General features: G+C 69.1%; 204 protein-coding genes, 4 tRNA genes, 1 other RNA gene, 3 pseudogenes and 1 CRISPR repeat array (2 of these 213 only partly in view). Of the genes and pseudogenes, 109 read left to right on the forward strand and 103 right to left on the reverse strand.

All coding sequences use genetic code 11. The annotated features are described in order from the left end of the window. The 6 genes in view from cas7i to cas2 are tightly spaced (at most 5 nt apart) and all read left to right on the forward strand, a layout consistent with a single transcriptional unit that may run on beyond the window. Positions 1 to 418: the end of a type I-B CRISPR-associated protein Cas7/Cst2/DevR gene (gene cas7i, locus ACIBH4_RS24965; RefSeq protein ID WP_362517461.1), read on the forward strand. The gene continues 608 nt to the left of window position 1, outside the view; only the last 418 of its 1,026 coding nucleotides appear in the window; its start codon lies off the left edge, out of view; its stop codon occupies positions 416 to 418. Further along, complete coding sequence (gene cas5 / locus ACIBH4_RS24970) at positions 415 to 1,080, forward strand: CRISPR-associated protein Cas5 (protein ID WP_362517464.1); 666 nt, start codon at positions 415 to 417, stop codon at positions 1,078 to 1,080. Before cas7i ends, cas5 begins: the two co-directional genes overlap by 4 nt. A gap of 5 nt (positions 1,081 to 1,085) precedes the next feature. Beyond that, positions 1,086 to 3,500, forward strand: a complete 2,415-nt coding sequence (gene cas3 / locus ACIBH4_RS24975) for a CRISPR-associated helicase Cas3' (RefSeq protein WP_362517467.1) — start codon at positions 1,086 to 1,088, stop codon at positions 3,498 to 3,500. After that, the gene (locus ACIBH4_RS24980; RefSeq protein ID WP_362517470.1) at positions 3,497 to 3,994 is read left to right on the forward strand and encodes a CRISPR-associated protein Cas4; all 498 of its coding nucleotides are present in this window, start codon (positions 3,497 to 3,499) and stop codon (positions 3,992 to 3,994) included. The genes cas3 and ACIBH4_RS24980 overlap by 4 nt, the downstream gene beginning before the upstream one ends. Before the next feature lie 3 nt (positions 3,995 to 3,997). After that, on the forward strand, positions 3,998 to 4,978 hold the full coding sequence (gene cas1, locus ACIBH4_RS24985) for a CRISPR-associated endonuclease Cas1 (protein WP_362517473.1): 981 nt from the start codon (positions 3,998 to 4,000) through the stop codon (positions 4,976 to 4,978). 4 nt (positions 4,979 to 4,982) lie between these two features. Next, positions 4,983 to 5,246, forward strand: a complete 264-nt coding sequence (gene cas2, locus ACIBH4_RS24990; RefSeq protein ID WP_362517476.1) for a CRISPR-associated endonuclease Cas2 — start codon at positions 4,983 to 4,985, stop codon at positions 5,244 to 5,246. Between the two features lie 134 nt (positions 5,247 to 5,380). Then, positions 5,381 to 5,813: direct repeats of the CRISPR family, unit length 30 nt; unit sequence GTCCTCATCGCCCCTACGAGGGGTCTCAAC. 256 nt (positions 5,814 to 6,069) lie between these two features. Here the strand turns inward: cas2 and ACIBH4_RS24995 are convergent. Both ACIBH4_RS24995 and ACIBH4_RS25000 read right to left on the reverse strand, forming a co-directional pair. Further along, positions 6,070 to 6,321 (reverse strand): hypothetical protein, encoded by a 252-nt coding sequence (locus tag ACIBH4_RS24995; RefSeq protein WP_362517479.1) that lies wholly within the window; start codon positions 6,319 to 6,321, stop codon positions 6,070 to 6,072. A gap of 2 nt (positions 6,322 to 6,323) precedes the next feature. Continuing rightward, the gene (locus tag ACIBH4_RS25000; protein WP_362517482.1) at positions 6,324 to 6,701 is read right to left on the reverse strand and encodes a hypothetical protein; all 378 of its coding nucleotides are present in this window, start codon (positions 6,699 to 6,701) and stop codon (positions 6,324 to 6,326) included. 187 nt (positions 6,702 to 6,888) lie between these two features. Between ACIBH4_RS25000 and ACIBH4_RS25005 the strand changes: the two are divergent. The 3 genes and pseudogenes from ACIBH4_RS25005 to ACIBH4_RS25015 form a co-directional block, all read left to right on the forward strand. Beyond that, positions 6,889 to 7,068 (forward strand): annotated as a pseudogene (locus ACIBH4_RS25005) (helix-turn-helix domain-containing protein); the annotation flags it as partial. A gap of 39 nt (positions 7,069 to 7,107) precedes the next feature. Next, positions 7,108 to 8,136 carry a hypothetical protein gene (locus ACIBH4_RS25010; RefSeq protein WP_399173001.1) on the forward strand — a complete coding sequence of 343 codons (1,029 nt, stop codon included), beginning with the start codon at positions 7,108 to 7,110 and terminating at the stop codon, positions 8,134 to 8,136. Between the two features lie 892 nt (positions 8,137 to 9,028). Continuing rightward, a complete protein-coding gene (locus ACIBH4_RS25015; RefSeq protein WP_362517488.1) occupies positions 9,029 to 11,869 on the forward strand; it encodes a carbohydrate-binding protein in 2,841 nt (946 codons plus the stop codon). 187 nt (positions 11,870 to 12,056) lie between these two features. Here the strand turns inward: ACIBH4_RS25015 and ACIBH4_RS25020 are convergent, their stop codons facing one another. Then, positions 12,057 to 13,049: a glycoside hydrolase family 11 protein gene (locus ACIBH4_RS25020; protein ID WP_362766503.1), complete on the reverse strand. Its 993-nt coding sequence runs from the start codon at positions 13,047 to 13,049 to the stop codon at positions 12,057 to 12,059. A 634-nt stretch (positions 13,050 to 13,683) separates the two neighbouring features. On the opposite strand from ACIBH4_RS25020, the gene ACIBH4_RS25025 reads away from it, so the two are divergent. Further along, a complete protein-coding gene (locus ACIBH4_RS25025) occupies positions 13,684 to 14,631 on the forward strand; it encodes a polysaccharide deacetylase family protein (protein ID WP_362766506.1) in 948 nt (315 codons plus the stop codon). 114 nt (positions 14,632 to 14,745) lie between these two features. Here ACIBH4_RS25025 and ACIBH4_RS25030 read toward each other — a convergent pair whose 3' ends face one another. Beyond that, positions 14,746 to 16,497, reverse strand: coding sequence for a cellulose binding domain-containing protein (locus ACIBH4_RS25030; protein WP_362766509.1), 1,752 nt, complete (start codon positions 16,495 to 16,497; stop codon positions 14,746 to 14,748). A gap of 334 nt (positions 16,498 to 16,831) precedes the next feature. Here ACIBH4_RS25030 and ACIBH4_RS25035 point away from each other — a divergent pair, with 334 nt between their 5' ends. Both ACIBH4_RS25035 and ACIBH4_RS25040 read left to right on the forward strand, forming a co-directional pair. Further along, positions 16,832 to 17,101, forward strand: a complete 270-nt coding sequence (locus ACIBH4_RS25035) for a hypothetical protein (protein WP_362517500.1) — start codon at positions 16,832 to 16,834, stop codon at positions 17,099 to 17,101. A 193-nt stretch (positions 17,102 to 17,294) separates the two neighbouring features. Next, the gene (locus ACIBH4_RS25040) at positions 17,295 to 18,482 is read left to right on the forward strand and encodes an endo-1,4-beta-xylanase (RefSeq protein ID WP_362517503.1); all 1,188 of its coding nucleotides are present in this window, start codon (positions 17,295 to 17,297) and stop codon (positions 18,480 to 18,482) included. 126 nt (positions 18,483 to 18,608) lie between these two features. Here ACIBH4_RS25040 and ACIBH4_RS25045 read toward each other — a convergent pair whose 3' ends face one another. Continuing rightward, a complete protein-coding gene (locus tag ACIBH4_RS25045; RefSeq protein ID WP_362517506.1) occupies positions 18,609 to 20,057 on the reverse strand; it encodes an endo-1,4-beta-xylanase in 1,449 nt (482 codons plus the stop codon). Positions 20,058 to 20,444: 387 nt separating this feature from the next. Continuing rightward, positions 20,445 to 21,305 (reverse strand): 3-methyladenine DNA glycosylase, encoded by an 861-nt coding sequence (locus ACIBH4_RS25050; RefSeq protein WP_362517509.1) that lies wholly within the window; start codon positions 21,303 to 21,305, stop codon positions 20,445 to 20,447. A 211-nt stretch (positions 21,306 to 21,516) separates the two neighbouring features. Between ACIBH4_RS25050 and ACIBH4_RS25055 the strand changes: the two genes are divergently transcribed. From ACIBH4_RS25055 to ACIBH4_RS25070, 4 genes are read left to right on the forward strand one after another with little or no spacing between them, the layout of a single operon-like run. Further along, on the forward strand, positions 21,517 to 22,632 hold the full coding sequence (locus ACIBH4_RS25055) for a hypothetical protein (protein ID WP_362517512.1): 1,116 nt from the start codon (positions 21,517 to 21,519) through the stop codon (positions 22,630 to 22,632). 34 nt (positions 22,633 to 22,666) lie between these two features. Next, positions 22,667 to 23,833: a toxic anion resistance protein gene (locus ACIBH4_RS25060; RefSeq protein WP_362517515.1), complete on the forward strand. Its 1,167-nt coding sequence runs from the start codon at positions 22,667 to 22,669 to the stop codon at positions 23,831 to 23,833. Beyond that, positions 23,830 to 25,599 (forward strand): VWA domain-containing protein, encoded by a 1,770-nt coding sequence (locus ACIBH4_RS25065; protein ID WP_362766512.1) that lies wholly within the window; start codon positions 23,830 to 23,832, stop codon positions 25,597 to 25,599. The genes ACIBH4_RS25060 and ACIBH4_RS25065 overlap by 4 nt, the downstream gene beginning before the upstream one ends. Continuing rightward, positions 25,586 to 26,215 carry a hypothetical protein gene (locus tag ACIBH4_RS25070; RefSeq protein WP_362517521.1) on the forward strand — a complete coding sequence of 210 codons (630 nt, stop codon included), beginning with the start codon at positions 25,586 to 25,588 and terminating at the stop codon, positions 26,213 to 26,215. Before ACIBH4_RS25065 ends, ACIBH4_RS25070 begins: the two co-directional genes overlap by 14 nt. A 55-nt stretch (positions 26,216 to 26,270) precedes the next feature. Here the strand turns inward: ACIBH4_RS25070 and ACIBH4_RS25075 are convergent, their stop codons facing one another. Together ACIBH4_RS25075 and ACIBH4_RS25080 are read right to left on the reverse strand one after the other, a co-directional pair. Continuing rightward, on the reverse strand, positions 26,271 to 28,586 hold the full coding sequence (locus tag ACIBH4_RS25075; protein WP_362766515.1) for a polysaccharide lyase 8 family protein: 2,316 nt from the start codon (positions 28,584 to 28,586) through the stop codon (positions 26,271 to 26,273). A gap of 95 nt (positions 28,587 to 28,681) precedes the next feature. Further along, a complete protein-coding gene (locus ACIBH4_RS25080) occupies positions 28,682 to 28,897 on the reverse strand; it encodes a hypothetical protein (protein WP_362517527.1) in 216 nt (71 codons plus the stop codon). Between the two features lie 814 nt (positions 28,898 to 29,711). Between ACIBH4_RS25080 and ACIBH4_RS25085 the strand changes: the two genes are divergently transcribed. The 4 genes from ACIBH4_RS25085 to ACIBH4_RS25100 are packed head-to-tail and all read left to right on the forward strand — an operon-like array spanning position 29,712 to position 36,202. Continuing rightward, entirely contained in the window at positions 29,712 to 30,869 is a 1,158-nt protein-coding gene (locus ACIBH4_RS25085; protein WP_362517530.1) for a hypothetical protein, read from the forward strand. Between the two features lie 30 nt (positions 30,870 to 30,899). Beyond that, positions 30,900 to 33,029: a hypothetical protein gene (locus ACIBH4_RS25090; RefSeq protein WP_362766521.1), complete on the forward strand. Its 2,130-nt coding sequence runs from the start codon at positions 30,900 to 30,902 to the stop codon at positions 33,027 to 33,029. After that, complete coding sequence (locus ACIBH4_RS25095) at positions 33,026 to 35,155, forward strand: hypothetical protein (RefSeq protein ID WP_362766524.1); 2,130 nt, start codon at positions 33,026 to 33,028, stop codon at positions 35,153 to 35,155. The genes ACIBH4_RS25090 and ACIBH4_RS25095 overlap by 4 nt, the downstream gene beginning before the upstream one ends. A 45-nt stretch (positions 35,156 to 35,200) precedes the next feature. Then, the gene (locus ACIBH4_RS25100) at positions 35,201 to 36,202 is read left to right on the forward strand and encodes a MinD/ParA family protein (protein WP_362517539.1); all 1,002 of its coding nucleotides are present in this window, start codon (positions 35,201 to 35,203) and stop codon (positions 36,200 to 36,202) included. 571 nt (positions 36,203 to 36,773) lie between these two features. Here the strand turns inward: ACIBH4_RS25100 and ACIBH4_RS25105 are convergent. Both ACIBH4_RS25105 and ACIBH4_RS25110 read right to left on the reverse strand, forming a co-directional pair. Next, positions 36,774 to 38,033, reverse strand: coding sequence for a hypothetical protein (locus ACIBH4_RS25105; protein WP_362517542.1), 1,260 nt, complete (start codon positions 38,031 to 38,033; stop codon positions 36,774 to 36,776). Next, the gene (locus ACIBH4_RS25110; RefSeq protein ID WP_362766527.1) at positions 38,034 to 38,531 is read right to left on the reverse strand and encodes a hypothetical protein; all 498 of its coding nucleotides are present in this window, start codon (positions 38,529 to 38,531) and stop codon (positions 38,034 to 38,036) included. It abuts the gene before it with no gap. Positions 38,532 to 38,561: 30 nt separating this feature from the next. Here ACIBH4_RS25110 and ACIBH4_RS25115 point away from each other — a divergent pair, with 30 nt between their 5' ends. Beyond that, positions 38,562 to 39,344, forward strand: a complete 783-nt coding sequence (locus ACIBH4_RS25115; RefSeq protein ID WP_362517548.1) for a glycoside hydrolase family 16 protein — start codon at positions 38,562 to 38,564, stop codon at positions 39,342 to 39,344. Positions 39,345 to 39,527: 183 nt separating this feature from the next. Here the strand turns inward: ACIBH4_RS25115 and ACIBH4_RS25120 are convergent, their stop codons facing one another. After that, on the reverse strand, positions 39,528 to 40,040 hold the full coding sequence (locus tag ACIBH4_RS25120; RefSeq protein WP_362517551.1) for a GNAT family N-acetyltransferase: 513 nt from the start codon (positions 40,038 to 40,040) through the stop codon (positions 39,528 to 39,530). Positions 40,041 to 40,334: 294 nt separating this feature from the next. On the opposite strand from ACIBH4_RS25120, the gene ACIBH4_RS25125 reads away from it, so the two are divergent. After that, positions 40,335 to 41,669, forward strand: a complete 1,335-nt coding sequence (locus ACIBH4_RS25125; RefSeq protein WP_362766530.1) for an ATP-binding protein — start codon at positions 40,335 to 40,337, stop codon at positions 41,667 to 41,669. Positions 41,670 to 41,874: 205 nt separating this feature from the next. Next, positions 41,875 to 42,846, forward strand: a complete 972-nt coding sequence (locus ACIBH4_RS25130) for a helix-turn-helix domain-containing protein (RefSeq protein ID WP_362766533.1) — start codon at positions 41,875 to 41,877, stop codon at positions 42,844 to 42,846. Positions 42,847 to 43,003: 157 nt separating this feature from the next. Here the strand turns inward: ACIBH4_RS25130 and ACIBH4_RS25135 are convergent, their stop codons facing one another. After that, positions 43,004 to 44,362 carry an extracellular solute-binding protein gene (locus tag ACIBH4_RS25135; RefSeq protein WP_362517560.1) on the reverse strand — a complete coding sequence of 453 codons (1,359 nt, stop codon included), beginning with the start codon at positions 44,360 to 44,362 and terminating at the stop codon, positions 43,004 to 43,006. Between the two features lie 497 nt (positions 44,363 to 44,859). Between ACIBH4_RS25135 and ACIBH4_RS25140 the strand changes: the two genes are divergently transcribed. The 5 genes from ACIBH4_RS25140 to ACIBH4_RS25160 are packed head-to-tail and all read left to right on the forward strand — an operon-like array spanning position 44,860 to position 50,434. After that, positions 44,860 to 45,819 (forward strand): ketoacyl-ACP synthase III, encoded by a 960-nt coding sequence (locus tag ACIBH4_RS25140; RefSeq protein WP_362517563.1) that lies wholly within the window; start codon positions 44,860 to 44,862, stop codon positions 45,817 to 45,819. Beyond that, positions 45,819 to 46,550, forward strand: coding sequence for a glycosyltransferase (locus ACIBH4_RS25145; protein ID WP_362517566.1), 732 nt, complete (start codon positions 45,819 to 45,821; stop codon positions 46,548 to 46,550). Before ACIBH4_RS25140 ends, ACIBH4_RS25145 begins: the two co-directional genes overlap by 1 nt. Continuing rightward, positions 46,547 to 47,674: a cytochrome P450 gene (locus ACIBH4_RS25150; RefSeq protein WP_362517569.1), complete on the forward strand. Its 1,128-nt coding sequence runs from the start codon at positions 46,547 to 46,549 to the stop codon at positions 47,672 to 47,674. The genes ACIBH4_RS25145 and ACIBH4_RS25150 overlap by 4 nt, the downstream gene beginning before the upstream one ends. Further along, positions 47,674 to 49,431, forward strand: a complete 1,758-nt coding sequence (locus ACIBH4_RS25155; RefSeq protein WP_362766537.1) for an AMP-binding protein — start codon at positions 47,674 to 47,676, stop codon at positions 49,429 to 49,431. The genes ACIBH4_RS25150 and ACIBH4_RS25155 overlap by 1 nt, the downstream gene beginning before the upstream one ends. After that, positions 49,424 to 50,434 (forward strand): NAD(P)-dependent oxidoreductase, encoded by a 1,011-nt coding sequence (locus tag ACIBH4_RS25160; RefSeq protein ID WP_362517575.1) that lies wholly within the window; start codon positions 49,424 to 49,426, stop codon positions 50,432 to 50,434. The genes ACIBH4_RS25155 and ACIBH4_RS25160 overlap by 8 nt, the downstream gene beginning before the upstream one ends. On the opposite strand, the gene ACIBH4_RS25165 is transcribed toward ACIBH4_RS25160, so the two are convergent. Then, on the reverse strand, positions 50,392 to 51,294 hold the full coding sequence (locus ACIBH4_RS25165) for a hypothetical protein (RefSeq protein ID WP_362766540.1): 903 nt from the start codon (positions 51,292 to 51,294) through the stop codon (positions 50,392 to 50,394). The two genes, ACIBH4_RS25160 and ACIBH4_RS25165, sit on opposite strands and share 43 nt — an antisense overlap. Positions 51,295 to 51,531: 237 nt before the next feature. Between ACIBH4_RS25165 and ACIBH4_RS25170 the strand changes: the two genes are divergently transcribed. Beyond that, positions 51,532 to 52,917, forward strand: coding sequence for an LCP family protein (locus tag ACIBH4_RS25170; RefSeq protein WP_362517581.1), 1,386 nt, complete (start codon positions 51,532 to 51,534; stop codon positions 52,915 to 52,917). 305 nt (positions 52,918 to 53,222) lie between these two features. Continuing rightward, positions 53,223 to 53,783, forward strand: coding sequence for a hypothetical protein (locus ACIBH4_RS25175; protein WP_362766543.1), 561 nt, complete (start codon positions 53,223 to 53,225; stop codon positions 53,781 to 53,783). Positions 53,784 to 53,847: 64 nt separating this feature from the next. On the opposite strand, the gene ACIBH4_RS25180 is transcribed toward ACIBH4_RS25175, so the two are convergent. Next, positions 53,848 to 55,287, reverse strand: a complete 1,440-nt coding sequence (locus ACIBH4_RS25180) for a hypothetical protein (RefSeq protein WP_362766546.1) — start codon at positions 55,285 to 55,287, stop codon at positions 53,848 to 53,850. 838 nt (positions 55,288 to 56,125) lie between these two features. On the opposite strand from ACIBH4_RS25180, the gene ACIBH4_RS25185 reads away from it, so the two are divergent. Both ACIBH4_RS25185 and ACIBH4_RS25190 read left to right on the forward strand, forming a co-directional pair. Further along, positions 56,126 to 57,088 (forward strand): ATP-binding protein, encoded by a 963-nt coding sequence (locus ACIBH4_RS25185; protein WP_362517590.1) that lies wholly within the window; start codon positions 56,126 to 56,128, stop codon positions 57,086 to 57,088. Between the two features lie 63 nt (positions 57,089 to 57,151). Next, the gene (locus tag ACIBH4_RS25190) at positions 57,152 to 57,538 is read left to right on the forward strand and encodes an SCO5389 family protein (protein ID WP_350941753.1); all 387 of its coding nucleotides are present in this window, start codon (positions 57,152 to 57,154) and stop codon (positions 57,536 to 57,538) included. Between the two features lie 106 nt (positions 57,539 to 57,644). On the opposite strand, the gene ACIBH4_RS25195 is transcribed toward ACIBH4_RS25190, so the two are convergent. Together ACIBH4_RS25195 and ACIBH4_RS25200 are read right to left on the reverse strand one after the other, a co-directional pair. Then, on the reverse strand, positions 57,645 to 58,313 hold the full coding sequence (locus ACIBH4_RS25195) for a ribonuclease HII (RefSeq protein ID WP_350941754.1): 669 nt from the start codon (positions 58,311 to 58,313) through the stop codon (positions 57,645 to 57,647). 173 nt (positions 58,314 to 58,486) lie between these two features. Then, positions 58,487 to 59,473, reverse strand: a complete 987-nt coding sequence (locus ACIBH4_RS25200; RefSeq protein WP_362766549.1) for a LysR family transcriptional regulator — start codon at positions 59,471 to 59,473, stop codon at positions 58,487 to 58,489. A 180-nt stretch (positions 59,474 to 59,653) separates the two neighbouring features. On the opposite strand from ACIBH4_RS25200, the gene ACIBH4_RS25205 reads away from it, so the two are divergent. Beyond that, positions 59,654 to 60,934 (forward strand): pyridoxal phosphate-dependent aminotransferase, encoded by a 1,281-nt coding sequence (locus tag ACIBH4_RS25205; protein WP_362766552.1) that lies wholly within the window; start codon positions 59,654 to 59,656, stop codon positions 60,932 to 60,934. A gap of 173 nt (positions 60,935 to 61,107) precedes the next feature. Continuing rightward, a complete protein-coding gene (locus ACIBH4_RS25210) occupies positions 61,108 to 61,752 on the forward strand; it encodes a GNAT family protein (RefSeq protein ID WP_362766555.1) in 645 nt (214 codons plus the stop codon). A gap of 278 nt (positions 61,753 to 62,030) precedes the next feature. Here the strand turns inward: ACIBH4_RS25210 and ACIBH4_RS25215 are convergent, their stop codons facing one another. After that, on the reverse strand, positions 62,031 to 62,513 hold the full coding sequence (locus tag ACIBH4_RS25215) for a hypothetical protein (RefSeq protein WP_362517604.1): 483 nt from the start codon (positions 62,511 to 62,513) through the stop codon (positions 62,031 to 62,033). Positions 62,514 to 62,818: 305 nt separating this feature from the next. Here ACIBH4_RS25215 and ACIBH4_RS25220 point away from each other — a divergent pair, with 305 nt between their 5' ends. After that, a complete protein-coding gene (locus ACIBH4_RS25220; protein ID WP_362766558.1) occupies positions 62,819 to 65,926 on the forward strand; it encodes a BTAD domain-containing putative transcriptional regulator in 3,108 nt (1,035 codons plus the stop codon). A 314-nt stretch (positions 65,927 to 66,240) separates the two neighbouring features. On the opposite strand, the gene ACIBH4_RS25225 is transcribed toward ACIBH4_RS25220, so the two are convergent. Further along, the gene (locus ACIBH4_RS25225) at positions 66,241 to 67,722 is read right to left on the reverse strand and encodes a class I SAM-dependent methyltransferase (protein WP_362766561.1); all 1,482 of its coding nucleotides are present in this window, start codon (positions 67,720 to 67,722) and stop codon (positions 66,241 to 66,243) included. Between the two features lie 140 nt (positions 67,723 to 67,862). On the opposite strand from ACIBH4_RS25225, the gene ACIBH4_RS25230 reads away from it, so the two are divergent. Next, positions 67,863 to 68,174: a hypothetical protein gene (locus ACIBH4_RS25230; protein WP_362517614.1), complete on the forward strand. Its 312-nt coding sequence runs from the start codon at positions 67,863 to 67,865 to the stop codon at positions 68,172 to 68,174. 58 nt (positions 68,175 to 68,232) lie between these two features. On the opposite strand, the gene ACIBH4_RS25235 is transcribed toward ACIBH4_RS25230, so the two are convergent. Then, positions 68,233 to 68,829, reverse strand: coding sequence for a TetR/AcrR family transcriptional regulator (locus ACIBH4_RS25235; protein ID WP_362517617.1), 597 nt, complete (start codon positions 68,827 to 68,829; stop codon positions 68,233 to 68,235). Between the two features lie 258 nt (positions 68,830 to 69,087). After that, entirely contained in the window at positions 69,088 to 69,756 is a 669-nt protein-coding gene (locus ACIBH4_RS25240) for a GNAT family N-acetyltransferase (RefSeq protein WP_362766564.1), read from the reverse strand. Positions 69,757 to 69,844: 88 nt separating this feature from the next. Between ACIBH4_RS25240 and ACIBH4_RS25245 the strand changes: the two genes are divergently transcribed. Beyond that, a complete protein-coding gene (locus tag ACIBH4_RS25245) occupies positions 69,845 to 70,411 on the forward strand; it encodes a helix-turn-helix domain-containing protein (protein WP_362517624.1) in 567 nt (188 codons plus the stop codon). Here the strand turns inward: ACIBH4_RS25245 and ACIBH4_RS25250 are convergent. Continuing rightward, positions 70,323 to 71,018, reverse strand: coding sequence for a VC0807 family protein (locus tag ACIBH4_RS25250; RefSeq protein ID WP_362517627.1), 696 nt, complete (start codon positions 71,016 to 71,018; stop codon positions 70,323 to 70,325). The two genes, ACIBH4_RS25245 and ACIBH4_RS25250, sit on opposite strands and share 89 nt — an antisense overlap. A 205-nt stretch (positions 71,019 to 71,223) precedes the next feature. Between ACIBH4_RS25250 and ACIBH4_RS25255 the strand changes: the two genes are divergently transcribed. After that, a complete protein-coding gene (locus tag ACIBH4_RS25255; protein WP_362766566.1) occupies positions 71,224 to 72,231 on the forward strand; it encodes an SURF1 family protein in 1,008 nt (335 codons plus the stop codon). Here ACIBH4_RS25255 and ACIBH4_RS25260 read toward each other — a convergent pair. Together ACIBH4_RS25260 and ACIBH4_RS25265 are read right to left on the reverse strand one after the other, a co-directional pair. After that, positions 72,228 to 72,944, reverse strand: coding sequence for a hypothetical protein (locus tag ACIBH4_RS25260; protein WP_362517633.1), 717 nt, complete (start codon positions 72,942 to 72,944; stop codon positions 72,228 to 72,230). The genes ACIBH4_RS25255 and ACIBH4_RS25260 overlap by 4 nt on opposite strands. Positions 72,945 to 72,965: 21 nt before the next feature. Further along, a complete protein-coding gene (locus tag ACIBH4_RS25265) occupies positions 72,966 to 73,652 on the reverse strand; it encodes a hypothetical protein (protein ID WP_362517636.1) in 687 nt (228 codons plus the stop codon). A gap of 506 nt (positions 73,653 to 74,158) precedes the next feature. Here ACIBH4_RS25265 and ACIBH4_RS25270 point away from each other — a divergent pair. Next, a complete protein-coding gene (locus ACIBH4_RS25270) occupies positions 74,159 to 75,355 on the forward strand; it encodes an amidohydrolase family protein (protein WP_362517639.1) in 1,197 nt (398 codons plus the stop codon). Here ACIBH4_RS25270 and ACIBH4_RS25275 read toward each other — a convergent pair. From ACIBH4_RS25275 to ACIBH4_RS25285, 3 genes are all read right to left on the reverse strand, one after another. Next, positions 75,336 to 75,674: a YkvA family protein gene (locus tag ACIBH4_RS25275; RefSeq protein ID WP_362517642.1), complete on the reverse strand. Its 339-nt coding sequence runs from the start codon at positions 75,672 to 75,674 to the stop codon at positions 75,336 to 75,338. The two genes, ACIBH4_RS25270 and ACIBH4_RS25275, sit on opposite strands and share 20 nt — an antisense overlap. A gap of 104 nt (positions 75,675 to 75,778) precedes the next feature. Next, on the reverse strand, positions 75,779 to 77,194 hold the full coding sequence (locus tag ACIBH4_RS25280) for an amidase (RefSeq protein WP_362766569.1): 1,416 nt from the start codon (positions 77,192 to 77,194) through the stop codon (positions 75,779 to 75,781). 3 nt (positions 77,195 to 77,197) lie between these two features. Then, on the reverse strand, positions 77,198 to 78,166 hold the full coding sequence (locus ACIBH4_RS25285; RefSeq protein WP_362517648.1) for an LLM class F420-dependent oxidoreductase: 969 nt from the start codon (positions 78,164 to 78,166) through the stop codon (positions 77,198 to 77,200). An 883-nt stretch (positions 78,167 to 79,049) separates the two neighbouring features. On the opposite strand from ACIBH4_RS25285, the gene ACIBH4_RS25290 reads away from it, so the two are divergent. Next, positions 79,050 to 79,184 (forward strand): hypothetical protein, encoded by a 135-nt coding sequence (locus tag ACIBH4_RS25290; RefSeq protein WP_362766572.1) that lies wholly within the window; start codon positions 79,050 to 79,052, stop codon positions 79,182 to 79,184. Positions 79,185 to 79,483: 299 nt separating this feature from the next. On the opposite strand, the gene ACIBH4_RS25295 is transcribed toward ACIBH4_RS25290, so the two are convergent. Further along, positions 79,484 to 80,251: a hypothetical protein gene (locus ACIBH4_RS25295; RefSeq protein ID WP_362517654.1), complete on the reverse strand. Its 768-nt coding sequence runs from the start codon at positions 80,249 to 80,251 to the stop codon at positions 79,484 to 79,486. A 110-nt stretch (positions 80,252 to 80,361) separates the two neighbouring features. Further along, positions 80,362 to 81,036 carry a TetR family transcriptional regulator gene (locus ACIBH4_RS25300; protein ID WP_362517657.1) on the reverse strand — a complete coding sequence of 225 codons (675 nt, stop codon included), beginning with the start codon at positions 81,034 to 81,036 and terminating at the stop codon, positions 80,362 to 80,364. Between the two features lie 408 nt (positions 81,037 to 81,444). Between ACIBH4_RS25300 and ACIBH4_RS25305 the strand changes: the two genes are divergently transcribed. After that, the gene (locus tag ACIBH4_RS25305; protein WP_362766575.1) at positions 81,445 to 82,491 is read left to right on the forward strand and encodes a hypothetical protein; all 1,047 of its coding nucleotides are present in this window, start codon (positions 81,445 to 81,447) and stop codon (positions 82,489 to 82,491) included. A gap of 365 nt (positions 82,492 to 82,856) precedes the next feature. Here ACIBH4_RS25305 and ACIBH4_RS25310 read toward each other — a convergent pair whose 3' ends face one another. The 5 genes from ACIBH4_RS25310 to ACIBH4_RS25330 all read right to left on the reverse strand — a co-directional run bounded on the left by ACIBH4_RS25310 (position 82,857) and on the right by ACIBH4_RS25330 (position 86,767). Beyond that, complete coding sequence (locus tag ACIBH4_RS25310) at positions 82,857 to 83,924, reverse strand: aspartate-semialdehyde dehydrogenase (protein ID WP_362766578.1); 1,068 nt, start codon at positions 83,922 to 83,924, stop codon at positions 82,857 to 82,859. Continuing rightward, a complete protein-coding gene (locus ACIBH4_RS25315; RefSeq protein WP_362517667.1) occupies positions 83,921 to 85,195 on the reverse strand; it encodes an aspartate kinase in 1,275 nt (424 codons plus the stop codon). The genes ACIBH4_RS25310 and ACIBH4_RS25315 overlap by 4 nt, the downstream gene beginning before the upstream one ends. 90 nt (positions 85,196 to 85,285) lie before the next feature. Continuing rightward, on the reverse strand, positions 85,286 to 85,819 hold the full coding sequence (locus ACIBH4_RS25320) for a DUF5063 domain-containing protein (protein ID WP_362766581.1): 534 nt from the start codon (positions 85,817 to 85,819) through the stop codon (positions 85,286 to 85,288). Continuing rightward, a complete protein-coding gene (gene recR / locus ACIBH4_RS25325) occupies positions 85,812 to 86,411 on the reverse strand; it encodes a recombination mediator RecR (RefSeq protein ID WP_362517671.1) in 600 nt (199 codons plus the stop codon). The genes ACIBH4_RS25320 and recR overlap by 8 nt, the downstream gene beginning before the upstream one ends. 2 nt (positions 86,412 to 86,413) lie before the next feature. Continuing rightward, positions 86,414 to 86,767, reverse strand: coding sequence for a YbaB/EbfC family nucleoid-associated protein (locus tag ACIBH4_RS25330; protein WP_329087916.1), 354 nt, complete (start codon positions 86,765 to 86,767; stop codon positions 86,414 to 86,416). Positions 86,768 to 87,096: 329 nt separating this feature from the next. Here ACIBH4_RS25330 and ACIBH4_RS25335 point away from each other — a divergent pair, with 329 nt between their 5' ends. Further along, entirely contained in the window at positions 87,097 to 88,578 is a 1,482-nt protein-coding gene (locus ACIBH4_RS25335; protein ID WP_362517675.1) for a GAF domain-containing protein, read from the forward strand. A gap of 189 nt (positions 88,579 to 88,767) precedes the next feature. Here ACIBH4_RS25335 and ACIBH4_RS25340 read toward each other — a convergent pair whose 3' ends face one another. Both ACIBH4_RS25340 and ffs read right to left on the reverse strand, forming a co-directional pair. Further along, positions 88,768 to 90,996: a DNA polymerase III subunit gamma and tau gene (locus tag ACIBH4_RS25340; protein ID WP_362517678.1), complete on the reverse strand. Its 2,229-nt coding sequence runs from the start codon at positions 90,994 to 90,996 to the stop codon at positions 88,768 to 88,770. 29 nt (positions 90,997 to 91,025) lie between these two features. Further along, an RNA gene (ffs, locus tag ACIBH4_RS25345) (signal recognition particle sRNA small type) lies at positions 91,026 to 91,121 on the reverse strand. An 83-nt stretch (positions 91,122 to 91,204) separates the two neighbouring features. Here ffs and ACIBH4_RS25350 point away from each other — a divergent pair. From ACIBH4_RS25350 to ACIBH4_RS25360, 3 genes are all read left to right on the forward strand, one after another. After that, positions 91,205 to 91,293 (forward strand) — tRNA-Ser (locus ACIBH4_RS25350). A gap of 176 nt (positions 91,294 to 91,469) precedes the next feature. Beyond that, positions 91,470 to 92,336, forward strand: a complete 867-nt coding sequence (locus ACIBH4_RS25355) for a neutral zinc metallopeptidase (protein ID WP_362517681.1) — start codon at positions 91,470 to 91,472, stop codon at positions 92,334 to 92,336. A gap of 70 nt (positions 92,337 to 92,406) precedes the next feature. Then, on the forward strand, positions 92,407 to 92,709 hold the full coding sequence (locus ACIBH4_RS25360) for a type II toxin-antitoxin system VapB family antitoxin (protein WP_329087971.1): 303 nt from the start codon (positions 92,407 to 92,409) through the stop codon (positions 92,707 to 92,709). Positions 92,710 to 92,763: 54 nt separating this feature from the next. Here the strand turns inward: ACIBH4_RS25360 and ACIBH4_RS25365 are convergent. From ACIBH4_RS25365 to ACIBH4_RS25380, 4 genes are all read right to left on the reverse strand, one after another. Beyond that, positions 92,764 to 92,853, reverse strand: a tRNA-Ser gene (locus tag ACIBH4_RS25365). 24 nt (positions 92,854 to 92,877) lie between these two features. Beyond that, positions 92,878 to 93,357, reverse strand: a complete 480-nt coding sequence (tadA, locus tag ACIBH4_RS25370) for a tRNA adenosine(34) deaminase TadA (protein ID WP_362517685.1) — start codon at positions 93,355 to 93,357, stop codon at positions 92,878 to 92,880. Between the two features lie 160 nt (positions 93,358 to 93,517). Next, a complete protein-coding gene (locus tag ACIBH4_RS25375; RefSeq protein WP_362517688.1) occupies positions 93,518 to 94,006 on the reverse strand; it encodes a tRNA adenosine deaminase-associated protein in 489 nt (162 codons plus the stop codon). Positions 94,007 to 94,022: 16 nt separating this feature from the next. Beyond that, the gene (locus tag ACIBH4_RS25380) at positions 94,023 to 94,532 is read right to left on the reverse strand and encodes a tRNA adenosine deaminase-associated protein (protein ID WP_362517691.1); all 510 of its coding nucleotides are present in this window, start codon (positions 94,530 to 94,532) and stop codon (positions 94,023 to 94,025) included. Positions 94,533 to 94,708: 176 nt separating this feature from the next. On the opposite strand from ACIBH4_RS25380, the gene upp reads away from it, so the two are divergent. The 5 genes from upp (at position 94,709) to ACIBH4_RS25405 (ending at position 98,954) form a co-directional block, all read left to right on the forward strand. Continuing rightward, positions 94,709 to 95,347, forward strand: a complete 639-nt coding sequence (upp, locus tag ACIBH4_RS25385; protein ID WP_350943520.1) for a uracil phosphoribosyltransferase — start codon at positions 94,709 to 94,711, stop codon at positions 95,345 to 95,347. A 209-nt stretch (positions 95,348 to 95,556) separates the two neighbouring features. Then, a complete protein-coding gene (locus ACIBH4_RS25390) occupies positions 95,557 to 95,787 on the forward strand; it encodes a hypothetical protein (RefSeq protein WP_350941801.1) in 231 nt (76 codons plus the stop codon). Between the two features lie 335 nt (positions 95,788 to 96,122). Continuing rightward, positions 96,123 to 96,653 (forward strand): PH domain-containing protein, encoded by a 531-nt coding sequence (locus tag ACIBH4_RS25395; protein WP_362517696.1) that lies wholly within the window; start codon positions 96,123 to 96,125, stop codon positions 96,651 to 96,653. 129 nt (positions 96,654 to 96,782) lie between these two features. Then, positions 96,783 to 98,144: a helix-turn-helix transcriptional regulator gene (locus ACIBH4_RS25400; RefSeq protein WP_362766583.1), complete on the forward strand. Its 1,362-nt coding sequence runs from the start codon at positions 96,783 to 96,785 to the stop codon at positions 98,142 to 98,144. A gap of 108 nt (positions 98,145 to 98,252) precedes the next feature. Further along, entirely contained in the window at positions 98,253 to 98,954 is a 702-nt protein-coding gene (locus ACIBH4_RS25405; RefSeq protein WP_362517702.1) for a FadR/GntR family transcriptional regulator, read from the forward strand. Positions 98,955 to 99,152: 198 nt separating this feature from the next. On the opposite strand, the gene dnaN (ACIBH4_RS25410) is transcribed toward ACIBH4_RS25405, so the two are convergent. From dnaN (ACIBH4_RS25410) to ACIBH4_RS25420, 3 genes are all read right to left on the reverse strand, one after another. Further along, complete coding sequence (gene dnaN / locus ACIBH4_RS25410; protein ID WP_362513036.1) at positions 99,153 to 100,253, reverse strand: DNA polymerase III subunit beta; 1,101 nt, start codon at positions 100,251 to 100,253, stop codon at positions 99,153 to 99,155. 245 nt (positions 100,254 to 100,498) lie between these two features. Next, positions 100,499 to 101,152, reverse strand: a complete 654-nt coding sequence (locus ACIBH4_RS25415) for a response regulator transcription factor (RefSeq protein ID WP_350943521.1) — start codon at positions 101,150 to 101,152, stop codon at positions 100,499 to 100,501. A gap of 2 nt (positions 101,153 to 101,154) precedes the next feature. Continuing rightward, entirely contained in the window at positions 101,155 to 102,687 is a 1,533-nt protein-coding gene (locus tag ACIBH4_RS25420) for a histidine kinase (protein WP_362513039.1), read from the reverse strand. 156 nt (positions 102,688 to 102,843) lie between these two features. Here ACIBH4_RS25420 and ACIBH4_RS25425 point away from each other — a divergent pair, with 156 nt between their 5' ends. From ACIBH4_RS25425 to ACIBH4_RS25455, 7 genes are all read left to right on the forward strand, one after another. Continuing rightward, complete coding sequence (locus ACIBH4_RS25425) at positions 102,844 to 103,743, forward strand: ABC transporter ATP-binding protein (protein WP_362513042.1); 900 nt, start codon at positions 102,844 to 102,846, stop codon at positions 103,741 to 103,743. Further along, the gene (locus tag ACIBH4_RS25430; RefSeq protein ID WP_362513045.1) at positions 103,740 to 104,474 is read left to right on the forward strand and encodes an ABC transporter permease; all 735 of its coding nucleotides are present in this window, start codon (positions 103,740 to 103,742) and stop codon (positions 104,472 to 104,474) included. The genes ACIBH4_RS25425 and ACIBH4_RS25430 overlap by 4 nt, the downstream gene beginning before the upstream one ends. 156 nt (positions 104,475 to 104,630) lie before the next feature. Continuing rightward, a complete protein-coding gene (locus ACIBH4_RS25435) occupies positions 104,631 to 105,374 on the forward strand; it encodes a phosphodiesterase (RefSeq protein WP_362513048.1) in 744 nt (247 codons plus the stop codon). A gap of 350 nt (positions 105,375 to 105,724) precedes the next feature. Beyond that, positions 105,725 to 105,874 carry a hypothetical protein gene (locus tag ACIBH4_RS25440; protein WP_362513051.1) on the forward strand — a complete coding sequence of 50 codons (150 nt, stop codon included), beginning with the start codon at positions 105,725 to 105,727 and terminating at the stop codon, positions 105,872 to 105,874. A 107-nt stretch (positions 105,875 to 105,981) separates the two neighbouring features. Next, entirely contained in the window at positions 105,982 to 106,506 is a 525-nt protein-coding gene (locus ACIBH4_RS25445) for a sigma-70 family RNA polymerase sigma factor (RefSeq protein WP_399172996.1), read from the forward strand. Beyond that, positions 106,503 to 107,225 carry a zf-HC2 domain-containing protein gene (locus tag ACIBH4_RS25450; protein WP_362513054.1) on the forward strand — a complete coding sequence of 241 codons (723 nt, stop codon included), beginning with the start codon at positions 106,503 to 106,505 and terminating at the stop codon, positions 107,223 to 107,225. Before ACIBH4_RS25445 ends, ACIBH4_RS25450 begins: the two co-directional genes overlap by 4 nt. Positions 107,226 to 107,382: 157 nt before the next feature. After that, positions 107,383 to 108,342, forward strand: coding sequence for a CHRD domain-containing protein (locus ACIBH4_RS25455; RefSeq protein WP_362768359.1), 960 nt, complete (start codon positions 107,383 to 107,385; stop codon positions 108,340 to 108,342). Between the two features lie 266 nt (positions 108,343 to 108,608). Here the strand turns inward: ACIBH4_RS25455 and ACIBH4_RS25460 are convergent, their stop codons facing one another. Next, positions 108,609 to 108,818, reverse strand: a complete 210-nt coding sequence (locus ACIBH4_RS25460; RefSeq protein ID WP_362768362.1) for a helix-turn-helix domain-containing protein — start codon at positions 108,816 to 108,818, stop codon at positions 108,609 to 108,611. 25 nt (positions 108,819 to 108,843) lie between these two features. Here ACIBH4_RS25460 and ACIBH4_RS25465 point away from each other — a divergent pair, with 25 nt between their 5' ends. Beyond that, entirely contained in the window at positions 108,844 to 109,011 is a 168-nt protein-coding gene (locus ACIBH4_RS25465; RefSeq protein WP_362768365.1) for a zinc-binding dehydrogenase, read from the forward strand. 198 nt (positions 109,012 to 109,209) lie between these two features. Here the strand turns inward: ACIBH4_RS25465 and ACIBH4_RS25470 are convergent, their stop codons facing one another. Continuing rightward, positions 109,210 to 109,803 carry an NAD(P)H-dependent oxidoreductase gene (locus tag ACIBH4_RS25470; RefSeq protein WP_362513066.1) on the reverse strand — a complete coding sequence of 198 codons (594 nt, stop codon included), beginning with the start codon at positions 109,801 to 109,803 and terminating at the stop codon, positions 109,210 to 109,212. 68 nt (positions 109,804 to 109,871) lie between these two features. After that, positions 109,872 to 110,123, reverse strand: coding sequence for a hypothetical protein (locus ACIBH4_RS25475; RefSeq protein WP_362513068.1), 252 nt, complete (start codon positions 110,121 to 110,123; stop codon positions 109,872 to 109,874). A 136-nt stretch (positions 110,124 to 110,259) separates the two neighbouring features. Between ACIBH4_RS25475 and ACIBH4_RS25480 the strand changes: the two genes are divergently transcribed. Both ACIBH4_RS25480 and ACIBH4_RS25485 read left to right on the forward strand, forming a co-directional pair. Then, a complete protein-coding gene (locus tag ACIBH4_RS25480) occupies positions 110,260 to 111,096 on the forward strand; it encodes an alpha/beta hydrolase (RefSeq protein ID WP_362768367.1) in 837 nt (278 codons plus the stop codon). Further along, positions 111,089 to 111,652 (forward strand): TetR/AcrR family transcriptional regulator, encoded by a 564-nt coding sequence (locus ACIBH4_RS25485; protein ID WP_362513075.1) that lies wholly within the window; start codon positions 111,089 to 111,091, stop codon positions 111,650 to 111,652. Before ACIBH4_RS25480 ends, ACIBH4_RS25485 begins: the two co-directional genes overlap by 8 nt. Before the next feature lie 100 nt (positions 111,653 to 111,752). On the opposite strand, the gene dnaB is transcribed toward ACIBH4_RS25485, so the two are convergent. Continuing rightward, complete coding sequence (dnaB, locus tag ACIBH4_RS25490) at positions 111,753 to 114,407, reverse strand: replicative DNA helicase (RefSeq protein ID WP_362513078.1); 2,655 nt, start codon at positions 114,405 to 114,407, stop codon at positions 111,753 to 111,755. 421 nt (positions 114,408 to 114,828) lie between these two features. Between dnaB and ACIBH4_RS25495 the strand changes: the two genes are divergently transcribed. After that, on the forward strand, positions 114,829 to 116,157 hold the full coding sequence (locus ACIBH4_RS25495; RefSeq protein ID WP_362513729.1) for an MATE family efflux transporter: 1,329 nt from the start codon (positions 114,829 to 114,831) through the stop codon (positions 116,155 to 116,157). A 220-nt stretch (positions 116,158 to 116,377) separates the two neighbouring features. Further along, complete coding sequence (locus tag ACIBH4_RS25500) at positions 116,378 to 117,946, forward strand: amino acid permease (protein ID WP_362513081.1); 1,569 nt, start codon at positions 116,378 to 116,380, stop codon at positions 117,944 to 117,946. A 101-nt stretch (positions 117,947 to 118,047) separates the two neighbouring features. Here ACIBH4_RS25500 and ACIBH4_RS25505 read toward each other — a convergent pair whose 3' ends face one another. The 7 genes from ACIBH4_RS25505 to rpsF form a co-directional block, all read right to left on the reverse strand. Beyond that, positions 118,048 to 118,791, reverse strand: a complete 744-nt coding sequence (locus ACIBH4_RS25505; RefSeq protein ID WP_362513084.1) for an amino acid ABC transporter ATP-binding protein — start codon at positions 118,789 to 118,791, stop codon at positions 118,048 to 118,050. A 70-nt stretch (positions 118,792 to 118,861) separates the two neighbouring features. Then, on the reverse strand, positions 118,862 to 119,728 hold the full coding sequence (locus ACIBH4_RS25510; protein ID WP_362768369.1) for an amino acid ABC transporter permease: 867 nt from the start codon (positions 119,726 to 119,728) through the stop codon (positions 118,862 to 118,864). A gap of 157 nt (positions 119,729 to 119,885) precedes the next feature. Then, positions 119,886 to 120,776 (reverse strand): ABC transporter substrate-binding protein, encoded by an 891-nt coding sequence (locus ACIBH4_RS25515; protein ID WP_362768372.1) that lies wholly within the window; start codon positions 120,774 to 120,776, stop codon positions 119,886 to 119,888. A 231-nt stretch (positions 120,777 to 121,007) separates the two neighbouring features. Beyond that, positions 121,008 to 121,454 (reverse strand): 50S ribosomal protein L9, encoded by a 447-nt coding sequence (gene rplI / locus ACIBH4_RS25520; protein WP_344744211.1) that lies wholly within the window; start codon positions 121,452 to 121,454, stop codon positions 121,008 to 121,010. A 14-nt stretch (positions 121,455 to 121,468) separates the two neighbouring features. Next, complete coding sequence (gene rpsR, locus ACIBH4_RS25525; protein WP_344892480.1) at positions 121,469 to 121,705, reverse strand: 30S ribosomal protein S18; 237 nt, start codon at positions 121,703 to 121,705, stop codon at positions 121,469 to 121,471. A 100-nt stretch (positions 121,706 to 121,805) separates the two neighbouring features. Continuing rightward, positions 121,806 to 122,360 (reverse strand): single-stranded DNA-binding protein, encoded by a 555-nt coding sequence (locus tag ACIBH4_RS25530; RefSeq protein ID WP_350941832.1) that lies wholly within the window; start codon positions 122,358 to 122,360, stop codon positions 121,806 to 121,808. A gap of 78 nt (positions 122,361 to 122,438) precedes the next feature. Beyond that, on the reverse strand, positions 122,439 to 122,729 hold the full coding sequence (rpsF, locus tag ACIBH4_RS25535; protein WP_350941833.1) for a 30S ribosomal protein S6: 291 nt from the start codon (positions 122,727 to 122,729) through the stop codon (positions 122,439 to 122,441). A gap of 265 nt (positions 122,730 to 122,994) precedes the next feature. Here rpsF and ACIBH4_RS25540 point away from each other — a divergent pair, with 265 nt between their 5' ends. Further along, a complete protein-coding gene (locus tag ACIBH4_RS25540; protein WP_362513101.1) occupies positions 122,995 to 123,297 on the forward strand; it encodes a hypothetical protein in 303 nt (100 codons plus the stop codon). Positions 123,298 to 123,469: 172 nt separating this feature from the next. Here ACIBH4_RS25540 and ACIBH4_RS25545 read toward each other — a convergent pair whose 3' ends face one another. Beyond that, complete coding sequence (locus ACIBH4_RS25545) at positions 123,470 to 123,652, reverse strand: hypothetical protein (protein ID WP_350941835.1); 183 nt, start codon at positions 123,650 to 123,652, stop codon at positions 123,470 to 123,472. 95 nt (positions 123,653 to 123,747) lie between these two features. Between ACIBH4_RS25545 and ACIBH4_RS25550 the strand changes: the two genes are divergently transcribed. Continuing rightward, positions 123,748 to 124,506 (forward strand): deoxyribonuclease IV, encoded by a 759-nt coding sequence (locus ACIBH4_RS25550; RefSeq protein ID WP_362513106.1) that lies wholly within the window; start codon positions 123,748 to 123,750, stop codon positions 124,504 to 124,506. A gap of 155 nt (positions 124,507 to 124,661) precedes the next feature. On the opposite strand, the gene ACIBH4_RS25555 is transcribed toward ACIBH4_RS25550, so the two are convergent. From ACIBH4_RS25555 to ACIBH4_RS25565, 3 genes are all read right to left on the reverse strand, one after another. Continuing rightward, positions 124,662 to 125,816, reverse strand: coding sequence for a hypothetical protein (locus tag ACIBH4_RS25555; protein ID WP_362768376.1), 1,155 nt, complete (start codon positions 125,814 to 125,816; stop codon positions 124,662 to 124,664). 203 nt (positions 125,817 to 126,019) lie between these two features. Next, on the reverse strand, positions 126,020 to 127,345 hold the full coding sequence (locus ACIBH4_RS25560; RefSeq protein ID WP_362513112.1) for a glycosyltransferase 87 family protein: 1,326 nt from the start codon (positions 127,343 to 127,345) through the stop codon (positions 126,020 to 126,022). After that, on the reverse strand, positions 127,345 to 130,050 hold the full coding sequence (locus ACIBH4_RS25565; protein WP_362768379.1) for a transglycosylase domain-containing protein: 2,706 nt from the start codon (positions 130,048 to 130,050) through the stop codon (positions 127,345 to 127,347). Before ACIBH4_RS25565 ends, ACIBH4_RS25560 begins: the two co-directional genes overlap by 1 nt. Before the next feature lie 598 nt (positions 130,051 to 130,648). Here ACIBH4_RS25565 and ACIBH4_RS25570 point away from each other — a divergent pair. Then, a complete protein-coding gene (locus tag ACIBH4_RS25570) occupies positions 130,649 to 131,323 on the forward strand; it encodes a PadR family transcriptional regulator (protein WP_362513120.1) in 675 nt (224 codons plus the stop codon). 31 nt (positions 131,324 to 131,354) lie between these two features. Beyond that, positions 131,355 to 132,434 (forward strand): inositol-3-phosphate synthase, encoded by a 1,080-nt coding sequence (locus tag ACIBH4_RS25575; protein ID WP_362513123.1) that lies wholly within the window; start codon positions 131,355 to 131,357, stop codon positions 132,432 to 132,434. Positions 132,435 to 132,580: 146 nt separating this feature from the next. On the opposite strand, the gene idi is transcribed toward ACIBH4_RS25575, so the two are convergent. Then, a complete protein-coding gene (gene idi, locus ACIBH4_RS25580; protein WP_362768382.1) occupies positions 132,581 to 133,162 on the reverse strand; it encodes an isopentenyl-diphosphate Delta-isomerase in 582 nt (193 codons plus the stop codon). A gap of 159 nt (positions 133,163 to 133,321) precedes the next feature. Between idi and ACIBH4_RS25585 the strand changes: the two genes are divergently transcribed. After that, the gene (locus ACIBH4_RS25585) at positions 133,322 to 134,608 is read left to right on the forward strand and encodes an MFS transporter (RefSeq protein ID WP_362513130.1); all 1,287 of its coding nucleotides are present in this window, start codon (positions 133,322 to 133,324) and stop codon (positions 134,606 to 134,608) included. A 98-nt stretch (positions 134,609 to 134,706) separates the two neighbouring features. Here ACIBH4_RS25585 and ACIBH4_RS25590 read toward each other — a convergent pair whose 3' ends face one another. After that, a complete protein-coding gene (locus ACIBH4_RS25590; protein ID WP_362513733.1) occupies positions 134,707 to 135,921 on the reverse strand; it encodes an adenosylmethionine--8-amino-7-oxononanoate transaminase in 1,215 nt (404 codons plus the stop codon). Between the two features lie 73 nt (positions 135,922 to 135,994). Next, positions 135,995 to 137,443, reverse strand: a complete 1,449-nt coding sequence (locus ACIBH4_RS25595; RefSeq protein WP_362513736.1) for a CCA tRNA nucleotidyltransferase — start codon at positions 137,441 to 137,443, stop codon at positions 135,995 to 135,997. Between the two features lie 156 nt (positions 137,444 to 137,599). Between ACIBH4_RS25595 and ACIBH4_RS25600 the strand changes: the two genes are divergently transcribed. The 8 genes from ACIBH4_RS25600 to trxA all read left to right on the forward strand — a co-directional run bounded on the left by ACIBH4_RS25600 (position 137,600) and on the right by trxA (position 147,227). Further along, positions 137,600 to 138,121, forward strand: coding sequence for a YbaK/EbsC family protein (locus tag ACIBH4_RS25600; protein ID WP_362513133.1), 522 nt, complete (start codon positions 137,600 to 137,602; stop codon positions 138,119 to 138,121). A gap of 57 nt (positions 138,122 to 138,178) precedes the next feature. After that, the gene (locus tag ACIBH4_RS25605) at positions 138,179 to 140,299 is read left to right on the forward strand and encodes a DUF6049 family protein (RefSeq protein WP_362513137.1); all 2,121 of its coding nucleotides are present in this window, start codon (positions 138,179 to 138,181) and stop codon (positions 140,297 to 140,299) included. A gap of 37 nt (positions 140,300 to 140,336) precedes the next feature. After that, positions 140,337 to 141,941: a murein biosynthesis integral membrane protein MurJ gene (gene murJ / locus ACIBH4_RS25610; RefSeq protein ID WP_362513140.1), complete on the forward strand. Its 1,605-nt coding sequence runs from the start codon at positions 140,337 to 140,339 to the stop codon at positions 141,939 to 141,941. Positions 141,942 to 142,136: 195 nt separating this feature from the next. Beyond that, entirely contained in the window at positions 142,137 to 143,660 is a 1,524-nt protein-coding gene (locus ACIBH4_RS25615; RefSeq protein ID WP_362513144.1) for a protein kinase family protein, read from the forward strand. A 114-nt stretch (positions 143,661 to 143,774) separates the two neighbouring features. Beyond that, the gene (gene sigM / locus ACIBH4_RS25620) at positions 143,775 to 144,422 is read left to right on the forward strand and encodes an RNA polymerase sigma factor SigM (RefSeq protein WP_362513147.1); all 648 of its coding nucleotides are present in this window, start codon (positions 143,775 to 143,777) and stop codon (positions 144,420 to 144,422) included. Next, complete coding sequence (locus tag ACIBH4_RS25625; RefSeq protein ID WP_362768385.1) at positions 144,412 to 145,332, forward strand: zf-HC2 domain-containing protein; 921 nt, start codon at positions 144,412 to 144,414, stop codon at positions 145,330 to 145,332. Before sigM ends, ACIBH4_RS25625 begins: the two co-directional genes overlap by 11 nt. Positions 145,333 to 145,579: 247 nt before the next feature. Then, positions 145,580 to 146,515, forward strand: a complete 936-nt coding sequence (trxB, locus tag ACIBH4_RS25630) for a thioredoxin-disulfide reductase (protein WP_362513739.1) — start codon at positions 145,580 to 145,582, stop codon at positions 146,513 to 146,515. A 388-nt stretch (positions 146,516 to 146,903) separates the two neighbouring features. After that, entirely contained in the window at positions 146,904 to 147,227 is a 324-nt protein-coding gene (gene trxA, locus ACIBH4_RS25635; protein ID WP_329088095.1) for a thioredoxin, read from the forward strand. 200 nt (positions 147,228 to 147,427) lie between these two features. Here trxA and ACIBH4_RS25640 read toward each other — a convergent pair whose 3' ends face one another. Beyond that, positions 147,428 to 148,048, reverse strand: a complete 621-nt coding sequence (locus ACIBH4_RS25640) for a hypothetical protein (RefSeq protein ID WP_030919650.1) — start codon at positions 148,046 to 148,048, stop codon at positions 147,428 to 147,430. Between the two features lie 301 nt (positions 148,049 to 148,349). Here ACIBH4_RS25640 and ACIBH4_RS25645 point away from each other — a divergent pair, with 301 nt between their 5' ends. The 3 genes from ACIBH4_RS25645 to ACIBH4_RS25655 all read left to right on the forward strand — a co-directional run bounded on the left by ACIBH4_RS25645 (position 148,350) and on the right by ACIBH4_RS25655 (position 152,059). Continuing rightward, positions 148,350 to 149,582, forward strand: a complete 1,233-nt coding sequence (locus tag ACIBH4_RS25645; protein WP_362513743.1) for a PLP-dependent aminotransferase family protein — start codon at positions 148,350 to 148,352, stop codon at positions 149,580 to 149,582. 185 nt (positions 149,583 to 149,767) lie between these two features. Next, the gene (locus ACIBH4_RS25650; RefSeq protein WP_362513157.1) at positions 149,768 to 150,721 is read left to right on the forward strand and encodes a D-alanine--D-alanine ligase; all 954 of its coding nucleotides are present in this window, start codon (positions 149,768 to 149,770) and stop codon (positions 150,719 to 150,721) included. A gap of 267 nt (positions 150,722 to 150,988) precedes the next feature. Then, positions 150,989 to 152,059, forward strand: a complete 1,071-nt coding sequence (locus ACIBH4_RS25655) for a beta-eliminating lyase-related protein (protein ID WP_362768388.1) — start codon at positions 150,989 to 150,991, stop codon at positions 152,057 to 152,059. Between the two features lie 666 nt (positions 152,060 to 152,725). Here ACIBH4_RS25655 and ACIBH4_RS25660 read toward each other — a convergent pair. From ACIBH4_RS25660 to rpmH, 8 genes are all read right to left on the reverse strand, one after another. Then, positions 152,726 to 153,700, reverse strand: coding sequence for a ParB/RepB/Spo0J family partition protein (locus ACIBH4_RS25660; protein WP_362513164.1), 975 nt, complete (start codon positions 153,698 to 153,700; stop codon positions 152,726 to 152,728). 72 nt (positions 153,701 to 153,772) lie between these two features. Next, positions 153,773 to 154,699, reverse strand: a complete 927-nt coding sequence (locus ACIBH4_RS25665) for a ParA family protein (protein WP_350941859.1) — start codon at positions 154,697 to 154,699, stop codon at positions 153,773 to 153,775. Positions 154,700 to 154,896: 197 nt separating this feature from the next. Beyond that, entirely contained in the window at positions 154,897 to 155,592 is a 696-nt protein-coding gene (rsmG, locus tag ACIBH4_RS25670; protein ID WP_362513169.1) for a 16S rRNA (guanine(527)-N(7))-methyltransferase RsmG, read from the reverse strand. Between the two features lie 315 nt (positions 155,593 to 155,907). Then, on the reverse strand, positions 155,908 to 156,411 hold the full coding sequence (locus ACIBH4_RS25675; RefSeq protein ID WP_350941863.1) for a R3H domain-containing nucleic acid-binding protein: 504 nt from the start codon (positions 156,409 to 156,411) through the stop codon (positions 155,908 to 155,910). Between the two features lie 35 nt (positions 156,412 to 156,446). Continuing rightward, positions 156,447 to 157,394 (reverse strand): membrane protein insertase YidC, encoded by a 948-nt coding sequence (yidC, locus tag ACIBH4_RS25680; RefSeq protein WP_362513172.1) that lies wholly within the window; start codon positions 157,392 to 157,394, stop codon positions 156,447 to 156,449. 4 nt (positions 157,395 to 157,398) lie between these two features. Further along, the gene (gene yidD, locus ACIBH4_RS25685; protein ID WP_362513746.1) at positions 157,399 to 157,677 is read right to left on the reverse strand and encodes a membrane protein insertion efficiency factor YidD; all 279 of its coding nucleotides are present in this window, start codon (positions 157,675 to 157,677) and stop codon (positions 157,399 to 157,401) included. Next, positions 157,677 to 158,093, reverse strand: a complete 417-nt coding sequence (gene rnpA, locus ACIBH4_RS25690; RefSeq protein WP_362513175.1) for a ribonuclease P protein component — start codon at positions 158,091 to 158,093, stop codon at positions 157,677 to 157,679. Before rnpA ends, yidD begins: the two co-directional genes overlap by 1 nt. A gap of 66 nt (positions 158,094 to 158,159) precedes the next feature. Next, positions 158,160 to 158,297 (reverse strand): 50S ribosomal protein L34, encoded by a 138-nt coding sequence (gene rpmH, locus ACIBH4_RS25695; RefSeq protein ID WP_329088117.1) that lies wholly within the window; start codon positions 158,295 to 158,297, stop codon positions 158,160 to 158,162. A gap of 532 nt (positions 158,298 to 158,829) precedes the next feature. Between rpmH and dnaA the strand changes: the two genes are divergently transcribed. The 10 genes from dnaA to ACIBH4_RS25745 all read left to right on the forward strand — a co-directional run bounded on the left by dnaA (position 158,830) and on the right by ACIBH4_RS25745 (position 172,241). Next, entirely contained in the window at positions 158,830 to 160,572 is a 1,743-nt protein-coding gene (gene dnaA, locus ACIBH4_RS25700; RefSeq protein ID WP_362768391.1) for a chromosomal replication initiator protein DnaA, read from the forward strand. A gap of 575 nt (positions 160,573 to 161,147) precedes the next feature. Further along, positions 161,148 to 162,287 carry a DNA polymerase III subunit beta gene (dnaN, locus tag ACIBH4_RS25705; RefSeq protein WP_362513183.1) on the forward strand — a complete coding sequence of 380 codons (1,140 nt, stop codon included), beginning with the start codon at positions 161,148 to 161,150 and terminating at the stop codon, positions 162,285 to 162,287. A 125-nt stretch (positions 162,288 to 162,412) separates the two neighbouring features. Next, positions 162,413 to 163,198 (forward strand): 3-keto-5-aminohexanoate cleavage protein, encoded by a 786-nt coding sequence (locus tag ACIBH4_RS25710; protein WP_362768394.1) that lies wholly within the window; start codon positions 162,413 to 162,415, stop codon positions 163,196 to 163,198. 32 nt (positions 163,199 to 163,230) lie between these two features. Beyond that, positions 163,231 to 164,175: a phosphogluconate dehydrogenase (NAD(+)-dependent, decarboxylating) gene (gene gnd / locus ACIBH4_RS25715; protein WP_362513189.1), complete on the forward strand. Its 945-nt coding sequence runs from the start codon at positions 163,231 to 163,233 to the stop codon at positions 164,173 to 164,175. Positions 164,176 to 164,297: 122 nt separating this feature from the next. Then, positions 164,298 to 165,473, forward strand: a complete 1,176-nt coding sequence (gene recF, locus ACIBH4_RS25720) for a DNA replication/repair protein RecF (RefSeq protein WP_362513192.1) — start codon at positions 164,298 to 164,300, stop codon at positions 165,471 to 165,473. Positions 165,474 to 165,759: 286 nt separating this feature from the next. Next, complete coding sequence (locus ACIBH4_RS25725) at positions 165,760 to 166,266, forward strand: DciA family protein (RefSeq protein ID WP_362768397.1); 507 nt, start codon at positions 165,760 to 165,762, stop codon at positions 166,264 to 166,266. A gap of 299 nt (positions 166,267 to 166,565) precedes the next feature. Further along, positions 166,566 to 168,518: a DNA topoisomerase (ATP-hydrolyzing) subunit B gene (gene gyrB / locus ACIBH4_RS25730; RefSeq protein WP_362513198.1), complete on the forward strand. Its 1,953-nt coding sequence runs from the start codon at positions 166,566 to 166,568 to the stop codon at positions 168,516 to 168,518. Positions 168,519 to 168,549: 31 nt separating this feature from the next. After that, entirely contained in the window at positions 168,550 to 171,099 is a 2,550-nt protein-coding gene (gyrA, locus tag ACIBH4_RS25735; RefSeq protein ID WP_362513201.1) for a DNA gyrase subunit A, read from the forward strand. 569 nt (positions 171,100 to 171,668) lie between these two features. Continuing rightward, complete coding sequence (locus ACIBH4_RS25740) at positions 171,669 to 172,025, forward strand: DUF3566 domain-containing protein (RefSeq protein WP_386198519.1); 357 nt, start codon at positions 171,669 to 171,671, stop codon at positions 172,023 to 172,025. Positions 172,026 to 172,167: 142 nt separating this feature from the next. Then, a tRNA-Ile gene (locus ACIBH4_RS25745) sits at positions 172,168 to 172,241 on the forward strand. Positions 172,242 to 172,351: 110 nt separating this feature from the next. Here the strand turns inward: ACIBH4_RS25745 and ACIBH4_RS25750 are convergent. Then, positions 172,352 to 173,323: a WYL domain-containing protein gene (locus tag ACIBH4_RS25750; protein WP_362768403.1), complete on the reverse strand. Its 972-nt coding sequence runs from the start codon at positions 173,321 to 173,323 to the stop codon at positions 172,352 to 172,354. Positions 173,324 to 173,470: 147 nt separating this feature from the next. On the opposite strand from ACIBH4_RS25750, the gene ACIBH4_RS25755 reads away from it, so the two are divergent. From ACIBH4_RS25755 to ACIBH4_RS25765, 3 genes are all read left to right on the forward strand, one after another. Beyond that, positions 173,471 to 173,893 carry a VOC family protein gene (locus tag ACIBH4_RS25755; protein WP_362513210.1) on the forward strand — a complete coding sequence of 141 codons (423 nt, stop codon included), beginning with the start codon at positions 173,471 to 173,473 and terminating at the stop codon, positions 173,891 to 173,893. Between the two features lie 420 nt (positions 173,894 to 174,313). Continuing rightward, the gene (locus ACIBH4_RS25760) at positions 174,314 to 176,587 is read left to right on the forward strand and encodes a catalase (protein WP_399172959.1); all 2,274 of its coding nucleotides are present in this window, start codon (positions 174,314 to 174,316) and stop codon (positions 176,585 to 176,587) included. Between the two features lie 271 nt (positions 176,588 to 176,858). Further along, a complete protein-coding gene (locus tag ACIBH4_RS25765) occupies positions 176,859 to 178,256 on the forward strand; it encodes an SDR family oxidoreductase (RefSeq protein ID WP_362768406.1) in 1,398 nt (465 codons plus the stop codon). Positions 178,257 to 178,267: 11 nt separating this feature from the next. Here ACIBH4_RS25765 and ACIBH4_RS25770 read toward each other — a convergent pair whose 3' ends face one another. From ACIBH4_RS25770 to ACIBH4_RS25790, 5 genes are all read right to left on the reverse strand, one after another. Then, positions 178,268 to 180,052 carry a glycoside hydrolase family 15 protein gene (locus ACIBH4_RS25770; protein ID WP_362513219.1) on the reverse strand — a complete coding sequence of 595 codons (1,785 nt, stop codon included), beginning with the start codon at positions 180,050 to 180,052 and terminating at the stop codon, positions 178,268 to 178,270. A gap of 90 nt (positions 180,053 to 180,142) precedes the next feature. Continuing rightward, a complete protein-coding gene (locus tag ACIBH4_RS25775; RefSeq protein ID WP_362768409.1) occupies positions 180,143 to 183,037 on the reverse strand; it encodes an FAD-binding and (Fe-S)-binding domain-containing protein in 2,895 nt (964 codons plus the stop codon). Between the two features lie 151 nt (positions 183,038 to 183,188). Continuing rightward, complete coding sequence (locus tag ACIBH4_RS25780; protein ID WP_362513226.1) at positions 183,189 to 184,292, reverse strand: enolase C-terminal domain-like protein; 1,104 nt, start codon at positions 184,290 to 184,292, stop codon at positions 183,189 to 183,191. Between the two features lie 7 nt (positions 184,293 to 184,299). After that, the gene (locus ACIBH4_RS25785) at positions 184,300 to 186,099 is read right to left on the reverse strand and encodes a thiamine pyrophosphate-requiring protein (RefSeq protein ID WP_362768412.1); all 1,800 of its coding nucleotides are present in this window, start codon (positions 186,097 to 186,099) and stop codon (positions 184,300 to 184,302) included. A gap of 150 nt (positions 186,100 to 186,249) precedes the next feature. Beyond that, positions 186,250 to 186,468, reverse strand: a complete 219-nt coding sequence (locus ACIBH4_RS25790; protein ID WP_362513232.1) for a hypothetical protein — start codon at positions 186,466 to 186,468, stop codon at positions 186,250 to 186,252. Positions 186,469 to 186,779: 311 nt separating this feature from the next. On the opposite strand from ACIBH4_RS25790, the gene ACIBH4_RS25795 reads away from it, so the two are divergent. The 3 genes and pseudogenes from ACIBH4_RS25795 to ACIBH4_RS25805 all read left to right on the forward strand — a co-directional run. Then, entirely contained in the window at positions 186,780 to 187,100 is a 321-nt protein-coding gene (locus tag ACIBH4_RS25795; protein WP_362513235.1) for a plasmid stabilization protein, read from the forward strand. A 688-nt stretch (positions 187,101 to 187,788) separates the two neighbouring features. Continuing rightward, a complete protein-coding gene (locus tag ACIBH4_RS25800; protein WP_362768438.1) occupies positions 187,789 to 189,507 on the forward strand; it encodes a serine/threonine-protein kinase in 1,719 nt (572 codons plus the stop codon). Between the two features lie 135 nt (positions 189,508 to 189,642). Next, positions 189,643 to 189,753 (forward strand): annotated as a pseudogene (locus tag ACIBH4_RS25805) (hypothetical protein); the annotation flags it as partial. Here the strand turns inward: ACIBH4_RS25805 and ACIBH4_RS25810 are convergent. The 6 genes from ACIBH4_RS25810 to ACIBH4_RS25835 form a co-directional block, all read right to left on the reverse strand. Then, positions 189,717 to 190,946: a glycosyltransferase family 2 protein gene (locus ACIBH4_RS25810; protein WP_362768415.1), complete on the reverse strand. Its 1,230-nt coding sequence runs from the start codon at positions 190,944 to 190,946 to the stop codon at positions 189,717 to 189,719. The pseudogene ACIBH4_RS25805 and the gene ACIBH4_RS25810 sit on opposite strands and share 37 nt — an antisense overlap. Before the next feature lie 11 nt (positions 190,947 to 190,957). After that, a complete protein-coding gene (locus tag ACIBH4_RS25815; protein ID WP_362513241.1) occupies positions 190,958 to 191,980 on the reverse strand; it encodes an iron-containing redox enzyme family protein in 1,023 nt (340 codons plus the stop codon). Between the two features lie 354 nt (positions 191,981 to 192,334). Beyond that, entirely contained in the window at positions 192,335 to 192,874 is a 540-nt protein-coding gene (locus tag ACIBH4_RS25820) for an isochorismatase family cysteine hydrolase (protein ID WP_362768418.1), read from the reverse strand. Between the two features lie 74 nt (positions 192,875 to 192,948). Then, complete coding sequence (locus tag ACIBH4_RS25825) at positions 192,949 to 193,224, reverse strand: DUF2795 domain-containing protein (protein WP_362513247.1); 276 nt, start codon at positions 193,222 to 193,224, stop codon at positions 192,949 to 192,951. Positions 193,225 to 193,468: 244 nt separating this feature from the next. Beyond that, on the reverse strand, positions 193,469 to 194,053 hold the full coding sequence (locus tag ACIBH4_RS25830) for a hemerythrin domain-containing protein (protein WP_362513250.1): 585 nt from the start codon (positions 194,051 to 194,053) through the stop codon (positions 193,469 to 193,471). A 101-nt stretch (positions 194,054 to 194,154) separates the two neighbouring features. Further along, positions 194,155 to 194,496: a putative quinol monooxygenase gene (locus ACIBH4_RS25835; RefSeq protein ID WP_362768421.1), complete on the reverse strand. Its 342-nt coding sequence runs from the start codon at positions 194,494 to 194,496 to the stop codon at positions 194,155 to 194,157. Positions 194,497 to 194,658: 162 nt separating this feature from the next. Here ACIBH4_RS25835 and ACIBH4_RS25840 point away from each other — a divergent pair, with 162 nt between their 5' ends. Continuing rightward, positions 194,659 to 195,375, forward strand: coding sequence for a DUF2071 domain-containing protein (locus ACIBH4_RS25840; RefSeq protein ID WP_362513256.1), 717 nt, complete (start codon positions 194,659 to 194,661; stop codon positions 195,373 to 195,375). A gap of 143 nt (positions 195,376 to 195,518) precedes the next feature. On the opposite strand, the gene ACIBH4_RS25845 is transcribed toward ACIBH4_RS25840, so the two are convergent. The 5 genes from ACIBH4_RS25845 to ACIBH4_RS25865 all read right to left on the reverse strand — a co-directional run bounded on the left by ACIBH4_RS25845 (position 195,519) and on the right by ACIBH4_RS25865 (position 200,279). Continuing rightward, entirely contained in the window at positions 195,519 to 196,736 is a 1,218-nt protein-coding gene (locus tag ACIBH4_RS25845) for a cytochrome P450 (RefSeq protein ID WP_362768424.1), read from the reverse strand. Positions 196,737 to 196,907: 171 nt separating this feature from the next. Next, on the reverse strand, positions 196,908 to 198,299 hold the full coding sequence (locus tag ACIBH4_RS25850) for an FAD/NAD(P)-binding oxidoreductase (RefSeq protein ID WP_362768427.1): 1,392 nt from the start codon (positions 198,297 to 198,299) through the stop codon (positions 196,908 to 196,910). Further along, positions 198,296 to 198,550, reverse strand: coding sequence for a ferredoxin (locus tag ACIBH4_RS25855; protein WP_362513265.1), 255 nt, complete (start codon positions 198,548 to 198,550; stop codon positions 198,296 to 198,298). Before ACIBH4_RS25855 ends, ACIBH4_RS25850 begins: the two co-directional genes overlap by 4 nt. A gap of 536 nt (positions 198,551 to 199,086) precedes the next feature. Continuing rightward, complete coding sequence (locus ACIBH4_RS25860) at positions 199,087 to 199,713, reverse strand: ATP-binding protein (protein WP_362768430.1); 627 nt, start codon at positions 199,711 to 199,713, stop codon at positions 199,087 to 199,089. A 194-nt stretch (positions 199,714 to 199,907) separates the two neighbouring features. Continuing rightward, positions 199,908 to 200,279 (reverse strand): STAS domain-containing protein, encoded by a 372-nt coding sequence (locus ACIBH4_RS25865; RefSeq protein WP_362513271.1) that lies wholly within the window; start codon positions 200,277 to 200,279, stop codon positions 199,908 to 199,910. Between the two features lie 437 nt (positions 200,280 to 200,716). Here ACIBH4_RS25865 and ACIBH4_RS25870 point away from each other — a divergent pair, with 437 nt between their 5' ends. The 3 genes from ACIBH4_RS25870 to ACIBH4_RS25880 all read left to right on the forward strand — a co-directional run bounded on the left by ACIBH4_RS25870 (position 200,717) and on the right by ACIBH4_RS25880 (position 202,366). Next, on the forward strand, positions 200,717 to 201,067 hold the full coding sequence (locus ACIBH4_RS25870; protein ID WP_362513274.1) for a GNAT family N-acetyltransferase: 351 nt from the start codon (positions 200,717 to 200,719) through the stop codon (positions 201,065 to 201,067). Positions 201,068 to 201,485: 418 nt separating this feature from the next. After that, positions 201,486 to 201,605 carry a DLW-39 family protein gene (locus ACIBH4_RS25875; RefSeq protein WP_211264163.1) on the forward strand — a complete coding sequence of 40 codons (120 nt, stop codon included), beginning with the start codon at positions 201,486 to 201,488 and terminating at the stop codon, positions 201,603 to 201,605. Between the two features lie 29 nt (positions 201,606 to 201,634). Next, positions 201,635 to 202,366, forward strand: coding sequence for an HAD-IA family hydrolase (locus ACIBH4_RS25880; protein WP_362513277.1), 732 nt, complete (start codon positions 201,635 to 201,637; stop codon positions 202,364 to 202,366). 148 nt (positions 202,367 to 202,514) lie between these two features. On the opposite strand, the gene ACIBH4_RS25885 is transcribed toward ACIBH4_RS25880, so the two are convergent. Next, on the reverse strand, positions 202,515 to 203,270 hold the full coding sequence (locus ACIBH4_RS25885; RefSeq protein ID WP_362513280.1) for a GntR family transcriptional regulator: 756 nt from the start codon (positions 203,268 to 203,270) through the stop codon (positions 202,515 to 202,517). A gap of 116 nt (positions 203,271 to 203,386) precedes the next feature. After that, the gene (locus tag ACIBH4_RS25890) at positions 203,387 to 203,791 is read right to left on the reverse strand and encodes a winged helix-turn-helix domain-containing protein (RefSeq protein ID WP_362768433.1); all 405 of its coding nucleotides are present in this window, start codon (positions 203,789 to 203,791) and stop codon (positions 203,387 to 203,389) included. Between the two features lie 727 nt (positions 203,792 to 204,518). On the opposite strand from ACIBH4_RS25890, the gene ACIBH4_RS25895 reads away from it, so the two are divergent. From ACIBH4_RS25895 to ACIBH4_RS25905, 3 genes are all read left to right on the forward strand, one after another. Further along, on the forward strand, positions 204,519 to 204,815 hold the full coding sequence (locus tag ACIBH4_RS25895; protein WP_362768729.1) for a hypothetical protein: 297 nt from the start codon (positions 204,519 to 204,521) through the stop codon (positions 204,813 to 204,815). Continuing rightward, entirely contained in the window at positions 204,812 to 205,129 is a 318-nt protein-coding gene (locus tag ACIBH4_RS25900) for a hypothetical protein (RefSeq protein ID WP_362768726.1), read from the forward strand. Before ACIBH4_RS25895 ends, ACIBH4_RS25900 begins: the two co-directional genes overlap by 4 nt. A gap of 393 nt (positions 205,130 to 205,522) precedes the next feature. Then, a tRNA-Ala gene (locus ACIBH4_RS25905) sits at positions 205,523 to 205,595 on the forward strand. A 61-nt stretch (positions 205,596 to 205,656) separates the two neighbouring features. Here ACIBH4_RS25905 and ACIBH4_RS25910 read toward each other — a convergent pair. Continuing rightward, a complete protein-coding gene (locus ACIBH4_RS25910) occupies positions 205,657 to 206,310 on the reverse strand; it encodes a site-specific integrase (protein WP_362768723.1) in 654 nt (217 codons plus the stop codon). A gap of 252 nt (positions 206,311 to 206,562) precedes the next feature. Between ACIBH4_RS25910 and ACIBH4_RS25915 the strand changes: the two genes are divergently transcribed. After that, positions 206,563 to 207,105: a GrpB family protein gene (locus ACIBH4_RS25915; RefSeq protein WP_362768720.1), complete on the forward strand. Its 543-nt coding sequence runs from the start codon at positions 206,563 to 206,565 to the stop codon at positions 207,103 to 207,105. A 263-nt stretch (positions 207,106 to 207,368) separates the two neighbouring features. Here the strand turns inward: ACIBH4_RS25915 and ACIBH4_RS25920 are convergent, their stop codons facing one another. From ACIBH4_RS25920 to ACIBH4_RS25950, 7 genes are all read right to left on the reverse strand, one after another. Next, positions 207,369 to 208,052, reverse strand: a complete 684-nt coding sequence (locus ACIBH4_RS25920) for a hypothetical protein (protein ID WP_362513297.1) — start codon at positions 208,050 to 208,052, stop codon at positions 207,369 to 207,371. After that, a complete protein-coding gene (locus ACIBH4_RS25925) occupies positions 208,049 to 208,615 on the reverse strand; it encodes an RNA polymerase sigma factor (protein WP_362513300.1) in 567 nt (188 codons plus the stop codon). Before ACIBH4_RS25925 ends, ACIBH4_RS25920 begins: the two co-directional genes overlap by 4 nt. Before the next feature lie 255 nt (positions 208,616 to 208,870). Beyond that, positions 208,871 to 209,200 carry a hypothetical protein gene (locus ACIBH4_RS25930; protein ID WP_362513303.1) on the reverse strand — a complete coding sequence of 110 codons (330 nt, stop codon included), beginning with the start codon at positions 209,198 to 209,200 and terminating at the stop codon, positions 208,871 to 208,873. 224 nt (positions 209,201 to 209,424) lie between these two features. Further along, the gene (locus tag ACIBH4_RS25935; protein ID WP_362513752.1) at positions 209,425 to 209,835 is read right to left on the reverse strand and encodes a Rid family hydrolase; all 411 of its coding nucleotides are present in this window, start codon (positions 209,833 to 209,835) and stop codon (positions 209,425 to 209,427) included. A gap of 330 nt (positions 209,836 to 210,165) precedes the next feature. Then, the gene (locus ACIBH4_RS25940) at positions 210,166 to 211,044 is read right to left on the reverse strand and encodes an alpha/beta fold hydrolase (RefSeq protein ID WP_362768717.1); all 879 of its coding nucleotides are present in this window, start codon (positions 211,042 to 211,044) and stop codon (positions 210,166 to 210,168) included. Between the two features lie 3 nt (positions 211,045 to 211,047). Next, entirely contained in the window at positions 211,048 to 213,780 is a 2,733-nt protein-coding gene (locus tag ACIBH4_RS25945) for a LuxR C-terminal-related transcriptional regulator (protein ID WP_362513309.1), read from the reverse strand. 791 nt (positions 213,781 to 214,571) lie between these two features. Beyond that, positions 214,572 to 217,271 (reverse strand): LuxR C-terminal-related transcriptional regulator, encoded by a 2,700-nt coding sequence (locus tag ACIBH4_RS25950; protein ID WP_362513312.1) that lies wholly within the window; start codon positions 217,269 to 217,271, stop codon positions 214,572 to 214,574. Positions 217,272 to 217,748: 477 nt separating this feature from the next. On the opposite strand from ACIBH4_RS25950, the pseudogene ACIBH4_RS25955 reads away from it, so the two are divergent. After that, positions 217,749 to 218,000 (forward strand): annotated as a pseudogene (locus ACIBH4_RS25955) (winged helix-turn-helix domain-containing protein); the annotation flags it as partial. Positions 218,001 to 218,024: 24 nt separating this feature from the next. Continuing rightward, positions 218,025 to 218,645, forward strand: coding sequence for an AfsR/SARP family transcriptional regulator (locus tag ACIBH4_RS25960; protein ID WP_362768732.1), 621 nt, complete (start codon positions 218,025 to 218,027; stop codon positions 218,643 to 218,645). Positions 218,646 to 218,709: 64 nt separating this feature from the next. Here the strand turns inward: ACIBH4_RS25960 and ACIBH4_RS25965 are convergent, their stop codons facing one another. From ACIBH4_RS25965 to ACIBH4_RS25990, 6 genes are all read right to left on the reverse strand, one after another. Next, entirely contained in the window at positions 218,710 to 219,255 is a 546-nt protein-coding gene (locus tag ACIBH4_RS25965) for a S26 family signal peptidase (protein ID WP_362513315.1), read from the reverse strand. Continuing rightward, the gene (locus tag ACIBH4_RS25970; protein ID WP_362513318.1) at positions 219,252 to 221,075 is read right to left on the reverse strand and encodes an ABC transporter ATP-binding protein; all 1,824 of its coding nucleotides are present in this window, start codon (positions 221,073 to 221,075) and stop codon (positions 219,252 to 219,254) included. Before ACIBH4_RS25970 ends, ACIBH4_RS25965 begins: the two co-directional genes overlap by 4 nt. A 3-nt stretch (positions 221,076 to 221,078) precedes the next feature. Next, on the reverse strand, positions 221,079 to 221,654 hold the full coding sequence (locus tag ACIBH4_RS25975; RefSeq protein ID WP_362513321.1) for a hypothetical protein: 576 nt from the start codon (positions 221,652 to 221,654) through the stop codon (positions 221,079 to 221,081). A gap of 50 nt (positions 221,655 to 221,704) precedes the next feature. Continuing rightward, positions 221,705 to 222,241, reverse strand: coding sequence for a MauE/DoxX family redox-associated membrane protein (locus ACIBH4_RS25980; protein WP_362513323.1), 537 nt, complete (start codon positions 222,239 to 222,241; stop codon positions 221,705 to 221,707). Positions 222,242 to 222,368: 127 nt separating this feature from the next. Then, complete coding sequence (locus tag ACIBH4_RS25985) at positions 222,369 to 222,668, reverse strand: hypothetical protein (protein ID WP_362513327.1); 300 nt, start codon at positions 222,666 to 222,668, stop codon at positions 222,369 to 222,371. 330 nt (positions 222,669 to 222,998) lie between these two features. Continuing rightward, positions 222,999 to 223,487 carry a MarR family transcriptional regulator gene (locus ACIBH4_RS25990; RefSeq protein WP_362513330.1) on the reverse strand — a complete coding sequence of 163 codons (489 nt, stop codon included), beginning with the start codon at positions 223,485 to 223,487 and terminating at the stop codon, positions 222,999 to 223,001. A gap of 490 nt (positions 223,488 to 223,977) precedes the next feature. On the opposite strand from ACIBH4_RS25990, the gene ACIBH4_RS25995 reads away from it, so the two are divergent. From ACIBH4_RS25995 to ACIBH4_RS26015, 5 genes are all read left to right on the forward strand, one after another. Continuing rightward, positions 223,978 to 225,474: an FAD-dependent oxidoreductase gene (locus ACIBH4_RS25995; RefSeq protein WP_362768711.1), complete on the forward strand. Its 1,497-nt coding sequence runs from the start codon at positions 223,978 to 223,980 to the stop codon at positions 225,472 to 225,474. A 175-nt stretch (positions 225,475 to 225,649) separates the two neighbouring features. Continuing rightward, a complete protein-coding gene (locus tag ACIBH4_RS26000) occupies positions 225,650 to 226,360 on the forward strand; it encodes a DUF998 domain-containing protein (RefSeq protein WP_362768708.1) in 711 nt (236 codons plus the stop codon). Between the two features lie 1,011 nt (positions 226,361 to 227,371). After that, on the forward strand, positions 227,372 to 228,649 hold the full coding sequence (locus ACIBH4_RS26005) for an extracellular solute-binding protein (RefSeq protein WP_362513342.1): 1,278 nt from the start codon (positions 227,372 to 227,374) through the stop codon (positions 228,647 to 228,649). A gap of 72 nt (positions 228,650 to 228,721) precedes the next feature. Continuing rightward, positions 228,722 to 229,678, forward strand: coding sequence for a sugar ABC transporter permease (locus tag ACIBH4_RS26010; RefSeq protein ID WP_362513345.1), 957 nt, complete (start codon positions 228,722 to 228,724; stop codon positions 229,676 to 229,678). Between the two features lie 10 nt (positions 229,679 to 229,688). Beyond that, entirely contained in the window at positions 229,689 to 230,531 is an 843-nt protein-coding gene (locus tag ACIBH4_RS26015; protein ID WP_362513348.1) for a carbohydrate ABC transporter permease, read from the forward strand. Positions 230,532 to 230,640: 109 nt separating this feature from the next. Here ACIBH4_RS26015 and ACIBH4_RS26020 read toward each other — a convergent pair whose 3' ends face one another. Next, positions 230,641 to 230,686, reverse strand: the 3' portion of a protein-coding gene (locus ACIBH4_RS26020) for a hypothetical protein (protein WP_362513351.1). It continues 383 nt past the right edge of the window; only the last 46 of its 429 coding nucleotides appear in the window; the start codon falls outside the window, past its right edge — the gene reads right to left on this strand; its stop codon occupies positions 230,641 to 230,643.

The raw sequence follows: 230,686 nt of genomic DNA on the forward strand, positions 1-230,686 counted from the left end.
AGAACGCCGCCGCCGGGTCGCGGTCATGCTGGAGACGTTGGCGAAGCTACGCGGCGGCGCCAAGCAGTCGTTGCACTACGGCGACCGTACTCCCGCTCTGGTTCTGCTGGCGCCCATGAAGGGCGGAGTCAACCCGTTCACGCGGGTGGTGGGCGCCCGCGATGCCAAGCCCGTCTTCGATCCGGACGTGCTGCGTGAGGAGATCAACGCCTGGGACGACGAGTTGGACGGGCCGATCCGCGTCGGGTGGGCCCCAGGTTTTCTCGGAGATCAGCGAGAGAAGACGGAGCGGGAACTCAAGGACCTCATCGAGGCCGGAAAGGTGACCATCGCACACCCTCGTGCCATGCTGACCGGCCTCGCGAAAGAAATCCGCCAAGGAGACCACGACAGCTGGTTCGAGGACCCTGCGGCATGACCATCACGGACACCACCGCGCTGGAGGCGACGTTCACCGCGCCAGTCGCCTCCTTCCGCAATCCCCTCTACGCGGGTGTACAGGTCACCCTGCCGTGTCCTCCTCCGGCGACCGTCGGAGGGCTGCTGGCCGGTGCCGCTGGCGGGTGGGACGCCGTGGACCCGGGTTTGCAGTTCGCGATGGCGTTCCGGTCTGCCGGGAAAAATGTCGACTACGAGACCTACCACCCGTTGGATGCCTCCGGAAAGAAAGCCTCCCCCACACCACGGGATCGCGAGTTCCTGGCCACAGCTGTCCTGACGGTGTGGCTTCCCGATGATCCAGAGGTCTGGTTGCGTAGGCTACGCCGCCCGGTATGGCCACTGCGCCTGGGCCGCAGCCAAGATCTCGTAGGAATTTCACTGCGCACAGTGACCCTCACCCCCGATCCTGGCGCGCTGCGGTCCGCGATCGTTCCCGAGGACGCCGGAGTCTCCGGAGGGACACCGCTCCGGCTGCCGACGACCATCGGGCCAGGCCGGGACCGGACGAAGTGGGACACCTACCGTTACGACTCCTCCGGACTCAGCCAAGCTGTGGTGCCGGGGAGCCGGTCGACCGAAAGTGGTCAGGCGGTGGCGCTGCTACCCGTCTGCCACCCCGAAACCGTCGCTTGGCGATGACGTCGGTGGATCTGAAGTCTTCTGTTTACGCCAAAAGCAGCCGCGGCGGTCGCCCTCCGGAGTTACTCATTGACCACCTGGCTGATACCCATGTCGCCGCCCGCCAGATCTCGCGCCGGGTGGGGGCACTCTCGGGTCTCGACGACAGTCTCCGGCCGCTGTTCTGGGCTGCCGTGGAGCTTGCGGGGCTTACCCACGACGGCGGGAAAATCTCCACCGGGTTTCAGGACATGCTCGCGGGACGTGTCCGGATGTGGGGGGAACGGCACGAAGTCCTGTCCCTGGGATTCCTGCCGTCCCTCATCGACGACCCGGACTTGCTGCTCTGGGTTGCCACCGCCGTCGCCACCCATCACCGGCCGCTGCACGGGGAACCGGGCCGTGACTTGATGAGCCTGTACGGCGACTGCGACGTAGCCGACCTGCAGGAAAGAATTGGGCCGATCCATGAGCAAATCGTCCCCGACTTGGAGGACTGGTTCCGCGACAAGGCCCGGTTGGTCGGTTTGCCCGTGGCCACCCCGGCACGGACGCCGTTGGACGTCGACGCCCTACTGATGGCGGCGTACGACGTGCTCGATGTTGTGCTGGAGAAGTGGGACACGCGGATCACGCCGGATCGTGGCCTCACCGCGGTCCTCTTGCAGGGAGCCGTCACGCTGGCTGACCATCTGTCGTCCGCGCACCAGCACCTGTCCCTGGTCCAGCCCTTGGACAGCTCGTTCCGCGCGCTCCTTGATCAGAGGTTCGCCGATCAAGGCAGAGCACTCCATCCTCACCAGATAAGGGCCGAGACGAAACTGGGCCATTTGCTCTTACAGGCTCCAACGGGCAGCGGTAAAACCGAGGCCGTCCTGTTGTGGGCGGCTAAGCAGATCACCGACCTGGCCCAACGCACCGGCGGCGTGCCGCGTGTTTTCTTCGTCCTGCCTTATCTGTCGTCCATTAACGCGATGGCTGATCGCCTCGAAGGACTCTTCCAAGTTCCCGGAACCGTAGGAGTCGCGCATTCAAAGGCCGCTTCCTACCACCTCGCCGCGTCCATCGCTCCTGAGGACGGCGACGAGACGGATCAGGACAACGATCCTTGCCGTGTCGACGCCGCCACCAAGGCCGTTTCCCGTGCGGCAGCGACCAAGCTGTTCCGCGAGAGCGTCCGGGTCGCCACCCCGTACCAACTGATGCGCGCCGCGCTGGCCGGCCCCGCCCATTCCGGCATCCTCATCGACGCCGCCAACTCCGTTTTCGTCCTCGACGAACTCCATGTCTACGACCCTCAGCGGCTCGGCTGCATCCTCGCCTCCGCTCGCCTTTGGGAACGCCTCGGAGGACGCGTCGCCGTCGTCTCGGCCACCTTGCCCGACGTGCTGTCGGAACTGTTCGCCCAAACACTTACCCAGCCCGTCTCCCCGGTGGGCGCCGCCGATCTCAAACTGCCCTCTCGTCATCGCCTCCGCACCAGAGGCCACCACCTCATGGATCCGGCGGCACTAGACGAGATCCGCTCTTGCCTGGCCTCTGACAAGTCCGTTCTGATAGTAGCCAACAACGTCGCCCAGGCGTTGGAACTGTTCGAAGAACTCAGCCCGGATACGGAAGAACTTCATGGCGAAGGCTCCGCGCTACTGCTGCACTCCCGTTTTCGACGCGGCGACAGGAACAGCATCGAACGGAGTATCAGAAACAGGTTCGGTGCCGGTCTACCGGAACGGCGTCCGGGACTCCTGGTCGCGACACAGTGCGTCGAGGTCAGCCTGGATCTGGATTTCGATGTTCTCCTGACGGCCGCGGCTCCCCTGGAGGCCCTGCTTCAACGATTCGGCCGCGTCAATCGCCTTGCCGCTCGGTCTCCCGCCGACGTCATCGTCCATCTCCCCAACTGGACGACGCGCCGTAACGCACCAGGCGCCGAGTACGCAGACGGGATCTACGCTCGTGAATCCGTCGAGACCGCCTGGCGACTTTTGGTCACCCACTCCGACACCATCGTCGATGAGTCCAACGCCACCGCCTGGTTGAACCTCATTTACGCCACCCCCTGGGGAGCGGCCTGGCGTAAGGAAGTGCACGAGTACTACGAAACCTTCACCGATCGGCTCCTGACCTTCCGGCGGCCTTTCGACTCCCGCTCCGACCTCGCTGCGGTCTTCGACGAACTCTTCGACGGTTCCGAAGCGATCCTCGCCGAAGACCGGGAAGCATACGCCGATGCCCTGGCCCAGGCCCCCGGGCAGCCAAGAGCAGGCCGCTTGCTGGCCGACGAATATCTGTTCCCCATGCCTCACTGGGCCGGCCGCCTCAGCGGCTACGACAAGAAACTCCAGGTCCGCGTTATCAACGGTGACTACGACTCGCGGTTGGGCCTCCGCGCCGTTCACGGTCCCGCCCACATCACCTATCAACCAGGAGAGGTCCTGTGATCGAAGCCGAAGACGTCGGCGGCACTCACATCAAGTACCTCTACCACTGCCGCCGTCAGCTATGGCTCTTCCTGCGAGGCATTCGACCGGAACACCTGAGCGCGGCCGTGCAGATGGGGGAAGCCGTTCACGACACCACCTACACCCGCGCCACCCCGGTCGATCTCGGTGCCGCCCGCCTGGACTTCGTCGATGGCCAGAGATGGGTCCACGAAGTGAAATCGTCCAGTCGGCCGACCTCAGCGGATGAGGCCCAGGCACGCCATTACTGCCACCGCCTGCACCGTGTCGGAGTCGATGCGAAAGGTGCGGTCCTGCATTACCCCAAGACACGCCGGACCAAAAGGCTGGACTACACCGAAAAGGCATCCGCACAGGCAGAGGCCGATATCGCCATGGTCCTGGAAACTGCAGCGCTGTCCACCTCCCCGCCTCGACTCGCTCGCAACGCCTGTAAAGGATGCAGCTTCATCGACTACTGCTGGACGGAATGACTCGTGCCAACTGCTTCTCGTACTTACTGGCTTACCAGCCCTTGCCGTATCCGGCGTAAGGATCAATCGCTCTTGATCGAGCGCGAGAACGCCTCGCCCGTCCACATCCCCATCACCGATGTGCGGGATATCGTCGCCTGCGCCGAAACCGACATCAACACCGCGGTCGTCTCCCTGCTCAACCGACACCGCATCAACGTGCACCTGCTCAGCTACTACGGCGATTACGCCGGTTCCCTGCTGACCTCCGACACCAGCACCTCAGGCGAGACCGTCCTCGCTCAGGCCCGGCTCGCCGGCGCTCCAGAAGCCGCACTGAAGATCGCTCGCGATATCGTCGAGACCACCGCCTTCAACGTCCGACGCGTCGTTGACCGTCAATTATTGAAGGGTCCCTACACCGCCCTTCAAAAAACTGTCGCCGAAGCTGAGAGCGCGGCTCATCTAATGGGCGCCGAAGGGACCTTCCGCCGTTCGGCCTGGGCCGTTATCGACACAAAACTGCCCGCATGGCTTCAGCTTGAGGGACGCAGTCGGCGACCGCCGAAAAACGCCGGCAACGCATTCATCAGTTATGTCAACGGCATTGTGTATGCCCGCGTTCTCACCGCTGTCCGGCTCACACCACTGCACAGCGGAATCGCGTTCCTGCACAGCAGCATGGAACGCCAACGACACTCGCTCGTCCTGGACCTTTCCGAGATGTTCAAACCGCTCTTCGCCGAACGTCTGCTTCTCCGTATGGCCAGCCGTAACCAGCTCAAGGAGCATCACTTCGACAGCGACACCAACCAGGCCATGCTCAGCGAGGCCGGCCGCAAACTCGTCGTCCAAACGGTTCGTGATGAATTCGCCGTCACAGTCGCCCATCGCACCCTGGGCCGCTCCGTGGCGTACGACGAACTGCTCTACCTCGACGCGCTCGCCCTTACACGCCACTGCCTGGAGAACGTCGGCTACAGACCTTTCCGGATCTGGTGGTGACCTCATGTACGTCGTGGTGGTCTATGACACCGCTGCCGAGCGGAATCCGCAGATCCTACGAACCTGCCGCCAATACCTCCACCACGTGCAGCGCAGTGTCTTCGAAGGTCGGCTCACTCCAGCACAACTCCGTCGCTTCCAGAGCGCTGTGACCGCTGTCCTCGACCTCAGCTACGACAACGTCATCGTCTACACCTTCCCGCCCGGCGCCACGCCGCAACGGCTCGCGTGGGGAGCCACCGAACCGGAGCCCACAGATATCCTGTGATCCGGCTCTTTGACCACTCCATAGCGACAAATTTCAGCGACACACCGGGCTCGGCTGCACTACCGGAGGTCTGCTGAAAATCAGGCCGAAAACGCATCGATCCCACCGCCTGTGACCAGCGGCTTTACATTGGGGTCCTCATCGCCCCTACGAGGGGTCTCAACTATTAGGAAAAGCGTATTGGGGTTTCAATGAGGGCGCGTCCTCATCGCCCCTACGAGGGGTCTCAACCTGGCTGCTCCGGACGGGTCGCTGAGCAAGACGGGCCGTCCTCATCGCCCCTACGAGGGGTCTCAACTGTCTGGGGTTCCAGCCTTCCGCTCGACTCCCCTAGAGTCCTCATCGCCCCTACGAGGGGTCTCAACGTGGAGGCAGGAGTGGGGCGGACGGTGCTGAGCGCGGGTCCTCATCGCCCCTACGAGGGGTCTCAACACGGCCGACTCGAACCGCCGCGCGGGCGCGCGGTCGTGTCCTCATCGCCCCTGTGAGGGGTCTCAACCGGACGATGTGGAACGGGCGCGTCATGCCGCACCTCCGGTCCTCATCGCGCCCCTGCGAGGGGTCGTAACCTGATTGGTCTCGATGGCCCACTCAGCGCACTCCTGCGTCCTCATAGCCCCTGCAAAACGCCACTACTCATTGGTAGTGACCTGCTACTTGACGCTCACATGGCTGCTCCCTGATCGCCGTGCCCGAGTCTCTGGATGGTCTGCTTTACGTCCTCGATGCTGCTCAGATTGTCACCCGATGCCACGGTTACCTGGTCTGGTCGGGTACGGCAACGCGACTGCGAGGAAGGTCTGTCGCCGCACCCGACCGGTGATCATTTGGTGTCGTCGGTTTGCAGCGCGTGTTTTCCGCGACTGCCCGGAGTGCGGTGGGACTGGAGGCGGGCCAGCGCAGTATCGACCAGGCGGCCGAGGTTGCCCAGTTCGTACAGCATCCGGTGGCGCTCAGCGTCCTCCCACGCCCTGATGACCGACCTGATGTCGCCCGACTTACCGGCCGTGACGATGACCTCTTTGCCGTTGACTCTCTTGGTGGCCGCATCGCCCACGATGATCCAGCCGTGCACGGTTACCTCCCCCGAGCAGCCACGATCAGGGCGACCACCTGTTCGGGATGCTCGCTTCGCACTGCCTGCAGGCCCGCGCCGTCGCGAAGAGAGACCAGGTAACTGCCCGAGCGCGCCCCCACGGTCACCGTGGCCACACACCAGCCCTGCGGACCCTTCACGGTCAACTCCGGCGGGTAGCGCTCCATCCACGACCGCAACGGCGGCTGATCGGGCCAGGCAGCCTCACTGTCGGCGAACAGTCCCAGGCTGATCGTGTGATGACGGTGAGCACGGATTCCCCGCTCGGTGAGAAGCCGCTGGACGACGGCCAGCGCCTTGTCATGGCTCTCCACCGTCGCCTCATCAACGGCGGGTGGGACGGCTCTACAGTTGTCCACGGGTCGCACCTCCAGTGTGCGATCAAGGACCCGCCGAACGAGTGGTGTCGTGTCGGCGGGTCCGCCATTTATTCGTTGCGCCAATCTCCGGTTCTGTTGTGCGGCTACCGAGAAGCATGTGTGATTGGTATCTCTCCGAACGAGGGGTTGCCTGGGCGAGGCAACGTGGCAACGGGAAGAGGCAACGATGAGTTTCGGGGAACAATTGCGTCGATATCGTCAGCAACGGAAGATTTCACTGGCGGGTCTTCACGCGGTGACCTACTTTTCCAAGAGCTATCTCAGCCGCGTTGAACAGGGGAAACGCAACCCGGAACGGGTATTGGCCGAACTCGCCGACGATGCCCTCGGAGCGGGAGGGAAGCTCGTCGAGGCATGGGAGAAGCAATACGGAAAACCGTTGCCTATGCTGGAGACGAGCACAGGAGGTAGGGCAACGAAACGACGTACGTTCATCAAGAGCGCGGCGATCGCTGCGGGAGTCGGGCTGACCGATGGAGCCGGACAGACCGACCAGAGCGCGGCAGCCGTTGCGCGCCTGCGTGATGCCCTCATCCCCAACGAGCCCAGCTCAGGACCCGTCCTCACACAGGCGTCCTTCGCCCGCGCCGTCACCCGTGCCCGGCGGGACTTCACCGCCGCCCGCTACGCCGATCTCGCCGGTGATCTCGCCGAGCTGATCCCCGTTGCCCGCGACGCGTCCGATCCGGCGGACCTCGCCACGGCCGCACAGGTCTACCACCTGACGACCCGCACGCTGATCAAGCTGAGCGCCTCACCGTACGCGTGGGTGTCGGCCCATCAGGGCGAGCGGGTCGCGCACGCCAGCGGTGACCTCCAGGCCATCGGGGAGGCACGTCGAGACCTGGCCAGCCTTTTCCACCGGGCGATGGACTACGGCAAGGCTCGTGACCTCACGGTGAGCACGGCGGAACTCCTTCGCCCGCAACTGCCCTCCGCTCCCGCCTCCGCCTGGGGATCGTATGGGGCGCTGATGTCCACCGGCGCCATCGCCGCAGCCCGGTTGGAAGACCGTGACAACGCCCTGGGCATGCTGGAGGAAGCCGAAGAGGCCGCCCGGCACGCGCCCAAGCTCGTGCTCAGCGTCGGGCATGTCGCCACCTACAAGATCGGTGTGTCCATCGTTCTCGGGGACGCCGGAACGGCCATAGAGCACGCCAGGGACATCGTTCCCGACGAGATCCCGACCCTGGAGCGTCGCGCCAGCTACTACACGGGCATCGCCGAGGCTTACACGCTCTGGGGGAAGACCGACCGCGCCGTGCGTGCGCTCCTGGTCGCCGAGAAGATCGCCCCATCCGAGGTACGGCGCACCGGACCACGGCAGGTGATCACCGATCTACTCCACCGCGACCGCCACGGCAAGCTCTCCGGTCTGCACGCTCTCGCACGTCGCTCCGGTGTAGCTCTGTGATCATTTTCTGAGTGACGATTCGACTGATCCCGCCCTCGTAGCCACTACTCGGCGGTTGTTCCTCCGGCCTGCGGTTTTCTGTGTTCGCGCGGTGGAGTTTCTATTGACGGCACCGAACTTCCGCCGGAAAGCGACAAAAGTTCCACGATTTCGACCGTAACATCTGGACAGTCGGTACGTAACATTTTAAGCTCACACCAGAATGAGCCGCGAAGTTGGCGAAAGTTCGGGAGGTGCAGCGATTGAGAACGCAGCACCACGCTCTTCGTCCCCTGCGCGGCGAGGGGCACCGCCCGAGATCAGTGGTCGGCTCGGACCCCGCACGGCCGTCGGACCGGAGCCGGAGTGACCGGGAGCAGTCCCTTCGCCCACTCACCCCCCACCCCCCTCGAACGGCCTGGAGGTCGTCATGCTGCCACCGATCTCTCCCACCATGACCCGCTGACGGCCGACGCGGCGCCCGAGGGTGCCGTGCCGCCGTCACAGGGGGATAGCCGGGGCGGCGGGGGCGGACGCCGACCGCTCCCGCCGACCCGGTCCCACCTCCCCGTTTTCCCTCTTACCGACCCAGCCCTCGCTCCCTCTCCCGCCGCTCCGGTGCCACCTTTCCGTTTTCTCGCGCCGTGGTCACCCATGACGGCGGATGACGGCCACCTTCGTGATGCCCTCCGACGCGCTCGCCCATGTTCACCGAACGGCGCACCCCGATCACGCAGCGCTCGAAAGTGACGTGTCTCACATTTCCTGACAGCAGCTTATTGACTGTTTTACCAATAGCAGTCACAGTTTGTCCGAGCGACGTCGCCGAGGGATTCCCCGTCTCTCCGCGTCGCCGGCGTGATCGGCGCACGCCCGCATGGACTCGTACCACAGGAAGCGAGCACCGCCGATCATGTTAAGAAAACTCGTCTCTTGCGTCGCCGTACTGGCGACGGCCCTCAGCCTGGCTCCCCCACCGGCGCAGGCCACACCGAACACCGCCACGAACACCGCGTCGAACGCGGTGGCGCTCGCGGCGCCCGGCTACACCCAGGTGACGCTCGCCAAGGGTGCGGCGGAGACCGGCGAGCCGATGGGCCTCACCGTCCTGCCGAACCGGGGCGTGCTGCACACCTCGCGCGACGGCACGATCCGCTACACCGACGTGCTGGGCAACACCAAGGTGGCGCTCACCATCCCGGTGTACACGCACGACGAGGAGGGCCTGCAGAGCATCAAGGCCGACCCGAACTTCGCGTCGAACCGGTGGGTGTACGTCTACTACGCGCCGCCGCTGTCCACCCCGGCCGGTGACGCGCCGGCCTCGGGGACGGCGGCGCAGTTCGCCCCGTTCAACGGGGTGAACCGGCTGGCCAGGTACACGGTGAACGCCGACCACACCCTCAACGCGGCCTCCGCGGTCACCGTCCTCGACGTCCCCACCAGCAGGGGCATGTGCTGTCACGTCGGCGGCGACATCGACTTCGACGCGGCAGGGAACCTCTACCTGTCCACCGGTGACGACACGAACCCGTTCGACTCCAGTGGTTACACGCCGATCGACGAGCGGACCGACCGCAACCCCGCCTACGACGCGCAGCGCACCTCCGCCAACAGCAACGACCTGCGGGGCAAGGTGCTGCGGATCAGGCCGAGCGCGGCCGGCGGCTACACGATCCCCTCGGGCAACATGTTCGCGCCCGGCACCGCGAACACCCGGCCGGAGATCTACGCGATGGGGTTCCGCAATCCGTTCCGGATGAACGTGGACAAGGCCACCGGCATCGTCTACCTGGGTGACTACGGGCCGGACGCGGGCACCGCGAGCGCCACCCGCGGGCCGGCGGCGTCGGTCTCGTTCGAGCGCATCACCCAGCCCGGTTTCTACGGCTGGCCGTACTGCTCGCAGTTCAACGTGCCGTACATCGACTTCACGTTCCCTTCCGGCCCCTCGGGTGCCGCGTTCAACTGCGCCGGCGGGCCGGTGAACACCTCGCGCAACAACACCGGCCTCACCCAGCTCCCGGCCTCGCGCGCGGCCTGGCTGCCGTACGGGGTCGGCCAGGACCGGTCGGAGCTGTGCTGCGGAAGCTGGTCGCCGATGAACGCCCCGGTCTACAACTACGACGCCGGGCTCGCCTCCGACGTGAAGTTCCCGGCGTCGATGAACGGCAAGGTGTTCATCGGCGAGTTCGGGCGGCGGTGGATCAAGACGGTCACCCTCGCCTCGGGCGGCGGGGTGGGCGCGATCGAGGCCTTCCCCGCCTGGACCGGCACCCAGGTGATGGACATGGAGTTCGGGCCGGACGGCGCGCTGTACGTGCTCGACTACGGCACCGGCTGGTTCGGCGGTGACGCGAACTCGGCCGTGTACAGGATCGAGTACAACTCAGGGACCGGACAGGCGCCGATCCCGGTGATCAACGCCACCCCGAAGGCCGGCAACGCGCCGCTCACCGTGCAGTTCAGCTCGGCCGGGACGACGGATCCGGACGGCGACCCGATCACCTACGCGTGGGACTTCACGACGAACGGCAGCACCGACTCGACCGCGGCCAACCCGTCGTTCACCTACGCGGCCAACGGCACGTACACCGCGACGTTGACGGTGAGCGACAACACCGGCCGCAGCGCCACGGCGAGCACCGTCATCAGCGTCGGGCAGCCGACGGTCACCCTCAACCTGCCGCTCAACGGGCGGGTGTTCAACTTCGGCGACGCGATCCCGTTCCAGATCAGCGTCACCGATCCGAACTCCCCGACCGTCGACTGCTCCCGGGTGAAGATCAACTACATTCTCGGTCACGACAGTCACGGCCACCAGATGACCAGTGCGACCGGCTGCTCGGGCACCATCCAGACTCCCGTGGACGGTGAGCACGACGCCAACGCGAACATCTTCGGCGTCTTCGACGCGGAGTACACCCCGGCCGGCTCAACCACGGCCGTCCACGCGCCGCAGGCCGTCCTGCAGCCGCGGACCCGCCAGGCCGAGCACTACAGCGCCCAGCAGGGTGTGCAGATCGTGGCCAAGCCGTCGGCGAACGGCGGCAACGCGGTCGGGCACGTCGAGAGCGGGGACTGGATCTCGTTCACGCCGTACAACCTGACCGGGGTCACGTCGTTCACCGCCCGGGTCGCGTCGGCGGGCGCCGGGGGCACGCTCACCCTGCGGGCCGGTTCCGCGACCGGGACGGTGATCGGCACGGCCACGGTCGCGCCGACCGGCGGCTGGGAGAACTGGGTCAACGTCACCGGCACGGTGACGCCGCCCTCGGGGACGACGAACCTGTTCCTGGTCTTCACCGGGGGGACGGGCTCGCTGTTCGACGTCGACTCCTTCACCTTCAACGGTGGCACGACCTCGACGAACCTCGCGCTGAACAAGCCGGCGACGGCCTCCAGCGTGGAGTCGGCCACCTACCCCGCCTCCGCCGCGGTGGACGCGTCGGCGACGACCCGGTGGTCCAGCGCGTTCTCCGACCCGCAGTGGATCCAGGTCGACCTGGGCGCCACGTACACGGTCAACAGGGTGCGTCTGGTGTGGGAGGCGGCCTACGGCTCCGCGTACCAGATCCAGACCTCGACGAACGGCACGACCTGGACCAATGCCCGATCGGTGACCGGCGGCAACGGCGGTGAGGACGACCACACCGGCCTGAGCGCCTCCGCCAGGTACGTGCGGATCAACGGCACCACCCGGGCCACGGTGTACGGGTACTCCCTGTTCACCTTCGAGGTCTACGGAAGCTGATCAACGGGGCGGAGCCGGCCACCCGGCTCCGCCCTGCCGGAGACGAGGGTCCGGACATGGCGGTGGCCCCGCCTCACCCCCCCAGGGGAAACGGGGCCACCGTTTTCCGACCGGACCCGCCTGAGCCGGGTGAGCGCACATCCGGTCGGAAAATCGGGTACGGCGCTACGCGGCCGTCGTCACGAGGTCAGCCCGCGCTACAGGAGACCGTCGGCCAGGTCGAGTTACCGTTGCGCTGGATCGTCACACCCCAGTTGTTGCCGTTGCCGTTGGGCCTCGCGGTCAGCACCTGGGCGCTGGGGTAGTTGGCGCTGATGTTCCAGGTGGAGAGGACCTTCGCGGGGGACGGGACGTTCATCGTCACGGTCCAGTTGCTCGAACCGCTGACCGAGACGTTGAGGTTGTAGCGGTCACTCCACTGCTCGCCCGCGGAGAGCGACGCGGTGCAGCCACCGTTGCCGCCACCGTTGTTGCCACCACCGTTGTCGCCCCCGGAGGAGCCGCCGATCGTGATGTTGGAGTTTCCGCTGCTCTGGTATCCCTCGGTGGCGAGGATCATGTAGTCGTGGCTGCCCAGGCTCATTCCGTTACGGGCCCACGCGTCGAAGTGGTTGCCGGAGGTTATGGTCCCGCCGGTCTTCTTCGACTGCCGGACGCTCCAGTACTGGTTGAACGTCCTGTTGCCCTCGATGGACGGGGCGTTGTACCGCGTCGTCTGGTAGATGTCGTACGTGCCGCCGTCGCTGGTGACCGTGCCCTTGTACGTGCCGGTGGGCCGGTAGTTGCCCCAGTTGTCGACGATGTAGTACTCCACGAGCGGGTTTCTCGTCCACCCGTAGAGGGTGAGGTAGGCGTTGCCCGACGGGTTGAAGCTGCCCGAGTAGTTCACGCTTCTGCGTCCGCCGGTGCGCCAGCCCTTGCCGGCGACGAAGTTCCCGGTGTTCCTCCACGAGGTGCTGTAGTTTCCGCCGGACCCCAGCTCCATGGAGACCGTGCCCTGGCTGTCGGTCCAGAACGAGTAGAAGTAGCCGCCGTTGTCGCCGGTCTGGTTGGTGGTGACGGCCGCGTGGGCGGGGCCGGGCAGTACCGCCACGGCGATGGCCAGGGCCACGGCGCAGGCACGGCCGACGAGCAGCCTGACGCGACCGCGTCCGCGCCTCTTGCGGGGGGCATCGTTCATGTGCGTGCTTCCTCCTCGTGAGGGCTGGGGCAGGCAGCGTGATACGACCCGGCGGGGCTCGCGGTGGCCGGGGGGACGTCCACCACGCGTTGGGGTCGTACAACGCGACAGGGCTGGCCGGCCGTCGTACGGTCGACGGCCGGAGGACCAGGCCGCGCGGCGAGTGACCCGGATCGGCAGCGTTTCGGGCTGTCGATGGTGAGAGTGTGGGTTCGACTCCGCCGAACTGTCAATAAGTTTCAGAAACATATCGGAAATCTGATCTTGCTAGAGCTTTGTCGATGAAGCATTTTGCCTGGTAGAAGACATTGCCCGATCAAACAGGGTCGGATTGATCCATGAAAGCTTCTTCTTGATGATCAAATACAAGGCGGCGATTCCGAAACGTTTCGATGCTTCCTTGACAGGTTTCGTAACAATCCACAGAATGACTCACCAAACAGGTCCTGCTCGCCTCACCCGGGGCGAGTGACGACGGAACCGCGGTTCCGTGCGTTCCGTACGTGTTACGCCGCAGCCGTACGGTGTCCGCTCTTACCGATCGATGTTCCAGTGGAGGAACAGAATGATCGAAAACGCGACCATCGGCAGTGGAAGCCGGATACGCCGCTCACGCGTCCGGCATTCACTCGTCATGAGTCTCCTCGTGGTTCTCGGAACGGTGTTCGCCGTGACCTCATCACCCGCGGCGCAGGCCGCCGACTGTAGTGCCGGATATGTCGGACTCACCTACGACGACGGCCCCAACCCCGGCAACACCGCCAACCTGCTGAACGCCCTGAAGCAGAACGGCCTGCGGGCCACCATGTTCAACACCGGGCAGAACGCCCAGAACAACCAGGCCCTGGTCCGCGCCCAGCAGGACGCCGGAATGTGGATCGGCAACCACAGCTACACCCACCCCCACCTCGTCAACATGAGCAGCTCCCAGATCCAGTCGGAGCTCCAGCGGACCCAGCAGGCCATCCAGCAGGCCACCGGGACCGCACCCAAGCTCTTCCGGCCTCCGTACGGGGAGACCAACGCCACCCTGCGATCGGTCGCGCAGCAGCTCGGCCTCACCGAGATCATCTGGGACGTCGACTCCCAGGACTGGAACGGCGCCGGTACGGCCCAGATCGTGCAGGCCGCCGGACGACTGCAGAACGGTCAGATCATCCTGATGCACGACCAGTACGCGACGACGCTCAACGCGATCCCGCAGATCGCCGCGAACCTGAGGAGCCGCAACCTGTGCGCCGGCATGATCTCACCCTCCACCGGCAGGGCCGTGGCACCTGACGGCGGCACCACCCCGACCAACCCGCCGAGCGGCAGTTGCACGGCCGGTATCACCGCCGGCCAGCAGTGGAGCGACCGGTTCAACCTGTCGGTCAACGTCTCGGGAAGCAACAACTGGATCGTCACCGTGACCCTGCGGAACGCCCAGCGGATCAGCTCCACCTGGAACGGCAGCCCGACCTGGGACGGCAGCGGCAAGGTCATGACGATGCGTCCCAACGGCAGCGGCAACACCTTCGGCTTCACCGTGATGCACGGCGGCGACTGGACCTGGCCGACGGTCTCCTGCCGGGTGGGCTGACACTTTCGTGTCCGGCCCCGCGGGGCGGTGTTGGCACCGCCACCGTGCCGCGAACCGGACGAGGGCGCCCCGCTCCCCCCTTACGCGGGGGGAGCGGGGCGCGCCGTCGTCGGGTCAGGGGGCCCCGCATGTCAGTACCGGGGTGGCGGCGGTTCCGTTGGCGGTGAATCCGAACGTGGTGGTGGCGTTGGCGGCGAGGCTGGCGTTCCAGGTTTCGTTCCGGACGGTGACGGCCGCTCCCGAGCCGGACCGTATGCCTCCCCACAGCTGGGTGATGGACTGTGAGCCGGGCCAGGCCCAGCTCACCGTCCAGCCGTTGATCGCGCTGGAGCCGGCACGCACGGTGACATTGGACTGGAAGCCACCGCCCCAGGCGTTCACCGTCTGGATCGTCGCCGTGCACCCACCGGGGACGGGCGTGGGGGTCGGGGTGGGCGTGGGGGTCGGGGTCGGCGTCGGGGTCGGGGTCGGGGTCGGGGTCGGCGTCGGGGTCGGCGTGGGCGTCGGGGTCGGCGTGGGCGTCGGGGTCGGCGTGGGCCCGCCGATCACGACGGTCGTGAGGGAGCGCGGCCTGAGGGTGACGGCGCCGCCCGTCACCGTGGCGCGCGTGAGCGAGTTGGAGTTGTCGGTGACGTAGGCGGTGGTGCCGCCCTGCAGTCCGTCCCAGGTGACGGCCGAGTTGCCGGTGTTCAGCACCCCGACGACCTTCGAACCGTCGGAGTTGAGGAACGCCGACACCCTCAGCGACGAGTTGCTCGTCGACGTGCCGAGCCGGACCGCGCCCGGCCGGATGAACCGGCTGTACGCCGCCATCGCCCACAGCCGTTTGGACACGCGGTAGGTCCGCGCTGCCGGGTCGATCTGGATCAGCGCCCGGGTGGCTCCCGAAGAGCCCCCCAGCCAGTAGAGGTAACCGCTCACGTTGCCGACGGTGAGAGCCTGATGGATGCTCTGGGCGATGGTGAAGCCGTCCTGGCCGCTCCCGTCGTCCCAGTTCTCGTTCCAGGTGCTTCCGTCCGGGCCCCATTCCGACATCCAGCTGCGCTTGCTCCCGGGTTGCGGGCTCGTTATCTGGCTGGCGTAGGTGTGACCTGTGTAGGTGGACACCCATCGGCGGGCCTCAGGGTCCGCCTCGATGGCGTTGGTGTACGCCTTGGCCTGGTCCCAGCCGAAGGAGTCGCAACATGCGATCTTGACGTCGGTCGCGATCGGGCCGAGGACCTTGACGAAGGCGGCGGCCTGGGCCGGAGTGAAGCGCATGGACTCGTAGGTCGCCGTGTAGTCGGGTTCGTTGGTGAACCCCAAGTCCGTGATCTTGATACCTTCCTGCGCGTAGAACTTCGTGTACTGCGCCAGGTACCGGGCGTAGGCCGCCCTCCACTCGGGCTTGAGGGTGCCGCCGTTGTTCTCGCTTCCGTTGTCCTTCATGTAGCCGGGGGCGCTCCAGGCGTTGGCGTAGAAACGCTTCAGGCCGTACGACTGCGCGACCTTGGCCACCCACACCTGGGCGCCGTCGTCGCCGTCCCACACGTATCTCGGCGGCGCGTCAGGTCCACCGGGGTTCTGCGGCTGGATGGAGACCATCTTGTCGTACGGACTGCCGACCGGTGAGGCGCCGATGCCCAGGCGCAGGATGCTGAGCCCCGCGCCGGTCTCCTGGTCGAACCACAGGCGGAAGATGTCGTTCTGCTGCGCCGTCGACAGGTCACGCAGCAGTTCGCCCCGGCGAAACGCCGTGGAGACGCCGAAGCCGTCCATCTCCTGATAACGCACGTTGTCTGAAACGGTGATGACAGGCGCGGCTGCGACCTGCCCGGCCTGCCCGGCTACGGCCACCAGTGATGTGCCGAGAAGAGCGACTGACATGACGATCCGTATCACGGACCCTCCCGAGATCGTGCCATCCGGATGCTTCTAGCAGGTGAAGCTGGTCTGACTGAGACGGCTCAATGCTTTCCACGGCTGTTCATCCCGCTGCGTACCTGGCTCGCCGACGAGAGTTCCCCTCTCGGCCGCCGCCGGCCCGAGCGTGATCGCCGCGACGGCCGCCGTCGGTCCGAGAAGGGCGATCACCGTGTGTTCGCGCTAACAATCGAGTGAAGCGGTGCGTCCAGCCCGGGCACCCAAGTGTGGGAAAAGACCCCAAAGGCGTCAAGGACGTGACTGAAAGTTTCGAGCCTCTCGCTTCCGTGTGGATGCGGTGACCAACGAAAACCACATTCCCGCCGCGGAAGACAGCAGCCTCTTCATCGGCGGAAATACGGCTTGCGAGGTCGAGGTTGTTCAGCGGTGCCGCTTGACCGCCGAAAGACCGGCGGTTCTGAAAGTTTCACTTCCCACGATGTCCGGACTCCAGCCCGTTGATGTGCGGCCAGCGCTGAAAGGCGGCGGCGAGCCAGGCTTGACGACGGAGGCGCTGGTGCGGGGCGGAGAAGCCGACGGTGACGCCCTGGAGTACGCCCGGTCATGATGCCGTCGGCCGTTCAGGACCAGGCGACCGGGATGCCGTTGGCGCCCTCGACACCGGGTATCCGTCCAACCGCCGAGTGGTTTTTGAAATGTTTCGGGGTTCCGGCATTGACCTTTCTTCTTGAAGACAGATTTAATACGATCGTTTTCGCCATTTAATCGAAAGTTTCGGGGGCCGATTCCGAGGGAGTTCGATGAAGCGTTTACTGATCGTCGGTACCACCACGCTCATGCTGGCCGGTGCGCTGAACACCGTCCCCGTCCAGGCGAAGGAGCGGCCCCCCAAGGTCGCCGAGCAGAGCCTGCGCGCACTCGCCGCCCGCCACGACCTCGCCATCGGCACCGCCGTCGACATGGACGTGCTGCGCGACGCGAGCGATCCGCAGTACCGGGCGCTCACCGCCTCGCAGTTCTCCACCGTCACCGCCGAGAACGCGATGAAGTGGGAGTCGCTCGAACCGACCCGGGGCGTGTACAACTGGGGGCCGGCCGACGAGCTGATCGAATTCGCCCGCAAGAACAAGCAGCAGGTCCGCGGTCACGTCCTGGTCTGGCAGAACCAGCTGCCGGCCTGGCTCACCAAGGGCGTCGAGGACGGGACGATCAGCAAGGCCCAGCTCCGCGACATCCTGCGCAACCACATCACCACCGTCGTCAAGCGCTACAAGGGCAAGATCTGGCAGTGGGACGTCGTCAACGAGGCGGCGAGCGACCCGTGGGACAGCCCGTCGTCGATCCACCTGAAGGGCTTCTGGGCGCAGCACCTCGGCCCCGGCTACATCGCCGACGCCTTCCGCTGGGCCCGCGCGGCCGACCCGGGCGCGCTGCTGTTCTACAACGACTACAACATCGAGGCGTTCGGCGATCGCGGCGCCTCGGACAAGACCTGGTACGTCTACAACATGGTGAAGCAGCTGCGCGCGAGCGGCGTCCCCATCGACGGCGTGGGCAGCCAGGGGCACCTCGGCACCCAGTACGGCAACTTCGACGCCTTCCAGGCGCTCGAGGTGCTCGACGCCTTCTCCGACCTCGGGCTCGCCACCGCGTTCACCGAGGTGGACGTGCGCAGCCAGATGACCGACGGCGTGCGGGCGGGCGACTCCAACGAGGTCAACCCCCGCCTCCAGGCGTCGGCGGCCAACTACAGCGTGCTCCTGCAGGCCTGCCTCGCCAACCGGCACTGCCTCGCCTACACCGTCTGGGGATTCACCGACAGGCACTCCTGGGTGCCCGGCTGGTTCTCCGACCCCCCGGAGGGCCTGGCCACCCTGTACGACGAGTCCTACCAGCCCAAGCGCGCCTACAACGTCGTCAAGGCCGACCTGGCGTTCACCGGACCGCCCAACGTCCTGCCGAGGATCCCGCAGAAGCCCCGGCGATGAGCGACGGCGGGGTGTCCGTGCTCGGACACCCCGCCGTTTCTCAGCCGAGCCTCCCGTGGAGGACCCGGTGACGAGACGAACGGGCCGGGCCGCGGTGTTCGCGGCCCGGCCCGAACCGGGATCGGATCAGGGACTGGTGCAGGTGGCCGTGGGGGTGGCCGCGGTGCCGTTGCCGGTGAAGCCGAACGTGGTCGAGGCGTTCGCCGCGATGGAGCCGTTGTAGGGGGCGTTGCGGACGGTCACGCTGGAGCCGGACACGGTGTGCTCGCCGCTCCACAGGCTGCTGATGCTCTGCCCGCCCGGCCAGGTCCACCGTACGGTCCACCCGTTGACCGGCGAGTTACCCGCGCGAACGGTCACCGTCGTCTGGAACCCTCCCGGCCAGCTGTTGGTCGTCTCGACCGTCGCCGTACACGCCCCCGTACCCGGGGTGGGAGTCGGGGTGGGCGTCGGGGTCGGGGTGGGCGTCGGGGTCGGGGTCACGGTGGGAGTGGGCGACGGGGTGGGGTTCGGGGTCGCGGCGTTGAGCGCGTCCAGGACGGCGTTGTAGGCCGGCTTCTTGTTGCTGCCGCTGAACAGCAGCGGGGTGTCGCCCGAGCGCCAGGAGTCCTGGTCGCGCACGCCCCACACGGTGATGCCGTTGCAGCGGGGCACGGCCAGGCAGTCGTTGACCACCGCGGCGTAGGTCTGCGGGGAGGCGCCCTGGATGTCCAGCTCGGTGATCTGCACGTCCACCCCCAGCGCCGCGAAGCTCTGAATGGTGGTGCGGTAGTTGCTGTTGTAGGGGCTGCCGCTGTTGAAGTGCGACTGCAGGCCGACGCAGTCGATCGGGACGCCGCGCGCCTTGAAGTCGCGGACCATGTTGTAGACGCCCTGCGTCTTGGCCCAGGTCCAGTTGTCGATGTTGTAGTCGTTGTAGCAGAGCTTGGCGGCCGGGTCGGCGGCGCGCGCGGTGCGGAAGGCGACCTCGATCCAGTCGTTGCCGGTGCGCTGCAGGTTGGAGTCACGCCGGCCGCCACCGCTGTCGGAGAAGGCCTCGTTCACCACGTCCCAGGCGTAGATCTTGCCCTTGTAGTGGTTCATCACACCGTTGATGTGATTGATCATCGCCTGGCGCAGCGCGCTGCCCGACATGGATTCCATCCAGCGCGGCTGCTGGGCGTGCCAGGCCAGCGTGTGCCCGCGCACCCGCTTGCCGTTCTGCACCGCCCAGTTGTAGATGCGGTCGGCGTTGCCGAAGCTGAACTGGTTCTGGTTCGGCTCGGTGGCGTCGATCTTCATCTCGTTCTCGGCCGTGATCATGTCGAACTCACGGTTCGCGATCGTGGTGTACTGCGAGTCACCAAGCCTGCCGGCGCTGATCGCGGTGCCGAAGTATCGCCCGCTCTGCTGGGCCGCCGCGCCGAGCGTGGTCGCCGCGGCACTCGCGGAGCTCGAAGCGCCGGCCGAACCCGGCACCGTCACCGCCGCGAACGTGCCGAGCACGAGGGTGCCGAGGGCGCCGGCGACCAGGGTCCGACGGAGACCACCGAGGGGTCGCCGGGTTCCGGGCGGGGGGATGGCATTTGTGCCCATGCCTGAGCCTCCATAAATGCATCACGGGAAACACGGGGGACATCCCCGCGAGTTCGACGTCACGCCCGTTGCCGGAAAGGCCGGAAATGCACACCACAGGGCGTCGCAGGCGACGGCCCTGCTGCGCGCGCCACCGACCTGGCCGTAGGAGGACGCCTTGGGGACTCAGTGTGGAAACCTCACCGAAATACGTCAAGGCTGCACAGAAAGTTTCGGATCCTCGCTCGGCGTATATGCCCAGGCCATGCTCACAACCTCTGTCCCTGCCTCCTGAAACCTTGCGGTCCCATCGCGGCGAGGCGAGACACGGTGAATGTAAGTTTCAGTGCGACGCCCTCGCGGTCGAAGATCGCGAGGGCGGGAGATCCTCGTTCCCGTCCCCGCGAATCAGGGAAGGCGGCTGCCGGCGAGCAGTCGTTCGCACGCGTCGAGCAGACGTTGCCGCAGCGGCCTCGCCCGCTCGGCGAACCCCCGCTGCTCGGCGGCGTACTCGGCCCGTCCCTCGGACGTCTCGATCCGGATCGCCCGATGGCCGAGCGCGGTGAGGTCGTACGGAGAGGCCCGCATGTCCAGGGTCCTGATCTCTCTGGCCAGCTCGAAGCAGTCGGCCACGAGTTCCGAGGGGACCAGGGGCGAGAGCTTGTAGGAATGCTTGTAAAGGTCCATGTTGGCGTGCAGACAGCCCGGCTGTTCCAGCTCCGGCTGCCGTTCCCTCGTCGGCCACAGCGCGTTGAGCGGGCGCGCCTCGGGGGTGAAGAAGCGGAAGGCGTCGAAGTGGCCGCAGCGCACGCCCCGCTCCTCCACGACCTGTGCGATCTCCTCCCCGCTGAGCCGCAGCGGCCAGGAGTCGTGCCGCACCTCCGTGGCCTTGTAGACCATCGCCCACTCGTGCAGGCCGAAGCAGCCGAAGTATCCGGGCCGTGACGCGGTGGCGGCCAGCAGCCGCATGATCCACTCGACGGAGGGACCGCGCCTGCTCATCAGCGTCGCGGTGTCGAGCGTCGCTCCCTCTGAAGTGTCGAGGTAGCCGCGGCCCACATCGCGCGCCCCCTTCAGAAGCACCCCGGCGCCCGGATGCCACCTGCGCAACCGCGCCGGCCGGTGCCCGTAGTAGGTGAACAGGAAGTCCTCGATGGGATGGGCCTCGCCCCGCGCCCGGCGCGCCAGGTGCGGCTCCGCCCACACCTCGACCCGCCGGCGGTGGGCCTCCGCCCGAGCCCGCCACTCCTCCGGTTCCAGAACCTCCACCGCTGAATGGTACGCGCGGGCGGGTGGTGCCCGTCCGCCCTCCCTTCCGGGTGCGGTGACGGTGAGCGCCTGCCGAACGGCGCATCGGTGAACGGAAGATGAATTGTCAATACAACTGCGGGTGCCGCGCTTCGCACTGTCGTCATTAATCACATAATTCGATTACAGCCGCTATTACATGGCGATATGGGGCAAGCCTTCGAGGAATCACATGAAGCGTTGGATCGGTGTCGGGCTGGCGCTGCTCCTCGGCGCCGCCGTGGTGGCGGCGATCGTGGTGGGCAACCGTGGCGGCGGCGCGGAGACGCGGGAGCTCACCCTGGTCAGAGGGGTGATCGGGTCGGAGAAGAAGCCGTTCTTCGACGATCCGGGGGTGCGGGCGGTCTTCGCCGGGCACGGCCTCCGGGTGGAGGTCGACACTGCCGGGTCGCGTCAGATCGCGACCTCGGTGGACCTGGGAGAATACGGCTTCGCGTTCCCGTCCAGCGCTCCGGCGGCCGAGAAGATCAGGCGTGACCGGGGCGTCGCCCGCACGTTCGCGCCGTTCTCCTCCCCCATGGCGGTCGCCACCTTCACCCCGATCGTGGACGTCCTCACCAAGGCGGGCGTCGTACGGGACTCGGGGCAGGGTTACCAGGTGCTCGATATCCGTAAATATCTGGATATGGTGGCTAAAGGCACTCGGTGGGACCGACTACCGGGTAATACTGCTTATCCGGCACGCAAGCGCGTCCTGCTCACCACCACCGACATCCGCACCTCCAACTCCGCGGCGATGTATCTCTCGATCGCCGGTTACGTGGCCAACGGCGACGACGTGGTCACCTCGGAGGAGCAGGGTGCCAGGGTCGCCGGCACCGTCGCCCCCCTCTTCCTCGACCAGGGATACTCCGAGACCTCCACCGAGGCGCCGTTCGAGGACTACCTGTCCCTGGGGATGGGGAAGACGCCCATGGTCGTGATCTACGAGGCGCAGTACGCCTCGCGGCTGTTCGCCGGGGACGGCTCGATCCGTCCTGACATGCAGCTGCTCTACCCCTCGCCCACGGTCCTGAGCAAGCACACCCTCGTACCGTTGAGCGCGCAGGGCACCGAGGTCGGCAGGCTCCTGCAAGAGGATCCCGAACTCGGACGCCTCGCGGCCCGGTACGGCTTCCGCACCGCCGCCGCCAAGGCGTTCGACGACCTCGTGGCGAAGGTGAACGCGCCGCTGCCTCCCGGCCTGGTCGACGTGGTGGAACCCCCCGAACACGAGCGGCTGGAGGGCATGATCTCCGCGATCGAGACGCGCTACCGGTCCGGAGCGGTCCCCTCACCCACCCCCTGACCTCACCTTCCCAGCGCTTCGAGGAGAGACCACCGTGAGCGATCTCGTGCTCAGCCCGCCAGAACCCGTGGCCAAGGTGCCCACGGAGAAGGCCGCCACCATGCTGCCGGTCCCGGAAGGGCGGGAGGCGGAACTGACGGAGAAGGCCCGCGGTTTCGCCGAGGAGCTGAGCGGCCTGGACCCCAGGTCGCCGGAGTTCACCCGGAAGGTGCACGACATCACCTCCATGGGCGACTCGGAGATCCGGGCCTCCTCCCAGGTGGCGAACCGCATGCTGAAACGGCCGGTGGCCGCGCTGGCGTCCGTCAAGGGCGAGGGCCGGGACGCGCAGGCGGCGGTGGCGGGGCAGCTGGTCGCGCTGCGCCGGACGATCGTCGACCTGGACCCCAAGCAGACGTCCGCCCCGGCCAGGAAGCTGCTGGGGCTGATCCCGTTCGGCGACAAACTGCGCGACTACTTCGCGAAGTACCGATCGGCGCAGAAACACCTCGACGACATCATCCGCGCCCTCAGGTCCGGGCAGGACGAGCTGCGCAAGGACAACGCGGCCATCGAGGGCGAGAAGACCAACCTGTGGGAGTCGATGAAGCGCCTGCAGGAGTACGCCCTGCTCGCCGCCGCCCTCGACGCCGCGGTGGAAGAGAAGATCATGTATGTCGAGGCGGCCGAGCCGGAGAAGGCCACCGCCCTGCGCTCGGACGCGTTGTTCGGCATCCGGCAGAAGCACCAGGACCTGCTGACGCAGCTCGCGGTGTCCGCCCAGGGGTATCTCGCCCTCGACCTGATCCGCAGGAACAACCTCGAACTGATCAAAGGCGTGGACCGGGCGACCACGACAACGGTCGCGGCGCTGCGCACGGCGGTGACCGTGGCCCAGGCCCTCGCCAACCAGAAACTCGTGCTCGACCAGATCACCGCGCTGAACGCCACCACCTCCGACCTGATCGTGGCGACGAGCGAGATGCTGCGCACCCAGGCGGCCGACATCCAGACCCAGGCGGCGTCGACCACGGTCGACATGGACGCGCTGCGCAGGGCGTTCGACAACATCTACGCCACCATGGACATGATCGACACGTTCAAGGCCAAAGCCGTGGAGAACATGGCGATCACCGTGGACAGCCTGACCGTCGAACTCGACCACGCGCGCACGTACCTGGAGCGCTCCCGGCGCGGCGACGAGCAGGAGCTTCCGCGATGAGAGGCTCGGCGCCCGGCGTGCCGCCCGACCCCCGCCCGGCCGACGTCGCACCCGGCACCCGGAACGAACCTCGTCAGGCCGGATCCGCACCCGGCATCCCACGCGACCCCCGCGCCACCGGGCCGGTGCCGCTCGACTCCCGCCGCAGCAGGCGGGTACCCGGCGCGCGGGCGGGTGCCCGCCGGCTCGGGTGGGCGCTCGCCGTGCTCGCCCTGCTGACGACGTCGGTCGCGTGCGGCGGGACCGGCACCACAGAAACCCCCGGCACCGCCGCGGATGGCCCGGACGTGCTGCGCGTCCTCGCGGGAAGCGAGGTCGGCGACCTGGAACCGCTGCTCAGGCGGTCCCAGGAGGCCGTCGGCGTGCGGGTCGCCCTGTCGTACGCCGGAACGCTCGACGGGGCCGACCAGGTGGCGGGCGGCGGCGCGGACGGGCGGTACGACGCGACCTGGTTCTCCTCCAACCGCTACCTGTCGCTGATCGAAGGGGCGTCCGCGCGGCTCTCGACCCAGACCAAGATCATGGTTTCGCCCGTGCTGCTCGGGCTGAAGGCGTCCAAGGCCCGCGAACTCGGCTGGGACGGCAAGACCGTGACCTGGAACGACATCGCCTCGGCCGCACGGGAGGGGAGGTTCACCTTCGGCATGACCAGCCCCGCGGCGTCCAACTCCGGATTCTCGGCCCTGGTCGGCGTGGCGGCGGCGCTCTCCGACGCGGGCGAGGCCCTGGACGAGGCCAAGATCGCCGCGGTGACCCCCAGGCTGAAGGAGTTCTTCTCGGCGCAGACGCTCACCTCTGGCTCCTCGGGCTGGCTCGCGGACGCGTACGCCAGGGAGGGCGCGGTGGACGGGCTGGTGAACTACGAGTCCGTACTACTCGGCCTCAACGCCTCGGGAAAACTCGCCGAGCCGCTCACCCTGGTCTACCCGGGCGACGGGGTGGTGACGGCCGACTACCCGCTCACGCTCCTGAGCTCCGCACCCCCGGAGAAGAAGGAGCTGTACGGGAAGCTCGCCGCCTGGCTGCGCACGCCGGAGATCCAGCGGGAGATCATGACCACCACCCACCGCAGGCCCATCGTCCCCGAGGTGAGGCCGGAGGCGCGCTTCGGGACCGCGTCACCGGTGGAGCTGCCCTTCCCCAACCGGCGCGACGCGGCCGACAGACTGATCGGCGCCTACCTCAACCAGGTGCGCAGGCCCTCGCGGACCCTGTTCGTGCTGGACACCTCCGGCTCGATGGCAGGGGGGCGGATCGACGCGCTCAAGCAGGCGCTGACCGCACTATCAGGCGCCGACACCTCCGCCGGCGGATCGTTCTCGCGCTTCCGCGACCGCGAGACGGTGACGATGATCCCGTTCAGCACGGCCCCCGGCAGCCCGCGGACCTTCACGCTGCCCGACCGCGACCCCGAACCGGTGCTCCGGCGGATCCGCTCGTACGGCGAGGGGCTGCGGGCCGAGGGCGGAACCGCGATCTTCGACAGCCTGCGGGCCGCCTACGAGCAGATCCGGTCGTCGCCGTCGGAGGACTTCACCTCGATCGTGCTGATGACGGACGGTGAGAACACCGACGGCGCCTCCTACGACGACTTCGCCGACTACTACGCCTCACTGTCCGTGAAGTCCCGGACGTTCGTCGTGCTCTTCGGCGACAGCGACGTCGACGAGATGAAACGGATCGCCGAACTCACCGGCGGAGCGACCTTCGACGCCCGGCAGGGGTCGCTGGCCACGGCCTTCAAGGAGATCCGTGGCTACCAGTAGCCCGGCGGGGCGGATCCTCGCCTACGCCGGGTCGACCAGGAACATCGCCGGATGCGCCCTCGCCCTGGTCGGAGTGGTCCTGGTCTTCCTCGGCGTCGCCGGGACGTTCTGGCCCGTCGTGGTCGCCGGACTGTACGGCGTCGGGGTGCTGCTGGCCCCGGCGGACCGGGTGAGGCTCACGATCTCGCACGCGGAGGTGGAGTCCCGGCGGTTGGAGGCCGACCTCGCCACCCTGTTGGCCAAGGTCGACGAGAACCGGTTCCCCGACGACGTGGTGAGGCGGGTCGGCGCGCTCGCCGAGGTGCTGCGCGACATCCTCCGGCGGGCGGACACGCTCACCTCCTCGCCCGACCACCTGCACATCGTGTCGCAGACGATCAGGGACTATCTGCCGTCCAGCCTGGAGACGTACGCGAACCTGCCACGCTCCTACGCGCTCACCCGGCGCGGCGAGCGGGAGCGCAGCGCGCACGAGGAACTGCTCGCCCAGCTCGACCTGCTGGACACCCGGCTGCGCGAGGTGGCCGAGTCGGTCTACCGGGGTGACGAGCAGGCGCTGCGCGACCAGGGCAGGTTCCTGCGGGACCGGTTCGGCGGCTCCGGCCTGGATCTCTGACCCTGCCGCCCGGCACCTCCGGCGGCGCGAGGGGGTTCGTCGGACTCGGCCTCCGTCAACCGAGGCGTACGACGACCGTGTTCGAGCCGCCGCCCCGGCCCGCCAGGCGCCCGAAGGTGAGCGTGAGCCGCGCGCCGGTCGTCGCGCCCGCCAGGAGGGGATGCCCGCGCGACACCCCGGTCACCGGCCGGTTCCAGGTCACGGTGAGCTCGTCCAGGTCGCGCCGGGGATCCGACACGGTCAGCGTGGCCGTACCGTCGCCGGTCTCCCTGACGAGGACCGCGCACGGGGCGGAGGCGGCGAGGTCCCCGGCGGTCCCGTCGTTCCAGAAGTTGACGGCGGTGATCCCGAGCGACGGGACCCGGACACCCTGGCAGCGGGCACTGTTGGCGAGCACCCGCGCCCAGCCGGGGTCGGCGGCGCGGGAGCGGGTCTCCGTCAGGCTCGCGCCCGGCAGGAGAAGGTAGACGTAACCCGCCGAGACGGGATCGACGCCGTGGTCGAACCAGAGCGTCACGTAACTCCGGGTCGCCCGCTCCCGGCCGCCGGTGCGCTCCTCGCGCAGCGTGCGCAGGCGGGTGCCGCAGGGCAGCACGTAGCCGCCGTGCCCCTCCAGGTGCGCCCACCCCTTCCCCTCGTCCACGACGAGAGGCGCGCCGGTCCTGCGGTTGTCCACGACGGTCTCGACCGGCACGCCGTCGGTGGCGGTGATCGCGGCGCCGAGGCAGACCACCGCGTCGTCGAGGAAGAACCACGACTTGAAGGCCTCCAGGGTGCTCTCGAAGCCGTTCAGGTGCTGGCCGACCGTCGCGTACCCGCCGTCGGTGGCGCCGCCCACCCAGCGGCCCGGTGGGCAGGTGTCGCCCCACGCCTCGCCGGCGCCGTCGGCCAGTCGCCGGGTGGAGACGGTCGTGCCCGGCAGGCGGTAGGGGTCGACGGTGGTCCAGAAAGAGTCGGAGTACTGGTCGCCGTGGCCGTCGGCCCACCAGTAGAGCATCCCCGAGCCGGTGTGCCAGCCGCGGAGGTTCTCGCCGTTGCCGTGCTCGTAGTGGCCGATGCGGTGGGAGGCCATGCTGAGGCCCGCGCACCAGCCGGGCCCGCGGTGGACGGCGCGGGCGCTCATCGCGAGCAGCCGGTGCCCGGCGGGTTCTTCGGCCGCGGGAACGGCGTCGTCGTCCAGGATCGCGGCGAGGCGGGCGTGGAACCCCAGGTCGTCCTCCTCGGCCGCGTCGAGCATGGGCCGGTGGGTGTTCCGCAGCGCCCATCCCTTCACCATGCCCTGCCAGCGGGATCGCTCGGCGGCGGAGGCCGTCTCTCCCAGCAGCAGGATCGCGGAGGCGATCGCCCGCCCCCTGTCGTGGTCGCCGTACGGTCGCCTGCCGACCGCCCGGCCGCTGACCAGGTCCATGCAGGAGCCGTCGTGGACGACCGGCGCGAACGTCCTCTCGACGCTGTCGAAGACGACCTGCCTTTCCCGGTCGACGACCTCCCACGGCGAGCCGCGCAACACCGCGAACAGCGTCGCGAGGCCGGACAGCAGCGACGCTCCGTACGTGCCCTGGTAGGGGACGGTCGTGTGCTGGACGAAGGAGCCGTCCCGGTAGAACCCGTCGCCCTCGGAGACGTAGGGGAAGACCGGGGAGAGCGCGGAGACCGCCGGCGCGATTTTCGCCGGGTCGGAGCCGAGGACGGCCCGCAGCAGCGTCACCACGCACAGGTCCACCCGGTTGGCCCCGGTGCTGGTCCCCTCGTAGTCGTCCAGACGGCACTCGGGGACGAAGTGCTCCACCGCCTCCCGCAGCGCCGCGGCCCGCGGGTCCGCCAGGTGCGGGCCGATCAGCAGGGCCGCGTCGAGGAGGTTCTTGGGGGCGCCGATCTGCCAGTGCCACCAGTTGCCGATCTGGTCGGCGCCCGCCGCGTACACCCGCCGCCGGTAGTGGTCGATGCCGGCCGCGACGGCCGAGGCCAGGTTCGCGTCGCCGGTGAGGCCGGTCCCCGGCAGGGCGTACGCGCGGGCCATGGTCCGCAGCCGGGCGGTGGTGGCGCCGAGCGAGGGGAACGGCAGGCCGGGCCAGAGCGACGTGTCGGCCGGTGCCATGGCGTCCCGGTATCCGGCCGCCCTCGTCCCCAGCCTCGCCAGCCGGGTCCGGTACGGCTCGGCCGTCGCGTCGAACCCCGACCCCGCCGTCACGTCCCGCCAGCGGTGACGCAGCGCGGTGAGGGGATCGGCCGGTGTGCGCGACGCGATCTTCGGGTACGCGGTCTCCTCGTGCCGCCCGATGCCGGCGTGCGCGGCGTACGCCGGGATCATCGCCCCGGTCGCGGCGACCCCGCCGAGCCAAAGAAAAGATCTTCGGGAATGTCGGTCCACGCCTAGATTGTCGGCCGGAAATCATCCTTGCCGTGGACACCGCGCCACATTGCCGTCATTTGCCATGATGTGGGCGGCTCGCCGCGGGCAGGGGGTCAGAGATCCACGTCGCGGGAGGCGACCACGCGGACCCCCTCGGGTTCACGGCCCACCGGGGTGACCACGACCCGCCTTCCCCGCTCCTCGTAGCCGTGCTCGGTCAGCCACATGAGGGTGTACACGTCGAGTTGGCTGAAGTGGATGGGGGAGGCGGGCGAGAAGATGTCGTCGCCGGTGTCGCCTTCGACGATCGACAGGGTGTAGGTGGTCATAGCAGCCTCCGGGCCGTGGTCGTCCTCGGGAGGTCCATACCCCGGGGTTGTCCTTGGGAGGTCCATCCCCCGGTCGAGAAGACCCCGCGCACATCCTCCGACAGCGGCGAACCCTCGCTCGCCCCGGCGCCCCGGCCATGGCACACATGCGCCCTCGTACGGCCGTCGCGCGCCTTGCCCTGCGGGCGTCCGAGGGGGGGGAGCACCGCCCTCCGAGCGGTCTCGGAAAAGCAGGGTTCCAATTACCCGAACGACGGCCGGGAACCGAACAGCTAAACAGAGGAAACGTATTCATATCAAGTCGCTATGACGGCTTGCACCAATCCCGAGTGGGAAACGCTTGCGCGATCGCCCGTACGCGACGAGAGCTCCACCTCCCCGCCGGAAAGCCCAACGGGAGGCGAACGACCGGCCTTCCCCAGGGAAATGGCAGTTCACCAAGAAACGTGAGGGATCATCCGAAACCTCCGGATGGCCGTACATCTCTAGAGAACCAGTGGCACGATCCAACCACAGGAGGGCTGCAGGCGGGGGCACTGGCCGTTTCGGACTGTCCGTATATCCACTTAGGTGTTATTTATAACCCAATAACCATAAGTGTCAATTACTGAGCCCTTTACCTTCCAAATAGATCACGGTCAGTCTAATATTTGGACCTATGTCATGGCGTGCATCAGATTTCCCAGATGGACAGGCTGGGTCCTCTCGCCGTGGCGGCGCTTCCTCTAGGCACGATTCCGAACACGCATCCGACTGGCACCCCGAACGCCTCCTGTCATTCGATTGGCGGAAGGTTATTCTGTTCACGGCGGTTTTGGCGATCATCGCCTTCGCCGTGATCTGGCTCGTGACCAGATCGACCTCCGGTTCGTCCCTCGCGGCGAACCCCACGCCCGACCCTTCCGACACCGGCTGGGAGAAGGCCGACTCCTCGCCTTCACCGACGCCGGAGTCCTCTCGCTCCACCCCCGAACCGACACCGAAGCCCACGCCCACCAAAAGCGGCAAGGAGAAGTCCCCTCGCCCCGAGGCCACTCCCACCCGGAAGCCACGGACCGAGACCAGGACCACCCCGCCACCCGCCGACCCGCCCGCCGGGTCCCGCTCACCCGAGCTCACCGCCAGGGAGGCGTACGGCATCCACGGCCGTTACCAGCGGGGGTTGTCGGCGGCCCAGGCCAGGAAGGACCAGGCGGCCATGGCGAAGCTGGAGCACGGGCTCGCGCTGGAGATGACACGGGCGAGTTTCAAAACCGCCGAGATGCAGGGAACCTCACTCGCGACGGGGATATGGCCCAACCCCCAGGTGTGGATCCCGCGCCACGTGGAGGGCACCGCCGACTGGTTCGTGGCGGTCTCGCACGAGCCCGGCGTCGCGAGGATCGTCGACGTGATGAGCTCGGCCCCCGGAGGCTGGAGGCTCGTCGCCTCGGCGGCCGACACGCGCGACACCCCGGCGCGGTTCCCCAAGATAGCCACCGACGGCGAGGGGTACGCGACGAGCCTGCCGGAGAACGCCACCGGCCTGAGCGCGACCCCGCGGCAGATCGCCCGCGCGCACCTCGCGAGCCTGGAGAACGCGGAAATCGACTCGCGGTTCGAGGAGGGCCCGTGGACCAGCGAGGCCTCGCTGTTCTGGCATCAGGAGCGGGTCCGGCTGGAGCAGGCCGACTGGAAGCTCACGCTGTCGTACCGGCTTGAGGGACCGGTACGCGCACTCAGGACCAGTGACGGGGGCGCCCTGGTCTGGTACGGAGCCCGATCCACCGAGCTCCGCGAGGCGGTGCGGGAAGGGGCGAAGGTCAAGCTGAAAGGCTCGGCCGCCGTCCGCACCCGCGGCAAGTCCTTCGCACGCTCGGTGAGCGCCACATACGGACGCATGTATGTGACCCATGTCCCCCCCGTTGGCTCGAACGAACCCGCTCGCGTACTGGGCGAGTGGAGCGACGTCCTGGAGAGCCACGGCGACTGACGTTTTTACCGGAAGAAAAGGAACATTCTAATGACACCCTCACGTAAGCCATCGCGCGCGACGGTGATCACTGCGAGTGTCGCGATCGGTGTCTTCGGCGCCGGCGCCGGGCTGGGAACCGTCATCGCCATCCGCCCCGACCCCGGCCAGGGGCAGGTGATGCGACTCGCCGCGGGAACGTACCTCCTCGACGACCAGGCGGGAGCCTGGACGGCGGGCGCGGCACCCGGCGGTGACCAACCGCTCCCGCTCTCCGGTGCCGATGCGGGCAGCACGATCGCGAAGGGCACCAAACGGGCCTCCGCCGCCGGGGACCAGCGGGTCTGCCTGACCACCACCACCGACGGGCGCGCGGTCGGCGGCGCCGCGGAGGGCTGTGTCGCCCTTCCCGTCCTGGGCGTGGCCGCCGCCGCGGCCGCGCCCCTCCAACGGCCGGGAAACCCCAAGAGCACTCCGGCCCCGCCGTCCGCTCCCAAGGCGACCGCGTCGACGAAGACCACGACGCCCAAGAAGGCCGATCCGCCCGCCAAACCCGACCCTGCGCCGGTCCAGCCCGCGCCCAACCCCGGGCCGGCGCAACCCCCCGCCCAGCCCCCTCCCGCCCAGGTGAACAACCAGCCCGTCAACCCTCCCGCTCCACCGCCTCCGACCCCGACGAAGAAGATCAGCGGCAACATCTCGGAGAGCCAGAACGAGAGCGGCAGCGTCATCGAGCCGCGCCCCGTGGAGCAGGTCGAGGTCGTCTCGCCGCCCAAGCCGGCTCCCGAGTCCGGCGCGACGAGGTCCTCGGGCCCCTCCCTGTCGGCACAGCCCCAGCCCAGCGGAGGGAACGGGCAGCAACCCCCCGCCGACAACGGAGACAGGCAGCCACAGCCGCAGCCCACCGGCGGCAACAGGCAACAGCCCCCTGCCGACAACGGAGACAGGCAGCCGCAACCGCAGCCCACCGGCGGCAACAGGCAACAGCCCCCCGACGGGAAGTGGCAGCAGTCCCCGGACAGGAACGGGCAGCGTCCCGGCGAGGGGAACCGGCAGCAGCAGCCCCAGCCGACCGGTGGCCTCAAGCCCCCGCAGGCCCAGCCCACCGGAGGAAACGGGCAGCAGCAACCTCGGCCCATCGGTGACGCCAGGAACCCACAGCCCGGGGACAACGCGAAAAACCCCCGGCCCACGGGCACTCTGAGGCCGGCGATCCGCTCGGGCACCGGCCGGCCGATCGTGCCCTCGGGTCAGGGTCCCGTGTCCACGTCGTCTCCCGAGACCAGGCCGACCGGTGACCCCGGCACGCCCTCGGCGGCACCGGCACCGCGCGCCGGCGACCGCACTCGCTCCCAGGCGCCCGACCCGTCGCGGAAACTCCCCTCGGCCGGGCCGTCCCAGCCGCAGCCTTCCCTCGGTCCCGCCGAGAACGCGTCGCAGGGTCCCGACGGGACCGTGCTCATGCCGGCCCCCCCGCAGCTTCCCGGCGGTGGCCCGGACGGCGGTGTCTCGCTGCCGATCTTCGAGAACCCCGAGCTCATGCGGCGCGCCCACGAGGCCCTCGGGCTGGACAGGGGGATGCGCTACACGGACGAGAACGGCGTGTGGGACCTCAACATCGCCCCGCCGGGCACCCCGCCGTGCCGCGACTACACCGCCGAGGAACTCCGGGCGCTCAGCGCGACCCAGGGGCCGGACCAGGCCCAGGGCGGCCAGGCCACGATCCCCCGCGACTCGTGCCTGTGGCCCGCCTTCATCCGCTGGCTCTACGCGGAGCCCGCACCCGGCCAGATCAGCAACTGGACCAAGTTCACCGGACTGCCCCAGCGCAACCTGGAGCTCGTGGTGACCGATCCTCCCCCCGTCCCGCTTCCCAGCCCGATCCCCAGCGAGAGCACCCTCCCGCAGCCTGACCAGGGACAGACCGACCGGCGACAGGACGAGCAGCGGCAAGGCGAACAGCGACAGGGCGTCCCCGGCCAGGAGGAGCCCTGGCAGCCGGACACGGGCGGGCTGAACCCCGCCCAGCCGGGTCCCGAGGACGCGGTGGCCCCCAGAGACACCGGAGGCGACGTCTCCGAACAGTGGCCGGGCGAGAACACCGCTCCCTCCCACTCCGACCGGGGCCGGCCTCCCCGAGACCGGACCGAGCCGAACCCGTTCGAGTACGAGGGCCGATGAGCACACCTACCGGAACCGGGCGTCCCACGCCCGGCCCCGGCCAGGGGGCGGCCTGGGTGCGTGAGCACGGCGCGCACCTGATGGACTACGCCGCCTCCCACCTCGAACCCGGCCGGGCGCACGCGGCGGTCGTCTCCGCGCTGGCGGCCGGCCGGGCCGAGGCCGCTCCCGAGGGCGTCACGGCCCGGGGGCGACTGCTGGCCGCACTGCGACGTGACTGCCGCACCTCTCCGGGATACCGGGAGCGGTACGTGCCGGGTTCGGGGCCCGGCATGCCCGACGCCTCGCTGATCGAGCGGGTGTGGACGATCGTCGACCCCCTGGGCACGGAGGCGCTCAGGTTGACGTACCGCCACGCGCTCAGCATGGAGGACCTCTCCCACATGCTGGCGATGCCCGTCAACGAGGTCAGCAGGCTCACCACCCGTACCCAGGATCTGATCGAGACCCTGGTGAGCGGACTGGACGCGCTCACCCACGGGCGGCGTACCTGTCCGGAGCTCGCCCCGCTGGTGGAGAACGTCTTTCCCGACGTCTTTCCCGACGGCCCGCCCGGCGGACGGACGGCGCACTCCTCCGCGGACCCGGCGGAGGCCCAGGCGAGCCTGCTCTCCCACATGATCAGGTGTCCCGTGTGCACGCGGCCGATCAACATCCGCTACACGGCGCCGCAGATGATCGCCTATCCTCCGGTCGCGCCGCTCTCCGCCGAGGAGCGGCAGCGGCTCGTGGACTCGCTGCCTCCCGAGGCAGCCCGCGACGCGGCCTCGGAGGCGGCCCCGCCCGCACGACCGGCCCGTGGCGGGTCTCCCGTCCTGTCCGCCCCGCCTCCGGGTGGGCACTCCCCGGTCCTTCCCGCGCCCCCGGCCGGGGGCCGAACTCCCGCCCCGCCCGGAAGCCGACACTCCGCCCCACCCGGACGACGGTCCTCCACGCCACCCGCCTCCCCGCCCGCCTCCCCGGCCGGACGACGGTCCTCCACGCCACCCGCCTCCCCGGCCGCGGGCGGCACCACCCCGGCACCGCCCCCGCCCAGGGTCGGCACGCCTCCCTACCCACCGGTGGCGTCGAAACCTCCCACGAAGCCGAAGCCACCTGCCACGACGCCGCCGAGTACGACGTCGGGCGCGGTGTCGCCGGTCACGGCACCGGGAGAGGAGCCCGCGGCGGCTTCCCGCGCTCCCGCCCCCTCCTCGGGCCTGCCTCCGCTGCCCGCCCTGCCGCCCCGCAGGACCCGGCCGGCCCGCCCGCCGTCCGCGCCTCCCGTACCCGGACACGACACCCCCCTCTACGACGCCCTGCTCACCCAGGCGTGGGCTCGCGAGGTCCTCGCCCAGAGCGAGGAGCTCACCGGCACCATCCCCCGGCAGGAGCCGCCGGCTCCCCAACCGGTCGCCAAGGCCGAACCCGTCGTCATCGCCGGGCAGGCGTCCGTCGAGATGCGCGATACCGGGACACGCGAAACCGGAGTACGCGAGACCAAAACCCGCGAAACCGGAGTACGCGAGACCGGAGTGCGCGAGACCGGAACACTCGACGACACCCAGGTTCCCGCGCTGCGCTTTCACACCGAACCCGACGACCGCCCCGACGAGGAGCGGATCGAGATGGGGATCCGCGTGCTGGAGGCGCTCAGCTGGGCGGGTGCCCGGATCAGGAACACGACGATCAAGATCGTCATCATCGTCGTGGCGGGCGCGGCGGGCACCCTGACCGGAATGAACTTTCTCGGTCCCGCGATCGGGCCCGAGGAGCCCGCGAGGTCGCTGCAGGCGTCCACCAGCCAGGCCACCCGTTCTCCGCCTCCCGCCGCCGACGCGCCGACGCGGCAGGACGGGCTCGCCTCCCGGCTTCGGGTCCCACCCGTGGTGACGCTGGACGAGTTCGGCCTGGGAAGCATGGTCCTCACCTCCTCGGGAGAGCCGTTGAAATGGCGGATCTCGGCTCCCGGCCTGGCCGTGACCCCTTCCGGCGGCACGCTGCGGGAGGGGGTCACACAGGTGATCAACCTACGTGCCCACCGGGTCCGCAACTGGTGCGGCGCCCCCGCGTCGGCCACCGCTCCGGTGACCGTTCACGCCCTCGACGACTCGATCAGTACGACGGTGCGCTGGCGGACCTGCTGACCGACCCCATCCCCCACGATCACTTTTCAAGAAAGGACCAGGGAAATGACGGATACCTCTCCCCATATCCATGCATCACCGCCCAATCCGCCGCTCCCGCCCGACCAGTTCCACGAAACGGTCCCGCTCACCGCGGAGCACCTGCTCACCAACCGCCGCCCGGAACCCGCCGGGGGGTGGCGCCGTCTCGTCTGGCAGCTCTCCGGCAAGCGCATCATCCCCGCGGAGTCGGCGGCGGAGGTGGAACGGCGCACGCTGATCGCGCATGCCCAGACCCCCGTCGCGAGCGGGCACCACCGGATCGCGGTCATGAGCCTCAAGGGCGGGGTCGGCAAGACCACGACGACGGTCGCCCTCGGCAACACGCTGGCCTCGCTGCGCGGTGACCGGGTGATCGCGATCGACGCCAACCCCGACCGCGGGACCCTCGGTCTCAAGGTCAAGTCCGAGACGGCCGCGACCATCCGCACCATGCTCGCCGAGGCCCCCCACATCCTGCGCTACGCCGACGCGCGCGCCTTCACCTCCCAGTCACCCGCCCGGCTTGAGGTCCTCGCCTCCGACACCGACCCGGCGGTGAGCGAGGCGTTCAACGCCGAGGACTACCGCACGGTCGCCGGGCTCATCGAGCGCTACTACTCCATCTGCATCACCGACTGCGGGACCGGCCTGCTGCACGGGGCGATGGGCGCGACGCTGGAACTGGCCGACCAGATCGTGCTGGTCAGCCTGGTCGCGGTGGACGGGGCGAGTTCGGCCGCCGCGACGCTGGACTGGCTGACCGCCCACGGCCACGCCGACCTCGTCAGGAACGCCATCGTCGTGCTGAACGCCGTGGAGCCCAAGTCCGACGTGGACCTGGACCTGCTGGAGCGCCACTTCTCCTCGCGCTGCCGCGCGGTGATCCGCATCCCCTACGACCCGCACCTCAAGGAGGGTGCCGAGGTGGACCTGGTCCGCCTCCGACCCACGACCCGGGGCGCGTACCTTCGCCTGGCCGCCGCGGCCGGACAGAGCTTCGGGCAGCGCCCCGACCGGAGCAACTAGTGCGACCGGTCGCCGACGATCCCACGCTGAACTGGGATCTGGGCCCGCCGCCAAGCGCCCGGCGGCGGATGCTCATCGTGGTCGTCTCGATCGTGGGGACGATCCTGCTGGCGGCCGGCGCATGGCAGCTCCTCCGACCCGACTCCGCCACCCCCGTGAACGCCTCCGCGCCGAAGGCCCTCGGAGATACCGTTCTCCTCGCCCCGCCCTCCGCCTACGAGGGTGCGGCCGGTTACCCCGTCGGGTTCCCCCGCACCGAGCTGGGCGCGGCCTCCGCCGCCGCCGCGGCGCTGGAGGCCGCGTGGACCCTGGACGTCGAACAGGCCGAGCAGGCCGCGGTGCTTTACGCGCGGCCCGAGGAGCATGACGCGGCGCGGGCCGGTGCCCGCGAGGCCGTCGCGGGGTGGAGGGAGATCCTCGGCCTGCCCAAGGACGGGGCACTCCCCGACGGCGCCGCCATGAGGACACGGACGATCGGTGTCCAGTGGAAACCCCGCGCCCAGGATCAGGTGCAGGTCTCGGTCCTGGTCCAGGTGACCGCGACCAAGGGCGTCGGCGACACCGATCCAACCTATTCGAGCCCGTACGCCATGAGCCTGCTCATGGTCTGGCAGCCCGGCATGCGCGGTGCGAACCAGGGGGACTGGGTCAACGTCCCCGACCCCCTCGCCACCTCCGTGCCGCCGGTCGCCCTCCCGGGCACCCCGGAATTCACCGCCGCGGGCTGGAAACCCATCTCCGGCCCAGAGCCCACCCCATAGATCGAGGAAGAGCGATCAATGCCCCCACGCAGCTCATCCCGGCGTGTCACCTTACTCTCCGGCCTTCTGCTGGCCGCGGTATCCGCGACGACGAGCGCGGTCATCGCCCAGCCGTGGGCCGCCATGGCGGATCCCGGCCTGAGCTCCGGCTCATCGTCGCAGGAGTTCGCCGGTTCTCCCCCCTCACGCCAGGAACCCCCCTCCGAGGTCGAAGACACCTCCCAGCAGGACGGGACTCCCCCGTCGGGCGACTCCCGCTCGGCCCCCTCGGACGACTCCCGTTCGACATCCGACAGGAACCCGCCCTCGGACGGCGACTCCCGTTCCAGAACGGACAGGAACCCGCCCTCGGGCAGCGGCTCCCGCTCCGGGGACGGGAATCCGCCCGCCGAGACGCGGACCCGTCGCGCCCCCTCGGAGGAGACCTCGTCCCCCGAGACCGACAGCCCCCCGCCCACGTCCCGTAACCGTTCCGGCGAGAGGAACACCGCACCGCGCGTGGAGGAGGACGCTCCCGTCGAGCGGCGCTCCGCCTCCCCCGATGGGACGACGACGCGGGAGGCCACACGGTCCAGGAACGCGGCGCCGACGAGCTCGCCGTCCAGCAGGTCACGTCCCGCCGAGGACCCGCCCGTGAGCACCAGGTCCACCGAGAGCTCACCGAGGAGGTCCGAGCCGACGACCAAGCCGACGACCAGGAGGAACACCAGGTCCACCGACGCCCCCGTGGAGGCCAGGAAGGTCCCCGCGCCGTCCAGGAACACCAGGCCCACCACCGACCCGTCCCCCGAGGCCAAGAAGCCCACCCCGGCACCGTCGGCGACGTCCACGGCGACCTCCGCCCCCGCCACCCCGGCGCCGTCGCCCAGCGCCACCTCCTCACCCGCGTCGACCGGGACACCGCAGCCGCCGGCGACGACACCGTCCCCCTCCGGTACGACCACCCAGCCCGCGCCGTCCCCCACACCCACCGCGACGGCGACCGCGACCGCTACGGCAACGGCGAAACCCACCGCGACGGCGACGGCGACCAAATCCGCGCCGAGCGGCACCCCCGCCCCCAAGCCCACTCAGAAGCCCACCACTTCGCCCAAGGAAACTCCGAAGCCCTCGGCGAGCCCGACCCCGCCCGTCACCCCGGCCCCCACCGCCACCTCGTCGCGCCCCGGCGCGCCTCGTTGGGCGACCCACGCGCCCCGGCCCGCACCCGCGCGGACCGACGCCCGGGAGCCCTCCCTCCTGCTCGAGCCGGTCCAGAGCACCCGATCCCCGATGGCGGCCCCGTCCCCGGCGCCCTCGATCCGTACCGTCCTGCCTCTGCCCCCGCTCAAGCGCTCCACCTCCGACCTCTGTAAGCCGGAGGACCTCGCCTCGTGCTGGAGCCTCGCGCCCTGGCGTGGCCGTACCGCGGCGTCCCCCGGCGTCCGGCTGATCGCGAACCACGAGCCGGCGGGCGCGCCGCGCTGGGTGTTCGCGCCGCCCGCCTCGCCCACCCAGCCCTCGGGCCCGACCGTGTGGGCGATCCCCAGCCCGACGAGCACCGGCTGCTGGAGCTTCAGTCCCTCCACACTCTGCGCAAGATCCTGGGAGGAGTAATCATGATCACCAGATCCCACGTGCGGGTGGCCGTACTCAGCATGGTGGCCGCGCTGACGGTGAGCACCCTCAGCGCGGCCCAGGGAGAGGTGGTCTCCGCGGCCCCCTGCGCCCCCGCCGCCACCGGCGAGGCCAGCGCCGCGCAAGCCCTCAGCTGGGGCGCACCGTCCTGGTGCGCGGAGTTCGACGACTACCTCGACGAGTCCGACTGGGTCTTCTACGACTCGGCCGGGCACGCCGGCAACGGCCGCCGATCCCCCCAGCAGCTCTACCTCGGAAACGGGGCGCTCTACCTGTACGGTCGCGAGGACGGGACCACGGCCGGCCTGGCCGCCCGTCACGCCCAGGCGTACGGGCGCTGGGAGACCCGTATCCGCCTGTACCCGGGAGCCGGGTCGTACCATCCCGTCGCCCTGCTGTGGCCGAAGGACGGCGGCGGCAACGTGCGGAGTTCCACCGGTGAGGAGATCGACTTCCTGGAGGTCATCAACGATCCCGAGCGGCAGCGGCCGAACTTCTTCCTGCACACCCCTCAGGGGCAGGAGCAGGCCCACGCCAACATCGACATGACCGCCTGGCACACCTACGCCGTGGAGGTCACCCCCAGCAGCGTCGTCGGCTACATCGACGGGCAGGAGTGGTTCCGCTCGGGGAACGCCACCCGTAGTTCGATGTCGGTCTGCCTGCAGCTGGACTGGTTCCCCGGCCAGGGAAGCTCCGGCGAGGCGTGGATGGAAGTGGACTGGCTCCGCATCTACCCGGCCTCGGCGGGAACCGCGGGCTGACCCCGCTCCGCACCGCAGGAGGGTGCGGGACCCGTCACGGGTCCCGCACCCTCCTCGCGTCCGCGGCCTTCCCGCTCACCCGGCCCGCTCACCCGGCCCGCACCACCCCGGCACGGCCCTCTCGGCGCGGGACGTTCGGGGAGCGTCGAACCTCTTCGAGGTGGTGGCCCCTCTGCCCGCCGTTCAGCCCGTGGCCACGGGGAGCCTCGACTCCAGGACCTGGCCGGGCCAGTCGCCGACCTTGAAGCTCTCCGTCCTGGTGAAGCCCTGGCTCTCGTAGTACGCCACCAGCCGGCCGTCGTCACCGGCGTAGCAGTCGACCCGCACCAGCGCGATCCCCAGCCCTGCGGCCTCCGCGCGGGCGCGCTCCAGCAGGGCGGCCCCGACTCCCCTGCCGTGGAACCTCGGATCGACGACCAGCCCCTGGATGTAGAGCTCCGGCTCGGGAGCGGGGGGGACATAGGGCATCGCGGGCCCCACTACCAGGCAGCCCGCGGGCCGGCCGTCGAGCTCGGCGACGCGCATCCCGCCGGATGTCGCCCACGAGGTGACCCGCTCGACACGGGCCGCGTCGACGGAGAACGGCTCACTGCCCCACTGGCCGGTGCGGCCCAGGGAGGTCAGCCACGCCACCGCGCCGTCGAACATCGCCAGAACGGCCGGTGCGTCGCCAAGATGACCGTCACGGATAATCATCGGCGGATCTTAACAGGACACACACCTACATAGGAGGACATGCCAGCCAGATGCGTCATACCGGGAGTCTTTTCGAGCCACTTCCGGCACCACTTGGCCGATGCCTCTCCCGGTCGCGCCGCAGGTGGGAACCATTGCCCTCCCCGACCGAACAACAACGAGAGCTTGTTCGGGCTTTGCTAGTTAATTAACGACAATCACCTATAAATGACTTAAAAGGATGTCATTAAATACGAAGAGATGATTTTCGGGGGGGTAGCCATATTACGACGTCCGCGGTCAATCCGAGGTCAGGTGACCCTCATAGCGATCATCGCGTTCGCCCTGGTCCTGGGAATGGGCATGTTCGTCACCTTGCAGGTCGTGAAGACCAGGCTTTCGGCGGACCTCTCCGACCTGGCGGCCGACGCGGCCGCCAACACGGCCCTGGACATCGAGAAAGGCCCCGCGGACACCGTCATCTTCCCGCTCAACCGCGTCAACCGCATCCAGGTCGTCGCGAACGACGGCCGGGTGGTCGCCGCCAGCCCGGCCATGAAGGAAAAGCCGCCGCTCACCCAGAAGCGCCCACCTCCCGGCCAGGCGCGCGTGGACGAGACGGTGTGCGCGACCCTACCGCCGAAGGAACGGGCGTGCTACAGCGTCGCGGGCCTCCGGGTCGAAGACTCCGTCTACGGCGACGTGATGATCTACGCGATAATGCCGGAACCCCCGTTGCTCCGCTCCAGCTTCCTCGCGATCACGCTCACGCTCTTCTCCTCGGGGCTTCTCGCGCTGCTCGGCTGGGGCGCCTGGCAACTCGCCGGCCGTACGCTCGCCCCGGTGGAACGGATCCGCGCCGAGATGACCGAGATCACCGCCTCCGACCTCAGCCGCCGGATGCCCGTCCCCGCCTCGGGGAACGAGATGGCGCAGCTCACCCAGACCATCAACGCGACCCTCGAAAGGTTGGAGCGGGCCGTGGAGAACCAGCGTCGCTTCGCCTCCGACGCCTCCCATGAGCTGCGCACCCCCCTGACCGGGTTACGTACCAAGCTCGAACTGGCGATCTCCGACCCCGAGGCGGAGGACCCGCTCACGACGATGCGCTCGGTGCTGGCCGACGCGGACCGGCTCCAGGCCGTCATCGAGGACCTGCTGCTGCTCGCCTGTCTGGACTCCGGCGTGCGGGTCGCACCGGAGGTGATCGACCTCGCCGACCTGGTCACCTCGGAGGTGAGGCGCCGGCCGACCCGGCACGAGGTGCTGTTGAAGCTCGACCCCGGCGTCACGGTGCGAGGCAGCAGGGTCCAGCTGGTACGACTGCTCACCAACCTGCTGGCCAACGCCGACCGGCACGCGGTGAAGGAGGTGCAGGTCCGGGTCGGGAGCCGGCTGGGCGAGGCCGTGCTGGAGGTCATCGACGACGGGCTCGGCATCCCCGAGACAGAGCGGGAGCGGGTCTTCCAGCGGTTCACCCGCCTGGACTCGGCGCGCAGCCGCGACGCCGGGGGAACCGGCCTGGGCCTGTCCATCGCCAGGGACATCGCCGTGGCACACCGCGGCAGGCTCTACGCCGCCGACAACACCAACGGCCGCGGCGCCCGGCTCGTCCTCCGCCTGCCGCTGTCGACCGCGCCCGACTCCTGAGCCTGCCTCACGGTGGGGGACGGGGCTTCACGGCAGGCACCCCACAGTGAAAAGGGCTTCGCGGACGGCGATTCTCGATGAAGGGAACGGGCTTCGCAGGTGGCGCCCCCTCGGCGAGGGGAACAGCTTCGCAAGAGACGGTCCTTGGTGACGCGGCGGCCATCGGCGGGGGTGGCCCGTACCTCACCCATGTAAGAATCGGGTCATGCACAGGATCGTCATGCTCGCCATGGACGGCGTGATCCCCTTCGAGCTGGGCATCCCGCCGCGGATCTTCGGCGTCGCCAGGGGCGCGGACGGCAAACCGCTCTACGAGGTGCTCACCTGCACCGTCGACGGCGCCCCCGTACGCACCGACGCCGACTTCGCGATCGCGGTGGACCACGGAGCCGAGGCCCTGGAGGACGCGGACACCGTGGTGATCCCGGCCACCCACGCCCTCGGAGCGATCTCCGCCGAGGGACGGCTCCCCGTCCCCGTGGCCGACGCGATCGCGCGCATCCGGCCGGGCACCCGCCTGGTCTCGATCTGCACCGCCGCCTACGTGCTCGCGGCGGCCGGACTGCTCGACGGCCGTCCCGCGACCACCCACTGGAGCAGCACCGACCACTTCCAGAAGCTGTTTCCCAAGGTCAAGGTCAACCCGGATGTGCTGTTCGTGGACGACGGGGACGTGCTCACCTCGGCAGGGGTGGCCGCGGGGATCGACCTCTGCCTGCACATCGTCCGGCGCGACCACGGCACCGAGGTGGCGAACCGCGTGGCCAGGCGGTGCGTCGTCCCGCCGTGGCGCGACGGCGGTCAGGCACAGTTCATCGAGCGCCCGATTCCCTCCCCGACCGCGGCGACGACCGCCCCGACCAGGGCCTGGGCGCTGGAGCGGCTGCACGAACCGCTCTCCCTCGGCGAGCTGGCCGCCCATGCCCGGATGAGCCGCCGTACCTTCACCCGGCGCTTCCGCGACGAGATGGGGCTCAGCCCCGGGCAGTGGCTCATCCTGCAGCGGGTCGAGCTGGCCCGGCGGCTCCTGGAGACCAGCGACCTGCCGGTGGACGGTGTCGCCCTGCGGTCGGGGTTCGGCACCGCCGCCTCGCTCCGCCAGCACCTGCAGGCGGCCATCGGCGTCTCGCCGATGGCCTACCGCCGCACCTTCCGGCCGGTGAACGTGAACGCCTGACCTCGCCGGGGCCCCCGGGAGCGCTCAGCGACCGGATGGGAAGCCACTGTCGAGGCCCGGGCGGCGGGAAGCCGTCGAGAGGTTTTCACCGTCCTGCCGGCGAGAAGCCGAGGAGGGCTCTCACCACAGGACGGCGGGGAAACCCGGAGGAAGACCCTCACTCGCCGCGCGACCACTCCTCCTGCAGGCGGTCGGCCGCCTTCTTCGCGGTGATCCGGCCATGGGCGACGTCGAGGATGACGTCACCCTCCACCCGCTCCAGGAAGGACTCGTCGGGGACGTTCAGGGAGCCGCCGTCCTTGACGAGCTCCTGGATCGCGGCGTAACCCTCCTTGCCCTCCGAGTCGGCGAAGACGGAGGAGTCGATCCGGAAGTCCTCGCGCGCGGGGACGAGCGCCAGGTCTCCGACCCAGTTGGAGACCCCCTCGCCCACCGTCAGGAACTCGATCAGCGTGGCCGCCTCGGCCACGTGCTTGGAGCTCTTGGGGATGGCGAGCCCCACCTCGGCCGTACTGCGGACGGCGGGCTTGGAGCCCTGCAGGACGGTCGGGAAAGGTCCGGCGCCGATCTTCTTGACGGAGATCTTCGCGGTCTTGCGGTAGGACGCGGACAGCATCGGGCTCCGGCCCGAGCCGTCCACCAGGAACAGGGCCTTGCCTGAGCGGAAAAGCTCGGCAGGGCGGTCGCCCTTGAGTGCGAGCCCCGACTTCGCCAGCACGCCCCTGTCGAACAGCGACCTGTAGGCGGTCAGGGCCGAGACGACCTCGGGGCCGTTCCACGGCTTGCCGCCGGTCAGCAGCTCGTCGGAGAGGGTGGGGTGGCTCTGGCCCGCGATGGTGAACAGGAGTTCCTCCTGCCGACGTGGCTCGCCGGAGAAGACGATCGGCCGGAGGTCGGGGATCTCCTTCTTGACCCGCCTCACGACGCTCTCCAGATCGGCGGCCGTCTTCGGGAAGGAGAGTCCGAGCTCGGACAGGAGACCGGCGTTGTAGTACATGACCGCGCCGCCGTTGGAACCCATCGGGACGGAGTAGAGCGTGCCGCCCTTGGCGGCCTTCTCCGTCTGCTTCACCGCGTTCTCCCCGAGCTCGTCGACCCAGCCGCCGGAGACCTTGTCCTTCCAGTCGTCGACCGGGCGGAGCCGGTTCGCGACCGAGCGGGTCATCGTCGGGATCGGGAGGCCGACGACGTCGAGTTTCTCGTCGCCGGCGAGCGCCTTGGGGAGCCGCTTGCGGTAGTCGGCCTCGGCGAAGGTGCGCAGCTCGACCTTGATGCCGGGGTTCGCCCGTTCGAACGCGGCGACCGCCCTCTTCAGCGCGGCCTCGGGCGGGGTGAAGGTCCAGTACTTCAGCGTGACGGGTCCCGCCGGCTTCTCGGGCTTCTTGGTCTCCTCACCGGCCTTGGGGACGGCCTGCTTCACCGGCCGGCCGTCGGCCGGCTCGCCCGCGCTGCAGGCGGTCAGTCCGAGGGCGAGGGCGGCGGTGGTCACGGCGAACGCACGAGCTGTACCACGCATGGCATACCTCCAGCAGAATCACGGTGCGGGTGACGGTGTTCAGCCCGGCGAGGTCGATCACGGTCATTCCGGTCGATCACGAAAAAAGATCTTATGGGGTCCTCTGCCGCGACAGGGGTTCGTCAAACTACCCGGCGGAGCCGCGGCTCTCGGCCCGAGGTGGTGCCCGGCGGCCCGGCGGTGTTCTCCAACTCCTGTCCTCGGCCTTGACCTTGAGGAAAAGATCCACCACCCCTTTATCGATCATGAAACTCGTGTCGGCGCGAACGGACGACGTGGGAGCGCGGTGCGGAAGGACGGCATGACAGGACGGCGCGATGCCATCTTCGCGACCGGCTTGTGCAGGTATGTGATCTCTCGTCCATGTTTGCCCGTCTTTCTCGCATGACCAGGACAAAACACCGCGTTTTAGATACATTGCGCGAGCATGTCGAGACTTCACGCTGTTCGGCTCGACGCTGTTCGGCTCGACACTGTTCAGGGATAAAAGGAGATCAATGAAAGCCCGGATCACGGGCGTCGCGACGTATCTGCCGGAGCGGACCGTGTCCAGCGCGGACGTCGAACGGCGGATCGAGGGTTACACGCCCCACAGGGGCGTCGTCGAACGGCTGACCGGAATCCGGCGCCGCCACGTGGCCAGGGACGACCAGCAGGCGTCGGACCTGGCCGCGGAGGCGGCCCGCGAACTCGACCACTCCGACGTCGACCTGCTCGTCTTCGCGTCGGCCTCGCAGGACATGATCGAACCCGCCACCGCGCACATCGTGGCGGCCAAACTGGGACTCTCGTGCCCGGTGTTCGACGTCAAGAACGCCTGCAACAGCATGCTCAACGGGATCCAGATCGCCGAGGCGCTCATCCTGACCGGGGCGCACCGCAAGGTGCTGGTCTGCTCGGGCGAGATCCCGTCGCGGGCGATCCGGTGGCGGGTCAGGGACCGCGCGCAGTTCGTCGACTCCTTCGCCGGCTACACGCTGTCGGACACCGGGGCCGCGGTCACGGTCGCCGCCGACTTGGAACGTGGCATTTTCTACCGCGACTTCGCGGCCGACTCCACGTCCTGGGCGATCGGCACCCTGCCCGGAGGCGGTTCCGCGCACCCCCGCGACCTCGAGTACTCCTACTTCCGCGGCGACGGGCGCAGGCTCAAGGACGCCTTCGAGGCGATCGGCCCGGACATCTTCCTCAACGCCCTCAAGCGCACCGGCCTGACCTGGGACGACTTCGCCGTCGTCGCGGTGCACCAGGTGGCGCTGCCCTACCTGCGCTTCCTGGCCGAGGTGCTCGACATCCCAGGGGACAGGCTCGTGGTCAGCCTGCCCGAGCACGGCAACTGCGCCTCGACGACGCTGCCGCTCCAGCTCACCCTGGGCGACTGGCGACCCGGCGACCGGGTGGCGCTGCTCGGGCTGGGCGGCGGGATCAGTACCGGTGTGATGCTGGCGGAGATGTGATGGACCTCTGGGTGATCGTTCCCGCCTACAACGAGGCCCCCGGCATCGAGGCGACGCTGCGGGCTCTGGCCGAGCAGGACGACCGGGACTTCACGCTGCTCGTGGTGGACAACGCGAGCACCGACGGCACCGCCGAGGTCGTACGGCGGCACGGTGTTCAGGTGGTCGTCGAGACTCGGAAGGGCACGGGCGCCGCCTCCGACACCGGCATGCGCCACGCCATCGCGCACGGGGCGACCCACCTGGCCAGGACCGACGCGGACTGCCTGCCCCGCCCCGACTGGGTGCGCAACATCCGGCGGGCCTTCGACGACGGGCTGGAGATGGTCGGCGGGCAGCTGAGGCCCAGGACCGACGAGTTCCGGCTGAAGTTCTGGGAGCGTCACCTCATCCCGTTCGTGGTGGAGGTGGCGGCGACCTTCGGCCGCTTCCGGCCCGGCAACAGGGACCCGCGCTACCTGGGCCCGTACGTGATGATGCCCGGCGCCACCCTCGCCATCACCGCGGACCTCTACGAGCGCGCGGGCGGCTTCCCCAGGACCGCGATCGAGGAGGTCCACGAGGACCGTGCCCTGGTCAACCAGGTGCGCGCCCTCACCCCCGCGTACGCCTCGCGCCGTGACGTGGTGGTCTTCGGCTCCGTACGCAGGCTGCGGGCGTACGGCCTCGCGGGCACCCTCGCCTGGTACGCCGACCACCACTACCGGCCGGAAGTGATCGACGTCCGGTGAACCACGAGACCCGCCTCTACCTGGCCGCCCACCCCTTCGCCTACCCGCTCATGCGGCTGCTGGCCCGGCTCGGGCCCGTGGTGCGCGTCCCCGGGCTGGGAGTGGTGGTCAACGACGCCGCCGTCGCGCGGGCCGTGCTGATGGACGAGCGGTTCCGCAAGGACGGGCCGGGGTCGCCCGGCGACCTGTGGACGCCCGTGCTCGGCCCCTCCGTACTGCTCAACATGGAGGGCCCCGGCCACCTCGCGCTCCGCAGGAAACTGATGCCGCTGTTCACCACCGGGTACGTGTCCTCGCTGGTGGAGGACGTGCTCCGTGGACCGCTCGACGATCTCTCCGCCCGCCTGGGGAAGGGCGAGACGGTCGACCTGGTGGACGCCATGCGGCTGATGGCCGGGGCGGTGATCTGCCGGGTGATCGGGCTGGGCGAGGTCTCCGAGGCGCGGGCGAGGGAACTTTTCGCGGACGGGGAGCGGGTCGTCTCGATGGTCTCGCTGCGCTCGCGGCGGTTGTCCGACCGGCAGGTGGCCGTCGCCAGGCGGGTGCTGGACCGGATCGGGGACATCGCGCAGACCGCCTACGAGGCCGGGGACGAGTCCACGGTGATGGGCCGGATGCGGGCGCAGGGACTGTCCGTGGCCGAGGCGCGGGGCGCGGCGGGGGCGTTCTTCCTGACCGGTACCGAGACCGTCGCCACGTTCGTCCCCCGGCTCGTCGCCCTCCTGCACGACCACGGCACCCAGGTCGGCGACCTGGACAGGGTCATCGAGGAGGCGATGCGGGTCACCACGCCGACCCCGCTGATGCTGCGCTCGGTGGCCGCCGCCGCGCACGTCGGCGGCACGGCGGTACGCCCCGGCGACCGGGTCCTGATCGTCACCCACAACTGCGCCAGGGCGTACGGCCCGTTCGACCCCTCCCGCACCCACCCGCCCGAGCTGCGCAGGCTCTGGTTCGGCGCGGGCCCGCATTTCTGCATCGGCTACCCGCTCGCCCTCGCGGAGATCCGGGCGGTGGCCTCCGTCCTGCTCTCCCACCGGGTGCGCGTCGTGCGGCGACGGGCGGCCAGACGGGTCCTCATTCCCACGTACGAGCATCTGTGGATCGGCCGGGCGGGAGCCTAGTGAACGACATCGTCAGCGGGATCATGACAATCGCCGAGCGGGAGCCGGGGCGCACCGCGATCGTCGACGGGCGGGGCCGGGAGATCACCTACGGCGAGCTGGCCCGTCGGGTGTCCGCGGTCCGCGACGCGATGGGCGGAGGCCGGCCGGGGAACGACGCTCGGCCGGAAGACCGGGCGCGGCCGGGAGACCGGGCGCGGCCGGGAGACCGGGCGCGGCCGGAAGACCGGACACGGCCGGAAGACCGGACACGGCCGGAAGACCGGACACGGCCGGAAGACCGGACACGGCCGGAAGACCGGACACGGCCGGAAGACCGGGAACGACCGGGAGACCGGGCGCGGGCGGAGAGCGGGACACAACCGGAAGACCCGGTGCGAGTAGAAGACCGGGTCCGGCCCGAGGACGGGATGCGGCCGGGGGACGGTGTGCTGTTCGCGGTGCGGCCGGGGGTGGACGCGGTGGCGCTGGCGCTGGGGGCGGTGGCGGCGGGCGGGACGCTCGTCCTCGCGGACCCCGGTCTGGCCCCCGACGTGCTCGCGGCCCGCATGGCCGCGACCCGGCCCGCATGGGTGATCAGCGAGTCCCTCCTCTACACCCTGAGCGGCCCGCTCAGGCGCCTCGCCCGCCGCCGGGGGCTGCTGCTGCCCGACCTCGCGGACCCGCTTCCCGGCCACCCCGTCCGTCACCTGTACACGGGGCCGTGGCTGCCAGGAGTGCCCCGCGGAGCGCTGCGGCTCTCCCGCGTCCTGCGACGATCGTCCGCCGTTCCCGGCCGGGAGGTGTACGGGGCGGATCCGGACCAATCGGCGGCGGTGATCTTCACCTCGGGGACCACCGCGCGTCCGCGAGGGGTGGTGCACACCCGGGGGTCGCTCGCGGCCGGGCTGGAGATGTTCAGGAGCGCGTTCCCGCTGGGTCCCGGTGACGTCGTGCACACCGACCAGCTGATGCTCGGACTCCCCGCCCTGCTGGCCGGGGCGACCTGGTCCCTGCCCGGGGGCGGTGACCTCGCCGCGGAACTGGCCGCGCGGCGGGCCACCCACACCTTCGCCGTGCCGGTGCACCTGGATCGACTGCTGCGCGAGACCCCCAGGCTCCCCGGGACCCTCCGCTACCTCCTGCTCGGCGCCGCTCCTGCCCCGCCGGGCGTGCTCCGACGCGCGATCGAGGCCGGGCCCGAGGTCCTCTCGGTATACGCGATGACCGAGGCGCTCCCCATCGCGATCGCGTCCGCCCGCGAGAAGCTGGCCCAGGCCGAGGGGGATCTGCTCGGGGAGCCCCTGCCCGGCGTCGGGGTCCGGGTCGCCGAGGACGGCGAGTTGTTCGTCTCCGGCCCCCACCTCGCGTGGCGCTATCTCGGCGAGGAGCCGCTGCGGGAGGTCGCGACCGGCGACCTCGTCAGGCTCGAAGGGGACCGGCTGGTGCTGCTCGGCCGGAAGAAGGACATGATCCTTCGCGACGGGGTCAACATCTACCCGGGCCTGTACGAGTCCGGCATCGCGGCGCTGCCCGGGGTCGCCGAGGCCGCGATCGTCGGGCTCTCCGACCCCGAGACCGGGGACGAGGAGGTCGTGCTGGCCGTCGTTCCCTCGGAGGGCTACGACGAGGGCCTGTTGCGCAAGGCGCTTCCCGAGATCGTGGACGCCGCGGCCCTGCCCGACCGTATCGAGCCGCTCGACGCCTTCCCCCGCTCGGGACGGGCCGACAAGCTCGACCGGGCCGCCCTGCGAGACCTGGTCGCCCGCCGTGCCTGAACGACCCGCCGCAGCTGAGCGACCCGCCATACCTGAGCACCTCGCCGCAGCTGAGCGCCCCATCGGGCCCGGCGGGCGGCCGAGGGTCGCGGTGACGGGCGCCTCCGGATTCGTGGGAGGCGCGGTCTGCCGGGCGGCCGTGGTGCGGGGCTGGACGGTGCGGGCCTTCGGCAGGCGACCCGCTGTGGACGCCGGGCACCTCGGCGGCGCTCCGTACACGTCGTGGGACCTCCTCACCCCCCGGCCCGCGACACCCCCGAGCGAGGTGGACGTGGTGATCCACTGCGCCGGGAGCGTCACGGACTGGGGACCGCCACGTGACATCTGGGCCGTCAACGTGGACGGCACCCGCAACGCCGCCGCGGCCTTCCCCGGCGCCAGGTTCGTGCACGTCAGCACGGCGAGCGTCTACGATCCGTTCCGGCCGACCGTGATGGCCACCGAGGACACCGCCCCGGCCGGGCGGTACGCCAACGCGTACGGCGCCTCGAAGGCCGCCGCGGAGAGGTGCCTGGAACGGGCGGTCATCCTGCGACCGCACGCGATCTACGGCAGGGGGGACACCACGCTGCTTCCCCGGGTCCTCGGCGCGGTCAGGGGCCGCAGGCTGCTCGCGGTGGGCGACGGGCGCCAGCGGATCAGCCTGACCTCGGTGGACAACCTGGTCCAGGCCTGCCTGCTCGCCGCAGAAGGTCCGGTCGACCACGGCGTCTTCAACGTGACCGACGCCGAACCCGTCGTGCTCGACGACGCCCTGCGCGCGATCCTCGCAGAGCGCGGCATCGACGCCGAACCGTACTATCTGCCGCTCGCGCTGGCGGATCCCCTCGCCGCCGTCGCCGAGACCGTGTCACGGCTGCTCCGGCGCCCGCGCCCGCCCCGGCTCACGCGCTACGCCGCGGGCCACCTGGCCGTCGAGCGGACCCTCGACATAACCGCCGCGCGCACCCGGCTCGGCTATCACCCCTCGGAGACGTCCTTCGAGGGGTCCGCGGACTGGTGACGGTGGTCTTCGAGCGCCGCGGCCGCGAACCTGGAACGGACGCGCTTGCCCTTGATGACGAAGGCGGTCCCCGCCACGAGCAGGCCCAGTGTGAAGAGCACGCGCAGGCCGTCCCTCAGGAAGGTGGTCAGCGCGTCGAATATCGCGGCCACGGCGGAGTACGACATGCCGCCGGTGGCGGAAGCGGGCAGGTAGACGTTGCGGATCACGGACAGGACGACGGCCAGCGCGAGCATGCTCGTGGCCAGGCCGAGCCCGGCGCCGATCAGAGCGACGTACCGGTCATGGGGCAAAAACACTCCCGTGACGATCAGTACCGGTGACAGACCGATCAGAACCCATTTCAGCGAGATCAGCCTGTCGTAGAAATTGTCGATCACGAAAACGGCGGAGGTGGGCAGCAGCAGGGTGACGGGGTGCGTACTGGGCAGGCGCGAGGCGTCTCCCACACCGACGATCTCCAACCTCCGCTTGACCAGCTCGTACACCGGGGCGAGGTCGTAGCCGACGCCGCCGTCCGCCACGCTGGGATTCGGGGCGTGGCCCAGGATCGCGAGGAGCCTGCGGTGCGTCTGCCGGTTGATCTCCACCCAGGCGACGGCGAAGTCGTTGTCGACGCCGGACCTCACCGTCTCGCGGACGACCTCCCCGCCGACCGAGACGCCCAGCGCGCGCAGCCGCACGATGACCTCGTCGGTGACACGGTCCGTGACGGCGTTCCTGACATCCGGGTGAGCGGCCAGCGGGGCGACGTTCTTGATGTAGCGGTCGGGATCGGCGATCTCGTTCGCCGCCCAGTAGGTGGTGAGGGCGAAGGGGGCGAGGAGGCATCCGAGCACGATCAAAATCGAGCCGATCACCGTACGTACGGACTTCCCTGACCGCATTACCTGGAAATCCCCGCTTTTGCCAGGCAAAACCAGTTAGGGCATCTTTTTGACGTGAACTTGGAGATCAATGTCATCCCGACGGCGAAATCTGGTTTACAAACCTTGACCCGTCGCCCTCAGCGCGTCGAACAACCACATAGCCGATTCAACCGAAAACCGTTACTAACCTGCGACGTATTGGTCTGACGGACGGGAGATGTCACGGCTATGGCAGGCAATACGGGGCGAACGGGCGTCGGATCGAGCCTGGCACTGACACTGGGCTCAGCCGTTCTGTGGGGTCTGGCCCACGTCTGGGTGGGCCGCCGCCTGACCGGTGCCATCTTGATGGGCATCGAGTTGATCCTCGCCGCAGCCGCCGCGACCGCCGTGCTGACCGCCGGCCCCTCCCTGCTCTCCCTCGCCGTACAACCCTCCTGGCTCTGGGTCTTCGCCTTCACCGCGATGCTGGTCGCCGGCGTGACGGTCACCGTGACCATCCGCTCCCACCTGCTGGTGCGACCAAAGGCGGCGTCACCTGCGGCCCGGTACCTCTCCGCCGCGGGCGTCGGCGTGATATGCGCGCTGGTGGTCGCTCCGATGATCTACGCGGCCAAACTGGCCTACATCTCGCACGGCGTCGTGACCTCGGTGTTCGCGGAAAGCGTCGCGCCGATCCCGGTGGACCCGTGGAAGGACGTGGACCGGCTCAACATCCTGCTCGTCGGCGCGGACGCGGCGGCCAACCGGATCGGCGTACGCACCGACAGCATGACCGTGGCCAGCATCGACCCCAGGACCGGAGACACGGTGCTGTTCGGCCTGCCCAGGAACCTGGAGAACGTCCCGATGCCGCCGGGCCCGGCCCGCGAGCGCTTTCCCTACGGTTTCCAGGGCGAACCGCCGTACACACCGGGCATGCTCAACGAGATCTACCAGTACGCCGAGGACTATCCCGAGATGGTTCCCCGGCAGAGCAAGCGGCACCGCGGCCCGACGCTTCTGAAAAGAACGATCGGCGGCATCCTCGGCCTCGACATTCCCTATTACGCGATGGTCGACATGAGGGGCTTCGTGGAAATCGTCAACGCGATGGGCGGTGTACGCGTCCGCATCAAGGATCCCATCGTGTACGGCAGGCAGAACGAGGGCCTGATCGAGGCGGGAAAGCGGAAACTCTCGGGCGAGGAGGCGCTCTGGTACGGCAGATCCCGCACCTACAGTGACGACTACGTGCGGATGGGCCGCCAGAAGTGCCTGCTGAACGCCGTCGCCAAACAGGCCGACCCGGTGACGGTCTTCAGGAGCTTCGAGAAACTGGCCGCCGCCGCCGTCGACACCATCTCCACCGACATACCTCGGCAGTTGCTGCCCGACCTGGTCGAACTGGCGGAGAAGGTGAAGAACTCCAGGATCAGGAGTCTCCAGTTCGTCCCCCCGCTCATCTACTCGGGTGCGCCCGACTACCACCTCATCAGGCACGAGGTCATCGCCACCCTGGCTGCGCCACCCGCCCCGCCCCGCTCCGTATCCGCCGCACAGGCCGGAGACCAGGGGAAGGCGGGCGAGCACGCCGAGACGAAGGCCGTCGTCCTCGATTCCGCCTGCCACTGACGAACCGGCCGAGGCCGGAGAACTCGTTGGGCCCGAACGCCCCGACGGAGCAGAGAACCGGCCGAGCAACGAACCGGCGAACCAACTGACCGCGGACCGAGGGCCAGCGGGCCGGGGCCGGAGGCCGGGGGGCCAGCGGACCGGGGGCCGGAGACCGGAGACCGGGGCCAGGGGGTCAACGAGCCAGTACACCGACGACCTCACGGATGACAGGCCCAGCGCCGTGTCCGGCGCGTTGAGAGCGCCCACGAGGGTCGGAATGCTGTTATGGAGTGATTACTTATCGTGACAACGGAGGTTAGAGGATGAAACACCACCTTGCGAGCGTGAGCCTGCTCGCCGCGATCGCCGCACCCGCTGTCGGATGGCCACTCGCCTGGGCCGATCCGGTCCCCTCGGTCTCCATCTCCCTCGACGACGGGGCGAGGGAGACCACGCCCGGCGCGGAGAACACCTACACGCTCCGTCTCAGCAACCAGGGAGGCGACCGGTTGAAGCGCGTCCTCCTGGTGCAGTCCCTGCCGCCGTCGATGACCTTCGTGAAGGCCGACGCCGGAGGCCGTGTGGAGCAGGGCAAGGTGGCGTGGACGGTGAACGTCCCGCCCGAGAAGGACACGGTCGTCCACGTGAGCGCCCGGGTGGGCGCGGTGGCCGGCGCGACGGTGCAGAACCTGGTGACGACGGCCTGCGCTCGCAGGGGCGCCACCGGCCCCGTACTGGCCTGTGCCACGGACATCAACACCGTGACCCCACCGGAGGAGACGGCCGCCTGGGTCCTGCCCGTCTCGCTGGCCTCCGCCGCCGCCGCGGGGCTGGCCACCGCCGTGTTCCTGTTCCGCCGCGGTCGCCGGGTCCGACCGGTCTGATCCGGCGCCACGAGCGCCCGGCCAAGGTCCGCGCCGACCTCTACGCCGACCGGCCCGTACCCGGCTAGGTTCTCCCTGGCCGGGTACGCAGCCGCAGGGCCAACCCGAGGCCGGAGAGCAGGAGTCCCACCAGGGCCGGCCCGAGCGGCAGACCCGTGAACGGCAACGAGGGGCCGGCCGACACCTCGCGAGGCCCACCGGCGAGACAGGGGACCGAGAAGGACCGCCCCCGGCCCGGCATACACGACGGGTCGGAGACCGGCTCCGGCACCCGCGCGGGCGCCGGTTCCGGTTCCCGGCCGGGAACCGGAACCGGCGCGGACACAGAACCGGGAACGGAGTCCGACTCGGGAACCGGCACCGATGCGGAATCCGCCCCGGGAACCGACGCCGACGCGGAGTCCGACTCGGGAACCGGCACCGGCGCGGAATCCGCCCCGGAAAGCGGCACCGGCCCGGAGTCCGGCCCGGAGTCCGACTCGGGCGCGGGTACCGAGCCGGGAGCCGGCACCGGCGCCGAGCCCACCTCGCGATCCTCGGGCCCGAGCGTCCCGGTGCCCGTCGTCCTCCGTACGGCGACCCGCTGCGCGCAGCCGAGGCCCGTACCGGGGACGGGTGCGGCACGCCTCGCGGACCACGGCACCGGGTCCGGGCAGTTCGTCCCACCCCCGAGGGCCTGGACGGCGCTGTCCAGCACCCCGTCCCCGGTGGCGGGAGTACCGACGGTCACGCTGTAGGTGACCGTGACCGTCTCGCCCACCCGGATGTCCCCGGCCCAGTTCAGCTTCGGCGCGCCGTACGAGACGGTGCCGCTCGTGGCCCGCGCGTCGCCGTTGTAGACCGCGTCGTCGAGGACCCTGGAGAGCTCCCCGGTGAGTGTGGCACCGGGATAGGTGGCGTTGCCGACGTTGCCGACGGTGATCGTGTAGGCGACCGTCTGGCCGGGGTCGGCAGCCTCGCTGCCGGCGGTCATGAGGACGTACAGCAGCGGCAGGCCGATCCCGCCGAGGTTTCCGCAGGCGCGATCGGCCGACCCGGCCTCGCAGTTGGAGCCCTCGGGCCCGACCAGTTCGCCGGAGAGACGCAGGTCCCCCGCCGGGGGGTCGTTCACCGTGACCCCGTAGGTGACCGTCACCGTCTGCCCGGCGGCCACGTCACCGGTCCAGGCCACCCTGGGTTCGGCGAAGGAGACCGTGCCCGACGTGGCCGACTGGTCGTGGTCGAAGCTCGCGTCGTCGAGCAGCCCCGACAGGTCGTCGGTGAAGGTGAGGCCCGGGTGGGCGATGTCACCGGTGTTGTGCACCTCGACGGTGTAGGTGACCTTCTGGCCGGGTTTCGCGAGGACGGGCGAGGCCGTCTTGGTGATCCTGACCTCCGGCTCTCCCGCCCCTGCCGTACGACTCTCGCCGCCAAAGGCCCCCCGCGCGTCCCGCCTTCCCGCAACGGACGCGGAAGCCCGCCTCCCCACCACGGACGCGGGAGCCCGCCTCCCCGCAACGAACACGGGAGTTCGCCTTCCGGTCACGGACGCGGAAGCCCGCCTCCCCGCCGCGAACACGGAGGCCCGCCTCCCCGCCGCGAACACGGAGGCCCGCCTTCCCGCAACGGACGCGGGCGAGGACACCTCGCGCTCCTTCCCCGCGGATACGGACGAGGGTTCCCTCTTCTTCGCGACCCGCTCAGCCGAGGACCTCCCGTCCATCGTCGTCCGGGGAGTCAGGGTCTCCGCTCGGACGGACGGCGAGGACACCTCCGCCACACCGGTCCGGGATGCGGCGAGAGTGAGCGACGGCGTCACGAGCACCGCGAGCGCGACACTCCACGCGGCGAATCCACCGATCCCTCGCGGGGAAAACCTCCCGCGGGGAAACCACCGCTCGAAGAACCGCCGTTCAGGAACCCGCCGTTCAGGAACCCGCCGTTCGGAAACGCGACGCGACCAGGTACCGGTACGTGCCACCAGAGCCCCTTGCTGATCCTTGTCCACGATCTCACCGGGGGGTCAAGATCAACCAACTCGGGATGGGATACCCGGACTGGCCGGATCTCATCGGCGCCGATGGCAAACATCCGCCCCGCCGATCCCCAAGCCGGTTGTCGAGTCCGTACAGGAGACCGCGAAGCGGTAACAGCGGATCTTTGGCACCGGTCATGACATGGCAGACGTTTTTCCTCGCACCTTTCGCCGATATTTGTCATGAGAGATCACCTTTATTGATATTTGCGACGCGAGCACGCCTTCCCTCTTCCCCGCGATACGCGTCACGCGCCCCCGCCCGTCGTGGCATGATGGGCCCTCCGAGGTCTTGAAATGATTTTCATAATCAGATTGGATCGTTGTTGTGAGGGTGGCATTCGTCGGCAAGGGCGGCAGCGGCAAGACGACCCTGTCGGCGCTGTTCGCGAGATACGTGGCGAGCCGGGGCGGTCCCGTGGTGGCCGTCGACGCCGACATCAACCAGCACCTGGGCATGGCACTGGGGCTGGCCGAGGGTGCGCTGCCCAGGCCGATGGGCTCGCACCTGACCGAGATCAAGGAATACCTGCGGGGCGACAACCCCCGCATCTCCTCGGCCGCCGCGATGGTCAAGACCACCCCGCCGGGCTCAGGCTCGCGGCTGCTCCGCCTCGACGAGGACGACCCGATCCACACCGGATTCTCCGTCGCCACGCCGGAGGGGTCCCGGCTGATGGTCACCGGGCCGTTCAGCGAGGACGACCTGGGGGTGGCGTGTTACCACTCCAAGGTCGGCGCCGTGGAGCTCTACCTCAACCACCTGCTCGACGGTGCGGGCGAGTACGTCGTGGTCGACATGACGGCCGGGGCCGACTCCTTCGCCTCGGGGCTTTTCACCCGTTTCGACATGACCTTCCTGGTGGCCGAGCCAACCCGTCAGGGCGTGAGCGTCTACCGGCAGTACCGCGACTACGCCGCCGACTACGGCGTGCCGATCGCGGTGGTGGGCAACAAGATCCACGGCCCCGGGGACGTGGCGTTCCTGCGCGATCAGGTCGGCGACGACCTGCTGGTCTGCCTGGAGCACTCCTCGGCGATCCGCGCGATGGAGCAGGGTCACCCCTTCACTCTCCAAGACCTCGAACCGGCCAACTCCCAAGCCCTGGGCACGCTTCTCGACCGTCTCGACAGCCAGGAGAAAGACTGGTTCCGCTTCGGACGCCAGGCGGTGCAGTTCCACCTCCGCAACGCGAAGGCCTGGGCGAACAGGGCGACGGGCGAGGACCTGGCGGCCCAGATCGACCCCGGCTTCGTCTTCGGGCCCACACGAGTGTCGCTCTCCCGCTAGGTGGAGCGATCGGTAGGCCCGACCTAGTGTCTGATGAATCCCCTTCTGTGAGGAGAACGCAGCATGTCGCTGACCGTTTCGAACGATCTTCTCGACCAGGCCAAGGCCGGTGAGGTGGACGACGCGGCATTCGTCACCTGTGTCAGAGACTCCCTTCCTTACGCCTGGTCGCTCATCAGCGGCCTGGTCAAGGAGCGCGAGGACACCGGTGCCGAGTTCGCCGACAACACGGTGCCCCCGCCGGACGAGGCCGCTCGTGGCCAACTCCTGCGCGCTCTCGCCAGCGACGCCATGCGCGGCGCCCTGGAGCGCCACTTCGGGGTGAGACTCGCCTTCCAGAACTGCCACCGGGTCGCCGTCTTCGACCCGACCGCCACCGGCGCCCACGCGGAGTTCGTCACCGCCAGGTCGCAGATCCTCAACCAGTCGCCCGAGCTCGTCGACTGCTGACGGCCTCGTTTCGAGGCGGACCGCCTTCCCCGATCTCCGGACCGGTCTCATCGCGGTCGGCCGGCCCCGGCCGGACGTGCCGGACGCCCCCCAGATAAAGGGGTGTCTATCCGAAAAGTCCGAGCTGGCCCTCTCCGGCCAGCGGGTTGCGATGCCTCTTGAGATGGCGCCACCGGGGAAGGTCGTCCAGATAGGACCAGGAAAGGCGGTGATGCTCCGTCGGGCCGAGGGAGGCGAGCGCCGCCTGGTGAACCGGCGAGGGGTATCCCGCGTTGTCGGCGAACCCGTACTCCTCGAAACCGAGTGAGGCCATGTACGTGTCCCGCCGAACCTTGGCGATCACGGAGGCCGCGGCCACGGAGACGCAGGAGAGGTCGCCCTTGACCTCGCACCTGACCGGCCAGGGCGCGCCCAGATAGTCATGCTTCCCGTCCAGAACGACCACGTCGGGACGGACGGGAAGCCCGGCCAGCGCCCTCCTCGCCGCCCTGCGCAGGGCCTCGGTCATGCCGAGTTCGTCGATCTCCTCGTGGGACGCCTCGCCGTACCCGATCCCGGCCGCCCAGGCGGTGATCTCGGAGACCATGGCGGAGCGGCGGGCGGGGGTGAGCAGTTTCGAGTCGGTGAGCCCTGCGGGCGGTTCCGACAGGTCGGTGACCACGGCGCAGACCGCCACCGGACCGGCCCAGGCTCCGCGCCCGACCTCGTCCACCCCGGCGACCAGTTTGGAACCGCCGTCGTTCAGCAACCGCTCAAGGGCGTAGGTGGGAGGCACGTGCCGACGTTACCGGGACGCGAGGCTCCAGGAGCCGTCTCGCCCGAACACCACCCCGATCAGGCACCGTCCTGACCGGGACTCACCTTCGAGCGTCACGCCGAACGGACCTTCGAAAGTCCGGTCAGGCACCACCTTCGAACGTCACACCGGACAGACCTTCGAAAGTCCGGTCAGGCATCACCTCCGAGCGTCGCACCGGACAGGCCTTCGGAGTCCGGAGCCTCCCTGGACGCCGGCTCGACCCCCTCCAGGTCGGCGGCGAGGAGCCGCGCGGCGACGTGAACGGCCCTGAGGGTGACGGACACCGCGGGGCGGTGGACGCTGGACGATCGGGCCACGGCGTACACGACCCGGCCGACCGACGGGCCGGGAAACCGACGGACGGCGATGCCGCGGACCCCCGCGGCCAGTGCCAGGGCGGGGACGGCCGCGATGCCGATGCCCTTGGCGACGAGGCCGATGATCGTGCCCAGCCCTTCGAACTCCCAGGTCACCGGCCGGTGCCCGCCGACGTCGGCCATCAGCCTGTCCACTGCCAGCCGGGAGGGCTCGCCGTCCGGAGTGGCCATCCAGGGCTCGTCGCGCAGATCCCACAGGTCGACGGGGACGTCGGGGGAGGCGAGCCTGTGCCTGCGCGGCACCACGAGCACCAGCGGGTCGCGCAGCAGCGGGAAGACCCGCATCGTGTCGGGCTCGCGCATCCGGCCGTACCAGTCGTCGATCAGGGCGATGTCCACCTCGCCCGACTGCACCTCGCGCATCCCGCGTCCCGAGCGGGCCTGTCCCATCCGCAGGGTGAGCTCGTCGTGCCGTCGCAGCGTCCTGGCGAGCGCGGGTGCGAAGGCCACCGCGGCGGTCGGGAAGGCGGTCACGGTGACCCGCCCCGACGGGGTCGCGGCCTGTGCCGACAGGTCCGACTCCGCGCTCTCCACCATGGCCAGGATGCGCTCGGCGTGCTCGACCAGACGGCGCCCCGCGTCGGTCAGCTCCGCACTTCTCGCGGTCCTGTCGATGAGCACGGCTCCCGCCTGGCGCTCCAGCGCCGCGAGTTGCTGCGAGACCGCCGAAGGACTGTAGCCCAGGGAGGCCGCGGTGGCCGCGATGCTGCCACGGCGGGCGAACTCACAAATCAGAGCGAGCCTTCGTAAATCAAGCATCAGTTTTCCTTACGCCCACCCACGACAACCGAAGCTTGTCCTGATGCCGTCCATCCCAGCAGGCTTGAAGACGTTCCACAACGTTCCACAGACTTCCACGACGTACCGCTGCGTTCTGCCGTGCTCTGTCGCGCTCCGTAGCGTTTTCGTGGTGTTCCGCGACGAGGTAAGGACCCCGCGATGAGCGTCACCCTTTCCGCCACCCTGGCGGCCAACGAGGACATCGAACGAAGACGGCGCGCAGGTGAGCGTGTGCTGCACCTGGCCTTCGGTGAGGCGGGCCTGCCCGTTCATCCGGCCCTGCGCGAGCGGCTGACCGCGGCGTCCGGCCTCAACGGGTACGGACCGGTCGCCGGCGCGCCCGCGCTGCGCGAGGCGGCCGCCGGCTACTGGTCGCGGCGTCACCTGCCCACCGATCCCGACCTGGTGGTCTGCGGTCCGGGAAGCAAGCCCCTGCTGTACGGCCTGCTGCTGGCGATCGGCGGCGACATCGTGCTGCCGATGCCGAGCTGGGTCAGCTACGCCGCCCAGACCGAGCTGGTGGGAGCGCGTTCCCTGTTCGTTCCGACGCCCCCCGGCGAGGGTGGGGTGCCGGACCCCGAGCATGTGGCCGCGGCAGTGAGGCACGCCCGCGCCCAGGGGCGCGACGTGCGCTCGCTGCTGGTCACGCTTCCCGACAACCCCGCCGGCACGCTGGCCAAGACGTCCACGATCCGGCGGATCGCCGAGGTCGCCCGCGAGCTCGATCTGACGATCGTCTCCGACGAGATCTACCGCGACCTGGTCCACTCCCCGGCCACCCCCTTCCTCAGCCCCGCCGATGTCGCCCCCGAGCGGACCGTGATCACCAGTGGGCTCAGCAAGAGCCTCGCCCTGGGCGGCTGGCGGATCGGCGTGGCCCGCCTCCCGTCGCCGCTGCTGCGCGACCGGCTCCTCGCGGTGGCGAGCGAGATCTGGTCCAGCCCCGCCGCACCGGTCCAGCAGGCGGCGGCGTACGCCTACACCGAGCCGCCGGAACTCGTCGAGCGGGTGGACCGGAGCCGCGAGCTGCACGGCGCGGTGGCGCGGGCGGTGTACGAGCGGTTCGTCCGCGCGGGGGTGCGGGTGGACGCGCCTCAGGGCGGTTTCTACCTCTACCCCGACTTCACCGGGCTCGACTTCGCCTCCTCCGCCGACCTGGCCGCGTACCTGCTCGACCGGCACGGTGTCGGCGTGCTTCCCGGCCACGCCTTCGGTGACGACCCCGCGGCCCTGCGGGTGCGGGTGGCGACGAGCCTCCTGTACGGCGAGACGACGTCACTGCGGCTCGCCGCGCTCGACGCCGCGGACCCCCTGGAGCTGCCCTGGATCTCGGCCTCGCTGGATGCTCTGAGCGAGGCGCTGACCGCCCTGCGCGCAACGCGTCAGGCATCCCGCTCCCCCGTACGTTTCCCGCTCGTCGCGGCTCCCACGACGGGATGATCGAACCCCGTCGCGGGAGCGTTCCCGCGACGGGTTCTCAGCGAGGTTTCAGCGGCTCCCACCTGGGATTTCTCCTTGGAGAGGCCCATCGGTCACGGACGTCCCCCGATGCTCACCAAGATGTCTCGCACTGTTTGGCATCAGGCATGGTGAGGAGCCCCCATGATGTGCTCATGCCCGCTTTCGTCACCCTGTCCGGGCGCCTCGTGCGTCTGGAACCGCTCAGCCTCGCGGTCGTCGACGACCTCGTCGCCGCGGCGAGTGAAGACCGCTCCACCTATACCTTCACTCGCGTCCCCAATGGCCGGGACGAGATGGTCTCCTACGTGGAGGCCGCTCTGGCTGAGCAGGCGGAGGGCCGCACGATGCCCTTCGCCATCCGGTGGCTTCACACCGATCGCGTGGTCGGTGCCACCCGTCTCATGCACCTGGAGTACTGGCAGGGTCCCATGCCCTGGCCGCCGGGCGCTCGTGGGGCGGTGGGCGATGTCCCGTCCGTGGCGGACATCGGTTACACCTGGCTCTCCGCCTCCGCGCAGGGAACCGGTATCAACCGCGAGAGCAAGTATCTGATGCTCTCCCTCGCCTTCGAGACCTGGCAGGTCCACCGCATAACCCTCAAGGCCGACATACGGAACGTACGCTCCCGGGCCGCCATCGAAGCCCTCGGCGCACACCTCGACGGTGTGCGGCGGGCGGAGAGCCGAGGCGCCGACGACACGGTCCGAGATACCGCGTACTACTCGATCTTGAGCGAAGAATGGCCGGTCGTCCGAGAACGGATGCACGCGCGGATGGGCCTCGCCCAGGCCGCGTGAGACGGACGCCTGATACATGCGGGAATATGAGGGGAACGGTTGACCGAAAAGGCCATAGTTATATAACCAGAATAAAACATTACAAATAGCGCTTTAATCACTTAACGGAACAAAAGGCCCGCCCGGATTTCGGGCGGGCCTGGTGTTCGTCCGGTGCCGTACGCGAGTCGCGGCTCACGTGATCACCGGGTCGAGCGGAGATCGCGGGCGGGGGAGGACGTTCGTACATGGATACCACCGGTACGGGCTACCGGATGGATTCGCCGGCGGCCCCCGGGTCACTCCTCGTCGTCGGACTCGACCTCGTAGATGTAGTTCCACTTACCGCACAGCGTCCTCTTGGCCTGGTGCCTGTCCCAGTAGCAGACCCTGACCTGCAGGTTGTCGATCTCGTCCGCGACGTAGTGGAAGTTCTGGTAGCCGCTGGTGCCACACTTGCGCGCCCAGGTGTACTCCTCGTCGCCCTCGTGGTCCTCGAACTTGAACTGGGCGTAGCCGCAGAGCCGGCTCGGCGAGTACTTGTCGTAGAGCCTGCCCTGGACGTGAAGGCGGTCGGCGCCGTCGACCCACACGCTTCCCCTCGCCTTGGCGCGGGAGTCGTCGTAGTACTTGGAGTAGTAGTAGCCCCAGGGCTCCGCGTCGTAACCGCTTGAGGCGGTGAGGGTGGCGGCGGAGGCGGGGGAGGCGAGGGCGGGAGCGCCGATCGCGATGACGGCGGTGGCGGCGGCGAGACCGAGAAGTCTGCTGATCGAGCGGCGCATGATGGTTCTCTCCTTGAGGGGTGTGGCTCCTTTCTTTCTTCAGGAGCCATGGCTCATTGATAGGCGCGCATGCCTGCACCGCGCTTACAGAGCCTTTATCCATACCTGCAATCCGCTGACATGTCGGGCATGGCCGCCCCCGTATGGGGCCATGCCCGACAGCGCCAAGCATCCGCCGCACGGCTCAACAGCCGATTGACGTGCAATCGACGTCCCGGCGAACAAGCAACCCTCCGCCTACGAGGGAAGCGACGGAGGATCTATCATTTGGCCATAAAACTTTCCTTTGGGCGGAGATTCGAGAAATGGCTGTTCAGGGCAGCGGAGACGGACTGCGGTTCGCCGTGCTCGGTCCTGTCCAGGCATGGCGCGACGGCTCCGAGCTCGATCTGGGCACCCCACTGCAACGTTCCATCCTGGCGATGCTCCTGCTCAGGGAGGGTCGGGCGATCACTCCGGCCGAGATGATCGACGCGATCTGGGGAGACGACGCCCCGCCCCGCGCGCTCGGCGCCCTGCGCACCTACGTCTCCCGGCTGCGCACGGTGCTGGAGCCCGGCAGGTCCCCGCGTACCCGTCCCGAGTTGCTCACCTCCGTCGGCAGAGGCTACGCGCTGCGGCTGAACGACAACTCCTTCGACCTGCTCCTCTTCGAACGCGGTGTCCAGGAGGCCGAGGCGGCGCGCCGCGAGGGCGCTCTGGCACGGGCCGCGGAGAGCCTGCGTGCGAGTCTGGCGCTGTACACCGGCGATCCGCTCGCCGGAGCCGTCGGCCCGTACGCCGAGCACCAGCGCGGACGGCTCGCCGAGCGCCGGATGAGCGTGCTCGAGGTCCTGATGGACCTCGACCTGGAGCTGGGCAGGCACGCCGACGTCCTGTCGGAGCTGATCGCGCTCACCGCCGACCACCCGCTGCGCGAGCGGCTCCGAGCCCAGCTGATGCTCGCCTACCACCGGTGCGGGCGCAGCGCGGAGGCGCTCGCGGCCTTCGCCGACACCCGCGCCACACTGATCGAGGAGCTGGGCATCGAGCCCGGCTCCGACCTGACGAGCATGCACCAGCGCATCCTCACCGGTGACCCGGCCCTCACGCCGGCGCGGCCCGTACCCACCGAGTTCACCAAGGTCACCGGGACCGCCGGGACCGCCGAACCGTCCGCGAAGGAAACCCCCGAGGCGGATCCGGAGCCCGCGAGGGCTACGGCGACGCCCCCGGAGCTGCCGCGACCGGCGCAGCTTCCCGCCGCCGTGAACGACTTCACCGGCCGCCGCCAGATCATCGCGCGGCTCCGCGCGCTGCTGTCGTCCGGTGACGGCTCCGAGGGCGTGCCGGTGGCGGCCATCTCCGGTATCGGCGGCGTGGGCAAGACGGCCCTCGCCGTACACGTCGCCCACGCGATGCACGACCTGTTCCCCGACGGTCAGCTCTACGCCGACCTGCGCGGATACGGCGAGGAGCCGACCGCGCCCGAGTCGGTGCTCGCGGCCTTCCTCCGCGGGCTCGGCCTGCCCGCCGACGCCATCCCCGACGGTCTGGCCGAGCGGTCCGCGCTGTTCCGCTCGCTCCTCGCCGACCGTCGGATGCTCGTGCTGCTCGACAACGCCCGCGACGCCGACCAGGTGAGCGAGTTGCTCCCCGGCTCTGCCGGGTGCGCGGCGATCGTGACCAGCCGGGGCAAGCTCGCCGACCTGGCCTCGGCCAGGCTGATCGACCTGGACGTCATGGAGCCGGAGGAGGCCCTCGCGCTGTTCGGCATCGTCGCCGGCGTGGAGAGGGTGGAGGCCGAGCGCGCCGCCACCATGGACGTGGTCGCCGCCTGCGGCTTCCTGCCGCTCGCGGTGCGGATCGTGGCGGCGCGCCTCGCGGCCAGACCGTCCTGGACGGTCGCCTCCCTGGTGCCCCGGCTCGCCGACGAGCGCCGCCGCCTGGACGAGATGCGCGTGGGCAACCTCGCGGTGGAGTCGACCTTCGCCCTCGGGTACGGCCAGCTCACCCCCGCCCAGGCCCGCGCGTTCCGGCTGCTCTCCCTGCCGGGAGGCCCGGACATCTCGATCGGCGCCGCCGCCGGGTTGCTCGCGCTGGACCCGATGGACACCGAGGACCTCCTTGAGTCCCTGGTGGACGCCAGCCTGCTCGAAGCCCCGGCCCCCGGCCGCTACCGCTTCCACGACCTGCTCAAACTCTTCGCCCGCCGCGTCGCGGAACGAACCGAGAACGCGGCCGAGGAGAGCTGCGCCGCGGGCGAGACGAGGCGGGGCGAGCGGCGCGGAACCGGTGTGAGCGTGACCGTCGGCGGGGAGAGCGAGGCGGCGCTGCGCCGGTTGCTCGACTTCTACCTGGCGTCCGCGCGCTCGGCGCACCGCCTCGCCTACGAGGGCAGCACGATGGCCGACCGGCTGGGAGTCACCGGGACCGGTCACGTCTTCGCCTCCGCCGACGAGGCGGTGGCCTGGCTGTCGGTGGAGGCGGAGTCGCTGTTCGCCTCGATCGCCCAGGTGACCTGCGCGGACGAGGCCGACGAGCTGCTGCCGGGAGCCGACCTGCTGCTCGCGATGGAGCCGCTGCTGGAGTCGGGGAGCCACGCCCGCGAGTTCGAGGGCCGGACGAGGGACATGCTGGCCGTCGCGCGGCGGCTCGGCGCCGTCTCCAGCGAGCTGCGCTGCCGCTACGTGCTCGGGCGGGTGCTGTTCGGCGCGAACCGGCTCGCCGAGGCGGAGGAGGAGTTCCGTACGGCGCTGGAGCTGTCGGCCGGAGGCGATCGCATCGTCACCGGCGAGGCGCTCAACGCGCTCGCCGTCGTGGCCGGGCGCCGGCGCCGCCACACGGAGGCCCTGGCCTGGTTCGACTCGGCGCGCGAGGCGTTCAGAGAGGTCGGGGCGCGGGGCGGGGAGGCGCTGACGCTCAGCTACTCCGCCCGCGACCACCTGTTCCTGAAGCAGCCGAAGGAGGCGATCGCCGCCGCCGAGCAGGGGCTCGCCCTGTTCATCGAGATGGGCTCCAGCGCGGGCACCGCGAGGGCCCGCTACCACCTGGGGATGATCCTGTCGCGGGTCGGCCGGCTGAACGAGGCCGTCCACCACCACGCCGAGTGCCTCGCCTTCTTCAGGGCCAGCAGGCAACGGGTCTGGGAACAGCGGGTCTGCTCCCGGCTCGCCGAGACGTTCATCAACGCGGGCCGTTTCACCGACGCGGCCCGTCACGCGGAGCAGGCGCTCACCGTGAGCCGGGAGATCAGTCACCCGTACGGCGAGGCGCAGGCCCTGGCGGTGTTAGGCACCGCGCTCAACGGGCTCGGCGAGGTCGAGCGTGGCCGGGGCTGCCTCGAACGCGCCTACGACCTGTTCGGCAGGCTCGGAGCGCCCGAGGCCGAGGATCTGCGTCTTCTGCTGGAGCGCGACCAGGTCGACAGCTGATCCCAGGCCGTCGTACAGGTCGTCGTCGAGACGCGTCATCCAGACGTGGTTGATCACCGGCGTTCCCCTCGCAGTCGGACCCCGTGTTTCGGGGCGGGTGTGGAGGTCCGGCCGGCCGTCTGACCCGGGCGACGCGTAGGGGGCCCGGTCATCCGGTGCGTCGCCCGCGGGTCGGCCGCCTCACTGTGACGGTCGGCCGGACGTGGCACGGACCCTTCACCCCCCGGGTCCGTGCCCCACGGTCAGAGCTTCGCCCACGGCGTTTGCCATCCGATTGACAAGCGATAGCGACGATATCCACAGGCTGTGGACAGTCACTCTGTGGATATGTGGAAAAACCCTTCCGCGATCAGCGGGCGGAGAGCCGCGGGAGCCTTTGCCCGCAGGTCATCGTGGTCCTCGCCGGTCAGTTCCGCGATCGCGGCGAGCAGCGGATCCAGTGGATAATCACCGTCGCAGGCCCCCGCGAGCGCGGCTTCCACGGTCCCGACCACAGCCCTGCGACGCAGCCCCCCGCTCTGCCTGAGCACGATCCGCGCCGGGTCCTCCGCACCCGGCGGGCCGATCCTCTCCTCCAGCACCCCCTCGGCCACCACAAGCCTGGAGCCGAGCAGCTCGGCGTCACTCAGCCGATGGGCCGTCGCGATCGCGCCGAGCACCTCGTCCACATGTCCACCGACCGGCAGTTCCACCGGCCCCCCGTACTCCTCCACCCGCACGACCGGATCGAGGCTCCCGGAGTCCTTCAGGGTGATCCAGCCGAAGCCGATCCCGGTGACGTTCGCGGCCTCGAACCAGCCGAGCCAGTCGTCGTAGAGCTCGCGATGACGCGCGGTGCCCTGCTCCGCGGCGTCCCTCAGCCACAGCTCGACGTACTCGGCGGGATCCTGGACGTCGCGTTGCACCACCCAGCCGTCGCAGCCGGTCCCGGTGAGCCAGCCGCCCACCCGGTCACGCCAGTCCTCGCCGTCGACGTGCAACCAGTTCGCCAGCAGGTGGCAGGTGCCGCCGGGCGCGAGGTGACGGGGTGCCCGCCGTACGAGGTCACGGCAGAAGTCGTCGGCGTGAAAGCCGGACTCGCGGTAGGTGAACCGGCCGGCCGGGGAGATCACGAACGGCGGGTTGGAGACGACCAGGTCGAAGCGGTCGTCCTCGACAGGGTCGAACAGGGAGCCGAGCCGGGCGTCGACGCCGGTGATCCCGGACAGCGCCCAGCTGATACGGGCCAACTCCAGTGCGCGTGGATTGACGTCGGTGGCCGTGATCTCCTCCGCCCTGCCGGCCAGGTGGAGGACCTGCACCCCGCAGCCGGTCCCCAGGTCCAGGGCGCGCCCGACGGGACGGCGGGAGGCGAGCTGGGCGAGGTTCGCCGAGGCGCCACCCGCGCCGACGACGTGGTCCGGGCGCAGGGCCGGGTCTCCCGGCCTCACCTTGCGATCGGAGACGACGTAGCCGCCGGCGTCGGCGGCGTCGGCGGCGGCGTCGGCGGCGTCCCAGGGCTGCAGGTGGACCGCCGAGGTGACCCGGCCGTCCTCGACGGCTACCAGGCCCGCGGCGGCCAGTTCCTCCACGGGAAGGGCCGTCGGCACCCGTCTCGCCTCCACGGGGACGCCGAGCCACCACAGCCGGATCAGGGTGGCGAGCGGGTCACCTTCGGCGGTGGCGCGCAGGGCGGGCACCGTCTCCTCGCGGGAGAGCGCGGTGGCGGCGACGTCGCCGAGACGCTCGCGGACGCCGTCGATGGTGTAGCCGGTGTCGAGCAGAAGCCCTCTGAGCCGGCCAAGCAGATCGTTCACGGGGCAATCCTCGCACCGGGCACGTCCGAACGCTCCCGGTGATGAGACTGTTACCCACCGAGGTAAGCGTTCTGCAAGCGGACTTCAAGCGGTAAGCGGTACTTCTTGGTAGCCGCACCACACGCTTCAAAGGATCCTTGATGTTGATCCCCTGCTTCGCCTGCGAGACCCGTTTCAACCCTGATGAATACTTCCGCGCCTGCCACGACTACCACCGTGGCAAGGACCTGGTCGCATGGACCTGCCCGCGGTGCGGCAATCGGGATGAGTTACGGGTCTTTCCCGGAGAGCTGGGGTTCGGCTACGCCCGGCGTGGCGGGTTCGACGTGTCCGACCGGGTGCTGGTGCCCGGCCTGCGGCGCCGACGTCAGGACCTTCGGCTGGACATCTCACTGGACGAGGACGTCTGGCGGGTGTCGACGCGGACGCGTCAACTGGTGGGGGCGCGCTGAAGCCGCTCCGGCCCGGAAAAGCCCCCGTGATCCGGGCCGGAGTATCGGCGTTACGGCCTCAGGGGGTTCGCTGCCTCAGGCTCTGCCAGGCCGCGTCGCAGAGGCCGCTGATCTCGTCGGGGGTGGGCTGGTGCGCACCGGCGAACCACAGGCGGCACATCTCGGTGGCCGGTCCCAGCCAGAGCACGTAGCACATCGTCGGGTGAACGGGCTGGAGCAGGCCGTCCTTCATGTGCGGACGCCACCACTCGGAGACCTTCCTGAAGAACGCCCTGCGCGACTCCGACACCTCGGTGCCGCCCGGCTCGTCGCGCCTGGGCGGCCGCTCGCTGATGAGCAGGTGCGCCCGCTCGCGGTGCTCGCCGCTCCAGGACATGTGCATGGCGACGATGGCCTCGATGCCTCCCCGAGCGCTCTCGTGACGCTGGAGTTCGGCGAGGAACGCCTCCTGGTACATGTGCAGGGTCTCCGCGTACAGGACGCCGAAGACGTGTTCCTTGCTGGCGAAGTGGTGGTAGAAACTGCCGACGCTGACACCGCTCTCCTCACGGAGGCTCGCCAGTGTGGTGGCCGAGACACCGTCCTGGCTGAATCGGCGGAGAGCCCCCTCGACGATCCTGGTGCGGCCGTCGCGTCCGTTCTTGGCGGTCTTCACGGATCCATGGTGAGGCAACAGAACCTTGTTCCGCAAACTGTCCGGGAACCGGCTTGGGCCATGTCGATCATACGCCCGCCCCCGGGGCCGCGTCGTCGTCCCGGCGCCCGGCCACCCGGCCGCGAAGCGACGTTTCCACACCTCCGGCCAGGAGCCCCCGTCCGGTGAATCCCGGTATGGCCCGCACGGGAATCGGCCCGCCGAACCCGTCCGGTGAACCCCGGTACGACCCGCACGAGGACCGGTCAGGGGTGGCGTTCAACGGAGAACCTGTGCGGTCACCTCGACCATGCCGGAGGAGGCGCGCATGGTCGCCTCCGGCCACATCCTACGGACCATGGACAGGACCTCGCGGTTGTCCCCGAGCACGTCCATCCCCACCGTCACGGCGCCCCTCGCCTCCGCGCGGCGCATCAGAGTCCGGATGAGCCGGGAGCCGATCCCCGTCCCCTGCCACTCGTCACTCACCACCACGGCGATCTCGACGTCGACCTCCTCGCCCCGACAGCTCATCGCGTGCCCGACGAGAACGTTCCCCCGTACGGCGAGCAGGGCATCGCGCCGATCGTCCACCGCGAGCAGCGTCCTGACGAAACTCGCGCTCGGGTGACTCATCCCGGCGAAGAACCTCAGTGCCCGCGTGCGCGGCGACAGCCCTCCGAGGAAGCGGCGGATCCCCTCCTCGTCGCCGGGCCGCGCGGGCCGGATCTCCACGGCGGCCTCCGACACCGCCACGACGTTCCCTGAGGCTGCCACGAAGCCCCTGGACACGTCCCCGGACGCGGCCACGCCCTCTCCGGCCCCCCGTGTGACGTCCCCGGAGGTGGCGACGACGCCCTCGGGTCCCTGGGGGACGTCCCCGCACACGACCGGGATGTCGGCAGGCGCCGGTACGTCACCCGGCGGCACCAGCTGAGTTCGCATCATGAACTCAGATTCTCGCAGCACACCTGAGTATGTCAACTAGACTTAGATGCACGTTGGAGGTGGTGCGATGGCGACTTACGATTCGCACATGAATGCGGCGACTCCCGGTGACCTGCCCCTGCGGGTGGACAACTGCTCCATCGAACGTGCCCTGGGCGTCGTCGGCGAGAAGTGGACGTTCCTGGTGCTGCGTGAGGCGTTCGGCGGCGTTCGGCGCTTCGCCGACATGCAGGCCGCCACGGGAGCGCCCAGGCAGGTGCTCAGCGCCCGGCTGACCCGGCTGGTGGAGGAAGGGCTGCTGCGCAAGGTCCCCTACCGCGAGCCCGGCCAGCGGCAGCGCGACGAATACCGGCTGACCCAGATGGGTCTCGACCTCTATCCGACTTTGATGGCCCTGATGCGGTGGGGCGACCGGTATCTCAGCGACGCCGCGGGACCGCCGCTGCGCATCACCCACCGCGACTGCGGCGCCCTGGTCGAACAGCACTTCCGGTGCGCGGAAGGGCACGAGGTGTCCGGCCCGAGAGAGGTCACTCCGGTGCCCGGTCCCGGAGCGCGCCTTCGCGCTACGGTCCCCGCGTCTCCAGACCCGGGGTCGGAGCCTCCGGAGGCCACGTCCCCCGCGTCGTCTCCAGCCTCCGCAGGCAGTGCCTGAAGCTGAGCACCGAGACCAGCGCCACGCCGCCGAGCAGCACCGCGACCACGGAGGTACGCACGAGGAGATAGGTCTCCAGGGTCTGGCTGAGCAGCAGCCACAGGCTCAGCGCACCGTTCAGCAGTTGCGCGCAGCCCCACAGCACCGACTGCGACACGAAGAAGCGGCGCATCCGAGGATGCTCCATCACCTGGTCGGGCAGCGGCACGAGGTCGGCCACCACCCGCCGGATCAGCGGCCTCCGCAGCGGCGCGGTGAGCAGAAAGCCCATGCTCACGCAGAACACCCCGAGGCAGGGCTGCAGGAAGAACACGATGGGATTGCCCGTCGCCACCGCCAGCGCCACCCTCACGGTGATCGTGCCCGCCGCCAGCAGCAGCGTGCCGGGGGCCTCACCGCCCTTCACCAGCCGCCAGGCGACGCCGCCGTAGACCCAAGCCGCCGCCACCGCCAGCGCGCCGTTCGCGTTGGTGAAGATCAGCGCGACGTAGAAGACGAGAACGGGAAGAATCATGCTCTCGAACACCCTGGGGACGGCGTGCCGCAGCAGGACCCCGATGCGAGGGAGTACGAGCGGAGCCGGGGGGGCGGGCATGAGCACGGTCATCAGGGGCGGGCTCCGGAGGTGGTGGAACATCCCGAGGGAAAAACTCAGACGACCGTATGCGATGCCCGAAGTGTCCGGTGAGCTTTCCTGACATCCGAGGATCAGGCGGTCCCGGGCACTTTACTACGCCCCAAGGCGCGTCCGGCCATCCCCAGAGGCGTACTCGGAGGACGGGGCGGTACCCCCGGTGCCTACCCTTGATGACGTGTACCGGTTCCTGCTGACTCCCCGATGGCTGGCTCTCCACGTGGTGGTGCTGCTGGTCATCCCCGCTTTCGTGCTGCTCGGCCAGTGGCAGTTCGGGCGTTTCGAGGAGAGGTCGACCAGCAGCCACCAGATCACCGGCAACCTCGCCGCCGCCCCCGTCGCCGTGGAAGAGCTCACCTCACCCGGCGGCACCGTCTCTACGCAGGACAAATATCGCACCGTCCTGGCCAAGGGGACGTACGACGCCGGCGCCCAACTCCTGGTCCGGCGCCGCGTCCAGGACAAGGCGGTCGGCTTCTACGTGCTGACCCCGCTGGTCACGGCGAACGGCACCGGTGTGCTGGTGAACCGTGGCTGGGTCAAGGCGGGCAGCACCGCCGACGCCCTCCCCGAGGTCCCCGCGCCCTCCTCGGGTGAGGTGACTGTCACCGGCAGGCTACGTCCCACCGAGACCGAGGAGACCTCCGGCATCCGCGACCGGGCGGGCCTGCCCGCGGGTCAGGTCCTGCTGATCAACACCGAGGCGATCGGACGCGGCCTGCCGTACAGGCTCCTCGGCGGCTACGTCGACCTGATCGAGCAGTCGCCCGCGGCCGCCGTCGCTCCCGCGCCCGTCCCCGCGCCGGACGTCGGCGAGGGGGGCGGCCTCAACCTGGCCTACGGCGTGCAGTGGTGGTTGTTCATCGGGGTCGCGATCGGCGGCTGGGTCCTGCTGATCCGCAGGGAGGCCGCCGACCTCAAGGCGGCCGCGACGGCACCAGGCGGACCCGGGCCGGACGAGCCTGGAGAAGGAGAGCCCGGGCCGAACGCACCCTCCAGGTCCGCAGAGCCTTCAGTGCCCTCGGGGCCCTCGGGGCCCTCGGGGCCCTCGGGGCCCTCGGGGCCCTCGGGAAGGTCCTCCGCGCCCGACGACTCCGAGGAGCCCTCCCCACCCGGTGAGTCCGCCGAGTCCGCCGAGCCCGCTGTGTCCTCCCCGCCCGGCGAGTCCGCCGACCTCCGCGCCTAGTTCCTGACGAGGTTCAGCAGATAGCCGAAGGCCGGCACCAGGACGAGGGAGAGCAGACCGACTCCGATCGCCAGCAGGAAGCCCCAACCACCGCTCAGCCGCTCGCGCTGCGCCGGACGCCGCCCGGCCGCGAACCAGAGCGGGCGGGGTTCGAGCAGCAGGAACAGGAGCGCGCCCGCCTGCCCGATGGTGAAGAGCCAGAGCCAGGCCCACCGGTTGCCCAGCCGGGGCGTCGAGCCGAGCATGATCAGAAACGCGAGTATCCAGCTCCCCATCAGCCACGGGCCGCCGATGGGCCCCGGCATGTCGATGACCCAGCCGGGCACCCATCCCGCCCCGCCGGAGTGGTTCTGCTCGATCACCCTGGCCTGGCTCGACCCCAGGTCCTTCCTCAGCTCCGCCCACGTGTAGGCGGGCGAGCCCTCCGCGGGCGGATCCAGCCTGATCTCGCGCCAGAGCAGCGGGCCCTGGGCCCACAGGACGTAGGAGATCATGCCGCTCCGCCCGTCTCCCGTGTCGTACCCGTCGTACTCGACGAGGGAGACGCGATCGGCCGTGGCCGCGGCGCGGAGCTCGGCCCGCGTCCCCGGCAGGGGCGTGAAGCTCAGCACGGCGATCAGGGCGCCGAAGGCCAGGACGATCAGGAGAACCGAACGGACGGCCACCCCGACGATCCACCAACCGCGACGGACCTCCGGCGTTTCAAGGGTCATACCTTTGTTTCTACTTTACGATCACGCGTTCACCATCGACAGGCCGAAAAGGAGCGCCACCGCGATCACGAACCCGCGTGTCCCGTCGATCCTGGCCGGCGCGGGCAGTGCCTCGTACGGAGCCCGCCACAGAGGTCTCGGCTCCAGCAGGACGTAGAGCAGCGAGCCGCCGGTGAGAAACATCCAGAACCACGCCCAGCGGCTGGCGTAGCGGGGGTTCGGCCGGGCCAGCATGAGCAGCCAGGCCAGGATCTCCGCCGCCACCGCCACCGGGGCGAACGGCTCCCACCACCGTCCGTAGGCGGGCGAGCCCGCCGGCACCCTGAAGCCGTCGGTGCGCACGATCTCCACCGAGGGGTCGGCGACGGCGCGCACCTGGGCCATGAAAGCCTCCTGGCGGCGTTCCAGGGCCTCGGGGACGAGGCGGGTGGTCTGGGGATCCCAGACGTCGTCCGGCTGGTCGAAACGGGCCTGGCTCCAGGAGAGCGGCCCGTGCGACCAGGTCAGCGTGCCGTAGGCGGGCCAGTTGCGGTCGTATACGATCTTCGTCACCTCGCCCGCCCGCAGGTCCGCCAGGAGTTCGACCGCGGGTCGCAGGGGAGGGGCCTGGTTGATGTGGACGATCACCGTGGAGAGCGCGAGCACGAACAGCAGCGCCACCCGCGCGGCGTACGGGATGTCGTCCCGTGCCGGAATCACCACTCGCATCCCCGCCCCCATCGGCCCCCATCAGGCGAGGCCCGCCGCTGCATAGACTAAACGGCGGGTCGGGCTCGCGCGGGCGTACGACTCCCGCCATGCGGCGGGCAGGGACGTGCGGGACTGTCGCCTACGAGCCTTGAATATGGACAAAAAGAGCATCTTTTCTCTCAAGTATCAACTTATGAAAAATCCTGATACCAGGGCGATCCCTGGGTAGGCGCACCCGCAAGGCCCGCCACGGGCGGCACCCTTCCGGCGGGCCCGTCCCGGGGCCGCCCTCCACCCCCCTCGGGTGGTCCCGGGCCGCGACACAGGACACCGCGGAAGGTGGCCGCGCGGGACGACCGGGGAGGCGCCGCGACAACGGTCGCGGCGAGTGCCGCGAAAGGCTGTTACGGAGCGTCACAAAAGGTGTGATGGGGACATCGCAGAAGACGTCGCGAGAGACAGAGATACCAAGCGGAGACCTTGCGGCTTGATGAGTGTTATTCCAGCGGAATACGGTTGACCGTGTGACTACGCCGCTGCTCCCCGACCCCGAGCCCAGGCGGCGGGACTATGTGATCATTTCAGCCGACGACCACCTGATCGAGCCGCCCGACATGTTCGACGACCGGCTGCCGGAGAAATACGCCGATTTGGCACCCAAGGTGGTCGAGACCGACTCCGGTCACCAGGTCTGGCGTTACGGCGGGGCCACCTACCCCTGTGCCGGGCTCGACGTGGGCGCCGGCCTGCCCCGCGAGCAGTGGACGCTCGATCCTGTGCGGTTCGAGCACATGCGTCCCGGCTGCCACGACGTCGAGGCCCGGATCGAGGACATGGACCGTGCCGGTGTCTGGGCCGCGCTGTGCTTCCCCGGCATGCTGGCCGGACAGTCCGGCATGGTCTTCGCCAAGACCCGTGACCAGGAGCTGGGCCTGTCGGTCCTGCGCGCGTGGAACGACTGGCACGTGGAGGTCTGGGCCGGCACCTACCCGGAACGGATCATCGCCCTGCAGTTGCCCTGGCTGACCGACCCCGAGGTGGCCGCCAAGGAGATCCGCGACAACGCCGCGCGCGGTTTCAAGGCGGTGCTCTTCCCCGAGTTCCCCACCCGGCTGCGCCTGCCGTCCATTCACAGCGACCACTGGGACCCGTTCTTCCAGGCGTGCGAGGAGACGGGCACCGTCGTCTGCCTGCACGCCGGTGCCGGCTCCTGGGCTCCGGTTCCCTCCCCGGACACGCCGATCGAGGCGATCACCACCCTGATGCCCGCGAGCGCCATGTTCGCCTGCGCCGACTGGCTCTGGTCGGGCATTCCGCTGCGTTTCCCCGCGTTGCGGATCCTGATCGTGGAGGGCGGCGTGGGCTGGCTGCCGATGCTGGCCGAGCGGGCCGACTACGCGCTCGACCACCCCGTGGCGGGGGAGGCCTCGTGGGAGGGCGGCCTGAAGCCCAGCGAGGTGCTGCGAAGAAACTTCTTCTTCGGCACGCTCAACGACCACGCCCTGTCGGGAGTTCGGCTCGCCGTCGGGCTGGAGCACGTGCTGCTGGAGAGCGGCTACCCACACTCCGACTCCACCTGGCCCGACACCCAGCAGGCCATCGCGACGAACCTGGGCAGTCTGCCACCCGCCGACATCGCCCGGGTGGCCTACGGCAACGCCGCCCGCCTGTTCGGCCACCCGCTGCCCTCACGTGCCTGGCTCAGGATGGAACAGATCTGATCCCCTCGCGCTCCCAGTCGACGTAGCGCCCGCCCTCACCGAGCAGGGAGCCCATCAGCCACAGGAAGACGCCGAAGTCGTCGGCCACCCCGACGAGGACCAGGAAGTCGGGGACGAGGTCGACCGGCGAGATGATGTAGAGAACGCCGAGACCCATCATGGCCAGTTTGCCCTTGGTCATGCCGGGATACCGCCCGTTCATGACCGCGCCGATCATCCTGGGGAGGGCGCGGAGACGGGTGCCGAGACCGGGCGAGCCCGGCTTCGTCACCTCTCTGTATGCCCGCCACGTCTGCGCCGCGCGCGCCACCTTCGCCATGGAATCCTCCTCGGAACCACGTTCGTCTGGCTGCGTACTACCCCGCCGCCTCACGATATAACGTGTGATTTCCCCATCGGGTTCCCGGACACCGGGCAGGACGGTCAGCGCATCGCCGCGTGCAGGAAGGGCCGTTCCTCCTCGATCTGCGCGGCCACCCGGACGAGCAGGTCCTCCCGCCCCGCGGCGGCGACCAGTTGCACCCCCACCGGCAGGCCGTCCGCCGTGCGGTGCAGCGGCAGGGAGATCGCGGGCTGCCCGGTGGCGTTGACGGGCGAGGTGAACGACACCGCGCGGTTGGTGCGGCCCCGCGAGGTGCTGACGTCGTCGGCGGGCAGCCGGCCGAGGTGGAAGGGCGCCACCCCCAGGGAGGGCATGAGCAGCAGGTCGTGCGACTCCCACCAGGCGGCCATCCGCCGCCTGAACCCGTCGATCCAGTCGCGCGAGGTCACGTAGCCGACCGCGTCGAGCTTCCTGCCCGCCGCCCCCAGGATCCGGTTGCGCTCCTCCAGCTCGTCGAACTCGACGGGCCTGCCGCGCCAGCGCCCGATGTCCTCCAGGTCGGCGGCCACGTGGGCGGCGACGATCGCGCCGAAGTGCATGGCGAAGCCGTCCTCGGCGAGCGCGGAAGGTCCTCCCGGCTCGACGTCGTGGCCCAGCGCCTCAAGCAACCCGGCGGCCTCGGTGACCGCGGCCACCAGGTCCGGCTCCGGCGGAACGCCCCCGTCCGGGTGCTCGGCGAGGAAACCGATCCGCAGCCGCCCGGGATCCGCCCCGACCTCCTCGGCGAGCGGGCGCCTCCAGGCGGGCGCGCCGTACGGGTCGCCCGGCATCGTCCCGGCGATCACGTCGAGGGTCGCCGCGCTGTCCCGCACCGTACGGCAGAGCAGGCCCGCGGCCGAGAAACCGGCCCAGGGCTCGCCCGCGGACGGGCCGGAACTCACCCTGCCCCTGCCGGGTTTCAGCCCGACCAGCCCGCACATGCTCGCCGGGATCCGGATCGACCCGCCGCCGTCGCTCGCCGTGGCGACCGCGACCATGCCTGACGCCACCGCCGCGGCGGACCCGCCGCTCGATCCTCCGCTGCTGTAACGAAGGTCGTACGGATTGCGGGTGGGGCCGAACGCCACCGGCTCGGTGGTGATCGCGGTGCCGAACTCGGAGGTGTTGGTCCGTCCCAGGATCGTGAACCCCGCCCGGCGCAGCTTGGTCACCGCGTACCCCTCGCGCTCGGCGAAGATCCCGTCGAGGGTGCGCGATCCCGCGCGGTACGGCTCCCCGGCCATGCTCCAGCCCAGGTCCTTCAGCAGCGTCGGCACGCCCGCGAAGGGGGCCTCGGGATCGACCTCACCCACCTCGGCCAGGGCCCGTTCGAACCTGCGGTGGACGACGGCGTTGATCGCGCCGTCGCACGTCTCGATCCGCGTGATCGCCGCCTCGGCGAGCTCCCTCGGGGAGATCTCCCCTTTCCGCACGGCTTGCGCCTGCCCGAGGGCGTCGAGCTTCAACAGGTCGTGCAAGGGTCACTCCTCGACGGGGGCCAGATCTCGTACGGCCTGGTCGATCGGGACCCCGCCCCCTGGGATGGGGGCGAGGATCGGGGTGTCCAGGCCGTTGCGCACATACTCCCGGATCCTGCTCCGGCATGTGGCGGCGTCGCCGTGCACGATGAGATCGTCCACGACCTCGTCGGGGATGGCCTTGAGCGCCGCCTGCCGGTCTCCGGCCGCCCAGGCCTCGTGCATCGGCCGCAGCACCTCGCCGCGCCCCAGCCAGTCGTGGAAGGCGGCGTAGACCGGAACGGTCAAATAGCTCGCGAGCATCCAGCGCCCGAGCTCGCGCGCCTTCTCCGCGTCCTCGCCGACGCACACGAACAGCCGGGCGATCAACTCGGTCTCCGGGCCGACCTCGGCCCTCACCTTCCGTACGTCCTCCGGCGAGAGCCAGTTGGTGATCGCGCCGTCGGCCTCCTCGGCGGCCAGGCGCAGCATGCGGGGGCGGAGCGCGGCGAGCACGATCTTCGGCGGGATCTTGGGGGCGCGCTCCAGCTTGAAGCCCTTGACCTCGAACGTCTCGTACCGCTCGCTGATCTTCTCGCCCGCGAGGGCTCCACGCAGGAAGCGCAGGGTGTCTCTGGTCCTGGCGAACGGCTTGACGAACTCCCCGGCGTTCCAGCGTTCCACGATGGCCGGCGAGGAGGCCCCGATGCCCAGGACGAAGCGTTCGGGGGCGAGGTCGGCGAGTGTGGCGGCGGACATGGCGAGCAGGCCGGGCCCTCGGGTGGAGACCGGGACGATCGCGCTGCCGAGCCGCATCCCCGGGGCCCACTCCGAGGCCATCGCGAGGGGTACGAAGCCGTCGACACCGTTGACCTCGGCGGACCAGGCGTCGGTATAGCCGAGTCCGGGAAGCTCGGCGATCAGGTCCTTGGAAGCGGCGAGCGAACGGTCGTAGAAGGGAATCGTCATACCCCAGCGTGGGCCTGTGGTCATCGTGCCGCCTCCGTGTTCTGCGATCGCGGCCGGGAACCCTCCCTCGAAACGATATTCCGATGGAGAATCCGGCCCGATCCGGGTGCCGTCAATGGCCTCGACCGTACCAACCAGACGGTATGTGACCAAAAGAATGATCCACGTCGACCGGCCACTTAACACCACATCACTTTCCGTATGATGTTAGAAACTTTGGGTGACAAAACATTGGCGGAGGAGCCGGTGCCGGGGCCTGCTCAAGGTGGCGGCCCTCGCGACCTGCATGACGATTCCCGTTCTGACCGGGACGCATCCCAGCTGGGCGAAGGGTGGTGCGGGATCGCCCGTCCCACGAGACGCCCCGCATCTCCGGGTGTCGCACGCGGCCCTGAGCCCGGCCTCCGGCCGACCGCCGCTCCCCAAGCCAGGGCCGTCCTCCCCGCCCCCCCTTCCATCCGGCCCCGACCGTCGGCTGCAGCCGGAAACCGGACGCTCGACCGCCCCACACCCCGCGCTGAAGCCCGAACCGGACTATCCGACCGCGCCACCACCGCCGAGGCCCGACCTCAGGGAACCTCCCTGGTGGCACTGGTGGCACTGGTGGGAGCCGAAGTCGGATTACCCGGCGGACATCCCGGCCAAGCCGAAACCCGAGCCGGAGCCGAAACCAGCGCCCGAGCAGGAGCCCGAACCGACACCCGAACCGACACCCGAACCGACGCCGGAGCCCACGCCGGAGCGGCCGACCCCCACCCCGTCCTCCTCACCCGTCTCCGAGCCCTCGCCGCCCCCCCTGCCGCGGCCCGTCTCCGTCCCCGAGACGGTCGTCACACCGACGCCGAGCCGCACCCCTCGCCCCAGGGCGGCGCCCCCTGTTACGTCTCCCCTCCAGCGGCAACGACTGGTGCTCGATCGCTACGCCGAGCGGCGCAGGGGGACCGACAGGAAGCTGGTCCTCCTGGTGATGTTCACCGGGGTGATCTCGGTCAGCGCGGTCACCGCACTCAACCGCAGGGGTGGCGGGCAGCCCGGCCGGTAGCCGGGCCTACAGGGCGAAACCCACCGATGGGAGATTCACGCGCCCCGCGTGAGGTGGTGCCCGCACCCATGGCGAAGCCCGCCGACGAAAGATCCACCCGGCGTCCCCGGCGTCCGCCTGAGGTAGGGCGCCCACACACACGGCGAAGCCCGCCGACGAGAGATTCGCCGGCGGGCTTCCGCGCCGTCATCAGCGCCACGTCCACACCAGGCCGGGTCCGCACCAGGCCGGGTCCGCACCGAGCAGCGACCGGACCGGGCAACGGCCTACGACCGGACCTGCGACGAGAACGAAGAAGGCTACGGCTGCGCGGGGAAGTGGCCGTCGATCTGGTCGTACTGTCGCTGCGCGCTCTTGAACGCGTCGGGGTCGACGGCACCGAGCCCGCTGAACGGGTGGCTGATCAGGATGATGAAGCACACGCCGATGACGACCACGGCCACCCGGACCAGGTCGGCGATGATCGACGAGGTCGTGGGCCGCGCCCCGAGGGTCCAGGGCAGCGCGATCACCAGGAGACCGGAGAGGATCATCGAGATCACGAAGATGCTCTCCAGACTGGCTCTCGCGTCGTCACTCCGTATCACGCGGGCGTGGGAGACCTCGGAGATCCGGTCGAGCGTGTCCTGCTGGAGGTTCTTGCTCTCGTCGCCGATCGGGCGGAGCCTGAGCACTGTGGCCCGCATGTCCGCGAGGGTCTGCCCGGGGATCGGGGACATCTCGCTGTCGGCCATGAGCGGCCAGTCGAGGTCGATGCTCTGCGCGGTGTACTGCCGGATCTGGGAACGGACGGGTGCCGCCTCGGGGATGGGCGCCACCGACCAGTACATCTCGGTGAGGCTCTCGGCCTCGGCCTGGACGTCGGCCTCGGACACCGAGAGCGCGTCCCTGCACAGGACCGCGGCGTAGGCCAGCACCAGCAGGTAGACGGCGAGGGCGAGGTTGGCGGAGAAGTCGACGGACGACGCGCCGTGCTCGCCGTCGTCGTACCCCTTCCTCCTGAGGACCCGGAACGCGATCAGCGCGATCGCGACGGACACCACCACCAGCACGGCTACCCAGCCCATGAGACTCCCTTGAAGCGGTCATCGAATAAGCTACTCAGGGTAATCGGATCGATACCGTTGTTCATGGAGTTCTGTGGAGTTCCATGGAGCTCTGTGGAGTTTCGCTGGATTCATTCGCGAAGTTCGTGAACCCCCGCGATGAAGTCACGGGCGACCCCGCGCAGTCCGGGCAGGTGCGAGAGCCCCACCAGGCGGTCCACCAGCGGGACGGTGAGCTCGATGAGCCGGTGTGTCCGTCGGCACCCCTCCGACTCGTCGTGCACCCAGAACAGGACGACGCCCATCGACATCAGCCAGAGCAACTCGGGAAGCTCGGCCCGCAGTTCGCTGTCCATCCGGTCGGAGGACCCTTCCACGACCCGCCGATAGATCGCGATCGACGCGTCCCGGGAGGGTGAGGACTCGGCGCTGAACGGGTTGAGCGGGTTGTTCGGCTCGGCCGCGTGCTTGAAGAACTTCACCGCGAACTCGTGGTACGGCTCGGACACCCGTACCCACTCCCGCAACACCCCCGCCAGCCGCGCGGCGAACCGGTGCTCGGTGGCCAGCAGTTTCTCGCACGCGGCCTCGTGCTCGGTCTGGGCCCGGTCGTAGTACGCCTGGACCAGGATCTCCTTCGAGGCGAAGTAGTAGTAGGCGTTGCCCACCGAGACCCCGGCCTCGGCGGCGATGGCCCGCATGGTGGTCGCCTCGTATCCACGCTCGCGAAAAAGCCGCAGGGCCGTCTCCACGATGACCTCACGGGTCCTGTCCGATCCACGGGTTCTCGGGGTCGGCTCGGTCATAGGGCGCTCGTCACCTATCGATTGGAGCTGGGAGAACGGGCTCATCCGGTCTTTCTCCACTGGACGAACCCTAGATCATCCGTCCCGCACCGCCGGGGATGAGCCCAATGAACGACCCTAAGCGCGCCACATTGCCCCCGCCACTCATATCCGTGATTGCTCCGTCACTCTCGCCGTCGCGCCACCCCGTCCCCGTCCGGCGCGCCCCCGCCAAGGGCGTGATAGTGGCGCTATTCACGACAAATACGGATATGTCATTTATCGCCGAAAACGCCGTCTCAGCAGGTCATCGAGCTGCCCGATCATTCCCACTACCGGGCAAAAATCACTCTTCGTAAGGGATCATCCGGGTTCGGGGGTGGGATTGATCCTTTTGGCGGAAGGGCTCCCGCGACAAGGGATACATAAATGGGGACATGTCCCTGTAGACAGCGGGCTGCCCGGTTCACCACCGGAGCACTGCTCGCTCTGCAGCTATCTTTCATCGCATCGGCCCCGCACCACAGCGCGACCGCGGAGAGCGGGAACGCGTCGGCCGACGCGGCGATCGTGAGCCGGCCCGTCGCGGCCGGCCCGGCGGAGGTACGCCGGTCCACGATCATCGGAGTGTACGACATCACCACCCTGGAAACCTCCCGGCGCTACCTCCGGGAACTGTGTCATTCGGCCGCCGTCCAGCGCGGCCGGGAGCCCACGGCCCCCCTCTGGCCCGAGGAGGTCACTCCCGCGGACGCACCGTCCCGGCCCTCCGGAACCACCGCACGAACGCGCACCGCCGCCCTGGCGACCAAACACCATGAACAGGCGACCTCTCCAACCTCCGAGACCACCGCACGAACACACACCGCCGCCCTGACAGGCGCGGTCGGGAGACAGACGACCCCCCGAACCGAGGAAGCCACCCTCCGGAGCGGAGGAAAGACCGCGGTCGAGGCCCAGGGAAGCGCGCGGGCCCCGGTCGCGGCCACCTCGGAGGAGCAGGCCTCCGCCGTCCTCGAAAAGCCGTCCGAGACCCGCCCCGCCCAGGGGCAACAGGCGCAAAAGGCCCAGCAACCCATGCGGCTCCAGCAGACGGACGCCAAGCGGCTCCTACGGGAAGCGGGCCTGACCTGGTTCTCCTCGGGTAAGTGCGCGAACCGCAACGGACCGCACTGCACCTCGCTGGAGGCCGTACGATCCGCGACCGTCTCCAGCGCCATCGAACTGAAGCGTCGCAGCGGTTGCCCTCTCGTCGTCACCGGTGGCACCGAGGTGGGCCACGCCCCCGGCCCCTACAGCCACTACGAGGGCTACAAGCTCGACATAAAGCCCAATGCGTGCATAAACCGCTACATCACGAAGAACTACCCACTACAGGGCGTGCGAGGTGACGGAGCCCGCCTGTACGGCCAGTCGGCGACCTCGGGGCCCCTCTTCGCCCGCGAGGCGGACCACTGGGACATCCTCTTCCGCTAGTGGAAGCCACCGGGTCAGCTGATCGGGCAGACCTGGTACCGGAGCCCCGCCGGCGACGCGGGCTTCCGCTTCCGCTGACCGGGCTACCGCCGCTCCTGACTTCCGCCGACCTGGGGGATCCCACGATCACACGGATCCCACCGGCACGGATCCCACCGGTCCTCGATCCGCGACCGTACGCATCCCACCGATCTCACGACCACGCGGCCTCCACCGGTCCTCGAAGGATCACCGACGGCTCACCGCCGTGCGGGATCCCGTCGCCCGAGGTCCGAGCCCTCCGATGTCCGAGCCTCCGGGACCGCGAAGGCCGTACCGCGGCATGACGTCGCAGGACGTCATGCCGCGGTACGGCCAGGGAGAAACTACGCGAACTCGGCCGCGACCAACTCGGCGATCTCCGCCGCGTTCAGGGCGGCGCCCTTGCGGAGGTTGTCGCCGCAGACGAACAGGTCGAGCGTGTTGGGGAAGTCGAGCGCCTGGCGGATCCGGCCCACGTAGGTGGGGTCGGTGCCGACGACCTCCGCGGGGGTCGGGAAGACGCCGTTGGCCGGGTCGTCCATGACGACCACGGTCGGGGCGGCCTCAAGGATCCGGTGGGCGTCGGCGACGGTGATCTCACGCTCGAACGTCGCGTGCACGGCGAGCGAGTGGGTGGTGATCACCGGGACACGGACGCAGGTCGCGGAAACCTTCAGGTCGTCGATCCCAAGGATCTTCCGTGACTCGTTGCGGAGCTTGATCTCCTCGGAGGCCCAGCCGCCGTCCTTGAGCGAACCCGCCCACGGCACGACGTTGAACGCCACCGGCGCCGGGAACGGCGACTCCTCGTCCCCGAGCTTGTTCTGCAGGGCCTTGCGCACGTCACCGGCGGCCTGCCCGATCGTACGGTCACCCGCGAGGGCCTCGATCTCGTCGTAGAGGCGGGCCGAGCCCGCCACCCCCGCACCGGAGACCGCCTGGTAGGAGGCGACCACCAGCGCCCGCAGGCCGTACTCCTCGTGCAGGGCGCCCATCGCGGCCATCATCGACAGGGTCGTGCAGTTGGGGGTGGAGATGATCCCCAGCGGCCGCTCCCGCGCGGCCTCGGGGTTGACCTCCGGCACGACCAGCGGGACCTTGGGGTTCATCCGGAAGGTGCCCGACTTGTCGATGACGACGGCCCCGCGCTCGGCGGCGATCGGCACCCAGGTCGCGGAGACCTCGTCCGGCACGTCGAAGATCGCGATGTCGACGCCGTCGAAGACCTCGGGGGCCAGCTCCTGGACGACGAGGTCCTCGTCGCGGACCCGCAGGACCTTGCCGGCCGAGCGGGCGGACGCGACGAGCTTGATCTCGCCGTAGACGTCCTCGCGGCCGGAGATGATGTCACGCATGACGGTGCCGACGGCACCGGTCGCCCCGATCAGGGCGAGAGTGGGCTTGCGGCTCATCGCCCGCTACCTCCGTAGATCACGGCTTCAACCTGGTCCACATCGAGATCGAACGCGCGGTGCGCGGCGCTGACCGCCGTGTCCACCTCGTCCTGCCCGACGATCACCGAGATACGGATCTCCGAGGTGGAGATCATCTCGATGTTCACCCCCGCGTCGGCGAGGGCCGCGAAGAACGTCGCGGTGACGCCGGGATGCGAGCGCATGCCCGCCCCGATCAGCGAGATCTTGCCGATCTGGTCGTCGAAGAGCAGCGACTCGAAGCCGATGCGCTCCTGGATCTTCTTCAGCGCGGTGAGCGCGGCCGAGGCGTCACTCGTGGGCAGCGTGAAGGAGATGTCCGTCCGGCCGGTCGTCGCCGCCGACACGTTCTGCACGATCATGTCGATGTTGATCTCGGCGTCGGCGAGCGTTTTGAAAATCGTCGCAGCCTCACCGACCTTGTCGGGCACCCCGACAACCGTGATCTTGGCCTCGCTCCGGTCGTGCGCGACGCCGGAGATGATCGGCTGCTCCATCTCTGTTCCTTCACTGTCGGGGTCGGAGACGACCCACGTGCCTTCCTTGGTGCTGAACGAACTTCTGACGTGGATCGGCAGGCTGAAGCGGCGAGCGTACTCGACACAGCGCAGGTGCAGGATCTTCGCACCGCACGCCGCCATCTCCATCATCTCGTCGTACGAGATCCTGGGGATCTTGCGGGCGGCGGAGACGATGCGGGGGTCGGCGGTGAAGACGCCGTCCACGTCGGTGTAGATCTCGCAGACGTCGGCGCTCAGCGCGGCGGCGAGCGCGACCGCCGTGGTGTCGGAACCGCCCCTGCCGAGCGTGGTGATGTCCTTGGTGTCCTGCGAGACCCCCTGGAAACCGGCCACGATCGCGATCTGGCCGTTGTCGAGCGCCTCGCGGATCCGGCCGGGCGTCACGTCGATGATGCGCGCGCGACCGTGCGAGGAGTCGGTGATCACCCCGGCCTGGGACCCGGTGAACGAGCGCGCCTCCTGGCCCAGGTTGGCGATCGCCATCGCCAGCAGCGCCATCGAGATGCGCTCACCCGAGGTGAGCAGCATGTCGAGCTCGCGGCCCGGTGGAAGCGGCGAGACCTGCTGGGCGAGGTCGAGCAGTTCGTCCGTCGTGTCACCCATCGCCGAAACGATCACCACGACGTCGTTGCCGGCTTTTTTCGTCGCGACGATCCGCTGCGCGACCCGCTTGATGCAGGACGCGTCGGCGACGGACGAACCACCATACTTCTGAACAACGAGCGCCACGAGATGTCTCCGAAGCAATCTAGGGCTGTGGAGCTCACAGTCTACTGGCGCCCTCGCTGAGACCCTCGGGTCAACCCAGCATGTGGACGATCACACCGTTGTGCGCTCCTCCGCGACATCGAGCCGCGTGTGGGCGACAAGCGCCTGAAGTGCCCGCATCGCCGCTCCGGCGTGGTTGCCCCAGGTGTTGAAATAGGAGTACTGCCACCACCAGAGCGCCTCAAGAGGACGCCCCGCCCTGTGATGCCGCAAACCATGCAGGAGGTCGGCGGCCACCGCCGTCAGGTCGTCCGACAGTCGGTACGGGGTGACCACGGTGTCCTTGTAGGGATCGAAGACCTCGACGTAGTCGTCCACCGGCTTCAGCCTCTCGGCGAGGGCCGTACGGACGACGTCGACGTCCGGGTCCTCACCCAGGTGCGGCTCCCAGTTGCCCGACAGGATCACGTCCTGGCTCGCGCCGAGCTGCGCGCCGGCCGAGCTGACCTGCGCGACCTCCACCAGCAGCAGCGGCAGAATGGCGTCGCCGCCCTCTCCGCCCGCCAGACGGGTCAGGCCGTCGATGTAGTTCTTCGCGTGCTCCGCGATCCGTTCCGCGAGAGCGCTCCACGCATCGTCAGACATCAAGGAGCCTTCTTCCTTCGAACGCGCGGCCCAAGGTGACCTCGTCCGCGTACTCAAGGTCACCGCCTACCGGCAGACCGCTGGCCAGTCGTGTCACTTTCAATCCCATCGGCTTGACCAGACGGGCGAGATAGGTCGCCGTCGCCTCCCCCTCAAGGTTGGGGTCGGTGGCGAGGATCAGCTCGGTGACCTGGCCGTCCGCCAGGCGGGCCATGAGCTCTCTGATGTTCAGGTCGTCGGGGCCGACGCCGTCGATCGGGCTGATCGCCCCGCCGAGCACGTGGTAGCGACCCCGGAACTCGCGGGTCTTCTCGATGGCCACGACGTCCTTCGACTCCTCGACGACGCAGATCACGTGAAGATCGCGCCTGGTGTCGCGGCAGATCCGGCACTCCTCCTCCGCGGCCACGTTGCCGCAGACCCGGCAGAAGCGGACCTTCTCCTTGACCTCCAGCAGGGCGTGGGCGAGCCGCTTCACGTCGGCGGGCTCCGCGGCCAGCAGGTGGAACGCGATGCGCTGCGCGCTCTTGGGACCGACCCCTGGGAGCATGCCCAGCTCGTCGATCAGATTCTGGACGACCCCTTCGTACATGCCTAGAACCCGGGAAGCTGGCCGAGCCCGCCCCCGCCGCCCAGCCCCTGGGCGAGGGGACCGAGCTTCTCCTGCTGCAGGTCGGCGGCGGCGCGCACGGCGTCGCGAATGGCCGCGATGACCAGGTCGGCGATGGTGTCGGCCGTCTCCTGGGGATCACCGGGATCCACGGCCTCAGGACTGATCTTGAGTTCGAGCAGCTCGCCCCCGCCGTTGACCGTGGCCACGACAAGTCCGCCGCCCGCGGAGCCCTCGACTTCCGCGTCGTTCAGCTCCTGCTGGGCGCTCACAAGCTGCTGCTGCATGAGCTGTGCCTGCTCCAGCAGCTGCTGCAGGTTGACATCCCCTGGGTTCACCGTCGTTGTGCTCCTCGTCCGTGACATCGGTCGTCACGAGCCTACGGGGTCCGGGCCGGGTGTTGTACTCGACCGAGCACGCGTTCCCCCTGGATGGGGATTAAACCCCCCGTCGGGCCTCGGTCCCCCCTCCAGACGTCCGAGACCCGACGCGACACGCGCCGGAGCGGCCGCACACGGCGTCGTGTGCTCGGAAGGTAACCCTCCGAAGGTTGCACACACGTTGCGATCGTTCACTCACCCTCCGCACACCCTCTTTGGCCGAACGGGTTGCGAGCGGAGGCCCGACCACCGATGCTTCGGCCATCGGCTCTACTCCGGGGGGATATGTGCGCGACGGCCACCGTGGAGCCGTCCAGACGGCCGACCTCGCCTCCTACTCGTCACGGCTACGGCGCCTGCACGAGACCCTGATCGGGGGCGAGCGGCCGACGGGCGAGGGACCCAGAAGCGTGATCTCCGCCTCGTGGCGGCGATCGCTGGACGCCGGTGTCGACCCCGACACCGGGTCGGCCCCCATCGCCTTCGACGGCGAGGACCTCCGCGAGGTCCGCTCGGCGCACCCGATGAGCGGAATTCTGCCGATCATCACCGGGACCCTCCTGGAGGTCGTCGACGCGGACGACCAGATCCTGCTCGTCACCGACGCCCTCGGCAGGGTGCTCTGGCGCGACGGCAACCGCCGGACGATGGACAGCGCCGACGAGGTGGGGCTGGCCGACGGATTCGACTGGAGCGAGGGCGCGATCGGGACCAACGGCCTGGGCACCGCGCTCGCCACCCGACGGCCCCTGCACGTCTTCTCCGCCGAGCACCTGGTCAGGGCGCTCCATTTCTGGTCGTGCTCCGCCGCGCCGATCGTCGACCCCGACAGCGGCGACCTGCTGGGCTGCGTCGACGTCAGCGGCACGACCCGCGCCATGCACCCGGCGAGCGTCGCCCTCGTCGAGGCCGCGGCGCGACTGGCCGAGAACCACCTCACCCTGCGCATGCTCGAACGCGACGAGCGGCTCAGACGCCGTCACGAGCGGCACCTGGGCACGCTGCGCGGCGAACCGGGCGCCCTGGTCACCGCGACCGGGCGGATCATCGCCGGTGACGACGCGCGCCAGTGGGGTGCCCGCGTACGCCTGCCGGAGACGGGCGACCGGGTGATCCTGCCCGACGGACGGAGCGCCTTCCTGGAGGGTCTGGGCGGCGACGGCTTCCTGCTCCGCCTCTCCGGCCCGATCAGGGGCCCCGTGCTCACCCTGTCCTTCCTCGGTGCGGAACACCCCACGGCGCACCTCGAAGGGACCCGCCTGTCACTCTCCCTGCGCCACGCCGAGATCCTCACGATGCTCGCCCTCAACCCCCAGGGCATGACCGCCGCCCAGCTCTCCTTCCACCTGTACGGCGACGCGGGCAACCCGGTGACCGTCCGCGCCGAGATCCACCGGCTCCGCGCCCGGCTCGGCCGTACGATCGCCGCCAAGCCGTACCGCCTCACCTGCGCGCTGGAGGCCGACTTCCTGGAGCTCAAGCGGCTGCTCGCGGCCGACGAGGCCGCTCCGGTCGCCCGCGCCTACCGCGGCCCCCTGCTGCCCCGCTCCGAGGCACCCGCCCTGCGCCTCGAACGGGAGGAGTTGGAGGGGCAGGTACGGGCCCGCCTGCTGCGGCGGGGAGGACCCGAGGACCTGTGGGCCTACGCGGAGACCGAGCACGGCAGGAACGACATCCAGATCCTCGAACGCCTCGTCGTCGCGCTGCCCCGCCACGACCACCGCGCGGTCGCCGCCCGGATTCGTCTCGGCGACGTCGACCTGCCCTGAGCCCACCGTGCCCGGTGATCCGCCTCGCCCGGGAACCCCCACCGGGCGCGGCCGCTCCCGCTCCGCACAGGGGCCGGGAGAGTGATCCCGCTTCGCAGAGGGGTGCGCGAGAGTGCCGACAGCGGTCGGACAGGGCGTCGTCGGGTGACGCCCCCGTACGGCGGTCCCCTTCGGACGGTGCCGACGCCGTCAGGTGTGGTCGATCTCGCCGATCACCTGGCCGCCCAGCTCGCGCTGGAGGAGGGCCATGCCGCTGAGCGCGTCGACGTCGGCGTCCGCGTCGTTGAGCGGGTCGACCTCGTCGGCGTCGGGTGCGGTGCCGCGATTGCCCCGGGGAGGCACCGCGTCAGGCCAGGCCGCCGCCTTGGCGCCGGTCTTGGCCCTTGGGCCGGCCTGGGCCGCCGCCTTCGCCGCGGAACGGGCCGCGGCCAGACCGGGGCTCGACATGGAGTTGGGCGGGGGAGGTGAGCCGGGGTCCTCCGGCATGGGGGCGTCCGGCCAGGACTCGTCCGTCGCGGGCGGGGCCTGCCCTGACGGAGCCTCTCGCGAGACCGCCGGTGACGGCCCGGAGGCGGGCGCCTGGCGTGCGGGCGCCTGCTGCGACCGTGCTGCCTGGCTTTGGGGGGCCTGATTCTGGGAGGTCTGGTTGGCCTGGGGTCCGGGGTGCTGGGGGGCCGGGGGGTGCCTCGGGGCCGGAGGGCGGCTCCCGCCGGAGGGAGGGGGCCCGTTGCCGACGACGGCCTCGACCTTCCAGGTGCCGCCCAGCACCTCCTGCAGCACCGCCGCGACGACCGCGTCCTTGCCGCCACCGGTGAAGTTCTTCATCGCACCGACCTGGGCGAACCCGAGGGTGACGATCTTCCCTTCGACCCCGACGACCTGGGCGTTGGTGTTGACGTTGGCCCACACGACGATGCTGCGCCGCTTGAGCGCCGCGAGCACCTGCGGCCAGGCCTGCTGTACGGTTCCGGTTCCGGCTCCCACCTCCGAGGCGGACGCCGTCGCCTGGTCGGCCGGCACGAAGGCGCCCGCGGCCTCGGGAGCCTGCTGGACGGGCGTCTGAGCCTGCCCCTGCCGCCCCTGCTGTCCCTGGGCCGGCGCGCCGGGCCTGGCCGCCGCGGGCCAGTCGTCGCCCTGTCCAGCGGACCCGGCTGCGGCGGGGGGCGCACCGGCGGGCGTCTCCGTCCGCGAAGGAGGCGCCGGGTGAATCACCGGTGCGGGATCTCGCTGCGGGAGGGAGACCGGGGCGGGAGCCGCGACGACTCCTCCCTTCTCCAGCCGCTCCAGGCGGGTGAGCAGCGCGGCCTCCCCCTGGGCCGCGCCGGGAAGGAGGATTCTCGCGCACATGAGTTCGAGCAGCAGCCGTGGCGAGGCCGCCCCACGCATCTCGATCAGGCCGGCGTTGAGGATCTCCGCCGCGCGGGTCAGCTCCGCCGGACCCATGGAGGCCGCCTGGACCTGGAGCCGTTCCAACTCGTCGCCTGGCCGGTCGAGCAGCCCGCTGGTGGCCGCCTCCGGCACATTCGCGAGGATCACCAGGTCACGGAAGCGCTCCAGCAGGTCCATCGCGAACCGCCGGGGGTCGTGGCCGCCCTCGATCACCCGGTTCACCACCTGGAACACCTGCGCGCCGTCACGACCGGCGAAGGCCGCGACCACGTCGTCGAGCAGGTCGCCGTCGGTGTAGCCGAGGAGGGAGACCGCGCGGGCGTACGTGATGCCGGCCTCGTCCGACCCGGCGAACAGCTGGTCGAGGATCGAGAGCGAGTCCCGGGCCGAACCCGCACCGGCCCTCACCACCAGCGGGAGCGCGGCGGGCTCGAACGGAACTTTCTCCGAGGTGAGGATCTCCTCCATGAGCGCGCGCAGCGCGGCCGGGGGGATCAGCCGGAACGGGTAGTGGTGGGTCCGGGACTTGATCGTCCCGATGACCTTCTCCGGCTCGGTGGTCGCGAAGACGAACTTCAGGTGCGGGGGAGGCTCCTCGACGAGCTTGAGCAGCGCGTTGAAACCCTCGCGGGTCACCATGTGCGCCTCGTCGATGATGTAGATCTTGAAGCGCGAGGACACCGGCGCGAAGAAGGCCCGCTCGCGCAGGTCGCGGGCGTCGTCCACACCACCGTGCGAGGCGGCGTCGATCTCGATGACGTCGAGGTGGCCGGGGCCGGTGGGCGCCAGCGCCACGCAGGACTCGCACTCCCCGCACGGGTCGGGGGTCGGGCCCTTCTCACAGTTCAGGGAGCGGGCCAGGATGCGCGCGCTGGACGTCTTGCCGCATCCCCTGGGCCCGCTGAACAGGTAGGCGTGGTTGATGCGCCCGCTGCGCAGTGCCTGACGCAACGGGTCGGTGACGTGCTCCTGACCCTTGACCTCGGCGAAGGTCCCGGGCCGGTACTTGCGGTACAGCGCAAGACTCATGCGGCGATCCCACCTGCGAGGGGTCTCAACGAAGAGACCCCTCGCACACCCGCCAGAGCCCGCTTATCCTTGCTGCCTTCCGGCCCTGGGGAGGTTCACAGGATGACGCCGCGCGAGGGGTCGACCCTCAGTCTAGCCTCAGATCCGAGTGGTCGGTGTCGGAAATCAGTGGTCCCTGCCACTCGGAAAGTTGGGTAAGCTTCTCCACGGAGGATTCGCCTAGTTGGCCTAGGGCGCACGCTTGGAAAGCGTGTTGGGGGCAACCCCTCAGGAGTTCGAATCTCCTATCCTCCGCCACCTCACGAGGGCCGGACCGCACCCGCGGTCCGGCCCTTGTGGCTTTCCCTTCCGGATTTGCTCCGATAAATGGGCATGTAACGCAATAAGCCATCACCTCCCGTGCACCCGCCGGCATGTTGGGACACTCCCAGGGCAGGGGAAGCGCCCCAAGCGGATCGAAGGGACGTCGGGCGATGGATTTCAAGGATGACGCCCAGCTGGACAGCTCTCAGGTCGAGAGCCGTGGCGGCGGGGGGAGGATTCCCGGGGGTGGTATCGCGATCGGCGGCGGCGCGGCGGGAATCATCGCGCTCATCGTGGCCCTGATCTTCGGGATAAACCCCGGTGACATCACCGGTGGCTCCTCCCAACCGGCCCCGGTGGGCACGGGCTCCGACCTCACCGCCCAGTGCAGGACCGGGCAGGACGCCGACCAGAACGAGGAGTGCCGGGTGGTCGGCGTGGTCAACAGCATCCAGGACTACTGGCCGAAGGCGGTCCAGGGGTACGAGCCGGCCAAGACCGTCATGTTCTCCGGCCAGGTCGACACGGAGTGCGGTGCCGCCGACTCCTCAGTGGGCCCGTTCTACTGCCCGGCCGACCGCCAGGTCTACCTGGACCTCAGCTTCTTCAAGGAGCTGGAGAGCAAGTTCGGCGCCAAGGGCGGCCCCTTCGCCCAGGCGTACGTCATCGGTCACGAGTACGGTCACCACGTCCAGAACCTCCTCGGCACCAACGCCAAGGCCCAGCAGGGCCCGCAGCAGGGCCCGGAGAGCGGCTCGGTCCGGCTGGAGTTGCAGGCCGACTGCTACTCGGGCGCCTGGGCCAAGAACGCGTACGAGACCGGCCTGTTCGAGAAGCCGTTCACGAAGACGGACATCGAGGAGGCGCTCAGCGCGGCCTCGGCCGTGGGTGACGACAGCATCCAGGAGCGGACCCAGGGGCGGGTCAACCCCGAGGGCTTCACCCACGGGACATCAGCGCAGCGTGTCAAGTGGTTCACCACCGGTTACGAGAGCGGCGACCCGGCCAGGTGCGACACCTTCGCCGGCAGCATCTAAAAAGGCCTGTGAGCTGCGACGATGGGAACCCGCCCGGCGGAGGGCGGGATTCTCTCCTAAACTACATACTGTGATCTTCAAGTTGGTCGGCGACGAACGGCCCTATCCAGAACACGGCCTCTCGCATCGCGAGTGGGCGCAGATACCGCCGCGGCAGGTCCGGCTCGACACCCTGATCACCACGAAAGCGGTGCTCGACCTCCACTCCCTGCTCGCCAAGGACTCCACGTTCTACGGAGATCTGTTCCCGCACGTGGTCCAGTGGCGCGGCGACCTCTATCTGGAGGACGGCCTGCACCGGGCGCTGCGTTCGGCCCTGCACCAGCGTTCGGTCCTGCACGCACGGGTCCTGGACCTGCCCGCCGAGAGCTGATCGAGACATGCGAAAAGCCCCCGGGTCGCTCACGCGACCCGGGGGCTTTTTCTGTGGCGGTGGAGGTGGGATTTGAACCCACGGATAGGTTGCCCCATCACACGCTTTCGAGGCGTGCGCCCTCGGCCACTAGGCGACTCCACCGCGGAGCAGCTTACCGGATAACCGCTATTGCTCGCGCATCCGGCGAGCGGTGAAGAACTCGGTGAGAACCGCCGCGCATTCGTCGGCCAGAATTCCGCCGAGCACCTCTGGCCGGTGGTTCAGGCGGCGGTCCCTGAGCACGTCCCAGAGCGACCCCGCGGCGCCGCCCTTGGGGTCCGTGGCGCCGTAGACGACCCGATCGACCCGGGCGAGCACGGCGGCCCCCGCGCACATGGTGCAGGGTTCCAGGGTGACCACCAGCGTGCAGCCGCTCAGCCGCCACTGTCCGCGTGCCTTCCCCGCCTGCCGCAGGGCGAGCATCTCGGCGTGCGCGGTGGGGTCGACCGAGACCTCCCTGTCGTTTCCCGCGCGTGCCAGCACGGAGCCGTCAGGGCCGAGGACGACCGCGCCGACCGGCACGTCTCCGCGGGCTCCGGCTTCGGTCGCCTCCGCCAGCGCGAGCCTCATCTCCGGGACGTAGCCCACCGGTGTCAGGCCGGTCATCACGCGTCCCCCGGCGTCGAATCGACGCGTATGCCCGCCCGCGCCTGATCGGTCATCGCACGCCCGCGCCAGGCCGGTGTCCCCGAAGCCGTACCCGTGAGGCGCGGGTCCGCATCGGTCACAGCGCGCTCGTGGGCACCGAGCCGGGCAGGGCGCCCCGTCACCGCAGCCGGTCGAGCTCGTCGGCGAACGCCAGCCGTTCGGCGATCACCGAGAGCGTGTCCGCGGGGAGCGCGCCCTCCTCCATGCTGAGCTCGACGAGCTCCTCGGAGCTCAGCCCGAGGTCTTCCAGCAGCTCGAAGTCACCCGCGGGCCGCACGCCCAGGTCGGGGGTGTCCTTGTCCACCGCCACCCCGGCGAGCTCGGTGAAGAGCTCCCCCAGGTCGTCGGAGAGACCCGCGTGAGCGTCGGACAGGAAGGTGCGCGGCTCCAGGTCGCCCTGGTATCGAACGATCGCGAACCACTCGTCCTCCACCTCCACGCACAGCAGGGCGAGCTCGTCACCGGTGAGTCCCAGGTGCTCCTGGACGGCGTCGCCGAGATCGTCGACGATCTCCGCCTCGCCGAGGTCGATCTCCGCACCGTTCCAACCGTCCGCCGTACGGACGAAGGCGGCGGAGAACACACTGCTGGATGGTCTGGAGGGCATGGCCGATCTCCCGAGGTCAGCCGAACACAGAGTCGATGGCGCGTTCGAACGGCTCGGAGAACCCCAGCCGCGCGGCGATGCTTGACAGGACGTCCTCGGGGAGGAGGTCGATATCCCCTGACAGGATGCCGAGCTCCATCTCGTCGAGGCCCAGGTCCGCGAAGATGGACAGGTCTCCCGCGGGGAGCGCCGTCTCCTCGTCCTGGAGGATCGCGTCGAGCTCGTCCTCGTCGGGAACCGGCACGTCCAGGTATTCCAGCGCCTGCTGCGCGAGCGGGAAATCCCAGGACGCGGCGATGTCGGAGAGGAACACCTCGACTCTCTCGCCGAACACCCGTAGCGCCACGAAGAACTCATCCCCAACGGCGACAAGGCCAATCGTGCCGTTCGTACTCGGCTGCTGGCGCAGGGCGTGGATGAGGCCCTCAAGGTCGGAGGTGAGCGCCACCGGGAGCATCTCCGCCTCCCAGCGATCGTCCTCGCGGTAGATCACGATGGCAAAGTCCAGTGAGTCTTCGTCTGACATGGCCATCCCCACCGAATGCTTTCTCTACGGAGGTCAATGCTTTCAGAAGCGAAGCACCCACGTGGGCCTCTCCGACCAAATTGTGATCAAATCCGAGTGAGCGGGTGATGTCTGACGAGTGACCCGTCGTCCCCCGGCTCATCGCCGCCCGCCGGCCCAGGATACCTTTGGCCACCATGGAAACCCTGGTCGTCGACCATCCCCTGGTGGCCCACAAGCTGACCGCGCTGCGGGATGTGAACACCGACTCCCCCACCTTCCGGCGTCTCGCCGACGAACTGGTGACCCTGCTGGCCTACGAGGCGACCAGGCAGGTCCGCGTCACCGAGTGGTCGGTGGAAACCCCCGTGGCCCCCGCCGAGGGTGTGCGGCTCGCGCACCCGTACCCGCTGGTGGTGCCGATCCTGCGCGCGGGGCTGGGAATGCTGGAGGGGATGACCCGGCTGCTGCCGACGGCCGAGGTGGGTTTCCTCGGGATGATCCGCAACGAGTCCACGCTGGAGGCGGAGACCTACGCCACCCGCCTGCCCGACGACCTCTCGGGCCGCCAGGTCTACGTGGTCGACCCGATGCTGGCCACCGGTGGCACCCTCGCCGCCGCGATCAAGTTCCTCTTCGACCGCGGCGCCGACGACGTGACCGCGCTGTGCCTGCTCGCCGCGCCCGAGGGGATCGCTCATCTCGACGAGGTCTTCGCCGGCACCGGCAGGCCGATTCGCCTGGTGACGGCGGCCCTGGACGAGCGGCTGAACGAGCACGGCTACATCGTGCCCGGCCTGGGCGACGCGGGAGACCGTCTCTACGGCGTCGTCTGAAAACACCCCGCCCGCGCTCCCCGTACGGCGCCCGCCAGAACGCTCCGGGAACCGCCCCGGCAATTCCAGCACCATCCTTTTCCCTTAAAGGATGGTTCTTCTACCCACCGGCCGTTACATAATGCGGTTGTCCGGGTACGAAGCGTGGCGAAGATATCTCTTCTGTGTCCCCGGTCCGCCGAGGCCGCGGGCGCACACCAGGGAGAACCATGAGCGAGCGAATCATCCCGGACACCGAGCCGGACCCGTACGCGGACTTCAGCGCCGCGCTCAGGGACGAGTTCTCGGAGATCCATCCGGCGGCCACGGTGACCCGCTGCATAGAGGCGGCCCACTACGGAGCGCTGGAGGTCGTCGGTCACGCCCATCCGGCGCTGGTCGAACGGATCGCCCGCAAGCACCTTGAGGTCCTCGCGCTGGTCGCGAGTGAGCGCGGGTGACACGGGCGACAGGGGATGGCGGGTGCGTCGGACGGCAAGTGCTCCGCGAGGACCTCTGAGGGGATCCTCGCGACGCACACAAGACCGCATCGACCGATATCGGCCGATGCGCTTTACCTCGGCATGGCCCTGGGTAATGTATATGCGGGTGCAGTGGGTGAGCGGTAGTAGGAGGCCAAGGTGCAGGTCAAGAAGGTCCTAACGTACGGTTCCATTGGATTTGTGGCGTTTTACCTGTTCACACGACCAGGTGACGCGGCCAGTGCTGTGAAGGGTGCCATGGACACGGTTTACACGGCGGCCGATTCTCTGGCCCAATTCGTCTCACATCTGTCATGAGGCTCGTGACCCACGGGGATTCCGCCCCCTCGTCGGTCAACCGCTACTTACTCCCCCACGAACACCAGGTCATCATGGTGCGGCGCCACCCGGCCGTGCTGCTTCGCGCGGTCGCCGAGGTCTTCGGCGGCCTGATCCTCGCGGGACTGCTGAGCAAGTGGTTCGGTGACCAGGGCGGGGGCGGCATGCTCGTCGTCGTCTGGTGGGCCTGGCTGCTGCTGCTGATCCGCTTCGTCTGGAAGGTCGCCGAGTGGTCCGTCGACTACTTCGTCGTCACCTCCAAGCGGATGCTGCTAACCACCGGGCTGATCACCCGCAAGGTCGACATGATGCCGCTCGGCAAGGTCACCGACATGAGCTTCCAGCGCTCGATTCTCGGCCGAATGCTGGGATACGGCGAGTTCGTCCTGGAATCGGCAGGTCAGGACCAGGCGCTGTCGAGAGTCAACTACATCCCCTACCCGGAGACCCTCTATCTGGAGGTCTGCCAGATGCTCTTCCCCGGAGGGAACGACTCGGACGACTAACGTCCATGTCAAGGGCACAGAAGCCGTTGACACTTTCCGGTGAGGATTTTTCACTCGGGGTTACCTGATTCGGCCGCTTCATGCAATCATGGCGAGGAACATTGACCATCCTTCGCCCTGAGAGATCAGATGCCGAGTCAGGGAACCATCGGTGACCGCGTCCGCGGACTGCGCCTGAGCAGGCGCATGTCCCAGGCCCAGCTCGCAGGGCCGGACCTTTCCGACAGTTATGTCTCCCTCATCGAGTCCGGCAAGCGGACGCCGACCCCCGTGGTCGCCCGTCTGCTCGCCGAGCGACTGGGATGCACCACCGAGTTCCTGCTGCACGGGATCGAGCCGCGGCAACGCATCGACACCGAACTCGGCCTGCGCCACGCGGAGCTGGAGCTCCTCCACGGCGACCCGTCCGTCGCGGCGGATCGCTTCGGCGAGATCGTGAAGGTCGCCGGCGAGGAGAACGTCATGCTGGCCGCGCACGCGCGGTTCGGCCGCGCACGCGCGCTGGAGGTCCAGGGCGAGCTCGGCCCGGCGGTGAAGGCGTTCGAGCGGCTCCGGCACGAGGCGGCCACCCACCCCGAGCGCCTGGCCGACCTGCCGCTGGCGGTCGCGCTGAGCCGCTGCTACTTCCTCGCCGGAGACACCCTTCGCGCCCGCGACCTCGCCGCCCACGCGCTCGGCGAGGTCAACCGGCTGCCCCTGTCGCAGGGGGAGATCGCCGTGGAGCTGGCCGTCTCCCTGATGGAGATCACCGGCACCCGAGGGGCCGACTTGCCGGGCATGTCCTACGTCCGGAACATCCTCTCGGTCAACGGTGTCCCCGCCGTGGTCAACCGCACCGCGGAGATCCACGCCCTCTGGCGGGCGAGCATCACCGCCGCCGACGGTGAGGACTCGGCGCTCGCCGTCCGTCTCGCCGACGACGCGATCGCGACCGGACGCCCGGCGCGGATGGCCTCGCAGCTCGCCCTCGTCGCGATGGGCTGGGCGCGTCTCGCCGCCTCCACCGGTGACGAGCCGCTCGACGAGGCCCGCGAGCTCGCGACCGCCGCGAGTGATGTCTTCGCCGTATTCCCCGAGCACGCCCAGGAATACGCCAGGAGCCTTGTCGTACGCGCCCACGTCCACCTGGGGGTCGACGACGCCCGAGGCGCGGCCACCCTGGCCAGGACCGCTCTGGACCTGCTGGACGGTCAGGCGGGTCCCATCGGGGCGACCGCGCAGCTGGTTCTCGCCCGCGCCGCGCTCTCTCGGGGCCACCACGTCGAGGCCACGATGGCCCTGGACACCGCGAAGCTGTCGCTGAGCGACATCCGGCACGAGTTCTCCGTTCCCGGCCGGGAGGCCGCACGGGTCTGGCGTGACCTAGGCGACCTGTACGGTCAGGCCGGTGTGGTCGAAGAGCAGACCGGTGCGTATCGTAAGGCTCTTGAGGCTGCCGGAGTGCGCGATGCGATGGTGGGCGTGACGGTCGATTCGGCTCTGGTCCGTTAAGACGTTCTCGCTTCTGAAGTTCCAGATTTGTTTTTGCGCCTCCGGAATAACTAGGGTCTACCAGTCATTGATTCGTAGGATGATTGGTTTCTCCGGAGGAGGCAGACGGTGAGTCTGCGTACGGCGCAGCGAGCATCCCTCGTCGACCAAGTGATCGATCAACTCAAGGAGCAGATCACTTCTAACTCCTGGCAGATGCACGCGAAGATTCCTACCGAGACCGTGCTCGCCGAGCAACTGGGCGTCGGGCGCAACACCGTGCGCGAGGCGGTGCGCGCACTCACACACGCCGGCCTGCTGGAGTGTCGCCAGGGCGACGGGACGTACGTCCGTGCCACGAGCGAGCTCTCCGGGGCCATGCTGCGGCGGCTGCGCACCGCCGAGCAGCTCGAAATCCTGGAGGTGCGACGCGCGCTGGAGGTGGAGGCCGCCAGGCTGGCCGCCACCAGGCGCACCGACGCCGATATCGCCGGTATCGAGGCGGCGCTGGCCGAGCGGGAGCGGGCCTGGGAGCTGGGAGAGCCCGACGCGTTCGTCGAGGCCGACCTCGCCTTCCACATGGCGGTCGTCCGCGCCACCCACAATCTGGTGCTGATCGATCTCTACGAGGATTTCTCTGCGGCGCTGCGTGCCAGCATCACCGCCGCGGGAACCTCGCTGAACAGCACTTTGAACAGCACGTACATCCCGCACGAGGCGATCGCCCGCGCCATCGCCGTCGGTGACGCCGCCGCAGCCGAGCGCGCGGGCCACGCGTGCATGGAGCACATCCTGATCGCCCTGACGGAGGAGCAGGAACTCCCTCTCTGAACATCCGTCTCTCCCTCTCATGTCGCGGGCTCCCTCACCAGATGGTGAGGGAGCCCGCGACATGAGAGCGCCTGGCATGCGGGGGCTCGGTATGAGGGCACCCGGTAGGAGAGGCCGGCATGGGTTCTCGGGGCGGACGCGGAGAGCGCTCGTACGGAGCACTCGTCTCGAAACGGCGCGGCCAGGGGCAGGGGCCGATCAGGTGAGGCGCAGGGACATCACGAGGTAGCGGAAAGCGGGGACGGCATCACCCGGAACCTCCGTAATGAGGGCCGGTCGGCTCGGTGACTCCATGTTGAGCCTGACGAACTCGGTCTCGACCCCGTGCAGGCCGTCGAGCAGGAACTGGGACTGGAAGGCGATCTGGATGTCGCCGCCGGAGATCTCCGCGTCGACGACCTCGGTGCCCCGGCCGATGTCACCACCGCCCGCCTGGATGAGGACCTGCCCCTGGGCGAAGGAGAGCCGGACCGCGGTGTTGCGCTCGGCGACCAGCGCGACCCGCTTGATCGCGTCGATGAACGGCGTCACCGGCAGGTCGGCCCTGATCGACCAGTCGTCGGTCAGCCGCGAGCGATAGTCGATGAACTGCTCGTCGAGCAGGCGGACCGTGGTGGCCCGGCCGACGCTCTCGAAACCGGCCACACCGTCGCCCAGCGCGACCGACACCTCGCCGCCGCGCAGCGACCTGGCCACATCGACGAGCACCCGGGCGGGCACCATCGCGGCGGCCGTGGTGCCGGCCGTCTCCGGGCGCCAGTCGAACTCCCTGGCCGCGATGCGATAGCGGTCGGTGGCGGCCATGGTCACGTCGTCACCGGAGATGTCGACCCGGATGCCGGTCAGCATGGGGAGGCTCTCGTCGCGACTCGCCGCCGGGGCCACCTGATTGACCGCGCTCGCGAAGACCACACCGCCGACCGCGCCGATCTTCGGCGGCATCTCGGGCAGGGAGGGGAAGTCCTCGACCGGCATGGTCAGCAGGCCGAACTCCGCGCTTCCACAGGTAAGAACCGCTTCGGAGCCGCTGGTGAGGACCTCCACCACCTCGCCGGGCAGGCTGCGGGTGATCTCCGCGAGAATCCGGCCCGGGATCAGCACCCGGCCCGGCTCCGCCACGACCGCCTCGATCGAGACGCGGGCGGAGACGTCGTAGTCGAAGGCCGACAGCACGAGGTCGCCGTCGTCGGCCTCCAGGAGCAGGCCGGACAGGACGGGAATGGCCGGTCGGTTCGGCAGCACCCGGGCCACCCAGGCCACGGCGTCGGCCAGGACATCACGGTTAACCTGGAACTTCACCTGATCATCCCTTCGTCCCGAACGGCACATCGGGCGCGGAAGCCGTACTTCAACAGCACGCTATCCGCTGAGACCGACAGAACAGGTACCGGGCCGAAGAAAAGAGGATCGTCCGCGCAGGCGCCGAGATGAGCCGGCTCGTCGATGCGCGACGTGCTCGCCGGGAACGGGCTCGGGAGGTCGGCCGCGCGGACGTCGAGGGAGATCGCGTTGAGATGGATCGGCCGCGCGGACGTCGAGGTGAGTCAGCCGCGGGCGGCGTTGAGGTAGGTCAGGACGGCGAGCACGCGACGGTTGTCGTCGTCGGAGGGTGCCAGGTCGAGCTTGGCGAAGATGCTGGCCGTGTGCTTGCCGACCGCGCTCTCGCTGAGGAACAGCCGCTGGGAGATCGCCGCGTTGGAGCGGCCCTCGGCCATCAGCTCCAGCACCTCGCGCTCGCGCGGGGTGAGCGCGCCGAGCGGCTGGTGCCTGGCGGTGCTGGCGAGCAGCTTCGCGATCACCTCGGGGTCCATCGCGGTGCCCCCCGCCGCCACCCGGCGGACCGCGTCGACGAACTGCTCGGCGTTGAAGACCCGGTCCTTGAGGAGATAGCCGATCGCGCCCGAGCCGTCGGCGAGGAGTTCGCGCGCGTACAGCTGCTCGACGTGCTGGGACAGCACGAGCACCGGCAGGCCGGGGATGGCCCGGCGCGCCGCCAGCGCGGCCTGGAGACCTTCGTCGGTGAACGTGGGCGGAAGGCGCACGTCGACCACCGCGACGTCGGGTCGCAGCCCGGTCAGCGCTCCCAGCAGCTCCGGCCCCGACTCGACGGCCGCCACCACTTCGAAGTCGTGTGCCTGGAGCAGGTGGACCAGGCCGTCCCGCAGGAGATACAGGTCTTCGGCGATGACGACTCTCAGGCTCATCGGCCCAACCATAGGCGGGCCGGCAGGACCTCCGCCAGCCGCTGCTGACGAGCGTGCATGACGGGAATGAGCGTGCCCGCGGTGTACATGGACAGGCCCAGGAGGATGTTGAAGACGATCAACGGCCACTGCAGGGGTTCTGGCAGGTAGAGCGCGAGAAACCAGCTGCGGTACTCCGCGCCGAAGATCTTCATGAACATCGCCACCAGCCCCTGCGGGAAGAGCGGGAGCCAGCCGAGCCCCCAGCAGATCCCGACGATGATCGCCTTGCCTCGGGGCAGGGATGACTTGTGGTCCGGCCCGCTCTCCCCCAGAAGGGCGTTGGGCAGGTCGAACGTGGCGGTGGTCGGGCCACCCTTCGGGCTGTTGACCACGAGCACCCCGTCGAAGGCCGCCAACCTACGCTCGATGCCGCGCAGGCCGCTGCCCAGGGACGGGTCGGCGCCCCCCGAGCCGTCGTCGGTGACCACCACCCGCAGCGCGCGGTCGTTGCTGCTGATGTCGATCCACACCCGCTCGGCGCCGCCGTGGCGGGCCGCGTTGGTGAGGAGCTCGCTGATCGAGAAGTAGGCGGCCGACTCGACGGGTGAGTCGGGGCGACTGGCCAGGTCCACGGTGACGGTGACCTTCAGGGGGCTGTCCAGCGCGAGGGCGCGCACGGCGTCGCCGAGGCCGCGTTCGGCCAGGACCGGAGGGTGAATGCCCTTGACGAGGTCGCGCAGCTCGACGAGCGCCGTGGAGGAGGCCTCCCTGACCTTGCCGAGCAGGACCTTGGCCGCAGCGGGGTCCTTGTCCATCAGCTCCTCGACCGCGCCGAGCGTCATGCCCATCGCGACGAGCCTCGCCTGCGCCCCGTCGTGCAGGTCGCGCTCGATCCTCCGCAGCTCGGAGGCCTGGGAGTCGACCGTCGCCAGACGTGCCTGGTCGAGCCGCTGCACCCGCGCCGCGAGCACGGCCTTGGCCGTGGGCGACAGCAGCAGGTGGTTCCACCGCGCGTACCCCCGCAGGAAGGTGGGTGTCGCGAGCAGCGCGAGGGCCGCCGCGAGCGCCAGGAGCGGCGAGGTGACCGCGGGGAGATCGGACCTGAGCGTGAGGAGGGCGTACCCGGCCAGGAGGAAGGGCAGCAGCAGGATGGTGCCGGCCAGCGGGTTGAGGAACACCCAGAGCCCGTCCCGCCAGGTGGCCGGGTCACCGAACATCCACTTCAGGCGGTTGTTCCAGTCGGGCCACCGCGGTGTCTTGTAGAGCTGGCGCTCGTGGCGGTACCAGCCGTCGGGCTGGGGACGCACCGGCAGCGGGGGCGGCAGGTAGGGGACCGGCACCGCGGTCCCGAGCCACCCGCCGGTCAGTCTCCTCGCCACCCCCGTGCGAAACCTGAGCAGCCGGACCATCGGGGGGAAGAAGAAGATCATTCCCAGCCCGAACGTCAGCAAGGACGTGACCAGGATCACGACGATGAGGGCCGCGTCCAGTAGCGCCATCGCTCCCAGGACGAGTGCCCTGCCGACCGCCACCGCGTACGTCTTCATGGGTCAAGTGTCGGTGATACGTCCAATATGTGCCCAGTGGTGGAGAGTGCCCTGCGGGGGTGGGGGTAGCCACACCCCCCTCGGGTGCCTGGCCCGCCCCTGCCGGGGGTGTAGACGGATTCTCCGCGTGCGGCGCGGCTCGTAGCGTCGGTGAGCATGAAGGTCATCGAGGTCAGCAACCTCCGCAAGCGGTACCGCGACCAGCTCGCGGTGGACGACGTCTCGTTCACCGTGGAGGAGGGCGAGATCTTTGGAGTTCTCGGCCCCAACGGCGCCGGCAAGACAACCACCGTGGAGTGCGTCGCGGGCCTGCGCGTCCCCGACTCCGGCACCGTCAACGTGCTCGGAGGCCTGCACCGCACCGAGCTCAGGGAACAGCTGGGAGTCCAGCTGCAGAGCTCCGCGCTGCCGGAGAAACTCAAGGTGTGGGAGGCGCTCGACCTGTACGCCTCCTTCTACCGGAGGCCCGCGGACTGGGTGAAGTTGATGGAGCGCGTCGGGCTCGCCGACAAGCGCGACACCCCCTACGGCAAGCTCTCCGGCGGCCAGCAGCAGCGGCTCTCGATCGCACTGGCCCTGGTCGGCACCCCCCGCGTGGCGATCCTGGACGAGTTGACCACCGGCCTGGACCCCCAGGCCCGCCGCGACACCTGGGAGCTCATCGAGCGGATCCGCGAGGACGGCGTGACGATCCTGCTCGTCACCCACTTCATGGAGGAGGCCGAGCGGCTCTGCGACCGGCTCGCCCTGATCGACTCCGGCCGGGTGGTCGCGATGGACACCCCGTCCGGCCTCATCGCCAGGGTCGGCGGGCGGCAGACCGTCAGGTTCCGGTTGTCCGGGCCGCTCGACGACACCAGGCTCGAAGCCCTCCCCGAGGTCACCGAGGTGAGCCGCAGCGGCGGGCAGGTCGCGGTCACCGGCACCGGCAACCTGCTCCTCGCGGTCACGACCGCCCTCGCCGCCGCGAATGTCGTACCCACCGACCTGCGCGTGGAGCAGGCCACCCTCGACGACGCCTTCCTCAGCCTCACCGGAAAGAAGATCTCCTCATGAACAAGATGCTCCTGACCGAGGCCAAGCTCTTCCTGCGGGACCCGGGCAGCCCGATCTTCGCGATGCTGCTGCCCCTCGCCCTCCTGATCGCGCTGGGGCAGATTCCCGGCTTCCGGGAGGCGACCCCCGATCTGGGCGGGGAGCGGGTCATCGACACGCAGCTGCCCGGCATGATGGTGATCCTCGCGGTGGTGACGATGGCGCTGACCGTCCTGCCGGCGACGCTGGTGAGTTACCGGGAGAGCGGCGTGCTGCGCCGGATGTCCACCACCCCTGTCCACCCGATCCGGCTGCTGGTCGCCCAGCTCGCCAACAACCTCGTGGTGGCGATCGTCGCCACCGTCCTTCTGGTCGGCGCGGGCCATCTCGTCCTCGGGTCGATCCTGCCCAGGAGCCCGCTCGCCTTCGCGGGGGTGTTCGTGCTCGGCACGGCCTCGATGCTGAGCCTGGGACTGCTGATCGCCGCCGTGGCGCCCAACGCGAAGGTGGCGCCCGGCATCGGCTCGCTGCTGATGTTCCCGCTGCTGTTCATGGCGGGGATGTGGATTCCCCGGGAGCTGATGCCCGACCTGGTGCGACGGATCGGGGACTTCCTGCCGATGGCGCCGTTCGCCGACGCGCTCCGCGACACGTGGGCGGGACACGCGCCGCAGCCGCTGCACCTGGTGGTGATGGTGGCGACCGTGCTGGTCATGGGTGGGCTGGCGGCTTGGTTCTTCCGCTGGGAGTAGCCGGTGCGGCCTCCGATCCGCCGGGGTCCGTCCCTCACGAGGGGCAGGGACGGACCCCGGCTTCTCCTGCTCACACCGGCTCTCCCCGCCCGGTGCGTTCCTGCTCGGCGCCCCGGATGCCCAGCGATGGGAAGCCGGATATGTCACTCTTGACTGATGCTGATCCTGGCGCACGTAAGTGACGTCCACATCGACGGTTCTCCCCGCAGCATCGACAGGACCCGATCCGTCATGCGACACCTGGAGAACCTACCCGGTCCCCTGGACGCGGTCGTGGTGACTGGCGACATCGCCGACAACGGCCTGATCGAGGAGTACGAGATCGCGCGTGAGCTGCTGACCACGCGCCATCCGACGATCGTCTGCCCCGGTAACCACGACGCCCGTCCGGCGTTCCGCAAGGCCCTGCTCGGCCTCGACGAGGGCGGCGACGGGCCGGTCAACCAGGTCCTCAGGCTCAACGGGCTCACCGTCGCGCTGTGCGACTCCAGCGTCCCCGGGCGGCCCGAGGGCTTCCTGGAGGACGAGACGATCGCCTGGTTGAACGGCGTGCTCGCCGAGGCCCCGGACACCCCGGCCCTCGTCGGCATGCACCACCCGCCGGTGTCCCTGGGCATCCCGTACGTCGACGGGATCCGGCTGCGGAACCCCGAGCGGTTGGAGGCGGTCGTGCGGCGGCACCCGCAGGTGGTTTCCGTCATCACCGGTCACGCCCACACCGCGGCGAGCACCGTCTTCGCGGGCCTGCCGCTCTCGGTGGCGCCGGGGGTCGTCTCCACGCTGCGGCTCAGCCAGGAGCTCGACATCCCGATCCCCGTCGACTACGACCTGCCGCCGCAGATCGCCATTCACGTCTTCGACGGTGGCCGTCTCGTCACCCACGTCCGTCCGGTCCTGTGACATCGCCGCGGCCCGCCCTCACGGCGTGCCGCGGCCTGAGCGGCACGCTCCAGGAGACCGGGCCACTTGACGGCCGTATGTCGTGGAAGATCTGACTTTCCCATCGGGAGGCTCGTCCCCCGGTGGCCCGCACACCTTGGGAGAGCGGCCGGCACGGATGTCCTGTCGGAGCGGTGCCGCGACCGGACAGGTGTTCCTCACCGGAAATCAGCCTGCTTTCGTCCCTGATGTGAAGTTGCTTCGGCTGATAATCGGGAAACCACATGATCCGTTGAACCCTCGGGGATCCGGCGACGTACTGCCTGCCGACACCGGAAAACGTCCGGCGCCCGAATCGGGGAGGGCACAGCGTGATCATGGACGCCCTGTGGCGGCCCGTTCCAGCGAGCACAGCCGTGATCGCGGGACCGCCGCCCGGCATCCGCGACCGCGAAGAGGCGGGCGATGCCACCCCGCGCTCCGGTCACGACCGCCCGGTGCGAACCGCGGGAAGCGCGTGATGACCCGGCAAGGCGCCTGTACCTCCCTACCGGCCGATTCCCCCGGAGAAGACTCCACCGTGAAAGCCTCTTCCTGGTCCGGTGACCGGCCGCGCCGCTCCCACCGCCTGCGACCGGTCGACGTCCCCGACGACGAGCTGGTCGTCGCGGAGCTGTACCGGACGTACCGTCGGCCGTTGCTCTCCTTCGTCGTACGGCTCACCCGTGGCGACGTGCAGTGGGCCGAGGACGTGGTGCAGGAGACCATGGTGCGCGCGTGGCGCAGCGCGGACCGGTTCGACGCCGACGCGTCGTCCCTGATGCCTTGGCTCGCGACGGTCGCCAGACATATCGTGATCGATGACCAACGCCGTAAGGACGCGCGTCCCCACGAGGCGGGTGAGGGACCACTGGAGAGTGTTCCCATGCCCGATCAGATGGAAGATCTTTTGCGACAGGTCGTCGTGTCGGACGCGCTCAACTCGCTGTCCCCCGCCCATCGCGAGATCCTCAACGAGACCGTCCTGCGCGACCGGTCGGTGAACGACGCCGCCGAGGCGCTCGGCATCCCCGTCGGTACGGTGAAGTCGAGGGCGTACTACGCCCTCCGCGCGCTGCGCGTCGCCCTTGAGGAGAGAGGGGTGACGGCATGACCTCGCGGGTGGAGCACACCGACGTGGGCGCGTACGCCCTGGGCATCCTCGGGGAGCCCGACCGGGCGGCCTTCTCCGGCCACCTGGCCACCTGCCCGTCCTGCACCGCGGAGCTCCGGGAGCTGTCCGGGGTGGCGGACGCGCTCGCCGGCATCGGTCCCCTCGGGGACGGGTACGACGTCGCGGGCGCCGGCGAGGGAAATCCCGCCGAGGTGGTCGACCTGCTGCGCCGCCGCAAGGCGGCCGACCGGCGTGCCCGTAGGGGTACGTTCATGATCGGCGCCGCCGCGGCCGTCACCCTCGTCGCCGGAGGGATCGCGGCGGGCACCGCGATCTCCGGCGAGAGCGGGAGCGTCCCCGTCGGCCACTCCGCGCACGGCCCCGCAGAAGAGGCATACCGGACGGGCACCCCGCTCGCCGGTAAGGGCGCCTCCGGGGTCACCGGCGGCCTGGTGCTGGAGACGAAGGGCTGGGGCACCCACGCCGTTCTGGAACTCAAGGGCGTCAAGGGGCCGCTGGAGTGCGAGCTGGTCGCCGTCTCCCCGACCGGCGAGCGGCGCGTGGTCACCGGATGGGCGGTGCCCGAGCGGGGGTACGGGGTTCCCGGCTCTCCGGAACCGCTCTACGTGCACGGCGGGGTCGCCTGGGGACCTGCGGGGATAGACCACTTCGAGGTCCGCACGAACGGCGGGGACACGTTGCTCACCGTCGCGGTCTGACCGGGCATTTTAGCCCTCCCGTTCCCCGGGAGGGCATTTCCCTGGCTGGTTCCGTCTGCGTATTTTTACGTATTTGAATATTGAACCACCGTCGGACGTAGCGCCGTACAACCGGCTGAAGCACACAGCAGCCCCTTACAGCTACGAGAGGTCCACGATGTTCAAGCGGTCCATGCGCACCCTCACCGTCTCCGGCGTGGCCATCGCCGCGACCATGCTCTCGGCGCTCTCCGCGGCCCTCGCCCCGGTCGCACAGGCCGGCACGACCGCGGCCACGCCGTCCGACACCGCGAGCACCGCGGACGCCTACTTCGCGGGCACCCTGCTCGGCAAGAACGAGGTGCCGACCAGCGGCGGTCCCGCCGTCGGCGACAAGGACGGCAAGGCCGTCGCCGTGGTCCGCATCCGCGGTAACGAGGTCTCCTACGCCGTACGGTGGGAAGGGACCGACACTCCCACCGCGTTCCACATCCACCAGGGCAAGGCCGGCAAGAACGGCGACGTGAAGGTCGGCTTCTTCATGGAGGCCCTGCCCGGCGGCAGCAAGGCCATCCTCGGCAGCGTCAGGATCAACGACGGCGGCCTGCTGGCGGGGATCAGGAAGAACCCGAAGAACTGGTACCTCAATCTGCATACCGCCGAGTTCCCGGGTGGCGCGGTGCGCGTCCAGATGCACAGGATCAGCCCGACCAACCTGTCCAACGTGCTCGCCGCCGGCGTGCGCCCCGTCTACCACTCCAACGCCGACGGCCGCCAGGAGGTCCCGGTCCCCGGCAAGAAGGTCGGCGACCCGAACGGCCGCGCCGAATGGCTCGTCGGCATCAAGGGCTCGAAGGTCTACTACGCCACCATCTGGGAGAAGCTCGCCGCCCCCACGAACGGGCACATCCACCGTGGCAAGAAGGGCAAGAACGGCGATGTCGTGATCGACTTCTTCGCCGACTCGAACGGCCTGCCCGAGGGCGTCACCGGGATCGCGGGCACCGCGTCGGTGAAGCCCGACATCGCCCGGGGCATCAGGAAGAACCCGAAGAACTGGTACACCAACCTGCACACCACCGAGTTCGGCGGCGGCGCGGTGCGCGGCCAGCTCTACAGGTCCGGCAGCGGCTGGTGAACCGACGTCCGGGGATCACGCGTCGGCGGTGAGTCCGGGACGCGGAGGGGATCCACGGTCGTCACAGGCCCCCCGTGACCCCGGAGACGACGGCGCCCGCCACACGGAGCTCGTTCCGTGTGGCGGGCGCCGTCGCGCGTGATGACCGGCGGCGGGCCCGGGTCCTGGACGAGGACCGCGCACGCTCGGCCCCCGGACGGACCGAGATCCGCTCAGTCCGTCCAGGGATCGCGCATGCTCGACCCGCGGACGTACGCCGGGTCCGCTCAGCCCGTCTGGACCGGCCTGGGTTCCTCGGCCGCACGGAGGTCGTAGCGCTCGCGAGCGGTCATGATCTCGGCCACGTGCTTCTCCGACCAGCTCTTGATGCCCTCCATCAGCGCGACCACGCTGTGCCCCAGCGGGCTGAGCTCGTACTCCACCCGGGGCGGGATCGTCGGGTAGATCGTGCGGATCACCATCCCGTCGCGTTCCATGTAGCTGGGCGTACGGCTCGCGGCGGTGAGTGTGCGCCCCTCGGCGGCCGACCTGTCGCGGCTGACGGCGCTGACGGAGTCGGGACGGCTCAGGGTTCACGTGGATCAGACACTGCCGCTGGCCGAGGTGGCGAAGGCGCACGAACTCCTGTCGACCCGCCGTACCACCGGGAAGATCGTCCTGATCCCCTGATCTTCCGTACCCCGGGGTGGGTGGTGCCTTCCGTGGCCCTGCCCACGGAGTGTCTTCGGTGACCAGGGTCGGGTGGCGTCGTCCGTCCCCCAGGGCAGGTGGTGTCCTCCTGGACCTGGGGCGGATGGCGTCCTCCGGAGCCCGGGTCAGGCGGTGTCCTCCTGGACCCGGGGGGAGTGGCGTCCTCCGGGGTTCGGATCAGGTGACGTAAGGGCGGGCGGCCCTTCCCTCACGCAGCGTTCGCGCCCACCAGATCAGCTGGTCGAGCAGGACCTTGGCCGCGCCGTCGCAGCCCTGCGGGCTGATCGGCTCCCCTTGGTCGTCGAAGTGCCTCCGGGCGCCGTGGAAGCTGACGGTGTCTCGGATGGTGACCGCGTGCAGCTCCGCGAAGACCAGACGGAGCTGCTCGACCGCTCGCAGGCCGCCGGAGATGCCGCCGTAGGAGATGAAACCAACTGGTTTGGCGTGCCACTGCCGGTCATGCCAGTCGATGGCGTTCTTCAACGAGGCCGGAAAGCTGTGGTTGTACTCGGGCGTCACGATGGCGAACGCGTCGGCTCTGGCCAGCCGCGAGGTGAGCACCCCCAGAGCCCGCGCCGCCGCCGCGGCGGGCGCGGTCCCGAAGCGGGGCATCACCATCGGAAGAGGGGTCTCGGCAAGGTCGATGACATCGACGTCCAGGCTCTCGTGCCGCCGGGCCCGGCCCGCGAACCACTCCGCGACGGTCGGGCCGAGCCGCCCTTCGCGGACACTGCCGACGATCACCGCTAACCGGATCTGCTCTTCGGGCATGACGGTCCTCCGCTGGTCACAGTGGGTTTGTCCGCGCCCTCGCGGCGCCGTACGAACAGGTTCCTACCTCAACCTTGGTTCACGTCAAGACGGAATCGCGCCCCCATTGGCATCAGCGGTAGCCGGACATCACCCGGCAGATCGGCCAGGCGGCGCAGCGAGCCGTACCGGCGGCGGGCCGGCGTGCTTGCCCGTTCTGGCCCGAGCAGGTCCGGGAGCCCGGTGGAGAAGATCAGCGGGCTGCCGCCGGAGAAGACGACCATCGGCTCGTCGTCGATCGGCGCCAGGCAGGCCGTCGGCTCGCGAGGCGCCGCCCGCACCCTGGACCTCGACGGTCGCGGCACGCGACATGTCGACGGGGACCGGTCGAACGGGCTTCCGGGGGTTCGCCGTTGACAGGCTAGGCTAATTACATTAGCTTTTAGCTAACTTCATTAGCCAAACCTGGAGGGTGTCATGACCGAATACCTCGCCGTCGACGGCGGCACGATCGCCTACGAGGTGACCGGATCCGGCCCGCTGATCGTTCTCGCCCACGGCATGGGCGACAGCCGCGCCGCGTACCACGCGGTGATCCCGCCGCTGGTGGCGGCGGGATACCGGGTCGCCGCGGTCGATCTGCGCGGCTGCGGCAAGTCCAGCGTCGACTGGCCGTCCTGGAGCCGCACCGCCGTCGCCGGCGACCTGCTCGCCGTGATCCGCCACCTGGGTGGTCCGGCCGTGCTCGTCGGCCACTCGTTCTCCGGCGGTGCCGCCACCATCGCCGCGGCGCAGGAGCCATCGCTGATCACCGCGGTCGTCGAGCTGGCGCCGTTCACCCGCAAGCAGTCGATCCGCGTCGGCGACCTGCGGAAGAAACGCTTCCGGCAGGGCATGCTGCGGTTGCTCGGCGCGGGCGTGTTCGGCAGCGTGTCGCTCTGGCGCTCGTACCTCGACGTGGCCTACCCCGGCGTGAAGCCGGCCCACTGGGCCGAGCGGCTCGGCCGCGTCGACTCCCTGATGCGCGAGCCGGGCCGGATGAAGGCCTTGCAGGGCATGGGCCGCAGCGCCCCGACCGACGCCGGCGCACAGCTCGGCAACGTCCGCTGTCCGGTCCTCGTCGTGATGGGCACGCTCGACCCCGACTGGGCCGATCCGCACGCCGAGGGTTCGGCGATCATTGGTGACCTGCCCTCCGGCCTCGGCCGCCTTGAGATGATCGAGGGCGCCGGGCACTACCCGCACGACCAGTTCCCCGACCAGGTGGTCTCGCTCACGCTCGCCTTCCTCCGCTCGGACGCCGCTCGTGCCTAGGGCCGGTCTGGACCCGGCGACCGTGGTCGCGGCCGGTGCCGCCCTCGCCGACGAGGTGGGCCTCGCCAACCTGACGATGGGCTTGCTGGCCGAACGACTGAATGTGCGCACCCCCTCCCTTTACAAGCACGTGAGCGGACAGGAAGACCTCAACCGTCGTATCGCGGTCCTGGCGCTGAACGAGGTCGCCGACGCCATCGGCGGCGCGATCCAGGGGTACGCGGGCCGTGACGCCCTGGCGGCCGCGGCGCGCGCCTTCCGCGCCTTCGTCCTGAATCACCCCGGCCGGTACGCCGCGACGATCGGCTTGAAACCGTCCGGTCCGGACGATCCGCTGATCACCGCGGCTCAGCGCTCACTCGGCACGTTCAGGGCGGTGCTGCGCGGCTACGAGATCGGAGAGGCCGACATGGATCACGCCCTGCGCATGCTTCGCAGCCTCTGCCACGGCTTCGCCACCCTGCAGGCGGCCCACGGCTTCCAGATGAGCGCGGACATCGATGAAAGCTTCGAGTGGCTGATCGCCTTCACCGACCGTGGCCTGCGCGCTGTTTGAGAATGCCGCCTGGGGCGGATCTGCCCAGAGCTCTCCGGCATGGAGGGCGCGCCACGCGGAATGGTTCACCGGTCGCGGCCCCCACGGCGAGGTCCAGTGGTTAGTGGGGAGCCATGTCGACGAAACGGCTGTAGTGGCCCTGGAACGCCACGGTGACCGTCGCGGTGGGGCCGTTACGGTGCTTGGCCACGATCAGATCGGCCTCGCCCGCCCTGGGCGACTCACGCTCGTAGGCGTCCTCCCGGTGCAGCAGGATGACCATGTCCGCATCCTGCTCGATGCTCCCCGACTCGCGAAGGTCGCTCACCATGGGCCTCTTGTCCGTTCGCTGCTCGGGGCCACGGTTGAGCTGGGAGATCGCGATCACGGGGACCTCCAGCTCCTTGGCGAGGAGCTTGATGGCCCTGGAGATCTCGGAGACCTCGTTCTGGCGGCTCTCGGTCTTCTTCGGCGAGGACATCAGCTGCAGGTAGTCGATGATGACGAACCGCAGGTCGTTGCGCTGCTTGAGGCGACGGCACTTGGCCCTGATCTCCATCATCGACATGTTGGGCGAGTCGTCGATGAACAGCGGCGCCTCGGCCACCTCGCCCATCCGCCGGGCCAGCTTCGCCCAGTCGTCGTCGGTCATCGTGCCCGACCGCATGGCGTGCAGCGCCACCCGTGCCTCGGCCGACAACAGGCGCATCGTAATCTCATTGCGCGACATTTCCAGCGAGAACACCACGGTGGTCATGCCGTGCTTGATAGCGGCGGATCTCGCGAAATCCAGACCAAGAGTGCTGTTGTGCGTTGGAATACCGGCCCTTCCGGCAAGGTACATATGGTCGGCGTTGTCGACTTCCACGCATCTCACCGGCGTCGAGGGCACCGGCCGCACGTCGACGATGTATCGAACGAGCGTCGACGGATGGGGCGTGGTCACCTGCCGGACGGCCTTGTGGGACAGCCGGAACACCTTGTCCGCCGCCGTGAAGTCGATCATGTAGAAGGTGGAGGAGCCGACGCTTCCGCCTTTGACCGCCCGTGTCCTCATCGTCGCCCGGTAACCGAGACTCAGAACCAGTTCGTAGGCATCCTCGGCAAGTCTCCTGTCGGTGACCTCGAGCTGGATCCGACCGTTGCGGCCGACGTGTCCATCGGTGTCGAGGAGACCGGCGAGCAGAGCACGCCGCTGCTTCTCGGAAGCTCGCAAATAGATCTGGGGAATGTGCTTGTCGCCGAGGACACCCAGGGTGCGCAGGATGGCCTGCACCGTGCCATGACCGTTCCGGCACCCCTGGCACTGCCTCGGACCGCTGGACGGACCACCGCAGTCGGGACACATGGGTGCCGGAACCGGACTCGACACCGGACGGGCCCTTACCCCGCACGAACGACCGCACGTCCGAACCTGGGATGCCAGGGGCACGAACAGGGCACCGCATACCGTGCAGGACCTCTCCGCCACGGGCGACGGATGCGGCAGACCGAGTGAGTAGAGGAGATCGGAGCTCGTACGGGTGACCCGCAGCCCTTCGGCTTCCAGGTTGAGAACGATCTCCGAGTCGATGGTGGTGAACCCGGCACCGTCGGTGTGACCGTCGCCAAGCCATACTCCGAGCGCGTAGGCGGGCAACGGCAGATCCTGCTCGGGCAGGTCGAACGCCGCCGCGACGGCGACGGCGTGGTTCGGCCGTCTGTCCGCCGAGGCGCAGCGCAATGTGCGGGCGATCTCCTCGGTCGTCACGACGTCCTCGTGGGCAGCGGTCGCGGAGGCGTTCATCGGCTCCGCCGTCGACGTCTCGTAGGTGCTCCTGACGTGCTCGATGGATCCGGCGGGCCGGTAGAGGGGTCGCCTGCTCTCCGACTCCTGGCGACGACGCGCACGCGTGGTCGTCCGCCACTGGTGCCGGGCGTCCGCGACGATCACGGTGCCGTCACTGAACTCCACCTCGTAACAAGGCCGTCCGTGCATCACCTCGGTCGCCGCGACCACCCGTGTCGGTCTGCCGTCCGCACCGATCAGGTGGTCACCCGGCTCGACCTCCCCCATGGTCGTCCAGCCGCCGGGAGTGGGCAGCGGCGTGTCGAGAGCGAGCGCCTTGCCGATGGCGGGGCGGGCCGCCACAACGATCATCTGGCCCGGGTGCAGGCCGTTGGTGAGGGAGTCGAGGTCCTGGAAACCGGTGGGGACCCCGACCATCTGGCCGCTCCGGCCGCCGATGGCCTCCAGCTCGTCGAGGGCGCCCGGCATGATGTCCGCCAGGGGGACGTAGTCCTCGGAGGTGCGGCGCTCGGTGACCTTGTAGATCTCCGCCTGGGCGCGGTCGACGAGGTCGTCGACCTCCTCGTCCTGACCGCCGTAGCCGTAGGAGACGATGCGGGTGCCGGCCTCGATCAGGCGGCGGAGGATGGCCTGCTCGCGGACGATCCTCGCGTAGTAACCGGCGTTGGCCGCGGTCGGGACGATGGCGGTCAGCGTGTGGAGGTAGGCGCCGCCGCCGATCCTGGCGACCTCGCCCCGCTTCTGCAGCTCGTCGAGGATCGTGATGGCGTCGGCGGGGTCGCCGCGGCCGTAGAGGTCGGTGATGATGTCGTAGATGATCTGGTGGGCCGGGCGGTAGAAGTCGTCGGACCGCAGGATCTCGACCACGTCGGCGATGGCGTCCTTGGACAGCAGCATGCCGCCCAGGACCGACTGCTCGGCCTCGATGTTGTTCGGTGGGGTGCGCTCGAATCTCGGCTCGAAGACCGGCGGCTCCGCGACGCTCACCACACACCCCCTCTTTCGAACACAGTTACGTTATCTCTATTTGTAGCGGACCGGTGTGACAGTTTCGCGGCTCCACGCCCGGCTGGCAACGCGACCTGTCGACAGAGGTGTGGATAAGCTGTGCACTTCTTCCCCAGAGGTGTGGGCACCCTGGGGACAGTTCTGTGGATAACTCTTGTCCACAGCTGTGGATAACGCTCTGACCAGGGAAAACTTCATCCACTGCCTGTGGAGAAAAGAAAGTTGGGGCGACACGCTGAAAGTCGCCCCAGATGGCATGTCCTGAGAGGTTCATCCCGCCGGAGATCCGCCGGGAGGTAAGAGACACAATGGATAAGTGCCTCTTACTCCTCGATCCGGTCGGACCGACCGGTCCGGTCGGCCCGGCTTCGACTCCGGCTCATCCGACCAAACTGGTCAGATCGGTCAATCCAGTCGGGCCGATCGGTCAGGCGGCTCCGGGCGCGACCACGACAGGCAGATCCTGCGGCTCGCGCTGCCCGCGTTCGGCGCCCTGGTCGCCGAACCGCTCTTCCTGCTGACCGACAGCGTCGTCGTCGGCCGTCTGCCCGCCCCCGCGCTCGGCGCCCTGGGAGTGGCGAGCACGGTGCTGACCTTCCTGGTGGGACTGTGCGTGTTCCTCGCGTACGGCACGACCGCGGCGGTGGCCAGGCAGATCGGCGCAGGCGAGACCGGCCGGGCGCTGCGGCAGGGGGTGGACGGTCTCTGGCTGGCCGCGGGGGTGGGATTGGCGATCATCGTGGTCGTCTGGCCCCTCGCGCCCTCGCTGGTTCACCTGATCGGCGCCGAGGGCGAGCTCGCCCGGCAGGCGGTGACCTACCTGCGGATCAGCCTGCTGGGCGTCCCCGCCATGCTGCTGGTGCTCGCGGGCACGGGCGTGTTGCGCGGCATGCAGGACACCACGACCCCCCTGCTGGTGTCGGTGGGAGCCTTCGGGCTGAACGCGGTGCTCAACATCGTCTTCGTCCTGGGACTGGGCTGGGGGATCGCGGGCTCGGCCTGGGGCACGGTGCTGGCCCAGTCGCTCGCCGCCGCCGTCTACCTCCTCCTCATCCTCGTCCGGTACCGAGCGCCGTTCCGCCCCGACCTGGCGGGCGTACGGGCGGCGGGCTCGGCAGGGGTCGCCCTGATCATCCGTACGGCGTGCCTTCAGGTGGTGCTGGCCGTCGCGACCGCCGTCGCCACCCGCATGGGGGAGCAGCAGATCGAGGCACACACCGTCGCCATCAGGATCTGGACCCTGATGGCGTTCGCCCTGGACGCGATCGCCATCGCCGGGCAGGCGATCACCGGCCGCGCGCTGGGCGCCGGTGACGTGGCGGGAGTCCGCGGCGCGACCCGGAGGATGGTGGCCTGGGGAGTCGGCTCGGGCGTGCTGCTCGGCCTCCTCGTGGTGGTGGCCAGGCCGTTCGTGCCCTCGCTGTTCGACGCGGGCCCCGTCGTCTCCGCCGAGTTGCTCGGCCTGCTCTGGGTGGTGGCCGCCCTGCAGCCCGTCGCCGGGGTGGTGTTCGTGCTGGACGGCGTGCTGATCGGTGCCGGAGACCGGCGTTACCTCGCCTGGGCGGGAGTGTGGACGACGCTCGCCTATCTGCCCGCCGCGTTCCTGGTGGATCTCAAGGGCGGCGGTCTGGTCGCGCTCTGGCTGGCGCTCGGGCTGTGGATGGCGGCCCGGCTGGTGACCTTGTCGACGCGGGCGTACGGCACGGCGTGGTTGGTGGTCGGCGGCTGAGACGGCCGAGCGTCCACGCGTGGTCAAAAAGTAACGCACCGTATCCGGAAGGCAGGTAATCCTTGCGTGACACTGTGGTGTCCACCACGTGATGGGATAGCCCTTGTCCTGCGGAACTCTCCTACGGCACTGTGAGACAAGTCCCTCGATATAGGGTTAACAGCCCACCACGATTGGTCACGTCGTGCCCAAAGGCCCTTCCCCCTCGATCGTTCGCCGCATGCCGCCCGGCCATGCCACCGACCGGTGGACCGGTGCGCGCCACGGCCTCCCCACGGCCTATCGCGGGGCGGACCTCATCGTCCTCGGCATCGGTGTCATGATCGGCGCGGGAATCTTCGGCCTCGCCGGCCGCCAGGCGGCGAGCATGGCAGGGCCGGGCGTGTTCCTCTCCTTCATGATCGCTGGAATCACCAGCCTGCTCGTGGCCTTCTGCTTCGCCGAGCTGGCCTCCGCGATGCCGACCGCGGGAAGCGCCTACACCTTCGCCTACGTCATCTTCGGCGAGGTCTGGGCCTGGGTCGTGGGCTGGGCGCTGATCCTGGAGCTCCTCCTCGCCGCGGCGGCGGTGGCCCGCGCCTGGTCGCTCTACGCCGCCCAGATGCTCACCGACCTCGGTGTGAACCTTCCCGGGGCGGTCGCGGGCATGGTCGGCCAGAGCATGGGTTTCGACCTGTTCACACTGTTCATTCTGGTGATCCTCACCGCCGTGGTGGCCCTGGGCGCCCGTGTCGGACTGCGCACCCTGTGGATCATCGTGACCGCCAAGCTGCTCGCCATCGGCGCGGTCATCGTGATCGGCGCCCTCCACTTCGACCAGCGCAACCTCGCGGCCATCCCGGTGCCGGCGACGCCCGCGGGCAAGGCCGAGGACGCCCTGCACTCCCCGTTGCTCGGCCTCCTCTTCGGCCAGACGGGCGCGTTCGGCTGGTTCGGCATCTTCGCCGCCTCGGCGGCCATCACCTTCGCGTACATCGGTTTCGACGTCGTGGCCACCGCCGCCGAGGAGGCCGAGGACGCCCCGCGCTCGATCCCGAAGGGGATCATCCGCGGGCTGGTGATCACCACGGTCATCTACATCGCGGTCGCGGTGGTCATGGTCGGGATGATCCCGTACGACGAGATCGACACGGATGCGCCGCTCGCCAGCGCCTTCCGCGACGCGGGCGTGGGTTTCATGGTGCACGTCATCAACATCGGGGCGGTGCTCGGCCTCACCACCGTCATCCTGGTGCTGCTCGTCGGCCTGACCCGGGTGATGTTCTCCATGGCGCGCGACGGGCTCATTCCCCGCCCGCTCTCCAGGATCAACCGCAGCTATCACAGCCCGACGAGGGTCACCCTGGTCATCGGCTTCGTCGCGATCCTGCTGGCCGAGTTCGTGGACGTGCTGACGCTCGAACCACTGGTCGTGATCGGTGCCCTGTTCGTGTTCATCGTCGTGGCCGGCGGGGTGATCCGGATGCGGCAGACGATGCCGGATCTGCCGAGAGGCTTTCGCACCCCGCTCTCTCCCGGCCTGCCGATCGCCACGATCCTCGCCTGCCTGTGGCTCATGGTGAACCTCCAGCTCATCACCTGGCTGTACTTCATCATCTGGATGGCCTTCGGTGTGCTCGTCTACCTGGTGTACGGGAGACGCAACAGCGTGCTCGCCACGATGGCGCGCCCCGTCCCCGAGGCTCCCGCCGGTCCCGCTCCGGGGCGGTACGACCCTTCACAGAGCCCTCCCGGTCGACCTGGCGGCCCCGGGCCCACGGCCGGACCTCGCGGCAGGCACCGGCGCTGAGAGGACCGTCCACCGCGCAGGCCATGAGGCCTGCCGGACCACTGAGACGTCCGTGGGCCTCATGACCCGCGCGGCTTCGGGGACGCGTGGGCGAGAGGGGATCAGAGACGCCGGGCGTCGATCACGTTCTGTACGAACTCCCTGGTGCGGGGCTCCCGAGGATCGGTGAAGATCTGCTCGGGGGTGCCGCGCTCCAGGAGCACGCCGCCGTCGAGGAAGCAGACGGTGTCGGCGATCTCCCGGCAGAAACCCATCTCGTGGGTGGTCAGGACCATGGTCATACCCCCCTCCTTGAGCTCCCTGATGATCCCGAGCACCTCCTTGACCAGCGCGGGGTCCAGGGCGGAGGTGACCTCGTCCAGCAGCATCAGGCGGGGCCGCGTGGCCAGGGCCCTGATGATGGCGGCACGCTGCTGCTGGCCGCCGGAGAGCTGGTCGGGGTAGGCGTCCGCCTTGTCCCCCAGGCCGAACCTGGCCAGCAGGTCGCGGGCCTGTGCCTCGGCCTCTTTCCCGCTCATCTTGTGGACCTTGCGCGGGGCCAGCGTGATGTTGTCCAACACGCTCATGTGCGGGAACAGGTTGAACGCCTGGAAGACGATACCGATGCGTTTGCGCACGTCGTCGGGGTCGACCTTGGCGTCGGTGATCTCCTCACCGTCCAGGGTGATCGTGCCGTCGTCGGCGGTCTCCAGCAGGTTGACGCAGCGCAGCAGGGTGGACTTGCCCGAGCCCGAGGCACCGATCAGGCAGACCACCTCGTGCGACTCGACCTCCAGGTCGATCCCGCGCAGCACGTTGTGGCCGTGGTAGTTCTTCCACAGACCCTCGATGGTGAGCAGGCTCATGCACTCTCCTCCTGTGCCGCCGCCGTCTCGCCGGGCGGTGGGACGCCGCCGTACGCCGGGGTACGCACGCTCACTGGCCCCGCCGTCTCTGCGAGCGAGCCGCCAGATAGTCGGTGAAGCGGGCCATCGGGATGGTGAGCAGGATGAACAACAGCGCCGCCGCCAGGTACGGCGTGTAGTTGAAGGTGCTGGCGACGTGGATCTGCGCCTGCCGCAGCGCCTCCAGGGGGCCGATCGTCGCGACGAGCGCGGTGTCCTTCTGCAGTGAGACGAAGTCGTTGAGCAGCGGCGGCACCACCCTGCGCGCGGCCTGCGGCACCACCACGTGGCGCATGGTCTGGCCGTGGCTCAGTCCGAGGGACCGGGCGGCGGCCCGCTGGCTGGGGTGCACCGACTCGATGCCCGCCCGGAAGACCTCCGCCACGTACGCGCCGTAGGAGAGGGTGAGCGCGATGATGCCCAGCGTCGCGAGGTCCGTCGGTGTCCCCTGCAGGCCGAGCGCGGGCAGGCCGAAGCCGACGAGGTAGATGATGAGGATCGTGGGCACGCCGCGGAAGACGTCGGTGTAGATCACCGCCAGGGCACGCAGCGGAAAGAACACCGGCGCCGTGAGGTTGCGGGCGAGCGCGACGAGCAGTCCCACGATGAGGATCAGTGGCTCGGCGATCAGAAAGATCTTGACGTTGAGCAGGAACCCGCTCAGCACGTCCGGCAGCGCCCCGGTGAACTGGTCGAGGTCGAAGAACGTCTCCCGCACCCTGGGCCAGCCGGGGGAGGTCGTGAAGAGCCAGAGCAGCAGGACGATCACGAGGATCGTCGAGACCGTCGCGACGGAGCCCGAACGGATCGACGACCTCCTGCGGAGCCGCTCGCGCTCAAGCTGTCGTTCGCTCTTCTCCCAGTCGACGGGAACCCGCAGGCGCTCGTCGTTCTTCATCGAGCGCCGCCGTGGCGCGGACCGTACGCGCTCCGCGCCCGCGGCGAGACCCGGGCGTCCGCGTCGGCTCCGAGTCCGGCTCCAGGTCCGAGTCCGGCTCCAGGTCCGAGTCCGGCTCCAGGTCCGGCTTTGGGCGACGTCGGAGAATGCTCCAGGGTCACTTCAGCTCCGGTGCGCCCGCGGCGGAGCCGAGCCACTCGGTCTCGATCTTCGCCAGCTCACCGGAGGCGGTCAGCTTGTCGATGGCCTCGTTCACGCAGCTCACCAGCGGGCTGCCCTTCTCGAAGACCGCGCCGAAGACCTCGGGCTCACCGGAGGCCGCGCCGAACTGACCGACGATCTTGGAGTTCTCGACCTGTGCGGCGGTCACGTAGAAGGCGGTGGGCAGGTCCACCACCACGGCGTCGACCTGCTTGTTCTTGAGCGCGTTGACGGCGTCGATCTGCTCGTTGTAGACGTTGGGCTCGGACGAGGGCTTGATCACGTCCTTCACCGCCTGCAGCGAGGTGGTGCCGATCTGCACACCGATCTTGGCGTCCTTCAGGCCCGCGAGGTCCGTGGTAGAGGCGATCTTGGAGCCGTCCAGCGCGACCACGGCCTGCTTCACCGTGTAGTAGCCCTTGCTGAAGTCGACGACCTTCGCCCGGTCGGGGGTCACCGAGACCTGGTTCACGTCGAAGTCGAACTGCTTGGCGCCCGGCGCGAACGCGGAGTCGAACTTCACCGTGGCCCAGGTGACGTCATCCTTGGCGAAGCCCAGCTGGTCCGCGACGGCGTAGGCGACCGCACTCTCGAAGCCCTTGCCGTTGGTGGGGTCGTCGTCGCTGAACCACGGGTCGTAGGCGGGCTTGTCGGTGCCGATGGTCAGCTTGCCGGGCGTCTTCAGCGCGGGGCTGTCCTTGGCGCAGGCACTGGGGGCCGTGGAGGCGTCGCCGGAGGCGCTCGAGGACGTGGGGCTCGCCGGAGTCGCCGTTTCCGAAGCCGGCGCACAGGCCACCGCGGTTGCCGCGAGGGCACCGAGCGCGAACAGCGTCGAGGGACGGACCATGACAAAACCTCCAGGGCGAAGCAACGATTTCCGAATTGTATGTATTCGCAGTGACCTGGGGTAACGGGGTACCACCATATGAACTTTTCCCGGCGGGAAAGGGGACTTTCATCGATCACCCAGGCTCCCCCGGAGGACGGGAAAGAGCACTCCCCGGATCCGTATGAGGGCCGGGAAAGGACAAGGGCCCCTCCCCGCGAACGGAGAGGAGCCCTTGTCTCACGGGGCCTGTCAGGCCGCGACGACCTCGACATCGAGGGACGCGGAGACCTCCGGGTGCAGCTTGACGCTGACCCGGTGGGAGCCGAGGCTCTTGATCGCGGAGGCGATCTCGATGCGACGGCGGTCGAGCAGGGGGCCACCGGCGGCCTTCACGGCCTCGGCGACGTCACCCGTGGTGATGGAGCCGAAGAGGCGGCCGGACTCGCCGGCCTTCGTCTTCAGGACCACCTTCAGGGCCTGCAGCTGACCGGCGACCTCCTTGGCGGTGCCAAGGTCGCGAATCTCGCGAGCGTCGCGGGCCTTCTTGATCGAGGAGATCTGCTTCTCGCCGCCGCGCGTCCAGAGGATCGCGAAGCCGCGGGGAAGCAGGTAGTTGCGGCCGTAACCGCTCTTGACCTCGACGATGTCGCCGGGGGCGCCGAGGCCGGTGACCTCACTGGTGAGAATGAGCTTCATCTGTCCGGACCTCCTTAGCGCGCGGTGCTCATGTACGGCAGGAGCGCCATCTCACGAGCGTTCTTGATAGCGGTCGCCACGTCACGCTGGTGCTGGGTGCAGTTACCCGTCACCCGGCGGGCACGGATCTTGCCGCGGTCGGAGATGAACTTCCGAAGCAGCCCCGTGTCCTTGTAGTCGACGTAGGAGATCTTGTCGTGGCAGAACAGGCAAACCTTCTTCTTGGGCTTGCGCAGTGCCGGCTTGGCCATCGTGGTGCTCCTTTCAGAGCCCCGCCGTCAGGCGGGAATGGTCGCTGCGGATATGGACTGGGACGCCGGGCGCGGTCGTGACCGTCCCGAAAGAACGTCCCTAGAAAGGCGGTTCGTCGCTGAAGTCGCCGCCGCCGAAGCCGCCGCCACCCTGCTGCTGCTGACCGCCGCCACCGTAGTTGTTGCCGCCGCCGCCGGAGAAGCCGCCACCTTGCGGTGCGGCCGGCGCCGCGGAGGCCCACGGGTCGTTGGCGGGACCGCCGCCGAAGCCACCGCCACCGCCCTGACGGGCGGTCTTGTTGACCTTGGCGGTCGCGTTTCTCAGGGAGGGGCCGACCTCGTCGACCTCGACCTCGTAGACGGTGCGCTTCTCGCCTTCCTTGGTCTCGTAAGACCTCTGGCGGAGCCGTCCCTGAACGATGACCCGCATGCCGCGCTGGAGGCTCTCGGCGGCGTTCTCCGCCGCCTGCCGCCACACGTTGCAGGTCAGGAACAGGCCTTCGCCGTCTTTCCACTCGTTGGTCGTCTTGTCGAGGAACCTCGGAGTGGACGCGATGCGAAACCGGGCCACCGCTTGCCCCGTGGGGGTGAAGCGCAGCTCCGGATCGTCGACGAGGTTGCCGACGATGGTGATCGTGGTGTCGCCTGCTGCCATGGCTAGCGCTGCCCTTCCTGCGGCCTTCGCTGGTTATCGGCTCAGAGTACGGCTGCCGTCCGACAAAATGCCGGAGATTTAGTGCACGTCCGGGCGCAGGACCTTGGTGCGCAGGATTCCCTCGTTGAGGTTCATCTGCCGGTCGAGCTCCTTGACCGTGGCGGGCTCGGCGCTCAGGTCGATGACGGCGTAGATGCCCTCGGGCTTCTTCGCGATGTCGTAGGACAGCTTGCGGCGACCCCACACGTCGACCTTCTCCACGGTGCCGCCGTCGTTGCGGACGACCGTGAGGAACTGGTCGAGGGAAGGGGCGACCGTACGCTCATCGAGCGAGGGGTCAAGAATGACCATCACTTCGTAACGGCGCATGCTGACTTCCAACCTCCTCTGGACTCTTGCGGTCACGACACCGTGCCGTGACAGGAGGACGCTGACGTGCTTCACCCCGGAACTCCCATTTCGGCGCTCGGGGTGGAGGGTGGGCCATGACACACCCATTCGACGTAGCCGTGCCAGCCTACCAGCCCGTCAAGGGTTGGGCCGTCGCCTCGCCGGGCACGTCCCCACAGAAGAAACGGGTTCGTCCTCGTGAGGACACGCCCTCATGGGAAAGGGGGCGATGAAGGTGCCTCATGTGTCCGGACAGAGCCCGAGTGGGCGTTTCCGGTTCAGGCTGAACAGCGACGGGCGACGTCATCCCCTGGAGAACGTGCTGAGCGTCTGCACGATCCTCTGCGGACTTGTCGCCTTCGCGGCCGGGCTCATCCCCGCCGCGCACCCCGTCGCGTCGTGGCTCGGGGTGCTCGGCTTCTGCGGAGGTCTCTACTCCCAGTACGTCTCCGCCACGACACCGGAGCGCGCGCTGAACATCGTAGGCATCGTGGCCTCGTTCGTCGGTGTGGCCTTCGGCATCCGCAACGGGGGGTTTTTCCCGTAGGGTCCCGAACCTGACGAGGGCCACACCGACGAGGACCGGGCCGCGAGCGGCCCTGAAAGATCTCGCACGGGAGCGGGGAACGACCGGCCCCGTTCTCCGCGCGTGCCGCCTCGCCGCAGATCGGCGGTTGTGTCCGATCCGATGCGATCGGGGGCGCGTACGGCACGCGGGGTCAGCCGAGGCGCAGATCCACGCCCAGCAGGATGAGGAACCACAGGAAGACGGCGAGCAGTGCCTCGGCGATGTCCTTCAGGAGCGCGGGGGTGATGTAGTCGTACAGCCAGGCGACATAGATGCCGATCAGGATGTAGATGAGACCGATGAGACTGATCCCTCTGCGATAGCGAGCAGCCACTTGGAACTCCTTGGGGTTGGCCCGTGGGGGCGGGCGGTGGGGCGCGACCTGCGACTGCCCCTGCCCTCGGCGTTGAAACGGCTACTCTCGGATACATGCCGCTTATCGGAGCTCACGTCGACCAGGACGACCCGCTGGCCCACGCCAGGGCACGCGATGCCCAGGTCGTGCAGTTCTTCCTCGGTGACCCGAAGGGGTGGAAGGCCCCGGTCATCGGCGAGAAGACCCGGGAGATCAAGGACTCGGACGTGGAGGTCTACGTCCACGCCCCCTACGTGATCAACGTCGCGACCGTCAACAACCGGGTGCGCATCCCCAGCCGCAAGCTGCTGAGCTCGCACCTCGCGGCGGCGGCCGAGCTGGGCGCCCGGGGTCTGATCGTCCACGGCGGGCACGTCGGCGCCGGAGACGACCCGCAGAAGGGCTTCGACAACTGGCGCAAGGTGTTCGAACGCCTTGAGGAGCACGAGGTCCCCGTTCTCATCGAGAACACCGCGGGCGGCGGCAACGCGATGGCGCGCAAGCTCGAGCGCATCGCCCGGCTGTGGGACGCGCTCGACGGCTTCGACGTGGGCTTCTGCCTCGACACCTGCCACGCGCACGCGGGTGGTGAGGACCTGGCGGACGTGGTCGAGCGGGTCATGGCGATCACCGGCAGGATCGACCTGATCCACTGCAACGACTCGCGCGACGCCTTCGACTCCGGCGCCGACCGGCACGCGAGCCTCGGCGCGGGCCAGATCGACCCCGAGCTCATCCTGGGCGTGTGCCGGAGCGCGAACGCGCCGATCGTGGTGGAGACCCCCTTCGACGGCCAGGCCGAGGACATCGCCTTCCTCCGGACGAAGCTCTGAGGCGAGGTTCCGGGGCCGGGACGAGGTGGCGGTGCCGCCGGACGGCGGCGTCGCGGAGAACGTCTCGCCGGTGAGCGCAAGTTGATCCACAGCCTGTGGATAACTTCATGGGATTACTTTTTCCAAGGACTGGGTACAGGGATCCCCCTTACGGCTCAGCCCACCCAGGCACCGTCGGCGAAGATCAACGCGTTGAGCGCCATCAACGGTCCCAGCACCAGGGCGTAGACGACGATGATCCATCGTCGCCACGGTTCAGGACCGCTGCTCGCCCTGCCGATCAGGACGAAGAGCGGCCACCACAGCAGCGCCGAGCGCGGTACCGACAGGTAGTAGGCGGAACACACCAGGGCACCCACCTGGAGCCCCACATAGACGAACTCGCTCCACCTCCGCAGGTAGAGCAGGACAAGCACGAGCGCGACCCCGACGATCGCCCCCGCGACCTCCAGCCGGAACGCCCAGGCCATCCGCCCTTCGCCCATCGCCGCGCCCCAGGTCGTGGTCCAAGACTCCCAGGGCCACACCATGTAACGTCCCCAACCGGCCTCCTGCGCGGTCTTCCAGGCCAGCCAGTCACCCGTACGGGAGTACTGGTAGGCGGAGTAGAGGCCGAGCGGCACGAACGGGAGGAGCAGCCACCCCACCTGCCGTAGGGGATGCCTGCGGACGAGGAACTCCACGATCAGCGCGATGGCGAGGAACAGGCCGGTGATGCGCACGCAGGAGGCGCCCGCCGCCAGGGCCGCGGCGAGCGGCCAGCGGCCCTGACGCGCCGCGAGCCAGGCGGGAATGGCGAAGGCGAGGAAGAGCGCCTCGCTGTAGCCCGCGAACAGGAACACCGCCATCGGCCAGAGCAGCAGCGCGAGCACCGCGTACCGGCCCGCTCCCCGCGGCCCCTCGAACTCGGCCAGCCTGGCGAGCGCCGTCATCGCGACGGCGCCGGCCACCAGGGAGATGAGCAGCCCGGCGAGGGTCCAGTCGTCGATCACGAGATGCACCGCGCGGAGCATCAGCGGCATTCCGGGGAAGAAGGCGGGCAACCCCCTGTCGGGCTCGCTGCCCGGAGGCCCGCCGTACCCGTGTTCGGCGATGGTGATGAGCAGATTGGCGTCCCAGTTGCGCCAGCGCTCCAGGAAGGGCGCCGGTATGGCGTCCCCCTCCATGAGCGCCTGAGAGCCGATGACGACCAGGACGACGATTCCCAACCTGGAGGCCAGCCAGAGCAGCAGTCCTTCCGTCGCGACAACGCGCTCAGGAGCGGAAGGCGCGGGGGGCGCGTCTCGCGGAGGAGCGGGGGGAGTAGTCACAAGGTCGAATTGTCCCGGATCATCTAGGCGAACCGCCAGATGTGAACGCTCACCGAACAGACCCATCCGGCCCCCTGTCACCCCGGCCGAGCCCCGGACGCGGACGCCTCGGCCTGTCCCCCTGTCACCCCGGCGGAGCGCAGGACACCTGCGCCCCGCCGAACAAACCCACCCCGTCCCGCGTCACCCCGGGGGAGCTCAGCTCACCGAACGGCCCCGACGCTGGAGAGCGCGAGCCGGAAACGGTCGGGTGCCTCGTCGAAGACGCCGCCCGCCTGGTCGTCGGCCCCGTCCTGGCGGATCACGTCCTTGTCGGGGACGAAGATGTCCCGCACGACGAACGCCATCATGATCAGGATGGTGATCGCGCGGCCCCACACGGCGGTGAAGTAGGTGTCGCCCGCGATGCCCAGGGCCTCGTTGCCCGGCTGGATGCCGACCAGGTACAGCCAGATCGCGAAGAAGTACCAGCACTCGGCGAGCTGCCAGAGCGCGATCGGCCTCCAGCCCGGCCTGGCGAGCACCGCGAAGGGGATCAACCAGAGCACGTACTGCGGCGACCACACCTTGTTGGTCAGCATGAACGCCGCCAGGGTGAGGAAGCAAAGCTGCATCAGGCGGGGACGGGTCTTCGCCGTCAGCGTGATCACGGCGATCGCGAGGCAGAACGCGGCGAGCGAGACGACGCCCAGCTTGTCGAGGAGTTCGGCGTCACCCAGGATCGGCCACTGCTTCTGGTTGAAGAAGTACCAGATGGAGCCCCAGTCGGCCGGTCGCTCCTGGCTGAAGACGTAGAACCTCTTCCACCCGTCGAAGGCGAAGATCATGATCGGCACGTTGACGACGAGCCAGGCGCCCGCGGCACCGCCGATCGTCTTGAGGAACGGCACCCATTTGCCGGTTCGCAGCGCGAGCAGGAACAGCGGGCCGAGGAACATCAGCGGATAGAACTTGGTGGCGATCGCGAGGCCCAGCAGGATGCCCGCGAGCCACTGTTTCCGCTTCGACCAGGCCAGCAGCGCGCCCAGCGCGAGGGCATTGGCCGCCAGGTCCCAGTTGATGTACGCGGTGAGGATCAGCGCGGGGGCGAGGGCGTACCAGAGCGCGTCCCAGCGCCTGGCGGGACCGGCCAGCGCGGCCATCAGCAGAACGCCGACGACCAGGCAGAGCGCCATGAGGATGACGGTGAGGTCGTAGAACGCCGTCCCCGGATCGCTCATGGGGGTGACGATCCGGCGGAAGAACTCCATGATCCCGCCGATGCCGACGGGGTATTCGACCGGATAGTCGAAGTAGGGGACCATGCCCTCGTTGAGCTTCTCGTTCCACCACAGGGGATAGATGTCGGTGTAACAGAAGTTCGTGAACTGCAGGGTCCCGTCGTTCCATGCCCCGTCGACGCGGCACGGCCACTTCCAGAACCAGGCCAGAACCGCCCCCAGCCCCGCGAACAGGGCGAGCGGCGTGTACGGAATGGCCCGGTTGCCTAACTCGGACAGCGACTCCCGCTGCGGCAGAAGGTTCTTCATCAGGGACGTCGTCCGCTCGCTGTGGGTGTCGGCACGAGGGCCCCGGCAGGTGTTCCCGGTGCGCCGACCACGCCTGGCGCACCGTTCTGCTCGATCACGCCGTTCGGCGGCCCGTCGCCGCCCCAACCGCCGTCATCGCCGACGTCACATGAGGGGTCCCCGGGAAGGCACTCGTTGCCGCCGAAATCGCCACCGTCGTCGGGGGGGTCGTTCGACCAGCCGTCGTCGCCGTTCTCGTCAGGGAAGGGGTTGGTGTCCTCCGTCGTCGGCGTCGGCGAGGGCGTCGGCTTGGGCGTGGCCAGGTTGTTCGGCGATCCGGTGTTGGCCCTCGGCGGGAACTGCAGGACCTCGTCCTTCGCGGTCACGGTCTGCATGAAGTCGTGCCAGATCTGGGTCGGGGTGCCGCCACCGCCGATGAAGGAGGGCATGGGCTCCTCCTTCCAGACGATGTTCTCGTCCTTGATCTTCCTGCTCGGCAGGCCGTACTTGTCGACCTTGAGCTTGCGCGTCCCCGCCTTGTTGTAGGGCACGTCCTTGGACATTCCGACCGCGGTGACGAGCTGCGGGGTGAAGCCGACGAACCAGGCGTCCTTGTAGGCGTTGTTCGTGCCGGTCTTGCCGGCCACCGGCCGGGTGCCGATGTTGGCCGCACCACCGGTACCGCTCTTGACGACCGCCTGGAGCGCGACGGTCGCGTCGGCCGCGGACTCGGGGGTGATGACCTGCTTCGCGTCGGCCAGTTCCTTGAGCACGACGGTGCCGTCGTGCTTGGTCACCTTGACGACGGTGTGCCAGTCGACGTGCTTGCCCTCGTTGGCGAAGATCGAATAACCGGCGGCCTGTTCGACCGCGGTCACCGAGGCCACACCGATGGTGGTCAGGTAGTTCTGGTTCTCGACCGCCCAGTCGACCGCGTTCTTGCCCTTGTAGGCGGGGTTCTGCTTCGCCGTCTCGCCGACCCCCGCCTCCCTCGCGATCCTCGCCACCTCTTCGAGCGTGACCTCCTTGCCCATCTGGGCGAAGACGGTGTTGACCGAGCTGGCCATGGCCTTGACCATGTTGATCGGCCCGAACGGCTGATTCCCCGAGTTGCTGATCGGGGTGGTGTTCGGCATCTTGATCGTCGCCATGCCCTCGACGTAACTGTCGAGCGACTTGCCGCTCTCCAGCCAGGCCGCGAGCACGTAGGGCTTGAACGCGGAGGCCGCCTGCTTGGTGGAGTCGAACGCGCGGTTGTTGAAGTCGTTGACGAAGTCGTCGCCGCTGTAGAAGGCGAGCACCCGGCCGTTCTTCGGGTTCACCGAGGCCAGCCTGGCGTGGATGGTCGGATCCAGGCCGGCGGTCCTGGCCTTCACCGCGTCCCTGGCGGCCTTCATCATGTTCTTGTTGAACGTGGTGTAGACCTTGAAACCGCCGGTCTTCAGGTCGTCCTGTGTGATGCCCCGCCCGGCGAGCTCCCTGAAGACGATGTTGAGCATGTAGCCCTTGAGCCCCTTGAAGGTCTCCGTGACCTTGACGTCCTCGAACTTCAGGTCCTCGAAGGAGCTGTTCGCGTACTTGCCGTACTCGGCGGGGTTCATGTCCGCCATGTTCTTCAGTGCCGCTTGGAAGCGCTCCTTGGTCGCGGCGTAGTTCTTCTTCTCCGTCTCCTGGATGTCGAAGGCGTTCGGGTTCTGGATCCGGCCGGCGAGGTAGGCGCCCTCGGGCACGGTCAGATCGCCGACGTTCTTACCGAAGAACGCCTTCGCCGCGGCCTGGATGCCGTACGCGCCGCGCCCGAAGTAGACGAGGTTGAAGTACTCCTCAAGGATCTCGTCCTTCTCCAGGGTCTTACTGATCTTGACCGCGACGAAGATCTCCTTGATCTTGCGCTGGATCGAGACCTCCTGGCTGAGGCCTTCGTAGTAACCGCGGGCCATCTGCTGGGTGATGGTCGAGGCGCCCTGGAGCTGGGCGCCGCTCACGGTGCTCCAAACCGAACGGGCCATGCCCGCGACGTCGATGCCGCTGTCGGTACGGAAGGTCTTGTTCTCCAGGGCGATCACCGCGTCCTGGACGTGGACGGGGATCTGCTTGAGCTTCACCGGGGTCCGCTTGGTGCCGTAGCGGGCCATCACGGTCTTGCCGTCGCCGTAGTAGATGACGCTGCCCCGGTCGTCGACGCTGGCCTGCCGGGACGAGGGGACAGGCGTGTTGGCGTAGGCGACCGCGATCATGCCGAAGACGCCCGCGGTGAGGACCACGAAGCTGGCCATCACGATCTTCCAGTTGGGCAGGAAGCGCGTCCACCTCTTGGGGGGTTCGTCGTCGCCGTCGAAACCGTCGCCGTCGAAACCGTCTCTGCCGGGGCCCTCGGGTCCTTCCGGGCCTCCGGGACCCTCCGCGGCGAGAGCGCTCGCACCGCGTCCTCGGCGCCTGCGGCCGCCCTCGCCCGGCCTCGAACCCGCAGAACGCCCGCCGCCCGACTGGGCGGCGAGCATCGCCTGGGTGTCCTCGAAGGCGGCCTCGGCGCGGCGGCCTGTCGGGTCGGTGTCACGGCGACGTACATCCCCGGGACCCGGCTGAGGCGTCCCGCCGGGAGCGCCGGGACCGGCGGGGCCGCGCGGGGGCATGCCACCGGGAGCGCCCGCGTCGCGCCGGGGTGGTCCGCCGGGCTGCTGGGATGCGCCGCCGGAGTAGGGCATGCCGCCGTGCTGGGGCATCATCGCGGTCCGGGGGTCGGCTCCCGCCTGCGGTGCCTGTCGAGGAGAATCCCGACCCGCACCGGTTTGAACGTTTTGCGGAGAGGGGACTGCACGGGAAGCGGCTCCTGGGCTTGAGCGACGGCGCCGCCCCTGGCGAGACGACTCGTCGGCGCCCTGGCGGCGCCCGTCCGACTCCGGGTCATTGCTGTTGCTGTAACTCACGCGTCCTCGTTCGGTCATCGGGGTCTACGACGGCGTGCAGGCGGGCGAGACTACCTCCTGATCACCGGAGATCTCGTCGCCTTGGCTCACTGGTGGCCGGCCCATTCGGGTGGATCTCCACTCCCGGGGACGAACGAGATCGTCAGGTGGTTCCGGCAACAACCTTGGCAGACCTCTCCCACATTGACGTGGGATTCCCGGTATTGAAAAGCGGTCCACGCCACGTGGGGGCCATCTCCCACCACCGTCTGCTGTGACCACATAGGCGCCAGACTACGGCTTTTTGGCGTTTGCTCCCAACCTCTTGGGAAAGTCGCTGATTGCAGCCTTATGTTGAATGGACGTATCCTGTCGATGTATCGGTTCGATACATCGACGCGAGAGGTGGTGGTTTCCAGTGGCCGGCGGACGTGGCGGCGTGCTGGAGCTGGCCGTGCTCGGGTCGTTGCACGAGACCCCTCTACACGGCTATGAGCTGCGCAAACGGCTCAACGCCCTGCTCGGTATGTTCCGGGCGTTCTCCTACGGCTCGCTCTACCCGTGCCTCCGCCAGTTGCTCACCGACGGACTGATCGTCGAAGACGGCGACGCCGCCGCGGCCACCACGGCCGCCGACAGCGCCATCGTGCTCCCCGGCCGCCGTTCGAAGATCGTCTACAAGCTGACCGCGGAGGGCAAGGAACGCCTGCAGGAGCTCCTCACCCAGGCGGGCCCTTCCGCCTGGGAGGACGAGAGCTTCGGCGTGCACTTCGCCTTCTTCAGGCACACCGAGGCCGAGGTGCGCCTGCGCATTCTCGAGGGTCGCCGCAGCCGACTTGAGGAACGCCTGGACAGCGTGCGCACGGCACTCGCCCGTACGCGCGAGCGGCTGGACAGCTACACCCTTGAGCTTCAGCGTCACGGCCTGGAGTCGGTCGAACGCGAAGTGCGCTGGTTGAATGAGCTGATCGCCACCGAACGGCAGGCATCGCCGCCGGAGGGGGAGCGGCGACCCGCGCAAGAGGAGACGTCCAGGGCGCCCGCGCCAGGGACGGGCACGACGGGGCGGCACGCCACCCCGGAAGAAAACTGACCACTAAGAGAACAAAAGGGGAGCGAGTGCCATGGGTTCGGTGCGCGTAGCCATTGTCGGTGTAGGCAACTGCGCCACGTCGCTCATTCAGGGCGTGCACTACTACCGGGACGCCGACCCCGGTATGCGGGTGCCGGGCCTGATGCACGTCAAGTTCGGCGACTATCACATCGGCGACGTGGAGTTCGTCGCGGCTTTCGACGTGGACGCCAAGAAGGTCGGGCGTGACCTGTCCGAGGCGATCGTGGCCTCGGAGAACAACACGATCAAGATCTGCGACGTGCCGCCGCTCGGCGTCACGGTGCAGCGTGGCCCCACCTTCGACGGTCTTGGCGAGTACTACCGGGAGATGGTCGAGGAGTCCGACGAGGCTCCGGTCGACGTCGTGCAGGTCCTCAAGGACAGCAAGGTGGACGTTCTTGTCTCCTACCTGCCGGTGGGCTCGGAGGAGGCCGACCGCTTCTACGCGCAGTGCGCCCTCGACGCGAAGGTCGCGTTCGTCAACGCGCTGCCGGTGTTCATCGCCTCCGACCCCGCGTGGGCGCAGAAGTTCGTCGACGCGGGCGTCCCGATCGTCGGCGACGACATCAAGTCCCAGGTCGGTGCGACCATCACGCACCGCGTGATGGCGAAGCTGTTCGAGGACCGCGGCGTCGAGTTGCTCCGCACCTACCAGCTGAACTTCGGCGGCAACATGGACTTCATGAACATGCTGGAGCGCAAGCGCCTGCAGTCCAAGAAGATCTCCAAGACCCAGGCGGTCACCTCGCAGATCCCGCACGAGATGCAGAAGGCCGACGTGCACATCGGCCCTTCCGACCACGTGCCGTGGCTCGACGACCGCAAGTGGGCGTACGTGCGCCTGGAGGGCAGGTCCTTCGGCGACACCCCCCTCAACCTGGAGTACAAGCTGGAGGTATGGGACTCCCCCAACTCCGCCGGCATCATCATCGACGCGGTGCGCGCCGCCAAGATCGCCCTTGACCGGGGCATCGCCGGGCCGATCCTGTCCGCCTCCTCCTACTTCATGAAGTCGCCGCCGGAGCAGTACTCCGACGACGAGGCGCGCGAGTACGTGGAGAAGTTCATCCGCGGCGAGGTCGAGCGCTGACCTTCCCGAGCCTTCCGGCATCGAACGGCGAGAGCCCTCGGCCCACGTGGGCCGAGGGCTCTCGCCGTTGAACGACCGCCGGTGTGAGAGGCACTCACACCGCCGGGGCGGAAGGTCTCGATGGGGGGCGGGGGGAGGCCGGCGCGTCAGCGGGCGGCGGGCGGGAGGTCGGCGGGGTCCGCGGCCCCCCAGGCGAACGGGTCGGCGCCGAGCTCGACCAGCTGGGGAACCTGCTCGCGGCACCAGGGGGAGATCGCCAGGCGGTCGCCGAGCACCCCGTCGGTGAACTCCTTCCACGGCATCCAGCGGACGTCGTCGACCTCGTCGGGGTTCGGCGCGGCCTCCGCGGTCACCAGCACCCGGTAGACCGGGCACAGCTCCCGCTCGACGATGCCGTTGTCCATGACCGCTCGGTAGGAGAAGCGCGGCAGGAGGAGGTCGACCCGGTCGGCCGCGAGGCCGAGCTCGTGGGAGAGCCTGCGGGTCACCGCCTCGGGGAGCGGCTCGCCGGGCAGGGGGTGGCCGCAGCAGCTGTTGGTCCACACCCCCGGCCAGGTCGTCTTGTGCAGTGCGCGGCGGGAGAGCAGGACCCGCCCCTGCTCGTCGAACACGTAACTGGAGAAGGCCAGATGGAGGGGAGTGTCGGGACCGTGCACCGTGGCCTTCGCCGCCGTGCCGATCGCGTTTCCCTCGGTGTCGACGAGCACAACGTGTTCATCAGGTGTCACTCGAACGAGGGTACGTGATCATGTTGGTTTACCGCGCCCCCTAAGTGATACGTAGGCAAAGGTGGTAAATGCCCAATAACACAATCAGGGAGGTTCCCGATGCCCGCCCATGCCGCCCACACATAGGCTGAGCGCGTGTCATTTGCATCCGATCTACGTGTGGTCCTGGAAGGTCGGGACTTCCGGAGGCTGTACGCGACCCGCCTGGTCTCGCAGTTCTCCGACGGGATCTTCCAGTTCGCCGTGGCCGGATTCGCGTTCTTCAGCCCGGAGAAGAGCACGAGCGCGGTGGAGATCGCCGCAGGGCTCGCCGTGCTGCTGCTGCCGTACTCGATCCTGGGACCCTTCGTCGGGGTGTTCATCGACCGCTGGTCGCGGCGGCAGATCCTCGTCATCGCGCCGATGGTCCGCGGGGCGCTGCTGCTCGTGGCGGCGGCACTCGTCGCGGCGAACGCCCCCGACGGCATCTTCTACGTCGCCGCGCTCGGCGTCCTCGGGGTGAACCGTTTCTTCCTCGCCGCGCTGGGGGCCTCACTCCCGCACGTCGTGCCCGCCGACCGGCTGATGGTGGCCAACGCGGTCACCCCGACCTCGGGCACCGTGCTCACCTTCGTGGGCATAGGCGCCGGATACCTGCTCCGGGCGGTCTTCGGCTCCGGCCACCCGGGTACGGCCGTGCTGCTCGTCGTCTCCGGCCTCGTCTTCGGGCTCAGCGCGCTCATCGCCATGACCATGGGAAGGCGTCTGCTCGGTCCCGCCGACGACCCCGACCGGCCGCAGGCCCGCGAGGCCGTACGCCACGTGCTGGCCGGCCTGGCCGACGGCGCGAGACACCTCGTCCGGCACCGGGCCGCCGCCGCGGCGATGGGTGCGATGGCCACCCACCGGTTCATGTACGGCATGTGCACGGCGATGCTCGTGCTGCTGTCGCGCTACTACTTCGCGGAGAACGCCGAGGACGCGCTGAACGCGGTCTCCGTCGTGGTCGCCACCTCGGGGGTCGGTTACTTCCTGGCCATCCTGGTCACGCCGTGGGCCACGGAACGCTTCACCATCGAACGATGGGTCCCGGCCATGCTGATCACCTCCGGGGTGCTGACGCTCGCGTTCTGTGCGGCGTTCCAGCAGTGGGGGTTCGCGGCCACGGGCTTCGTCCTCGGCATCGCCGGGCAGAGCATCAAGATCTGCGCCGACACCGCCGTCCAGCGGGATCTCCAGGACGCCTACCTCGGCCGGGCCTTCTCCATCTACGACATGCTCTTCAACGGCAGCTACGTGCTGGCCGCGGCACTGGCGGCGGCGCTGCTGCCGCCGGATGGCAAGTCGCTGCTCGTGCTGGTGCTCATCGCCGTCGGATACGTCGCGGGCGCGGTGATCTACCGGGTCGTCACGCCGGCCCGAGTGGCCGAACCGCTGCCGTCATCGCCGTCGCAGCCCTCACAGTGAGCGGGCGTCGTCGCCCTCGTGCCCTTCACGACGACCGAACCCCCGCCGCCGTCATGCTCCTCACGATGACCGGGCGACCGTCGTCGCCCCCACATCCCTCACAGTGAGCGGGCCGCCGCCGTCATCGCCGTCGTGACCCTCTCCAGGTCGTCGTCGCCGATCGAGTAGGGCGGCATGGCGTAGATCAGCCGTCCGAACGGGCGGAGCCAGACGCCGTGCCGCATGACGAGGTCCTGGACGGCGGGGACGTCGACGGGCTCGCGGGCCTCGACCACCCCGATCGCGCCGATGACCCGCACGTCCCTCACCCCGGCCGCCCCCGAGGCCCCTTTCAGGCCCGCCAGGAGACCGGCCTCGATCCGGCCGACCTCCTCGCGCCACGGGCGCTCCCGCAGGAGCTCCAGGGAGGCGCTCGCGACGGCCGCGGCCAGTGGGTTGCCCATGAAGGTCGGCCCGTGCATCAGCACCCCGACGCCCCTCGCCACCCGCTCGGTGCACAGCGTCGCGGCCAGCGACATGTAGCCGCCGGTCAGGGCCTTGCCCAGGCACATGATGTCGGGCCTGATCCCGGCATGGTCGCAGCCGAACAGTTCCCCGGTCCTGCCGAACCCGGTGGCGATCTCGTCGGCGATCAGCAGGACGCCGTGCTCGTCGGCGAGCTCGCGGAGCAGCCGCAGGTAGGCCGGGTGGTAGAAGTGCATACCGCCCGCCCCCTGGACGACCGGCTCCACGATGATCGCGGCCAGCTCGTGGGCGTGCCGGGCGACCAGGTCCGACAGCCCTGCCGCGTAGCCCTCGTCGTACTCGCGCGGCGGCCGGTCGGCGAACACGTGCTCGGGCAGCACGCCGGAGAACAGGTGGTGCATGCCGTTGACCGGGTCGCAGACCGACATCGCCCCGAAGGTGTCGCCGTGGTAGCCGCCCCTCACCGTGAGCAGCCGTCCCCTGCCGGTGAACTGGTACGCCATTTTGATCGCGACCTCGACGGCGACCGACCCGGAATCGGCGAGGAACACCCTCGGCAGCCCGGTCATGGAGGCGAGCGTGGCGGCCAGCCGTACGGCGGGCTCGTGGGTGAGCCCGCCGAACATGACGTGCGCCATGTCCTCCAGCTGGTCCTTCAGCGCCCGGTTGAGCCGGGGGTGGTTGTAGCCGTGGATCGCCGCCCACCAGGACGACATGCCGTCGACCAGTTCGCGCCCGTCGGCGAGGGTGATCCGCACCCCGTCCGCACGGGAGACCACGTGCGGCGCCACCGGCTGGGGCGCGGCCGCGTAGGGGTGCCACACGTGCTCCCGGTCGAGCAGGGCGATCCCGGCCCCGTCGAGACCGTCGAGGCCGCCGACACCATCGGGACGGGAACCGGGGATGACGTGATCGTTCAGCTCAGGGGCGCCGTTCAGAGCGCACCTCGCTCATTCCTCCCGCGCCACCGGCCTCGTCGCCGGCCTCGTTGGCCCGCGCCCACTCCCGGAGGGCGTCCGCGGCCGCCTCCTTGCCGATGACACCCCTGTCGAGGCGCATCTCCAGCAGGAACCTGTAGGCGCGGCCCACGACAGGACCCGGCGGAACGCCGAGGAGCTCCTGGATCTCGTTGCCGTCGAGCTCGGGGCGGATCTTGCCGAGCTCCTCCTCCTCGGCCAGCCGGGCGATGCGCTCCTCCAGCTGGTCGTAGGTCTGCGACAGGGCCAGTGCCTTGCGCCGGTTGCGGGTGGTGCAGTCGGCGCGGGTCAGCCTGTGCAGGCGCTCCAGCAGGTGTCCGGCGTCGCGGACGTAGCGGCGCACGGCCGAGTCGGTCCACTCTCCCGTGCCGTACCCGTGGAAGCGCAGGTGCAGCTCCACCAGGCGGGAGACATCGGCCACCACGTCCTTGGGGAACTTCAGCTCCGTCATGCGCTTCCTGGCGAGCTGGGCCCCGACCACCTCGTGGTGGTGGAAGGAGACCCTGCCGCCGGGCTCGTGGCGGCGGGTCTTCGGCTTGCCCACGTCGTGCAGGAGCGCGGCCCAGCGCAGGATCTGGTCGGGGCCGTTCTCCTCCAGGTCGATCGCCTGCTCCAGCACGATCAGCGAGTGCTCGTAGACGTCCTTGTGCCGATGGTGCTCGTCGATCTCCAGCCGGAGTTTCGGCAACTCGGGCAGCACGTGGGCGGCGAGCCCCGACTCGACGAGGATCCGCAGACCCTCGCGGGGACGGTCACCGCCGATGAGCTTGTCCAGCTCGTCGCGGATGCGCTCGGCGGAGACGATGTCGATCCTGTCGGCCATCGCGCCCATCGCGGCGAGCGCCGCCGGATCGACGGAGAAGCCGAGCTGACTGGCGAACCTCGCGGCGCGGAGCATCCGCAGCGGGTCGTCTCCGAAGGAGCGCTCGGGAGGGCCCGGGGTGCGCAGCACCTTGGCGTGCAGATCGTCGAGGCCGCCGTGCGGGTCGACGAACTCGCGGGAGGGCAGGCGCAGCGCCATCGCGTTGACCGCGAAGTCGCGCCGGGCCAGGTCGCCCTCCAGCGTGTCGCCGTAGGCCACGTCGGGCTTGCGCGACTTGGGATCGTACGACTCGCTGCGATAGGTCGTGATCTCCAGCAGCCACCCGCCCTTGCGGACGCCGACGGTGCCGAAGTCGATGCCGATCGTCCAGATGGAGTCGGCCCAGTCGCGGACGAGCTCCAGGACGGTCTCGGGCCTCGCGTCCGTGGTCAGGTCGAGGTCGTTGCCGATCCTTGCGAGGAAGACATCGCGTACGGAGCCGCCGACGAGGGCGATCTGGTAGCCCCTGGCTGCGAAAAGCTCGCCGAGCTCGTCCGCCACGGGTGCGATCTTCCGGAACAGCTCGCTCATGCCGTGGCGCTGGCTCTGGGTCAGATTTGAAAGGGACAAGCCGGGTAGGTCCTTCGGTTACGGAACATGTTCCCTGCGGGGATACACCTGAAGCGATCACCAGGTTACGGTCGGTCAGGAAACCTCGGGGACTGTGCGTCGAGGCAAGGAGCACACATGAAGGATGCGCTCGCGATCCACCGCTGGCTCCTCGCACACCAGGTCCATCATGAGATCGTACGCCTTCCGCGCGCGATGACATGTTCGGACGAACTCCCCGAGGTGCTGTCGGTGAGTCCTGAGATATGCGTGGGGGTCACGGTTTTCGAGGTCACGACACGACTCGGCCACGATCCCGTGGCGGTCGTCACCTCCGTCGGGTCCCCGCCGCGTCCCGGCGTGGTCGGCGGCATCCTGGGGGCGAGAAGGGTGCGGGTGGCTCCGGCCTTCACCGTCAACTCCGCCACCGACTACGCCTCGGGGCTGGTCTGCCCGCTGCTGTTGCCCGACACGCTCACCGTGCTGGTGGACGAGCGACTCACCCACGACGCCACACTCGTTTACGTGCCCACCGGAGAGCGCAGGACGGCACTCCAGATCCGTGCGGACCACCTGCTCACACTGGTGTCAGGAAAGATCGTCGACCTGACCCGGCAGGGCTCCCGCGGGGAGTCGGCGATCTTTCCGCTCGCCGGTTAGGCGCCGGTTAGGCCATACCATTACCGGCGTGCGCCGTACTCGACCCCTGGCCGGCACGTGATCCGCAAAGCCGCGCTGCTCGCCCTGTTCGTCACCACGCTGCTCGTTCCCGCGGCCGTGGTCGTTCCGGGTATGGCGAGCGCCCGGACGACCTCGGTGAGCCGGGCGGGCCTTCAGGTCGTGATGGAGGCGATCGGTCCCGACGCCCCCCGTGACCCGACCACCGAGATCAAACTGTCGGGCTCCCTGGTCAACTCGGGCGCCGAACCCATGAGCGGGCTGCGCATCCGCATGCACTTCTCGCCGCAGCCGTTCGCCAGGCGCGCCGACATGGAGGCATACCTGGCCGGGCAGACCCTCCCGAGCTCGTGGTGCTGCGAGAGTTTCGTCCAGGCGCCGATCGCGCCCTCGGGCAAGCTGCCGTGGCAGTTCGCCTTCACGCCGCAGGAGCTGAAGTTCTCCGGCTTCGGTGTCTACCCGATCATGGTCGAGGTGCGCGACGCCTTCGGGCAGCAGGTCGCCACCTTGCGGACCATGGTGACCTACATGCCCAGGGAGACCAGGGTGCCCCGCACCCGGCTCGCCATGGTGCTGCCCATCGTCGACCAGCCGCGCCGGTCGGAGGACTCCACCTTCGCCGATGGAAACCTGCCCGCGGCGATGGCCCCCGGCAAGCGCCTGGGAGACCTGCTCAAGATCGCCCAGGACACCTCGTCCGCCAAGGGGCTCACCTGGGTCGTCGACCCCGCCCTGCTCGACGACGCGCGGGCGATGGGCGAGCCGCACACGGTCAGGGTCAAGGACCGCAGCCAGCAGCGCCCCGCCGCCCCCGAGGCCGCCCGATGGTTGAGCGACTTCCGTGAGGCCGTCGCCGACCAGCCGGTGGTCGCCACCCCCTACGCCGACCCCGACGTCGTGGCGCTCGCCCACAACGGTTTCGACGACGCCACGCGGACCGGGATCTCCGCGGCCGGGATCGTCGCCAGGGAGACCCTCGGCCGCGATGTGATCACCAACGTGAACTGGCCGGTGGGCGGCCTGATCGACTACGACGGGCTGGACCTGCTCGCCACCGGCGGCGTCGACACCGTACTGCTGAACGTGCTGAACCTGCCGCCGACGACGCCACCGATCACCACCCCCGACGCCTCGGCGACCCTGGAGAGCGTGAACGGCCCGCTCACCGCCCTCGTCGCCGACGCGACGCTGAGCGAGACCGTCGGCGCCGACACCTCCACCTCCGGCGCGGCGCTGACGAACCGCCAGCGGTTCATCGCGGAGACGGCGATGATCAGCTCGGAGCCCGTCACCACCGCCAGAACGGTGATCGCCGTCCCGCACCGCCGCTGGGACCCCGATCCCGCCTACGTCACCGACCTGGTCGAGACGGCCGCCGCCCTGCCCTGGCTGGCACCCGTCACGCTCGACACGGTCAAGCGCGGCAAGGGCGCTCCGGTCCCCAGGTCCGGCCTGACCTACACCGACACCGACCGCAAGCTGGAGCTCTCCAAGCAGTACATGACGGGCGTCAGGAAGGTCGGCGCCCGCGCCGACCTGACCTCCGCGATCACCACCGCCCAGGACCTCGACGTCTTCGACCTGGCGCTGCTGCGCCTGACCTCCTCGGCGTGGCGGGGCAGGACGGGCAACGCGACACCGTACGTCCAGCAGGTCGCGGGGGGGATCGACGGCCGGATCGCCATGGTCAACATCACCGGCAGCGAGCAGTCGCGGCTGCGCACCCTGGCCGGCAGCAACGGCGACGTGCCGATCAGCGTGCGCAACGATCTGAGCGGCGAGGCCAGCCGGATCGCGGTCCGGCTCAGGGTGACCTCCGACCAGCCGGATCTGCTCAAGATCGAGCCGTACGAGGACAAACTGGAGATCCTCGGCGGCCAGAACCAGACCATCCGAATCCCGATGACCTCCACGGCCAGCGGCCAGACGACCGTGACGGTCCAGCTCACCACCGACGACGGCCGCAAGTACGGCAAGCCGGTCGAGCTGACCGTGCGGACCACCGGCTACACCGGGGTCGCCCTGGTGATCGTCGGAGCCGCCCTCGTGGTGATGCTCGCCGCCGTCGTCCTGCGCGTCCTGCGCCGCAGGGGAGGCCGCCGCCCCGCGGCCGCTCCCCCGCCCGAGCGCCTGCACGAGCCCGCGGGCACCGAGTCCTGAGCGCCTGGCGCTCCCAGCACGTAGCGGAGGAAAGCGCATGAGCAGGGTTCTGCGTGCGAGCGCGATCATGGCGGCGGGGACGATGGTCTCCCGCATCACCGGCTTCGTCCGGACGGCGGTGCTCGCGGCGGCCATCGGTACCTTCGCGCTGGGCGACGCCTACAACGTCGCCTACACGATCCCGCTCATCCTGTTCGACCTGCTCATCGGCGGGATCCTGAGCAGCGTCGTGGTTCCGATGATCATCAGGCGGCAGAAGTCGGACCCCGACGGCGGCCGGGCCTACGAGCAGCGCCTGATGACCCTCGGGGTGATCACGCTCACCCTGCTGGCGCTGGTCGCGGTGGTCCTCGCCGGACCGCTGATCAGTCTCTACAGCACCGACTGGGGTCCCAGGCAGACCGAGGTCGCGGTCAGGCTGGCACAGTTCATCCTGCCGCAGATCGCCTTCTTCGGGATCGGCGCGATCGCCGGCGCGATCCTCAACACCCGTGACAGATTCGCCGCGCCGATGTGGGCACCGGTGCTGAACAACATCGTGATGATCGGCGTCGCGATCGTCTACTACGTGAAGCTGGGCGGGGCGGGCACCGACGTCGACACGATCGCCGACGCCGACCTGGCGCTGCTCGGGCTCGGCACCACGGCCGGCATCGTGGCGCAGTGCGCGGTGCTGGTCATCGCGCTGCACCGGGTGGGCTTCCGCTTCCGGCCCAGGTTCGACCTGCGCAACGCCGGGCTCGGCGAGATGGGCAGGACCGCGGTCTGGACCTTCGCCTACGTCGGGATCAGCCAGCTGGGCTTCCTGATCACCACCAAGCTGGCGACCGGCGCGGGCCAGCGTGCCCCCGGCGCGGGAAACGCCGCCTACTCCTACGCCTACCAGTTCTTCCAGCTCCCTTACGGGATCATCGCGGTCTCGGTGATCACCGCGATGCTGCCCAGGATGAGCCGGGGGGTGGCCGACGGCCAGCTCGACACGGTCCGTGAGGAGTTCTCCTCCGGGGTGCGGCTGGTGTCGGTGCTGCTGGTGCCCGCCGGGCTGCTGCTGATGGTGCTCGGTCCCGCGGTGACCGTACTGATCTTCTCGTGGGGCAACATGACCGTCGGCTCGGCGGTCTACATCGGCAACGTGCTGCAGGTCTTCGGGCTCGCGCTGGTGCCGTTCTCGATCTTCCAGCTCCTGCTGCGCGTCTTCTACTCCTTCGGCGACACCCGCACCCCGGCGTTCCTCGCCCTCGGCAACGTGGCGGTGAACGCCACGCTCAGCCTCGTCGCCTACTACACCCTGCCCGCCAGGTACATCGTGATGGGCCTCGCGCTCGCGTTCACCGTCGCCTACGTGGCCGGCGCCGCGACCGCCTGGACGATGGCCTCGCGCCGCGTGGGGGGCCTGGCGGGGCGCAAGGTGGCCGCGGGGCTGTCCCGGATGTATCTGGCCGCCCTCCCGGCGGCCGCGTTCGCGCTCGGCGTGCTGTGGCTCACGCAGGAACTCACCGCGTTGGACGCGCTGAGTGCGGCCGTCATGCTGGCGGCGGGCGGCGGACTCGGTATGGTTCTTTACTTGGCGATCGCCCACCGGATGCGCATCCCCGAGGTGAGTTCGATCGTTGGAATGGTCGCAGGACGGGTAGGCCGGTAAGCCAAAGGCTTGTCTTAAACGTCTGACAAGACGAACACGGGCGGAACCGGTGCGGGACTACCATGGTGCGACGCGTGTGGTGACATGCGGCTAATGGAAGCAGGAGGGCGTGGGCGGATCCACCCAGCATCATGTGATGTGTCTTGATGTGCTGACCGGGCATGGTGCTGTCGTGTTCTCAGGTACGGGGTCCTCGTGAGTTCCCCCGCCGTAGAGCCCGGCACCAAGCTGGCCGAGCGTTTCCGGCTCGAAGACCGCGTCCACGAGTCGGGCGGGGCCACCCTGTGGAAGGCCATCGACGAGGTGCTCGCCAGGCCCGTCGCCGTCCACACCTTCGATCCCGACTTCCCCCGCCTGAACGAGGTCGTCACGGCCGCCAGGGTGGCGAGCCGGCTCACCGACCCCCGTCTCACCCAGGTCTTCGACGCGACCGAGGACGACGGCCACTCCTACGTCGTCAGCGAGTGGGTGAGCGGCGAGTCCTTCGGCGACATGATCGCGGGCGGGCCCCTCGACCCCGAGCGGGCCGCCGCGATGGTCGCCGAGGCCGCGGAGGCCCTGGCGCACGCGCACGAGGCGAACCTCGCCCATCTCTGCCTCACCCCCGAGCACCTGGTCTGGACGGCGGGCAGCACGGTCAAACTGCTCGGCCTGGGAGTCGACGCCGTCCTGGACGACGTGATGAGCGACGACCCCGCCCGCGAGGACGCCGAGGGCCTCGGCCGCCTGCTGTACGCCGGTCTGACCGGCCACTGGCCGGGCGACGAGCGAGGCAGCGGCGGCCTGCCCGTCGCACCCATGAGTGACGGGCACTTCTGCACGCCGCGCCAGGTCACCGCGGGCGTTCCCGGCTACCTGGACGCCATCGTCTGCCGGGCGATACTGCCGGAGACCAGGCGCGGGCTCGAACCGCTGACCACGCCCGCCGAGGTCGCCGAGGCCCTGGCCTCGGTGTCGCGGCCCAGTCCCCTGCCGATGCCGACGCCGATGCCCATGACGGCGCTGCCGGTGGCGGCCTCGCGCTCCGAGGGGGTCGACACCGCGGCTCCCCAGCGCCACACACCGCCTTCGCAGCATCGGACCCAGCACCAGCACCGCCCGATGCCCCGGCAGGGGGGCGGCATGGTCAACAAGGTCGCCATGACCGTCGTCGTGCTGCTGGTGATGGTCGCCGTCGGTCTGGGCGCCTGGACCCTCGGCCGCAGCATCGGCAACGCCGGTACCCCGGTGCCCGGCGAGGAGAGCACCACGCCCACGCCGACCGCGGCCGTCGAGATCCGCGAGGTGAAGCCCTCCTCGGCCATCGGCTTCGACCCGCTGGGCGACAGAGAGGAGCGCGGCGAGCTCGCCGGCTTCGCGATCGACGGTAAGGATTCCACCGACTGGCACTCCGAGTCGTACGACTCCGCCGACTTCGGCCGGCTCAAGACGGGTGTGGGCCTCCTGCTGGACATGGGCGAGAGCGTCCCGGTGAAGCAGGTGACGGTCGATTTCGGCGGCACCTCGGGAGGCACCGCCGAACTCAGGGTTGGCGACTCCCCGCAGCTGGAGTCCCTCTCGGTCCTCCAGAAGGTCAACGGAGTCTCCGGCAAGAAGACGTTCACCGCGGAGGCCCCGAAGAAGGGCCGCTACGTGCTCGTCTGGTTCACCAAGATGCCCACCTACCAGGGGAAGTTCCGCGGGCAGGTGCAGGAGATCAAGGTCTTCGCGACCAAGTGACACTGCTCCGATTTGATCTGTTTTGCATGGCTTCTTGCAGATCATCGGAGAATTCGTGGCACCATCTATCCCGTAGAGGTGTTCTCCCCGGATCGGTATAGCAGGACTCTCCTTGTGAATTCCCCACCCGAGACCCCGCCAGCGGCGGACGAGCAGACGGCGAAGGCCCCCGTGTCCGACGCCGACCTGCTCACCCGGCACATCGCCGGGGATCCGCACGCCTTCAGTGAAATAGTCAAGCGACATCGAGACCGCATGTGGGCGGTCGCCCTGCGCACGCTGGGCGACCCCGACGAGGCGGCCGACGCCGTTCAGGACGCCTTCGTCTCGGCCTACCGCAAGGCCGGGAGCTTTCGCGGCGAGGCGGCCGTGACCACGTGGCTGCACCGCATCGTGGTCAACGCCTGCCTCGACCGCATGCGCAGGAAATCGGTGCGCCCGGTGGCCGACGACGAGCTCGTCGAGGCCGCGGAGCGTGATACCCCGGTGCTCGACCAGACGGCCGAGCGCGAAGTGTCCATGGAGGTTTCCGCAGCACTGAAGCTGCTGCCCTCCGACCAGCGCGCCGCGCTGGTGCTCGTGGACATGATGGGCTACTCGATCGAAGACGCGGCCCAGGTGCTGGAGGTGCCGAGCGGCACGGTGAAGAGCCGATGCGCGCGCGGACGGGCGAAACTCGCCCCGATTCTTTCCCATTTACGGAACCGATCAGACCTGTCTCGCGTCTCATCCGCGAAGGGAGCAGAACTTCGTGACGGGTGATACGCACTACGACCTGGAGATCTTGGCCGAACTGGCCGAGGGGCTCCTCGACGCCGCCACCGCCATGCGGGTACGCGAGCATCTCGCGATCTGCGACCCCTGTGGCGAAAGCCTCGCCGATCTCGCAGCGGTCCGTGAGGTCCTGGCGGCGACCCCCACACCGGCGATGCCGATGGGAGTCGCGCTGAGGATCGACCGCGCGCTGGCCGCCGAGGCGGAAAGCTTCCGTGGAGGTGGAGTGGGCCTGGTGGAAGCACCGGCCTGGGACGACATAATGCGCGACGCGCCGTGGGAGACGTCCTCTCCCGCACAACCGGCGCCATGGGAGACGACCCCTCACCGGGACCCGATCCCCGAAAAGGAGCCAGAGCTCGAACCAGCCGTGCGGCTGGGGGTCGTCGACGACGACGGCACCGTGGTCCCGGTGGTCCCCACCAGACGTCGCGGCGCGAACCGACGGCGCCGGTGGGCGATGCCCGCCACCGCCGCGGCGGGCGTGGCGGCGGCGGTGATCGGTGCGACCGCGCTGGCGACCGGGACGCTGACGGCGTCCGGCCCGCCCGGCGCCACCCCGGGCCCCTACGCCGCACCGGCGGCGGACACGATCCAGTACACGCTGACCGACAGCAACTACAACTACACCGACGCCGAGCTCCGCGGCTCGCTGCTCGACTACATCGGCCCCGGGACCATCGTCGGAACGACCGACAACTCCGGGATCGACAAGTGTGTCCGGCAGGTCTCGGCGCAGGTCGGCACGTCGCCCTTCGCCGTGGACCAGGGGTTCTACAACGGGCAGGAGGCCAACATCCTGCTCTTCTGGGAGAACAAGGCCAAGAACACGGTGCGCGTCCACGTCGTGGGCCCGCAGTGTGACGACGTGCGCAAGCCAGGTCTCGCAAGCTGGTGACCGGGAAGAGGCGGCCCCGGGGGACCTCGGCAGGCCGCACGGAACGATCGGTGGGGAGAGGCACGGGGTGATCGGCGGCGGGTAATCCGCTCCCAAAGCCCTCGTACCTCCTCCGGGCGCCCGGCATGGATTCGTCCGTGCCGGGCTTTCCCGTTCCACCGGCGGATCCGTCACCGCGCCCGGCGGGAATCAGCGGCGCTTAGGATCTGTTGACGCCGGTGGCAACGACAGAGGAGAGGCGCGAGCACTGATGGACGTCCGGAATGTGATCATCATCGGATCGGGTCCCGCCGGTTACACGGCCGCCGTGTACTCCGCGCGTGCCGACCTCAACCCGCTGGTCTTCGAGGGCTCGGTCACCGCCGGTGGCGCCCTGATGAACACCACCGAGGTGGAGAACTTCCCCGGCTTCCCCGGTGGCATCATGGGCCCGGACCTGATGGACGGGATGCGCAAGCAGGCCGAGCGGTTCGGTGCCGAGCTGGTCGCCGACGACGTGATCGAGGTCGACCTGACCGTCACCCCGAAGGTCGTCAAGACCGCCACCGACACCTACTACGCCAAGTCCGTCATCCTCACGATGGGCTCGGGTTACCGCGAGCTGGGCGTGCCCAACGAGAAGCGCCTCTCCGGCCACGGGGTGTCGTGGTGTGCCACCTGTGACGGGTTCTTCTTCCGCGGCCAGGACATCGTGGTCGTCGGCGGCGGCGACACCGCGATGGAGGAGGCGATCTTCCTGACCCGGTTCGCCGCCTCGGTGACGGTGGTGCACCGTCGCGACGAGCTCCGCGCCAGCAAGATCATGCAGGACCGGGCGTTCGCGAACGAGAAGATCCACTTCCTGTGGGACAGCGAGGTCGTCGACGTGCTGGGCGAGTCCAAGGTGAGCGGGGTGCGGGTGCGCAACCTCAAGACCGGTGCGGAGGCGGAGCTCGCCGCCACCGGCCTGTTCGTCGCGATCGGGCACGACCCGCGCGTCGAGCTGGTCAAGGGCCAGGTGGAGCTGGACGACGAGGGGTACATCAAGGTCGACTCGCCCTCGACCCGCACCAACCTGGACGGCGTGTTCGCCGCGGGCGACGTGGTCGACCACATCTACCGGCAGGCGATCACCGCCGCCGGCACCGGCGCCGCCGCCTCGCTCGACTCCGAGCGCTGGCTGACCGAGCACGAGAACGCGTAACCCCCCGGCGGGTGACGGCGGAAGAGAGATCGACGGGCGGTGCCGGCGCCGCTCGTCACCCCGCCCGTCAGGGCGGGCCTCAGGCGCCGTGAGCGCCGTCACGGGTCGACCGGCCCCCGCCCCCGCCGGGCACACGTCGCGTCCCGTCGAACGGCGCGTCAGGCGTGCGCCGGTCACCACGCCGGTGATCCCATCGGTATCGTCCTCGCCGCCGGGTCGGCGGAGAGGTGAAACGCGTGTCGGGCCGGCGCGAGACCCCGGGGAGGGTTCTCCTTCGCGGGTGACCGGCGACGAAGCGGGAACCCTCGCGGGCGACCGTGGGAATCCCCTCGTTCGCGAGGGGGAAGTCAACAGCAGCAGTCCCCAGGCAAGAGGGAGAGCAGGAACCTTGGGCACCATCAAGCACGTGACCGACGCCAGCTTCGAGGCCGACGTTCTCAAGAGCGACAAGCCCGTGATCGTCGATTTCTGGGCCGAGTGGTGCGGCCCGTGCCGCCAGGTCGCGCCCATTCTGGAGGAGATCGCCGGCGAGAACGCCGAGAAGCTGACCGTCGTCAAGCTGAACGTCGACGAAAATCCGGCAACGGCGACAAACTACGGCGTACTCCAGATTCCTACCCTGAACGTCTATAAGAACGGAGAGGTTGTGAAGCAGATCATCGGCGCCAAGCCGAAGGCCATGCTGCTTCGCGAGCTTGAGGGCATCATCTAGGCCCCCTGCGGTCGGCCGTCCCCCACGGCGTCCGGCCGTATCACCCGCTTCCGAGCGGCACACCCACCCACTGAAGGCCCCCCGTCTCACCGCGGGGGGCCTTCACATGCGCGGGACTTTCAAGAGGGCCGGCTCGGCTCCAGAGAGCTTAGGAAGGGCGCGTTCGGCCCCAGAGCGTGCCGTACGGGCTCCAGAAGGTCTCAGACGGGCCGTAGCGCCCTCTCGGGACTCATCGACCCAAGGAGCCTCTCCAGTGCCACCTCGACGTCCTCACGCCACGAGACGGCGTTCTTGAGCTCCAGGCGGAGGCGAGGGAAGCGCAGATGCGGACGAACCGTCTTGAAACCCACGGAGAGCAGGTAGTCGGCGGGCATCAGGCACGCGCCCGGCTGCTCCCACTTCAGATCGCCGAACGCCTCGATCGCACGCACCCCGCGCCGGGTCAGATCCTTGGCCACGCCCTGGACCAGCATCCGGCCCAGACCACCCCCGGAGAACTCCGGGATGATGTGCGCGGTCATCAGCAACACCGCGTCCGCGCTCACCGGCGAGGTCGGGAAGGCCACCGAGCGCGGCACGTAGTGGGGCGGCGCGTAGAGGACGAATCCGGCGGCCACCCCGTCCACATAGACGATCTTTCCGCAGCTTCCCCACTCCAGCAGGGTCGAGGAGATCCAGGCCTCTTTCTCCAGTCCCGGGTCACCGGCCTTCATCGCCCGGTCCGCGTTGACGGGATCGAGCTCCCAGAAGACGCACCGGCGACAGCGGCGCGGCAGGTCGTCGAGATTGTCGAGGGTGACGTTTGCCAGCCGACGCGACACCTGTTGGCCCCAATCCTGGCGAGACGAGTGCAAGCCATGGCGAAAAACGCGCGAAAACGGCGTCTCCAGCTGGCATCGTAGCCCAGTGCGGGTCCTGGTTTCAGGAGGTCCTCTCCCTACACGCAGACGAACTGCGACCCCTGACGTACCCTGGTTTCTCTGGTATGAGCGCTTTGTGTGCTCCACACAACCTAGGAGGTGGACCGTGCCCCAGAACCACGATCACGGTCAGGCCATCACCCCGGCCCAAGGGTCGCGCATCGACGCCTACGTCGACCGTTACGCGGCACGGGCAACCGGGATGGTCGCCTCCGAGGTACGAGCTCTCTTCTCCGTCGCGTCGAGGCCCGAGGTGGTCTCGCTCGCCGGCGGCATGCCGTACGTCACCGCCCTCCCGCTGGACGTGGTGGGGGAGCTGGTCGCCGACCTGATCGCCAAGCGCGGCCCCGTCGCGCTCCAGTACGGCTCGGGGCAGGGCGACCCGCACCTGCGCGAGCAGATCTGTGACGTCATGCGGATGGAGGGGATCGAGGCCAACTCCGACGACGTCGTCGTGACCGTCGGCTCCCAGCAGGCCCTCGACCTCATCACCCGGATCTTCATCGACCCGGGCGACGTCGTGCTCGCCGAGGGACCCTCCTACGTCGGAGCCCTGGGCACGTTCTCCGCCTACCAGGCCAATGTCATCCACGTCGCGATGGACAACGAGGGGATCATCCCCGAGTCGCTCGCCCAGACCGTCTACGCCCTGAAGAGCGCGGGCAATCGGATCAAGTTCCTCTACACGATCCCCACCTTCCAGAACCCGGCGGGCGTGACGCTCAGCGCCGAGCGCAGGCAGCAGGTCCTGGAGATCTGCCAGCGGGCCGACGTGCTGATCGTCGAGGACAACCCGTACGGCATGCTCCGCTTCGACGGCGACCCCATCCGGACGCTGCGCGCCGACAACGCCGAGGGCGTCGTCTACCTCGGCTCCTTCTCCAAGACCCTCGCCCCCGGCTTCCGGGTCGGCTGGGCCCTCGCCCCGCACGCCATCCGCGAGAAGCTGGTGCTGGCGATGGAGTCCGCGGTCCTGTCGCACTCCTCCTTCACCCAGCTCGCCGTCGGCCAGTATCTGGCCACCCAGCCCTGGCGCGAGCAGATCAAGGCGTTCGGGGAGCTCTACCGCGAGCGCCGCGACACCATGCTCTCCTCGCTGGAGGCCCTGATGCCCGACGGCGTCACCTGGACCCGCCCCGACGGCGGGTTCTTTGTTTGGGCCACCCTTCCGCAGGGACTCGATTCCAAGGCGCTCCTGCCTCGCGCGGTCGCGGAGCGGGTCGCCTTCGTGCCGGGCACCGGTTTCTTCGCCGACGGCAGCGGCGCGCGGCACATGCGGCTCTCCTACTGCTATCCCGAGCCCGACCGCATCCGCGAGGGCGTCCGCCGCCTGGCAGGGGTGATCGGGCAGGAGCTCCGCCTCCGCGACACCTTCGGGACCGGCTCGCCCACCGAACGCGCCGGCATCGACACCCCGGGACCCGACCTCGCGTAACCCCGCCCCCGTAAGGTGCCCCGTGCCACGGGGCACCTCCGGCATGAGTTCCTCCCCCTCGGTGCCGTACGGTGACTTCCTGCGCCGGTGCGCGGTGATCGATCCCGATCCGTCGGGACAACCGTGCACGCGTGACGAGAGCGACAGGACAGGCTCGGAGCGGGCCATGACGAGAGGTATGTCGGATGAGTGACCTGGGCCATGTGCTCGTCCTGGCGGGCGGACTCTCCTACGAGCGGGAGGTCTCGCTGCGATCGGGCCGACGGGTGAGCGAGGTGCTGCGGGGAGCGGGCGTCTCCGTGGAGACCCGCGACACCGACGCGTCCCTGGTTCCCGCCGTGCTCGCGGACCCACCGGACGCGGTCTTCGTCACCCTCCACGGCGGAGCGGGCGAGGACGGCGCCATCCGCTCGGTCCTCGAACTCCTCTCCGTCCCGTACGTCGGTGCCGGCCCCGACGCCTGCCGGGTCGCCTACGACAAGCCCACCGCCAAGACCGTCGTCCGCTCCTTCGGGTTGCGCACCCCCGACTCGGTGACGCTGCCGAAGGAGACCTTCCACGACCTCGGCGCCGCCGCGGTGCTGGCCCGCATCGTGGACCGTCTCGGCCTCCCCCTGTTCGTCAAGCCGTCCCGTGGCGGCTCGGCGCTCGGCGCGTCGATCGTCCGCAGCGCGGAGGATTTCCCCGCCGCCATGGTCGGCTGCTTCGCCTACGGCGACACCGCGCTGATCGAGCGCTGCATCGAGGGGGTCGAGGTCGCCGTCTCCGTGGTCGACCTCGGGAACGGGCCCGTGGCACTGCCCCCCGTGGAGATCGTCGCCGACGAGGGCGTGTACGACTACGCGGCCCGCTACACCGCCGGGCACACCGAGTTCTTCGCCCCGGCACGCCTCACGCCCGAGGTGTCGGCCGCCTGTGCCGAGATGGCCGTGACCGCGCACACCGCCCTCGGTCTCCGGGACATCTCACGCACCGACCTGATCGTCGACGCGAACGGCCTGCCCTACTTCCTCGAAGTGAACGTCGCCCCGGGGATGACCGAGACGTCGCTCCTCCCCATGGCCGCCGAGGCCGCGGGAGAAGACCTCGGCACCCTCTGCCGAACCCTCCTGGAACAGGCCGTCATCCGCGGAGCCTGACCTTCCCGGGCTCCTTTGCGGGAGGCGGCCGGCTCTGCCTCGAAGTGGGGGACGACCGAGACGTCGCTCCTCCCCATGGCCGCCGAGGCCGCGGGGAAAGACCTCGGCGCCCTCCTGGAACAGCAGCCTTCACTCGCGAAGTTCCCTCCCGCGAGGGTCTTGCACGGGTGAGGGCCGCACGGTGAAATCAGGATTTCCTGGACGAAAGTCGAGCCGACGAGCGGGGCGAGCCCGGTGACGGACCGGGTTTGCCCATACGCTGACCGTGTGCTGACCTCCACCCCATTCCCCAAGAGATTCCCCAAAAGCTTCGCGAGCGACAACCACGCGGGCGTGCACCCTGCGGTTCTCACCGCCATCCTCAAAGCGAACACCGGAGACGCCCTCCCCTATGGGGGGGACGTCTGGACCATCGCTATGGAGGACGCCTTCCGCGCCGAGTTCGGCGCCCGCGCGACCGCATATCCCATGTTCAACGGCACCGGCGCCAACGTCGTGGGGCTCGGACTCGTACTCCGGGCGTACGACGCGGTGCTCTGCCCCACCACCGCCCACATCAACACCAACGAGTGCGGCGCCGCCGAACGCATGCTGGGCGCCAAGCTGATCACCCTCCCCACGGACGACGGCAAGCTCTCCGTGAACGACATCCGTGGCCAGCTGTCCGTGCTCGGGAACGAGCACCACTCTCAGCCCAGGGTCGTCTCCATCTCCCAGGTGACCGAATGCGGCACCTGTTACACCGCCGCCGAGATCGCGGAGCTCGCGGAGTTCGTCCACGAGCACGACCTCTTCCTGCACATGGACGGTGCCCGGCTCGCCAACGCGGCGGCAGAGCTCGGCTGCTCGCTCCGCTCCCTCACCACGGACGCGGGCGTGGACCTGCTCAGCTTCGGGGGTACCAAGAACGGCGCGATGGGGGCCGAGGCACTCGTGGTCCTCCGCCCGGAGCTGGACCCCGCCGCACTGTTCCTCCGCAAACAGGGGATGCAACTCGCTTCCAAGATGCGCTTCGTCTCCGCCCAACTGACCGCCCTCCTCACCGATGAGCTCTGGCGCGAGAACGCCGCCCACGCCAACGCGATGGCCCACCGCCTCGCCAACGGCATCGCCGACCTTCCGGAGGTCTCCCTGCGTTACCCCGTGCAGTCCAACGCCGTCTTCCCCGTACTCCCCGAGAAGGCCATCGCGGAACTGCAGCAGCGCTATCTCTTCCATGTCTGGGACGCGCCGGGGAACGTGGTCCGCTGGGTCACGGCCTTCGACACCGCCCCCGAGCACGTCGACACCTTCGTCGCCGACATCCGTCTCGCCGTCCGAGAAGCCGTTGGCTTCTGAAGGGCGCTTGTTTCACGTGAAACAGCCTTCTCCCAGAAGGGCCGGCTGTTTCACGTGAAACGTCGGTCGCCGTCCCGCTGGGTCGTCCACACACCACGTGTAAGACCGGCCATTGAGGACGAGAGTCCGGCTCTCGGCGATAAGCCCGCCCCTCGGAGGGATGAGAGCGGGCCCTCGCTCCTCGTCGCCTCTCCCGCCGTCGGTCCTTCTCAGCAAGGGCCCGTCGTCCCGCCTCCGAGCCCGGTCCGCACGGCCACCCTCCCTGTGTTTCACGTGAAACGATGCCGTCCCACCACGGCGGTGGCCGGTATCGCTCCGGTGGGGCCATCGCGCTGAGTCGAACGGCCGCTCTCCCGTGCCGGGAAACTGTCCCGAGAAGGCCAGGGCTATCGGGGGCCATCCAGACTCCGGGATGGTGTCGAGGTGGATTCACCGACCCGCGAGTGCACCGCGAGCCCGATTCCCGACCCTCGCTGTGGGCTCACCTTTCCGGGCTCTCTGCCGTGGGCTCGCTTCCCCCGGCTCACCTTCCTGCTCTCTCCGCCGCCGGTTCGCTATCCCAGGTCCACCTTCCGGGGCTCTCCGCCGCCGGTTCGCTTCCCCTGGCTCACCTTCCCCGGCTTTCCACCGCCGGTTCGCTTTTTCAGATCTCCGGGATCGGCGAGATCACCCCTCCATCGCCTGCAACGACCCCGGAGCCATCGTGCCGATGATGCGCTCCAGATCGTCGATGGTCGCGAACTCCACCACGATGCGCCCCTTGCGGCGGCCGAAATCGACCTTCACACGGGTCTCGAAGCGGTCGGAGAGACGGTCGGCCAGATGCCGGAGGGCCGGCTCCTCGTCGGGCTTCGCCCGAGGAGCTCGCGGGGCAGGTGCCGGGGCCGCCTTGGCATCGCCCACGGCGACGATCTCCTCGACCGCGCGGACCGACAGCAGTTCGGCCGAGATCCGGTTGGCGAGATGTTCCTGGGCGGCGGGATCGTCCAGGCGGAGCAGGGCTCGGGCGTGGCCCGCGCTGATCGTTCCGGCCGCGACCTTGCGCTGCACCCCGGGTGGGAGCTTCAGCAGGCGCACCGTGTTGGTCACGTGCGAGCGGGAACGGCCGATGCGGGCGGCGAGCTGCTCGTGGGTGGCGCCGAAGTCATCAAGCAGCTGCTGGTAGGCCGCCGCCTCCTCCAGGGCGTTGAGCTGCTCGCGCTGGAGGTTCTCGATGAGCGCGTCGAGCAGGAGCTTGTCCTCCTGGGTCTCCCGTACGATCGCGGGGATCTCGGAGAGCCCGGCGAGCTTGGAAGCGCGCCAGCGGCGCTCCCCCATGATCAGCTCGTAGCGTCCCTCGCCCGTGGCGCGCACCACGATCGGCTGGAGCAGGCCGACCTCGCCGATCGAGGTCGCCAGTTCCTTCAGGGCGTCCTCGTCGAAGATGTCGCGCGGCTGGCGTGGGTTGGGCGCGATGTCGTCGACGGGGATCTCAAGGAAGTAGGCGCCCGCGACCGGGGCGGGCCCCGGGCGCTCCGGTGTCACCGGCTCCGGGGCGACCATGGTCGCGGTCATCGACGCGGGTGCCTCCGCGACGACGGCCGGGCCCGTCGGGATGAGCGCCCCCAGCCCTCTGCCCAGCCCTCTCGGCTGCTTGCTCACTTGCCCCTCCCGAGACTCAAGGTGTCGCACTCACTGACATTCCCGTGACCACGGCCACGAGATTCCCGGCACTCATACGGCCGCACCGCGATAAGCGATCTCGCGGGCGGCGTCCATGTAGGCCATCGCACCGCTGGAGCCCGGGTCGTACGTCATGACCGACTGACCGTAACTCGGCGCCTCGGAGACGCGCACGCTTCGGGGGATGAGCGTGCTCAACACCGTCGCGCCGAAGTGGGAGCGGACCTCCTCGGCGACCTGGGAGGCGAGGCGGGTGCGTCCGTCGTACATCGTCATGAGGATGGTGGAGAGGTCGAGTGTGGGGTTCAGGTGCGCGCGGACCAGATCCACGTTCCTCAGCAACTGGCCAAGACCTTCCAACGCGTAGTACTCGCACTGGATGGGGATCAGCAGTTCGTTCGCGGCCATCAGCGCGTTGACCGTGAGCAGGCCGAGCGAGGGCGGGCAGTCAATGAGGATGTAGTCGAACTCGACGGCGTCGTACGCGGTCAGCGCGCGCTGCAGGCGGGCCTCACGGGCGACCATGGAGACCAGTTCGATCTCGGCTCCGGCGAGGTCGATCGTGGCGGGGGCACAGTAGAGGCCCGGCATGTCCGGAACCGCCTTCACGACCTCCGCGAGCGGCAGATCCTCCACGAGCACCTTGTACATATCCGGTACGTCACCACGGTGCTCGACCGCGAGGGCCGTCGAGGCGTTGCCCTGGGGGTCGAGGTCGACCACGAGCACCCGCTGGCCGTGCATGGACAGCGCCGCCGCCAGATTGACCGACGTGGTGGTCTTGCCGACGCCGCCCTTCTGGTTCGCGACGGTGAAAATTCGGGTTTTGGCAGGGCGCGGCCAGTCCCCATCTCGGACCCCGGTGGAGCCTCCGGGAGCGGTGGCGGTCTTCTGGGCCGATGTTTCACGTGAAACCACTGAGCTGAGTGCCTCTCGTACCAGCGGCGAGTCGCCGGGATTAAGGGGGGTCTGGGTCACGGTCGTCTTCCTTTCAACCGGCCTGACTACGGCACCGGGAGCCGGTGCCGGCCAGCCCAGACCGGAAAGCCGTCCATGGGGCAAAACGGCAGGAACCTCGGGCCAGCCGAGACCGCTCCTCGCGCTGGCGATCGCACTCGAATGGTCTTCCACTGGCCTCGTACTCGCTTTGCTCGGTTTATCTGGGGGCCTCGCGCTTACCTGCCGCGCGAGGCACGATCCTTCCGGCGAGAGGTCTTCCGCGCTCCCTCGGGAGCTCGACCGGCGACCACTCGGATGAGAGTTGCGGGCGGCTCGACCTTACCGCGCCCGACCGATGCGAGCTCGGCGGTTTGCACCCCACTCGACCGTAATTGCGCCTCTGCGTCCGCCAACTCCTCAGCGGCACGCTCACCCTTCATGGCCAGTAGCTCACCGCCCTCGCGCAGGAGGGGCAGCGACCATTTCAGCAGACGGTCGAGCGGCGCCACCGCGCGGGCGGAGGCGACGTCGAACTCCCGCCTGCCCGCGAACTCCTCGGCCCGGCCGCGCAACACCTCGACGTTGCCGAGTTTCAGTGACTCCACGCACTCCTCCAGGAAGACCGTCCGGCGAAGGAGCGGCTCCAGGAGGGTGACGGTGATGTCGGGTCGCACGATCGCGAGGACCAGGCCCGGCAGACCGGCGCCGGAACCGATGTCGACCAGTCGTACGTCGGCGGGCACGACCTCGGCGATCACCGCACAGTTGAGCAGGTGGCGGTCCCAGATGCGCGGTACCTCCCGCGGGCCGAGCAGCCCGCGCACCACCCCGGGACCGGCCAACAGCTCCGCGAAGGCCTCCGCTCTCGCCCAGGCGTCGCCGATGAACACCTCGCGCGCGACCTCGGGCGGTTCGGGGATCTGGTCACTCACTCGACGCTCACTCTTCCCTCGGAAAAATCGGGCTCAGGCCGGTCTCAAGGCTAATGGCCCGCCTCGGCATCGGGTGACGTCGCCACCGTGGGTTGGGGCGTGGGGTTACGAGAACGGGTGACATCGCCACCGTGGGTTGGGGTGTGACGTCACGAGAACAGGTGATGGCACCACGATGGATCGGGATCCGGCGTCACGAGAACGAGTGACAGCACCACCGTAGGTCAGGGTGTGGAGTCACGAGAAAGGCCGCTGCCCCCCGGGAACCGGGGGGCAGCGGCCTTTTGTCAGCGCGTACCTTCGCGCCAAGGAGGGCTAGGCGGGAAGGACCACCACGAAACGACGGGGCTCCTCGCCCTCGGACTCGCTCCGCAGGCCCGCTGCGGCGACGGCGTCATGCACGATCTTCCGCTCGAACGGGGTCATCGGCTGCAGCGACTTGGGCTCGCCGTTCCGCTTGACGTCCGCTGCGATCTTGGTGCCGAGCTCGCTCAGCTCGCTCCTGCGGCGGTCGCGGTAGCCGCCGATGTCGAGCATCAGGCGTGAGCGCTCACCCGTCTGGCGGTGGACCGCGAGGCGGGTCAGCTCCTGGATGGCCTCCAGCACCTCACCGTTGGGGCCGACCAGGTCGCCGCCCTTGATATCGACGACCGACACCACGGCGCGATCGCCTTCGACATCCATGTCGATATCACCGTCGATGTCGGCGATGTCGAGCAGACCCTCGACGTAGTCCGCCGCGATCTCGCCTTCCTGCTCCAGGGCGGCGAGATCGGGAACCGCCTTCGCGGGCTCCTTCTCGGCCTCGGCCTCGGTCACGTCCGGCCACTCCTTCGTGCTGTCGGGATGAGACGTCAGGACTTCTTGCTGCCGCTCCGCTTACTGCGGGGCTGGCGGGTGGGCTGTTGCCGGATCACCTTGGGCTCCGGTACCGCAGGCGCCTCGGGCTCGGGAGCGGTCTTCTTGACCTTGCTCAGCAGGCTCGGCTTGGGCTCGGGAGTGGTGACGTTGCCCTTGGCATCGACCACCGGGGAGGGGTTGCGGCTGTAGAACCAGTGCTGCTGGCCGAGGGTCCAGACGTTGGTGGTGACCCAGTAGAGGATCAGGCCGAGGGGGAAGTTCAGCGAGAAGATCGCGAACAGCGGCGAGACGTACATCAGGATCTTCTGCTGCTGCGCCATCGGGTTGTCCGGCATCTGGGCGATCGAGCGGGTCACGCTCTGCCGGACGGTGAGGAAGGTCGTCAGCGAGCTGACCGCCACGAAGATCGCGAGCACGACCTTGGTGATGATCGGGTCGGCGTCCAGTTGGACGATGTCGGCCGAGCTCGTGAAGAACGTCGCGGGGATGGGGGCGCCGAAGATGTGCGCGGCCCGGGCGCTGTCGACGAGGGTCTGCGTCATGCCGAACTTGGCGTGCCCACCGGCCATGGCCTGCAGCACGGTGAACATCGAGATGAAGATCGGGAACTGCGCCAGGATCGGCAGGCAGCCACCCAGCGGGTTGGCTCCCTGCCCCTGGTACAGCGCCATGACCTCCTGGTTCATGCGCTGCTTGTCGTTCTTGTACCGCTTGCGGATCTCCTGGACCTTGGGCGCCAGCTCCTGCATCTTCTTCGAGGAGCGCATCTGCTTCAGGAAGAGCGGGAAGATCAACAATCGCATCAGCACGGTGAGCGTGATGATGGTCAGCGCCCAGTTGAGCCCGCTGTTCCTCGGAATGAAGGTGCTGTAGCCCTCGTGAATCCAGGTGATTACTTGGGCGACGGCTGTGTACAGCCAGTTCAGCCAGGACAGCTCCACCGAGCTAGCTCCCTTGCGTTTCGTCGGACCGGCCCGGGCGCGGGGGCACCGGGTCAAGGCCTCCGGGATGGAATGGGTGGCAACGCCCGATTCTCCGGATCGTCAACCATGTGCCGCGCAGCGCGCCGTGAACGGCCACGGCTTCGAGGCCGTAGGCACTGCACGAGGGGTGGAAGCGGCAACGGGGACCCAGCAGAGGGCTCACGAAGGCCCGGTAGAACCGGATCGGAGCCATCAGGATCCTGGCAGCCGGAGAAATTCCAGCGGTCTGCTGCGCCGTCATCATCGCCCATCCATGCGAGCCCCTGAGGGCTCCAGCCGCCTGAGTAAACGATCCAGCGCGACATCGAGTTCGGCGGCGATGCGCTCGCTTCGCGCGGACGCGGCCGGTGGATTGGCGCGTACCACCAGCAGGCTACCTCTCGGAAGCCGGTCGAGACGGTCTCGCATGAGGTGTCTCAACTGACGTTTGACGCGATTCCTGATGACCGCGCCTCCCACGGCACGGCTCACCACGAATCCCACCAGGGGGGGAGCATCCCTGTCAGAGCGCATGCCGAGGTGCGCGACCAGGGTGGGGCGGCCTACTCGGCTTCCCCTTCTGATCGCGCCGGCGAACTCGTCGCCCCGGCGCATGCGGGACCCTGACGGCAGCACGAGAGATCTTGGTGACCCTGGGCAGGTACGCCTGTCGCCCACCGGCAGCGATGCCGGTGGGCGACAGACGCTACTGCCTTGGCCCGGCGAACGGGCGCAACGGATGCGTCAGGCGGAGATCTCGGCGCGGCCCTTGCGACGGCGAGCGGCAAGGATGGCGCGGCCGGCGCGGGTGCGCATGCGGAGCCGGAAGCCGTGGGTCTTCGCACGACGGCGGTTGTTCGGCTGGAAAGTACGCTTGCTCACGAGTGGGCTCCAGGCTCAAGACGCATCCCCAGCACATGGGGACGCTCGACAATGGCTGACCTGCCGGATGCGGGGCATGCGAAATAGCCGCCGCGTGACAAGCCGACCGTCGTACGTTACGGGTCAGGCGTGTCCCAGGTCAAACCAGAGGCTGTTTCCGAAGCACGCCAACACAGGTTATCCACGTTTCCACAGGCACGTTATCCACCGGCGCCTCGCCGTCCACAGGATGTGCGCTCCGTCCCCCCCGTACGCCACTAGGCTGTGGACAACGTCTTGTACACAGCTGTGGACAGGGCTACTGTCGGCCCTTCCAGACCCTCTCTCCGCTGCGAGGACGCGTCGGACCGCAGGTAACGGGCTGTGCACAGCCTGTGGATTCGATGTGGATTTCGTACGGCGCCCACGAAGGGGCCACGGGACTCCCGGCATGTGGACAACGACGAGATCCGGTGCGCCCGGCGGCCACCGTTGTGGATAAACAGATCGCGGTAGGCCAGCGGGGCCGCGTCGGGAGGAGGGGAGCCGGACCATGGACGAAACGGACCTCAGCGCTGTCTGGGCGAGGGCTCTTGAGAACTCCCTGAACGAGAACGTCCCGTCCCAGCAGCGGGTCTGGCTCAACATGACCCGGCCCTTCGGCCTCATGAACGACACCGTGGTCCTCGCCGCCCCCACGGATTTCGCCAGAGATGTCCTGGAAAACAAGCTTCGTCCGCTCATCAGCCAGGCGCTCTCCCAGGAGTTCGGCCGCCCGATGCGGGTGGCGGTCATGGTCGACCCCAGCGCGGCGGGCCCAGAGCCCGGGCTTCCCCCCCGCCAGGACACTTATCCCCAGGCCCAGCCGCAGGGTTATACACAGCTTGGCGGGGCTCAGCAAGGTTATGCACAACCCCCTCAGGGCCAGCACCACGGGGGTTCCGGGCCGCAGCACCCCTACCCGGGGGGCAACCAGGCCCCGCAGTCGTCCACCGACTATCCACAGGCACAGTCGTTCTCCTATCCGTACCAGCAGGGCGAGGAGTCGCCCCAGCCGTATCTCCCCGCGGAGCCCTCGCAGAGCTCCTCGCAGGGGGAGCAGAGCCCCGGATACGGCCGTGGTTACAACCCCCAGCCGTCCCCGCCCCGGCCCGAGCCCGACTCCTTCGACCGCGGCGCGCCACCCGTGCCCGGCGCGGGTGGCGCCGGAGGGGTTCAGAACAGATGGGACGGGCGCGGGAGCAGGACGCAGGGCGAGCCGGCCCGGCTGAACCCGAAGTACACCTTCGAGACCTTCGTGATCGGTTCCAGCAACCGGTTCGCGCACGCGGCGGCGGTCGCGGTGGCCGAGGCGCCGGCCAAGGCGTACAACCCGCTGTTCATCTACGGTGACTCGGGCCTGGGCAAGACCCACCTGCTGCACGCGATCGGCCACTACGCCCAGAGCCTCTACGACGGCGCGCGGGTGAGATACGTGAGCTCGGAGGAGTTCACCAACGACTTCATCAACTCCATCCGCGACCACAAGGCCGACAACTTCCGTGGCCGCTACCGGGCCGTGGACATCCTGCTGGTGGACGACATCCAGTTCCTGGAGGGCAAGGAGCAGACGCAGGAGGAGTTCTTCCACACCTTCAACACGCTGCACAACTCCAACAAGCAGATCGTCATCTCCAGCGACCGGGCGCCGAAACAGCTGGTCACGCTGGAAGACCGGCTGCGCAACCGGTTCGAGTGGGGTCTGATCACCGACGTCCAGCCGCCCGAGCTGGAGACCCGGATCGCGATCCTGCGCAAGAAGGCGATCCAGGAGGGCCTGGCCGCGCCGCCCGAGGTGCTGGAGTACATCGCGAGCCGCATCTCCACCAACATCCGCGAGCTGGAGGGCGCCCTGATAAGGGTGACCGCGTTCGCGAGCCTGAACCGGCAGTCGGTCGACCTGCAGCTCACCGAGGTCGTGCTCAAGGACCTGATCACCGAGGACGCCGGCTCCGAGATAACGGTCGCCACGATCATGGCCTCCACCGCCGCCTACTTCGGCCTGTCGATCGACGACCTGTGCGGCGGGTCGCGCTCGCGCGTCCTGGTCACCGCCCGCCAGATCGCCATGTATCTGTGCAGGGAGCTCACCGACATGTCGCTGCCGAAGATCGGCCAGCAGTTCGGCGGCCGCGACCACACCACGGTCATGCACGCCGACCGGAAGATCCGCTCCCTGATGGCCGAGCGACGCTCGATCTACAACCAGGTCAACGAGCTGACGACCCGCATCAAGCAGCAGTCCCGCAATGGATGATGAGGTTTTTCACCCCGTGATGCACAGGCTGTGGAAAACCTTGTGGATCAACGGTTCGCGAGGGCTCCGGGAGCTCGGGGGCGTCGAACCATGATCATCTGGAAACCCACTGGTCCGAACGCTGTTCGGCGTCTGTGGACAACTCTGGGGAGAACCTGGGGACAACCTGGGGACAACTCGTGGATAACCTGGGGACGCCCTGTGGGGAGAGTTTTCCACAAGGACAAAACGACCTCCTACCCCGTGGATAACCTGGGGAAACCTCGTGGAAAACTTGGGGACAGAGGGCACCGAATCTGGGGACGGCCTGTGTGTACTCCGGAGTTCTCCCCAGCCCCAAGAGTTGTCCACAGTGGTCGCCCACAGCCCCGGTGGATGAAAAAACAGCACTTGACCTGCGGAAACAACGGCTTTCCACAGTATCCACAGCCCCTAATACGAAGGCCACTTGTATCTCTAACTAGGAAACCCAAGAGCCATAAGAGGGGTTCCGAGGGAGCGCGGGTGCGCGAGAGTGAACACTTCAACCCCAGGCACCGAGCGGATGGCGCTCGACACACAGGAGGCGGATCCACGTGATGTTCCGGGTCGACCGAGACGTGCTCGCTGAGGCGGTCGCATGGACGGCGCGCAGCCTGCCCGCGCGTCCCTCCGTGCCGGTGCTGGCCGGCATGCGTCTTGAGGTCACGGAGGACGGGCAGCTCAAGCTCTCGGGCTTCGACTACGAGGTCTCCGCGGAGGTGACCCTCGAACTGCAGACGGGCGAGGCGGGCGTGGTGCTCGTCTCGGGCAGGCTTCTGGCCGAGATCACCAGGGCGCTTCCCGCACAGCCTGTGGATTTCGTGGTGGAGGGCGCCAAGGCCGTCGTCACCTGCGGCAGCGCCCGGTTCACCCTGCTCACCATGCCTGTGGAGGACTACCCCTCCCTGCCCACCATGCCCCCCGCCGCAGGACGGATCGGCAGCGACGTGTTCGCCTCGGCCGTCGGCCAGGTCGCCGTGGCCGCGGGCAAGGACGACACCCTGCCGATGCTCACCGGCGTGCGCGTGGAGATCGAGGGTGACACGGTCACGCTCGCGGCGACCGACCGCTACCGCCTCGCCGTACGCGAGCTGAAGTGGCAGCCGGGCCAGCCCGACTTCTCGGCCATCGCGATGATCCCCGGCAGGACCCTCGCCGACACGGCCAAGGCTCTGGGCGGCACCGGAGCCGAGGTCGAGATCGCGCTGAGCTCCGCGGGCGGCACCGGCGAGGGCATGATCGGCTTCTCCAGCGCGGGGCGCCGCACCACCACACGGCTGCTCGACCCCGAGTTCCCCAAGTACCGCTCGCTGCTGCCGACGGAGTTCTCCGCCCGTGCCGAGCTGCCGACGGCCGCCTTCGTCGAGGCCGTCAAGCGCGTGGCCCTGGTCGCCGAGCGCAACACGCCCGTACGGCTGGCCTTCCGCGGCGACGAGGTCGTCCTGGAGGCGGGCAGCGGGGACGAGGCACAGGCGGTCGAGGTGCTCCCCGTCGACTTCGAGGGCGACGACATCAACATCGCCTTCAACCACCAGTTCCTGCTCGAGGGGCTCGGCGCGATCGACTCCGACGTGGCCCGCCTGCAGATGACCACGTCCACCAAGCCCGCCATCCTCACCGGGGGCAAACCCACGGACGACGGGAGTGCTCCCGACTACCGCTATCTGATCATGCCCATCCGCCTGTCCAGTTGATGCCCGTCCACCCGATGGGCGGCCCGCGACGGCCCGGCGCGAAGGATCCCTCCACAGGTCCTGGGGCGGGCCGGGAAAAGGATCTCGCGGCGGCACCGGAGACCGGCGGGAAAGGCGACTCCGGGGTGGACACGGCGACGGGTGGGGACTCGGGAACGTCCGGCGGGGCCGGAGGGGGAGCGACGTGGCTCAAGGCGTGCCTGAACGGCGCCAGGAGGCCCGGCGAGCACCCGACCCTCCCCCTGAGCCCTCTGGAGCTCGCTGAGGCGGCCCGTGAGGCTCGTGGGGCGGGTGCGGACGCCGTTCACATGCATCCGCGCGACGAGGCGGGCAGCGAGTCGCTCAGCGCCGCGCACATCGGGGCGGCCGTGCGCGCCGTACGCGAGGCGTGCCCCGGCCTCCCCGTCGGGGTGAGCACAGGGCTGTGGATAACCGGCTGGGATGTGGACGCGCGGCGCGAGGCCGTGCGCGGCTGGGCCGGGCTCGCCCCGGGCGAGCTGCCGGACTTCGCGTCGGCGAACCTCTCCGAGCCCGGATTCGAGGCCCTGTGGCAGGACCTGCGGCGGCTCGGTGTGGACGTGGAGGCGGGGGTCTGGTCGGTGGAGGACGCCGACGCCCTCGCCGCGACCGGCCTGGAGTGCGCGCGGGTGCTCGTCGAGATCATCGGCGGTCCCGCGGACACGGCCCTCCCGCGGGCGCGTGCCATCCTGGATCGCCTCGCCGAACTCGGCGTCCCCGGCCCGAGACTGCTCCACGGGGAGGGGGACCCGACCTGGATTCTCCTGGACGAGGCGGGGCAGGCTGGACTCGCCACGCGCATCGGCCTGGAGGACGTTCTCCACAGCCCTGTGGGCGGCCCTGTCGGCGGGAACGCCGAGCTGGTAAGACTTGCGCGGGCACGCTTGGCGTAGGTGAACGACGAAACCCTGAAGGGGGCGCTCGTATGCAGATCGGCATGGTCGGGCTGGGCAAGATGGGCGGCAACATGGCTGAGCGCCTGCGCCGAGGAGGTCACGACGTCGTCGGATACGACCGTGATCCCGCGGTCAGTGACGTCGCCGACCTGGAAGAGCTCGTGGAGCGGCTCCAGGCGCCGCGCACCGTGTGGGTCATGGTGCCCTCCGGTGAGCCGACCAGGGCGACGGTCAGGGCACTCGGCGACCTGCTGTCACCCGGCGACACCCTTGTCGACGGCGGCAACTCGCACTACGTCGACGACCAGAAGCACGGCGCCGAGCTCTCGGCCAAGGGCATCGGTTTCGTCGACTGCGGCGTGAGCGGCGGCGTCTGGGGATTGCAGAACGGCTACGCGCTCATGGTCGGCGGCGACAAGGCCGAGGTGGAGCGGGTCATGCCGATCTTCGAGACCCTCAAGCCCGAGGGCGACGACGGTTTCGTCCACGCCGGCACGGTCGGCGCCGGCCACTTCGCCAAGATGGTCCACAACGGCATCGAGTACGGCATGATGCAGGCGTTCGCCGAGGGCTGGGAGCTGCTTCAGGCCTCCGACATCGTGACCGACGCGGCCGGCTCCTTCAAGAGCTGGCGGCAGGGCACGGTCATCCGCTCCTGGCTGCTCGACCTGATGGTCCGCGCGCTGGAGGAGGACCCGACCCTGGCGGAGCTGGAGGGCTACGCGCAGGACTCGGGCGAGGGCCGCTGGGCGGTGCAGGCCGCCGTGGAGCTGGCGGTCCCGCTGCCGGTCATCACCGCCGCCCTGTACGCCAGGTTCGCCTCCCGCCAGGAGGACTCGCCGGCGATGAAGGTCGTCGCGGCCCTGCGCAACCAGTTCGGCGGCCACGCGGTCACCTCCAAGGCGGGCGCGACGGAGAAGGGCGCCGACTCCCCCGGCGCCGACGTCACGCCCCCGGCCGAGGCGGCCGGATAGCCCGGTCGGCGCAGCATCGCCCCCCGACTCAGCGCGGCTCGCGCCACGACCTTTTCACAGGGCGCGAGCCGTACGGGCACGGGAGGCCGCGGTGACGGGCGAGGCCGACTAATCTTCCTGGGGTGCATGTCGCCCATCTCTCCCTCACCGACTTCCGGTCCTACGAGAACGTCGACCTCGGCATGGAGCCGGGGGTCACGGCCTTCGTCGGACCCAACGGCATGGGGAAGACCAACCTCGTTGAGGCGCTGGGTTACGTGGCGACGCAGGCCAGCCACCGGGTCGCCAACGACGGACCGCTGGTCAGGCAGGGCGCGGCGCGGGCGGTCGTCCGCTCGTCGGTGGTGCGCGACGACCGGCGCGCGCTGATCGAGCTGGAGATCAACCCGGGCAGGGCGAACCGGGCCAGGCTGAACCGTTCCCCGGTCCCCCGTCCCCGCGAGGTCGTCGGCCTGTTGCGCACGGTCCTGTTCGCCCCCGAGGACCTCGCCATGGTCAAGGGCGATCCTTCCGAGCGGCGCCGGTTCCTCGACGATCTCCTGGTGGCCAGGACGCCCAGGTTCGCGGGGGTGCGCGCCGACTACGACCGGGTGCTCAAGCAGCGCGGTGCCCTGCTGCGCACCGCCGCGCAGGCCAGGAGGGGCCGGGGCAGGAGCACGCGGCGGGCGGAGAGCGACGCGGCGTTCGCCGAGGCGGGGGCGGGAGACCCGCTGAGCACCCTGGAGGTCTGGGACGCACACCTGGCCACGCACGGCGCCGAGCTGCTCGCGGCCAGGCTGGAGCTGGTCGAGACGCTGCGCCCGCTCGTCGCCGCCTCGTACGCCTCCCTCGCGCCGGACTCCGCGGCCGCGGCGCTGGAATACCGGGGCACCCTGTCCGCGGACGCCGGGACCGATCGCACCGAGCTGGCCAAACGGCTGCGCGCCGGCCTGCTGGAGGTCCGAGCCTCGGAGCTGGAACGCGGTGTCACCCTCGTCGGCCCGCACCGCGACGACCTGTTCCTCGGTCTGGGGGAGCTGCCCGCGCGCGGCTACGCCAGCCACGGCGAGTCGTGGTCGTTCGCGCTGGCGCTCAGGCTGGCCGCCTACGACCTGCTCAGGGCCGACGGCGGCGATCCGGTCCTCATCCTCGACGACGTCTTCGCCGAGCTGGACAGCAGGCGCAGGCGCCGTCTGGCCGAGATGGTCGCACCCGCCGAGCAGGTCCTGATCACCGCCGCGGTGTCCGACGACGTGCCCGCCGAGCTGGCGGGGGGCCGTTTCGACGTGACCGAGGGGGGCGTGGCCCGTGTCCGATGACGCGGGAGAGCGCGCGAGCGGCCCGGTGCCCGTGCCTCGGACCCCGGAGCCGAGGAGGCGCGCGGCGGCGCGGGAGGGCCGGGAGCGGGGAGGCGAGGGCCGGGCGGCCGGGCCCGTTTCGGGTTCGCGAGGCCCGGCGGACCCGGCCGGTAAAGGCCCGGCGGACCCGGCCGGTAAAGGCCCGGCGGACCCGGCCGGTAAAGGCCCGGCGGACCCGGCCGGTAAAGGCCCGGCGGACTCGGCCGGTAAGGGCTCGGCGGACCCGGCCGGCACGGGTGTGGACGGGGTGGCCGCCGGTTCCGCGAGGAACGCGGCGGCCAAGGGGGCCGCACTGGCGAGGGAGAAGCTGGCCCAGGCCAAGTCGGACGCCGCCAGACGGGGGCAGCTGCCCCGCCGCGAGCCGCGGCGCAGGGCGTCGGGGGCGCGCAGGGACGCCGGTGACCCCCAGCTCCTCGGCAGGGCGATCGCGGACCTGCTGTCCGACCGAGGCTGGGAGCAGCCCGCCGCGATCGGCGGCGTCTTCGGCCGCTGGCACGAGATCGTCGGCGCCGACATGGCGGCCCACACCAAGCCGGAGACCTTCGCCGACGGCGAGGTCGTGGTGGTCGCCGACTCCACAGCCTGGGCCACCCAGGTCCGTCTCCTGGCGAGGACGCTCGTCAGGAGGTTGAATGAGGAGCTCGGGGACGGAACGGTGCAAAAGGTAAAGGTTCGCGGCCCTCAGAACGGTCCCCGGTCCAGTGGCGGTCTGCGTGTCACCGGGAGCCGCGGTCCGGGCGACACGTACGGCTGACACGGGCCTGAAAAACGGATCAGCGGCTCCTCTGACGCGACGAACCCCCTCCGCGTAGGGGGATGTCCAAGACGATGATCGTCGCGCGACAGGCCATTCCAGAGGCTGTCAATGCCACATGATGTGTTCTGAGCCGCTAGAATGAAATCGAATTCCGGACACGTCCGTTTGCGTGCCACCCCCCGGCGAGCATGTCGGCTCCCCTGGGTGAGCGCATCGGGGCATTCACGACGGTGACGGGCACGGCGGGGCTACATCTTGTCTCCCTGCCGCGTGTCCGCGGCAGGAGGATTTCGCACTTGTCCTACGACGCTAGCTCAATCACCGTTCTCGAAGGGCTTGAGGCGGTCCGTAAGCGCCCCGGTATGTATATCGGCTCGACCGGCGAGCGCGGTCTGCACCACCTCGTCTACGAGGTCGTCGACAACTCCGTCGACGAGGCCCTGGCCGGGCACGCCGACCGGATCGAGGTCACCCTGCTCGCCGACAACGGCGTGCGGGTCGTCGACAACGGCCGTGGCATCCCCGTCGGCATCGTCCCCGGTGAGAACCGTCCCGCGGTCGAGGTCGTCCTCACCGTGCTGCACGCGGGAGGCAAGTTCGACGACAAGTCGTACGCGGTCTCCGGCGGACTGCACGGCGTGGGTGTCTCCGTCGTCAACGCCCTGTCCAGCAGGCTCGATGTGGAGATCCGCACCGACGGGCACTACTGGCGGCAGAGTTATGTCGAGAGCAGGCCCACCGCGCCCCTGGCGAAGGGGGAGAAGACCGACGCGACCGGCACCTCGATCACCTTCTGGGCCGACGAGAGCATCTTCGAGACCACGACCTGGCACTTCGAGACCCTCGCGCGCCGCTTCCAGGAGATGGCCTTCCTCAACAAGGGCCTGACGATCTCGATCAGGGACGAGCGCTCCGAGTTCGTCGACGGAGAGGAGGGGGAGCTCCGGGAGGTCACCTACCACTACGAGGGCGGCCTGTCCGACTTCGTCAAGCACCTCAACTCCAAGAAGGAGCCGGCCCACCTCTCGGTGATCGACTTCGAGGCGCAGGGCGAGGGCATCGCCGTCGAGATCGCGATGCAGTGGAACAACTCCTACAGCGAGTCCGTCTACACCTTCGCCAACACGATCAACACCGCCGAGGGCGGCACCCACGAGGAGGGCTTCCGCGCCGCGCTGACGTCCATCGTCAACCGCTACGCGCGCGAGCAGAAGTTCCTCAAGGAGGGCAAGGACGACAACCTCGCGGGAGAGGACATCCGCGAGGGGCTCACCGCGATCATCTCGGTGAAGCTGACAGACCCCCAGTTCGAGGGCCAGACCAAGACGAAGCTGGGCAACACCGAGGCGAAGTCGTTCGTCCAGAAGGCCTGTAACGACCACCTGCGCGACTGGTTCGAGCGCAACCCCGGCGAGGCCAAGGACATCATCACGAAGTCCCTGCAGGCCTCCCGCGCCCGCCTCGCGGCCCGCCAGGCCCGCGACCTGACCCGGCGCAAGTCGCTGCTGGAGTCGGGCTCGGGGCTGCCGGGCAAGCTGGCCGACTGTCAGTGGAGCGACCCGGAGAAGTGCGAGCTGTACATCGTCGAGGGTGACTCGGCGGGCGGCTCGGCCAAGGGCGGCCGCGACTCCAAGTTCCAGGCGATCCTCCCGATCCGCGGCAAGATCCTCAACGTCGAGAAGGCCCGGATCGACAAGGTCCTGCAGAACAACGAGGTCCAGGCGCTGATCACCGCCATGGGCACGGGCGTGCACGACGAGTTCGACATCACCAAGCTCCGCTACCACAAGCTCATCCTGATGGCGGACGCCGACGTCGACGGCCAGCACATCACGACGCTGCTGCTCACCCTGCTGTTCCGCTTCATGCGGCCCCTGATCGAGGCCGGGCACGTCTACCTCTCCCAGCCGCCCCTCTACAAGATCAAGTGGGACCGGAAGGGCGAGGACGCCTCCTACGCCTACTCCGACCGCGAGCGTGACGCGGTCATCCAGGCCGGTATCGACGCGGGCAAGCCCGACCCCCGGCCGCGCGACAACGTGCAGCGCTTCAAGGGACTGGGCGAGATGAACGCGGGCCAGCTCTGGGAGACGACCATGAACCCCGACACCCGCCTTCTCCTCCAGGTCACCCTCGACGACGCGGCCCAGGCCGACGAGCTGTTCAGCGTGCTCATGGGTGAGGACGTCGAAGCCCGCCGTTCCTTCATCATTAGGAACGCCCGGGATGTCCGTTTCCTCGACGTGTAGCGGTAGCCGTACCAGAAAAGGATCTTGACCTGTGACGGAAGTCAACACTCCGCCCGGCCCTCCGACCGACCGCGTCGAGCCGGTCGACATCCAGTCCGAGATGCAGCGCAGCTACATGGACTACGCGATGTCGGTCATCGTCTCGCGCGCGCTGCCGGACGTCCGCGACGGCCTCAAGCCGGTGCACCGCCGCGTGCTGTACGCCATGTACGACGGCGGCTACCGGCCCGACCGCGGTTACTTCAAGTGCTCCCGCGTCGTCGGTGACGTCATGGGCTCCTACCACCCGCACGGCGACACGTCGATCTACGCGACCGTGGTGCGGATGGCGCAGCCCTGGTCGCTGCGCTACACGCTGGTCGACGGGCAGGGCAACTTCGGCTCCCCGGGCAACGACCCGCCGGCGGCGATGCGCTACACCGAGTGCAAGCTCGCGCCCATCGCGATGGAGATGCTGCGCGACATCGACAAGGACACCGTCGACGTCGTCCCCAACTACGACGGGCGCTCCCAGGAGCCCCTCGTCCTGCCTTCGCGCTTCCCCAACCTGCTGGTCAACGGGGCGGCGGGCATCGCGGTCGGTATGGCCACCAACATCCCGCCGCACAACCTGCGGGAGGTGGCGAGCGGCGTCGTCTGGTGCCTGCAGAATCCCGACGCCGACGACGAGGAGCTCCTCGAAGCGCTGATCGCCCGCGTCAAGGGGCCCGACTTCCCCACCGGCGCGCTGATCGTGGGCCGGCGCGGCATCGACGACGCGTACCGCACCGGCCGCGGCTCGATCACCATGCGGGCGATCGTCGAGGTCGAGGAGGACGCCAAGGGCCGCCAGTGCCTCGTCGTCACCGAGCTTCCGTACCAGGTCAACCCGGACAACCTCGCGCTGACCATCGCCGAGGCGGTGAAGGACGGCAGGATCAGCGGCATCGCCGACGTCCGCGACGAGAGCTCCTCGCGGGTGGGCCAGCGTCTGGTGATCGTGCTCAAGCGCGACGCGGTCGCCAAGGTCGTGCTGAACAACCTCTTCAAGCACACCCAGCTGCAGACCACCTTCGGCGCCAACATGCTGGCCCTGGTCGACGGCGTGCCGCGCACGCTCAGGCTCGACCAGTTCGTCCGCCACTACGTGGCGCACCAGATCGACGTCGTGGTCCGCAGGACCCGATACCTCCTGCGCAAGGCCGAGGAGCGGGCGCACATCCTGCGCGGGCTGCTCAAGGCCCTGGAGCGGATGGACGAGGTCATCGCCCTGATCCGCCGGTCGCCCTCGGCGTCCGCGGCGCAGGGTGGCCTGATGACGCTGCTGGAGATCGACGAGATCCAGGCGCAGGCGATCCTCGACATGCAGCTGCGCAAGCTGGCCGCCCTGGAACGCCAGCAGATCACCGACGAGTACGACGCGCTGATGGCGCAGATCACCGAGTATCAGGCGATCCTCGCCTCGCCCGAGCGGCAGCGCTCGATCGTCCAGGAGGAGCTCACGGAGCTCACCGGCCGGTACGGCGACGACCGTAAGACCGAGATCATCGCCTACGAGGGCGACATGTCGATCGAGGACCTCCTGGCCGAGGAGGACATGGTCGTCACGATCACCCGCGGTGGCTACGCCAAGCGAACCAACACAGACCTTTACCGGGCGCAGAAGCGCGGCGGCAAGGGTGTGCGGGGCGCGCAGCTGCGCCAGGACGACATCGTCGACCACTTCTTCGTCACCACGACGCACCACTGGCTGCTGTTCTTCACCAACAAGGGTCGCGTCTACCGGGTCAAGGCGTACGAGCTGCCCGACTCCGGCCGCGACGCGCGTGGGCAGCACCTGGCGAACCTGCTGGCCATGCAGCCGGACGAGGTCGTGATGGAGGTCCTCGACCTGCGCGACTACGAGGTCGCCCCGTACCTCGTGCTCGCCACCCGCAGCGGCCTGGTGAAGAAGACGCGCCTTTCCGAGTACGACTCGCCGCGCACGGGTGGTCTCATTGCGATCAATTTGCGCGAAGATGATGAAGTGATCGCTGCCAGACTGGTGTCGGAGGACGACGATCTCCTCCTCGTCTCGCGCGGCGCCCAGTCCATCCGCTTCACGGCCTCCGACGAGGCCATGCGCCCGATGGGCAGGGCGACCAGCGGCGTGATCGGCATGCGATTCCTCGACGGGGACGAGCTCCTCGCGATGAACCGGATCGCCGACGGCGACAACGTTCTCGTCGCGACCGAGGGCGGATACGCCAAGCGCACCCCCGTGGATCAGTACCCTCTTCAGGGAAGGGGTGGAAAGGGAGTCCTGACCGCCAAGATCGTAAGTGCCCGTGGCAAGCTGGTTGGCGCGGTCATGGTCAGACCCGAGGACGAGGTTTTCGCCATTACGTCCGCCGGAGGGGTTATCCGGACGAGTGCCGGGGAGATCAAGCAGTCTGGCCGCCAGACGATGGGGGTTCGGCTGATGAATCTGGCGGAGGGGGACAGCGTCGTGGCGCTGGCCCGCAATGCGGAGGCGCTGGAGACCGGGGAGAACCCGGTGACCGGGGAAAGCGCCGAGGCGCAGGTGGAGACCGGTGAGAACGGGGAAGGGGAGAATCCGTGAATGCTCAGGGCAAGCCGGGATCGCGCCCCGCCTCCTCGTCGACACGCGATCAGGCGACGGAGAAGATGGACAAGATCGCTGGAACGAAGGACGCCGAGGCGGCCTCGTCACCGGTTAACGGTAGCGTGCCCGCGCCGGAAACCGATGGATCGGTATCCGACAATCGCAAGGGCAGGCCGAAAGTGACGACGACAGAGGACGGCAAGCAGGCCGACACCACGGTGCGGATCCGTCCAAGCGGATCTCCACCACCATCCGCGCCACCACCGCAGTCGCCCACGCCACCGCAGGCAGGACAGCAGGGGCGTTCCCCCTCCGCCTCGCCCTCACCGGGGGGGCAGCAGGGACGTTCCCCGTCCGCCCCGACCACGCCTCCAGCCGGGGGACAGCAAGGGCGTTCTCCGTCCGCCCCCTCACCGGGGCAGCAGAGCCGGCCGTCGGCCGGGCAGCAGAACAACCGGGCCTCATGGTCGCCTGGCAGCCTGTCGTCGCCCCAGGCCCCGGCTGACGCGACCGACAGGAAGGCCGCGGACGTCGGCGGTCCGAGGTCACCCCGCAAGGCGCACCTGGTGCTGCGCAGGATCGAGCCGTGGTCGGCGATGAAGTTCAGCTTCGTCGTGTCGCTGGTCTGCTTCGTGGTGCTGTTCATCGCGGTCGCGGCCCTCTACATGGTGCTGTCCAGCCTCGGGGTGTTCGAGAACATCATCCAGACGGTCACCCAGCTGACGACGGCCGACGGCAACTCGACCAACGGCGTCGACATCGCCTCCTGGTTCGAGCCGGTCCGCATCCTGGGCTACACCGCCCTGATCGGCGCGGTGAACGTCGTGCTGATCACCGCTCTCGCCACTCTCGGCGCTGTGATCTACAACATCGCCTCCGACCTGGTCGGCGGTGTGGAGGTCACCTTCAGCGAGGCCGAGTAGTCGTCCCGCCGAGTGTCCCCGCCCTCTTTCGGGGGTGGGGACATGGCGCGAGCAGGTGCCGAAACAGGGTAAGCTTTTCCCTGTTCGAGCGAACGGGTTCGTCTCCGCCAAACGGATACGAGACCGTTCGTCTGTGTGATGAGGGGCTATAGCTCAGACGGTTAGAGCGCTTCCCTGATAAGGAAGAGGTCCCAGGTTCAAGTCCTGGTAGCCCCACCCAGCTCAGAGGCCATTTCCCGGCAGGGAAGTGGCCTTTTTTGATCTTCCGGGTGACCACGTTCCCTTGGACTCATCCTCATCGCAGGGTCGTGCCGGTGGTCGTCGTGTCATGCTCTGGCGAAGCGGCGGGCGAGGAGGGTGAAGGCGTCCCTGAGCTCGGCCGGGCCGACGACCTCGATGTCGGCGTCGAACCTGCCGACGTCGGAGGCCAGGGCGGTCCACGACCATGACCCCAGGGCGAGCCGGCAGCGGTCGGGGCCGAGTTCTTCGACGACTCCTTCGCGGGTGTAGCGGGACACGATGTCGGCGGGCAGGTCGAGGATCACCTCGCCGCGGCACGGCCAGTCGGCGGAGGAGTCGTCGGAGCCCCGGAATCTGGCGGTCACGAAGGCGGCCACCGTGCCCCCGGGCAGTTCGCGCGGTGTGAAGCGTGGCCCGGTGGGGACGCGCGGGGTGATCCGGTCGACGCGGAAGGTGCGCCAGTTCTCGCGGTCGAGGTCCCACGCGACGAGATACCAGCGTCCGCCCCAGGTGACGAGGTGATGGGGCTGCACTCGGCGCGGCGGGGCGAGCGCGTCGCCGTCGTCCGCTTCCGACGCGTAGTCGAAGCGCAGTTCCTCGCGGGCGTGGACGGCGGCGCTGAGCGCGGTGAGTACGCCGCTGTCGACCTGCGGGCCCGGCCGGAGCTCCGGCCGCTCGACGGCGGTGACCTGGAGGGTGTCGATGCGGTGGTGCAGTCGTGCGGGCATGACCTGGCGGATGGTGTGCAGGGCGCGCGCCGCGCCCTGCTCGATGTCGGCGCCGCCGGCGGTGGCGAGCCGCAGGGCGATGACCAGGGCGACGGCCTGCTCGTCGTCGAACAGCAACGGGGGCAGCTCCGTGCCGGCGTCGAGCCGGTACCCGCCGTCGGGCCCCTTGAAGGCCGTGATGGGGTAGCCGAGCTCGCGCAGGCGGTCCACGTCGCGGCGTACGGTGCGGGGGCTGACGTCCAGTCGCTCGGCCAGCAGCGCTCCTGGCCAGTCCCGGCGGGCTTGGAGCAGCGAGAGCAGCGCCAGCAGCCGCGCTGAGGTTTTCGGCATGCCATCCAGTCTGCCGGGAGAAGAGGACAGATCCTGGCCACTTCCCCTGCGACCGTTGTCCCCGGCCGAGCAGGTTCGCGGTCGACGGTCCAGGCCGGGATCGCCTGATGGCGCCCGGAGACGATGAGCAGAGATCAGGGGTGGAGTATGTCCGTCAAGTCCGTGGCGCATGTGAACTTCCGGGGCGACGCCCGCGCGGCGCTGGAGTTCTACCGGTCCGTGTTCGGCGGCGACGTCGCCGTCGTCACGTACAAGGAGGCGGGAAACGTGCAGGACCCCGCCGAGGCGGATCAGGTGATGTGGGGACAGGTGGTCGCCGACAACGGCTTTCACGTGATGGCGTACGACGTGCCCTCGCGGTTGCCGTGGGACCGGGGTGAGAGTTCGTTCTTCCTCTCCGTGCGCGGCGAGAGCGTGGAGGAGATCACCGAGTACTGGCGGGAGCTGTCCGTCGGGGCGACCGTCGTGCAGCCGCTGGGGCCCGCGCAGTGGGCTCCGCTGTACGGGATGCTCAGGGACCGCTTCGGCGTCGTCTGGGTCCTGGACGTGGCGAGCCCGTACAACGGCTGATCGCGGGGGCGGGCGCCACGACGTGTTCGCGGGTGGTGCGCGGCTTTTCGCAGGTGGGGTGTGGCGAGGGGTGGGTGAGGCTCGGACGTTTGCCCACGAGGGAGCGGGTAAGGACCTGACCTTACGTGGAAAGAAGCGCCGCTCATGGAGTGTGGAGTCGCCGGGTAGGGCACACGCCCGAACGAACGATGTCCGCACCCGTGTTGCGGAGCCGGTCAAGAACAGGGATCCCGGGTCGTGAGCAGCGGGATCCCAAAGCCGTAGTCAGGTCATGTGCCGAAGCGGGGGCATCGCACAGCGCCACCGCTGGTTCCCGACGGTCCGACCGCGCCCTCGGCGCATCGGCCCGCCGGGGACCGGACGTGATCTCCGCCCGGTGACGCCATACCTCGAGGGGGAACGATGGAGAAGTCTCATCCGATGAAGGAAACGGTCGACAAGGTCGTCGACAAGGTGGTCGACGCCGTGTCGGGTGATGGATCTTCGGATGTGGTCCCCGGCCGGCCGAGCAGCGGGACACCGTCGCTGGATGAGCCGACCGAGCCCCGGGCGCCTCTGCCGCCCAAGCCCGACCAGAGCGGCCCCGACCCCTTCACCCCGACCGGGCAACCCGCCGATGTGCCGCCGGCGGCGCGGGCGCAGGGCGGCGAGTACCTGACGACGGCTCAGGGCCTGCGGCTGGCGGACACCGACCACTCGCTCAAGGCCGGTCCCCGCGGACCGGTGCTGCTGCAGGACCACCACCTGCGCGAGAAGATCATGCACTTCGATCACGAGCGCATTCCCGAGCGCGTCGTGCACGCCCGCGGCGCCGCCGCGCACGGTGTCTTCCGCGCCTATGGAAACGCCTCGACGGTGACCAGGGCGGCATTTCTCGCCGAGGGCGTCGAGACCCCGGTCTTCGTGCGTTTCTCGACCGTCCTCGGGTCACGGGGGTCGGCGGACACGGTGCGCGACACGCGGGGATTCGCTACGAAGTTCTACACCGGTGAGGGTGTCTTCGACCTGGTGGGCAACAACATCCCGGTGTTCTTCATCCAGGACGCGATCAAGTTTCCCGACGTCATCCACGCGGCCAAGCCGCATCCCGACCGGGAGATCCCCCAGGCCCAGAGCGCGCACGACACGTTCTGGGACTTCGTGTCCCTGCACACCGAGGCCACCCACCACACCATCTGGAACATGTCCGACCGGGCCATCCCCCGCTCCTACCGGACGATGGAGGGTTTCGGCATCCACACCTTCCGGCTCGTCAACGCCGAAGGGGCGACGACGCTGGTGAAGTTCCACTGGAAGCCCAAGGCCGGGGTGCACTCACTGGTGTGGGAGGAAGCCCAGATCATCAACGGCATGGACCCGGACTTCCACCGGCGTGATCTGGCCGACGCGATCGAGGCGGGCGCCTACCCGCAGTGGGAGCTGGGCATCCAGGCCTTCCCCGACACCCCCGAGCAGACCTTCGAGGGCATCGACCTGCTGGATCCGACGAAGATCGTTCCCGAGGAGCTGGCGCCGGTCCAGCCGATCGGCCTGCTCACCCTCAACGCCAACCCGACCAACTACTTCGCCGAGACCGAGCAGGTCGCCTTCCACCCGGGCCACCTGGTACCCGGTATCGACATCACCGACGACCCGCTGCTCGCGGGGCGCCTGTTCTCGTACCTGGACACCCAGATCAGCCGGTTGGGCGGCCCCAACTTCGCGCAGATCCCGATCAACCGCCCGCACGCCCCGGTGAACGACATGCTGCGTGACGGCCTGCACCAGACGGCGGTGCACGCGGGTGTCGCCCCCTACAAGCCCAACTCCCTCGACGGCGGCTGTCCCTTCTTCGCGGGGCAGCAGGAGGGCGGGTATGTGGAGAGGCCGGTGCAGGTCGCGGGCCGGAAGGTGCGCGAGGCTCCGGCGTCGTTCGCCGACCACTTCAGCCAGCCCCGCCAGTTCTGGCTGAGCCTCACCCCGGTCGAGCGCGAGCACGTCATCTCCGCGTACACCTTCGAGCTCGGCAAGGTCTACGAGCAGGCGATCAAGGAGCGCACTCTGCGGGTGCTCGCCGAGATCGACTCGTATCTGTGCGCGCAGGTGGCCGCGGGACTGGGTCTCCCCGTGCCGGAGCCGACGGGTCCGCCGACTCCGGTCGAGCCCAGCCCCGCGCTCTCCCAGCTCGGCCAGACCTGGCCCACCACCGGCCGGATCATCGGCATCGTCGTCGGCGAGAACAGCGGCCTGGACGGGGTACGCGCCGTTCGCCAGGCGATCCTGGACGGCGGCATGGTGCCGCTGGTCATCGCCCCGGCGGGTGGCGTGCTCGGAGCGGACGGAGCCGATCCCGTCACCGTGCAGCGCACCTTCGCCACCGCCAGGTCGGTGGAGTTCGACGCCCTGCTGCTGGCCGGGGCGCCCGCACCGGGCAAGGACGCCTACGGCGCCAGGGACGCCAAGGCGGGCACCGGCACACTCGCCGCGGGAATCGACCCGCGGGTGCTGCTGATGCTCGGTGAGGCGTTCCGCCATGCCAAGCCGCTCGGCGGCTGGGGAGATGCCGAGCGGGCGCTCACCGCCGCGGGGATCGACACCGCGGCACCCGGTGTGTTCGTCGGCGACGGCGGCGACGGCGTGCTCGGGGAGGTCGTCCGGCTGCTGGGGCAGCACCGGGTCTGGGAACGCTTCCCCACCGCGATCGACATCGCCTGACAGGAACGCTCGGGGCGAGGCGGTGGCCTCGTGGGCCGACGGGCGCGGATTGTTCCGGCTCGTCATCACCACGGACGGCCACCGGCCTCTCCCTGCGCACCGGTGACGCCGGCCAACCTCGACACCAACGCGCGCCTCGCCCCGCGCGCCGGTGACGCCGTCCGGCCACGCCGCCTCAGGGGAGCGCGTCAACTACGAGAACATTAATCCTTTTAGCGTGTTATGTCGTTTTTGTCAGGGTAAATCGACTCTGCACGATGGGAGTCGAGCCATGACAACACGAGATGGACGACGCGTCGTAGTGATCACCGGAGCCAGCGCGGGCATCGGCCGGGCCACCGCCCGCCGTTTCGGCGCCGAGGGCGACGCCGTGGCGCTGATCGCACGAGGTGCCGACGGCCTGGAGGGGGCCGCGCGCGAGGTGCGCCAGGCGGGCGGCGAGGCGCTGGTCATCGAGGCCGACACCGCCGATCATGATCAGATCGATGCCGCCGCGGAGCGGACCGAGGACGAACTCGGTCCCATCGACGTGTGGGTGAACGTCGCCTTCGCCTCGGTGTTCGCCCCCTTCACGCAGATCACACCCGAGGAGTTCCGCCGCGCGACCGAGGTCACCTATCTCGGCTTCGTCAACGGCACGCGCGCCGCGCTGAGGCGGATGCTTCCCCGCGATCACGGGGTGGTCGTCCAGGTCGGCTCGGCGCTGGCATACCGGGGGATTCCGCTGCAGAGCGTGTACTGCGGAGCCAAGCACGCCATCCAGGGATTCAACGAGTCGCTGCGCTGCGAGTTGCTGCACGACAGGAGCGGTGTACGGGTCACCATGGTGCAGATGCCCGCGGTCAACACGCCGCAGTTCGACTGGGTGCTGTCGCGTCTGCCCGGCCATCCCCAGCCCGTTCCCCCGATCTACGAGCCCGAGATCCCGGCCGACGCCATCCTGTACGCGGCGGAGCACCCGCGGCGGCGCGAATACTGGGTAGGAGTCTCGACCGCGGCGACGCTCCTCGCCAACGCGGTGATCCCCGGCCTCCTGGACCGATACCTGGCCTGGACGGGCTACGCCTCCCAGCAGACCACCGAGGTGACCCATCGGGTCCCTCCCAACCTGTGGCGTCCGGCCGACGAAGAACCCGGTACCGATGAGGGGGCGCACGGCTCCTTCGACCACAAGGCGATAACGCGCAGCCCGCAGCTCTGGGCCTCCCAGCATCACGGACTGCTCGCGGGGGCCTCGGCCCTGACGGCGGTGCTGGGCGCTCTGGCGTGGGCGCACCGGCGCACGGCGAAGGGGACGAGGTGGCGTGGGTCGTTCGAGGAGCGACCGATGCCACCGGTGCGGACGATCGAGGTCACGCGCGCGGCATGGGGCCTGGCGCTGCTGCTGGCGCCCTCGCAGGTGCTCCGCACCCTCGGAGGGAGAAGGAGTCGCGGGGCGAAGGTCGTCGCTCGTCTGCTGGGTGCCAGGCAGCTGGGCCAGGCGGCCTGGTCGGGTCTTCGCCCCAGCCGGTCGGTGCTCGCCGGTGGCGCCATGATCGACCTGGTGCACGCCGGCACCGCCGTGGCGCTCGGGGTGGTCGACGGCCGCTGGCGTCCTGTCGCACTCTCCGACGCGGGGGTCGCCCTCGCCTGGAGCCTGGCCGGACTGCGCGACAGCGGCAGGTCGTGACGCCGATCGCGTCACGGGAGGGTACGTGCGCCGCCTCGCCCGGACCCCGGCACCGAGAGCGTTACCGCCGACTCCAGCAGCAGTGCGTGCACGAACGCCTGGGGCAGGTTGCCCCGCGACTGCCGCTGGCCGATGTCGTACTCCTCGGTGTACAGGCCCGGTGAGCCGCACGCGGCACGGTTGCGCTCGAACCAGCGGACCGCCTCGACCTCGTCTCCGCTCTGGTAGGCGGCGAGCGCGGCCATCAGCCCGCACATCACGAAGGCGCCCTCCGCCTCGCCGAGAGGCCGCTGGTCCTGATGGAAGCGGTAGAGGTAGCCGTCGCGTTCGAGGTCGGTGTGTACGGCCGCGCGCGTGGCGACGGTTCGCGGATCATCCGGCGCGAGGGCGCCACGGATGGCCGGGATGAGCAGGGCCGCGTCCACTCGTCGATCGTCGAAAGCGCGCTGCCAGTGGCCGGACGGGTGGAGTCCGTGCCGTGAGGTGTGAGCCAGGACGGTATCGGCGAGGGCGCTCCAGTGAGCGGCCTGCCTGGCCGGGGCGATGCCCGCCGCTGTCTTCAGCCCGGCGACGCAGACCAGTTTGGAATGCACCCACTGCCGTGGGGGCAACTCCCAGATTCCCGAGTCCGGCTCCCGCCACCGTCGCGCGATGGCGTCGACCGCGCTCTCCAGGGCGTGCCAGGAGTCGATATCCAGCCGATCCCGGCGCGCGGCGGCGGCGAGGAGCAGCAGCGCCTCGCCGAACGCATCCAGCTGGAACTGCCCGGTCACCCGGTTGCCCACTTTGACCGATGATCCCGGGTAGCCCGGCAGGAACGGCAGCGGGTGTTCCTCGGGCACCCGACCGCCGACGGCGGTGTAGGCGGGTGCGAGGTGAGGGCCGTCGGCCAGCAGCCGTGCGGTGACGAATGCGACCGCCGCGTCCAGCAGATCGTCGAGACCGGCGACCGCCGCCGCGCGGCCTGCATAACACTGATCGCGGATCCAGGTGTAGCGGTAGTCGTAGTCGCGGCCGGCCTCGGCGCGCTCGGGCAACGAGGTGGTGGCCGCGGCGACCATGCCGCCGCCCGGTGTCGTCATGCCTCGCAGCAGCGTGTGGGCGTGTATGGCGTCGCGGTGGGCGATGCACCCCCGCAGGGAGGGCGCGGTGACGAGCCACGACTGTTCGGTGGTGCGCCATGCCGTCGCCGGATCGACGGGCGCCACGTCGAACGGCCGACAGGCCAGCTCCAGCACGAGGTCGTGATGCTCTCCCTCGGGCACCCGCAGATCGGCGCGTAGCTCTCCCCCCGCTCCCTGGTGGGCGTGCTCGGCACCCGTCCAGCGCAGGTGGAGGTCGCCGGTGCGGCCGCTCCAAACCCCCGCCTCGCGGTGCGGTTCGCGCAGGGGCCGCCTGCCGAAACCCGCCCGCGGATCGAGGATCACCGCCACCCGGGCGGGGCCGTCCACGGCCCGTATCCGGCGCAGCAGCACGGCACGTTCCGGATCGGCGGGGAAGGCGAGGGCCTCGCGGCATTCGACGATGCCGTGCGAGGTCACCCACCGGCTGTTCCAGATCAGCGAGCCGTTCTCGTAGAACCCGCCCCACACGAACCGTGCGCCGGTGGGCGTGATGGCGTACACGCCACGGCCGCCGAGCAGGTTCGTGAACACGGCGTCGGAGTCCCATCGCGGCACGCACAGCCAGCAGATGTCCCCCATCGGGCCGATCAGGGCCCCGCGATACCCGTCGGCAAGGAAGGCGTACTGCCGCAGCACATGCGGGGCGAAGCTCGTGGTGTCTTCCTCCACCATGGAACCGGCCTCCCCTCTCGGCGTGTCGGGGCCGCCGGACGGCCCGCTTGCTCGGTCGGGTACGCGAGAGGGCGGGGTCGGCGAGGTGGTTCAGCGGACGCCCGAGCGCACCCGCTCCTGCTGCCGGCGCGCGGGGGCCGGTGGCGACCGCAACAGCACCTCGGCGAGGAGTTCGGCCAGATGAACCGGTTTCGCGTGGGTGCCGGACTCGATCTGGGTGCGGCAGGAGAAGCCGTCGGCGAGAATCCTGGTCCCCTCGTCCGCCGCCCGCACGGCGGGCCACAGCCCCAGCTCGGCCACCCCGGTCGAGATCTCGTGGTGGCCGCGCTCGAAGCCGAAGTTGCCCGCGAGCCCGCAGCAGCCCACGTCCAGCACCTCGACCTGGACCCCGACGCGCTCCAGCAGCCTGGTGTCGGCCTCGAAGCCCCAGATGGCGTGCTGGTGGCAGTGCGGCTGGGCGAGCGCGCGCACTCCCGTACCCGGCGGCGGGGCGACCGGTACCCGGTCGAGCAGCATCTCCGACAGCGAGCTGATCCGGTGGCCGAGCAGTTCCACGTCCGGGTCGCCGGACAGCAGTTCGGGCGCGTCGGAGCGCAGGACGGCGGCGCAACTCGGTTCCAGTCCGACGACCCGCACCCCCCGCCGCAGCCGGGGGGCGAGCGCCGCCACGGTCCGGCGCAGCACGCGCCTGGCGGTGGCGAGCTGGCCGGTGGAGATCCAGGTGAGCCCGCAGCACAGCGGCACCGGCGGCACCTCGACCCGGTAGCCGTGCGCCTCCAGCAGGCGCGTCGCCGCCACGGCCGCGCCGGGACGGAAGTTGTCGGTGAAGGTGTCCGGCCACAGCACGACCGGCTCGCCCCCGTCGAGATCTCGTGGCTGCCGGTCGCGGAACCAGTCGGTGAAGCGCTCGGCGGCGAAGCGCGGCAGTTCGCGATGCCGATCGACACCCCCGGCCAGCCGGATCAGCCCGCTCAGGCCGGGCGTGTGGGTGAGCGCGTTGACCGCTCCGGGCGCGAGGGCGGCGATCCTGGCCCACAGGGGCAGCCAGCCCATCGAGTAGTGCGCGACCGGCCGTGGCCGTCCCCGGTAGTGATGGGAGAGGAACTCGGCCTTGTAGGTGGCCATGTCCACGTGCACCGGGCACTCACCTCGGCAGCCCTTGCAGGACAGACACAGGTCGAGCGCGTCGTACACCGCCCTGGAGCGCCAGCCGCCGGTGACCGTCTCGCCGCGCATCATCTCCATCAGGATGCGGGCCCGGCCCCGGGTGCTGTGCCGCTCCTCCCGGGTGACCCGGTAGCTGGGGCACATCACCCCGCCGGAGTCGGAGCGGCACTTGCCGACGCCGACGCAGCGGGCGGCGGCGTGGGTGAACCGGTGGTGGTCGTCCGGGTAGTCGAAGTACGTCTTCGGCTCGGCGGGGTGATAGTCAAGGTGGTCGAGGTTCTCGTCCAGCCGGTACGGATCGACGATCTTGCCGGGGTTCATCCGCCCTTCCGGGTCCCAGATCCGCTTGAAGACACCGAACAGTTCGACGACCTCGGGGCCGAACATGATCGGCAGCAGCTCGCCCCGTGACTGCCCGTCGCCGTGCTCGCCGGACAGCGACCCGCCGTAGGAGGCGACGAGGCGCGCGGCATCCTGGACGAATCCGCGGTACTTCGCCACTCCCTCGGGGTCGTCCAGGTCGAACGGTATCCGGGTGTGCACACACCCTTGCCCGAAATGCCCGTAGAGAGAGGAGTTGCGGTAGTCAAAGCGGTTCAGCAGCGTCTGGAAGTCGCGCAGGTAGTCGCCGAGCCGCCCCGGCGGGACGGCCGCGTCCTCCCAGCCCTCGTGGGTGTCGGGATTGTCCGGTGGGTAGGCGGTCACGCCCAGCCCGGCCTCGCGGACCCTCCACACCCGCTCCTCTTCTGCGGGGTCGTCCAGATAGGTGGTGTGCGCGCCCGTGGTCTTGTCGAGCAGCCTCCTGGCCCGCTCGTCGGCCTCCTCGCGGGTGTCGCCGCCAAACCGCACCATCAGCCACCCCGACCCTTCGGGCAGCCTGTCCAGTACCTCCTGCCCGGCGGCGTGTTCGACCCTGGCCAGGTCCATCAGTTCGTGGTCGAGCCCTTCCAGCGCCAGCGGCCGGTGCTCCACGATCTTCGGCACCATGTCGCCCGCCGTGGCGATGTCGGGGTAGCCCAGCACCGCCAGCGACTGGAACCGGGGCACCGGGAAGAGGCTGATCTCCGCGTGTAGCACCGTGATCAGCGTCGACTCGCTGCCCACCAGCGCGCGGGCCACGTTGAAGCAGTTCTCCGGCAGCAGCGAGTCCAGGTTGTAGCCCGAGACGCGGCGCGGGATCTTCGGGTAGCGGGTCCGGATCAGCGCGAGGTTCTCGTCGCGCAACCTTCGCATCGCCCGGTAGATCTCAGCCCGGCGCCCACCCAGCGCGAGGATGTGCTCGTACTCCTCCTCGGAGGTCTCCCCCACCCACATCCGCAGGCCGTCGTAGGTGAGCACCTCCAGTCGGATCACCGAGTCGGCCGTTTTCCCGTACGCCTGCGCCGAGGCGCCGCACGAGTTGTTGCCGATCATCCCGCCGATGGTGCAGGTGTCGTGGGTGGAGGGCTTGGGACCGACCATCAGGTGCCGGTCGGCGAGTTCGGCGTTGAGATCGTCCAGGCAGATGCCGGGCTCGACCAGTGCCCGCTCGCCGTTCACCGACAGCAGTCGCGTGCAGTACTTCGACCAGTCGATCACCACGCCCTCGTTGCAGCACTGCCCGGCCAGGCTGGTCCCCCCGCCTCGGGAGTGCACCGGCGCCCGGTGCTCGTGGCAGACGCGCACGGCCTCGGCCCCGGCCTCCACGGTGCGGGGCACCACGACCACGGACGGGGTCTGCCGGTAGTTCGAGGAATCGTGGGCGTAGGCGGCGAGCGACCCCTCGTCGCACCGCACCTCCCCGTCCACCCGGGCCCTGAGGTTGCGATAAAGGGACACAAATGCCTACATACCCTACATAAACCTCACTAGGGTGAAAAAGGGTAATTTTCCGGCGCGGAGTTCTTTTGTTTCCGCCGGGATCGGGGCGCGTCCTCGGACCTTACCGCCGCCGGGAGCCGTATCGGGTCGGTCGCCGGGCGGCACGCCGTCAGCCGACCCGATAAGGCTCGGCATCGGCGTGGCGCAGGCTCAGGCCGTGTCCCGGCGCGTCCTGGCGAAGCCGCAACAGCCCGTCGTCCGGGTCGAGGGCGCCGTCGAAGAACATCGTCTCGATCCGCGCGTGGTCGTGGAACCACTCCAGGTGGCGCAGGTTGGGAACGGCCGCGGCGGCGTGCGCGTGCAGGTGCGGCGCGCAGTGTCCGGACAGCTGCAGGCCGTGCGAGGCGGCGACGGCGGCGACCCGCAGCCACTCGCTGATCCCGCCGCAGCGCGACACGTCGGCCTGCAGACAGTCCACCGCCCTCGCCTGGCACATCCGCCGGAAATAGGGGAGATCGCCGCCGTACTCCCCGGCGGTGACCTCGGGTGACACGGCGGCGCGGACCTCGCGCAGCCCGTCGAGGTCGTCGGAGGAGACGGGCTCCTCCAGCCAGCGCACATCCAGCCCGGCCGCATCGCCCATCACCCGGATGGCCTGCTTGACGGTGTAGCCGCCGTTGGCGTCCACGAACAGCTCGACGTCCTCACCCACGACCTTCCTGGACAGGCGCATCCGCTCCAGGTCGCGGCCCGGGTTCGCGCCCCAGGACTCCCCGATCTTGATCTTCACGCGGGGGATCCGCCGCTCCTGGGTCCAGTGGGCGAGCTGGCGGGTGAGCGCGCGGTCGTCGTAGGTGGTGAAGCCGCCGCTGCCGTAGACCGGGACCTGTTCGCGGGCCGCGCCGATGAGCCGGTGCAGTGGCAGGTCCAGCAGGCGGGCCTTGAGGTCCCACAGTGCCACGTCCACGGCGGAGAGCGCGTACCCGGCCACCCCCTGCCTGCCGTCGTTGCGCACCGCGCGGACCATGGCCTGCCAGGTGCCGGTGATGTCCAGCGCGGCACGGCCCCGCACCACCGGTGCGAGCCGGTCGCCGATCACAACGGCGCAGGCGGCCGGCCCGTACGTCCAGCCAAGACCGGTGCCGCCACCGGCCCGCACCCGCGCCAGCACGATCGTGGTCGAGTCCCAGGCCAGCGTCCCGTCGGCCTCGGGCCCGTCCGTCGGGACGGTGTAGGCGCTCGCCTCGACCGCCTCGACGAGTGGACCGGTCACGGTCCGGTCACCTGCCGCCGTCGCGGTGCGGCAGGAACTCCTGCATCTTGGTCCTGATCCCCTCCCGCAGGACGCCCCAGCGGTTCTCGTCACCCCGCAGAAGCGCCTCGGCGGAGTCCTTCATCTGCTCGAAGGTCGCGTGCGGCGGGATCGGAGGCACGTCGGGATCGACGTACACGTCCAGGAGGACGGGCCGGTCGGCCCCCAGCGCACGCTCCCAGGCCGGCGCGACCTGTTCGGGGCTGTCAACGGTGAACGCCCCCATGCCCAGGCTCGCGGCGAAGGCGGCGTAGTCCACGTCCGGCAGGGTCTGCGACTGGGGGAACTTGGGCGAGCCCTGCATGGCGCGCATCTCCCAGGTGACCTGGTTGAGGTCGTTGTTGTGCAGCACCGCGACGATCAGCCGCGGGTCGGACCAGTCGCGCCAGTAGTGCTTGACGGTGATCAGCTCGGCCAGGCCGTTCATCTGCATCGCCCCGTCGCCGGCGAACACGATCACCGGGCGGTCCGGGTGGGCGAACTTGGCGCCGATCCCGTACGGCACGCCCGGCCCCATGGTGGCCAGCGTGCCCGACAGCGAACCACGCACGCCGTCGCGGAAGCGCAGGTTGCGGGCGTACCAGTTGGCGGCCGAGCCGGAATCGGCGGTGACGATCGCGTCGGCGGGCAGCAGCGGGGACAGCTCGTGGAACAGGCGCATCGGATTGACCGGCTTGGCCTCGACCATCGCCTCCATCCGCATGGTCTCCCACCAGCGCTCGACGTCGGACTCGATGCTCTCGCGCCAGGAGCGGTCCTGCTTGTGTTTCAGCAGCGGGATGAGGGCCCGCAGGGTGGTCGCGGCGTCGCCGACCAGGTTCACCTCGTAGGGGTAGCGCATGCCGATCAGCTTGGGGTCGATGTCGATCTGCACGGCCCGTGCCTGGTTCAGGTTCGGCAGGAACTGGGTGTAGGGGAAGCTGGAGCCGACGGTGAGCAGCGTGTCGCAGCCCTTCATCATCTCGTAGCTCGGCCGGGTGCCCAGCAGCCCGATGGAGCCGGTCACGTACGGCAGCTCGTCAGAGAGCACGTCCTTGCCCAGCAGTGCCTTGGCCACGCCCGCCCCCAGCAGCTCGGCGACCTCCTTGAGCTCCTCACGGGCACTTCGGGCGCCGGAACCGGCCAGGATCGCGACCCTCTCACCGGCGTTGAGCAGGTCGGCGGCGTAGTGGAGCGCCGCGTCGTCAGGAAAGATCTTCGGCCAGTCGATGCCCAGGCTGGAGGGCACCATCTTGAACTCGTGGCCCGGCGGGGTGTACTCGAGTTCCTGTACGTCGGCGGGCAGGATGATCGCGGTCGGGGCCCGCTCGGCCAGTGCCACGCGGATCGCCCGGTCCAGCACGTTCGGCAGTTGCTCGGGCACGGTGACCATCTGCACGTACTCGCCGGCCACGTCCTTGTAGAGCGACAGGAGATCGACCTCCTGCTGGTAGGAGCCGCCCATCGCGCTGCGGTTGGTCTGGCCGACGATCGCGAGCACCGGGACGTGGTCGAGTTTGGCGTCGTAGAGGCCGTTGAGCAGGTGGATCGCGCCCGGTCCCGAGGTCGCCGCGCAGACCCCGAGGCGCCTGCCGAACTTGGCATAGCCGACCGCCTCGAACGCGCTCATCTCCTCGTGCCGCGCCTGGACGAACACCGGCCGGTCCCCGGCCCGTCCCCATGCGGCGAGCAGGCCGTTGATGCCGTCGCCCGGATAGCCGAAAACCCTCTGGACCCCCCACTCACGCAGGCGTTTCAGCACATAGTCGGCAACGGTCGTCGAAGTCATCGGTCATTCCCCCTCGGTTGGGATACAGGCGGCCGAACGACCGCTCACACCCCGCCTTTCGCCCACCCCGTCGGTCTGCTCCAAGCCGGCCGGTCGTCCCAGGGTTCCCGCGAGATCCGTGCCCTCCTGTCGGCCGCCGGCCGTGGGGGCTCAGCGGCGCCGGGGGCCGGACCTGGTGGGACCGCCCCTGCGCAGGGTCGCCAGCCACTCCCCGGTGACCAGCGCGCAGGCGGCGGCCAGCGCGGTCAGCGCGATGCCCGCCAGGAAGAGCGGCCACATCTGGGAGATCCCGGCCCCAAGGGTGAGCGCCAGCAAGACGATGAAAGCGATGCAGGAGACGATCAGCCGGGCGTTCAGCGGTTTCCTCATAACCCTCCTCCCGGCCAGTGGTGCCGTCGGCCGTCTTTCCTGCTCCCTTACCCCGACTAGCGCAAAACCACCACAAAACCTGACATATAACCCAATGGGCTTGTTTTGTGGATATCCGATTCGTGATCCGGTGTTTCGGCGGCGTGTGCGCCGGTCGGTGGAAACAGTCCGGCTCCTCGCGCCTGGCAGGTTCGTCACCCACGGCGGTGGTGGTGAGCCGAATTCGGCCGGTGTCCGCATGTCCGGGAGGCGTTGGGGCAGGGACCGAACAAGGGCACGAACGACGAAAGGATCAAGGAAAGGGGATCGTCATGCCTCGGGGATCGAGTCCCAAGCGGGAACGACAGTACAAGCACATCAAGGAGAGCGCACGCGAGCGCGGCGAGAGCGAGAAGCGGGCGACCGAGATCGCGGCCCGCACGGTGAACAAGGAGCGGGCGAGAGCCGGTGAGTCGCGGACCGCGAGCCGTACCTCGACCCAGGACATCTCCTCCTCCCGGCGCGGCGGGCTGCGTTCGCACTCGGGTGCGGGTGGCCGGACGCGGGACCAGCTGTACGCCGAGGCCAAGCGCCGCGGCGTCAAGGGACGTTCGAAGATGACGAAGGCCCAGTTGGAGAAGGCGATCGGCTAGTGATCGGCCGTTAGGGCCCGGTCGGCTTCGGGCGCGACGGTGAGGCGACCGTCCTGAAGACCGGTGCCACGCGGACCGCGGTGGCAACGGTGCTCGTCGAGAACACCGTTGACGTCGTCCGAGTGCCGGTGGCGCCGGTCAGGGGATGCCGGGGGATGCCGGGGGATGCCGGGGGATATCGAGAACACGGCCGTCGCGTGCGAGGTGAAGACTCATACGCCGGGCGAATGCGGACCACGGTGTCCGAGCCTGGACGTGCGGTTTCGCGCATCTCCGCCGGGTGGACGGGAGCGGTGCGGCCATGCCGTCCCCCACGGGATTTCATTCTCTGTTCGGGGAATTCCCCATGAGGGCTCACGGTCGCATGACCGGGGGATTCATGTGAAATGCCATCTCAACGGTGCGTTGATATGTTGAAAATTGTTGTACGTACATAATGTCGATCCTATGATGACTTGAGTTATGGATCCGTGCGGGGGCATTGAGGTCGAAACTCGGGATTCGGGCATGCTTCCTGACGTGCTGGACGATCTCGCATCGACCTCGATCCGTGCGAGCCGGCTGTGGACGTGCCCACCCCCACCCTCGCCGTCTCCGGGGTGTGGTCCGGCCGAACGGTGCTGTCGCGGCCGACATCCGCGTCGAACAGTTCATATCCGGGGGAGGGTGCATGAAGGACGATCAACTCATGGAGTCCGGAGAACCTTCACGAATCAGCGCCTATCGCATTGTCAGGAAGATCGGGGAGGGCGGGCAGGGCGTCGTCTATCTGGGTAAGCCGGATTCCGGCGCTCCCGTTGCCATAAAGCTCTTCCATATCCGGCTCGGCCGGGACAGCGTCGTCCGTGATGACTTCGAGCGTGAGCTGAAAGTCGCAAAACGGGTCGCCCGTTTTTGTACGGCGCAGGTCCTGGATTTCGGCATCTGGGAAAACCACCCGTACATCGTGAGCGAGTATGTCCCGGGCCGTTCGCTCCAGGAGGTGGTGACCGAGGAGGGGCCGCGTTCGGGCAGCGCTCTGGAACGCCTGGCCATCGGTACGGCCACCGCGCTGGTCGCCTTGCACGACGCCGGAATCGTCCATCGGGATTTCAAGCCGCAGAACGTGCTGATCGGCCCGGACGGGCCCCGGGTCATCGACTTCGGCATCGCCCGGGACCTCGCGGTGACCGGTGCGGTGACCAGCAGGGTCGTGGGAACGCCCGCCTACATGGCCCCCGAGCAACTGAGCGCCGGTCGGCCAGGTCTCGCCCTCGACGTCTTCGCCTGGGCCTCCACCATCGCCTTCGCGGCGACGGGCCGTCCACCGTTCGGCGACGAGGCCATTCCCGTGATCATCAACAGGATCCTGAACCTCGATCCCGACCTCGACGGGATCGAGACACCGCTGCGGGACCTGCTCGCCGCGTGCCTCGCCAAGGACCCGGGCCGAAGGCCCACGGCGCAGCAGATCCTCGATCGGCTGGTGCGCGGGAACGGGTCCGCTCCCGTCGACTCACTGGAGACCTACGCCGTCCACCGCCCGGACGCCCCCGCGGGAGACGGCGCTTCGCGATCACCGGTCCGAGATGAGACGCCTGGTTCGCCGGGCGGGACCGGCGGGGGTGGCTCGTCGGCCCGGGGTACGGAGTCGAGCCTCCTGAGCAGGGGCGGAGCGGTGGGTTCGCCGGCCCGGGACAGGGAATCGAGTCTCCCGGGCAGGGACGGAGCGGTGGATTCGCCGGGCGGAGCGGACGCCTCCGGCGTCATGGGCGCCGCCACGGACCCGGACACGCTCAAAAGGCGCGGGAAGAGGCGCACGACGGTCCTCGTGGGAGTCGCCGCCGTGGTCGTCGCCGGAGCCGCCGGGGCCTTCGTCGCTCTGCTGCCCGTCGGAGACTCGACCGTGCCGGTGGCCGGTGGGCCGCGGACCTCGCCGGCGCCGACCGGTGGGACAGGACCGATCGGCGGGACAGGAACGCCGAAGGACGTCGCCGGCCCCATTTCGGCCTCCATCGGTGTGGGAACCGCCTCTCCGGAGGTGGTTCCCACACCATCGGTGTCCGATCCCGTCGCGAGCAGCCGCCCCGCGACGAAGCCGGCGGTGCCCCAGCCCTCCCGCGAACCCTCCACCCGTACCGAACCCTCAAGCGGAGACTCGCGCCCCGGACGCTCGTCGCCCGAACCGGCGCGGCTCGTCGAACTCGGTCCCGGCCATTTCACCGACTACTGCAGGACGATCGGCTGGGAGTGGGTGGAATACCGGAAAACCCCCAGGCCGGGGGCGTACTGCGTCATACCGAAGGGAGACCGGACCATGTATCTGACCCAGGCCAAACGTGACGCCGGTTGCCGGTGGCGGTTCGACGAGCCGAAGGCCGTCCACCGCTTCAAGAACAGTTCGAACTACTGCTACGTCTCCCGCTGACGAGGCCGCGAGCGGTATGTGTACGGTCTGCTGAGCAATGGGCGCGTAAATCGATGGAACCGGGGCGGTCCGTCTTGGCGCGGACCGGCGTTTTTTCCGGGGTGCGGTGGGCACAGGGGCGATATGCGCTCAAAAATGGATGATTCGGTCACAGTGACCCCCTGTGAGGACGGGCCGCTGCTGATCCGGGGGCCGTTCACCCTGCTCACTCAGGACGGGGCCGTCATCGATCCCGGCCGGGCGACGGTGGCGCTGTGCCGTTGTGGCCTGTCCGCTTCCAAACCGTTCTGCGACGGCTCGCACAAGCGGGCCGGTTTCCGGGCCGCGAGCGAGCCGGACGCGGCGGCCTGAGCACACGTCTGAGCCTGAGCACACGTCTGAGCATGTGTCCGAGCACGCCTCTGGGCACGCCTTCTGAGCAGGCGGGGCGGGTGAGCGGCGGCCGGTATCCGGCGCCCGGCGTAGAAGACGCCGCCGCGCAGGAATCGGGTCGCGAGGGCGAGCCAGCTGCAGACGGCCCGCTCCAGCAGCCATATCGGGGCGAACAGCGCGGCGGTGAAGGGAAAGACCCGTGGCCCGCCCGCGCGGCGGCGACCGATCTCGGCCAGGCCCACCGCCAGCCCGGCCCCGGCCAGGGCCGGCCCTGGGCGTCGTCGTAGCAGCGCGACGGCGAGAGCGGGTGCGATGGCGAGAAAGAACGCCATGCGGGCCGGTTGCGCGAGGTCGTCGTAGGCCTGGCGAACCCGCTGGGACCAGAAGTGGCGCGGATCGGGCGGCAGGCGGCGAACGTAGAGATCAAGCGGGCGATCCTCACGGCCTCCGTGGGCGCGGACGGTGCGGATCAGTTCAAGGTTTTCGAACAGGACGTCCCCGTCGTAGCCGCCCATCGCGAGGAAGGTCGAGCGGCGCACCCCGAACGTGCCGGGATAGTCGGCGCCGAAACCGCGGTTGAGCAGGGTGCGGGCGGTGTCCCAGCGGGCGTGCCAGGGCATCGGGTCGAAGTGGTTCTGCGGGCGGACCAGGTCGGCGTTCCTCAGCAGGGCGTCGATCCTGGCCAGTTCGCCCTCGCCGTAGCGGACGTCGTCGTCGGCGATGACCACGTGTTCTGCGCGGGCCAGGCGCAGTCCGGTGATCACCCCGTTGACCTTGCCGTTGGCGAAGTCGAGGTCACCGTCGGGTCGTACGTGCAGCGCGAGGCCCTCCCAGCGGGCGGCGTGCCGGGCGAACAGAGCGCCGGGGGAGCCGTCGACGACGATGACACGGACGAGCGGGCGCAGCCGGCGCAGGTAGGCGGTGAGCTCCTCAAGACCGGCGTCGTCATTCCAGCGCAGCGGCAGCACGTAGTCCATACCGGAGTCCATACCGGAGTCCGTGTCGGGGTTCGTGCCGTAGCCCACATCGGGGTCCATGTCGCGATCCGTCTCCATGTCGGGGTCCATGTCGAGGTCCGTCAGCGGCTCTCCGCCATCACATTCGTCTCGCGCAGTGAGGAGACACCGCACCGCCAGCGATCCATGACGTGCTCGGCGAAGAGCCGATCGAGAGCGAGGGCGCAGGCCGCTCCGTACAGGACGTCACCGGCCCGCGAGGGGTGTTCGCGGACGAAGCCGCCGCACATGTCGTGCGCGGCGATCTGCTCGTGGACGGCGTCCGCCTGCACGTGCTCGTCGTAGAAACGCCTCGCGGCCTCGTCGCCTCCCAGCCTGCGCAGTCCGGTGGAGTAGCGACGGTTGGGGACCGAGGAGGTCATCTCGAACGCCGCCAGGTGGCCGAGCAGCGCCCCGAGGTGGCGCCGGTGAAGACCGAACAGCGACATGGTGTTGGAGATCGCCAGCGTGATCGCCGGGACCCGGTCGAGGTAGGCGCCGTAGGAGTCGTCCAGTCCCAGGCCGCGCATGGTGGCCCGAAACAGCTCGGAATGCATCTTCTCGACGCGCCCGCCGCCGTACTCGTCCGCCTGGATCTCCACCAGCGCCGCCTTGGGACGGCCGTTCAGCCGGGGGATCGCCCAGGTGTGCGGGTCGGCCTCCCTGAGGTGGTAGATCGACCGGTGCGCGACGAACTCGCGGAACTGTTCCAGATCGGCTCGCCTGGCGAGGAAGGCCGACAGGGAGGGGCCGTCGTCGGCGGCCACCAGTTCGGCCAGGGCGCGTCGCATGGGCACGTCCGGCGTGAGCGGTGGGCACGGTGGGCACGGTGGGCGGGGTACGGCTCGCGCGATACCGTCCTCCAGCCCTCGCTCCAGCACCTTCCTCATCGCCAGCAGCGACGGTTCCCACTCCCACTCCTCGTCCACCTCCTCGAAGCCCCGGTAGTGCAGCTCGTAGCAGGTGAAGAGCGCCAGCTGGAGGTCCTCGTCGTCGATGGCGGGAGCTCCGGCCGGTGCCGGTGGTGTGTCGAAGGGGTGGGGCGGACGCCTCAGCCGTTCGAAGAGCGCGGCGGTAAGGGGACCCCGAGGCGTGGGCAGCTGCATCACGATCTCCCGTATCGGCGAAAAGCTGCGGGTGGAAGGGGGGATGGGCCGGTGGAGATTCAGATTCCCGGAGGGTGTCTCCCCGTGAGGTCGAGCGGCGGGGTTCCCGGCCCGGTAGATGAGTGGGTCCCGATGTCGGTGCGATCGTTTGTGGATATGTGCTCGTATGTTGACTTATCGAACACTCGTACCATATGTCCCTGATGCCCTCATCTTTACCGAGCTAACCTCCCAGCAGCGCAAGCCGTGAGGAGGGTCGCGTCGAGGTGACGAGCGACCAGGGTGAACGCCGTTATCCCAGGTGGCAGCGGTCGGTGGGTGCCGGGGCCGCTGCGCGGTGCGTAGAGCCGAGGGTCATTCCAGGCAGCGGTCGGCGGGAAGGAGTTCGGCGCGCATGTTGCGCTCCATCATCCGCAGTGACGCCTCGGCGAGGTCGGGATGGATGTGGGCCACGCAGTCGGAGGCCACCCGGACGGAGAAGTCGCGCACGTAGGCGTCCAGGGCGCTGTAGAGCACGCACTGCTCGGTCACCTGGCCGGCCAGCACGACGGTCTCGACCTCCTCGCGGCGCAGCAGATACTCCAGCGGCGTGCCGAAGAACGCGCTGTGGCGCACCTTGGGCATGAAGGCGCAGTCGGTCGGTGGAAGCACCGGCTCGACCAGGTCGGGGCGTCGTCCCTCCAGGGCACGACGTCGCAGGTCCTCGGCCGTGGCGGCGAAGTCGCCGTGGTTGTCGTTGACCACAATCAGCTGGGCGTCCCGATGCCGGTGGGCACGCCTCATCAACTCCGCCAGAGGCTCCACGATCTGCTCGGCGCTCTTCTGCAGCGCATCGGCGTCCTCGTGGTCGTAGGGATTCAGCATGTCCACCACGACCACCGCGACAGCACTCATGTTTCCGTCCTCCGTGATCCGGGCCGAGGGTGATCACGGCTCTCGCGGGGCAAAACCATGATCACCCTTCGGCTTCAGCCCTGTCCGGTCTCTTCCTTGCCGTATCCGAGTGCCTGCGCCACGTCCGCCAGGGTCTCGAAGGTCTGTTCCGGCAGTGACCGCACCGCCCCGAGCACCGCGTCGGGTGCGCCCTGCTCCTCGGCTCGCGCCAGCAGGGTGGCGCGGTCGGCGGGGAAGGCGTCGGCGCCGCTGATCCACCGGGCCAGCTCGCTGCGGGCCTGCACGCCCTGCGGGGTGATGCCCTGCGGGGTGCCGGGTTCGTGGCCGGGCGCTCGTGATGTCGGTGTCATATCGTTCTCCCTCGATGTGACCATAAAGCTCGTCCCCTCTCGGAGCGGGCCCTGGCGTCAGGTGAGAGTCTCGTACGGGTGTTGGGTGTCATTCCCGGTATTTCGTCTCATGACGTTTTTGTGCCGGATGAGCCCTTACCCGCTCTCTATGGGGCAAAAATCCATGTGAGAAGGCCACCACCCGTTGACTCGCGGCCGACGCCGCGGGCCCGGCTCGCCGGTACAGACCCGGATACGGACCTGTTCAGCCCTGTTTGCCCATGGCCTGGCGGATCACGTCACGGGCTCGGTCCATCATCGCGACCGGTGTGCCCACCAGCAGGTTCTTGGTCGCCGACTCCACCCCGGGATGCGGGTGGGTCGGCGCCATCGCCTCGGCCGCCTTCACCCCCACCGCCATGGCCCGGCGCTCGGCGGCGTTGGTCTCGGCGCGCAGCTGGGTGAACTCGTAGCGCTCCTCGCTGCGGGCGTGGGCCGTCACCGCCGCCCGAAGCACCGCCAGGTTCTCCGCGAACCGCGGATCGTCGGCGCCGGCCTTGTCCATCTCCATGAGCAGTTGCTTGGCCTCGTTCTCCTCGGCCAGCCGGTCGTCCACCACCGCGTCACCGCCCTCGATCTTGTGGCGGACGTACGGGTGGACGATCTCCTCCTCGGCGGTCTCGTGCACCGCCAGCAGCCGCACCAGGCGCTGGAACGCCTCCGGTCGCTCGCTCGGCGAGGCCTTCTCCACCTCGTCGAACAGGTCGCGGATCAACGCGTGCTGGGCCAGCAGCAGATCCACCACATCGTTCTCGCCCATCAGCTCGGGCACCGTCTGACGATCACCCATGTTCTCTCTCCCCTCTCCTCTTGTCCGGCCTGCCCTACCCTTTTGGAGCGGGAAATCCATCCGAGGGGGCGCGGGAGAGCGTAAGCGAACCGATAATTTCCCTACGGATGGTCCTGGCCCGCCCTGGGCGTCACCTCTGTCATCCGCGACCAGCCCTCGCCGGGCACCTCGACATTGATGATCTCCGGCGTCTCCGCCACCACATCGGGCATCCAGGTCATGGCGGTCTTGAAGTGCTCCGATCCCACGTGCGCCTCACCGGCGGCGGACGAGGCGAACGCCTCCAGGAGAACGAACCGGTCGGGTGTGTCGACGCTCCTGGACCATTCGAAGAAGATGTTTCCCGGCTCGTCGCGAGTGGCCCGGGTGAAGTCGTCGACGAGTGCGAGCCATTCGTCGGCTCGCTCGGGACGGACGGTGAACTTGACGGCGATGAAGATCACGAATTGGCCCCTTCGGCTCTGTTTGGAATGTGTTTTCGTTGGAAGTCTGGCCTTGTCGGAAGGCGAGACGGGTGTCGCCAGGGACGACACCCGGCGTCATGGCCAAGATAAGTGGCGGACACCCTCGCCCGGGCACCGCCATCACCAGAGAAGGAGCGGATCATGCAGGCTCCGCCGTCCCCTCATCTGTCCCACCCGGTCATGTACCACCGCTGGTCCGAGATGACCTTCATGCACTGGCGGTACCCACCCGCCGTGATCCAGCGGCTGCTGCCCCCCGGACTCACGGCCGAGACCTTCGACGGCACGGCCTGGGTCGGCCTCACCACCTTTCTGATGGAGGACGTGCGGGCGCCGGGCGTGCCCGCCCTGCCGTGGCTGTCGCGGTTTCCCGAGACGAACGTGCGCACCTACGTACGGGACGAGCAGGGGCGTGACGGCATCTGGTTCCTCTCGCTGGACGCCGGTCGCCTGCTCGCGGTGCTCGGCGCGCGGGCCGGGTACGGGTTGCCCTACTTCTGGTCCCGTATGGCGGTTAGTGCCGTCGGCGAGCGGCGCGGCTACCGCTGCCGGAGGCGCCTGCCGGGGCCCGTGGGCGCGCGGTGCGACGCGATCGTGGAGCACGGTCCGCCGTTCACCGAGCCTGAGCGTGACGAACTGGCGCACTTCCTGACCGCCCGCTATCGGCTTTTCACCACGATCGCGAGTAAAACGGTCACCGCCCAGGTCGAGCACCCCGACTGGCCGCTGCGCCACGCCCGGCTGATCCATCTGGACCAGGACCTGCTCCAGGCGGGCGGCCTCGACGCACCCGATCATGCTCCCGTACTGCACGCCTCCCCCGGGGTGCCGGTAAGGATCGGGATGTGGACCCGGTGACGCGCGGGCTCTCCTGTCGGGCCCGGTGACGCGGGTCCTCCCGCCCGGACCCGGGGCCGTGGCGTGACCCGGGCCGCAGTGACCCTGGGCCGCGGTGACCCTTGCCTGAGGTGACCCCTGCCTGAGAAGGACGGACCGTACCCTCACCCCTGCCTGACGAGGAGGTGGCGCGGGCCGCGCAGGACCGCGCTCTGCCGGTACGGGGGCGGATCGGCGACGAGCCGGGGGTTCTCCAGGTTGCGTACGAGTTCGGTCAGCGCGATCTGCGTCTCCAGCCGGGCCAGTGGAGCGCCGAAGCACAGGTGGACGCCCCCGCCGAAGCCGAGGTGCTGGTTGTCCCGCCGGTCGGGATCGAACCGGTCGGGGTCGCGGAAGCAGGAGGGATCGCGGTTGCCGGAGGCGAGCACGAGCGTGATCTGCGAGCCCTTCGGGATGACGGTGTCCGCGACGGTGAGGTCGCTGTAGGCGGCCCGCCAGGGGATGAGATGCACCGGCGGCTCGTAGCGCAGCAGTTCCTCGACCGTCCGAATGATCATTTCGGGCTCGCGGCGCAGGCGTTCCAGCACGTCGGGGTGGCGCAGCAGCGTCAGCACGCCGTTGGTGATCAGGTTGACGGTCGTCTCGTGGCCCGCGATGAGCAGCAGGTTGGCGGTGCTGACGATCTCCTCGTCCGTCATGCGCCCGTCGGGTCCCTCGTCGTTGGCCAGCCGGGAGAGCAGGTCGTCGCCCGGCGGCCGGCCACGACGGCTCTCCAGGAGTTCGGCGAGGTAGGCCCTGAGGTCCTTGCGGGCCTGGATGCCCTCCCGCACGCGTTCCTCGGGGGCCGTCGCGGGGTTGAAGTCGAGCACCGCGACGATCGCCTCGACCCACCCGTGGAACCGAGGCTCGTCCTCGCGGGGCACGCCGAGCAGGTGGCAGATCACGGTGACGGGGAAGGGGTAGGCGAAGTCGTCGACGATGTCGATCTCGTCCTTGCTCACCAGGTTGTCGATCAGGTTCGTGACGACGGCCTTCAGGTCGGGGCGCATGTCGTCCACCAGCCTGGGCGAGTGCGGGGGGCCGAAGTACCGCATCGCGATACGGCGCAGCCGGTCGTGGCGCGGCGGGTCGAGGCCGATGAACGCCGGTGGGTCCTCGCGGCCGGCGGCGGGGCCGGGGTTGTCGAGGTTGTCGGTGTTGGAGCTGAGATGTGGGTTGTGAAGCAGCGCGGTGATCTCCCGGTAGGTGCTGACGATGTAGCCACCGTCCTCCTGCCGGGCCACCGGGGTCCTGCGCAACTCGGTGTAGAGCGGGTACGGATCGGCCCGGCTGGAGTGGTCGAGGATGCGCTGGAAGACGCTGGACGAATGGGTGACTGTCATAGCCGCTTCTCCTGGTGTGTCGCCGGTACCGGCCGCCCCGGCCGGATCGGTTCGAACGGGTCGGTCATCCGGCCGGGCGAGTCAACAGGGGCAGCCTTCCGGCCGGGCGGGTCAGCCGGTTCGAACGGGTGAGCCGTCTGGCAGGACAGGTCGACGGCCCGGTTCAACGGATCAACCGCCCGGCCGCGCGAACGCCACGCGCCGCTCACTCGGCTCGTAACCGGTGACCACCACCGTCGCCCCGTGGGTGATGATCTCCCGGTCGGGGAAGTGGGCGGGCACGGGCTTCATGTCGACGGGCTGGTCGGGGGTGGGACAGGAGGGCGGGAAGGGGGCCGCCGTCTCGATCAGATGCCGGTAGTGGTCGAGCCACTTGGCGTTGTCGAAGCTGACCGCCGCGGTGACCCGGCCGCGATAGCCGTACGTGGCGACGAAACGGTGCTCCTCCACCGATCCCTGCGTCACGACGACCTCGTCCGACAGGACAGGTACACCGACGGACTTGATGTTGACGCCGAACTGCGTCGACCAGAACGCCGGCATGGACAGGTGCGGCCAGCGGTCGGTCGGTGAACTCACCATGTTGTGGGCCGCGACCTGGGCCTGTTCGACCGCGTTGGCCCAGTGTTCCAGCGACAGGAATCGATACTCGTAGACCGGGTGCGGGCAGCGTGCCACGTCCCCGGCGACGAAGACGTCGTCGGTGACGAGGCCGTTGACGTCGAACGCACGGCAGCCCGAGTCGCAGGCCACGCCCCAGACACCGGCGGCCAGTCCGGAGTCCCGCAGCCATTCGGTGTTGCGCACGCCGCCGAGGGCGACCACCACCACGTCGGCGTCGACCGTGGCGCCGTCGGAGAAGTGGGCCCGGCGCACCCGTCCCCGCTCGTCCCCCTCCAGTCGCGTGACCTTGACGCCGCAGCGCAGGTCGACGCCGTGGGCACGCTGGAGGTTCGCGGCGATCGAGCCGACCATGCCTCCCAGGGCTCCCACCAGCGGGGCCTCGGCGGTCTCGGCGACGGTCACCGGTATGTCGTGTCCACGGCACACCGAGGCGATCTCGGAACCGGCGAAACCGGCCCCGACGACGAGCACCCGGCCGGGCCCGGCGGCGAGCCGCTCCCACAGGCGGCCCGAGTCCTCGCGCGTGCGGACCACGAACACGCCGTCCAGGGCGGCCTCGGACTCGTCGGCCCAGGGCCTGGCGCGCACACCGGTGGCGATCAGCAACCTGTCGAAGGGGACCTCACGCCCGTCCGCGAGGTCCACCCGCTTGCCCGCGAGATCCAGCCCGGAGGCGGGCACGCCGAGCAGCCAATGCGCGTCGATCTCACGGCGCCTCGGTAGCGCGGTGCCGTCCGCGGGCACCCAGCCGGTCAGGACCTGCTTGGACAGCGGAGGCCGGTCGTAGGGTTCGCACACCTCGTCCCCGACGAGGGTGAGCGAGCCGGTGAAGCCCTCGTCGCGGAGCGCTTCGGCTGCCCGCAGTCCCGCGAGGGAGGCGCCGACGATGACGATGCGGCCGTCGCTCGGGAACGTCTCCCCGCTCCGCTCGCCGGTCACACCGTTCTCGTTCCGGTCGTCGCGGCCGTCGTCGCGGTCACGGGCGGGATCGCGACGGTGTCCAGCAGGTCGACGAGGATCGCCTGGACCGGGCAGGCGGCCGCCGCGCGCAGGACTTCTTCCCGCTGCGCCTCATCCGGGTTGGAGTGGAACATGAGCGCCTCTTCGCCCTGCATCCGGAACGTGTCCGGGGCCAGGAAGGCACACTGCGCGTATCCCTGGCACCGCGCCAGATCGACGACAACCCTCATATTGACCATCCCTTCCAAACCTGCGTACGGCTGAGTGAGACGGAGAGAACCGGGAGAACGGGGTCGACTTCTGAGGTGGACGGTCTCGGCATCGTCCCGGCGGTTGTGACCGGGCGGGTGGCTTCGCGTGCCGTCAGAGACGCTGTGGATTCCGGAAGGCCCTGGAGGACCTGTAAGGCTCCGGAAGGCTCGCGGGCGCCGTGGGTGCCAAGGGATGGGTGTCGGTTTCCTGGCTTCGCTCTCCAGGGGAGGCCGGTGTCTCCGGCGTTCCCGAGAAGCCCGGCGGGCATCGCGGATGTTCTTCGCGACGTTATCCGATAGCGCTGACCTGGCCAGATAATCGTATCGCGGGCATTTGTCCGTGACGTCGGTCTTCCGCCAGATCACGGTCAAGGATTGCGTACGGAGAAGGGTGGAACCGAGGGCGGCGCGACGGGGGATCCGTTCACCGGGGCCGATGAACCGCGAAGGCCGCCGCCCTCATGAGCGGTGTTTTGGGAATTCTCCGGTTCCTTTTAGAACGAGACCTGGAGGTCTTAGAACAAGACCTGGAGTTCGTCCTGGCCTGGATCGTCCCGTGCGGGATCGGAGACACCCCGGTTGGGATCGGCGGCGCTGGAGGTGGGGGCGGTCCGTACATGGTCCGTGGTGCCGGAGGTGGGAGTGAACCGCGCGGAGTCGGTGGTGCTGGAGGCGGTGGCGGTCCGTGCGTGGTCCGTGGTGCCGGAGGTGGACCGCGCGGAGTCGGCCGGATCATCGAACCCGTTCCCCTCCGCTGGAGGGACAAGGCGCATGCGCAGACGGACGCGTGACCCCTGCTCCGTCTGGTCGATGGCGAACTCGTCGCACAGTTGGTTCATCAGCCACAGGCCGAACCCGCGGACCGTCCCCGTGGGACGTTCTCTGGGGACGTACCGGGTGGTCAGGAGCCCCAGGGTGTCGGTGACGTCGACGGTCAGGTGGGTCTCGTTCTGCCAGATGGCCAACGTGCCCTTGCCGCCGCCGTGCTCCAGGATGTTGATGACCGCCTCGTTGGTGACGAGGAGGAGGTCATCCAACCGTTCGCCCCGCATGCCTGCCTGAACGGCGTGATATTGGAGACGCTCCCGCAGACCGCTGAGGTCCTCGTCGATCGGCCAGTGCTGGCCGTGGTCGCCGGTCACGACACCCCCTTGAGATCGCCTTATCTGGCAGTCACCGGGGGGCGCGCCGACTTGCTCCAGAATCAGGGCGTTGCTGACGAGTTACACGATGCTAGACACCTGCCCGCTCATTGCCAACTTACGACCGCCAGGACCAACAGATGTTCGCTCGGTCGTGCTCCCGGAAGGTGGCGGCCGGGCGGGGCCGGGATCGGTTACGACGGCTGACTCGGTCGCAGTGCCTTGAGTGCGTCGGCCACGGTGGGCTGGATGCCGAAGGCGTGGGCGAGGCCGGTCAGGTGGAAGAGCCTCTCCAGGCGGGGATGCAGGTTGGTCAGGACGATGTTGCCGCCCCGGTCCTGGACGGTCTGGCGGGTCTTCAGGAAGCTCTGGATCCCCGTGGAGTCGCAGAAGGTCAGCTCGGTCAGGTCGATGACGAGGTCGCCCCTGCTCTCGCCGATGGCGTCCTGCAGGTCGTGGTGGAAGCGCTCGGCGTTGTTGTAGTCCAGTTCGCCGGCCAGCGCGAGGAGAAGTGTCTCCTGCTCGGCGGGATCGGACATGTCGGTCACGCGGACGGTAGCGCTCACGGATATACCTCTGCAGACGGTCGGTGGGAGGAGAGCACGGCCGAGAGACGGCAGCCGGGCGTGATGCCCGTATCGAAATGGGAGAGCATGATCACCCCGGGAGCCGGGGCGGGGGCCGATCCGGTCACTCTCAGCGTACGATCCTCCGAATTCCTCTAGAGAACCCTTACGGTACAACTGAGGAGCAACCAGGCGTTATCCCACTGTGGTTACGGTGCCAGGACCCGCGGCCGGCACTGCCGTCCAGTCACACGGTTCGACGATCCGGAGCACGTGCGACAGAGACCGTCGCCGACGAACCCCGGCTCGCGAGATCAATGATCTGCCGTGTCCGTTCGACTGCTTTCCGTGACAGATCTCCTTTGTAGGGAAATCCGATCTTTCGAGGTGAATGTCCGGTTCTGTTGAGGGTAAGCCGAGAGCCGGGAATGAACGTCATGCGGGATCGGCTGACCAAGAGACCGCCGTACGACCGTATGGCGGCCTGGCGAAGGAGGACCACCATGCAGGCGGACGTCAAGCTCTCTCCCGGAGGCGATTCCTTCGTGGCCGAGGTGGACGGCAGGCCTGCCGGGCGGCTGGACCTCATCCGGCGCGATGGTGTCATCGTCTATCCCCACACCAAGGTCCAGCCGGAGTACGAGGGCCAAGGGATCGGCGCTGCGCTCGTCCGTACGGCACTGGACGCGGCCCGTGCGGAGAACGCGAAGGTCGTCCCCCTCTGCTGGTTCGTGCGGGAGTGGATCGACCGCCACCCCGACTACGCCGATCTCGTCGAAGGTGTCTGAACCTCCCCGGGCATGTCGTCGCCTGTTTTGAAGTAAAGGCCCATGTCGAGCGGGTTTGTGTCATTCGCGCTGCGCGTAATCGAGCCGGAGGGGTGAACGCGCTGGTCGTGCCGGTGGTGGGCGGTACCATTCCCGGGCGGTCGAGGACCGGAACCTCCGGGAGGGTAAAGTGGCCGCTTCACCGGGGTTATCGTGAGAACCAGGACGGTTTCGCGACAAGACTCACGGTAGGTCGTGATCGTCGGAACGCGTGCCGTACGGCATGATGCTGAAAATCACCCGGTTGGTGTAGATCGGCCCTGGGCCTGTCGTACGGACCGGATCACCGCCCGATCCCTTGCTAGGCTGCAGGGAACCGTTCGAACCGGGCGTTGTCTCACCCCGGCAGGTGAGACTTCTCAAGAAGTGGGGTCACACCGTGAAGAAGTTGCTCGTTCTGGCGCTCGTCGCCCTCGGGGGGCTGCTGGTCTGGCGCAAGGTGCAGGCCGACCGCGCCGAGCTTGACCTGTGGACCGAGGCCACCGGCAGCGAAAACTGACATACGCGGCTACCGATTCGGGTGCTTTCATGGTCCTTGCCCAAGATGGAATAACACCCATCAGGCTTGTCTGCCTGGATCTGGCAGGCACCACGATCGGTGATGTCGCCATGGTCGAGCGGGCGTTCGCCGAGGCGATCGCCACTCAGGGCATCGTGCCCGGGACCGGTGCGTACGCTCGTGCCATGGTGCACGTGCACCGGTCCCGGGGATGTCCCACGATCGATGTCTTCCGAGGCATTTTCCCGGACAACGAAGCCCAGGCCCAGGCGGCCAACCTGACCTTCGAGCGCTCCTACGAGGGCGCCATCGCACGGGCGGGTCTGGCCCCGCTGCCCGGGATCGTCGGGGCACTCGACAGGCTCCGCGGCGCCGACGTCAAGATCTGCATCACCACCGGCTTCAGCCGCGTCACCCTCAGCCGCGTGCTGAGCGTCCTCAGCTGGTCCGACAGGATCGACCTCGCCCTGTGCCCGGAAGACGCCGGACGAGGACGCCCCATGCCCGACATGATCCTCAATGCGGTCATGCGCCTCGGCATCGAGGACGTACGCCAGGTCGCCGTCGTCGGCGACTCCGAGAGCGAGATGCTCAGCGGTCGCCGGGCCGGCGCGATGATGATCGTCGGCATCATGACCGGGGTCCACAGCAGGGAACGCCTTCTCAACGGCGGAGCCACCCACATCCTTGACTCCATCACGTGCCTGCCCGGCCTTCTTGGCGTGTCCGCCGAAGCACCCTTGGCCGCCGCATCCCGCTGATGGGGAAGTAGTCCGGCCCGACGGCGGGGAAAACAAGGCCGCACAGAGATCAGTCCTTGACCGCTTCTCCTGCGGGCGAATGGGAATCTCCGTGCATTCGACCGCCATCCCCAGAATGTCGTATCAGGGGAGGACGTCGAGCCGAGTGTTACCGGTCGGGTTCTGCGTCGTGGCTGCGGGGGAGGTCGTAGCCGATTTCCCAGTGTTCGCCGGACATTCGACAGTCGTTGACTTCCAGAATCTGTCCGTCTGCGGACCGAGTGGTCCGGATGAGGCGTAGCAACGGGACGCCCGGCGCGAGCTTCAGGGAAGTCGCTTCGCTCTCGGACGGTGCCGATGCGACGACGACCTCCGACCATTGCAACGGAGCATGACCCGCCTCTTCGAGGCGGTCATAGATGCCGCCCGGCCCAGTGTCGGCCTCGGCGAGAACGGTGTCTCGGGCCAGGTCCGCCGGAAGGTAACTCGTGGCGAGCTGGACGGGATCCCCTGTCTGCGGATCGCCCATCACCCGGTCTCTGATCAGCACCTCTGTTCCCGGCTTAATGCCCAAGGCATGCGCAATGTCATGAGGAGCCGGCCCCCAGCGGACCACCGGAGGACGCAAGGCGGTCCAGGGGCGTGCGGCCGGATCGAAGTAGTAGCCGCGCTCGTCACGGTGGACCATCCGGGCACGAGTGATCCGGTTGCGCTCGTGCCGTTCCCTGACCTTTGTTCCACCTCTGCGGACCGGTGTCAGCAACCCTTCGGCGCTCAGTTGAGCGACAGCTCTGCGTACGGTCGAACGGCTGACACCGTGAAGTTTTTCCAGTTCTTCCTCTTTTGGAATGGTGTCTCCCGGTCGATATGCGCCATTCAGTATCGCTTCACGAAGTGAAGCGGCAACGGCATGCCATCGCGCCAAGTAACTTCTCTCCCTTCGAATACATCAGTATCTATTGACAGGGATTCGATGACCAGTCGAGACTGAATAGGTAGCTATCTATTGGAGAGGAGGTTGTCCGAGATGCCCACACTCGCTCACAGAATCTTGATCTCGGTCACGTGGCCAGCGAGAACTCGGCAATCTCCGTCTGCCTCCACGATGAGCACCGGAATGCCCTCGCCCAGGCGTAGTCGTCTGCGCTCCTCCGGGGTGGGCATGCGGGTTCGAACGATTGCCGGACCTCGAAGAGACACCGAGACAGGCTCGACTCGATCCCGAACATATGACCCGTCTCGGCTCACGGTACGAACAAGACCTTCACCGCGTAACTGGGCCAGCGCATCGCGAAGGGCGTCCTTGCCAACGCCGTATTCATGAGCAAGGCGCGCTTCGGGCAGGAGTTTCTGTCCGGGTGCGAGACTCCCGTCTTCGATACGCCGACGCAGGTCATCGGCGATCTGGTGGTAAGCGGGAACGTATGAGTCCGGGTCGATGCGCACGAGAGCATCGCAACAGGCCTCTTGGCTACCTCCCCTGTTGGCCAACAAGCCAACAGAATAGCGTCCAGGAAGTAACTTTTCGACCGATTCGCGGCGCTATCGCGTCGTACGCACACCTCGATCAGGAAGGGAGCACTGACCCGTGAACAACCCTGGTGCTGCGGTTCTCGACCGGGCCACGACGAGTGGCTGCGGTTGTTTCGTCGAGGTGCCGCCGCTGCCGATGGGGTGTGCGACCTGTGGACACGCCCCCTACGCGCACGGCTGCCCTGATCGGCCCGCCGATCACGAGTACGGTCAGCCTTCCGGTGACCTGCTGGAGGTCCGGCTGCGGGTTCGTCGTACCGGAGACCGTTCCCTGCCGTGCTTCGAGCCCGCCCCGGCCCCGGCCGAGGGGATTGTGGCGATACCCGAGCAGCGTCGTCCCGAGCGGAGCCCGGCCGCCGAACGGCTCGTACCGGTGTCGTCGCCTCGGCGGAGGTCCTGTCGCCCGCGCCCGGCGTCGCCGTCAGGGACCGCTCTCACCGGGCCGCCCCGGCTCGGGGGTGGACGCCACCTGGTGTCTCGCTTCGGGCGAAGAACCACCTGCGCACTGAACCGCTCAGCGGTCACTCCGTCTTCGTGCCGGTCACCTGGCCGGTACGGCGAACCCCTCCATTTCATGAGGCAGGCCCGCCCCACGCTGCGAACGACCGGGCGGGCCTTTGATCGGATCGAGGTCCAATCAGTGACAGATGGTAGTTCCACCCATCCAGAGCCCACCAGTGGTTCCACGGCGACGATTCCCGGCTGGCGGTTGATCCTCAGCGACGTCGGACGGCTGTGGGCCAGCCGCGCAGAGCCCTTCTCCGAGGTGGCCACCCACGCCGGGGCCGAGCGGACCGTAGACGCCGACGACCTGGAGGCGTTGCGGGCCGAGACCGAACGGCAGGAGACCTTCGCCCGCGAAGCGGAGGAGGCGGCACGAGAACAGGGGATACGGGAGATGCCGGAGCGGGAGCAGGCCGGGCAGGTGATCTCGTGATCCGCCGATGTCTGTCCGCCGCCCGGGGCCGTCACCGCGACGGCCAGGCCGTCATCGCGGTCCCGCGCTACACCTGGGACCACCAGGCACGAGCCGAAGCCGCGATGCTGCAGGCCACCAGACCGGGCTGGTCGGTGCTCTACGGCACCGGCAGCCGTCTGTTCCACGCCATCGCCACCTGGCCCACCCCGGAGCCGCTGATCATCTGCGACCGGACCCTGGAGGGGCTGAGGATCCAGATGTACGAGGCCGAGACGGCCGTCCTCCACCGCTGGGCCCTCACCTCCAGCTCGGTCAACATCGGCCACTTCTGACGAACGGGCACGGCGGCCCCACCCCTTCCCCGGTCCAGGGGCCGCCGTGCCGTCCACGACGTACCGCGCGAGGACGAAACGCGGCGCGTCACGCGGGTCGCCCGCCCGGCCCGCCCCTGAACCGGCGCGACCGGTGCGGTCCGTGACGTACCCGACGTACCGCCTCCGCTCCTACGACCCAGGTTTGCTCGCTCGGCTCAAGCCCGTACCGGTCCGCCCGACGAGTTCATCGCCAAGGCCGGTCCCATGCCCTGAGCCCCTCTACGACCTCCGGTTGTCTCGCTCGGTACGACATGCCGGCGTCCCGCCAATCCAATTGGCGCCGGAGCGGCTCCTGTTGCTACCGTGTACGACTGAAGCAGGTCCCCTCTGAGGTGCCCGCTTGAGTAGCTCGGGGCCTTAGCTCAGTTGGCAGAGCGCCTGCTTTGCAAGCAGGATGTCAGGAGTTCGAATCTCCTAGGCTCCACTCCCTCTCAGACACGAAAAAGCCCAGGTCAGGCATGTTGCCGTAACCTGGGCTTTGATCTTCATTCGGCCTTCTTTCGCTTCCGTGCCCGTTGTGTGCCCGATCCCTTCGCAAGTGCCCCACGGGCGAGGCCGTCGAGCTTCCGTGCCACCTTCCGTTGCCGCTCGTCGGTCGAGTGCTGGTAGACCATCGCCGCCCGCGTGCTGGAGTGGCTCATGCGCTCCATCAGCTTCCGGATCGACGCCCCGGCGTTCGCGGCGAGGGTGTTTCCGGTGTGCCGCAGGTCGTGAAAGTGGACCTTCGGAAGGCCCGCGCTTACGAGAGCCTGAGCCCAGACGCGGCGGTTGAAGTTGGTGTTCCGGAGTGGCCCGTCGTCCGGCCCCGCGAAGATCAGCCCCTTGTCGCCGTCCTGGGTGAAGTCCTTCACGTGCGCCCGCAGGTCCTCGATGATCAGATCGGGGATCACCACCGTCCGCTTGCCCGCTGCCGACTTGGGTTCGGTGAAGACAAGCCCCTTGCCGGTGAGCTGCATCAACTGACGCTCCACGCGCACGGTCCCGGCGTCCAGGTCAAGGCGGCGGCGCGGCGCGCCGCCGCACCCCCGGCCCTCCGCCCGCCCGCCGTCCGGACGTGCGGCCTGGGGGCCGGTCCCGGACGGCGGCGGGACACCCGGCCGGGCGCCGCACGCCATCCCCGCCGTACTGACCGTTGACACTCCGGCTGGGGGTTGCCGCGCCACCGCACAGGTGCAGCCCTCACGATCGCCACTTCCTGGCTGGCCGCCACACCTGCTTGGGGCGATCGACGAGCCAGGGTTCGTTCCTCACCCTGGCTCACCGGGGAGCGTGGCTGATCACCGTGTTTGGTGCGGGCAGTCCAGTAAGGCTCTGTACGAATGAAGGTGGTTGACCGCCGAACTTCCTAGAGGCTGCTCACGGAAACATGTCGTGCCCATTAGGCTCCAACCGTGATAGCGGTAGTCGACTACGACCACGCATGGCCGGATCGGTTTGAGGTGCTGCGCAAGGAGTACGCCAAGGCATTAGAAGCCGCCAGCGTGCCTGTGATTTCCATCGAACATGTCGGTAGCACGTCAGTCCCTGGGCTGGCCGCCAAGCCGATCATCGACTGCGACATTGTGGTAGCAGAGAAAGATGTCGAGGCCGCCACGGACGTCCTGATTGGCCTAGGCTTCTCGCCGTTGGGCGATCGGGGAATTCCCCAGCGATGGGCATTCAAGGAACCCGCACGACTTGCCGGGACCAACACCTACGTCATCGTTGATGGGTCGCTGTCGCTCCGCAATCACCTCGCGGTCAGAGACATCCTGCGAACCAACTCGAGACTTCGTGACCAGTACGCCGCGGTGAAGAAGCGCGTTGCCGGGAAGGCCGCCAACATCGACGACTACGGCCGAGGGAAGAACGCGATGGTGCAGGCCATCCTCGTGGAGGCCGGTCTGAGTGACGGTGAACGAGCATCGATAGATAGCAACCAGGTGCCGTCATGAGATGAGCTCTGAGGTGACGAACGGCTCATCGCGACTACGCACTGCAAGGCGCGCGCGCCGACCGCCTCAGCACCGCCTGGGTTGCAGTTCGGGTTGCAGTTCACCGCCGTACCAGCTCGTTCCAGGAAGACCATCGAGGGGTGTTGGTCCAGGTGGGACTGTCCTGAACGGTCACGCCCCGAGCTGCTAATGCGGAAGGGGCCGGCCTGACGTGTGGGCCGACCGGTCCCCGCTTCAATACGTCGTCGCGGTGTGAGCCGTAGTTAGCTGCCGGGCGGAGGCGTGGCGTCACCGATGTCGAAGGCCGATGGGTCGTCGACGACCTGGCACGGCGCGACGGGGCCGTCCGTCAGGCGACCGGAGAACTGCCAGGCGACCCCGGGGCGTTCGACCGTGGGCTCCACCGGATTCTCCATCACCTCGATCAGCACGATCTGCCCGGGCTTGATATATCGGGGGTAGATCGTGATGCCGTTCTTGGCGCGGATGGCCTTGGCGGATGCCGTGTTCATCGCCCGCTCGCGTACCCGGGCCTGCACGGCGGGGTCCTTGCTCTTGAGTTCCTCGGGTGTCGTGGTGGTGCGGTCACCGGGAACGAAGGGGGCACGCGCATCTCCGCATCGCTTGCCCAGCGGAAGGTAGACGATATCCGCGGGGACACCCAGGTGGGCCATGTCCTCCTCGACTTGGCCGGGGTCCCTGAACTCGTTGATTCGCAGGTTGATCGAGCCGTCTGGGTTCTTGGTCAGGGCGTACGCCGGGGCCTGCGGCCCGAAAACCAGCGGGACGGCGACGGCAGCGGCGGCGGCGAGCCCGACGACGGCTGCCCCGCCCACGATCCTGCGGCGGTTCAGGCGGAGACGAGTCGGTGCGCGCCCCTGTGCCGCCCGTGCGGAGATCTCCGCCTTGAGCTCGTCGAGCAGTCTGTCCTCGAAGGTGCCGTTCATTTCGTTCCTTCCATCAGCGGAATGACGCCGGGAGCCTGCCGAATGGCGCGCCGGGCCCGGTGGAGTCTCACCCGGGCGGTTCCTTGCCGGATGCCGAGCACGGCGGCGGCCTCGGCTGGGCTGAGGCCGTCGACGGCTACGAGCTCCAGTAGGGCCCGGTCGCGCTCCGGCAGTGCGGCCATGGCCTCCAGGGCGCGTCGCGCCGGGGATTCGGCGTCGATTCGGTCCTCCAGCCGTGAGATGTCGTCGGCCTCCAGCAGCCGGCGTCCCGTGATCCGGCCGGTCGCTCGCATCTCTCTGGCGGAGCGTCGCCGCTCGGCTAGGACGGTGTTGCGCGCCACGCCGTACAGCCAGGCGATTTCGCTGCCCTTGCCGGGCTGGTAGGTGTGTGCCGAGTCCAGGACGGCGAGGAACACCTCGGCCGTGAGATCGGCCACGGCGTGTGGATCCGGCACGCGCCTCACGAGGAAGCGGGTTACGGCCTCGACGTGGGATCGGTAGAAAATCTCGAAGGCCTCGGGGTCCTGGACTATGTCTGTCAGTCCCCTGCGTTCAGGCAGCACCGAAGCTCCCTTTGTCATACGTGCGTCTCATCACACCCTTGCTTGGACCAAGCACGGCACACCGTTACACGGACTGAGCCTTCCGTTGTCGAGGCCGCTCGAATGGCGTGCCCGTTGCGTGCCCGATAGAGAGGGAAATGAGGGGAAGCAGCGGGGAGCCACGGGGAACGCGATCAGGGCGCGGAGCTGCGTCTTCGCAGGTCGAGCAAGATCGGCATGCGTCTTTGCAAGCAGGATGTCAGGAGTTCGAATCTCCTAGGCTCCACCAGCCAAAACACCTCTCAACCGGTCTTGGTGTGCGGCATTCGGGCCATCAACGGGCCATTGGCTCTTCTGAACCGTTCCGCCGTCATCGTTCTTCTGCTCGGCTTCCACCCGTGCGCTCAGCGCGTCGGCGACCCTCTGATCGGCGTCCCGCGTGGCGCGCTGATAGATCGGTGCGGCCCGGTCGCTGTCGTAGTGAAGCCCCTTGACGCCCAACTCCTTGAGCGCGTCCGTCCATCTGGCCTCACGCCGGAAGTTGTTGCCTCGCAGGAACCCTTCCCGCTTGCCGAGAAAGACGAAGGCGTCCGGCTCGGTACCCACGAACTCCGCCAGGTGATCGGAGAGTGCCGGGATTATCGCCAAGGGGCGGCGGCGCTGCGTGCCGACGCCTGGCCCTGTGCCTGCGGCGCGCGCCGGACATGTGGCCTGGGGGCCGGTCTCGGCGCGCGGGCAGGGACTCCGAGCCGTCGCCGTACGCCAGCCGCGCCGCTCGGACCATGCGGTCCGCCCCTGGTCACGCCGCCGCCCAGATAGGGCCTTACTGCTCAGGAATCAAGTACGGCGGCGACGGCTTCGATTTCAACGAGCTGGTCGTCGTAACCAAGCACGGTGACTCCCATCAAGGTGCTCGGTACGTCATGGTCACCGAACGAGTCCCGGACTACCTTCCAGGCAGCCACCAAATCCTCCTGCCGGGTGGACGCGACGAGAACCCTTGTGCTGATGACGTCCTGCAATGATGCGCCAGAGGCAGTGAGAGCCGCCTGCATGTTCTCGATGGCTTTCGCTGCCTGGCCCGCGTAGTTCCCAATCGCTGCCGTCGAGCCGTCCTCGTTCAGGGGACACGCTCCGGCGAGGAAGATGAGTCGCGACTCGGCAGGCGCCGTGGCTGCGTAAGCGTACTGGGCGACGTCGGACAGAGAAGCGGCACGGATCAAAGTAATGGCGCTAGGCATGGTCACTCGGTTCCTTTCATATCGGGTACAGAGCGACCATCCTGACGTGGGCCTCCTACCTGCCGCCTCCTATTTTCACAGGCCAGGCCGCCCGTACCTCGCGGCCCGCCCATCGGCCCACGACAGGGCCCGTGCCAGTCGTCACGGCCGCACCGGGTAGGGCCCACGATGCCGTAGAACATCCCCGGCGGGATGCTCAGGCTGAGCCGGTCGACGGCGAGCACGGCACCGAAGCGCCGGGTGAGGTCCGCCACCTCGATGGCAGGGACGGAGGGGTCCAGCACAGGTTCTCCCGAACGCTTGAAGAGGAGATATCGGCAGGAACGCGCGTCACTCGGCTGTGTGCGCGAGGATGGCGTCGCCCAGTTCCTCGTGTGTCTCCGGCGGCAGCGTGTGCCCCATGCCCGCCACGATCATCAGCCGCGCCCCCGGGATCTGCTCGGCGATGACCGCGCCGTGACCCGGTTTGACCGGCTCGTGGCTGCCCTCGATGACCAGTGTGGGAGCCTGCACCCGGTGCAGCACGCCCACCGGCTCGAAGTCGGGGTCGGCCGCGGCGGCCAGCCGGTGGTTGGCCACCGCCGACAGGTCGCGGGCCCGGTCGTAGATCCGCTCCTGCAGCCGGCGTGCCGCGTCCTCGTCGAACGGCAGCCCGGTGCCGTGCAGTACCCGCTGCTCGGCGATCATGCCGTCGATCAGCGCGCGCCGGTCCTGCGGCGGTGGGGCGGCCATCAGCGTGCGGTAGAAGGCCACGAACTCCGGCGCCGGCTCCGGCAGACCGCCTTCGGGCTGCGGCTGCCCTGTCAGGGCCCGCATGAGCACCTGGCCCTCGCCGCCACCGAGCGGCGAGGAGGCGATGACGGTCAGCGAGCGCACCCGCTCCGGCCGCTCCACGGCGATGAGCTGACCGAGTAGCCCGCCGGCCGAGTGGCCGACCAGGTGCGCGCTCTCCAAGCCGTGGGCGTCCATCACGCGGTAGACGTCGCTCTTGATGTCGTCCCACGTGTACGGCTCGGTAGCGAAGTCGACGGTGCCGGACATACCGGTGTCACGGTGGTCGTACCGGATCACCCGGCGGCCTCCGGCGGTCAGGCGGCCGACGAACTCGTCCGGCCACAGGATGCCCTGCGACATCGACCCCATGATCAACAGGATCGGCGCGTCCGTCTCGGCGCCGAACTCTTCGCTCCAGATGTCTGTGTTCTGCATGTCTCAGAGCATGTCGTCCTCGGCTACGGGCGCCTTCTGTAGAACTACTAGTCGCGCCAGATCCGTACGGGAGCCGATGCCCAGCTTCGGATAGATCTTGTACAGGTGGTACTCGACCGTGCGCGGGCTCAGGAAAAGCTGGGCAGCGATCTGCTTGCTCGACAACCCGTCGGCGACCAGGCCCGCGATGCGCAGCTCCTGCGGGGTCAGCGCGTCCAGCACGGCCGCCGGTGGGGCCTGCCCGCTCTCCCCCGCCGCCCGCAACTCGTCCTGCGCGCGCCGCGCCCACGGCCGTGCGCCCGCCCGCTCGAACGTCTCCCACGCCATCCGCAGGTGCGCCCGCGCCTCGCCCGGCCGCTGCGTGCGGCGCAGGCGCTCCCCCAGCAGCAGGGCCGTCCTGGCCGCCTCGAAGGGGTTGGTGTGCAGCCGCAGCGCCTCACCGAAGGCGTCCTCGGAGGAGTCGGCCAAGCCCCGGCAGCGGGCCAGCAGCGCGCGCGACTCGGATGTCGCGGCGTGCGCGGCCCCCTGCTCGTACGCGACCAGCGCCGCCCGCGCGCCCGCCTCGTCGCCCGCGCCCACGGCGGCCTCGACGCGGTCGGGCCCGGTTCGCCACACCACGGTCGGATGCCCGGCGCCCGATCCCGGCGCGGCGATGGCCGTGAAACGGTCGTGTGCCGCCACGTAGCGGCCCAGACACAGGTCGAGCAGCGCCAGCGCGTACGCGGCCATCCCCGCGTGCAATCCCACCCGGTGCGGGATGGCGATGGCCAGCGCCTCGCGGGCCTGCCGCTCGCAGGACTCCTCCTCGCCGCGCAACGCCGCCAGCGCCGCCAGATTGGCCAGGTGCGCGGCCACCGTGTTCTCGTACCCGGCTTCCCGCGCCAGCGCCAGGCCCTCCTCGGAGATGGCCTGACTGCGCGCCAGCCGACCGGCGATGCGCTCGGCGGTCGCCACGAACTCCAGTACGACGGGCAACTGCCCGGTCATCCCCGAGACCCCGGCCACCCGCCCGGCCCGCTCGGCCATCTCGGTGGCCAGGTCCGACTCGCCCAGAGCGCTGGCCGCGGCCGTCGCCCACAGGTACCCCGTCGCGTCCTCCAGCTCATCGACCCGTGCCAGCGCCCGCCGCAGCAGTCCCGGTCCGGCGGCGTCGCCGTCCAGTGTCAGGCCGATCCCGGCCACCGTGTCCCGCAAGAACCCCTCGGGGTGCGCGACCGCCCGCCGGCCGAGCTCGGCGATGGCCGCCGTGTCACCGACGTACGAGGCCGCCTCCACGGCATCGGCCAGCATTTCCAAGCTGTCGCCCGCCGCCAGGATCCGTACGGCCTCGGCGGCGTTGCCCGAGGTCAGTTCGAACCGGCCCCGGAGCCGGGCGATCTCCATGGCGAGGGTGGCATCCCCGCCGGCCCGCTCGCGCGCCTCGGCCAGCAGCGACTCCGCCTGTCCCGGGCGGCCGCCGAGCCAGGCCGCGACGGCGGCGTCCTTCAGACGGACGGCACGGGTGCGCGGCTCGGGGGTCAACTCGGCGGCCCTGGCCAGGGCGCCGGCCGCGTCGCCGTATCCGCCGCGGTCGCGCGCCCGCTCCGCGGCGGCCACCAGCGCAACGGCGACCTGCTCGACCTGGCCCAGGGTGGCTCCGGCCAGGTGCCAGGCGCGACGGTCTCCCGCGGTCAGCTCCGCCAGGACGGCGTGCGCGCGGCGGATGTCGGCGGGGGCGGCCGCCTCATAAATCGCGGATCGGATGAGCGGATGACGGAAGCGCACGCTCGTGCCCGACACCTCGGCCAGCCCGGCGTCCTCCAGCTCGGCCAACGCCGCCCGCCCGGCCTCGGCCTCCGTCCCGGGCCCGGTTGAGGTTGATCGGGCCGCGTTCGCGCCGGGTCGTACCGGTTGCTCGGCAAACAGCCGGTCGGTGGCGCGCAAGACCAGGCCGAGGTCGGCCTCGACGGCGGCGACCAGGGCGACCAGCCGGGCAGGGGCCGACAACCCGGTCACCCGGTCGCCGAAGAGCCGGGCTCCGCCGGGCAGCGGGTCGGGCAGCGGTTCGCGCCCGGCGAGTTGCGCGGACGTCAGACGGGCTGCGGTCTCACCCAGGGCGAGCGGGTTCGCGCCGGTCAGTGTGGTGAGCTCCCGTTTCACCGGGGCGGGCAGCGTACCGTGACGGGACTCCAGCAGTTCGGCCGCGGCGGACTCGGGCAGGCCGCGCACGTCCACCGTCAGCGGCACGCCCTTGACGGGCACGTCTCCGCGGATGGCGAGCAGCATCGCGATCCGTTCCGTCCCCAACCGCCTGGCGGCGAACAGCAGCGCATCGGCCGAGGCCCGGTCGACCCACTGGAAGTCGTCGACCACGCAGATCAGCCCGCCCAGCGCGGCCGCCTCGGCCAGCAGCGAGAGCACACCGGCCCCCACCAGGAACCGATCGCCGGCACTGCCCGCGGCAAGCCCCAGGGCCGCGCGCACGGCATCGCGCTGCGGCTCGGGCAGTGTGTCGAGCAGGCCGGCCACCGGCCACAGCAACTGGTGCAGCGCCGCGAACGCGAGGTCGGACTCGGACTCAACGCCGGTGGTCCGCAACACCCGCATCGCACCACCACGCGCGGCCGCCGCGTCGAGCAGGGCGGTCTTGCCCGCGCCCGCCTCGCCCCGTAGTACCACCGCGCCGCCGAAGCCGTCGCGAGCCCGCGTGATCACCTCGTCGAGTGCGCTGATTTCCGCAGTTCTGCCGTAAAGCACAAGCACCCACTGTAGGAGGCCTCCACGCCGTCCCGTCTCACGGAGTCGCCTCTCACGAACAGGGGTTATCCGCAAGCTGTGTTCGACTGCCGCTCCAGCCCTGACCGGCGCGGCAAGGTCCTGCAACTGCCGGCCGCTCAGCCCTGGCGAGCCTGGAAGGGAAGCGAACCGGCCGCCGTCTTCGGCATCGAGAACGTCAACGGCTTCCGCGGCCAACTGTCCCAATGGTCGCACCAGGGCCACATCAACAAGATCGGGCCAGTCCTCTACAAGCCCCATGCCCACGAGCACTTGACCCTTCGTCAGCAGGCTCTAAGTGATGGGCGCCCGGGGCGACCGGCAGGCACGGGTACGCGGCCCTCGTCGATCGCGCGATGAACGTCGCTGATCGCGTCCCGTACCTACTCGTCCGTGATTCGGACGACATACAAGGCATGCGCCTGTCCGATGCGGTGCTTCCGCGCCGACCGATAGAAGCGCAACTTTTTCGTGCCCACGTGATGTCGGACACAACCTCTGTGGTAGGGGTTTCCGGTCTGTAGCGCGCCGACCTTTGAAACGGCGCTCGTGTCCTGGATGTCGGCGGCTACGAAGAGGCCAGGGCGGATCGAGGGCTGCGGCCCGGGACCACTGGCGGGTCACCGGCGTTCGGACTTGAGTTCTTCGGTTGCCAGAAGGAGCTGGAAGACCTGCTCGGACGTAAGGTCGGGGTGGTTTCCGAGGAAGGACTCCACTGGGTCATCCGCGATCAGGTCCTTTCTGTGCTCGGCTTCCAAGCGCCACTACGGACACTACGGTCGTCGGTGAGCTTCTGAGCCTGAAAGGTGGGAGTTACGGTGGTCGGAGGACGAGTCCGGTCTGAGCGGTGACGGAACCACACCGTTGAGGCGGGTGGCCAGCTCACGGCGGGTAGTGATGCCGAGCTCCGCGTAGATGCGCTGCAGATGGTTGTCGACGGTACGGACCGAGATGCCCAACTGCTCGGCGATGTCCTTTCTGGGCATCCCCTGTGAGACGAGCAGCGCGATCTCCTGCTGTCTCCTGGTGAGCCGGGCACCGCTGCCCCCTGTGGTGAGGGCGGGAGTCCGAGCCCCCTCGCACCGGGCCGCGAGTAGCTGAGCGCGGAGTGCGGCGGCCTGGGCGCGACGGGAGTCACCGGCCTGCCGCAGGATTCCGGCGGCGACGCAGGTCGCCTCGGCGGCGAGGAGGTCGGCGCCGATGGCCTCCATCTCACCGGCGGCGGTGAGCAGCCGGTCGGGGCATTCTCCGGCCCAAGCGGCGGCCAGGTGGGCTCGCGCCCGGTGGAACCGGCCGCCGGTCGCCTCGGCGATCTCGGCCAGCCGCTCCGCGGCCTCGCCCGCCCCTCCGAGCCGGACGAGGTCGGTCAGCAGGACGGACTCGAACGCGATCTGCCCGCGTTCCCGGGCATCCTGCGCCGCCGCGGTGAGGACGGCCCGGGCATGGGAGAGCTCGCCTCGGACGGCGTGCAACCAGGCGACTCCCAACCGCTCCTCGGGTATGTGCACCGCGCACGTCAGCCGGTCGTACTCGGCCAGGGCCGCCTCGGCCGCCTGTAGATCGCCCTGCAGGGCGGCTGAGGCGGCCAGCCCGGAGAGCGCCAGCGGCAGGACGATCGCGGTGTAGGGACGTGCCGCTCGGACGAGCTCGGCGTACCAGCGGCGGGCCTGCCCCGGATGGCCCGCGAGCCACGCGGTACGTCCCAGGTGGAAGGCGAGGAGTCTCTGCTCGGGGCTCGGCAGACCCTGGGCGAGCGTTCGGTAGGCCTGCTCGCCCACCGTCCGGCTCTCGGCCAGGTGACCGCTCTCCGTCAGAGCCAGCATGAGGATGGACTGGTGCGCCGTCTCGTGGGTGGTCATGGAGTACAGCTCGGCGTCGACGGCTGCGCTGACGGAGATGGCGCGCCGGGCCCAGGTCACCGCCTCCTCACATCGGCCCAGGAACGCCAGCGTCGCCGACGTGGTCGTCACGGCGATCAGCCACGTCATCACATCCGGGCCTGGCCCGGAGTCCAGGGGAAGACGCGAGCACAGGGCGAGGCTGCGCGGGAACTCGCCCAGAGCGAAGCAGCCGGCGGCCTCGGTGGCGGTGAGGACCTGGTGGCCGGAAGGGCCCGCGACCCGGTGGCGGGCAGCTTCGATGACCTCGCGGACCGTCCGCTGCGAGACTCCCAGGCCCCAGATGAGGTTCTGTACTCGCAGGCCCGTCACGAACAGCGTCTCCTGCTCGTCGCCGGCGAGCGCGGCCGCCTGCGACAGTACGGTCTCGGCCTGCTCGAACTCGCCCGCCTCGTACAGTGCCTTGCCCAGGAGCAACCGGTATTGAACGCCATGCCATTCTTCGGGTACGGCGCGCAGCAGGGAGAGCGCATTGGCGTAGGCGCGCGTATGAATGGCCAGGGCCGCGGCCCGCATGAGCAGTGCCGGATCCGCCGTTCCGGTTGCCGCCAGCCGGTAGGTGGCCAGTCGCATCGCGTCCTCGCGCCGCCGGGCCCCGCTTCTCTCCAACAGGGAGAGGTGGCGCAGCAGCGTTTTCTGACCTCGGATCGTGGTGATGTCGGCGCGCAGCACCTCGCCGTAGAGGGGGTGCGCCAGCCGGACGGCGGTGCGCTGCCGTTCCCGGCCGATGACGATCAGTTCCGCCCGTTCGAGCTCGTCGAGTGTCCGGGGCTCGGCGTCGGCGGTGAGCTGAGCCACGGACAGCGGCTCGCACAGTGCCAGGGCCTCCAGCACGTCACGGCCCTCGGACGACGCCGTGGAGAGCCGGGAGCGGAGGAGATCGGTCAGGCGTCGCGTCCCCGGTAGCCGGCCCGGTGCCATCTCCCACAGCTCACCGTCGCAGGTCAGGATCCCGCCGGTCATCGCTCCGGTCACCAGCTCGCGCAGGTAGAGCGGATTACCGCCGCTGGCGGCGAACATCTGGTTGACCGTGTTGCGGCCCACATATCCTCCGAGGACCTGTTCCAGCAGCTCCTCGACCTGCGAACGCCCGAAATCGACCAGCTTCACCTGCTGCACCGAGTCCCCGCACGACAGCGCCGCCACCGCCGCGCCGGGCGGCTCCGCTGAGCTCACCGAGCCGAGGAGGAAGATCACGCCGACGTCCATCAGTTGCCTCAGCAGCACCACCGAGGTCACATCGAGGAGGTGGAGATCGTCCACTCCGATCACCAGCGGAGCCGGGTCGGTTCCGGACCGCGACAGTAGTCGCGCCACCGATGCGAACCCCGTGACCGGATCGGACAGGTCCGCCTCGGCGGGCAGCAGATGAGCGATGGTTCCCAGGGGAATCGAGGCAGCGGCCGCGGTGGCCACCGCACGGCCGATGTGCCGACCGGCTCCCTCCGCCCGTTTCAGGCACTCCTCGATCAGGCGGGATTTTCCTGCTCCCCTTGACCCCAAGACGATGAAACCTCTGACCCGAGGGTCTTCCAGGGACTCGTCGAACTTCTCCAGTTGCGATGCACGCCCCATGAGCGGCCATCGCCTCAGCAAGCCCTCCTGGCCCATCCCGTAGTACCTCCACCAGCCCTGCGTCCAGGGGCCTGGACGAATTCGTCGGTGTGCAGGCTCTGCAACAGGCACCGTTCAGGCGCTATGTCAGAAATATCAGGATATCGAAGGCGTTTCTTGACCTGTCGCCGACCCAGCCGCAAAAGAATGGGGATATATGCCGACGATTAATCTTATTTTGGATGACCGGAATTTGGTGAGATAGGGGAACCCGCGGAGATGGTGCGAGCGCCGGCCGGAAATTGAGTAATCGTCACTCATGACTCCTCCCCGGTGAGATCCCCATCCTGATGGGCGAACCGCCATCCGCCCGTGTCTTACGGCATGACGCCCACGGGCCGGCGGTGAGTCCCGGGCCCACCGTCAGTGTGGACGGCCGCCCTCTTTTTCCGGCCCGGGCGGGAAACCGTTCCGCCAATTACCGGAGGAGTCAGGGAAATGCTGTTCCGCCTGCTCGGAAGCGTTCGGATCGAGAACGCGAAAACATCCGTCGGTGTCAAGTCGGCGCCGGTCAGGGGAGTGTTCGCGGCCCTTCTCCTGGAGGAGGGGCGATCGGTTTCCACGGAGCGGTTGATGAGGTCCCTTTGGGATGAATCTCCAGATTCGGCCCGAAATAACCTGCGCCTGTACATGGCCCGGCTACGGAGCCAGTTGACGGCCTCCTCCTTGCAGGAGCGCTTGGTCACCCTGCGGGGCGGCGGCGGAGGATACCGCTTGCTCATCGAGCCGGACGAGGTCGATGTGATCAGGTTCAAGCGGCTCGCCGCCCAGGGCTTCGCCGAGTTGCGCGCCCGATGCACCGGTGCGGCCGAGGCGACGCTCAAGGAGTCGCTCGACCTGTGGCAGGGGCCCGCCGGACAGGACTGCGCAGCTTCCGAGCAGATGAGAGCCCGCTTCACCGCCCTTGACGAACTGCATCTGACAGTACGGGAACGCCTGGTGGAAGCCAGGCTGGGGCTGGGCCGCACGCTCGACCTCGTTCCCGAACTCCTTGACATCCTGGCCGCGGCACCTTTCCGGGAGACCTCATGGGCACACCTGATGCGTGCGCACTATCTCGGCGGCAACGCGGCGGGAGCGATCTCGGCGTGGGCCTCCGCCACGGCGACGCTCAGCGATCATCTCGGCCTGGACCCCTCCGCCGAACTGCGTGAACTCCATCTTTCCGTCCTTCGCCGGGACGACGACGCCATCCGCGGACCCTTCTTCCGTCACCGGAACGAGGAACCGGGTCCGGCGCACCCCGCCCCCGCGTGGCCGCGCCGGCCACTTTTCATCGACGGGAAGCCCGTCGCGAACTCCGCCGCCCCGGCCATGAGCCGCCACACTGCCTGACCGGACACCGGCCGGGATCTTCCGTGGACCGGGCGGCGGTTCCGGTGAGCGTTAACCGGGCGCCTCACCGGCTACCTGTCGGCGAGAGGGCACCGACCACCTTGCCGACCACGTCCGTCACGGGGACGTATCCGAAATGGCGGGAGTCCAGGCTCTGTCCCGGATTGTCACCGAGCAGGACGAGGCACCCGTCGGGAACCGAGGGCTCACCCGCCCGGCGGGGTACCGAAGCGGGGACGGGATCCCCCGGGATGGCGGCGACCCTCTTGACGACCCGGCTGGGGGCGGGGCCGGGAGAGGACTCCCACGGGGGAACCGCCCCGCGCCGCCTGTCCGTTCCGACCGCGCCAAGACGCGCAGCATGCCGGATCCCGCCGTACGAGGGTGCCGCCACATACCCCGGGACGGCCACGATGTCAGCCACGACGACGTCTCCTGCCCGGATCCGGCCGGCGGGCAGGCGCCGTACCAGCACCTTGTCGCCGGACCGGTGGGTGGGATGCATGCTGGCGCCCGAGATGATCGCCACCAGGAGGTTCCGGCGAGCCCAGAACACCGCCGCGGCACCGGCTGCGAGCGGCATGAGGATCAGGGCGGGCGGAGCGGTCATCGACCGGCCTGTCCGGGAAGGACCTCCAGGTAGCCCTCGGCCTGCATGGAGAACAGGTCGGCGTAGGTGCCGCCGCTGGCCACCAGTTCCTCGTGGGTGCCGTGTTCGACGACGGTTCCCTCGTCGAGCACGACCAGCAGGTCGGCATCGCGCACGGTGTTGAGTCGGTGGGAGATCAGTACGTTGGTACGACCCGTGCGACGCTGCCGCAGCCCGCGGTGGATCTCGTATTCGGCCTCGGCGTCCAGGCCGGAGCTGGGTTCGTCCAGGATCATCAGGTCGTGTTCGGTACGCAGATGCGCGCGGGCCAAGGCCAGCCGCTGCCACTGGCCTCCCGACAGGGTCACGCCGATGGCGCCGGAGGTGTCCTCGGTGCTGTCCTCTCCCTGTAGGAACAGCCGTGACAGCAGGGTGTCGTAGGAACGGGGCAGGCGGCTGACGAACTCGTGGGCTCCGGCGTCGACGGCCGCGGCGGTGACGCGCTCGCGATCGTGCAGGTACTCCAGATCGCCCAGTCCGATGTTCTCGGCCGCGGTCAGGTCGTACTCCATGTAGTCCTGGAAGACCGCGCCGATGCGGGCACGCAGTCCGGCGGGGTCCAGTTCGCGCAGGTCGACGCCGTCCCACAGGATCGCACCGCGCTCGGGATCGTACATCCGGCACAGGAGCTTGATCAGGGTGCTCTTGCCCGCGCCGTTCCGGCCGATCAGACCCACCGTCCGGCCGTAGGGGATGGTCAGGTCGAGGCCGCGCAGTGCCCAGGGGTGGTCGGGAGAGTAGCGGAACCAGACGTCGCGGAAGACGATCCCGCGTGCCAGCGGCGCGATCGCCCGGGGAGAGCGGGCGACGGGCAAGTCGGGTTCGGCTGCGACCACCTGCAGGTAGTGGTCGAACAGCAGCAGTTGACGGTGGCACTGGGCGATGGTGTGCACCAGTGACACACTCGCGCTCTGCACGCCGCCCACCGAGGCGACCAGCAGCGAGATGTCACCGACGCTGATCCGGCCGCCGGCGGCGGCGAGTACCGCCCACAGCAGTGCCCCACCCGACACCGCGGCGCTCCCCAGGCCGATCAGAGCCTGGACGCTGACCTCGCGACGGTCCATGAGGCGGTTCTCCCTGTTGGACAGGCGCCGCTGGGCCGTCATGAGCTCACGCAGGTAGGTGCCGATGGCGAACAGCCGGATCTCCTTGGCTGCCTGGGCACTGGTCAGCAGGTCGCGGAAGAACATCTCCCGGCGTTCGATCGGGCTCAGCCGCCACGACAGACCGGCTCGGCGGCGGGCCATCGACAGCTCCACGGCCAGCATCGGCAGGACCGAGGCGAGGATCACCGCGGGCAGCCAGGGGGAGATGACCGTCAGCGACCCCAGGAAGCCCAGACCGGTGACGACGGAGCGGACGATCGACAGGACGGCGGAGACCATCACCCCAGGGGTGGTGGCGCCGTGCTGCAGTGCCATCTGCATCCGGTTGAGGAAGACGGGGTCCTCGAAACGAGCCATGCCCACGAAACGCTCGGCCGTGACGAACAGGCGTTCCTGGGCCAGGAGTCCGACGCGGCGTTCGATCTCACGGGAGGCGTACTGGGTGATATGCGGTATCAGACCGGTCACCACGATCGTGACGGCGAGCGCGATGCCTTCCCCCGCGATCGTGCCGGGAGCGGCTCCGGCGGTGATGTCGTCCAGCACCAGTTTGGTCAGCCACGCCGTCACGACCGGTGTCGGCGCGATCGCCAGTGTGAGCGTGACGAAGACCGCGGTGAACAGCGGGCTGGCCTGCCAGCTCAGCCGTACCGCGACGATGATCTTTCGCATGGGTCAGACCGTTTCCAGGGCGGCCGCCGCGTCCTGGATCAGGGTGCCGGAAGCGCGGACGACGCCGCCGGGGTCGACGATCGCCAGTGCCGGATAGGCCCTGACACCCAGCGACCCGCACACCGGCCCGCCATGGGTCCTCTCCACCACCACGGTGGCCACCGGTTCCAGCAGCGCGGCCTTCTCGGCCGTGCCGTCGGTGCCGACCACGAGGGCGAGTACGCGCTCACGGCCGGCGAAGGCCGGGGCGAACCTGATGAACTCGGGCAGCCGCTCCTCACAGGCAGGGCATCCGATGGAGAACGCCGCCACGAGGGTCGGGGCATCGGCGAAGAAACCCTCATCGAGAGGCGTACCGTCCGCGGCGGTGGTATGGAAGGCGCCCAGCCGCTCTCCGGCTTCGCGCATGACCGGTGGGAGGCCACCGGGCAGTGGATAACCGGCCGGGAGCGAAGCGGTCTGACGCGCCAGCAGTTCGCCCTGCGCGCGCAGCCTCCGGGCCACTCCCACGGTGAGAACGATGTCGAACGCGCACAGCACCATGACTGCGCCGACGAGCACCACGACGACATTCAACATGATCATCCTTAGTGGTTCCACGGTTACACGTTCGCCGTCGCCTGTGGTGGTCAGACGAGCGGCCGGAACAGCTCGGTTATGTCGTCGGCGAGCAGCACCAGAGCGGCCCCTGCCAGGCCGGTGACCGCCGCCGCCGCGACACCGGCCGGCTCCAGCGCGACGGATGCGGAGGCGGTGCCGAAGGAGAGCACCACCCCGGTGAACGAGGCGACGAGCAGCGCCCCGTTGTGGACGAGCCGCTCCGGCCCCACCGGTGTGGACGAAGGGCCGAAACAATTGCAGATCACGTGCCGGCGGAGGCGCACGGCCGTCGCGATCGCGACCGTGAACGCGGTCAGCAGCACCACCGCGATCACGAACCCGACGCCGACCGTGGACGGAACGGCGAGCAGCAGGGCCGTGGCCAGCTCACCCGCGACGACCGCGGGCGGCATGAGGGCTCTCGGCACCAGGGGCAGGCGCGGTGCCAGTTCACCGGTGGTGGCGCGGAAGGAGGCGTAGGCGCCGCGGGTGCGCATCTTGCCCGCCGCCGAGACCACGAAGACCACACCGACCAGAAGCCGGCAGCAGACCAGGACGTATTCCATGGAAACCCCTAATCTGAAGAGGGCGCCGCGACTCTTCGCCAGTCGCGGCACCCGTCCCTCCCTGATGGAGGCGGTCACTCACATGACGGGTCCGGCCGGGGCGGCCCGGATCGCCGGACGGCCCGGCTCAGCACACCATGAACGGTGGGCAGGGGGAAGGCGGGCACGGGTGGAGGGGGACGAAGGGCCCGTAAGGTGAGCTGTTGCCACCGCAGATCGGCGTGCCGCACGGCAGAGTCTCCAGTACCTGCGTCACACCGTCGCAGATCTTGACTCTCTTCAAGCCGATCGTGTTGTACGGGACGCCCCCGACGGGGGGGCAGGTGAACTGTTGCCACTGCTCGACGCAGGCCATCGCCTGCGCCTGCGTGCTGGGCACCAGGCTCTCCAACAGTCGGTCGGCGAACGACCGAACGGCTCGAACCATCGATTGACCTTCTTTCTCGTGACGGCTCCTCTCTCCGAGAGAGCCGAACGTTGCGATACGGATCAATGTAGGAAGCTCTCGCATGGGAACCGCATACAAGCGGCATGCTCGATGGTCGCTCCCTGTGTATGCGGTACGGCATGACAGCCGGCGTCACGTCCGGGCACGATTCCAGGGATGACGGGGTCGCGTCCACGGGGGTGGTTTACGAGTTTCCCCAGGTGGTGGGCGTGGCATCGTGAAATGATGGCGGCCGGCGCGTGATCCTTGCCATGCTGATCGGGGCCGATCAGAGGCCTGCCGGGCGATGCCGTTCAGCGCTGAGCGGCACTACTGGCCGCCCTCCTCCTTGTCGGCCGCGGACATCGCGAGCATGTCGTCGACGCACCTGCGCATCAGTTGCTCGAACTGAACGAGGTCCTGGTCGCTCCATTCGGCGAACGCGGAGTCGAGGAGCCTCTGCCGGGCCGCCTCGAGCGCGTCCGTGATGCGACGGCCCGCACTGGTGATCACGGCTTCCCTGACCCGTCGGTCCGCCGGATTCGGACGCCGCTCGATCAAGCCGAGCTCGGCGAGTTTGGCCACCTGCCGGCTGACGGTGGTGTGGTCGCGTCCTGCCCGTTCGGCGAGTTCGACCACGCCGATCGGCCCGAACCGCCGGATCCCGACGATCAGTTTGAACAACGCGCGGTCGAGATCGATGTTCGCTTCGGCCATGAGGGCCTCGTCGCGTTGCGGCAGGTTCATGAGCGCGATCAGGTCGACGAGCGATTCATGCAGGCGCCGGAACGCGATGTGCCGGCGGTGTTGGGAAGCCATGCTCGCCACCGATGCCTTACGTGCCCTTGCGGACGGACGGGGAGGTGCCAAGGCGAGAATACCGGCAGCCTCCGGTAGGCCGGCGGTGCCCGGCGGAGACGCCGCCTTCGCATGATGCGGACGGCGAGGCGTGGCGGGGGCCGTGCCGTTCCCGCGATGGGTGATCGGTCACCTCAGGACCGGCGTGGGAACGGATGGCCACGACAATCCCCTCCGTGTAGACATGCTCATAATACACATAATTTTCCGTCATCTGGGCAGTGTGGTCGCAACACCTGGATCAGAACTTCTTTCATGTGCGGAAGGCCATAAAAGACCAGCTCAAGACGCTTTTTTTGATAGCCGGAAAGCTGTCGGGGTGGTGTGTCCTTCAGGGGAGAGGGCTTGACGGTCGCTTCGGCTACGGAACATACTCCGTGCTAAATACACATAAAGCTGGATCGGGCGGGATGGGCTGCCTGGCCGGCCGTCACCAACGGAGAGGTGAACCGTGGCACGCAACGAAGACCTTGATGTGATCATCTGTGGTTCCGGCGCGGCGGGATTGACCCTCGCCATCGATCTCGCCCGCAGGAACGTCGCGTTTCGGCTGATCGACAAGGCGCCGCACCCCTTCATCGGCTCACGCGGCAAGGGCATCCAGCCGCGCACCGAGGAGGTGTTCGAGGACCTCGGCGTGGTCGACCGGATCGTCGCCTCGGGAGGCGAGTATCCTCCCCTGCGCATCTACACCCACGACGGACCGGTCGACAAACACGCCGGGATCCTGCCGGAGCCGACGCCTGCCGAGCCGTACCAGATCCCGCTGCTCGTTCCGCAGTTCCTCACCGAGCGTCGGCTGCGGGAGCGGCTGACCGAGCTCGGCCACGCCCCGGAGTACGGCTGCGAACTCGTCGGCTTCGATCAGGACGCCGACGGCGTGACCGCGCGGCTCGCCGCCCCCGACGGGGAGCGGACCGTGCGAGCCGCCTACCTGGTCGGCGCCGACGGCGGATCGAGCTTCGTCCGCAAGGCCCTCGGCATCGAGTTCCGCGGGAAGTCCCTCGGCGTGCGGGCGCTCGTGGCCGACGTGCGGGTCGACGGTGCCTCGTCGCGCGTCTGGCACCGCTGGGGCAACGAGAAGCCCGAGCGGAGCGTCTCGCTGTGCCCGCTCCACGGCACCGACATGTTCCAGTACATGGCCCCGGTCCCCCTCGACGTGGACGTCGACCTCTCGGCCGAAGGGCTCACCGCCCTGCTCCATGAGCGCGGCGGCCAAGACGACATCGTGATCCGCGAGGTGTCCTGGGCATCGGTGTTCACGATGCAGGCCCGGCTGGCCGACGCCTACCGGCGTGGGCGCGTGCTCCTGACCGGGGACGCCGCGCACTGCCATCCGCCGACCGGCGGACAGGGCCTGAACACGAGTATCCAGGACGCCTACAACCTTGGCTGGAAGCTCGCCGCCGTGCTCGACGGCGCGCCGGAGTCGCTGCTGGCGACCTACGAGGAGGAGCGCCGACCGGTCGCCGAGGCGGTCCTCGGCCTGTCCAAGAAGCTGCTCGAAGCGGCCAAGAACCGCGACATGCGCCGGGGGCGCGAGGTGACCCAGCTCGATGTCGGCTACCCGGACTCGTCCCTGTCGCTGACCAGCACGGAGCCCTGCAAGGGCGTGGCGCCCGGCGACCGTGCGCCCGACGCTCCCACCACCGGCGCGGGCGGGCTCGCCACGCGGTTGTTCAGCCTGTTCCAGGGACCGCACTGGACCCTGCTCGGCTATGAGCCCGGTGACGCCCCGGTCCCGGAACCGCGCAGAGGTCTGCGCATTCACGTCATCGGCGGCGACATCCTCGACACCGGAGGCCACGTCCAGAGCGCGTACGGGCTGTCACCCGAGCAGTGGGCGCTCATCCGGCCGGACGGATACGTCGCGGCCGTGGTCGGCACCGCCGAACTCGGCGCGATCGAGGTCTACCTCGACGGCGTCGGCGTCCGTCCCGTGCGGTGACGCGTTTCCATTCGAACACGACAGGTCCGCACCCAGACGGCGGAATCGCCGGTTCGGGCGACGCGGACACCGAGCGGTAGTCGCGGATCCCGGTGCCGGAACGACCCGAGTGCTTCACGGAAGCTTCACGATCTCGCTCGCACAAGCCACACGGCACGCCGGTTTCCTAGCGGTCATGGATAGCTCTCACCTCACGCGAAAACTCGTGGTCGCGACCCATGCCGGGCTGGTCGGGTCGCTGGTCGGCGCCACCGCCCTGCACATCGGATGGGCGAAGCAAGTGGACACCGTGCGGCACACGGTCAGCGACTACGCGCTGAGCAAGAACACTGCCGCGGTCTTCGCCGGAACCGTTGCCAGCCTCTCGGTGGGTTCGGCGGCGCTGCTCGCCGGACTCGTGCGGTCCCGGCTGCCGATCGGAGCGCCGGCGACCGCGCTGCTGGGCGTGTGGTGCGGCGGCATGACGCTCACCGGGATCTTCCGGACCGATCCGCAGGGCGGCGTCCCCACGGCCCGCGGGCTGACGCACCGATACGCGGCGGGCGGCGCGATCGCGACCCTCCCGGCCGTCGGGCTCCTGATAGCCCGGCGGCTGCAGGGCATGCCCGGCTGGGAGAGGAAGGCGCGGCCCCTGCGCCGCGTCTCCTGGGCGAGCGCCGTCGGCGGCCTCGCCTTCCTGGTCACGCACGTGTCCGCCACGCGATCTTCATCGTCCGCCTGCCACTACGTTCGGGCCGGCCCGCCTGATCCCGTTTCTCCGCATCGCGTACGCGCCCGATGCACCGGTGCGGCCGAGGCGACGCTCAAGGAGTCGCTCGGCCTGGACCCCTCCGCCGAACTGCGTGAACTTTATTGGGCCTCGCGTGATCCAGCTCCGGCACGGTGAGACGCGGACGCCCGTCGGCGGCCAGGAACGAGTGGAGTGCTAGCGCAGGCCGGACAGGAAGAGGGAGACGCCCTCAGTGAAGAGACGCTCCCGCTGCCGGGGGTGCCAAGGATCCAGCCGGGCAGGGGGCCGCGGATGGCGTGGGTGAGTTCGATGCCGACCATGCCGTGGATGGCGGTCCACAGCAGGTAGCCGGTGCGAGTGGGATCGGTCGTGCGCAGGGCGCCTTCGGCGGCGGCCTCGATCTCGGTGACCAGGAAAGGGAAGGTCATGCCGATGGCGCGCCGCCTCCGCCCGGCAGGTCCGGGTCGCCCCATGAACGCGTTCCGTCCGCCACGGTGGAATGGGGATGGGGCCATGATCGAGGGCGCATACCCGCAGACGCAGCAGCTCGAAGGGCGGCTACACGGTTCTGGAGCCGCCGTCCCGTGAGACGGCACTGGAGTGGGCCGCGAAGATCGCGATCATGCCTCGTATTGCGTCGACCATCGAGACGAAGCCGGGCTTGCAGATGATGATCAGATCCGAGCACCAGAAGCACCGACCATTGAAGCATTCGCCCGCTCCCTGCCGGCGATGCATGATCCCGGAGATGGCCCCGAGGGTGCAGGATCTCTCCTTCGGTTCCGGTGATCTTCCTGGCGGGCCACTTCCGTCGTCTCGGTGGAGGGGCACGGTGTACTTCCGAAACATAAAACTGGCAGTCCGATTGTTTCAGACACATTGCCGTAAGAATATTGACGCTCAGGTCAGCGGAGCCCTAATGTCCTGGATCAATGATCGGTATGACATTCCGAAAGTTTCATGTTCAAGAGCGATGTCAGAAGGCTTCGCAGGTGAAGCAGCAGGTCGGCATGGCGGTGCCGAACCTGTTCGGCGTTCGCGATCCGGAGCCTGAAGCGGCACGGCACCGTCCTACGCGCGGAGGAGGTGCCCGGCGAGCGCGGCGCATCCTCGCGTTGCCGGGCCGCACATCGCATCCCTGACCACAGCAAGCGAAAAGAGGTCGCCGTGAAGTTCCGCAACGTCTCAGCGGTCGTGTTGGCCGCTACCGCGGCCCTCAGCATGGCAGCGTGCTCAGGCTCGTCGTCCGGGACTCCCTCCGGCGAATCGGACGGCTCGTCGTTCGAGTTCTGGTCGTTCACCGGGATCAACCAGAAGGCGTCCGTCACCGAGTACCAGAAGCAGAAGCCGAACGTGCAGGTGAAGCTGACCGAGGTGGGGAACGCGCAGGAGACGGCGCAGGCGCTCACCACCGCGCTCGCCGGCGGCAAGGTGCCCGACCTGGTGCTGATCCAGGGCGACGACCTGCCCAAGTTCGTCCAGCAACCGCAGAACTTCATCGACCTGCGCACACTGGGTGCCGACAAGGTCAAGGGTGACTATCTGGACTGGGTGATCAGCCAGCCCACGGCCAAGGACGGCTCGATCATCGGCATCCCGACCGACGTCGGCGGCATGGCCATCGCCTACCGGACCGATCTGTTCAAGGACGCCGGGCTGCCGACGGACCGTGAGGAGGTGGGCAAGCTCTGGCCCACCTGGGACGCCTTCATCGAGACCGGCAAGAAGTACAAGGCGGCCACCGGCAAGGCGTTCATCGACAACGCGGGCGGGAGCGTCTACTCGCAGGTGGTCAACCAGGGTCAGGAGAAGTACTACGACCCCGCGGGCAACCTGGTGTACGAAAAGAGCCCTCAGGTCAGGGCCGCCTTCGACCAGGCGCTCAAGGCGGTGGCCGCCGGGATCACCGCCAAGCAGAGCTCGTTCACCGAGGGGTGGAGCGCCGCGATGAAGCGGGGGGACTTCGCCGTCGCCGCCGCACCGGTCTGGTTCCTCGGCCAGATCCGCGACAACGCCCCGGACACCAAGGGCAAGTGGGACATCGCCACGATCCCCGGCGGCTCGGGCAACTGGGGCGGCAGTTTCCTCGCGATCCCCAAGAACGCCAAGAACCCGAAGGCCGCCTGGGACTACATCGCGACCACACAGTCGCCGCAGGGCCAGCTCGACCACTTCGCCGAGGCCAGGTCGCTGCCCGCGACCCCGTCGGTCTACCAGGACCCGAAGCTCACCTCCGCCAAGGACGAGTTCTTCTCCGGCGCACCGATCGGCAAGATCTACACCGATTCGCTGCTCGGCCTCAAGCCGTTCCTCATCGGGCCGGACAGCACCACGATCGGCACGGAGTTCACGAACGCCATCACCAACGTCGAGCAGGGCAAGGGTGATCCCGCGAAGGCGTGGGACGCGGCGGTGACCAACATCAAGACCGCGATCGGTGGCTAGGACCCTTCACGAACGCCGCCGGCGTGGGCCGTTCCGACGGGCCCGCGCCGGCGGTGGGGAAGCGAGCAGACCGTGACGACGAGCATCAGCCCCACCAAGGCGGGCCTGCCCCCGGCCCCGCCGGTGGAGGCGGCGCGGCGCGGTTTCGCCGAGATCGTTGCCCCCTACGCCTACATCACCCCGTTCTTCGTGCTTTTCGCGGTGTTCGGCCTCATCCCGCTGCTGTTCACCTTCTACGTGGCGCTGTTCGACTGGAACCCGATCGGCGAGCAGGTGTTCGTCGGCCTGGACAACTTCGACCGGCTGCTCGGGGACGTGCGGTTCTGGAACGCGGCGCGCAACACCGTGAGCATCTGGCTGCTGTCCACCGTGCCGCAGTTGCTGGTCGCGCTGCTGCTCGCGCACCTGCTCAACCACGCACGGCTGCGCTTCGCCGTGTTCTTCCGCATGACGATGCTCGTGCCGTACATCACCTCGGTGGCCGCCACCGCCATCGTGTTCGTCCAGATGTTCGACCGCGACTACGGATTGCTGAACTGGCTGCTCGGCCTGGTGGGCGTCGAGCACATCGACTTCACCCAGTCGGTGGCGGGCAGCCATGTGATGATCGCCGTCATGGTGGCCTGGCGGTGGTTCGGTTACACGACGCTGCTCTACCTGGCCTCCCTGCAGGCCGTTCCCCGAGAGATCTACGAGGCGGCCGCCGTCGACGGAGCCGGAGGCGTGCGGCAGTTCCTGCACATCTCCCTTCCCGCCCTGCGGCCGGTCATCGTGTTCACGATCGTGACCTCGACGATCGGCGGGCTGCAGATCTTCACCGAGCCCCTGCTCGTGAACCGCGGCGCGGCCACTACCTGCGGGCCGATCCGTCAGTGCCAGACGCTCACTCTCTTCCTGTTCGAGCAGGGGTTCACCCAGTTCAAGTTCGGTTACGCCGCGTCGGTCGGCGTGGCGTTGTTCGTGATGGTCGTCGTGCTCGCCGGCCTCAACTACTTCCTGTCCACCCGGATCCGCCCGGTCAAGGGCTGAGGGGGCGATCGTGAGCACGACGAGACCACGCTCCGGCGATCGTGTCCGATGGTGGACCTACGCGCTGCTCGCGCTCGCCGTCTTCTTCTGCCTGTTCCCGCTGTACTGGATGTTCATCGTCGCCACCACCGACACCGCGACGGCGACGAATCTGCCGCCCGAGATCGTGCCGGGCGACAACTTCTTCCACCTCGCCGGCCTGGTGTTCTCGACCGTGCCGTTCGTCCGGTCGATCGGCAACAGCCTGGTCGTGGCCGGGACGATCGGCGTGGGCCAGGCGGTGCTGTGCGCGCTGGCGGGCTTCGCGTTCGCCAAACTGCGCTTCCGCGGCCGCAACACGCTGTTCCTGGTCGTCGTTCTGACGATGACCGTGCCGACCCAGCTCGCCATCGTCCCCCAATACATGATCATCTCATCGCTGGGCTGGGTGGACACGCTCCAGGCGCTGATCGTCCCCGGCCTGGCCAACGCCTTCGGCATCTTCTGGATGCGTCAGCACATATCGTCCGCCATCAGCGACGAGATCCTTCAGGCGGCCCGTATCGACGGGGCGTCGACCTGGCAGATCTTCTGGCGTGTCGCGTTCCCGCTGGTGCGTCCCGCCGCCTTCGTGCTCGGCCTGCTGGGCTTCGTCACCGCGTGGAACGACTTCCTGTGGCCGTTCGTGGTGCTGAAGTCGCCGGAGATGTACACCGTTCAGATCGCGATCAAGGCGCTGCAGAACAGTTTCAGCATCGACCTCGGGCTCGCCATGTCCGGCTCCTTCCTCGCCACCCTCCCGCTGCTCGTCCTGTTCGTCTTCGTCGGACGGCGCATGGTGGCCGGGATCATGAACGGCGCCTTCAAGGGCTGAGGCCGCCGCTCACCGGGCCCCGGCTCCATTCCACCTCAAAGGCTTCCGGACCGCTTGAGAGTGGTAGGGCCGGCCACCTCGCTGAGTGAGGTGGCCGGCCCCTTCCACGTCAGGAGAGGGTCATCTTCTCGTGCCAGGTGTAGTAGAGGTAGGTG

It is taken from the genome of Streptosporangium sp. NPDC050284, assembly GCF_044459525.1.
Lineage (GTDB): Bacteria > Actinomycetota > Actinomycetes > Streptosporangiales > Streptosporangiaceae > Streptosporangium.

Excerpts from the sequence above, each read along its gene's own strand:
- ACIBH4_RS25970 (WP_362513318.1), bottom strand. The coding sequence starts at position 221,075 with ATGCGAAAGATCATCGTCGCGGTACGGCTGAGCTGGCAGGCCAGCCCG.
- ACIBH4_RS25245 (WP_362517624.1), top strand. The coding sequence starts at position 69,845 with ATGAATGCGGCGACTCCCGGTGACCTGCCCCTGCGGGTGGACAACTGC.
- ACIBH4_RS25550 (WP_362513106.1), top strand. The coding sequence starts at position 123,748 with ATGCCGCTTATCGGAGCTCACGTCGACCAGGACGACCCGCTGGCCCAC.
- ACIBH4_RS25130 (WP_362766533.1), top strand. The coding sequence starts at position 41,875 with ATGCACAGGATCGTCATGCTCGCCATGGACGGCGTGATCCCCTTCGAG.
- ACIBH4_RS25810 (WP_362768415.1), bottom strand. The coding sequence starts at position 190,946 with ATGGACCCCGACATGGAGACGGATCGCGACATGGACCCCGATGTGGGC.
- cas5 (WP_362517464.1), top strand. The coding sequence starts at position 415 with ATGACCATCACGGACACCACCGCGCTGGAGGCGACGTTCACCGCGCCA.
- ACIBH4_RS25500 (WP_362513081.1), top strand. The coding sequence starts at position 116,378 with ATGCCGCCCGGCCATGCCACCGACCGGTGGACCGGTGCGCGCCACGGC.
- ACIBH4_RS25530 (WP_350941832.1), bottom strand. The coding sequence starts at position 122,360 with ATGGCAGCAGGCGACACCACGATCACCATCGTCGGCAACCTCGTCGAC.
- ACIBH4_RS25650 (WP_362513157.1), top strand. The coding sequence starts at position 149,768 with ATGAGTGACCTGGGCCATGTGCTCGTCCTGGCGGGCGGACTCTCCTAC.
- ACIBH4_RS25425 (WP_362513042.1), top strand. The coding sequence starts at position 102,844 with ATGAAGGTCATCGAGGTCAGCAACCTCCGCAAGCGGTACCGCGACCAG.
- ACIBH4_RS25100 (WP_362517539.1), top strand. The coding sequence starts at position 35,201 with ATGACGGATACCTCTCCCCATATCCATGCATCACCGCCCAATCCGCCG.
- gnd (WP_362513189.1), top strand. The coding sequence starts at position 163,231 with ATGCAGATCGGCATGGTCGGGCTGGGCAAGATGGGCGGCAACATGGCT.
- ACIBH4_RS25870 (WP_362513274.1), top strand. The coding sequence starts at position 200,717 with ATGCGGGATCGGCTGACCAAGAGACCGCCGTACGACCGTATGGCGGCC.
- ACIBH4_RS25420 (WP_362513039.1), bottom strand. The coding sequence starts at position 102,687 with ATGAAGACGTACGCGGTGGCGGTCGGCAGGGCACTCGTCCTGGGAGCG.
- rplI (WP_344744211.1), bottom strand. The coding sequence starts at position 121,454 with ATGAAGCTCATTCTCACCAGTGAGGTCACCGGCCTCGGCGCCCCCGGC.
- ACIBH4_RS25785 (WP_362768412.1), bottom strand. The coding sequence starts at position 186,099 with ATGACTTCGACGACCGTTGCCGACTATGTGCTGAAACGCCTGCGTGAG.
- ACIBH4_RS25825 (WP_362513247.1), bottom strand. The coding sequence starts at position 193,224 with ATGACACCGACATCACGAGCGCCCGGCCACGAACCCGGCACCCCGCAG.
- ACIBH4_RS25950 (WP_362513312.1), bottom strand. The coding sequence starts at position 217,271 with ATGGGGCGTGCATCGCAACTGGAGAAGTTCGACGAGTCCCTGGAAGAC.
- ACIBH4_RS25230 (WP_362517614.1), top strand. The coding sequence starts at position 67,863 with ATGTTGATCCCCTGCTTCGCCTGCGAGACCCGTTTCAACCCTGATGAA.
- ACIBH4_RS25190 (WP_350941753.1), top strand. The coding sequence starts at position 57,152 with ATGTCGCTGACCGTTTCGAACGATCTTCTCGACCAGGCCAAGGCCGGT.
- ACIBH4_RS25880 (WP_362513277.1), top strand. The coding sequence starts at position 201,635 with ATGGTCCTTGCCCAAGATGGAATAACACCCATCAGGCTTGTCTGCCTG.
- ACIBH4_RS25010 (WP_399173001.1), top strand. The coding sequence starts at position 7,108 with ATGCTGGAGACGAGCACAGGAGGTAGGGCAACGAAACGACGTACGTTC.
- ACIBH4_RS25770 (WP_362513219.1), bottom strand. The coding sequence starts at position 180,052 with ATGGTGGAGGAAGACACCACGAGCTTCGCCCCGCATGTGCTGCGGCAG.
- ACIBH4_RS25760 (WP_399172959.1), top strand. The coding sequence starts at position 174,314 with ATGAAGGAAACGGTCGACAAGGTCGTCGACAAGGTGGTCGACGCCGTG.
- ACIBH4_RS25025 (WP_362766506.1), top strand. The coding sequence starts at position 13,684 with ATGAGTCTCCTCGTGGTTCTCGGAACGGTGTTCGCCGTGACCTCATCA.
- ACIBH4_RS25830 (WP_362513250.1), bottom strand. The coding sequence starts at position 194,053 with ATGGGTGATCGTCAGACGGTGCCCGAGCTGATGGGCGAGAACGATGTG.
- recR (WP_362517671.1), bottom strand. The coding sequence starts at position 86,411 with ATGTACGAAGGGGTCGTCCAGAATCTGATCGACGAGCTGGGCATGCTC.
- ACIBH4_RS25750 (WP_362768403.1), bottom strand. The coding sequence starts at position 173,323 with ATGCCGAAAACCTCAGCGCGGCTGCTGGCGCTGCTCTCGCTGCTCCAA.
- ACIBH4_RS25565 (WP_362768379.1), bottom strand. The coding sequence starts at position 130,050 with ATGATGCCCCAGCACGGCGGCATGCCCTACTCCGGCGGCGCATCCCAG.
- ACIBH4_RS25975 (WP_362513321.1), bottom strand. The coding sequence starts at position 221,654 with ATGTTGAATGTCGTCGTGGTGCTCGTCGGCGCAGTCATGGTGCTGTGC.
- ACIBH4_RS25115 (WP_362517548.1), top strand. The coding sequence starts at position 38,562 with ATGATCACCAGATCCCACGTGCGGGTGGCCGTACTCAGCATGGTGGCC.
- ACIBH4_RS25980 (WP_362513323.1), bottom strand. The coding sequence starts at position 222,241 with ATGGAATACGTCCTGGTCTGCTGCCGGCTTCTGGTCGGTGTGGTCTTC.
- ACIBH4_RS25395 (WP_362517696.1), top strand. The coding sequence starts at position 96,123 with ATGAGGCTCGTGACCCACGGGGATTCCGCCCCCTCGTCGGTCAACCGC.
- ACIBH4_RS25935 (WP_362513752.1), bottom strand. The coding sequence starts at position 209,835 with ATGCCTAGCGCCATTACTTTGATCCGTGCCGCTTCTCTGTCCGACGTC.
- ACIBH4_RS25095 (WP_362766524.1), top strand. The coding sequence starts at position 33,026 with ATGAGCACACCTACCGGAACCGGGCGTCCCACGCCCGGCCCCGGCCAG.
- ACIBH4_RS25135 (WP_362517560.1), bottom strand. The coding sequence starts at position 44,362 with ATGCGTGGTACAGCTCGTGCGTTCGCCGTGACCACCGCCGCCCTCGCC.
- ACIBH4_RS25145 (WP_362517566.1), top strand. The coding sequence starts at position 45,819 with ATGGACCTCTGGGTGATCGTTCCCGCCTACAACGAGGCCCCCGGCATC.
- murJ (WP_362513140.1), top strand. The coding sequence starts at position 140,337 with ATGAGCAGGGTTCTGCGTGCGAGCGCGATCATGGCGGCGGGGACGATG.
- rpsF (WP_350941833.1), bottom strand. The coding sequence starts at position 122,729 with ATGCGCCGTTACGAAGTGATGGTCATTCTTGACCCCTCGCTCGATGAG.
- ACIBH4_RS25265 (WP_362517636.1), bottom strand. The coding sequence starts at position 73,652 with ATGCGAGTGGTGATTCCGGCACGGGACGACATCCCGTACGCCGCGCGG.
- tadA (WP_362517685.1), bottom strand. The coding sequence starts at position 93,357 with ATGACCGGCCTGACACCGGTGGGCTACGTCCCGGAGATGAGGCTCGCG.
- ACIBH4_RS25600 (WP_362513133.1), top strand. The coding sequence starts at position 137,600 with ATGAAGGATGCGCTCGCGATCCACCGCTGGCTCCTCGCACACCAGGTC.
- ACIBH4_RS25020 (WP_362766503.1), bottom strand. The coding sequence starts at position 13,049 with ATGAACGATGCCCCCCGCAAGAGGCGCGGACGCGGTCGCGTCAGGCTG.
- ACIBH4_RS25090 (WP_362766521.1), top strand. The coding sequence starts at position 30,900 with ATGACACCCTCACGTAAGCCATCGCGCGCGACGGTGATCACTGCGAGT.
- ACIBH4_RS25595 (WP_362513736.1), bottom strand. The coding sequence starts at position 137,443 with ATGAGCGAGCTGTTCCGGAAGATCGCACCCGTGGCGGACGAGCTCGGC.
- ACIBH4_RS25645 (WP_362513743.1), top strand. The coding sequence starts at position 148,350 with ATGGTCGCCTCCGAGGTACGAGCTCTCTTCTCCGTCGCGTCGAGGCCC.
- ACIBH4_RS25080 (WP_362517527.1), bottom strand. The coding sequence starts at position 28,897 with ATGACCACCTACACCCTGTCGATCGTCGAAGGCGACACCGGCGACGAC.
- ACIBH4_RS25460 (WP_362768362.1), bottom strand. The coding sequence starts at position 108,818 with ATGGAACGCGACGGGATGGTGATCCGCACGATCTACCCGACGATCCCG.
- ACIBH4_RS25320 (WP_362766581.1), bottom strand. The coding sequence starts at position 85,819 with ATGTCTGACGATGCGTGGAGCGCTCTCGCGGAACGGATCGCGGAGCAC.
- ACIBH4_RS25985 (WP_362513327.1), bottom strand. The coding sequence starts at position 222,668 with ATGGTTCGAGCCGTTCGGTCGTTCGCCGACCGACTGTTGGAGAGCCTG.
- yidD (WP_362513746.1), bottom strand. The coding sequence starts at position 157,677 with ATGACGGCGCAGCAGACCGCTGGAATTTCTCCGGCTGCCAGGATCCTG.
- ACIBH4_RS25205 (WP_362766552.1), top strand. The coding sequence starts at position 59,654 with ATGAGCGTCACCCTTTCCGCCACCCTGGCGGCCAACGAGGACATCGAA.
- ACIBH4_RS25340 (WP_362517678.1), bottom strand. The coding sequence starts at position 90,996 with ATGAGTCTTGCGCTGTACCGCAAGTACCGGCCCGGGACCTTCGCCGAG.
- ACIBH4_RS25795 (WP_362513235.1), top strand. The coding sequence starts at position 186,780 with ATGCCTCGGGGATCGAGTCCCAAGCGGGAACGACAGTACAAGCACATC.
- ACIBH4_RS25390 (WP_350941801.1), top strand. The coding sequence starts at position 95,557 with ATGAGCGAGCGAATCATCCCGGACACCGAGCCGGACCCGTACGCGGAC.
- ACIBH4_RS25305 (WP_362766575.1), top strand. The coding sequence starts at position 81,445 with ATGGGGACATGTCCCTGTAGACAGCGGGCTGCCCGGTTCACCACCGGA.
- ACIBH4_RS25220 (WP_362766558.1), top strand. The coding sequence starts at position 62,819 with ATGGCTGTTCAGGGCAGCGGAGACGGACTGCGGTTCGCCGTGCTCGGT.
- ACIBH4_RS25560 (WP_362513112.1), bottom strand. The coding sequence starts at position 127,345 with ATGAAGAACCTTCTGCCGCAGCGGGAGTCGCTGTCCGAGTTAGGCAAC.
- ACIBH4_RS25505 (WP_362513084.1), bottom strand. The coding sequence starts at position 118,791 with ATGAGCCTGCTCACCATCGAGGGTCTGTGGAAGAACTACCACGGCCAC.
- ACIBH4_RS25045 (WP_362517506.1), bottom strand. The coding sequence starts at position 20,057 with ATGGGCACAAATGCCATCCCCCCGCCCGGAACCCGGCGACCCCTCGGT.
- ACIBH4_RS25065 (WP_362766512.1), top strand. The coding sequence starts at position 23,830 with ATGAGAGGCTCGGCGCCCGGCGTGCCGCCCGACCCCCGCCCGGCCGAC.
- ACIBH4_RS25455 (WP_362768359.1), top strand. The coding sequence starts at position 107,383 with ATGTTCAAGCGGTCCATGCGCACCCTCACCGTCTCCGGCGTGGCCATC.
- ACIBH4_RS25765 (WP_362768406.1), top strand. The coding sequence starts at position 176,859 with ATGACAACACGAGATGGACGACGCGTCGTAGTGATCACCGGAGCCAGC.
- ACIBH4_RS25300 (WP_362517657.1), bottom strand. The coding sequence starts at position 81,036 with ATGACCGAGCCGACCCCGAGAACCCGTGGATCGGACAGGACCCGTGAG.
- ACIBH4_RS25055 (WP_362517512.1), top strand. The coding sequence starts at position 21,517 with ATGAAGCGTTGGATCGGTGTCGGGCTGGCGCTGCTCCTCGGCGCCGCC.
- ACIBH4_RS25215 (WP_362517604.1), bottom strand. The coding sequence starts at position 62,513 with ATGCGCCGCTCGATCAGCAGACTTCTCGGTCTCGCCGCCGCCACCGCC.
- ACIBH4_RS25175 (WP_362766543.1), top strand. The coding sequence starts at position 53,223 with ATGAAACACCACCTTGCGAGCGTGAGCCTGCTCGCCGCGATCGCCGCA.
- ACIBH4_RS25815 (WP_362513241.1), bottom strand. The coding sequence starts at position 191,980 with ATGCAGCTGCCCACGCCTCGGGGTCCCCTTACCGCCGCGCTCTTCGAA.
- ACIBH4_RS25840 (WP_362513256.1), top strand. The coding sequence starts at position 194,659 with ATGCAGGCTCCGCCGTCCCCTCATCTGTCCCACCCGGTCATGTACCAC.
- ACIBH4_RS25250 (WP_362517627.1), bottom strand. The coding sequence starts at position 71,018 with ATGACCGTGCTCATGCCCGCCCCCCCGGCTCCGCTCGTACTCCCTCGC.
- ACIBH4_RS25450 (WP_362513054.1), top strand. The coding sequence starts at position 106,503 with ATGACCTCGCGGGTGGAGCACACCGACGTGGGCGCGTACGCCCTGGGC.
- upp (WP_350943520.1), top strand. The coding sequence starts at position 94,709 with ATGGAAACCCTGGTCGTCGACCATCCCCTGGTGGCCCACAAGCTGACC.
- ACIBH4_RS25965 (WP_362513315.1), bottom strand. The coding sequence starts at position 219,255 with ATGACCGCTCCGCCCGCCCTGATCCTCATGCCGCTCGCAGCCGGTGCC.
- ACIBH4_RS25275 (WP_362517642.1), bottom strand. The coding sequence starts at position 75,674 with ATGGCGAAGGTGGCGCGCGCGGCGCAGACGTGGCGGGCATACAGAGAG.
- ACIBH4_RS25015 (WP_362517488.1), top strand. The coding sequence starts at position 9,029 with ATGTTAAGAAAACTCGTCTCTTGCGTCGCCGTACTGGCGACGGCCCTC.
- ACIBH4_RS25240 (WP_362766564.1), bottom strand. The coding sequence starts at position 69,756 with ATGATGCGAACTCAGCTGGTGCCGCCGGGTGACGTACCGGCGCCTGCC.
- ACIBH4_RS25170 (WP_362517581.1), top strand. The coding sequence starts at position 51,532 with ATGGCAGGCAATACGGGGCGAACGGGCGTCGGATCGAGCCTGGCACTG.
- ACIBH4_RS25295 (WP_362517654.1), bottom strand. The coding sequence starts at position 80,251 with ATGGGCTGGGTAGCCGTGCTGGTGGTGGTGTCCGTCGCGATCGCGCTG.
- ACIBH4_RS25355 (WP_362517681.1), top strand. The coding sequence starts at position 91,470 with ATGGATTTCAAGGATGACGCCCAGCTGGACAGCTCTCAGGTCGAGAGC.
- ACIBH4_RS25380 (WP_362517691.1), bottom strand. The coding sequence starts at position 94,532 with ATGTCAGACGAAGACTCACTGGACTTTGCCATCGTGATCTACCGCGAG.
- ACIBH4_RS25030 (WP_362766509.1), bottom strand. The coding sequence starts at position 16,497 with ATGTCAGTCGCTCTTCTCGGCACATCACTGGTGGCCGTAGCCGGGCAG.
- ACIBH4_RS25260 (WP_362517633.1), bottom strand. The coding sequence starts at position 72,944 with ATGACCCTTGAAACGCCGGAGGTCCGTCGCGGTTGGTGGATCGTCGGG.
- ACIBH4_RS25140 (WP_362517563.1), top strand. The coding sequence starts at position 44,860 with ATGAAAGCCCGGATCACGGGCGTCGCGACGTATCTGCCGGAGCGGACC.
- ACIBH4_RS25470 (WP_362513066.1), bottom strand. The coding sequence starts at position 109,803 with ATGCCCGAAGAGCAGATCCGGTTAGCGGTGATCGTCGGCAGTGTCCGC.
- ACIBH4_RS25790 (WP_362513232.1), bottom strand. The coding sequence starts at position 186,468 with ATGAGGAAACCGCTGAACGCCCGGCTGATCGTCTCCTGCATCGCTTTC.
- ACIBH4_RS25400 (WP_362766583.1), top strand. The coding sequence starts at position 96,783 with ATGCCGAGTCAGGGAACCATCGGTGACCGCGTCCGCGGACTGCGCCTG.
- ACIBH4_RS25375 (WP_362517688.1), bottom strand. The coding sequence starts at position 94,006 with ATGCCCTCCAGACCATCCAGCAGTGTGTTCTCCGCCGCCTTCGTCCGT.
- ACIBH4_RS25435 (WP_362513048.1), top strand. The coding sequence starts at position 104,631 with ATGCTGATCCTGGCGCACGTAAGTGACGTCCACATCGACGGTTCTCCC.
- rpsR (WP_344892480.1), bottom strand. The coding sequence starts at position 121,705 with ATGGCCAAGCCGGCACTGCGCAAGCCCAAGAAGAAGGTTTGCCTGTTC.
- ACIBH4_RS25940 (WP_362768717.1), bottom strand. The coding sequence starts at position 211,044 with ATGCAGAACACAGACATCTGGAGCGAAGAGTTCGGCGCCGAGACGGAC.
- ACIBH4_RS25285 (WP_362517648.1), bottom strand. The coding sequence starts at position 78,166 with ATGACCACAGGCCCACGCTGGGGTATGACGATTCCCTTCTACGACCGT.
- ACIBH4_RS25990 (WP_362513330.1), bottom strand. The coding sequence starts at position 223,487 with ATGGCTTCCCAACACCGCCGGCACATCGCGTTCCGGCGCCTGCATGAA.
- ACIBH4_RS25820 (WP_362768418.1), bottom strand. The coding sequence starts at position 192,874 with ATGAGTGCTGTCGCGGTGGTCGTGGTGGACATGCTGAATCCCTACGAC.
- cas2 (WP_362517476.1), top strand. The coding sequence starts at position 4,983 with ATGTACGTCGTGGTGGTCTATGACACCGCTGCCGAGCGGAATCCGCAG.
- dnaA (WP_362768391.1), top strand. The coding sequence starts at position 158,830 with ATGGACGAAACGGACCTCAGCGCTGTCTGGGCGAGGGCTCTTGAGAAC.
- ACIBH4_RS25120 (WP_362517551.1), bottom strand. The coding sequence starts at position 40,040 with ATGATTATCCGTGACGGTCATCTTGGCGACGCACCGGCCGTTCTGGCG.
- ACIBH4_RS25200 (WP_362766549.1), bottom strand. The coding sequence starts at position 59,473 with ATGCTTGATTTACGAAGGCTCGCTCTGATTTGTGAGTTCGCCCGCCGT.
- ACIBH4_RS25210 (WP_362766555.1), top strand. The coding sequence starts at position 61,108 with ATGCCCGCTTTCGTCACCCTGTCCGGGCGCCTCGTGCGTCTGGAACCG.
- ACIBH4_RS25515 (WP_362768372.1), bottom strand. The coding sequence starts at position 120,776 with ATGGTCCGTCCCTCGACGCTGTTCGCGCTCGGTGCCCTCGCGGCAACC.
- ACIBH4_RS25920 (WP_362513297.1), bottom strand. The coding sequence starts at position 208,052 with ATGAACGGCACCTTCGAGGACAGACTGCTCGACGAGCTCAAGGCGGAG.
- ACIBH4_RS25040 (WP_362517503.1), top strand. The coding sequence starts at position 17,295 with ATGAAGCGTTTACTGATCGTCGGTACCACCACGCTCATGCTGGCCGGT.
- ACIBH4_RS25845 (WP_362768424.1), bottom strand. The coding sequence starts at position 196,736 with ATGACAGTCACCCATTCGTCCAGCGTCTTCCAGCGCATCCTCGACCAC.
- ACIBH4_RS25310 (WP_362766578.1), bottom strand. The coding sequence starts at position 83,924 with ATGAGCCGCAAGCCCACTCTCGCCCTGATCGGGGCGACCGGTGCCGTC.
- ACIBH4_RS26000 (WP_362768708.1), top strand. The coding sequence starts at position 225,650 with ATGGATAGCTCTCACCTCACGCGAAAACTCGTGGTCGCGACCCATGCC.
- ACIBH4_RS25755 (WP_362513210.1), top strand. The coding sequence starts at position 173,471 with ATGTCCGTCAAGTCCGTGGCGCATGTGAACTTCCGGGGCGACGCCCGC.
- ACIBH4_RS25575 (WP_362513123.1), top strand. The coding sequence starts at position 131,355 with ATGGGTTCGGTGCGCGTAGCCATTGTCGGTGTAGGCAACTGCGCCACG.
- ACIBH4_RS25480 (WP_362768367.1), top strand. The coding sequence starts at position 110,260 with ATGACCGAATACCTCGCCGTCGACGGCGGCACGATCGCCTACGAGGTG.
- ACIBH4_RS25855 (WP_362513265.1), bottom strand. The coding sequence starts at position 198,550 with ATGAGGGTTGTCGTCGATCTGGCGCGGTGCCAGGGATACGCGCAGTGT.
- ACIBH4_RS25430 (WP_362513045.1), top strand. The coding sequence starts at position 103,740 with ATGAACAAGATGCTCCTGACCGAGGCCAAGCTCTTCCTGCGGGACCCG.
- ACIBH4_RS25800 (WP_362768438.1), top strand. The coding sequence starts at position 187,789 with ATGGAGTCCGGAGAACCTTCACGAATCAGCGCCTATCGCATTGTCAGG.
- ACIBH4_RS25510 (WP_362768369.1), bottom strand. The coding sequence starts at position 119,728 with ATGAAGAACGACGAGCGCCTGCGGGTTCCCGTCGACTGGGAGAAGAGC.